Here is a 229,924-nt window from a genome sequence, read left to right as displayed (position 1 = left end):
TAACGGGCTGGAGCCGGCCGTGCTGGTGTCGGACCATCTGATGCCCGGGATGAGCGGCGCCCAGCTGGCGCGCGAAATCCGCCGGTTGCGACCCGGTCTGCCCGTGCTGATCGTGTCGGGCTATGCGGAGGAGGAGGGGATCGACCCCGACATCCCGCGTCTGACGAAGCCGTTCCGCAATGCCGAGCTGGCCGCCAGCCTGGCGTCGGCGCCGGCATCCGTCGTGCTGCCGGCTACCGCCGCCTGAGCCACGCGCCATGGCAAAGCGCAAGCGGCTGCTGACCGCCACTCTGTCCGATGGCTATGTGAAGACGATCGGGCCGACCGCCGCGCCCTTCACCCATTATTGGCGGATCGTCGCGGTGACCGAGGCTGGCGGCACCGAAGTGTTCTGGGGCCATAGCAATTCGCTGCGCGAGGCAAACGGCAAGCGCGCCGCCACGGCCGACGCCGCCCGACACCGCGGCTGGACCCGCTACGATTTCGAGGTCGTCGAACTCGTCGAAAGCTGACGGTGGCGGATCGAAAATGCGTCCCCCGCCAGGCGTCAGCGTCGGCGCGGGGGGAGCGTGGGGACTGCCATCGCTTCGGAAGACCGCGATCTGCCAATCGAGCACGCGGTCGTCGTCGATGTGGATCGACTGACGGGCGGCATGTTCACCCGCAATTCCGATATCTTGCGCCCGCGCGGCCATTTCGAGCGCCTGCGCTTGAGCCCTCACCGGCATAGTCGCGCAACACCGCTGCGTCATTGACCCCTGAGGATGCGCCCGCTAACGCAACTAAATCGCAATAACAACAGCGGAACGAAAGAGCCGGATGACGCGCAGGATCCTGTTTCAGATCCACTGGTTCCTGGGGATCACTGCGGGCCTGGTGCTGGCGGTCATGGGCGTGACCGGCGCGATGATCAGCTTTTCGCCGGAGATCATCGCGGCGATCAACCCTGGCATCGTCACCGTCACGCCGCAGCCCGGACCGCGTCTGTCCGCGCCGGACCTCGTCGCCCGGTTTCAGGCGCAACGGCCCGATGCCCGGATCGGCCGGCTGGTGGTCGAGCGCGATCCCACCCGCGCGGCGATGGCGAGCTATATGACGGGACCGTCGAAGACACGTCACGTCACCTATCTTGATCCCGTGACGGGGCGGGTGCTGGGCACGCCGCGTGGCGAAGCCGTTCTGGACACGGTGGAGAATCTGCACCGCTGGCTCGCGCTGCCCGGCGGCGGCAAAGGAATCGGGCGGCAGATCACGGGCTTTTCGGCGCTGGCGCTGATCTTCTTCGCGCTATCCGGCCTGTATCTGCGCTGGCCGCGTCGCCCGCTCGACTGGCGCAACTGGTTCGTGCTCGACCTGCGGCGCATCGGGCGCAACCTGTACCGCGCGCTCCATGCCGTCGTCGGGGGATGGGTAGTGCTGTTCTACCTGATCAGCGCCAGCACAGGCTTATGGTGGTCGTACGACTGGTATCGCACCGGTGTGCGGCATCTGCTTGTCGCTGAACAGCCCGGCGGCAAAGTGGGCGCCGCGGCAGAGCGCAAGGGTAAGGGCAAGGCCGATGCGCCCGTCGACTGGCGCGCCGCCTGGACGGCGTTCGACCGCGCCACGGCGGGCCGATCCTATGCGGCGGTCACGGCGACCGCGCGCGAGGGCAAGATCGAATTCCGCGCGAAACTGCCCGATGCGCGGCATGACCGCGTGTCGGATGAGGTGACGATCGACGCGCGCACGAACAGGGTGACCACCTACACCCCCTATGCGCAGCGGAGCTGGGGGCAGGACATCGTCTTCGGCATCTACGAGATCCATCGCGGCGCGTATTTCGGTCTGGCGGGCCGGCTGGCGATGACGCTCGCCAGTCTGACGATGCCGCTGTTCACGATCACCGGCTTCCTGCTCTATCTGGCGCGGCGCCGTCGCAAGGCCGCGCTCGCGGACGTGATGGCGGACGATTCGCCCACGATCGTGCCGGACGATGCCCGGACGCTGGTCGCGTATGCGTCGCAGACCGGCACGGCCGAACGGATCGCGCGCCTGACTGCGCAGGCCTTGCCCGATGCGGTCGCCTTGCCGCTGTCGGCGCTGGACGAGGCGGCGCTGGCCCGCGCCTCGCGCCTCTTCGTGGTCGCCAGCACTTATGGCGAGGGCGAGCCCCCCGACACGGCGCGCGCCTTCGCCCGGCGTCTTACTCAGGGCTCCGGCGACCTGTCGCACCTCAATTATGCGGTGCTGGCGCTTGGCGATCGCGAATATCCCGATTTCTGCGCCTTCGGTCATCGCATCGATCGCTGGCTACACGCGGGCGGTGCGACGCGGCTGTTCGATTGTATCGAGATGGACGGTGACGCAGCCGACGCGCAACGCCAGTGGCAGCAGCAGCTCGGCGCGCTCGGCGCGCGCACCGATCAGCCTGACTGGGCACCGGCGCCGATGGGCGACTGGCGGTTGATCGAGCGGCGCCTGCTCAATCCGGGCAGCAGCGGCGGCGCGACATGGCATGTCGCCCTCGAACCCATGGATGCGCCGGCCGACTGGGCGGCGGGGGATATCGTCGAAATTCTGCCGCAGCACGACCCGCGGCGGGTCGAGGCCGTTCTGCAGCGCATGGGCTGGGACGATACGCCCGGCCTGCGCGCATGGCTCGCGACCCGGATCCTGCCGGATAGCGATGCAGGCGTCCTCGATCCCGAATCGCTGCCGCCGCTGGCGCATCGCGACTATTCGATCGCCTCGATCGCGCCGTCGGGCCGCGTCGAGCTCATCGTGCGCCACTGTCTTGCCGCGGACGGACTGCCGGGGCTGGGATCGGGTTGGCTGACGCAGGGCGCGCCGATCGGGGGCATCGTACGCGCGCGCGTCCGCAGCAACCCGGCGTTTCATGCGCCGCAGGCGGAAGCGACGCCGCTGATCCTGATCGGGAACGGCACGGGCCTTGCCGGATTGCTCGCGCACGCACGCCACCGGCATGCGACCGGCGGCGGTCCGGTGTGGCTGTTCTGGGGCGAGCGCCACCCGGCGCAGGACGATTATCATGCCGGGGAGCGTGCCGCGCTGCGCGACAGCAATACGCTGACGGCGGAGCATGTCGCATGGTCCCGCCTGGGCAGCGGCCCCCGCTACGTTCAGGATGCGCTGACGGCGCAGGCCGGAATCATCGCCCAGGCGGTGGCGGACGGCGCGGCGATCTACGTCTGCGGCAGCCTTCAGGGCATGGCGGGCGACGTCCATAACGCGTTGGCGTCGATACTTGGCGAAACGTGCCTGGAAATGATGCTGGAAACAGACCGGTATCGGCGGGACATCTATTGATCTGTATCAACCCGTTATACTGACTAAATAAAATCCAACCCGATCTATAGGTTGAAAACCTCATTCGGCGCTCGGTTTACTGAGGTATGACAGCGAGCATTACCTTAAAGCGCCATTTTGAGTAGAAAAGCCTTTGCGGGACGATTTTTTTACTTCGTCGAATTGCCGCCGGCCACTCAGTCTTAAATGGACATTAACCGTTAAGTCCTAATTGGCCTAATCAGCCAAGGGGGCACCGACATGACTAGCATCCCAACTGCGCCATCGTCGCTGACGATGGCGTCGATACACGACTTCGCCCTGACGATCGGGCAGTGCCAGCAGGGAGGCGAAGGCCCGCTGACGCTCGACCTGTCGCAGGTCGCAGCACCCGATCTCAGCCTTTTGCAACTCGTCGAAAGCGCCCGTGCGCAGGCGCGTGTCGGTGGCGGCAGCGTCCGCCTGTCGGCGCCGGCCGCCGGTCCGCTTGCGGCGTTGCTGGGCCGCGCCGGCTTTACCGACGCGATGACGCCCGACGATCTCGATTTCTGGTTCCACGGAGACCTGCCACAATGAGCGCTTCCATTCTTGCCGTCGATGATTCCGCCAGCCTGCGCATGGCGATCCGCATCGCACTGACCGGCGCGGGCTATACCGTCACCGAAGCGTCCGATGGCGTCGATGGTCTGACGAAGGCCAATGCGACCCGCTTCGACATGATCGTCACCGATCTCAACATGCCCAACATGGATGGGCTGACGATGATCAAGGAAATCCGCAAGAATCCGTCGCAGGCGGGTGTGCCGATCATCTTCCTGACCACCGAATCCGATCCCGAAATGAAGAACCAGGCCAAGGCGGCCGGTGCCACCGGATGGCTGGTCAAGCCGTTCGTGCCCGACCAGCTGGTGAAGGTCGCCCGCAAGGTGCTGGGGCAGTGAGCGCCGACGATCCGATCGCCGCCTTCCGCGTGGAGGCGGGCGAGCTGCTCGACCAGGTCGAACAGGGGCTGCTCGATCTCACCCACCGGCTCGGCGACATGGACCTCGTTAATGCGGTGTTCCGCGGCCTGCACACGCTGAAGGGCTCGGGCGCGATGTTCGGCTTCGATGCGCTTGCCGGCTTCACCCACCATTGTGAAACCGCCTTCGATCGCGTCCGCAAGGGCCAGGTGCCTGCGACGCCCGCGCTGGTCGGCGTGATCCTGTCGGCACAGGACCATATGCGCGGGCTGGTGGAGGGCAATGCCTCCGAAAGCGAAGGCGCCGCGATCCTGGCGTCGCTGCAAGAGGCGGTGGACGCCGCCTCCGGCGGTGCCGCGGCCCCGGCGAAGGATGCGGCCCCGGCGGCGCCCGCTCCGGCAACCGACGCCGTCGCACAGGTCGCCGGCTGGAACATCCGCTTCCGCTTGCCGCCCGATTCGATGGCGAATGGCACCAACCCGCTGATGCTGCTCGACGAATTGCGCGAGCTGGGCAGCTGCACCGTCGTCGCGCTGACCGATCAGGTGCCGCCGCTGCCGGAGCTCAATCCGACGCACTGCCACATCGGTTGGGACGTCACGCTGATGGGCGACGTCAGCCGCGATGCGATCGACGATGTCTTCATCTTCGTGATGGACGACATGGAACTGACGGTCACGCCGATCGCCGATCCGGCCGAGCCGGCTGCGGTGGAAGAGGCTGCCCCGGCAGCGGTCGTGGAGGCGGCAGTGGCGCCGTCCGCCGCGCCGCCCGCCGCCGCCAACGATGCCGCGACCGCGCGCACGCCGGTGAAGGCCGACGAAAGCGTCCGCGTTCCCGCCGCACGGCTGGATTCGCTGATGGATCGCGTCGGCGAGCTGGTCATCGCGCAAAGCCGCCTGTCGCAGCTTGCGCATCATGGCCATGACCTCGTGCTCCGCTCCGTCTCCGAAGAGATCGAGCGGCTGGCCGGCGAACTCCGCGACACGATGATGGTGCTGCGCATGGTGCCGGTCGCCAGCCTGTTCGGCCGTTTCCGTCGCCTGATCCACGATCTGGCGCGCGACACGGGCAAGACTATCGTTCTGGTCACCGAAGGCGAGGCGACCGAGGTCGACAAGACCGTCATCGAGCGCCTGTTCGATCCGATGGTCCATTTGGTCCGCAACAGCTGCGACCATGGCCTGGAAAACGCCGAACAGCGCGTCGCCGCAGGCAAGCCGGAGGCGGGCACCGTTCGCCTCGGCGCGCATCAGAGCGGCGGCGAGGTGGTGATCACCATTCGCGACGACGGCCGCGGCATCGATCGCGCCCGCGTCCGTGCCAAGGCGGAGGCGAACGGCCTGATCCAGCCCGATCAGGTGCTGTCCGACCAGGAGCTGCTGCAGCTGATCTTCGCGCCCGGCTTCTCGACCGCGGCGCAGATCACCAACCTGTCGGGCCGCGGCGTCGGCATGGATGTGGTGAAGCGCACGATCGAGGGGCTGCGCGGCACGATCGACATCCAGTCGGTCGACGGGCAGGGATCGACGATCTCCCTACGCATCCCGCTGACGCTTGCCATCATCGATGGCCTGCTCGTCCGCGTCGGCGCCAGCCGCTACGTCATTCCGCTGACCGCGGTCGAGGAATGCCTGGAGCTGAGCCTTGAGGACGATATGCGCCATCGCGGCCGCAGCCTCATCACGCTGCGCGAAAAGCTGGTGCCGTTCCTACGCCTGCGCGAACTGTTCGCCAGCGGCACGAAGCCCGATCCCTATCAGAAGATCGTCGTGGTCGCCACGGGGCAGGGCCGCGTCGGGCTGGTGGTCGATCAGATCATCGGCAACCACCAGACCGTCATCAAGCCCATGTCGCCGCTGCATCGCGGCGTATCCACCTTCGCCGGCGCGACGATCCTCGGAGATGGCGAGGTCGCACTGATCCTCGACATCGCCCAGCTCGTCGCCGCGGGCCAACCCCAAGAGGAGAGCCTGCGTGCAGCCGGATGAATCGCGCCGATCCACGGCCATACCATGGACCGATGACGGCCAGCTCGAAGTGCTGGTGTTCGATCTCGGCGGCCAGAGCTTCGCGCTCGAGGCGGTGCTGGTCCGCGAGATCCTGGACATGATGCCCGAAACCACGGTGCCGGGGGCGCCACCGCTGGTCGCGCATGTCCTCAACTTCCGTGGGCGGATCATTCCGCTCGCCGACCTGCGTCTCGCCTTCGGCATGCCCGTCACCGGCGCGACGCTCGACAGCCGCATCGTCGTGATCGAACTCGATCTCGATGGGGAGGCGACGTTGATCGGCCTGCGTACCGACAAGGTGCATGAGGTCGCGACGTTCCACGCGAATACCAGCGAGGACGCACCCGTCGTGGGGCTGCGCTGGCGCCGGGATCTGGTGCGCGCACTGATCCGGCACGAGGGCGACGACATCGTCGTGCTGCCCGATCTCGAAGCGATTTTCCTGAACCTCGCGCACGGCGATGCCGCGGCGCGCGCCATCCACTGATTTCAACGGGGGGGACCCAACACATGCGTGCTACGATTAAAATGAAACTGGGGGCGACATTCGGAGTCCTGATCTTGGCCCTGATCGCCGTCGTGACCGTTGGCGTCACGCGGATGGCCAGCCTCAACGAGGGTATCTCCGAAGTCATTTCCGGCCCGGCCCATCGTCTGAGTGTCGCCCAGCAGATCGCGACCGAAATCAATTTAGTGCTGCGCTACGAAAAGAACATGGCGCTGACCAATGATGACGCGCTTACGCGGACCTTCGACGGGCAGATCAACGAACATCGCAAGAAGGTCGATGGCCTTGTGGCGGAAGGCCTGGCCACGGCTAGCGAGCAGGGGAAGCCTTCGTGGCTGAAGGTGCAGAGCCAGTGGGAAGCGTTCAAGCCGATCAACGATCGCGTCCGTGCTCTGGGCCTTGCCAATAAGAACGCCGAGGCCGGCGCCTTGTCGATCACCGAGTCGCGTAAGGTGGCAGGTGATCTGACCGCGACGATCGACCAACTCGTGTCGATCCAGCAGGACCAGATGCATCAGGCGGATCAGGACACCAATGCTCTGTATGCGGAATCGCGGACGATGCTGATCATCGTCGCGGCGATCGCCACGATCATCGCTGTGGCGGGTGCCATCTGGATCTCGTTGCTCGTGTCGAACGGCCTGAAGCGGATCGGCGTCGCGCTGGACGCGGTGGCGATCGGCGACCTCGACCAGGAGGTCAAGGTCAACACCAACGACGAGATCAAGGACCTGGTCAACACCGTCAACGGTATGACCGCCAACCTGCGCAAGAGCGCAACGCTGGCGACCGAGATCGCCGGCGGCAACCTCACCGTCAACCACCAGCCGCTGTCGGACAAGGACGGCCTGGGTCTGGCGCTGGTGTCGATGATCGAACGTCTGCGCAACGTCGTGGGCGATGCTTCGGCGGCGGCGGATAACGTCGCGGCGGGCAGCCAGCAGCTGTCGGCGTCGTCGGAACAGGTCTCGCAGGGCGCGACCGAACAGGCCGCTGCGGCCGAGGAAGCCTCGGCATCGATGGAGCAGATGGCGGCCAACATCAAGCAGAACGCCGACAATGCGGCGCAGACCGAAAAGATCGCGCGCCAGTCGTCGAAGGACGCCGAAGCGAGCGGCGTGGCGGTCGACCGTGCGGTGGGCGCGATGCGCACGATCGCCGACAAGATCGGCATCGTCCAGGAAATCGCCCGCCAGACCGACCTGCTGGCGCTGAATGCGGCGGTCGAGGCGGCCCGCGCCGGCGAACATGGCAAGGGCTTTGCGGTGGTCGCATCGGAAGTGCGCAAGCTCGCCGAGCGTAGCCAGACCGCGGCGGCCGAAATCAGCTCGGTGTCGACCGAGACGGTGAAGGCCGCGGCCGATGCGGGCGAGATGCTGGGCAAGCTGGTCCCGGATATCCGCCGCACCGCGGAACTGGTGTCCGAAATCAGCGCGGCGTGCCGTGAGCAGGATATCGGTGCCAGCCAGATCAACCAGGCGATCCAGCAGCTCGACCAGGTGACGCAGCAGAATGCCGGCGCATCCGAGCAGATCTCGTCCACTTCGGAAGAGCTGGCGGCCCAGGCCGAGGAACTGCAGCAGAGCATCGCCTTCTTCCGGGTCGAGGATCGCGCCTCGCCGATCGCCCGCGCCGCCACCGCGCAGCGCAAGGCCACCCCGGTCCGCAAGGCGACGCCCGCCAAGAAGGCGGCACCTGCGCCCCGCCCCAAGGCCAACTCGGTCGCCGACCAGCAGGCCCGCGCCCGCGGCTTCGCGCTCGACCTGACCCAGGGCGGCCCGGACAGCGAGGACGCCGACTTCGGTCAGGCTGCCTGATCCACAGCGCGATCCGGCCGCCCGACGGGGTCCGCCTCGTTTCACGGGGCGCGATCACCGCCAGGCGGCCGGATCGGACCTGATTATTCTTCAAGCACGACAATAAAGGGAAAATTGCCATGCTGAACGCCACCGTACCGGGGAAATTCCGATCGATCGGAACGAAGGTACTGACCACCCAGGTCGTTTCGCTCGCCGCCATCGGGGCCATCGTCGGGGGTGGCGGATATTATGGCATGTCGGCACTGACCGATGCCATGACCAGCATCTACGACGATCGCGTCATACCGTTGCAGGAATTGAAGTCGGTTTCCGATGCCTATGCGGTGAATATCGTCGACACCACGCACAAGCTGCGCGCCGGCAGGTTGAGTAGCGCCGAAGCGCTGTCGAACATCGACCAGGCGAAGCAGCAGATCGCCCAGCAATGGTCGGCCTATATGAACACGCAGCGCGACGCCAATGAGAACGTGATCGCCGACGCCGTGAAGACGTCGATGCTGACGTCCGATCGTGCCGTTCAGGAGCTTCGCAGCATCATCGCGCGCAACGACACGGCGGCGCTTGCCCGGTTCGCGACCGAGGACATGTATCCGGCGATCGATCCGACGACGTCGAAGATTTCGCAGCTGTCGGACTTCCAGCTGAAGGCTGCGGCCGATTTGCGTGCCGCGGGCGTCAAACAGTCCAATCTGCTATCGTTGATGATGGTGCTGGTGACGCTGCTGACGATCGGCGCGGCGACGGCGGTGGCGATGGTCGTGACCCGCGCGATCAAGCGCAATCTGGGCGAGGCAACGGCTCTGGCCGGCGCGGTCGCCGAAGGCGATGTCTCCGCGACCGCCTCGGTCACGTCGAACGATGAGGTCGGCGAGCTATTGCAGGCGCTGAACAAGATGGTGTCGAACCTCAGCGCGACCGCGACCGTCGCCGAAACCATCGCCAAGGGCGATCTGACGATCGACCATCGTCCACTGTCCGACAAGGACACGCTGGGGCATGCGATGGTCGGCATGGTGACGAACCTGCGCCAGTCCGCGGTATTGGCCGAAACGATCGCGCGCGGCGACCTGTCGGTGGATGCACAGCCGCTGTCGGACAAGGATACGCTCGGCCTCGCGTTCGCCCCGATGGTGCAGAACCTGCGCAAGTCGGCGTCGCTCGCCGAAACCATCGCCAAGGGCGACCTGACCGTCGAACATCAGCCGTTGTCGGACAAGGACACGCTGGGCGTCGCCTTGGTCGAGATGGTGGACCGTCTGCGCAGCGTCGTCGGCGACGCGTCGGCGGCGGCGGATAACGTCGCGGCGGGCAGCCAGCAGCTGTCGGCGTCGTCGGAACAGGTCTCGCAGGGCGCGACCGAACAGGCCGCTGCGGCCGAGGAAGCCTCGGCGTCGATGGAGCAGATGGCGGCCAACATCAAACAGAACGCCGACAATGCGGCGCAGACCGAAAAGATCGCGCGTCAGTCGTCGATGGATGCCGAGGCAAGCGGCGTTGCCGTCAATGCCGCCGTGGGCGCGATGCGCACGATCGCCGACAAGATCGGCATCGTCCAGGAAATCGCCCGCCAGACGGACCTGCTCGCGCTCAACGCCGCGGTCGAGGCGGCCCGTGCCGGCGAACATGGCAAGGGCTTTGCGGTGGTCGCATCGGAAGTGCGCAAGCTCGCGGAACGCAGCCAGACCGCGGCGGCTGAAATCAGCGCCGTTTCGTCGGAGACGGTGAGCGCCGCCGCCGACGCGGGCGACATGCTGGGCAAGCTCGTCCCGGATATCCGCCGCACCGCGGAACTGGTGACAGAGATCAGCGCCGCGTGCCGCGAGCAGGACATCGGGGCGAGCCAGATCAACCAGGCGATCCAGCAGCTCGACCAGGTGACGCAGCAGAATGCCGGCGCCTCCGAGCAGATCTCGTCCACCTCGGAAGAGCTGGCGGCCCAGGCCGAGGAACTGCAGCAGAGCATCGCCTTCTTCCGGGTCGAGGATCGCGCCTCGCCGGTCGCCCGCGCCGCCACCGCGCAGCGCAAGGCCACCCCGGCCCGCAAGGCGGCGCCCGCCAAGAAGGCTGCGCCGGCCCCGCGCCCCAAGGCCAATTCGATTACCGACCAGCAGGCTCGCGCCCGCGGCTTCGCCCTCGACCTGACACAGGGCGGCCCGGACAGCGAAGACATGGAATTTGGAGAGGCAGCATGAGCGACACGACTGTGATGCAGGCCGTTACCTTCGGCCTGGGAGATGAGGTGTTCGCGGTATCGGTGACGCTGGTCCGTGAAATCCTCGATTATGCCCCCGCCTTTCGGGTCCCCAACGGACCCGGCTGGCTGCTCGGGCTGACCGACGTGCGCGGGCAGGGGGTGCCGACGGTCGATCTGCGCGTGCGCCTGGGCCTCACGCCTGCGGAGCCGACGCTGTCGACGCGGGTGTTGATCGTCGACGTGCCGCTCGCCGACCGCACCGTGTCGCTGGGTCTGGTGGTCGATCGCGTGCTCGCGGTCACCACCTTCGCCGCAGAGCGGCTGGAATCGGCGCCCGACATCGGCATGCGCTGGCGCTCGGACTATATCGAGGGCGTCGTGCGCGAACCCGAGGGCTTCGTCGTCGTCATCAACGTCGCCGAGATCTTCTCCCGCGACGACATCGACGCCACCGCGCTCGCCGCCGCGGCCTGACCCGGCGTCGGTCTTTCTAAGAGGAGCCGCGGTCGCTGCGGCTCCCCCCTTTCCCTCACTGACGACGGCCCGGACCCCCGGTTCCCGTCGATGGAACGACCATCATGGCTGCTGTCGCCAAAGCGCTTGCCCCGTCCGATCTCGATCACCTCAGCGCCGACCGGTTCAACCGTCTCGCCGCGCTGATCTACGATGAAACGGGCATCAAAATGCCCCGGACCAAAGCGACGATGCTGGAGGGGCGGCTGCGGCGCCGCGTCCGCGACACGGGGACGGCGACGCTCAACGCCTATTGCGACCTGCTGCTCGCCGATCCGACCGCCAATGGCGAGATCGATCATCTGATCAACGCGGTGACGACCAACAAGACCGACTTCTTCCGCGAACCCGGCCATTTCGACTTTCTGGCGGGCACGGTGCTGCCGACCATGCTCGCGCAGGGGCGGCGCCGGATCCGGACGTGGAGCGCGGCCTGTTCGACCGGGGCGGAGCCCTATACGATGGCAATGGTGCTGGATCGCTTCGCCGAAGCCAACCGCATGGAATATGGCATCCTCGCGACCGATATCGATACAGAGGTGCTGGAGACCGCGCGGCGCGGCATCTATCCCGCCGAGCAGGTCGATCCGGTGCCGTCGGTGATGCGTCAGCGCTACGTCGCCGCCTCGACCGACCGGCGGGCGGCCAAGGTGCGGATCGCGCCCGAACTGCGGTCCGCGATCGGCTTTGCGCGACTGAACCTGATGGACACGCATTATCCCGTCGGCGAGCCGATGGACATCATCTTCTGCCGCAACGTGCTCATCTACTTCGACAAGCCGACGCAGGAGGCGGTGGTCCGACGATTGTGCGACTGCCTGCGCCCCGGCGGCTATCTGTTCCTGGGCCATTCGGAATCGATCGCGGGCATGGATCTGCCCGTGAAGACCGTATCCTACACCGTATTCGAGCGCTGCTGATATGAAACCCGTCCGCGTCCTCATCATCGACGACAGCGCCAGCGTCCGCCAGGCCATGACCGCGATCCTCGGCGAGGATCCCGACATCCAGGTGATCGCCGCCGCCGCCGATTCCTTCGCCGCCGCCCGCTACATCCAGGAAGAGGTGCCCGACGTCATCACGCTGGACGTCGAAATGCCGCGGATGGATGGCGTCACCTTCCTGCGCAAGCTGATGAGCCAGCGCCCGATCCCGGTCGTCATGTGCTCCTCGCTGGTCGAGGAGGGGTCGGAAACGCTGCTGCAGGCTTTGGAAGCCGGGGCGGTGGACGTCATCCTCAAGCCGCGCATGGGCGTCGCCGAGCATCTCAACGAAGCCAAGCTGATGATCCGCGAGACGGTGAAGGGCGCGGCCAAGGCGCGGCTCGGCGCGCGGCGCCAGGTGCGGGCGGCGTCGCCGGCGCAGAAGCTGACCGCCGATGCGGTACTGCCGCCTCCCACCGGTCGCGCGATGAGCCGTACGACGGAGATGGTCGTGTGCATCGGCGCGTCGACGGGGGGCACCGAGGCGCTGCGTGAGGTGCTGGAGGCGTTGCCGGCCAATTCGCCGGGCATCGTCATCGTCCAGCACATGCCCGAAAGCTTCACCCGCGCCTTCGCCAAGCGGCTCAACGGCCTGTGCCAGGTCGACGTCAAGGAGGCGGAGGATGGCGACACGGTGATGCGCGGCCACGTGCTGATCGCGCCGGGCGGCCTGCGCCATACGCTGCTCGAACGACAGGGCGCGCGCTATGTCGTCTCGGTCAAGGAAGGACCCTTGGTGTCGCGCCATCGCCCGTCGGTCGACGTGCTGTTCCGCTCGGCGGCGCGCAATGCCGGGTCCAATGCGGTCGGCATCATCATGACCGGCATGGGCGACGACGGCGCGCGCGGTTTGCTGGAAATGAAGCAGGCAGGAGCGCGAACTTTCGCCCAGGACGAAGCAACCTCCGTCGTGTTTGGCATGCCCAAGGAAGCCATCGCCCGCAACGCCGCCGACAAGGTCATACCATTGGGCAATATCGCCCGCGAACTGCTCCAGGCGACGGCGCGATGAGCGCGCCTGTTCCGCATTTTCTTCTCGCCCGCAAAGGATAGGCCATGCTTCACACCTCCATCACGGCCGATCACGCCTTGGACCAGAGCGTCGGCGATCTGCAACGGACGCTGGCGCTGATGGCGGCGGGTATGGATGCGCATTTCGTACGCGCTGGGACCACGCTCGCAGGCGCCATAGAAACAATCGATCGGATCATCTCCGCGATCGACGGCGTCACGGGGGCGCTCGACGAAAGCGTCGCGGGGATCGCGGTGACCAACCTGAAAGAGGTCGCGGCCGATCTCGCCAATCTGCCCGTGGTGCAGCAGGAGCGCGACACCGACATGGTGCGGGTGAGCGGCGCGGCGCGGATGCTGCGCGATCACATCATGGAGATGCGACAGGCGCTGCGCGTGCTCCATATCTACGGCCTGAATATCAAGATCGCGGCGTCGGGCGAGCCCGCCTTCGTCGGCTTCGTCGACAGCATGGGGCATCGGCTGGCGGCGGGTGAGGAGCATCTGGAAGGCTTCCTCGCCAAGCTGAAGGACCTGAAGGACAGCGTCGGCGCGGTGCAGCAGGCGGGGCGCCTCGTCACCAAGGAGGCGCGACAGGTCGTTCCCGCGGTGCCGGAGAATCTGGTGCGTCACGCCACCGCGCTGCACGCGCATCTCGGCACGACCGCCACGATGGCGCAGCAGGTGGCGTCGATCGCCCGCACGGTGCAGGGGCGCGTCGCGACGATGCTGGGCGCGTTGCAGGTCGGCGACAGCACGCGCCAGCGCCTGGAGCATGTCGTGTCCGCGTTGCAGATGCTGGAGGTCACAGGCCCCTCCATCGATCCCATGGTGCGCATGGAGGTTTGTGCGGTCATCCATCCGATGCTCGCGGCGCAACTGGAGGCCAGCGCGGTCGATTTCGACCGCGACACGCGCCTGCTGGTCGATGCACTGCGGGCGCTGAGCCCCGACACGACCGCGCTGCTGGGCCTGATCGATAACGACGCGGGCAGCAACGGCCGCCCCTTCCTCGCCGAGATCGACAAGGCGGTGGGCGAGGTCGCATCGATCACCGCGCAGCTACAGGATGCCGACCGGCGGTCGACCGCGATGCTGGGCATGATCGGCGAGACGGTGTCCGAACTGACCGGGCGGCTGGCGCTGTTGCAGCGCGTGCAGTTCGACGTGCAGGACATCGCCACCAATACGCGGCTGCTGTGCCGCCGGCACGGCGACCTCGGCAAGGCGGTATCGGTCGTTGCGGGCGAGGTGGACGTCCACGCCCAGTCGCTGGGCAAGGCGATGGGCGGAATCCGCCAGCCGCTCGACGAGCTGGCCGCGGTGAACGCGACGCTGGTCGAAAAGCGCGCGGCGGCGGACGATCGCGATCTGGGCAGCAAGCTGTCCGATGCGCTCGCGGTGATCCGCGAGGGGTGTCAGCGGACCGAGGGTGCGGTGCGCGTCGGCGGTGACGATGCCCGCCAGATCATCGAGATGCTGGCGTCGGTCGGCGATGAGATCGGCGCGGAAATGGCGCTGGGGGGCAAGATGCGCGACGCGGCGCTCGTGCTCGGCGTGATGCCCGCGATGAGCGACCCGTCGGAGGCGGCGACGGCGATCCTCGCCGATGTGCTGCCGCGTATCGCTGCGCTGTACACGATGGCACAGGAGCGCGAAGTCCACGCCGCCTATCTGCCCGCGCACCTCGCGCCGGCGCCGGCCGTGGCGGCCGTCGTGGAGGATGACGACGACGACGGATTGTTCTGACGAAGAAAGCCCCGTGTCCGCGATGGCGGCACGGGGCGTCCGTTACAGAGGCTGGATACAGGAAAGGGGCCGTCAGGCCCCTGTGTCGTGCCAGTCGATCCACGCACCATAAGCGTGGCAGGTGGCGAGATGACGGGTCACCCCGTCGGGCCAGGTCGTCAGGGACAGATGGACCGCGTCGCGCGCCTCGGTCCATTCGAACCCGATGCGGGCCAGCGGGCGATCGGCATCGGCCTGCGCGCCCGCCTCAGCGAAGGCGTGTTCCACGACGGCATGACCCGTCGCGTCCAGATATTGCAGCGCCATCGAATGGACGATCGTGCGGCAGACACCGGCGGCCTGCGGTGCGGCGAGCATCGCCGGCAGCCATCGGGTGATGTCGCCCGTATCGACGACGGGCGGGTGCGCGCGCGCGATGCGCAGTGCCTGCGCCAGGCGTTCGGCGCGGTCGGGCTCGTCCGCCCAGATGAAGGCCATCAGCCGTTCGCAGGCGGCGCCATCGGTCACGTCGAGGGGGCTGAGATCGACGCCGCGCGCGGACGCCACGGCGATGGGGCGGATGAGAGGCGCGGCGCCGTGCCATGCAGGCGCGACGCGGACGGACGACGCCGGATTCCCGGCGACATGGCCGCCCAGATCATAGGCATAGCGATCGAGATTGAGGTTCAGCCCGGCGCTGGCGCCGAGTTCGCGCAATTCGCACGGCATGTCGAACCGGCTGCGCAGCGTCATCAGCGCCGCCATGATCGCGGCGGTGCGCCCGACTTCGTTGGTCTGCGGCGGCGTGCGCATCCATTCGGCGATATGCGCGTCGGCAGCGTGCATCGCCGCGCCGATCACGGCATCGAAATCGCCGTCCAGCCGCCGGTACAAATCGGTGAGGGCCGTGTCGTGGCCGGCCCGCGCCAGCGCATGCAGCGCAGCGTTGAACCGCATCGCCAGCGCGTCGGCGGCGACATCGCGCGGCCAGTCGGCGATCAAGGCCGCGGTGCGGGGTGCGCGGTACAGCTGGCGCTCTCCCGCGGCGAGCACTGCGGCGACGAACGGCGACCCCATCTCGCGGACGGCCATCGCCTGCCGGGCGAGTGGGCCCGGATCGATGTCATCGTTCGTGTTGGGGAATGGCGCCCCGTGCATGGGCCCGGGGCGCACGGCCATTGCGATCAAAACGCGTCCCAGTCGCCATTCGCGACGCGGCGCGGCGCGGGAATGGCGGTCGGGCGCGATGCCGCGGCCGCGGGACGGGATCGTGCCGGCCGGTAATCGGCAGAAGCGGGGGCAGGGGCCTGACCGTCGATCTCGAAGGTCGCGACCGATGCGGCGAGCTGCTGCGCCTCCGCCACCAGCTGGCGCGCCGCGGCGGAGGTCTGTTCGACCATCGCGGCGTTCTCCTGCGTCATCTGGTCCATCTCACCGATCGCAACGTTGATCTGGCCCAGGCTCTTGGCCTGATGATCGGACGATTGCGCGATCGAGTCGATCGAACCGCTGACCGCACCGACGCTGTCGATGATCCGCGACAAGGCCTGTCCGGTCTGATCGACCAAATCGACACCGGCGCGGATATGGGTGGAGGCCGACGTCACCTTCGTCTTCACCTCGGTCGCGGCATCCGCCGAGCGCTGGGCGAGCGCACGGACTTCGGACGCGACGACCGCGAAGCCCTTGCCGGCTTCACCCGCCCGCGCGGCCTCGACGCCGGCATTGAGCGCGAGCAGATTGGTCTGGAAGGCGATGCCGTCGATCAGGCTGATGATGGCCGCGATTTCGTTGCTGGCCTGTTCGATGCCCTGCATCGCGTCGATCGCCTGCCGCACGATCGTGCCACCGCGTTCGGCCTCCGTGCGGGCCTGCGCCATGGCAGAGCTGGCACCGATCGCCGCCCCCGCGCCCTCGCGGATCGACTTCGTCACCTCGTCGAGCGCCGCGGCCGATTCCTGCAAGGCGGCGGCTTCCTGTTCGGTTCGCTGCGCCAGATCGAGCGCGGCCTGATTGATCTCGCCCGAATTGTGCTTGATCGACTGCACGCTGCCGCGCACCTCGCCCAGGACGCGCGACAGGCTGGCGGTGGCGGTGTTGAAATCGTCCGACAGCAGGCGGAATGCCTGCGGCACGTCGGCGATGCGCACGGTGAGGTCCGCGTCCGACAGGCGATGCAGGCCGCCGCCGATCGCGGTCATCGCCGCCTCGCGGTCGGCATCGTCCGCCACCTTGGCCGCGGCGGTGTCGCGGAACACGGCGACCGCGCGCGCCATGTCGCCCAGTTCGTCGGTGCGGTCCGCCTCGACCACGATGTCATGCCGTCCGCTGGCGAGTTGCGCCATCGCATCGGTCAGCAGCGTGATCGGCCGCGCGATCTGGCGGCTGAGCAGGACGGACAGGGTGATGGCCACACCGATCAGCGCGATGCCGCCGATCGCTAGCGCGATCAATGCGGTCAGGATCGCCTTTTCCTGGCTGGCCGCAGCCGAATCGATGTCCTGCGTTTCCGCGGCGCGCAGATCGCGCAGGGGGAGGGCGATCTTGCTGACGAGCACCGCAGGGCCCGCGTCCCGCACCGCCTGCTGCGCTTCGTCGCGGTGCCCGGCCTTCACCCAGCCGATCAGCCGGTCGCCCCAGTTGCGGCGCCATTTCAGCGTTTCGCGACGGGCCGTGTCGAGCTGGCGCAACTTGACCGGATCGGTCAGCAGCGTGTCCAGTTCTGCGGCGGTCCCGTCGAACTCCCTGCGCGCTTCCTCGTATGACTTGAGGTAGGTGACGTCGCCCGTCACCAGAAAGCCGCGGAACTGGCTGTTCTGGCGGAGGATCGCCGTCTCCAGCGTCAAGGCCTTGGCATAGATCGTCTGGGCGAAGTTGTTCCGATCCGTCGACTGCCTGATCAGCATGATCGTGCCGAAGAGCACCATCATCACGACCGCTGCGGTCGCGATGATGGTGAGGAACGACAGGCCCAGTTTGCGCGGTATCTTCATAATGTCCACGGGTCCCGGATCAGTGGAAGGGCGTTCAGAAGCGCGAGCGCAGCGTCACGCCATAGGTACGCGGTTCGGCGAGGTACGACGAGAAGATCGCATTGCCCGTCGCAAAGTCGGGCGAGCCGAAGGCGGCGACCTGCGACGCGCTGCCCGCACCCTGGAAGGGGGCGGCGAAGGCGACCTGCTGGTAATTGGTGTTGAGGACGTTCTGTCCCCAGAATTCCAACGCCCAGCGCTGGTCGCGGCCGCGGATGCCGATGCGCGCGTTGACCAGGAAGAAGCCGTCCTGCCGCTTTTCCAGGAACAGGTCGGAGCCGGTGTTATAATCGCTGGTCAGGCGGCTATCGACGTAGAACAGCGCGTGCATGCCATTGTCGCCGATCGGCGGCGTCCACGACGCCGAGCTGGTGACCGTGTGGCGCGGCGCATTCGACATCTGTGCCCCCGGCAGCAGGAACAGCGCGGCGTTCAGTGCCTCGCCCGCATCGCTGCCGACCAAGTTGTTGCGATATTGCGTGTGCGCATAGGTGTAGCCGAGGTTGAAGGTCAGATCTTCGGTCGGATAGGCGCCGGCCTCCAGTTCGAAGCCCTGCGTGATGACGCCCGAGCGCACCTTGCCCGTGCAGGCGCCGGTGGTCGAGGAATTGTCCCGATCGGCACCGTTCAGGCCGGTGCTGCACGACCCGATATTCTGGACGATATAGTTGGTGCCGTTGAAGGTGTTCAGCTGGAAGTTCTTGAACGCCGACCGGAAGCCCGCGAGGTTCGCGGTGAACTTCGGCGTCGCATATTTGATGCCGATTTCGAACGCCTGCACCGTCTCGGGATCGAAGCGCAGGTTCGATGCGGCCGCCGCAGTCGGCGTGGCGAAGACGGTGGCCGACAGATCCGACTTGTCGAGGTTGAAGCCGCCCGCCTTGTAGCCGCGGGCGTAGGACGCATACAGCAAGGTGCTGGGCGCGGGCTTCCACGACACGACGCCGGTGCCGGTGAACTGGCCCTCGGCGATCTTGTCCTTGATCGGCACGCCGGTCAGCGCCGACGTCGAATTGCCGGTGCAGGTGAGCGTGATGATGCCGCCGATCAGTGGCTTCAGCGCCGCGGGCACCGCCGCACTGGCGAGCAGCGGGCTGAGCGCGGCCTGCTGCGCGGGGCAGACGGTGTTGTTGTTGTTGAAGGTCGCGTCCAGGCGCTTGTGCTCGTTGGTGTAGCGCAGGCCGCCGGTGATGCTGAGCGTGTCGGTGATCTTGAAGATGTTGTGCGTGAAGAAGGCGTAATTGCTGCTCGTCTGGTGATAGAGGTCGCGGACGCTGCCGACGTTGTTGACGGTGCTGAGGCGATCGATGCCGCTGATCACCGCCTGGCCGACCGCAGGGGTCAGCACGGCGCGGCCGGCGGCGCTGAGGCAGCCGCTCGCGGTCGGATCGCGCAAAGCGGCGGCGGGGTTCACCGTCGCGACGGCGCGGCATGCGGCGAAGGCGCCATATTGCGAGCCGAAGCGCAGATTGTCGACGACGTCGAGGTCCTCGTGCGCGTAATAGCCACCGACCAGCCAGTCGAGCCGGTTGTTGAACAGGCCGCCGCTGAGGCGGGTTTCCTGCGTGAACGTCTTGAACTGGCGATAGGCGTTGCCGTCGTTGGGGCGGTAGACGATGTCGACGTTGCCATAGTCCATGTCGCCCGCGCCGCCGGCCTTATATTCGCGATAGGCGCTGATCGAGATGAGCTGCACGTTGCCCAGCGTCCAACCGATGCGCGCCGACACGCCGCCGTCGGTGGTGACGTTCGAATAGGCCTGCCCCTTGGTCTGCGCGATCTGGCGGTTGTAGGGATTACCCATGCTGGGCAGCACGCCGCCCAGGCTCTGCAGGATCGACACGATGCGGTTCTGCGACGCGATCGAGAAGTCGCCCGGCACGCCCGGCGTCGGGTCGAACTTTTCGCGCGTGTCGATGTAGACGGCGCCGCAGCACTTTTCGTCGCGGTGCGTGTAATCGCCGATCAGGCGGACCGAAAAGTCGGACGACGGCTTCCAGAACAGCTGGCCGCGGACGAAATAGCGGTTGCGGTTGTTGAAGTCGGTGTTGTTGACGACGTCGTGCAGGAAGCCGTCGCGCTTGCCGTAGACGCCGTCGATGCGGAAGGCGAGCTTGTCGGCGATGATCGGGCCTGTCAGCGCGCCGGCGAGGCGGACGGCGTCGTAATTGCCGTAGCTCGCTTCGCCATAGCCGCCGAACTTGAATTCGGGGTATTTGGTGTAGATGCTGATCGCACCCGCCGACGAGTTGCGGCCCGACAGCGTGCCCTGCGGCCCACGCAGAACTTCGATGCGCTCGACTTCGCCCAGGTCGTTGAGGCCCGAGCCGGTGCGGCTGCGATAGACGCCGTCGATGAACACGGCGACCGAGCTTTCGAGGCCGGGGTTGTCGCCGACGGTGCCGATGCCGCGCAGGCGCGCGGTCGCATTGGCTTCCGATCCGGTGGACGACACGATCAGCGACGGCGCCAGCTGCGCCATCTGGCGGATATCGGTCGCTCCCGAATTCTGGAGTGCTGCGGTGCTGTAGGCACTGACGGCGATCGGCACGTTCGACAGGCGCTGCGAGCGGCGCGTGGCGGTCACGACGATATCGGCAGTATTCTTCGATTCGGCTTCGGCGCGGGCCTTTTCCGCTTCGGCCTGCTTGCCCGACGGTACAACGCCGCGAAGACCCTGCGCGCCGGCTGGCGCGACGGCGCCCACGCACGACGCCGCCGCTGCCAGATATACCCACTTCCGCATCGATTATGCCCCTCTTTGATCCATTCCCTTGGCCAAGCCTTGGCCGGAAAGGGGATAAAGAGGCGTTAACCGTGCGGAATTTACCGCGTGATCTTCATGACATGCGTCGGATCAGCTGACGTCTTCGACCTGATCCAGATAGGCGCCGTACCCTTCCGCCTCCATCGCATCGCGGGGCACGAAGCGCAGCGAAGCGGAGTTGATGCAATAGCGCAGCCCGCCGCGATCGCGCGGACCGTCGGGGAAGACATGGCCCAGGTGGCTGTCGCCATGCTTCGAACGCACTTCGGTGCGCACCATGCCGTGGCTGCGATCGTGCAGTTCCTCGACATTGGCGGGCTCGATCGGTTTGGTGAAGCTCGGCCAGCCGCAATGCGATTCATATTTGTCGGTCGAGGCGAACAGCGGTTCACCCGAGACGATGTCGACGTAGATGCCCGCGGCCTTGTTGCCGAGATATTCGCCCGTACCGGGGCGTTCTGTGCCGCTTTCCTGCGTCACATAATATTGTTCGGGCGTCAGCTTCGCGATCGCTTCGTCGGTCTTGCGGTAATCGGCCATGATCGGCTCCTCAGCTAAGCGGCGGCTGTCCGTTGGAGGCCGAGAGGCCGCCGTCTACGGGCAGATTTACACCGGAAATATAGTGCGCATCCTCGCTCGCCAAAAAGGCGATGGCCCCGGCGATGTCGGCAGGGTCCGCGCCGCGGCCGATCGGGATGCGTTCTTCGAACTTGGCGATGAGGTCGGGCTGTTCCTTCATGCCTTCGGTCAGCGCGGTATAGGTGAGCGACGGGTTGACCGCATTCACGCGCACGCCCGCCTTCGCCTCGTCCATCGCCAATGCGCGGGTGAAGTTGGTGACCGCACCCTTGGCCGCGCAATAGAAACTGTGGTTCCAGTCGCCGCCAAGACCCGACACCGAGGAGATGTTGACGATGCAGCCCTTGGCCGCGCGCAGATGCGTGATTGCGGCGCGGCTCATCTGGACGACGCCGTACAGGTCGGTTTCGATCACCTTGGAAAAGGCGCTGAAATCGCCTTCGTCGAGTTTGCCGAGATGATCGACACCGGCGTCGTTGACCAGCACGTCGATGCCATCGAAGCGGCTGACGGCAAGATCGACCAGCGCCTCGCAATCGGCCATGCGGCTGACGTCCACCTCCAATGTCTCGACCGCATCGCCCAGCTCCGCGGCGAGGCGCTTGAGGCCCGCCGCGTCCTTATCGCCGAGCACGAGGTGCGCGCCCTCCGCAGCAAAGCGCCGCGCCGCGCCCTCACCGATGCCCGAGGCGGCACCGGTGATGACGACGACCTTGCCGGCGAACCGATTGCCGCTCACGCGCTCGCGGCCTGCTCGGCGTGGCGACCTTCGGCGACTTCCTCGATCAGCTTTGCGCAGAAAGCGGGGAGGTCATCGGGGTTGCGGCTGGTGACGAGGCCCTTGTCGACGACGACCTCCTGATCGACCCAATTGCCGCCCGCGTTGCGGATGTCGGTCTGCAGGCTGGGGAAGGACGTGAGCGTGCGGCCCTTCACCACGTCCGCCTCGACCAGGGTCCAGGGCGCATGGCAGATGGCGGCGACGGGCTTGCCGGCTTCGAAGAAGGCGTGGACGAAGGCGACAACCTCCTTCGAGGCGCGCAGCTTGTCGGCGCCGACGCTGCCGCCGGGGATGACGAGGCCGTCGAACTGATCCGCGGACACGTCGCCGATCGCCTTGTCGACCGTGAAGGTCTTGCCGGGGTCGAGGTCGTTGTTCACCGTCTGCGCCTCACCCGTTTCCAGGCTGATGACGACGACCTTGCCACCGGCCTGTTCGACGGCGGCCTTGGGCTGCGCGAATTCGGGTTCCTCGGTGCCGCGGGGGGCGATGAGAATGGCGATCGTCTTGCCGTCGAGGGTCATGGAATGTCTCCGAAGGTCAGGGAAGTCTTTGGAAAGGGGGCTCTCTCGAACGATCGGTTTTCGCAGCGGTTGCGTGGGGGACGGGATAATCTCGAACGCCCCCGAAACGACGGCGGGGCGCTGCCGCGATCGGCAACGCCCCGCTGTTCTAAGCCTATTGCGGATCAGGCGAGCGTCAGGCCGACGTCGACGTTGCCGCGGGTCGCGTTCGAATAGGGGCAGATCTGATGCGCAGCATCGACCAGTTGCTGCGCCTGATCGCGCTCCAGGCCAGGCAGATCGACGAGCAGATCGGCGGTGATGCCGAACCCGCCGGCATCCCGCGGGCCGATCCCCACGGTCGCGGTCACGGTGGTGGCGTCGGGCACCTTCACCTTCAGCTGCTGACCGGCGGCCTTGAGCGCGCCGATGAAGCAGGCCGAATAACCCGCGGCGAACAATTGTTCGGGGTTGGTGCCATCGCCACCCGCGCCGCCCAGTTCCTTCGGCGTCGACAATTTGGCTTCGAAGCGGCCGTCCTCGCTGCGGGCATTTCCTTCGCGGCCGCCGGTGGCGGTGGCGCGGGTGGCGTATTTGACGTCGACCGACATGATGCATGCTCCTTGCTAAATCTGTTATTGCAACAATGTATATCGCGATACTGATTTGTCCAGTGGCGTTTCAGCGTGGAGGAAAAGCGTGTACGACCTGTCGATGACCATGCCGCCGTCCCACCCGCTGTCGCTGGACGAGCAACTCTGCTTCTCGCTGTACGGCGCGTCGATCGCGATGACGCGCGTGTACAAGCCGATGCTCGACCGGATCGGCATCACCTATCCGCAATATCTGGTGCTGCACGCCTTGTGGGAAGAGGACGGGCGAACGATCGGGGCGATCGCCGAACGTCTATCGCTGGAATCGAGTACGATCACGCCGCTGGTGAAGCGTCTGGAGGCGAGCGGACTGGTGCGGAGGGCGCGGGATACGCAGGACGAGCGGCAGGTGCGCGTGGTGCTGACCGAGGCGGGGCAGGGGCTGCGCAGCGAGGCGACATGCCTGGCGGAGGCGGTGTTCGCGAAGACCGGACTCAGCATCGACGAACTGCGGACACTGACGCAGAATGTCCGGCGATTGCAGCGCGCGCTGGCGTCAGAACCAGCCGCGGATGCCGAGCGCGAGTGATACGCCACCGCTGCCCTCGCCATCGGCGCGGGCGTAGCGTGAAGTAGCGCCGTAGCGGCGTTCCCAATTGACCCCGACATAGGGCGCGAATTCGCGGGCGATTTCGTAGCGGAGGCGTACGCCCGCCTCGACGCTGGACAGGCCGGCACCGATGCGGGCGTCGGGTTCGTCCTGGGCGGCAAGGTTCACCTCCACGCGGGGTTGCAGGATCGCGCGCTGGGTCAGGCGCTGGTCATACCATGCCGACCCGCGGGCGCGGACGCCCTTGTCGGAGGCGAACAGCATGGCCTCGACGTCGAACCAATAGGGCGCGAGACCCTCTACGCCGATCGCGGCATGCGTGCGGCCGCCGTTCGGGCCGAGATCCTGCCGGGCGCCGGCCAACAGGTTGAAATAGGGGCCGATGGCATGGGCGTAGAGCGCCTGCACCTCGGCTTGGTCGATCGATCGGCCGAACGTACCTTCGCCTTCGCTTTTCACCACGACGCGGTCGATGTCGCCGCCGAACCAGCCTTCGCCGTCCCAGCGATAGCCGTCGCCGCCGCGGCGGACCTGTACTTCGGCGAGGTTGAACAGGATTTGCGAGAACCGCATGCCGCCATGCTCGGCGCGCATCGTGCGATCGGCAGCGGCCATGGCGGCGGGGTCGTAGAACCGATCGGCCGCGCGGGTGGTCGGGGGCGGGGGCGGCGGGGCGTTACCGGCGGGCAAATCGGTTCCGCTTTTGGTGGCGGCCGCCGCCGCTGGCATGGCGTGCATGCCGGGCATCGCATGCATTGGCATGTCCTGGGGCATGTCTTGGGCCATGTCGTGCGACATGGCCGGCATCGCAGTCTTGGGAGCAGCGGCTGCCGCAGGCTTGCAATGGCCCATCGCCGCATGGTCGGGCGGACAGTTCGGATCGGTTGCAACGGGCGCCGCTGGCATGGCCATCATGTGATCCGGGCCGGAGTGCGCGTGGCTTTGCGGCCGTGCCGGCGAGCGGGCCGGGGGTTTAGGCTTCGTCTTGGGCTTCGGCTTGGCCTTGGCGGCGGGTTTCGGCGCGGCGGGCATCGTCATGCCCGGCATGCTCATGCCGTGCATATGGTGCATCTGCGCCATCGCCGGCGGGGGGAGCAGGGCAAGGATCGCCAGCATCGCTCTCATGCGGCATCCTCCGCGCGCACCGTCACGACCTGCATCATGCCGGCGTGCATGTGGTAGAGCAGGTGGCAGTGGAACGCCTAATCGCCGATCGCGTCGGCGGTCAGATCGAAGGTGACGATGCCGCCGGGGGCGACGTTGACGGTGTGCTTGCGCGGCGCGTGGTCGCCGTGACCCGTCACCAGTTCGAAGAAATGGCCGTGCAGATGGATCGGATGCGCCATCATCGTGTCGTTGACGAGGCGAACGCGCACCCGCTCGCCGGCGCGGAAGGGGATCGGCGCGGTGACGGCGTTCAGCTTCACCCCATCGAACGCCCACATATAGCGTTCCATGTTGCCGGTGAGGTGGATGGTGAGCTGGCGCGACGGCGCGCGAACGTCCGGGTTGCGATCGAGCGCGATGAGGTCGCGATAGGTGAGCACCCGGTGGCCAACGTCGGCAAGGCCCTGTGGCGGTTCGCCGGTGCGGTCCATCGGCATGGGGGCGACCGTCTGCACGGCAGGGGTCTTGGGCAGGCCCGGCGCGTTCGCGAAGTCGCGCATGCTGTGGTGCATCGGTTCTGCGGGGGCTGCGGGTTTGCAATGGCCCATGGCGGCGTGTTCGGGCGGGCAGGCGGCGGGCGCGGCGGCGTGGTCCATGCCGCTCATACCGGTCATGCCGTCCATGTGGCTCATGTCGCCCATACCCATGTCGGTCATGGTGGCGAGCGGACGCGGACGGAGCGCGGGCACCGGCGCAACCATGACGACCTGCGGGGCGAGCGTGGCGCGCGCCATGCCGGAACGGTCCCAGGCTTCGGCGACGAGCGTATAGGCCCGCGCCTCCGGCTCCACGATCACGTCATAGGTTTCGGCGACGGCGATTTGGAATTCGTCGACCGTCACCGGCCGCACGTTGAGGCCGTCGGCCTGGACGATCGTCAGTTTCAGGCCGGGGATGCGCAGGTTGAAGTTCGTCATCGCCGAGGCGTTGACGATGCGCAGCCGCACCCGCTCGCCGGCCGCGAACAGCGCGGTCCAATTGTCGGCGGGGCCATGGCCGTTGATCAGATAGGTGTAGGTGCTGCCCGTCACGTCGGACACGTCGGTCGGGTCCATCCGCATCGCGCCCCAGGCGAGGCGGTCCTTGAGCGGCTGGTCCTTGCCCGCGAGCAGGCCGGCAAGCGTCTGCTTCTGGTAATTGAAATAGCCGCCCTGCAGCTTCAGGCGGCGGAAGATGGCGTGCGGGTGGAGAGGGCTGTGATCGGACAGGACGATCACATGTTCCCGGTCGCTCGCGACGGGATCGGGGCCGGCGGGATCGATGACGATCGGGCCGTAATGCCCCATCTGCTCCTGCAGGCCCGAATGGCTGTGATACCAATAGGTGCCCGCCTGGCGGATCGGGAAGCGGTAGGTGAAGCGGCTGCGCGCCGGAATGCCGGGGAAGCTGATGCCGGGCACGCCGTCCATCTGGAACGGCAGCAGCAGGCCGTGCCAGTGGATCGAGGTTTCCTCGTCCAGATCGTTGACGACGGTGAGCGTCGCGTCCTGCCCTTCGCGGAAGCGGAGCAGTGGCGCCGGCACCGAGCCGTTGATGCCGATGGCGTGTTGCGGCTTGCCGTCGATCGTCATCATCTGATGCGCGACGTGGAGCGTGACGTCCGGGCCGGTGAGCATCGGCAGCGGGGCGGCGATGCCGGCGGACACGGGCTGCGCCCAGGCGGGGAGCCATGGCACGGCGGCGGCGAGCGGGGCGGCCTGCAACAGATGGCGGCGCGTCAGGGGCAAGCGGGCATCCTTTGGCGGAACGGTCGCCGATATAGGGTCAGGGCCGCCGGTCCGACAGGGTGGCCATGATCGCGCGGCGCCGGTCCGGTGTCATCTGGCCCCAGCCGACGATCTCATCGATCGTACGGGCGCAGCCGCGGCACAGGCCGTCCGGCTCCATCACGCAGACGCCGATGCACGGCGTGTCGATCGCGACCGGGGGCGTCCGCTCGATCACCATGAGGGCCGCCCCCGGATGCGCTCAGGGCGCGATCGTGGCGTGGAGGAAGTCCGGGATCGGGCCGTTCCAGCCTTCGTCCGGGCCATCGTCGCGATTGGGGTCGCGATCGGCGTAGCGATCGTCGCGGCGGGGACGGCGGCGGTCGTCGTTGCGCGGCTGCGACGCGGCGGCGGTTGGGGCGGCCGCGGGACGGCGATCCTCACGGCCCGGGCGGGCGGGGGGCGGTGCGGGTGCCTGCTCGACGGGGGCGCTGTCGTTCGCCTTGCGGCCACCGCGCTCGCGGCGGGGACGGCGGGGTTCCTCGGCCGCCGGCGCGTCCGCCTCGGGCGCGTCGCCGAGATCGAGGCGTTCGATCGTCTGGCCGGTCAGCTTTTCGATATTCTGGATGTTCTCGGCATCCTCGCTGGTGATCAGCGTATAGGCGACGCCGGTCGCGCCGCCGCGGCCGGTGCGACCGATGCGGTGGACGTAATCGTCGGGGTGCCAGGGCGCGTCGAAGTTGAAGACGTGGCTGACGCCCTTGATGTCGAGGCCGCGCGCCGCGACGTCGGAGGCGACCAGGATGTTGATCTTGCCCGACTTGAACAGGTCGAGTTCGGCGAGCCGCTGCGGCTGTTCCATGTCGCCATGGATTTCGCCCGACTGAAAGCCGTGCTTTTTCAGGCTCTTGTTGAGTTCGCGTACCGTCGTCTTGCGGTTCGCGAAGATGATCGCAGTGCGTACCTCGTCCCGACGCAGCAGGCGGCGCAGCGCCTCGCGCTTCTTGAACGCGTTGGTCGCCGTCGGGACCAGATACTGCTTGATGTTGAGGTTGGTCGAGGCAGGGCGCGACACCTCGATCGTCTTGGGATTGTCGAGGAACTTGTCCGCGAGCTTCTTGATCGGCGGCGGCATCGTCGCCGAGAACAGCAAAGTCTGCCGCTGCTTGGGCAGCTTGGTGCAGATTTCCTCGATGTCCGGGATGAACCCCATGTCGAGCATGCGGTCCGCCTCGTCGATGACGAGCATCGAGCAGCCGGTGAGCAGGATGTTGCCGCGGCCGAACAGGTCCATCAGCCGGCCCGGTGTCGCGATCAGCACGTCGACGCCCTTTTCCAGCGCCTTGATCTGGTCGCCCATCGACACGCCGCCGATCAGCAGGGCCATCGAAAGCTTGTGGCCGGCGCCGTATTTCTCGAAATTCTCGGCGACCTGCGCGGCGAGTTCGCGCGTCGGTTCGAGGATGAGGCTGCGCGGCATGCGCGCGCGGCTGCGGCCGTGCGCCAGGATGTCGATCATCGGCAGCACGAAGGCGGCGGTCTTGCCGGTGCCGGTCTGCGCGATGCCGATCAGGTCGCGCATCATGAGGACGCTGGGGATCGCCTGCGCCTGGATCGGCGTGGGTTCGCTATAGCCCGCGTCGGTGACCGCGGTCAGGAGTTCGGGGGAGAGGCCGAGATCGGCGAAGCTCATGCCAAAAGGCTCATGCAAGGGTCCGGAAATAGACGCACACGGGTGCGGCACGCCGAGCGTCGCGCTTGCCGATCTGGGCGCGAAAGTCAAGGAAAGCGTGGGTGAGGCGCTATGACGGCGCGTGTCTGGCCTGCCTGGCGATGCGGGTCCGGCGTCCCCGTATCTTGAGGGGGACGGCGACGAGGACGAACAGCATCAGGGCTACGAAAAGCCAGAGCGGACCGGTCAACCCTTGCAGCCAGGCGATCAGGATGGCGCAGGGGACGGCGATCACCGGCGTGATCTTCGTCAGCCACCACAGCATCGCGCCCCAGCCGGGCCGATCGCGCATGCCTTTGCCCACGCTCAGCAGGATGATCGTTGCCACCAGCTTCGCGCCCAAGGCGATAGCGACGATCCAGCTCAGCGTTGCGATCAGGGGCGAGGGGCTGAAGAGCATGGCGTCATCATGCGGCGGCGTTTGCGGGGTGACAAGCGGGGCGATTCGGGGGCGCGCCGCGGGAGAAAACGGCGCGGAAGTGGACGAAGTGGACGGTACGTTATGTCTGGAACGCCTTCCTCCCCGACGACGCGGTTCGGGTGGGGTTCGCCGTGTCAAAGAGCGGGCAAGATGATAGGCATAATCGGGGCGTGTAGGACAGGGGGAAATGGTGGGGCCGACCGTGCGCCCAACTTCGTCATGCCGGACTTGATCCGGCATCCCGCTTCTAGCGCCGGTAGAAGAAGCGGGACCCCGGCTCTTCGGCCGGGGTGACGGGGAAGGTTTGGGATGGGCGCCCTCGGCTTCCGGACGGCGCGCCGCCCCCTCAGCGCGCCACCAGCGTCCGGAACTTGGCGATGCCGCAGCTGGCGCCGGAGCGCATGCGCAGGACGTCGCGGTCGGCGCAGACCTTTCCGTCGGCCTTGGGGCGCAGATAGAAGCCGTTGTAGAAGTCCATGGGCCCGCAATCGTCGTCGAGGTGCGCGCGCAGGCGCTTGCCGCCGGCCATCACCAGGTCGACCGCGTCGGGGGCGGAGACGAGCGCGCCGCCGATGTCGGCGACGGCGATGCATTTGGGGCCCTTCTTTTCCTTCCACTGCATCGGCTGCGGCACCGACAGGCGCGGCGCGGCGGCGGGGCCGCGGGCGGGGCCCATGCGCGGCACGCGGATGATGATGCGTTCGTGGACGGTCATCTGCGCGAACTGCACGCCGCTCAGCCGGTCGGGCGACTCGCTGGCGGAAACCAGCACGGGCGCGGTGCCGGCCAGGAGCATGGGTGCGATCAGCGCGGAGGAAAACGCAGGGGTCGGCATGTTCGGTGTCGGCTCCTAGCGGCGATCGTTGAACGGAGGATGAATTTCGAGTCATCGGCGGCGAAGGCGGGCAGGGGCCGCACATGGTTGAGCGGCGGGGCGTCCGGGGGTAGCGGACGCGCATGACTCCCGCCCAATCCGCACTGCTTGCCGATCTCGCTCCGCTGCTGGGGGCGAAGGGCATTGTGACCGATCCCGCCGATATCGCGCCGTGGACGATCGACTGGCGACAGCGGTTTCGCGGCACCGCGCCGGCGCTGCTCGCGCCGGCCTCGACCACCGAGGTTGCGGCAGTGGTCGCCGCGGCGGCGCGACATCGGGTGGCGCTGGTGCCGCAGGGGGGCAACAGTTCGATGGTCGGTGGGGCGACGCCGCCCGCCGACGGATCGGCGCTGATTTTGTCGCTCAGGCGGATGAACCGGATGCGGAGCGTGGATGCGGCGGCGGGGCTCGCCGTCGCCGAGGCGGGGGTGATCCTGTCCGACCTGCACGATGCAGCGCTTGCGCAGGGGCGGCGCTTTCCGCTGACGCTGGGGGCGAAGGGCAATGCGACCGTCGGTGGCCTGGTCTCGACCAATGCGGGCGGCACGCAGGTGCTGCGCTTCGGGTCGATGCGCGGGCTGGTCGCGGGCGTCGAGGCGGTGCTGGCGGACGGCAGCGTGCATGATGGCCTCGCGGCGCTGAAGAAGGACAATCGCGGTTACGACCTGACGCAATTGCTGGTCGGCGCGGAAGGGACGCTGGGGATCGTCACCGCAGCGACATTGCGGCTGGTGCCGCTGCCCGCCACACGTACGACCGCCTGGGCGGCGACGGGCGATCCGCAGGCCGCGCTGGCGCTGCTGCGCCGGTTCCAGGCGGCGACCGATGCGCTGGAGAGTTTCGAAATCCTGCCCGCCGAATCGCTGGCGGCGGTGCTGGCGCATGTCCCGGGCGCGCGGGCGCCGGTGGCGGGGGCGCATCGCTGGCATCTGCTGATCGAGCAGACCGACCCGCGCGGTGTGGCGCTGACCGAGGCGGTGCTGGCCGACGCGCTGGCGGATGGGCTGATCGAGGACGCGACGATCGCGGCGAGCGAGGCCCAGGCGGCGGATCTCTGGCGCATCCGCGAATCGATCTCCGATTCGGAGCGGGCGCTGGGGCCGGCGTCGCAGCATGACATTTCGGTGCCGGTCGAGGGCATGCCGCGCTTCATGATCGAGGCGGCGGCGGCGTGCGAGGCGCGCTTTCCCGGTACGCATGCCAGCGGCTTCGGCCATCTGGGCGACGGCAACATCCACTTCCACGTGCGCGCCGCGCCCGGCACCGATCCGGCGCGCTGGTATGCCGAGGATGTGCCGGTGGTCACGCGCTTCGTCGATGATCTGGTGATCGCGGCGGGGGGATCGATCGCGGCCGAACATGGCATCGGCCAGATGAAGCTGCACGAGCTGGAGCGGCTGTCGTCGCGCGCGCGCCTTGCGGCGCTGCGCGGGGTGAAGGCGGGGCTGGACCCGCTCGGAATCCTGAACCCCGGCAAGCTTGTGACGCTTGCGCCGGGGCAGCCGGATCAATAGAGCAACGCGCCAGCGTGCGGCCCGCAGGCATTGCGGGTCCGCAAACTATCCACGACGGAGAGAGTTCCCATGGCCAGCGCGCCGCTTCCCCTGTTCTACAACGGCCTGGAGCCGCTCTCGAGCGAGACGCACGCCACCTGGCGCGTCCGCCAGCTGGATGCCGCCCCCTTCCTGGTCGGCCAGCACGCCATTCCGATCACCACCGACGAATTCCCGCTGGTGCAGCGCTTCATGCCGATCGTCTTCTCGATCGGTGACGATGCCATTCCGCTGGCGCTGATGGGCCTGAACGAAGGCGTCAACGTGTTCGTCGGCGACGACGGCAAGCTGACCGAAAACAATCTGTACGTCCCCGCCTATGTCCGCCGCTATCCGTACATGCTGGCGCGCCTGCGCCCGGACAGCGAAGAGCTGTCGCTGTGCTTCGACCCGACGTCGGAAGCGATCGGCGCGTTCGACGAGGGCGATGCGCTGTTCGAGAACGGCCAGCCGAGCCAGGTGACGAAGTCGATCCTCGATTTCTCCGAACAGTTCGAACAGGCCGGCGCGCGCACGCAGGCGTTCATGAACGAGCTGCGCGAGCTCGACCTGCTGATGGAAGGCGAGGTCACGATCCAGCCGGAGCAGGAGCAGCCGCCGTTCGTCTATCGCGGCTTCCAGATGGTGAACGAGGAAAAGCTGGCCGCGCTGCGCGGTGACCAGCTGCGCAAGATGAGCCAGTCGGGCATGCTGCCGCTGCTGTACGCGCACCTCTTCTCGCTGTCGCTGATGCGCGAGATCTTCGGCCGCCAGGCGCAGCAGGGCAAGATGCCGCAGCCGCAGTTCGCGCCGGTCGGTTAACGACCGGGGCCGTTCCGCCAGCCGGAACCGCCGATACTCAGACGGGCGGGTGTCGCATCGCGCGACGCCCGCCCGTTTGCGTTGGGGCAGCCCGCTTGACCCGGTCGCCGATCCGGCGGACTGTCGTTCCGACCTCGAAAGGACATGACGGATGACAGGCTGGGCTCGCGACGCACGCTATTCGACCGTGGCGATCGCGTTTCACTGGACGATCGCGGTGCTGATCATCGCCAATCTGATCATCGGCATCGGGCATGACGGCATCCCCGCGCTGCGCGCGCTGATGGGCGCGCACAAGGCGATCGGCATCACCGTGCTGGTGCTGACGCTGGCGCGCGTCGCCTGGCGGATCGCGCATCGGCCGCCGCCGCTGCCCGCGCACATGCCCGGCTGGGAAAAGGGGCTGGCGCATGCGACGCACTGGTCGCTGTACCTGCTGATGCTGGCGATGCCGCTGACGGGCTGGCTGATGGTGAGCGCGCCGCCGACCGACGGGCCGGCGCGGCCGCTGACGTGGTTCGGCCTGTTCGACATTCCGCGCCTGCCGGCCAGCGCGGGGGCGGCTGGCTTCGGGCATGAAGCGCACGAGCTGCTCGGCTGGGTGATGGTGGCGCTGGTCGTGCTGCACGTCGCCGGGGCGCTGCGCCACCATCTCATTCTGCGCGACACAGTCCTCGCGCGGATGGTGCCGATGCAGCGCCGTTGAGACGAACGTTCATGATGGTGCGGTGAAAAAAACGTCACGAAGTGTTGCGGGGGTTGAACCAAATCGCGCCTCGCCTATTTTGTGACTTGTACGGCGCTCGTGTCCCCCCTTTCGCGAGACCGTATGGCACACCTTCGGGTGTGTCTCCTCCCTGAACCTTGGCCACTCCGTGCTTTCAGCACGGGGTGGTTTTTTTATGTGTCCGCGTCTTACTCGGCAGCGAGGGCGAAGGGGGGCGTGCCGGCGAGCGCTTCGTCCGCGACGGCGGCAAGCAGGCTGCGCAGCAGCGCGACGGTGCGATCGAAGCCGGGGCCGAGGCCGTCGAGCCGGGAGTCGAGGTACAGCGCGCGGTCGATCTCGACCTGCACGGCATGGATGCCGCGGGCGGGCGCGGCGTGCGTCTGCAGGATATGCGCGCCAGCATAGGGCGTGTTGCGCTGCGTCGCGATGCCCATCTGCGCCGCCGCGCCCTCGATCCGCGCGAGAAAGCGCGCATCGCTGGTCGCGCCGAAGCGATCGCCGAGGACGAGGCGCGCGTGCGGGCCGACGGTCGGCATCGAATGGATGTCGACCAATATTGCGACGCCGAAGCGCGCGCGTGCGGCGGCCAGCGTGGCGGCGAGCGTCGCGTGATAGGGGCGGTGATCCTCCGCAATGCGGCGCGCGACGTCGGCGCCGGTGAACCGCCCGCGCCACAGGTCGCCCGCCCCGCCCGCGCGACGCGGCACCAGGCCCAGGCCGCTGCGGATCTTCATCGACTGGCCGGACTGCGCCTGCGGGCGGACACCGTCGTCGACGCGCGGGTCGCGTTCATATTCGCTGCGGTTGAGATCGATCCAGGCGCGTGCGCGGCGCTGCACCAGCATCGTCTCGTTCGTCTGCGCGGCGCGGGCGACGGCATCGACGTGGCGATCCTCCAGCACCACCAGCGCCGATTCGGGCAGGCGCAGCGCGGCGCGTAAGGTGGGGGGATAGTCGCGGCCCGCATGCGGCACCGAGAGGACCACGGGACTGGCCGGCGCGGGCGGAGTGTCGAGGCCGGAGGGGCTTTGCGGCGAGGCGAAGGGTGTGCCGTGGGGCACATTGTGCGCCTGTGCGCCGTCGATCCGGTCGAACGAAGCGTCCATCTGTGGCACGCCTTAGCCCATCCGCGCGTTCGGCGCTCTGGAAATCTTCATATCTGCCGGTCCATACAGGATCGACCGCAACGCTAAGGACCCGAAAAGGCGATGATCCGTATCCTGCTGGCCGAAGACGACCAGGTCATGCGCGAATATCTGACGCGGGCGCTGGAACGCGCGGGCTATGCCGTCGCCGCGGTCGACCGCGGCACCGCGGCGATCCCGCTGCTGGAAACCGAGCCGTTCGACCTGCTGCTGACCGATATCGTGATGCCCGAGATGGATGGTATCGAACTCGCCCGCCGCGCCGCCGAGATGGTGCCGGGCCTGCGCGTGATGTTCATCACCGGCTTTGCCGCGGTGACGCTGAAGGCGGGTCGCGAGATGCCCAACGCACGCGTCCTGTCCAAGCCGTTCCACCTGCGCGACCTAGTCGCCGAGGTGGACCGCGTGTTCGAAATGGGCAGCGCCAGCGGATTAAATTGAGCGCGGCGTGAAATCAGGGCTTGCCAGCCCGAAGCAACCTGCTAATTGGCCCACCTCCGGCGGGCGTGTAGCTCAGTGGTAGAGCACTGTGTTGACATCGCAGGGGTCGCAAGTTCAATCCTTGCCACGCCCACCATCGAAAACCCCGCTAGGCCAACGGCTTAGCGGGGTTTTTGGTTTTCAGGCCTTCGCGCACGCTTCGGTGCCTGTCTGGCGACCGTCGCCATCCTCTCCAGGTTACTCCGCGTGGCGCAGCGTGCGGCGCAGGGCGTCGTGCCAGCCGGCGACGAGCGTCGCCCGGCGATCGGCGGGCATGGCCGGTTCGAAACAGGCGTCGCGGGCCCAGAGGCGTTCGAGTTCGGGCAGGCCCGACCAGATGCCGGTGGCGAGGCCGGCGTGGAAGGCGGCGCCGCGCGCGGTGGTTTCGAGGTCGGCGGGGCGCTCGATCGGTACGTCGAGCAGATCGGCGAGGAAGCGGCACAGCCAGTCGTTTGCGGCCATGCCGCCGTCGACGCGGACGCTGGCGGGATGACCGCCGCCGTCGGCGATCATCGCCTGGACGAGATCGAGCGTCTGATAGCCGACCGCCTCCAGCGCGGCGCGCGCGAGATGCGCCTGCGTCGCGCCCAGCGTCAGGCCGAAGATCGCGGCGCGCGCCTCCGCATCCCAATGCGGCGCGCCGAGACCGACGAAGGCGGGGACCATGTAGACGCCGTGATTGTCGGGCACCTGCGTCGCCATGTCGTCGGTATCGCGGGCGTGGGTGATGACGCCGATGCCGTCGCGCAGCCATTTGATCGCCGCGCCCGCGACGAAGATCGAGCCTTCGAGCGCGAAGGTCGTCTGCCCGTCCAGCCGGTAGGCGGGGGTGGTGAGCAGGCGCTGCTGCGAGCGGATCGCCTCCGTTCCCGTATTGAGCAGCATGAAGCAGCCGGTGCCGTAGGTGGATTTCGTCATGCCGCGGGTGAAGCAGGCCTGGCCGAACAGCGCGGCCTGCTGGTCGCCCGCGATACCCGCGATCGGGATCGGCGCGCCGAACAGGTCGGGCGCCGTCGCCCCGAAGATGTGCGCATTGTCGTGGACCTGCGGCAGGATGGCCATCGGCACGCGGAGCAGGCGGCACAGCTCCGGGTCCCAGTCGCCGGTGCGGATGTTCCAGAGCAATGTTCGGGCGGCGTTGGTGACGTCGGTTGCATGCGTCGTGCCGCCGGTGAGGCGCCAGAGCAGGAAGCTGTCGATCGTGCCGAAGGCGAGGTCGCCGCGGTCGGCACGGGCGCGCGCGCCGCGGACGGAATCGAGGATCCAGGCGATCTTGGTCGCGGAGAAATAGGGATCGAGCAACAGGCCGGTCGCCTCGCGCACGCTATCTTCGGCGCCGTCGCGGCGGAGCGCGGCGCAGACGTCGGCGGTGCGACGGTCCTGCCAGACGATGGCGCGGTGGATCGGCTGGCCAGTGGCGCGGTCCCAGACGACGACGGTTTCGCGCTGGTTGGTGATGCCGATGCCGGCGATGTCGTGCGCGCCCACGCCGCTGGCGCCGATCGCCTCGCGCGCGGTGGACAGAACGTCGCGCCAGATATCCTCCGGATCATGCTCGACCCAGCCGGGTTGCGGATAATGTTGCGCGAATTCGGTCTGGGCGACCGCGACGCGGCGCGCCTGTGCGTCGAACAGGATCGCGCGCGTCGAGGTAGTGCCCTGATCGATCGCAAGAATGTGCTTGGCCATGAGAGTCCTCTCCCGTCCCGCCTTCCAGTGTCGCGGGCCGGCGAGTGGCGTCAATGGCGGGAGCCGATTTTCGGATCGCACTGCGGCGGTTCGGCGTTAGGATCGCCGGACGGAGGGCGTGCGTGGCGGAGACGGATTACGACCTGCTGATCGTCGGCGGCGGCATCAACGGCGCCGGGATCGCGCGCGACGCGGCGGGGCGCGGCCTTTCCGTTTTATTGGTCGAGGCGGACGATCTGGCCGGGCACACGTCGTCGGCGTCGACCAAGCTGATCCACGGCGGCCTGCGCTATCTGGAATATGGCGAATTCCGGCTGGTGCGCGAGGCGCTGATCGAGCGCGAGCGACTGTGGGGCATGGCGCCGCACATCATCTGGCCGCTGCGTTTCGTCCTGCCGCAGACGCATTCGCCGCGGGCGGCGTGGATGGTGCGGCTGGGGCTGTTCCTCTACGACCATCTGGGCGGGCGCAAACGGCTGCCGGCGACCGAGACGGTGGGGCTGGCGGCGACGCCTTATGGCGCGGGGCTGCGCGATACGGCGGGAAAGGCGTTCGTCTATTCGGATTGCTGGGTCGAGGACAGCCGGCTGGTCGTGCTGAACGCGCGCGACGCGGCGGATCGCGGGGCAACGATCGCAACGCGGACGCGGCTGGTGCAGGCACGGCGCGAGGGCGAGCGCTGGGTCGCGACGATCGCCGATGCCGCGGGCGAGCGCATGGTGTCGGCACGGGTGCTGGTCAACGCGGCGGGGCCGTGGGTGGATGACGTGCTGGCCCGCGTCGAGGGCGGGCATGCCAAGAACGCCGTGCGGCTGGTGAAGGGCAGCCATATCGTCGTGCCGCGCCTGTATGCCGGCGACCATGCCTTCATGCTGCAGAACCCGGACCGGCGGATCGTCTTCGCCATTCCCTACGAAGGCGACTTCACGCTGATCGGGACGACGGACCAGCCTTGGGAGGGGGCGCCGGCGAAAGCCGCAATCGATGCGGGCGAGACCGCCTATCTCCTCGACACCGCCGACCGCTATTTCGCGCGTGGATTGCGCGAGAGCGATATCGTGTGGAGCTATGCCGGGATCCGGCCGCTGCACGACGACCATGCCGGCAATGCCTCTGCGGTGACGCGCGATTATGTGCTCGACCTCGACGCGGCGCCGGGGCGGGCGGCGATGCTGAGCATCTTCGGCGGCAAGATCACGACCTATCGCAAGCTCGCCGAACATGCGCTGGCGGAGCTGGGCGCGGTGCTGCCCGATATGGCGGGGGCGTGGACGGCGGGAGCGGTGCTGCCGGGTGGCGACCTGCCCGGCGGGGATTTCGAGGCGTTCGTGGCGGCGCTGGTGCGGGCGCGGCAAGGGCTGCCGGCGACGCTGCTGCGGCGGCTGGCGCGCGCCTATGGCACCAGGGTGGCGGCGGTGCTCGGCGATGCGCAGACGATGCGCGATCTGGGCCAGGATTTCGGCGGAGGGCTGACCGCGCGCGAGGTCGACTATCTGGTTGCGCAGGAATGGGCGCGGACGGCGGAGGACGTGCTGTTCCGGCGCAGCAAGCTGGGGCTGCATGTGCCGGACGATACGGCGGCGCGGCTGGCGGCGTATCTGCGGGAGATAGGCGTGTAGACTGGCGCCATCGACGGCGCCCCGATCCGTCATTGCGTCGCCACGGTTCGCAATGACGGATCCGCCGGAGCCGGTCGGGATGTCGAGGCCCGCGCCGTTCAGCGCACGCGGGTGATGATATTCTCGATCCGCTCCTGCTGGCCCGAGCGGGGGCGGGGATTGAGGTTCTGGCTGACGGCGAGGTCGGCGATGGCGGCAAGGTCGCTGCCGGCGATCTGCTGGCCCAGGGCGCCGGTCCAGCCCGCGTACCGCTCGGCCTTGATCGCATCGAGGCGGCCGTCCTCGATCAGCGCGGCGGCGTTGAGCAGGCCCTTCGCCACGACGTCGATCCCGCCGACGTGGCCATGGAACAGGTCGGCGGCGTCGATCGACTGGCGGCGGACCTTGGCATCGAAGTTGAAGCCGCCCGTCGTAAAGCCGCCCGCGCGCAGGATTTCGAGCATCGCGAGCGTCATCTCCTCGACGGAGTTCGGGAATTGATCGGTATCCCAGCCGTTCTGCGGATCGCCGCGGTTGGCGTCGATCGAACCGAAGATACCGAGCGCACCCGCCGTTGCGATCTCATGTTCGAAGGTGTGGCCCGACAGGGTCGCGTGGTTCGCCTCGATATTGACGCGGACTTCGTCCTCCAGCCCGTAGCGCTTGAGGAAGCCGTATACCGTTGCGGTGTCGAAGTCGTATTGGTGCTTGGTCGGTTCGTGCGGCTTGGGTTCGATCAGGATCGTGCCGGTGAAGCCGATCTTATGCTTGTGATCGACGACGAGGCTGAGGAAGCGGCCGAGATTGTCGAGTTCGCGCTTCATGTCGGTGTTGTGGAGCGTCTCATATCCCTCGCGACCGCCCCATAGAACATAGTTGGCGCCGCCGAGGCGGTGCGTCGCTTCAAGGGCGTCGCGCACCTGCATCGCGCCCCAGGCGAACACTTCCGGGTCCGGGTTGGTGGCGCCACCGGCGGCATAGCGCGGGTGGCTGAACAGATTGGCGGTGCCCCACAGGAGCTTGCGGCCGGAGGCGGCCTGGAGCTGTTCGAGGTGATCGACGGCGTCCGCGAAGTGCGCGCGGTGTTCGGATACCGTCGTGGCGTCCGCCATCACGTCGACGTCGTGGAAGCAATAATAGGGCACATCGAGCTTGCTGAAGAAGTCGAAGGCCACCGAGCGCTTGTGCGCCGCTGCGGCGGCGTCGTTGGCGCCGCGGTGCCAGGGGCGATCGAAGGTGCCGCCGCCGAAGACGTCGCTGCCTGGCCAGCAGAAGGTGTGCCAGAAGCAGGCAGCGAAGCGGAGGTGCTCCTCCATCGTCTTGCCGAGGACGACGCGGGTCTTGTCGTAATAGCGATAGGCGAGTTCGGTGTCGCTGTCCGGCCCTTCGTAGCGGATCGTCGGAATGTCGGCGAAGTAATCGGCCATTTTAGAGGCTCCTGATGCGGGAATAGGCGTCGCGGAAGGCGGCGTATTTGGGGGCTAGACGGTCGCGCAGCGCGGCGTCGGGTTCGATGACGTGCGCGGTGCGGGGCGCGACGCAGACGTCGGCGGGCGTGCCGCCGTCGACCGCGAGCTGCGCGAGGCGGGCGGCGCCGAGCGCGGGGCCGACCTCGCCCCCGTCGAGATAGACGAGGCGCGCGTCGAGCGCCGCGGCGAGCGTTTCGCCCCAGTATAGCGAGCGGGCGCCGCCGCCGATGACGGACAGCTGCTCGATCGTCGTGCCCGCCTCGCGCAGCACGCGCACGCCATCCGCCAGCGCGAAGGCGACGCCTTCGAGCACGGCTTGCGCCAGGCGTTCGGGGCCGGTGTCGTGGTCGAGGCGCAGGAAGGCGCCGCGGACCTGCGCGTCGTTGTGCGGCGTGCGCTCGCCCGAGAGGTAGGGGAGGAAGAGCTCGGGGCCGTTGGCCGGGCCGGCCTGTTCGGCGCGGGCGAACAGATCGGCGGCGCCGCGCGCGCCGGTGAGCCGCGCCACCCAGTCGATACAGGCAGCGGCGGAAAGGTGAACCGCCATCTGATGCCACATGGCGGGCACGCAATGGCAGAAGGCGTGAACCGCGCCGGCGACATTGGGGCGGAAGTCCTGCGTCGCGACGAAGATGACGCCCGACGTGCCAAGCGAGAGCAAGGCGTCGCCGTCGCGCACCGCACCGACGCCGGCGGCGCCCGCGGCATTGTCGCCGCCGCCGCCCGCGACCGGGACCGGCGCCATGCCCCACAGCTCGGCGACCGCGGGAAGCAGCGTGCCGACGGTGTCGCTGCCCTCGACGAGGCGCGGCATCTGTTCGGTCGTCAGGCCGGTGGCGGCGAGCAACGTCTCGCTCCAGCGCCGGCCGGCGACGTCGAGCCACAGCGTGCCGGCGGCGTCGGACATGTCCGAGGCTTTCTCGCCGGTCATCAGCAGGCGGACATAGTCCTTGGGGAGCAGCACGGTCTTGATCGCCGCGAACGTCTCGGGCTCGTGGTGGCGGACCCAGGCCAGCTTGGGCGCGGTGAAGCCAGGCATGACGAGGTTGCCGCCGCGCTCGCGGAAGGCGGGCGTCGCGGCGTCGAGGCCAGCGCATTCGGCGAAGGAGCGGCCGTCGTTCCACAGGATGGCGGGGCGGAGCGGCCGGTCGTCGGCGCCGAGCAGAGTCGCGCCGTGCATCTGGCCGGCCAGGCCGATGCCGCGCACCGATCGCCGCACCGCTGGATCGATGGCGAGGACCGCGGCACAGGTCGCCTGCCACCAGGCGACGGGGTCCTGTTGCGACCACAGGGGCTCCGGGCGCTGGACGGTGAGCGGGGCGGTGCCTTGCGCGACGAGCGTGCCCGATGCGTCCACGACGACCGCCTTGACGCCCGACGTGCCGATATCGATGCCGAGGAACATGCCCTCAGTCCTTGAACGGATCGATGGTCTGGATGCTACCATCCGGGGTGAAGTGCAGCTGCGTCACCTTGGCGGAGCGCAGGTGGTTTTTCCCCGACGCTTGCGTGTCGTGGTAGAACAGCCACCACTTGCCCTGAAATTCCACGATCGAATGGTGCGTGGTCCAGCCCTGTACGGGCTTCAGGATATGCCCCGCATAGCGGAACGGACCGTAGGGCGAGGTGCCGGTAGCGTAGTTCAGATAATGCGTGTCGCCGGTCGAATAGGTGAAATAATAGGTGCCGCCCCGCTTGAACATCCAGGCGGCCTCGAAGAAGCGGCGTTCGTGATCGCCGCCGAGGACGGGCTTGCCCCGTTCGTCGAGGATGACGATCGGGCGCGGGCTTTCCGCGAATTGCTGCATGTCGGCGCGCATCCTGGCGACGCGCGGGGCGATCGCGGGCTGGTCGTCGCGGTGCAGGTCCGTGTCGCCGGCGTTGGCGTCGTAGCGATTGCCCTGCCAGCGCTGGAGCTGGCCACCCCAGATGCCGCCGAAATACATGTAGCTGGCGCCGTCGCTATCGGTGAAGACGGCGGGGTCGATCGAGAAGCTGCCGCGGATCGGCTGCGGATCAGCCCTGAACGGGCCGGTCGGCGACTTGGACGTGGCGACGCCGATGCGGAACACGCCGGCTTTGTCGCGCGCAGGGAAGTAGAGGTAATAGGTGCCGTTCTTATAGGCGGCGTCGGGTGCCCAGGTCTGTTTCGAGGCCCAGGGGATCTGCTTCACGTCGAGCGCGACGGGGTGGACGGTGACCGGGCCCCCGATCCGCTCCATGCTGAGCACCCGATAATCGTGCATCGCATATTGGTTGCCGAGATCGTCGTCGGCGATGCCGGCGTCGACGTCGTGGCTGGGATAGGCGTAGAGCTTGCCGTTGAAGACGTGCGCGGACGGATCGGCGAAATAGAGGTCTTTGACCAGCGGCTGTGCGAGGTAGCGCTTGCCGTCGGGGCTGCGCGGTTCGGTGCTTTGCGCGAGGGCGAGGCCGCTCGACAACAGGGCTGCGAGCGCGAGCAGGCGGGTGTTGCGGGCGGGCATCGATATCGTCCTTCCTAAGATCGGCCTTCTGGCGAGGCCTGAAACGTCTGGATAGCGCTACCATATGGTGATCGTCATCCGGCGGCAAGGGTCGTTGGAGGAGATTTCGGTGATCGGGTGCGGGGGAGGCCGCGGCGTGCTGATCGTGCGTGGCGCGATGCGCGGCCCGATGTGGGTGATCTCGCTGGTGTTTGGCGTCGGATACGGCGTGCCGATGATGACGCGGAAGGGGAGTCGCCAGCGTCGGCTCGGGTCAGCCGGCGGAGCGGCAGGAGACCAATTGGGGACAGCGGTACGGTAACGGTCGCAACGTGGCGCTTGCCGTGGACGCGCTTTTGCGTTCATGTCGGTCGGGCTGTTTCTCCTGGGACCCGATCCGCCCGCATGGCTTCCTCACCCCCTCCCTCGCGACCCTCCCGCCGATCGGGTTCGGCACCGACGATCAGCGATGTGGCGAAGCTCGCCGGCGTGTCGCCGATGACCGTCAGCCGCGTCATCAACGCCGAAACCAACGTCCGGCCCGCGACGCGCGATGCGGTGAACGTGGCGATCCAGACGCTGAACTATGCGCCCAATCGCGCCGCGCGCAGCCTGGCGGGGGCGGGGCAGTTGCGGGTGGGGCTGCTGTACAACAATCCGTCGGGCGGCTTTCTGTCCGAAATGCTGCTCGGCAGCCTGGACCAGGCAAGCCGCAACGATGTGCAGATCGTGATCGAGAAATGCGAGATCGGCGACGATCACGAGCTGGCGGTGGCACGGCACATGATCAAGGGCGGCATCGACGGCATCGTCCTGCCACCGCCCCTGTGCGAATCGCCGGCGCTGCTCGACCTGCTGGCCCAGGCTGGCGTCCCGATGGTCGGACTGGCGACGGGGCGCGCGGGCGAGGGCGGTCTGGCGATCGGGATCGACGATCGTGCCGCGGCGGTGACGATGACGCGGCACTTGATGGACCTGGGCCATCGGCGGATTGGCTTCATCGGCGGCGACCCCAATCTGTCGGCGAGCGGCGCGCGGCTGGCCGGCTATCGGGCTGCGCTGGAAGGAGCCGGGATCGGGATCGAGGACGGACTGGTCGTCGATGGCCTGTACACCTATCGATCTGGCCTGGATGCGGCGGAGCAGCTGCTCGACCTCACTGAACCGCCGACGGCGATCTTCGCGTCGAACGACGACATGGCCGCGGCGACGGTGGCGGTGGCGCACCGGCGCGGGCTGGACGTGCCGGGCGACCTGACCGTCTGCGGTTTCGACGATACGGTGCTGTCGACCGCGATCTGGCCCGAGCTGACGACGATCCGCCAGCCGATCGCCGATATGGCGCGGGGGGCAATCGAGGGGCTGGTCGCGCTGTTGCGTCGCCAGCGCGGGGGCGACGAGGCCGCGCCCGAAGAGCCGACGCGGCTGCTCGACTATACGTTGATCCGGCGCCAGTCCGACGCGCCGCCACGGCGCCGGCCGCGGGTGATCGAGGGATAGGCCTGCCGCGACGCCTTCCGCACGACGGCCACGGCACGCGCCAAACGGCTTGACCGCCCGGACTGGCGTGATAGCGATATCACATTGCACACGGCTGGCGCACGACCGGCATGAGGAGAGCGATGTGACGGACAGGCGGGGGGCGGGGCATGCCCCGGGGAATCTGGGCGCCGAGCAGGGCGTCAATCACGGCTTCATCGCCGGCATCGTCGCGGTGGCGACGATCGGCGGCTTCATGTTCGGCTATGATTCGGGCGTCATCAACGGGACGCAAAAGGGGCTGGAGGCGGCCTTTTCACTCGGCCACCTCGGCATCGGCGTCAACGTCGGCGCGATCCTGGTGGGGTCAGCGATCGGTGCGTTCGGCGCGGGGCGGCTGGCCGACGCGATCGGGCGGCGGCGGGTGATGATGCTGGCCGCACTGCTGTTTCTGGTGAGCGCGCTGCTCGCAGGGGCGGCGGGCGGCTCGATCGTGTTCATCCTGGCGCGGATCATCGGCGGCCTGGGTGTCGGCGCGGCGAGCGTGATCTCGCCCGTCTATATTTCCGAAGTGACGCCCGCCGCGATCCGCGGGCGGCTGTCGAGCGTGCAGCAGGTGATGATCATCACCGGCCTGACCGGCGCGTTCGTCGCGAATTTCGTGCTGGCCCGCTATGCCGGCGGTTCGACCGCGCCCTTCTGGCTCGATTTTCCGGCGTGGCGCTGGATGTTCTGGCTGCAGGCGATCCCGGCGGCGATCAATCTGGCGGCGCTGACCGTCATTCCGGAAAGCCCGCGCTTCCTGGTCGCCAAGGGTCGCGAGGGCGAGGCGAAGGCCGTGCTGACGCGTCTGTTCGGCGCGGGCGAGGCGGAGCGCAAGGTGGTCGAGATCCGCAACTCGCTCGCCGCCGATCACCACAAGCCGAAACTGTCCGACCTGATCGACAAGACGACGGGCAAGATTCGCCCGATCCTGTGGGCGGGCATCGGCCTTGCCGTGTTCCAGCAGTTCGTCGGCATCAACGTCGTCTTCTATTACGGCGCCGTGCTGTGGGAGGCGGTGGGCTTCACCGAGGACAATGCGCTGCAGATCAACATCCTGTCCGGCGTGCTGTCGATCGCGGCCTGCCTGTTCACGATCGCGACGGTCGACCGGATCGGACGCAAGCCGCTGCTGCTGGTGGGATCGGCGGGCATGGCGGTGACGCTGGCGACGGTGGCCTGGGCGTTCTCCACCGCGGTCACCGATGCGGCGGGCGCGGTGAGCTTGCCCGGACATAACGGCCTGGTCGCGCTGGTCGCGGCCAATCTGTACGTCATCTTCTTCAACGCGTCGTGGGGACCGGTGATGTGGGTGATGCTGGGCGAGATGTTCCCCAACCAGATCCGCGGATCGGGGCTTGCCGTGTCGGGCTTTGCGCAGTGGATCGCCAATGCGGCGATCTCGGTCAGCTTCCCGGCGCTCGCCGTGTCGCCGGGGCTGGCGGTCACTTACACCGGCTATGCGCTGTTCGCGGCGATCTCGTTCGTGTTCGTGCAGAAGCTGGTCCACGAAACGCGCGGGCGCGAACTCGAGGATATGCAGGGATAAGGGCGACCGGGCGCTGGCGTTACAGCGCCCAGTCGAGCTGCATCCACAGCTTTTGCGTGTCGGTGAACAGCCGGTCGGCGCGATAATCGGCGTAGCGTAGGCTGGCGGTCGTCTTGCCGAGCTTGGCGCTGGCGAGCAGGTTGAGTTCGTCGCCATAGCGGCGCGACAGGCGGTCGCTGTCGAACCGGTGGTAGACGGCGGTCAGCGACACCGCCTTCAGCGTCCCGATCTGCTTCCACCCCCAGCCGGCGCTCGCATAGGCGTCGCGAATGCCGTCGGCGGGGGTGGTGGTGAGCTTGTCGGCCCAGCCCTGGAACTTGAAGATTGCGGAGAAGGGCGTCTGGAAGCTGGCGTATGCGGCGCCCGCGCTGGCGCCACGGCCCGCGCCGAGCACTTCATAGCCCCCGCCGACCTTCGGGCCGTTCAGATCGAGCGACAGATCGGCGAGCCAGTAATCCGCGGAGTACATATTGGGGTTGCGGTGATAGTCGGACTGGCGCGCATAGCTGAGCTGATAGGCGAGCTTGGCGGTGCCGAGCGGCTGCGCGCCGGCCAGGCGGCCGCCATAGGTCTGGCTGGACAGGCGATAGCCCTGCACCGCCGCTTCGTCCTCATCGATCAGATAGGCGAAGCCCGTGACCTTGCCGATCGGCGAATCCCAGCCGAGGTTGGCGAGGACGGTGTTGCCGCCGATCGCGGTCGGCCGCGCGCCGCGCCCTTCGATGCCGTTCACCGTGCGGACCGACCAGACATAGCTGACGTCGGCCTTCAGGCCCGGCACGGCGGTGATCTCGGTGCGCACGGCGTCGAAGGTCTGGCCGTTGTTGCGGAACGCGGCCGCGCCGACGAAGCGTTCGTCGTCGAGCTGGATCACCTGTCGCCCCGCGGTGATCGCGAGGCCCGGCGCGGCATAGCGCACCTGCGCGCGATAGATGGCGACGCTGTCGGGATCGGCGATCAGCGGGCGCAGCGTGGCGGGGCCGTGCAGGCCGTCGAAATAGTCGGGCAGGATCGCGAGGTTCCCCTGCGCCTGGACGAGGCCGGAGAGGCGGCCGATCGCAGCCTGCACGCCGGTACGCAGCCGCACGGTCACCGCGTCGCTATCCTGCGGCAGGCCATCCTGTTCGACATGTTCGTACCGCAGCCGCGCCTCCGCAAGCGGCGTCACCGTTTGCGCCGCGGCAGGCAACGCCGGCAGGACGGTGGCGAGGGCGAGAAGCGGGGCGGTGAGGCGCATCGATCGGGTCCGTACGGCATCGGTGTCGCGCAGGAATGCGCTGTCCATTGTCGACCTATTAGGCGCGGAATGGTTAACAGGCTGATGACGTTGCGCTTCGGCTACGGAACGCACGCGGGGCTGAGCCGTATGGAGGGTGGCACTTATGCCATCAGGAGATCGCATGGGCCTTGCTCCGCGCCTGTCCGGGCGGGTGGAAGCCCGGGCGCATCATTCCCCCGCCGCGCGCATCCTGGAGCGGATCGGGCCATTCTTCGCGATCGGCGAAGTGTCCGGCGGGCCGTTGCTGATCGCCTCGCTCGTCGCGCTGATCGTCGTCAATTCGCCCTGGGGTGCGGATTATGTGCGGCTATGGGATCGGCCGATCCGGCTGAGCTATGGCGCCTGGGCGTTCGCGCGGCCGGCGGCGGAATGGGTCAACGACCTGCTGATGCCGTTGTTCTTCCTGATCATCGGGACGGAGGTGAAGCGCGAATTCGTCAAGGGATCGCTCGCGTCGCGCAAGACCGCGCTGTTCCCGGTGGCGGGCGCGATCGGCGGGCTGGTGGTGCCGGTGGCGATCTATCTGGCGTTCAACTGGGGCACGCCGACCGCGCATGGCTGGGGCGTGGTGGCGGCGATGGATACCGCGTTCAGCCTGGCGGTCGTCGCGATGTTCACGACGCGATTGCCGCCCGCCGTGCGTGCGGTGCTGCTGGCGTTCGCGGCGATCGACGATGTGTTCGGGCTGCTGGTGATCGCCTTCGCCTATACCGCGTCGGTGCAGCCGGTGTTCCTGGGGGTGGCGGCCGCGGCGTATCTGGGCATCGTCGCGCTGCTGCGGCTGCGCTGGGTGGCGTCGATCCCCTATGTGCTGCTCGGAGCCGTGGTGTGGATCGGGGTGTTCGGATCGGGTGTGCATCCGACGATCGCGGGCGTGGCGGTCGGCCTGTTGCTGCCGACGCGGTCGCGGCTCAGCCATGGCGACTTCGCCGAGCGCGTCGAGCGGCCCTTGGACGAGTTGCGCGCGGCGCAATCCGAACAGGCGCGTGCGGGTGACGCCGCGGAGGCGGAGGAAAAGGAGGAAGCGGTCGAGGCGAAGCTGGGGTACATCCATGAAATGGTCGCGGCGACGGACGAGGCGGCGGAGCGGCTGGTGCGCATCCTGACGCCGTGGGTGTCCTATGTCGTGCTGCCGCTGTTCGCGCTGTCCAACGTGCGCATCCATTTGTCGCCCGACGCGATCGCCGAGGCGCTGCATGCACCGCTGAGCCTGGGCATCGTCGCCGGCCTGGCGATCGGCAAGCCGCTGGGCTTCATAGGGTCGACATGGATCGCGACACGCGTGCTGGGCGCGCGCCTGCCCGATGGGGTGACGTGGCGGATGGTGCTGGGGATCGGTGGCGTCGCCGGGATCGGCTTCACGCTGTCGCTGTTCATCACCGAACTGGCCTTCACCGACGTGGCGCAGACCGAGCTGGCGTCGCTGGCGATCCTGTGCGCGTCGCTGGTGTCCGGCCTGTTCGGCTATGCCATCTTCTGGCTGGCAACGCGCTCAGCCGAGCGCGTACCAGACCGGTGAGGTGGTGAAGAGGTCGGCGGCGGTGCAGGTGGTGCCGTCGGCGAAGCGGATCGTCGCGTCCGGAATTTCGGTGGCGCGGATCAGCGCGGCGACGCGGAGCGTGGCGCCGGCATGGTGGCGGCTGAAGGCGAGGATGCGGTCGCTGCCCTTGACCTGTGCCGGACGATAGTCGCCGTCGGCGAATAGCGCGGGCGCGGCACGGCGCCGGGCGAGCAGGTCGGCGATGAGCCGGAACTTGGCCGGCGCGTGCGGTGCGTCGAACAGCGCCTGACGCTGCGCATAATCGACGGGGCGGCGGTTGTCGGGATCGACCAGGCTGAGGTCGGCGAGCTCGGTGCCCTGATACAGGTCGGGCACGCCCGGCACGGTGTAGCGGAGCAGCGTCTGGATCAACGTGTTGGCGTCTGCAATCGGCGCCAGGTCGGCGACGAAGGCGGTGACCTCCGCGACGAAGCGCGGGTCGGCGAGGACGGCATCGGTGAGGGAGGCGGCGGCGGCTTCATAGGCCTCGTCCGGGGCTTCCCATGACGAGCGGAGGCGCGCCTCGCGCAGCGCCTTTTGCTGCCAGGCCTTGATGCGGTCGGCGAAATCGGGCGTCGCACCCTCGTCTGGCCAGGCGCCGACGATGGTCTGGAGCAGCATGTAGCGGTCGGCGCCCGAGACGTCGTGATCCCAGGCCCAGGAGAGCTGGTCCCATGCCTCGACGCGGGTGCGCCACGCGTCGGGCATGACGCTGAGTGCGGCAAGGCGGGCGCGGACGTCCTCGCCGCGCTTGTGGTCGTGCGTCGCGGTGGTGAGCATGGCGTGCGGCACGTCGCGCGCGCGGGCGGCCATCAGCTCGTGGAAGGCGCCGACGCCGATGCCGAGGATCGTCGCGTCGAAGCCGACGTCGTTGCGAGAGAGCAGGCGGCCGGAACGGTAGAAGGCGGTGTCCTCGACCGATTTGGCGGCGATCGGTGCGGAGAGCTGCTGGAAACGGCGCACCGCGTCGGCCGCATCGCCCGGCCCTTCGCCGGCGAGCCAGGCGAGGATCGCGTCGACGACATGCGCCTCGCCCGGCGGGATGAGGTCGGCGACGCGTTCGCGCACCGCGCCGCGGATCGCGGCGTCGCTGCCCGGGGCGGCATCGCCGGTGCCATAGGTGCGATAGACGGGGAAGACCCACAACAATCGCTCGATCGCGCGGCGCAGCATCGCGGGCGTGACGGCGGAATCGGTGTTGAGCGCAACGAAGGCAGCGACGCAGGCGTCGAGCTGCCCCGCAAACTGCCAGGCGAGCAGGTCCTGCCGTGCGGCGAATTCCTCAGCTTCGAAATCGAGGTAGCGGTGGCTCATGTCCTGCCACAGCTCCTCGAGCGGCAGGGCGCCGAGCGGATCGTGGATCAGCGTCGCGACCTGCTCCATGAAGTCGTAGCCGCTGGTGCCATCGACGCCCCAGCCGACGGGCTGGCCTTCGCCGGCGCCGAGGATCTTCTCGATGACGATCCAGGCATCGGGGCCGAGGCGGTCGCGCAGCGTGCGGCAATAGCCGATCGGGTCGGTCAGGCCGTCGACGTGATCGATGCGGACGCCGTCGATCAGCCCTTCGTCGTACAGCCGGAAATACAGCGCGTGCGTCGCCTCGAACACGGCGGGGTCTTCAATGCGGACGCCGGCGAGGTCGTTGACGGTGAAGAAGCGGCGCCAGTTGAGCAGGTCATTCGCGGTGCGCCAGCTGGCGAGGCGATAATGCTGGCGGTCGAGCAGTGCGGGCAGGTCGGCGGTGTTGCCCCGGTCTTCGGGGCGGATCGGGAAACAATGTTCGCCATAGGCGACGATCTGATCGCCCTCGACCGCAATGTCGCCGTTGGCGAGCGCGGTGTCGAGCGTATCGCCGAGCACCGGGAGCAGGATCGGGCGGCTCCAGTCGATATCGAAGACGGGGGCGTGTTCGCTGTCCTGCCCGCGGGCGAGGACATCGTTCCACCATGCATTGCCGCCCCCGGCAACGCCCATATGGTTGGGGACGATATCGATGATCAGCCCCATGTCGCGCGCCTTGAGCGCGGCGACGAGGCTGCGGAAGGCGTCCTCGCCGCCGAGTTCCGGATTGATCGTCGTGGGGTCGATGACGTCGTAGCCGTGCATCGAGCCGGCTGCCGCGGTGGTGATCGGCGAGGCGTAGAGGTGGCTGATGCCGAGCCGGTTGAGATAGGGGACCAGCGCCTCGGCGTCGGCGAAGGTGAAGCCCTTATGGAATTGCAGGCGATAGGTGGCGCGGGGGCTCATGCGGGGCTCTTGTGCGAGAGGATGGCGGTGCGGCGGGCGACCTCTGGCCGGGCGAGCAGCGCCTCGGTCGTGTCGGGCATGCGGCGGCGCCAATTGGGGTGTTCGTCGGTCGTGCCGGGCAGGTTGGGCTGTTCCTCGATTCCGACCAGGTCCTCGAGCGGCACGATGGTGAGCGGGCAGGGTGCCTGTGCGGTGAAGGCGAGCGCGGCGTCGATCGCGGGCGTGGCGTCGTGCGGCACGGGGCCGCTGGCGACACCGGCCTGCGTGGCGGCGGTCCATAGCGCCTTCTTTTCGCCGATGCGGCGCAGGCGGTCGCTGGGTTCGTCGCTGTCGCTGCGCTTCAGCTTGTGCGCCCAGGTGATGTCGCGCCCGGTCCACCAGCCGGCGAGCGTCGCGGTGTCGTGCGTGCCGGTCATGGCGACGGCGCAGGCGTCCCATGCCTTGGCCTGGGTGAAGCTCTTCGCGTCGCGTTCGAAGGGCAGGACGCGCATGCCATAGATGCCCCGCGCGGTCAGCGTGTCGCGGAAGCCGGGCGGCACGGTGCCGAGGTCCTCGCCGATGACGATCGCGTTCGCCCGATGCGATTCGATGGCGAGGATGCGGAGCAGATCGGTGAAGGGCATGGCGAGATAGGCGCCGTCGCCGGGCCTGCCGCCCTCTGGAATGACCCACAGCCGGCACAGGCCGAGGGCGTGGTCGATACGGATGCCGCCCGCGTGCGCCAGGCCCGCGCGGACGGTGCGGATGAAGGCGTCGAAGCCGGTGCGGCGCAGCGCGAACGGGCAGAGCGCGGTGATGCCCCAATTCTGCCCCTGCGGCCCGAGCGGATCGGGCGGCGCGCCGATCGACAGGCCGGTCAGCAGGTCGCTGCGGCGGCTCCACGCATGGCTGCCGCCCGCATCCATGCCGACGGCGAGGTCGGCGATCAGGCCGATGCGCATGCCGGCGTCGCGCGCGGCGGCGTGCGCGTCGGCAAGGCCGGTGTCGGCGCGCCATTGCAGGAAGCTATAGAAACGGACGGCGTCGGCATGCTCCCGCGCGAAGGCTTCGACAGCCGGGGCGGTGGGATCGTGATAGGCGGCGGGCCAGTCCTGCCAGCCATGCGCGCCGCTCTCCGCGAAGAAATGGGCGTGGATCGCGTCGTAACGGGCGTGCTGCTGCCAGTCGGGACGGTGGGCGGCGGCGGCGTCGAAGCGGGCGATCTCGTCCGGGGTTGCGCGGTCGAAGGCGTGGCGCAGCGCAGTCAGGCGGTGGGGGAGGGCGGCTTGCCAGTCGATCAGCGCGCCGGAGTCCGTGTCATCGTCGGCGGTGCTGGCGAGCAGGGCGTGGTGGACCAGCCGGCTCGACGGGGCATAGGGGCTGAAGCGCGACGGGTCGGCGGGGAAGAGCGCGTGCGTCGGACTGATCGCGAGCGCGTCGGCTCCGGCACCGGCAAACGCGCGGGCGGCCTCGGCAAGACTGGCGAAGTCGCCGTATGGGGCGGTGCGCGATCCGCGAAGCGCCGGGATCTGAACCGCGGGACCCCAGCTGTGGCCGGGCGGCGCGGGAACGCAGCGGCGTGGCGCGACGGCGAGGGTGATGGCGCCGCGCGCGGTGTCGAGCCGGTGATAGCCGGGTTCGCTGATCGGCGGGATGGTGCCGTCGGACGCGACCTGCACGATACGCTGGGGGCCATGCTCCAGCGCCAGCGTGGCGGCGCCGGGGGCGGCGGTCGTGACGATCGGCATGCCGACATCGGCGGTGACGAAGGTCGCCTCGCCGTCGGTCGAGCGGTCGAGCCGGTCGAGAATGGCGGCGAGCGTATCGTCGGCGACGGTGCGCTGGCGGCCGGTCGCATCCTCCCACTGCACCGCGATGCCGGCAACCTTGGCGCGTGCGGCAAGATCGCTCATCGCGCGATCCAGGCGGCGAAGCGGTCGCCCTCGGCATGCAGCAGGTCGCCGTCGCCCGCGGCAAGCGGCGCGGGCGTGTCGGCGAGGTCGAGCGCGATGGTGAGCGTGCTGCCGTCAGCCAGGCGCCAGCGGGCGGTGACTGCGGCGTCGCCGGTCGCCTCCGCACCGATCGCCATCGCGCCCGCAAGGTGGGGGACGATGTGCGTCATGCGCAGTGCGATCAGGTCGCGGTACAGCGCACGCCATGTGGCGGCGTCGGGGCCGGGCTCGGGCCGCGATGCGTCGAAGGTGCTGCGGGCGTTGGGATCGGGGATGCGTTCACGCGCCTGCGGATCGGCGAAAGCGTCGAAATTGGCGAATTCCTTGCGCCGCCCCTCACGCACCGCATCGGCGAGCTCGTCGTGGAAATCGGTGAAGAACAGGAAGGGCGTCTCGCTGCCGTCCGTGTCGCCCATGAACAGCAAGGGGATTTGCGGGGCGAGCAGCAGCAAGGCGGTCGCGGCACGCAGCTTGGCGGGGTCGGTCAGTACGGTCAGCCGCTCGCCGAGCGCGCGATTGCCGATCTGGTCGTGGTTCTGGAGGAACGACACGAAGCGGGTCGGCGATAGGTGCGCGCTGGGCGTGCCGCGCGGCGTGCCGTCGTGGTTCGCCGATCCTTCACCCTGATAGATGAAGCCTTCCGCCAGGCAGCGGGCGAGACGCTCGGCCGGGCGATCGGCGAAGTCGGTGTAATAAGCGCTGGTTTCGCCGGTCAGCAGGACGTGGAGGACGTTGTGGAAATCGTCGTTCCACTGCGCGTCATAGCCGCCATCGCGCAGCCGTGCGGAATCGTTGCGTTCGTTTTCGAGGACGAGGTGGATGTGGCGATCGGGCAGCGCCTCGCGGATTTCCGTGGCCATGGCGTCAAGGAAGGCGTCGTCGGCGATGGCATGGACCGCGTCGAAGCGCAGGCCGTCGATGCGATAGTCGCGCAGCCACATCAGCGCATTGTCGACGAAGAAGCGCTGCACGGCCTCTTCGTGCGTCGCGACCGCGCCGCCCCAGGGCGTGTGGACCTCGGCATCGAAGAAGCCCGCGGCATATTGGCCGATGTAATTCCCGTCGGGACCGAAGTGATTGTAAACGACGTCGAGGAAGACGGAGAGGCCGAAGCCGTGCGCGGCGTCGACCAGCGCCTGCAAATCGGCGGGGGCGCCGTAGCTTTCGTGCGGCGCATAGGGCAGCACGCCGTCATAGCCCCAGCCGCGCGTACCTCCGAAGGCACCCACGGGCATGAGTTCGATGGCGGTGATGCCGGTCGCGGCGAGGGCGGGGAGCTGGTCGATCACGCCGCGGAAACCGCCGAGCAGGCCGGGGTGCAGCTCGACGAGCACCGTCTCTTCCCACGGTCGCCCGCGCCAGTCGGTGACCGTCCAGGGATAGGCCGGGTCGATGACCAAGCTCCAGCCATGAACGCCGCCCGATTGCGCGCGGGACGCGGGGTCGGGGACGATCGTGTCGCCGATGCGGAAGCGATAGCGCGTGCCGGCGGGCGCCTGCGTCGTCGCGACGAACCAGCCGTCGTCGCCCGCCTCCATATCGACCGGCGGGGCGCCGTCGATCTCCAGCTCGACGCCAGCAACGTCTGGCGCCCAGAGCGCGAAGCGGGTGCGTCCGTCGTCCAGCGGCGCCGCGCCCCAGCACTTGGTCATGCCTGGTCCTCGAACGCGCCGGTCCAGGTGAGGAGGACCGCGCCTTGCGGCGCGACCTCGTAGGCGTCCTCGATCTCCACCTCGCCCTGATCGGGCTTGGCGCTGTCGATCAGGACGATGCGCGTCGCGTGCGGCGGGGGAAGGTGGAAGGTGACGGGATCGGGCGAACCGTTGAGCAACAGCGACACGACGTCCAGCTCGCCGGCCGCATTGCGGCTGGCCCGGCGCATCATCAGCGCGCGGCCCTCGGGGTTCTGCCAATCCTCCGCGCTGAGCTGCTGCCCGCGCTCGTCCCACCATTCGATGTCGTTGACGCCCTGTCCGGGCGTATCCTGCCCGTAGAGGAAGGTCGGCGCGCGCAGCACGGCGTAGCGGCGGCGCAGGTCGGTCAGGCGGGCGACGAAATCGATCTGCGTCTGGCCTTCGGGCGTCGCCGCGGCGTCCCAATCGAGCCAGCTGATCGCATTGTCCTGGCAGTAGGCGTTGTTGTTGCCCTGTTGCGTGCGACCGAATTCGTCGCCCGCGACCAGCATCGGCGTACCGAGCGAGGCGAGCAGCGTCGTCAGCATCGACCGTTGCACGCGTCCGCGCGCATCGTTGATCGCGGGATCGTCGGTCGGCCCTTCGTGGCCCCAGTTGCGCGAATGGTTGTTGTCGTGGCCGTCGCGATTGTCCTCGCCGTTCGCCTCATTGTGGCGCTCTTCGTACATCACCGTGTCGGCGAGCGTGAAGCCGTCGTGCGCCGAGAGCAGGTTGATGCTCGCCCAGGGACGGCGCGAGCGCCGGTCGAACAGATCGCCCGATCCCGACAGACGCGCGGCGAGATCGGCGCGCTGGCCGGCATCGCCGCGCCAGAACTGGCGGACGGTGTCGCGATATTTGTCGTTCCACTCCGCAAAGCCGGGCGGGAAATTGCCGAGCTGATAGCCGCCGGGGCCGACGTCCCACGGTTCCGCCATCAGCTTCAGGCGGCCGAGTACCGGGTCCTGCCGGACGACGTCGAAGAAGGCGGCGCCGGGATCGAAGCCATGCTCTTCGCGCCCCAGCGTCAGGCCCAAGTCGAAGCGGAAGCCGTCGATGCCGAAGCTGGTTGCCCAATAGCGCAGGCTGTCCGTCACCATCTGGATGACGCGCGCCTTGCTGAGGTTCAGCGTGTTGCCGGTGCCGGTGTCGTTGATGCTGTAGCGCGGCTGGTCCTTGACCAGGCGGTAATAGCTGGCGTTGTCGAGCCCGCGCCATGACAGGGTGGGGCCCTTTTCGCTGCCTTCGCAGGTGTGGTTGTAGACGACGTCCAGGATCACCTCGATCCCCGCCTTGTGCAGGCGGTGGACGGCGCGACGCAGCTCGTCCTGGCTGTCCGACGCCATATACGCCTGTTCCGGCGCGGAGAAGCCGAGCGTGTTATAGCCCCAATAGTTCTTCAGGCCCTTTTCCTGGAGGAAACGGTCCTGCGTGAAGCTGTGGATGGGCAGCAGTTCGAGCGCGGTGACGCCGATGCGCTTGAGGTGCGCGATGACCGCGGGATGGCCGAGGCCGGCATAGGTGCCGCGCTCGTTCGGCGGGACCAGCTCCATCAGCTTGGTCAGGCCTTTGACGTGCGCCTCGTAGATGACGGTTTCGGACCAGGGCGTGTTGGGCTTGGTATCGCGCGACCAATCCCAATGATCGTCGACGACGACCGCCTTGGGCATGGCGGGCGCGCTGTCGCGCTTGTCGAAGGACAGGTCCTCCTTCGGATGGCCGACCTTGTAGCCGTGCAGCGCGTCGGTCCATTTGATCTGGCCGTGCAGCTTGCGGGCATAGGGATCGAGCAGCAGCTTGTTGGGATTGAAGCGGTGGCCGTTCTCGGGCTCGTAGCGGCCATGCGCGCGATAGCCGTAAAGCAGGCCCGGGCCGGCGTCGGGCAGATAGCCGTGCCACACCTCGTCGGTGCATTCGGGCAGGGCGATGCGCTTCAGCTCGCGCTTGCCGGTGGCGTCGAACAGGCACAGCTCGATCGCATCGGCATTGGCGGAATAGACCGCGAAATTGACACCGAGGCCGTCGAACGTCGCGCCGAGCGGATAGGGCGAGCCGGCGTCGAGCCGGTCGGGCAGGCTGTGCAAGATGAGGACCCCCATGATGTGTGCCAGCGAGAACGCAGGCGCAGCATGGAAGGTCCCCGTCGATCGCAGCCCGGCCGCACATCCCGCGATGAGGCGGGCGTGCGGTCGGCATTCCGGAGGATCACTTGCCGGGCAGCGGATCGATACCGTCGGTATGACGCCAAACTTCGAGCGGCTTGCAGGTCTTCTGAGTCAGCATCGTCCCGGTCGGGCGTTCGACGATGCAGACGCGCGGATTGTACCGGCCCTTGGCGGGCTGGGCGGCCGCGTCGCTCTGGCCGGCGGCGGGTGCTGCGGGGGCCGGTGCCGGCGCGGCGGCGGGCGTGGTGATCGACAGGATGGCGGCGGCGAGCGTGGTGGCGAACATGGACTTTCCTCCCAAAGGCGACAGCCCGATGCGGCTGCGACTGTGGTAGTGCATTATGCATGCCAAACACTGGAATGGCGGAAATCTGCGGTTTCTGGTTTTGGCGGAGTGCGAAAGACGCCGAAAGCTGGTGTATCTTGCCGATCGTCGGCGGCTTTGGCGTGGGCGGTTTGAGCTGCCCACTTTGCGTCATTGCTTCGCTGCGCTCGCAATGACGGATCGCAGGTGGTTCTGTCTAACGCGCAGGCCGGCTGAGGTAGCGCGAACCGGCGAGACAGAAGCGCCATGGCGTGTCCATCGCGCGCGTGATGCCGATGCGCGGGCCGGCGTGCAGGGGCGCTGCGCTGGTGGCGGGGATCAGCGTGAAGGGTAGCGCATCGATCGGGGCGTGATCGAGCCGCGCATCGATGCCGAGCGCCTGGCACAGTCGCCCCGGCCCGGCGCAAAGCAGGCGCGGATCGGCGAGGCCGCGGCGCGCGATCATCGTATCGAGACCGTGCGTGGGTTCGAGCGCGCGGATCAACACCGCGCTGCCGGGCGCGCACACGATGTTGAAGCACCAGTGGATACCGTAGCTGCGGTAGACATAGGCGCGTCCCGCCGACCCGAACATCGCGGCGTTGCGCGGCGAGGGGCCGCGCGCGCTGTGCGAGGCGGGATCGTCGGCGTCATAGGCCTCCGTCTCCACGATCGTGCCGCCGACGCCATCGACCAGCAGGGTCGCGCCGATCAGCGCCCGCGCGACCTGTTCGACGTCACGATCGAAGGCGACCGCGGGCGCCGGCATGGCGCGGGTGTCGCGCTCAATCGACCTTGGCGAGCCAGCGCTCCAGATCGTCGCTGCCGCCGATCACCTCTCCGTCGATCTCGATCAACGGCGTGGTCGCGAGGCCGCGCTCCGCCTTGAACGCGTCGACCTCTTCGCGCGTCCGCAGGATATGGTCCTCGACCTCAAACCCTTCGGATTGCAGGATCTGCTTGGCGCGCACGCCGAACGGGCAGATATGGTCGGCAAGCACCATCCGGTGCAACACGGCCTTGCGGGTATCGGTCATGACGGCTCCTGACGAATCTGCGGTGTTCGGGGACATAAAGGTGGAGGGCCAGCGCCGTTCCGCAAGGGAGCGGATGACGCTGTATTTCGACGGCGGGGCGCGCGGCGATCCAGCGCGGATGGAGATTGGCGTGGTGGCGCATGGCCACAGCTACATTCGGGACGACATGGGCGTCGGCGACAATTGCACGGCGGAGTGGCTGGCGCTGCGCTATGCCGCGGCGATCGCCACCGCTGTGGGCGCACGCGACGTGCTGTTCATCGGCGATGCGCGGACCATCGTCGAACAGGCATTGGGGCGCTGGGCATGCCGCAGCCCGCAATTGCTGCCGCATCGTGACGCCTGGGTAAGGGCGCGAGAGAGCTTCGATCGCGTCCATGTCCGCCATGTACCGCGATCGAAGAATCTGGCCGGCATCGCGCTCGCGCGGCGTCATCCGCGCTGAGCAGGATGCCGGGCGTGGCTTAGGCCTTCAGGCCCTTTGCCATGTTGAGGTGCGCCGCGACGGTGGGGGCGAGGCCCGAGGCGAAGGTCTTCAGCGCAGGCACGTCGCCGCTCGCGCCATAGGCGGTCAGCATGTCATAGGCCTGCTGGTGCGCCTGTTGCTGCGCCGCGATATAGGCGGTGTCGAAGGCGGTGCCGGTCAGACCCTTCAGCGAATCGAGCTTTTCCTGCTGATCGGCGTTGAGCGTCGGATCGGGCGTGATCGCCGGGCTGAGGCCCGAAACGGTCGCCTTCAGCTTGTCCGTCGACGCGGTATGGGCGGCGATCATCTGGTTGGCGTATTTCTTGATCGCGGCCGACGAACTGTTGTCGAGCGCGAGCTTCGAACTGGCGATCTCGAATGCGTCACTCGCCGCTGCGGTGTTGACGAAGGTCTGGCCCGCGGCGGGACGCGAGGCGGCACCCATGTTGGCGCCGGTCGCACCGGCGTTGGCCGCGTCGAAGCCCGCGGTGTCATTCGCCATCGTGGCGTCCGCGCTGTTGGCGGTGTCGGTACGCGATCCGCAGGCGGACAGCGCCAGCGCGAGCGCTGCGACCGACGCGATCCCCATGAAATTCTTAGACATTGTCCACTCCCTCAATCCGGGGTGGCCAACGTTCGGACGCGGCGCTGCGTTCCGGCGCGGGGAGCATTCGGCGCGCATCGACGTTTGATGGCGCGACGGTCGCTGCTTCGGCGACGCAACGGGAGCATGACGATGAGCATCTTCGGCAGCATCATGAGCAAGGTTTTCGGCCATAAGCCCGCCGCTTCGGCCGCTCCGACCCCGGCGCCGGCCCAGGCTGCACCGCAGGCGCCGCAGCCGACCTCTGCGCCGCCGCAGGCCCCTGCCGCCACTGCGCCGACGCCCGCGGCGCCGGTCGATGTCGGCGCGGTGCTTTCGGAAATGGCGACGATGAAGAATGGCGGAGGCAATTACCAATCGTCGATCGTTGACCTGTTGAAGCTGCTCGACCTCGATTCCAGCCTCGCCGCGCGGCGTGAGCTGGGGCAGGAACTGGGTGTCCATGCGGGCGAGGACGGCAGCGCCGAACAGAATATCGCGCTGCACAAGGCGGTGATGGCAAAGCTGGCCGAGAATGGCGGCATCGTGCCGGATTCGCTGCGCAACTGACGGGCTTTCCCGATGTCGGCGTTCGGGTTAGCCCGGACACCATGACGCTCGCCGCCATGCGCCTCGATTCCCCCGTGGGTGTTCTGACGCTGGTGGCGAGTGACGCCGGGCTGGTCGCGGTGCTGTGGCCGGATGACGATCCGCGGCGGGTGCCGTTGCCTGCGCTCGTGCCGCATGACGACCATCCGATATTACGGGCGGCGACCGCGCAGCTGACGGCCTATTTCGCGGGCGAGCGGCGGGTGTTCGACGTACCGCTCGATATGCGCGGCACCGACTTTCAAAAGGCGGTGTGGGCGGCGCTGCTGACCATCCCCTATGGCGAAACCCGCAGTTATGGCGCGATCGCGCTGGCGCTGGGCCGGCCCGATGCGTCGAGGGCGGTCGGCGCGGCGAATGGGCGCAACCCGATCTCGATCATCGTGCCCTGCCACCGCGTCGTCGGATCGACGGGCAAGCTGACCGGCTTTGCGGGCGGCATGACGGCGAAGGCGCACTTGCTGGCGCTGGAACGACGCGACGGCGAACTGCCGTTCGGCTGAGGGCGCGTTCGCCCCGTTCCGCCGGTCCGTCCCGTCACTCCGTCCCGTCAGTCCGCCTCGCGTTCCAGCTTGCGCGCCTGCACCGGCGTCTCGCCCGTTCGCGCTGCGGCGATGGCGGCCTGCAGCGCATCGGCACCATAAGGTTTGGCGAGCAGCACCGCGCCGGTGCCCGGGGGCACGCCCGCCGTGTCGCCGGTCGCGAAGACGATGCCGACGCCCGGACGCAGATCGCGCGCGCGGGCCGCGAAGGCCGGGCCGGAGGCGCCGGGCAGATTGACGTCGGTGACCAGCACGTCGATCGGCACGGTCTGGAGCGCCGTGGCGGCATCCTCCGCACTCGCCGCATCGACGACGACATAGCCGCAGGCCTGCAGCATTTCGGCGGTGGTCGCGCGGATCACCTCGTCATCCTCGACCAGCAGCACCGTGACCTGTCCCGCCGCACCCGCAGCGCTGCGCAGCGGGGCCGGCGCCGTGGTCAGGTCGCGCGCGGCGAGGCTGGCGCTGCGCTGGCGCTGGTTGGCCAGCACGGTGCGGAACTTCCGCGCCAGCGCCTCGCGCGTGTACGGCTTCGACAGCAGCTCGACGCCGGCGTCGAGGCGGCCGCCATGCACGATCGAATTTTCGGTATAGCCGCTGGTGAACAGCACCGCGAGTTCGGGCAGCCGCTCCTTCGCCTTGCGTGCAAGCTCCGGGCTCTTCAGCGTGCCGGGCATCACCACGTCGGTGAACAGCATGTCGATCGGGATGCCGCTTTCGATGACGCTGAGCGCGCTTTGCGCGTCGACCGCCTTCAGGACGCGATAGCCGAGATCGCCCAGCATCTCGACGACGGTGGCGCGCACCTCGTCATCGTCCTCGACGACCAGCACCGTTTCGGTGCCGCCCTCGATCGCGCCGGTGTTGACGATGACCTCGACATCCTCGCTGTCCATGCTGCGCGGCAGGTACAGTTTGATCGTCGTGCCGTGGCCGGGCTCCGAATAGATTTTCACATGGCCGCCCGATTGCTTGACGAAGCCATAGACCATGGAGAGGCCAAGGCCCGATCCCTTGCCCTCCGACTTGGTCGAGAAGAAGGGTTCGAAGACCTTGTCGACGATGTCGGGCGTCATGCCGGTGCCCGTGTCGCTCACCGCCAGCATGACGTATTGGCCCGGCTCGACCTCGTCATGGGTGCGGGCATAGTCGTCGTCGAGATGCGCATTGGACAGTTCGATGGTCAGCTTGCCCTGGCCGCTCATCGCGTCACGCGCGTTGATCGCGAGGTTGAGCAGCGCATTCTCGATCTGCGCAGGATCGATGAAGCAATTCCACAGGCCGCCGCCGAACACCGTCTCCACCTCGACACCCTCGCCGATCGCGCGGCGCAGCATGTCGTCCATGCCCTGGACGAAGCGGGTGACGTTGACGACCTTGGGTTCCAGCGCCTGCCGCCGGCCGAAGGCGAGCAGCTGCGCGGCGAGCTTCGACCCTCGCGACACGCCGGCCATCGCATTGGCGACGCGGCGTTCGGCGCGATCGTTGCCGGCGATATCCTTGGCGAGCAGCTGAAGGTTGCCCGACACGACTTGCAGCAGGTTATTGAAATCGTGCGCGACGCCGCCGGTCAGCTTGCCGATCGTCTCCATCTTCTGCGCCTGGGCCAGCGCCGCCTCGGCGCGGCGACGCTCGCCGATTTCGGAGATGACGCGCGCTTCGAGATGTTCGTTGAGGTGGCGCAGCTGTTCCTCGGCCCGTTCGCGATGACGGACCTGGCGTTGCAGATGCTCGGCCTGATCGCGCAGCGACTGTTCGGCGGCGCGCTGTTCGGTGATGTCGGTATGGACGCCGACCCATTCGACGATCTCGCCGTCGGCATCCGTGATCGGCTGCGCGCGGATCAGGCAGTTGCGCCACGCGCCGTCATGGCGGCGGACGCGATGTTCGAACACGAAGACCGACTTGGCGGCGACCGCGGCATTCCAGGCTGCGACGGTCGCATCGGCATCCTCGGGATGGACGGCGTTCGCCCAGCCATAGCCGGCATAGTCTTCGCGCGATTGCCCGGTCAGCGCCGCCCAGCCGGGCTGCTCGCCGGTCATCTGACCATCCCGCGAATTGGTCCACAAGACGCCGTGGACCGCCTCCATCGCGCCGCGGAAGCGGTCATTGCTGCGACGGACCGCCGCTTCGCGTTGCGCGCGCTCCTCGACGTCGGTCACCAGGACATGGATGCCCAGCACGTCGCCATCGTCACCGAGGCGGGGGATGTACCGGATGTCGGCGCGATGGAAACTGCCGTCGCGATGCGGCAGCCGTCCTTCCGATGCGATCGGTTCACCGGCGAGCGCGCGTTCGACCAACGGCAGGCGCTCGGCGTAGCTCTCCTCGCCCAGCACCTCGCGCAGGTGGCATCCGACCATCTGATCCGGCGTACGGCCGAACCACTGCTGATAGGCGCCGTTGGCGAAACGGTAGACCAGATCGCGGTCGAGATACGAGATGAGGACCGGCAAGGCGTCGGTGATGGTGCGCAATTCGGCGACGCTGTGCGCGACCGCCACTTCCGCGCTGACGCGAGCGGTATTATCGATCACCGTACACATCGCGCCGCCGACCGTGCCGTCGTCGAGGTAGACGGGGGTGTAGAACAGGTCGAAGAAGAAGGTCTGCGGTACGCCGTCGCGCAGCAGCGTCATCGGCTGGTCGCGATAGGCGACGACCTCTCCGGTCGCGGACCGATCGAGGATCGCGCGGTTCCAGTCCCAGATTTCGGGCCAGACGCCTTCGGCGGTGCCGCCGAGCGCCGCCGGATGCTTGTCACCCGCGATGGCGGTGTAGGCGTCGTTATAGATCAGGACGTTGGCCGGCCCCCACATCAGCACCTTGGGCACCGGCGAGTTGACGATATTGGCGACCGTCGTGCGCAGCGCGCCCGACCAGTTGGCTACCGACCCCAGCGGAGTCGCGGACCAGTCATGATCGCGGATCAGCGCACCGCACTCTCCGCCGCCGAGCGGCCATTGGGGAGCGGAATCAAGGGTCTGTTTCGGACGCAACGCGGGCATGGTGTTGAAATGGGCCGGGGTTGGGCGCGAGTCAAACCCTTAGGCAGACCAATTCGTCGGATCGGTATGGACGCGCGGCCTGCCGCTCGGCAAAGCTCGCGGCCATGACCCAGGATGTTTTGATCGAGATCAATGGCGCGCTCGGGCGGCTGCGGTTGCACCGCCCGCGTGCGCTGCATGCGCTCAACATGGCGATGTGCGAGGCGATGCTCGCGGCGCTGGAGGATTGGCGTACCGATGCCGACATCGCGGCGGTGATGATCGACCACGCGCCCTCGGCGGACGGCGATCCCAAGGGCGCGCGCGGCTTTTGTGCGGGCGGCGATATCCGGATGCTGGCCGACAGCGGCGCGGGCGATGGCGCGGCGGCGCGGGCCTTCTTCCATACCGAGTACCAGCTCAACCACCGGCTGTTCGCTTATGCCAAGCCGACCGTTGCGTTCATGGACGGCGTGACGATGGGCGGCGGCGTCGGCATCGCGCTGCCGTGCCGCTATCGCGTCGCCACCGAGAATACGAAGTTCGCGATGCCGGAAACGGGGATCGGCCTGTTCCCCGACGTCGGCGGCGGTTGGTATCTGTCGCGCCTGCCGGGGCGGATCGGCCAGTTCATCGCGCTCACCGGCCACCGACTCGACGGGGCCGAGGCGCATGCGCTGGGCCTGGCGACGCATTACCTGCCTGCCAGCGCGCTGCCCGAGGCGAAGACGGCGATCGCCGCCGATCCGCACGGTATCGACGCGATCCTGACTGCGGCGAGCGTCGCGGCCCCGCATGCAGCGCTGCTCGACCATCGCGCCGACATCGACCGGCTGTTCGCCTCCGACACGCTGGAAGAGGTGTTTGCGGCGCTGGAGGCGGATGGTGGCGACTTTGCCGCGCAACAGCTCGCGATCCTCAAGACCAAGTCGCCGCAGTCGATGAAGGTGTCGCTGCGCCTGCTGTACGACGGCAGCCTGTTGCAGAGCTTCGCCGACGAGATGCGCCAAGAATATGCGGTCGCGACGCATGTCGTGCAGCGCCACGATTTCCTGGAAGGCGTGCGCGCGGTGATCGTCGATAAGGACAACAGCCCGCGCTGGAACCCGGCGACGCCGGAGGCCGTGACCGATCACCTGATCGACCAGATCTTCGCGCCCTTGCCGCCCGCCGAGGCGTGGACGCCGAATTAAGGAGAGGCCCCTATGTCCGATTACCAGACCATCCTCGTCGAGCGGCGCGATGCCGTGACGCTCATCACGCTTAACCGGCCGGAGGCGCTGAACGCGCTCAATGCGCAGGTGCTCGCCGATCTGCTGGCGGCGCTCGCGGCCTTCGACGCCGACGCGAGCCAGGGCTGCGCGGTGCTGACCGGCAGCGCCAAGGCGTTCGCGGCGGGCGCGGACATCAAGGAGATGGCGGCGATGGATTTCGCCGCCATGTACGGGACGAACCATTTCGCCGGCTACGAGCGGCTGACGCAGACGCGCAAGCCCGTGATCGCGGCGGTGGCCGGCTATGCGCTGGGCGGCGGCTGTGAGCTTGCGATGATGTGCGACTTCATCCTCGCCGCCGACACCGCCAAATTCGGTCAGCCCGAAGTGAAGCTGGCGGTCAGCCCCGGCATGGGCGGATCGCAGCGGCTTGCCCGCGCGGTCGGCAAGGCGAAGGCGATGGAGATGTGCCTGACGGGACGGATGATGGATGCCGCCGAGGCGGAGCGCGCCGGCCTCGTCAGTCGGATCATCCCGGCGGCCGATCTGGTCGAGGAGGCGGTGAAGACCGCCGCGTCGATCGCCGCGATGGCGCCGCTTGCCGTGCTGGCGAACAAGGAAATGGTGAACGCCGCGTTCGAAACGCCGCTGGCACAGGGCATCCAGTTCGAGCGGCGGCTGTTCAACGGGCTGTTCGGCACGGCGGACCAGAAGGAAGGCATGGCCGCCTTCGTCGAGAAGCGGCCGGGGAATTGGTCCGGGCGGTAAGGGTGTTTCGGCCGTCTTGTTAAGAAACGGCAGTCCGGTTTAATCCGTCATTGCGAGCACAAGCGAAGCACGCTTCGCTCGCAATGACGAATCCGGTGCCTCATTGCGCGTCAGGCCTAGCCGGCGCGAGTGCTACCTCCACCGACACTTCGGCGCCGGCGCGCGACAGCATCGTGATCAGCGACGCGATCGAAATCCGGCGGTTGTCGTGGTTGAGGATGTTGTTGAGCGTCGAGCGCCCGATACCAAGCCGTGCGGCCGCGGTCGATTGCGGCACCTGCCACGCCTTCACTTGATCGGCCAGGGCCAGGCGCAGGTTTGCCCGGATCGCTTCGGCTCGGGCGTCGCAGGGCGGTTGAGGATCGATCGTCATGAGGAAAAAAGGAAGACCCCGGGTTGCCCCGGAGCCTTCCGATACAGGTTAGAACTTGACGTTGACGTTCGCGAAGAACGACCGGCCGACATAATCATAGCCCGAATAGAGCGGGGCATTGCCGATGGTCGTGAACCCGATGGAGGTGATCCGCGGGGGCTTCGTGTCGAGCAGGTTCCGCACGCCGAAGGTGAACTGGTACTTCTTCTGCACGTTGAACTGCACCGACAGCTGGTGGAGGACGTAGCCGTCCGCTTCCAAGAAGTAATTGTCGCGATACTGCTGGACCAGCGCCGGGTCGGTGATGCCGGTCAAATTGTCGAACGCGAAATAGTTATACGTCTTGTTGTGGTCGCCACCGATCCAGTCGAGCCCGTAGCGGACCGTCATCGGGCCGACGGTGTAGTTGGCGTCGAAATTGCCGACCCATTCCGGCGAGGTGACGATGCCGTTGGCATCGGTCAGGAATTCCTCGGGGAACAGGCGGGTCGACTGTTCGGTGTATTTGGTGACGTTCGCGTTGAAGACGAACTTGCCGCCGAACAGGTTGCGGGCGTAGCGGCCGTTGAACTCGTAACCCTTCACGATGTTTTCGGACAGGTTCACGAAGCTGCTGGTGACGGTAAGCGCCTGATTGGCGTCACGCTGCACGAAGCGGCAGAACCCGGCGTTCGCATCGAAATTCGGGTTGCTGTAGCAGCGCGACAGGATCGTCGCACCGGACAGGTCCGACACGCCGTTGTCGACCTTCACGTCGAAATAGTCGAGCGACAGCGACAGCTGGCCGACCGATTCCGGCAGGCGCGGACGCAGCACCGCGCCGACCGTCCAGTTGGTCGAGGTTTCCGCGCTCAAGCCCGCCTCTGCCCCACCGACGCGGAACGAGGTGATGCTGTTGCGCTGTTCGAAGTCCGCCGGCAGGCCGATCGAGGCGCAGTTGCGCGCGATGATCTGCTGGTTGGGCGACTGCTGCGCGGGCACCGGCAGGCCGCTGCACGGATCCGAGTTGGTCGGCAGGAAGCCGCTGGTCGCGCCCAGGAACTGTTCGGCGAGCGCCGGCGCGCGATACGACGTGCCGTAGCTGCCGCGGAAGCCGAAGCCGCGGAACGGTTCCCACTCGGCCGAGACCTTGTAGGTCGTGCCCGAGCCGTAGGAGGCGTAATCGGTGTAGCGGCCCGATGCGGTAACGTTCAGGCGATAGGCGAAGGGCAGGTCCTGCAGCAGCGGCAGGAAGATTTCGCCGAACGCTTCCTTGACGTTGTCCTTGCCGACCGTCGGCGTCGCGGCGGTCAGGCCGTACAGGTTGCCGTTGATCGAGTTGAGGTCGGGCTGGTCGTTGATGCTCTGGCGGCGGTGCTCGACGCCCAAAGCCAGCTGCGCGTCGCCGCCCGGCAGCTTGAACAGCGGGCCGTCGATGTTGAAGGCATAAGTCGTCTCACGGAACGCCGTCGTGCCGCGGGTATTCGCCAAGATGTAGTTGCGGAAGTTCTGCGGCAGCTGGCCGCCGATCACCCCGGCGGTCAGCGCAGGGGCGGCGACGCAATTGGGGTTGGAGGCGGCGCTGACGCAGCTGAAGGTGCCGTCGGGGTTGGCGACGACGTTGAGCGAGTTGGCGAGGCGATCGATCAGGAACGACTGTCCGGTGTAGACGCCATCGTTCCACGACTTGCCGACATACGCGTCATAGCGCCAGCCGGGGAAGAAGAAGTCGCCGCGGATGCCGCCCGAAGCGCGGACGTAATCGACGGTCTGCGCGTCTTCGGTCAGGCCGAAGCCGATGAAGGCGCGCGCCGCGATGATTCTGCCGCTCGACGTGTTGGTCGGGTTGGCGAACGAGCCGTCGCGGATGTTCGCCGGGAGCAGCGGGCTACCCTGGAGATAGTCGAGCGACAGCTGGCGATACAGCGGCGATCCCGACTTGCGGCGAGTGCCGAGCAGTTCGCCGTAGAGTTCGGCGTTGCCCAGCGCTTCCAGCTTGTAGGTCGCCGACAGGTAGCCCGTGTAGGTCTCGACACCTGTCACGAGCGGTTCGCGCTGCATCGCCGGATCGAACGTGTCGCGATCGTAATTGCCGACGCCGAGGTAGCCCGGGAACGGCCCGGTGGTGACGCCGGGGGCGGGGACGAAGCGGTTGAAGTTGCCGAGCACGCCGCTGGTGCGGCCGATCGCCTGACGCGTCGGCAGGCCGAGCGTGTTGATCGTGGTGCCGCCATTGTCGATCGTGAAGCAGTTGCGCGGATCGCCGACCGGGAAGGGATCGCCCGAGCCGAACGCCGACCCCTCGCCATCGAGGAACCCGCCGATCGGGCAGTTGAAGAACGGCACGTCGCCGCGGGCGAGCGCATTGCGCTTGCGATATTCGAGCGAGCCGACGATGCCGAGGCGATCGGTCTGCATGCCGAAGCTGGCGCTGGCGCGGCGATCGACGCCGGCGCCGACGGCGGGCACGTTGGTCTGCAGGTCGAGCTGCAGGCCGGTCAGCGCCTTGTCGGTGATGATGTTGACGACGCCCGCGACCGCGTCGGAGCCGTAGACCGACGACGCGCCGGACTTCAGCACTTCGATCCGGTCGATGATCGCAGTCGGCAGCACATTGAGGTCGGCGGCGACCACCGAACCGCGCGTGCCGCCCGGTGCCAAGCGGCGGCCGTTGAGCAGGATCAGCGTGCGGTTGGGGCCGAGGCCGCGCAGGCCGAGCGTGTTCGCGCCGGTGCCGCCGTCGGTGACGAAGCCGCCGTAGGTGTTGTTGATCTGCGACGTGCCCTGCGTGATCGCATTGCTCTGCAACGCGTCGGCGGCGCTGGCGAAGCCGGCCTGCGTGATCTCGTCCTTGCCGATAACGGTGATCGGATCGGAGACGGAGAATTCGTCGCGGCGGATGCGCGACCCGGTGACGACGATGTCGCCGCCGCTCTGCGTGTTGCTGCCCGCGTCGGCGTTGGGCGACTGCGGGTTCTGCTGGTCGGTCGGGACCTGGGTAGGATCGGGAACCGGGCTGGTTTGGGTATCGGTGGCGGTGGTCTGCGCGAACGCAGGCAAAGCAGTAGCGAGGGCGAGCGGCAGGATCGCCGTCGCCGCATAAAGATGCGACAGTTTCACGAATTAACCCCTTTGGTCCCAGCCCCTTACGGAGCCTCTAGCGGCCATAAGATCGGTTCGCCGCATCCGGATCAAGCAACAAAATGACAGCATTATGAACGTTTCTCGGCATTGTGATATGTATGCAACATTGTCTTATTATGTTGCGCTCGGCGATTGGAAAACGTCGCGAGGACAGTCTTTGGCGCATGAAAGGTCCGAATTGCTGACGGATGAAGATGCCTGTGCCATCGCTCATCGCATCATGGGCTGATCCGGGATCGGCCGAAGTCCCCTATGGCACCCGCTCCGCACTTCGCTATGTCTCGGGACGAGCGGCGGACGAACCGGTGAAATCGACGTCGCACGGGAGAGGAAGACGTGACCATGGCGTATGAGCATATTCTGGCCGAGCGGCAGGGCGCGGTGCTGGTGCTGACGCTCAACCGGCCCGATCGGCTGAATGCGGCGCCGCCGGCGCTGTTCGACGAGCTGCGCGACGCGCTGGCGCGACTGGATGGCGCGCGGGCGGTGCTGCTGGCGGGGGCGGGGCGGGCCTTTTGTTCGGGCGCGGACGTCGGCGGCGGCGCGCTGGGCGCCGACGATCCCGGCGAGGCGACCTATGCGGCGCTGACCGACCAGTACAATCCGACGATGCTGGCGATCGCCGATCTGAGCGTACCGGTGGTCAGCGCGGTGCGCGGACCGGCGGCGGGGATCGGGTGCAGCCTGGCGCTGGCCGCGGATTTCTGCGTGGCGAGCGAGACCGCCTATTTCCTGCAGGCGTTCGTCAATATCGGGCTGGTGCCGGACGGTGGCGCGTCGTGGATGCTGCCGCGGCTGATCGGGCGGGCGCGGGCGGCGGAGATGATGCTGCTCGGCGAGCGTGTGCCGGCGGCCAAGGCACTCGATTGGGGTATGATCCACCGTGTCGTTGCCGACGAGGCGCTGGATGCCGAGGCGCTGGCGCTCGCGACGCGGCTGGCGGCGGGCCCGACGGTGGCGCTGGGCTTGATGCGGTGCGCCTTGGGCCGGGCGATGGAGAGCGACTATGCCGCGGCGCTGGCCGCCGAGGCGGATGCGCAGCGCACCGCGCGCGGATCGGCGGACTCGACCGAGGGTGGCATGGCATTCCTGCAAAAGCGCAAGCCGGCGTTTCAGGGGCGTTGATGACGCGGACGTGACATTTTGCGACACAAAAGCGCTGGACGCGATGCGGTGTGTTGATCACACAGGACGCATGGCTCGCCTGACCGCTTCCCCGTTCGCCGCTCCGGCGCTCGCCGCGCTGGCCCTGGCGGGCTGCACCGTCGGCCCCGATTATCGCGCTAAGACGCCCGCCGAGCTGGGCGTTCCCACCGCCTATTCGGTGCCGGCGCCGGCCAGTCCCGAAGATCTCACGCGCTGGTGGTCGAACTTCGACGACCCCGTGCTTGGCCGATTGGTCGAGCAGGCGCGCAGCGCCAATACCGATATCGCGCAGGCGATCGGGCGGCTGCGGCAGGCGCGCGAGGCGCTGGTACAGAGCCGCGCGTCGCTGCTGCCGACGCTGTCGGGGTCGGCGGGCTATCAGCGCAACGAAAACCTGCGCGGCGGTGGCCGCTCGTTCACGCTGCCCGACGGCACCGTGGTCGACACGGGTGGTGGCGGCACCAACAGCTTCTCCGCCGGCCTGTCGGCGAGCTATCAGGTCGGCCTGTTTGGTGAGATCCGCCGGACGGTGGAGGCGAGCCGCGCGCAATATGAGGCGAGCGGGTTCGACTATGCGACCGTGCTGCTGAGCGTCGAAAGCGAGGTCGCGCGCAACTACGTTCTGGCGCGCGCCTATCAGGCGCAGCTCGCCAATGCGCGCGCCAGCCTGGCGATCCAGGACGACAATCTGGAGATTGCGGGGTTCCGCGTGCAGGCGGGCCTCGTCTCGTCGGTCGATGTCGAACAGGCGCGCAGCCAGCGGGCGCAGACCGCGGCGAGCGTGCCGCAGATCGAACAGCAATATGCCGCCGCTGTCGCGCGGCTGGGCGTGTTGACCGGGCAGGCGCCGGGCGCGCTGCGTAGTGCGCTCGCGGCACCGCGTGCCATTCCGAAAGGGCCGGCGAGCGTCGGCGTCGGCATTCCGGCCGATGCGCTGCGCCGCCGCCCCGACGTGCGCAGTGCAGAGCGCACGCTGGCCGCCGCTACCGCGCGGATCGGCGTCGCCAAGGCGCAACTCTATCCGGCATTGGCGATCACCGGGAATATCAACAGCAACGCGACCAGCCTTACGGGACTGGGCGACGCGATCACCGGCGGCCTGTTCGCCGGGCTGACGCAGGCGATCTTCAACGGCGGGCGGCTGCGCGCGCAGGTGCGCAGTAACGAAGCGGCGGCGGATACGGCCTTCGCCAATTACAAGGGCGTGGTGCTGCTGGCGCTCGAGGACATCGAAAATGCCATCGTCGCGCTGGATTCGGCACGGCGGCGCGAGACGCAGTTCGCGATCGCTTATGATGCCGCCAACGCCTCGGCGATCCTGAGCCGCAGCCAGTATCGCACCGGGCTTACCGATTTTACGACGCTGAACCAGCAGGAAGCCGCATTGCTTTCGGCGCAGAACGGCCTGACGCAGGCGCGCTCCGATCAGGCGACGGCGCTGATTGCGCTGTACGATGCGCTGGGCGGCGGCTGGGACCCCAGCATCGTGCCGCAGGCGCCCGAGCGCGGCGCTACCCCCATTTTCGCAACGGAACCCCGCTGATGGCCGACGCACAGCTCGACGATTTCCTCGGCGTGAAGCCGGTGCCGGTGTGGCGCCGCTATCTGAAATGGGGGCTGGTCGCGATCGGCGTGGTGCTGCTCGCGCTGCTGCTGAAGAGCTGCTTCGGCGGCAAGGCAGAGGCGGGCTATGCAACGCAGGGCGTGGAGCGCGGCAACCTGACCGTTACCGTCTCCGCGACGGGTAAGCTCGCGCCGACCAACCAGGTGACGGTCGGCTCGCAGCTGTCGGGCCTCGTTACCAAGGTGGTGGTTGACGTCAACGATCGCGTCCGGGCAGGCCAGCCGCTCGCGCTGATCGACCCGCAGCAGATCGACGACCAGATTCGCCAGCAGCGTGCGCAGATCGCCGCCAACCAGGCGCAAGTAAACCAGGCGCAGGCGACCGTCGCCGAAAGCCGCGCGCAGCTCGCCCGTCTCGAAGAGGTGTACAAGCTGTCGAACGGGCGCGTGCCGTCGGGCACCGAACTCCAGTCCGGTCGCGCCGATTACCAGCGCGCGATCGCGGCGCTGAAGACCGCGCAGGCGAACGTCAGCGCCTCGCAAGCCCTGCTGGCGCAGAGCCAGACGCAGCGGCAGCGCGCGATCATCCGGTCGCCGGTCAACGGCGTGGTGCTGGCGCGCCAGATCGATCCGGGTGCGACCGTCGCCGCCTCGTTCAACACGCCGACGCTGTTCGTGATCGCCGAAGACCTGTCCCAGATGAAGCTGGAGGTCGCGATCGACGAGGCCGACGTGGGCGAGGTGAAGACCGGGCAGAAAGCGACCTTCACCGTCGATGCCTTCCCCGGCCGCACCTTCCCTGCGACGATCAGCCGCGTCGATCTGGGATCGAACCTGACGGTCAATTCGGCAAGCTCCACCGCGACGACGGCGACGACCGCTTCGTCGAACCAGGTGGTGAGCTATGCCGCCGACCTGACCGTCGCCAACCCGTCGTTGCAGCTGCGCCCGGGCATGACCGCGACCGCGGATATCGTGACGTCGGACAAGCAGAACGTGCTGCTCGTCCCCAATGCGGCGCTGCGCTTCAAGCCGAGCGACGGCGCGTCGGCTGGCGGATCGAGCGGCGGCATCGCCGGATCGCTCACCTTCCGCCCGCGCCGCGACCGGCCGGAGCGGACCGCGACGCTGGGCCGCGGCGCGACGCAGACGGTCTACGTCAAGGGTGCCGACGGCCAGCCGCAGCCGGTGCAGGTGACGACCGGCGACACCAACGGCACGATGACCGAGGTGCTGAGCGGCGACCTGAAGCCGGGACAGCAGGTGATAACCGGTCAGCTGGCGGGCAATGGCGACAAGGCCGGCGGATCGCGGCGTGGTGGCGGTGCGGGCGGTGCCGGCGGTGGCCGTCGCGGGGGCGGGGCCGGTGGGCAGTAAGCGCGCCGTTGCGGGGATTGTGGAAATGCGGCGACGTCTGCCAAGCCACCCCCGTCACCCCGGACTTGTTCCGGGGTCCACCGGGCAGCGGGGGCAGCGCTTGAGCCTCCAGCTATTCCCCTCGCCGCGGAGTGGACCCCGGACCGAGTCCGGGGTGACGGGTAGGGTGTGGCGCTGTTGCGTGCCTCCCTCCGTGGCGGGAAAGCCGGACGGTGCCCATGGCTGACCCGCTCATCTCCCTCCGCAACGTCACCAAGGTCTATGGCACCGGCGCAACGCAATTTCAGGCGTTGAAGGGTGTCGACCTCGACATCCAGGCCGGCGATTTCGTCGCGGTCATGGGGCCGTCGGGGTCGGGCAAGTCGACGACGATGAACATCCTCGGCTGCCTCGACGTGCCGTCGGGCGGGACCTTCCTGTTCCGTGGTCACCATGTCGAAACGCTGGATCGCGACCAGCGCGCGCTGCTGCGGCGGCGCTACCTCGGCTTCGTGTTCCAGGGGTTCAACCTCTTGAGCCGCACCAGCGCGCTGGAGAATGTCGAGCTGCCGCTCCTCTATCGCGGCGAGGACAAGAAGACGCGGCGCGAGCTGGGTATGGCGGCGCTGGAGAAGGTGGGGCTCGATCGCTGGTGGGATCATACGCCCGCCGAGCTATCGGGCGGCCAGCAGCAGCGCGTCGCCATCGCGCGGGCGATCGTAACGCAGCCCGACGTGCTGCTCGCCGACGAACCGACCGGCAACCTCGACAGCGAACGATCGGTCGAGATCATGGAATTGCTGACCGACCTCAACCGCACCGCCAACATCACCGTGCTGATGGTGACGCACGAACCCGACATGGCGGCGTTCGCGCGCACGGTGGTGCATTTCAAGGACGGACTGGTCGAGCGGATCGAGGCGCAGCACCGACAGGGCGAGGCGGTGGAGGCATAGATGCTAGGCACCACCTTCATCCTCGCGATCCGGTCGATCCGGCGGCATCTGCTGCGCTCGTTCCTGACGATCCTGGGCATCGTCATCGGCGTCGGCGCGGTCGTCACGATGGTGACGCTGGGCAAGGCGACGACGGCCGCGGTGCAGCAGCAGATCAGCGCGCTGGGCAGCAACGTGTTGCAGGTGCGACCCGGCCAGGGCTTCGGCCGGGGTGGTGGCGGTCCGCTGCCGCCGCCGTTCAAGGTGCCCGATGCGGATGCGATCGCGACGCAGATCGCGGGCGTCACCGCGGTCGCGCCGCAGACCAACGCCAGCGCCACCGCCATCTACGAAGGCGCGAACTGGTCGACGACGATCAACGGCACGACGCTGGCATTCAACACGGTGCAGCCGTGGCCGCTCGCCGCCGGGCGCTATTGGTCGCCGGCGGAGCAGGAGGCGGGCAAGGCGGTGTGCTTGATCGGCAATACCGTCCGCAAGAACCTGTTCCCGTCCGGCAACGCGGTCGGCACGCGCATCCGGCTCGGCAATGTCAGCTGCGATGTGATCGGCGTGCTGACGACGCGCGGGCAGGGCGGATTTGGCGATCAGGACGATGTGGTCGTCATGCCGATCAAGACGGTACAGCGCCGCTTCGTCGGCAACGACGACGTGCGCGTGATGCTGGTCGGCGTCGATCCGGCCTATTCCAGCGCGACCGTGCAATCGTCGATCACCGCGCTACTGCGCGAACGCCGCCACCTGACCGGCGCGCGGCCGGACGATTTCAACATCTTCGACACCAAGCAGATTTCGGACACATTGACGGGCACGACGACCTTGCTGACCCGCATCGTCGCAGCGGTGGCGGCGATCAGCCTGGTCGTCGGCGGGATCGGCATCATGAACATCATGCTGGTGTCGGTGACCGAGCGCACGCGTGAAATCGGCATCCGCCTGGCGATCGGTGCGGTCGCGCGCGAGGTGCTGCTGCAATTCCTGGTCGAGGCGGTGGCGCTGTCGTGCCTGGGCGGGATCGTCGGGCTGATCATCGCGCAGGGCGTGATCCTGGCGCTGGTGCCGCTGATGCAGGTGCCTTGGACGTTCGATCCGCAGATCAACCTGATCGCGTTCGGCATATCGGCGGTGATCGGGGTGGTGTTCGGCTATTTCCCGGCGCGGCGCGCGGCGGCGCTGAACCCGATCGACGCGCTGCGCCACGAGTGACGTGCGCGGCAACATGGACAAGATGAACGCCTGAATGGGTTGGGATGGGTTGCGTCCAACGCCGTCGCGGGCCCGAAGACGTCAGCCTTCGTCATTCCCGCCTCCGCGGGAATGACGACTGGGTGAGGGGCGAGGAGCTACGCGGCTTGGTGTATCGTCACCCCGGACTTGATCCGGGGTCCCGCTATTTCCAGGCGTCTAAGAAGAAGCGGGACCCCGGGTCGAGCCCGGGGTGACGGAGAAGGCGGCGGCGCCTTACGACCGTCGCAGGCGCGTGTAGGTTTCTGGGTCGCCGACCAGCGCGCGGAGCCGTTCCAGTTCCTCGGGCGTGTCGACGTCGATCAGTTCGGCGGGGGTCGTGACGACGTGCTTGCCGCCGCGGACCATGTCGCGGGCGCCCTGATCGCCTTCCAGCGCCAGGAGGGCGTCGAATCGGTTGCGGCCGAAGACGGCGGGGGGCTTGGGGCTGATGCCGTCGCTGGAAGCGACGACCGCGTCGGGGCCATCCGCAGCCTCGAGCAGGTGCCAGATGTGCGTGGCGGTGACGCGCGGCATGTCGGCGAGCGCGACGACCACCGCCTGCGCACCATGCGCGCGCGCGCAGTCGACGCCGAGCGCGACCGATCGACCCAGCCCAAGTGCGGGATCGTCGTTCCGCACGGTCGTGTAGCCGTGTGCGGCATAATCGCATTGCGCCTTGCCGACGACGGCGACGCGTTCGCGGAACGGCATGTCTTCGAGCGCGACGGCGACGTGCAGGCCGAGCGCGCGGCCGAGAAACGGTTCGTCGAGCTTGCTGCCAAGGTCACCCATCCGCTGCGAGCGCCCGGCGGCGAGCAGCACAAGGACGCAGTCTTCAGCGGCGATCATGGAACGCTCCCACCATCGCCGCGGCGATCGACAGCGCGATTTCCGACGGGCCGATCGCGCCGATATCGATGCCGACGGGCGCGTCGATCCGGTCGATCTGCGCCGCGCTGAGGCCCTCCGCCGTCAGCCGTTCGCGGCGCGCGGCATGGCTGCGGCGGCTGCCGAGCGCGCCGACGTACGGCGCGTCGGTGGCGAGCGCGGCGATGAGCGCGGGATCGTCGATCTTGATGTCGTGGCTCAAGGTGACGACGGCCGTGGCGGGGCCGGGTTTCAGCGCGGCGATCGCCTCATCGGGCCAGCGGTCGTCCAGCGTTACGCCGGGAAAGCGCTCTTCGGTGAGGAAGCGCGCGCGCGGGTCGATGACCGTCGTGGCGATGCCGAGCGTCGTCGCCAGCGCGGCGAGGCTCTGCGCGATCTGCACCGCGCCGACGATCAGCAAGCGGCGGGGCGGGTCGTAGCGGTTGACGAACACTTCGCCGGTTTCCTGCGGCCTGAGATCGCTGTGGCCCGTGGCGAGGTCGGTGGTGACGGTCAGCGCTTCGCCACGGTCGCGCGCGTCGGCGATGCGGTCGAAGAGTTCGGGGTCGAAGCCGGCGGCAGAGACGGGCTGCACCATCACCGCGATCTCGCCGCCGCAGGGCAGGCCGACCTCCCAGGCCGCGGCATCGGCGACGCCGTAGCGCTTCAGTTGGAAGGGCGCGCCGGCGATCACGTCGGCGGCGGTCTGCAGGATGTCGCTTTCGACGCAGCCGCCCGACACCGATCCTTCGAACCGGCCGTCGCCATGGACGAGCATGTGGCTGCCCTTGGGGCGCGGCGCGCTGCCCCAGGTGGAAACCACGGTGGCGAGGGCGAGCGGTTCGCCTTTCCAGTCGCGCGCGGCGGCGAGGACGCTGTCGTTTTCGGCCATGGTGTTGCGGTTCCTGCCCTAGCGGTGATCGTGAGAGGTAAGGTTCATAGAAAGGCGCTTGGCACCTTCACTTCGTCACCCCGGACGTGTTCCGGGGTGACGGTGTGTGGGGCGGCTGGCAGTGGCGAGGGCGGCGGCGTTTTCGGCCATGTCGTCTTTCCTTCAGTCCTCCCTCGCGTCAGCGGGGGAGGGGGACCGTTCGCGTAGCGAATGGTGGAGGGGGCGTTTCCGCAAGCGGCCAACGTCGTTGCTTACCTCCCCCTCCGTCAGCTTCGCTGCCACCTCCCCCTGGCGGGGGAGGAATTTTAGAGAGCGGGCAACCCCGGCAGCAGCGTGTCGAGCGTGACCGGGACGTCGCGCACCCGCACGCCGGTCGCGTTGTAGATGGCATTAACCACCGCCGCGCCCGCGCCCGAGATGCCGAGTTCGCCCACCCCCTTCGCGCCCGCCGGGTTGGCGCTGTCGTCGATCTCCTCGACGAAATGCACCTCGATCTGCGGCACGTCGGCGTTCACCGCGACGTGATATTCGCCGAAGTCCGGGTTGACGAAATGGCCCGAGCGCGGGTCGACGACCGCCTCTTCGCTGAGCGCATAGGCGATGCCCCACACCATGCCGCCGATCAGCTGGTTTGCGGCGGTCTTCGCGTTGAGCACGCGGCCGACGTCAAACACGCCGAGCATGCGGCGCACGCGCACCTCGCCGGTGACGGCGTTGACCGCGACCTCGACGAAATGCGCGCCATGGCTTGCCTGGCTGGTGCGCTGGCTTTCCTTGCCGGGGGCGGTCTTGCCGCGGGCGACGATCGGTTCCCCGCGCAGCAAGTCGGGCAGCGCGACGCTGCGGCCGCCGGCGGTGACGCAGCCGTCTTTCAGCGTCAAATCTTCGGGCGCGGCGTTCATGCGGCGGGCGAGGTCGCTGAGGATATCCTCGCAGGCAAGCGCCGCGGCGGCGCAGGCGCTGCCCGCGCCGAACGATCCGCCCGAGCCGGCGCTGGGCGGCAGGTCGCTGTCGCCCAGGCGTACCTCAACCGCGGCGACGGGCAGGCCGAGCATCTCGCCGACGGTCTGCGCGAGGATGGTGTAGGTGCCGGTGCCGATGTCGGTCATGTCGCAGGCGACGATTGCGCGGCCGTTCGCCTCCAGCCGCACCTCGGCTTCGGCCTTGACGGTGAAGTTGCCGCGCAGTGCCGCGGCCATACCGTGGCCGATCAGCCATTCGCCCTCGCGGCGCGCACCGGGCGTGCGGTTGCGCTGGTCCCAGCCGAAGCGGCGCGCACCCTCGTCATAGCAATCGAGCAGGCGGCGGGTGGAGAAGGGCTTGCCGCTGACCGGGTCGACGTCCGGCTCGTTGATGCGGCGCAGCTCGACCGGGTCCAGCCCCAACCGTTCGGCGAGTTCGTCCATCGCGCATTCGACGGCGAAGGTGCCGATCGCCTCGCCCGGCGCGCGCACCGCGCCGGTGGCGGGCAGGTCGAGCCGGACGAGATCGGTGCGGAAGCGGCGGTTTGCGCCACCGTAGAGCGGCAGCGAGCCGAACGGGATGGGTTCGAGGAAGCGCGCGTCGTCGTTCTGCGCGGCGACGCCTTCGTGCGCGAAAGCGGTGATGCAGCCATCCTGCGTGGCGGCGATCCGCACGCGCTGCGTCGTCGCCGAGCGGTGGTGGACCAGATAGGCGGTCTGCGCGCGGGGGAGCGCGACCTTGACCGGACGACCGGTCTTTTGTGCGGCGATGGCGGCGAGGATCACCTCCGGCCCGACGCCGGTCTTGCCGCCGAAGCCGCCGCCGACGAAGGGGGCGAGGACGCGGACCTTGTCCGGGTCGAGGCCCAGCGCTTTCGCGATCGTGGTGCGCGCGGCGCCGATCACCTGGTTGCTGGTACGGACGGTCAGCGTGCCATCCTGCCACCAGACGGTGCTGGCATGCGGTTCGAGCGCGGCGGGGAAATGGACGGGGGTGGTGTAGGCGAGGTCGACCGTCACCGGCGCGCCGACCAGCGCGGTGTCGAGGTCGCCTTTGTCGATCGCGGGGAGGAAGCCGAGATCGTGATCCTGCTCGATCGCTTGCTCCGCCATGGCAAGGCGGGCGGGGGCCCCTTCCACCGACACGACGACGCGGCTGACGGCGTCGCGCGCGACTGCCTGATCCTCGGCGACGACGATCGCGACGGGCTGGCCGTAATGGAAGATCGTGTCGGTGCCGCTGTGCGCGGCGCCCTGCGAATTGCTGCCGCCGGTGACCATGCGCGGGTCGTCGTGGATGACCGCGACGACGCCGGGCATCGCCTCTGCGGCGCTGGCGTCGATCCCCGTCACACGGCCGCGCGGCACCGGCGCGCCGACGATGGCGGCGTAGAGCGTGCCGTCGGGCGCGTCCTCATAGGCGTAAGTGGCGGTGCCGCTGACCTTCGCCGGCCCCTCGATCCGCGCGATCGGCGCGCCCAGCACGCCCTGCTGCCCGTGCGCCAGCCCGTGGGGGCGATACGCGCGGTCCATCGTCATCTCGTTCATACAGGCTTCTGATCCTTGCCCGGGACCGGGTGAGGGCGAATGTAAGGTGTTGGGCGGGGAGGGGAAAGGGTGGCCCCTTCATACTTCGTCACCCCTCCCGTCATTCCCGCGAAGGCGGGAATCCATACCCTCTGACAATCGCGACAGAGGCGCGACGGCAGCGCGTCTGGATTCCCGCCTTCGCGGGAATGACGGTTGGGGTTCGGGGCGAGGGAATCACACCGCCGGCAGACCCTCCAGCAATTTGTCGAGCGTCACCGGGAAGTCGCGGACGCGCACGCCGGTGGCGTTGTAGATCGCATTGCCGACCGCGCCCGCCGCGCCGCAGATGCCGAGTTCGCCGATGCCCTTGGCGTGGAGCGGGTTCGCCTGGATGTCGCGTTCGGGCAGGAATTCGACCTCCAGCTGCGGCACGTCGGCATTCACGGGGACGTGATATTCGCCGAGGTCGCGGTTGACGATCTTGCCGTTGCGCGGATCGTGAACCAGCTCTTCGGACAGTGCGCAGCCGATGCCGAAGGTCATGCCGCCCAGGCATTGCGAGCGGGCGGTCTTGGCGTTGAGGATGCGGCCCGCGGTGAAGACGCCGAGCATCCGCTTGACGCGCACCTCGCCCGTCACCGCATGGACCGCGACCTCGCAGAAATGCGCGCCGTAGCTCGCCTGGTTGAAGGTCTTCTCCTGGCGGCCGGGGCTGACTTCGCCGGTCGCTTCGATGCCGTCGCCGACGAGTTCGGCCAGCGGCACGCTGCGATTGTCGGCGATGACGCGGCCGTCCTTCAGCGTCATCGCATCTTCGGCGACGCCCATCGCCTTGGCGATCTTGGCGCGCAATGCCTCGCAGGCGAGATAGACCGAGGTGCCGGACGATCCCGCGCCCCACGATCCGCCCGACCCCGCGCCCGGCGGTGCATCGGTGTCGCCGAGGTGGACGGTGACGTCCTCGATCGGCAGGCCGAGGATCTCGGCGGTGATCTGGCCCAGGATCGTGTAAGTGCCGGTGCCGATGTCGGTCATGTCGGTTTCGACATGCGCCTTGCCCTGGCCGTCGATCGAAACCTTGGCGGCGGACTTCATCAGCATGTTCGATCGCGCGGCGGAGGCGACGCCCATGCCGTACAGCCAGTCGCCGCGCCGGTCGGTGCCGGCGGGCTTGCGGCTCGACCAGCCGAACGCCTCCGCCCCGCGCTCCAGGCACGGGATCAGCGAGCGGGAGGAATAGGGGATGTTCTTTTCGGGGTCCTTTTCGGGCTCGTTGCGGCGGCGCAATTCGATCGGGTCGATGCCCATCTTTTCCGCCAGTTCGTCGATCGCGCCTTCCAGCGCGATCAGCCCGACCGCCTCGCCCGGCGCGCGCATCGATCCCGCCAGCATCCAGTCGAGACGGACGATGTCGTGCGTGATCCGCCGGTTGTCACCCGCGTAGAGGAAGTGCGTCGCCATGCCGGTCGGTTCGAAGAAATCCTCGCCCGGCAGGTTGCTGACCAGGGTTTCGTGGCCGATCGCGGTGAGCTTGCCGTCGGCGGTCGCGCCCAGCCGCATCCGCTGTTCGGTGTTCGAGCGGCGCACGGTCGCGTCGAACACCTGCTGGCGCGCCATCACCGCCTTCACCGGGCGGTTCAGACGCTTGGCGGCGATCGCCGCCGCGACGCTTTCGGGGGCGATGCCGAGCTTCGACCCGAAGCCGCCGCCGACATAGGCCGCGACGATCCGCACCTTGTCAGCCGCCACGCCTAGCGCCTTGGCGAGCTGCTGCTTGTCGGACGAGGGCATCTGGTAGGCGCCGTACAGCGTCAGCGCGCCGTCTTCCCACACCGCCAGGCTGGCATGCGGCTCCATCGCGGCGGAGTTCTGCGAGGGCGTCGTGTAGGTAACATCGACGGTGAAGGCGGCGTCGGCCATCGCCTTGTCGATATCGCCCTGGTCGTGGTGCGGCGGGATCTGCTGCGGCTTGGGTTCTTCCGCCTCGCCCTTGTGCGCCTCGAAATCGTAGCGACCTTCCGCGGCGTCGTACTGCACGTCGACGTGCAAGGCGGCGTCGCGTGCGGCCTCATAGCTTTCGGCGATGACGATCGCGATGATCTCGCCGTGATAGGCGACATCCTCGACGCCCTGCGTCGGCGCGGTCGTCTCGCCGCCCTGCTGCGGGTTGCGGATGAAGCTCGCGTAATCGGTGATGACGTCGATCACGCCGGGCAGCGCCTTGGCACGGCTTGCGTCGAGCGACGTGATCTTGCCAGCCCCCACCGTCGCGCGGACGAGATAGCCGTAGGCAACGTTGCCGAGCGCATATTCCGCCGCATAGGTTGCCTTGCCCGACACCTTCTTGGGGCCGTCGATCCGGTCGATCGGCTTGCCGATCACGTCCTGCGACGACGTGTCGAGCAAGCTGTCGGGATGGCTTGCATTCATGGTGAGCGAATTGGTGTCGCCCTTGCCGAAACCGAACATGCCTTATTCTCCCGTCAGGTCGCGAAGCGTGGCGACGAGCACCCGGCGCGTCAGCGGGATCTTGAAGTCGTTCGAGCCATAGCCCTTGGCATCCGCCAGCAGCGCATCGGCGGCGGCGTTGAACGCGGCGTCGGACGGCGCCTGGCCGACCAAAGCGGCCTCCACCGCCGGGTTACGCCACGGCATCGGGCCAAGGCCGCCGAAGGCGAGCGATGCAGAGGCGATCTTGCCGTCTTCAACACGCACCACGCCGGCGATCGACACGATCGCGAAGGCATAAGACGCACGATCGCGGACCTTGCGGTACACCTGCTTGCCCTTTGGCGGCGCGGGCAGTTCGATGTGGGTGATCAGTTCGCCCGTCTCCAGCACCGTCTCGATGTTCGGGGTGTCGCCGGGCAGACGGTAGAAATCGTGGATGGAGATGCGGCGCTTGTCGCCGTCGGGGCGCTGCGTGATGATCGTGGCATCGAGCGCGCGCATCGCCACCGCCATGTCGCTGGGGTGCGTCGCGATGCACTGCTCCGACGTGCCGAGCACCGCGAGGATGCGGTTGAACCCGCCGATCGCCGAACAGCCGGTGCCGGGCTCGCGCTTGTTGCACGGCATGGCGGTGTCGTAGAAATAGTAGCACCGCGTCCGCTGCAGCAGGTTGCCGCCCGTAGATGCCTTGTTGCGCAACTGGCCGCTGGCGCCGGCGAGCATGGCGCGGCTCAGCACCTCGTACTTGGCGATGACGCGGGGGTCGGCGGCGAGGTCCGAATTGGGCACGAGCGCGCCGATTGTCAGCCCGCCATCCTCGCGCTCCTCGATCTCGCCCAAGGGCAGCCGGCTGATGTCGACCAACTTTTCGGGCGTTTCGATCTGCAGCTTCATCAGGTCGAGCAGATTGGTGCCGCCCGCGATGAACTTGGCGCCCGAGCTGTGCGCGTCGCGCACCGCGGCATCGGCGCTCTCCGCCTTGGCATAGGTGAAGGTCTTCATGCCTCTGCCTCCGCCTTGGTGTTGCTATGGCGCAGCGCAACATCGACCGTGCCGTTCGCCTCCGCCACTTCGCGGATCGCATCGACGATGTTGGGATAGGCGGCGCAGCGGCACAGATTGCCGCTCATCCGTTCGGAGATTTCGCCATCGTCGAAGCGCGGCGCGTCGAGGTCGTCGGTGACGTGGCTGGGCCAGCCCTTCTTCACCTCGTCCATCATGCCGACCGCGGAGCAGATCTGGCCCGGTGTGCAATAGCCGCACTGATAGCCGTCGTGGCGGACGAAGGCGGCCTGGAGCGGGTGGAGGTCGTCGGGCGTGCCGAGGCCCTCGATCGTCACGATCTCGTCGTCCTGGTGCATCACCGCGAGGCTGAGGCAGCTGTTGATGCGGCGGCCGTTGACCAGCATCGTACACGCACCGCACTGGCCGTGGTCGCAGCCCTTCTTGCTGCCCGTCAGCCCCAGATGCTCGCGACACAGGTCGAGCAGCGAGGTGCGGATATCGGGCTCCGCCTGATAGGACTGCCCGTTGATCGTGAAGTGCATGGAAACCCTCGCAGTTCGGGGGTGTCGCACCCCTGTCAGATTAGGGCCGTAACGCTCTGGGTCATGATGGTTTCCGCTTTGCGAATCGCTCTCACCGGGATGCTGCTGGCATCCGTTCCCGCAACCGGGCAGGATCGCCCCATGACGCATGCTCCCCTGTCGCCTCCCATCGTGATCGCGCACCGCGGCGCGAGCGGATCGCGCCCCGAACATACGCTGGCCTCGTACGAGCTGGCGATCGAACAGGGCGCCGATTTCATCGAACCCGATCTGGTGCCGACCAAGGACAATGTGCTGGTCGCGCGCCACGAAAATGCGATCGGCGGCACCACCGACGTCGCGCAGCATCCCGAATTCGCCAGCCGCAAGACGACCAAGACGATCGACGGCCAGACGCTGACCGACTGGTTTACCGAGGATTTCACGCTCGCCGAATTGAAGACGCTCCGCGCGAAGGAGCGCCTGCCGCAGCTGCGTCCGGGCAATGCCGCCTATGACGGCAAGTATCAGGTGCCGACGCTGGCCGAGATCATCGACCTCGCCAAGCGTCGGTCGAAGGAGCTGGGGCGGACGATCGGCATCTATCCCGAAACCAAGCATCCGACCTATTTCGCCAGCATCGGCCATCCGACCGACGTCCTGCTGGTCGAACAATTGCGCAAGGCGGGGTGGCATGACGCCAGCGCGCCGGTGTTCATCCAGTCGTTCGAGGTGAAGAACCTGCAACGCATCCACGCGATGACGGGCATCCGCCTGATCCAGCTCGTCGCGGGCGAGGGGGCGCCGGCGGATGGCGCCGCGCCCTCCTATGCCGCGATGCTGACGCCCGCGGGGCTGAAGCAAATCGCGACCTATGCCTTTGGCATCGGGCCCGACAAGGCACAGCTGTGGACGGACAAGACGGCGACCACGCCCTCCACGCTCGTCGCCGATGCGCATGCCGCGGGCGTCCGCGTCCACCCCTGGACGTACCGCGCCGAAAACGCCTTCCTGCCGCCGCGCTTCCAACGGGGGACGGACAAGGCCGCGCATGGCGATATCGCGGGCGAGATCAAAGCCGGGCTGGCGCAGGGGATCGACGGATTCTTCACGGATTATCCGCTAATTGGCGTAGAGACCCTTCGGTCGGCCAAGGATCATCCGTAAATGCGTATCGCCCCTGTTTCCTGCGTTGTTCTGATACCGCTCGCGCTCGCCACCACCGGCTGCGTCAGCACCGCCGCCACGATCGTGAAGGCGCCGTTCAAGGTCGCCGGCAAGGCGATCGACTGGACGACGACCAGCCAGGACGAGGCCGACCGCAATTACGGCCGCAAGATGCGCAAGCAGGAAGCAAAAGAGGGCCGCGAACGCCGCAAGGCCGCGGAGCAATGCCGCAAGCATCCCGACGATCAGGATGCGTGCCGCTATTCCGGGTATCGCGCGGGGTATTGAGCGGGGGCATCGCTCCTATCGTCACACCGTCTTGCGACACGCCCCTCCCGTCATCCCGGCGAACGCCGGGATCCATGGACACGGGCGGCTGAAGGTGCCTCACAACAACGGCGTTCACCGCAACCATGGATCCCGGCGTTCGCCGGGATGACGAGAGTGGGAGAGGCGCCTGCGACCCCCACGTCCGTCATTCCCGCGAAGGCGGGAATCCAGAACCTCTAACGGTTGGGATGGAGCCGCACGGTCAGCCCGTCTGAATTCCCGCCTCCGCGGGAATGACGGAGGGAGTGTTGGCGGAACGCCGGCGGCCAAGGGAAGCCTAGGGGCACCTAAACCGGAATGACGGGCGGAAGGTTGGCGGGCGCCGGGCGCCAAACCCTCACCGATCCTGCGCCACCGCGCCTTTCGCCAGCGCCGCGGCCACGGCGATCATCACCTCCGGATGGATATGCACGCCCAGGTGGCCGCTATTCACCTGCACCGCCTCGGCGCTGGGATCGTGGCAGATGAAGCCGTTGACGAAGCCGTCGTGCGGGCTCCAGATCGCGGTGCAGGGCACCGGCAGCGGGGCGGCGATCGCTTCGCTGCGGGCGATAACGGCGGGGTCGTCGACGCGCTCGCCCGTTGCCCATTCGAACGCGCGCCAGACGTTGGTGGCGCGGCCCCAGCCGGCATAGGGCGAGCTGACCGTCACCACGCGCCGGACCAGATCGGGCCGGCGATGCGCGACCAGCCGTGCCATGATGCCGCCGAGGCTGACGCCGACCAGCGTCACCGGCCCGTCCTCCGCCTTCAATGCCTCGACCCGGGCGATCAGCCGTTCGGCCTCCGCGCCGACGCTCTTCACGCCCAGGTTCCGGCCCAGCCCCCAGCCTTCGGCGCGATAGCCGAGGCCTTCGAGGAAGCGCCGCAGCACCAGACTGGAGCCGTCGGCGTCGAACAGGCCGGGCAGGATCATCACCGTGCCGCCCGCGCCCTGCGGCACTGCGGCGAGCGCGGCGGCGTGGCGCCAGCGGGTCGCGAGCATCCAGGCGACGCGCGGCACCTCGCTCGCCGCGAGCGCCTTGGGCGGGGGCGGGGGCGCGTCGAAGCGGTCACCGAAGCGGGCGTGCGACGGCGGTTCGCTGCGCCAGCGGGCGAGGCCCGTCTGCAACCGGCTCAGAACCATGACAGCACCGTGATGGGGAAGGGCGTCCAGCGCCCAACCCGCACGCCCGCGTTCGCCAGCGTCGCGCCGACCCAGGCGTTGCAGGTGTGCCGCGCGCTGTAATGGCCGGTGCCGGCATAGAAGACGTCGTTCGCGCCATAACCGCGGAAGCTGCGGCGGACCGGCGCGGCGCCGGCGCGGATGCCGGCCGCCAGTCGGCGATATTCCTCGGGCCGCAGCGTCACGACGCGGATGCCGTCGCCAGGCGCGGGCGCGGGCACGTGCTCGACGTGGAGCAGCGTCGCGTCGCTGCCGATCGCGGCATGCAGGATCGTCGCCAGCCGCACGTCCGCCCAGGTCGGCGTATCGAGAAAGAAGGTCCGTTCGCCCCACCCGATCGCGATATGGTCATAACGGGCATAACGCGGATCGGCGAGGTCGGCTCCCGGTGCCCAGTGGCGCCAGTCGATTCCGGCCGCGACCTTGGGCAGCACCAGCGACACATGCACGCCGTTCGATTCGAGATAGACGGGTATGCCGCGCGTCGGCGGCCGCCAGCCGGCGTTGGCGGGGATCGCCCCACCGATCATCCCGGCGCCGGCATAGCTCGCGACGACGACGGCCAGCACGGCAAGCGCCACGAGCAGCCCCCGTCCCATCCGTCGTATCGCCGCATATAGTATCATCCGAAACCTTATGTTACGCCGTCGTCATGGCCACAGACACGCACGCGCTCGCTTCGCCCCCCACCGATGCCGCCGCAGACTGGACGATCCCCCAGAACTGGCAGCATTACACGGCGGAAGAACATGCGACCTGGGATACGCTGTTCGCGCGCCAATCCCAACTGCTTCCCGGCCGCGCATCGGACGCCTATCTGCGCGGGCTGGACGTGCTGAAGCTGTCGAAACCCGGCATCCCGGATTTTGAGGAACTGTCCGAACGGCTTATGAAGCTGACCGGGTGGCAGGTGGTGGCGGTGCCGGGGCTGGTGCCGGACGATGTTTTTTTCGATCACATGGCGAATCGCCGCTTCGTCGCGGGCAATTTCATCCGCCGGCCGGACCAGCTCGACTATCTGCAGGAGCCCGACGTCTTCCACGACGTGTTCGGCCATGTGCCGATGCTGGCCGATCCGGTGTTCGCCGATTACCTGGAGGCGTACGGCCGCGGCGGGCAGCGCGCGATGCAGCATGACGCGCTGAAATACCTGGGGCGGTTGTACTGGTATACGGTGGAGTTCGGGTTGATCCAGGAGCCGGAAGGCCTGCGCATCTATGGGTCGGGCATCGTGTCGAGCTATGCCGAGAGCCGCTTCGCGCTCGACGATCCCAGCCCCAATCGCATCGGCTTCGATATCGCGCGCGTGATGCGGACGGAGTATCGGATCGACGATTTCCAGCAGAATTATTTCGTCATTCCGAGCTTCGACGAGTTGCTGCGCGTGACGGTCGAGACGGACTTCGCGCCTTTGTACGAAGCGCTAAAGGCGCAGGAGGACATTCCGGTCGCGGCGATCGTCGAGGGGGATGAGGTGCTGACGCACGGCACGCAGGCCTATGCGCGGGGGAAGGCGGGCTGAGCCGACAAGGGCGTCATTCCCGCGGAGGCGGGAATGACGCGCAGGCCTAGGATGACATTCAGTCAGCCGGCAATTCCTCCCCCTGGCGGGGGGAGGAATAGACATGTTTCGACCGGCCGTTCATCCGCCCTTCGTGAACCCACGAGGATAGTCCCGCCTTCGCGGGGATGACGGTGTGGGTAGGGTAGCCGTTGCTCCATGAAACCCGTCACCCCGGACGTGATCCGGGGTCCCGCTCTTAACCGGCCGAGGAAGAAGCGGGATCCCGGCTCAAGGCCGGGATGACGGCGTGAGGATTACAGATCCAATGCCCAGCCGTCGCGGCCCTTCGGGTCGAAGGGAGCCGTCGGCACGTAGCGGTACGCGCCGGCGGTGAGGCGCAGGACGGTCCAGTCGCCGCGGCGGTCGATCGCGTCGAGTGTGCAGCCGCAGGCGACATAGGCCGCGACGACGGTGTCGCGCTGCGTTTCCAGCAGGCCCGCCAGCACGATCGTCGCGTGCGGCGCGGCGATCGCGGCGAGCTCGGGCGCCATCGATACCAGGGGGCCGGCGAGGATGTTGGCGATCACCAGATCGTAGGGCGCGGCGGCGTCGATATCGGGGTGGCGCGCGCCGTCGGCGACGAACAGCGTCACTGCGTCCGCCGCAATGCCGTTCAGCGCGGCATTCTCGCGCGTCACGTTGACCGCGACGGGATCGATGTCGGTCGCGACAACCAGCGCGTCGGGCCACAATTCGACAGCGGCGAAGGCGAGCAGGCCGGTGCCGGTGCCGACGTCGATCGCGCGGGTGAAGGTCTTGCCCGCTACCGCCAGGCCATCGAGCATGGCGAGGCAACCGCTGGTCGTGCCGTGATGGCCGGTGCCGAAGGCCTGCCCCGCATCGATCAGGAAAGCGCGGCCCCCCGCGGGCGCCGCGACGGGGTGCGCGCTGGTGTGGACGACGAAACGGCCTTCGCGGATCGGCTCCAGCCCCGCCTGGCTCATCGCGATCCAATCCTCGTCGCCCAGCTGCGTGACCACCGGATCGTGGCCGCTCGCGCTCGGCACCAGAGCGTGGATCGTCGCGAGCATCGCCGCGTCGGGCTCATGCTCGACATAGGCGTCGAGCCGCCAGCGTTCGACGTCGTCCTCCACCTCTTCGGTGGTCATCAGCACCGCATCGATCGCGAGATCGGAGGCGCTGTCGATCGCCTCCGCCTCGGCGCGGGTGCAGGGCAGGGTGATCCGCCAGCTCGTGCCGTTGGACTCAGCGGACATAGGAGGCTCCATTGATGTCGAGCACCGCGCCAGTCATCGAAGCGGGCGCTTCGAGCGCACAGAAGCGGGCGAGCGTCGCCACCTCATCCGGGTCGGCGACGCGGCCCAGCGGAATGTCGGCGAGCAGTTTGTCGCCACCGCGGCTGGCCAGATAGTCGTCGGCCATGCCGGTCATGGTGAAGCCGGGGCAGATGGCGAAGGCGAGGATGCCGTCCTTCGCATAGGCGCGCGCAATCGTCTTGGTCATCGCGACCATGCCTGCCTTGGCGGCGGCATAATGCCAGTGCGCGGGGCTGTCGCCGCGATAGGCGGCGCGGCTGGCGATGTTGACGATGCGGCCGCCGACCTTCCGGTCTTGCCAGTGGAGCACGGCAAGGCGGCAGAGCTCGGCGGCGGCGGTCAGGTTGATGCGTTGCGTCCGTTCCCAGTCGGCGACCCAGTCGTCGGACGCGCGGTCCAGCGGATTGGCCTCGAACACGCCGGCATTGTTGATCAGCACGTCGATCGTGCCGCCCGCGCGGGCGAGCGCGGCATCCCACAACGCACGGGGGGCGGCGGGGTCGGCGAAATCGGCGGCGATGTCGGCGCCGCTGCCGGTGGTGGTCGCCTGGCCGATGACGGCATGGCCGCCGTCGCGGAGCGTCGCGAGGATGCTGGCGCCGATGCCGCGGCTCGATCCGGTAACGATGATGGTCATGGCCGCGGCCCTAACCGGCGGTGGCCGGGCGGGCAACCGTCGGCGATAGGCGCGGAAATCCGCGTCAGCCCACGCTGGCGGAGAAGCTTTCGGCGGAGCGTTGCAGTTGCGCCAGCCGGTCGCCGACCTCGCTGAAGCCGGCGCCCAGGCACACGATCTCGCCGACGACGGCATGCGTGTCGTCGCGGATCGTGTCGACCGTCGCCGCCATCGTGTCGGCGGCGAGCGCGCCTTCGTCGATCGCGGCGGTGATGGTGTCGACGGTGCGCGCCTGTTCCTCCATCGCGCTGCGGATGCGCAGCGCCGAGTTGCGCGCCGCATCCACCGTCTGGCGGATGCTGATGTTGGTTTCGACGGTGGACCGCGTTGCCGCCTGGATCGCGGCGATCTTGGCGGCGATATCGTCGGTCGCGCGCGCGGTCTGGTTGGCGAGGCTCTTTACCTCCTGCGCGACGACGGCGAAGCCGCGGCCGGCATCGCCCGCCCGCGCCGCCTCGATCGTCGCATTGAGCGCAAGCAAATTGGTCTGCCCGGCGATGTCGCGGATCAGGCCCAGGATCGATTCGATCGATTTGGCGTGGTCGGACAGCGTCTCGCTGGCGCGCACTGCATCCACGGCATGTTCGCTGGCGCGCGTCGCGATGCCGGCGGCGGCCTCCACCTCGGTACGGGCGCTGTCGATCGCATGCGTCAGGCCGGCGGCGGTCTGCGCGGCGCTACGCATCGCGAGCGCGGTTTCCTCGGCATTGCTGGCGACGATCCGCGCCTTTTCCATGACGGTGCGGGTCGATGTGGAGGCCGCGTCGGCCTGCACGCGGATACGCGCACCCAGCGCCACCGCCGATTCGATCGAGACGGCGATGCTTTCGCGGAAGGCGGCCGAGCGTTCCTGCCGTTCGCTTCGCGCCTCGTTCTCGTGAACCTCGGCAAGATAGCCCGACATCAGATCGGCCTCGACCAGCGAGATGCGCTGCACCGCGTCGCACATGCGCAGCAGGCGCGGCGTGTCGCCCGTGCAATAGCCTTCGATGATCCGAACCGTGTGGCTGTGCGAATGAGCGAGCGCTGCCTGCAGGCTGGGCAAGGGGACGTTCGATCGCATGCACTGGTCGGCATGGCGGTGGGCGATCTTCACCCAGCCGTCGTCGAACGGGGCGCCGTATTTCAGCCGGGCATATTCGATGCTCTCGCGCATCCGGCGTTCCAGCCGATCGCCATGGAACAGGTGGCGGACCGATTGCGTCGCGGGCAGCGACAGATACTGGTCCCAGAAGCAGCGCGCGATGTCGCGATAATCCGCCTCCGACAGCAAGGCGCAAATGTCGCGCGAGGTGTCGGCGAGCGTGCCGTCCCAGTCATATTCGCCCAGATGGTCGACGATGCGGCGTTGCATGATGCTGTCAGCCCCTCGGCGATCGAAGCGACGGAATGGCACGGGCCATCAGGCGGCGACCTTGGCGACGAAATCGCCGGCGCTGCTCTTCAGCGTCTGCAACCGCCCGTCGAGCCTGTCGAAGCCGCGGCCCACGCCGTCGATCTCGGCGGCGACGGTTTCGGTGTCCATGCGGATCGTGGCGATCGTGCTCGCCATCGAATCGGCGGCGAGCGCGGTTTCGTCGACCGCGGCGGTGATGGCGGTGACGGTCTGCGCCTGCGCCTCCATGGCGAAGCGGATGCGATCGGCCGATTCCTGCACCTCGGTCACCGTCGTGCGGATGCTGGCGTTGGTTTCGACGGTGGATTTCGTCGCCGACTGGATCGAGGCGATCTTGGCGGCGATGTCGTCGGTCGCGCGCGCGGTCTGGTTGGCGAGGCTCTTCACCTCCTGCGCGACGACGGCGAAGCCGCGGCCGGCGTCACCGGCGCGCGCTGCCTCGATCGTCGCATTCAGCGCCAGCAGGTTGGTCTGCCCGGCGATGTCGCGGATCAGGCCCAGGATCGATTCGATCGATTTGGCGTGGTCGGACAGCGTTTCCGACATGCCGACCGCATCGGTCGCCTGGCGCGAGGCGCGGCTGGCGATCTCGGCAGCGGCCTCCACCTCGGTCCGGGCGTCCTCGATCGCGCGGATCAGGCCCGCGGCGGTCTGTGCCGCCTCGCGCATCGCGACGGCGGATTGTTCGGCGGCGGCGGCGACCTCGCTGGTCTTGCCCAGCATGCCGCGTGCCGAGCCGGAGCTGCGTTCGGCCTGTGCGCGCAAGGTGCGGCCTTCGACGGTCGCGGTCTCGACCGCGTCGGCGATGCCTTCGCGGAAATCGCCCGCCAGCCGCTCGCGCGCCGCATGGGCGCTATAGCCGTCAAAGCCCGCGAACAGCGCGACGGTGAGCTCGGTCTCCATGCCGAACAGCCGCATCAGTGCGTCCACCAGTCCGGTGCGGTGCATCGTGTCTTCGGGCAGGCGCTTCTTCAGCGCCTTCAGGACGGCGCGGTCGCTGGCGCACGACATGGCGAGCAATTCCATCGTCTCGACGCCCGCGGCATAGGCGGCGGCGACCGAGCGTTCGAGCGATTCGACCCAGGCGATCCCTTCCAGATGGCAGAAGCGGTTGCGCAGATAGGCCACGCCCGCCGCGCGGCGACGCTCGCCCTCCATCGGCGTCCAGGTCGGCGCGCCCGGATTGGCGGCGCGCCAATGATCCCAATAGGCATCGACGATCTCGCCCGCATCGGGTTCGATGATCGTCCACAATTCCCGTGCCTGCGCGACCAATGTGTCGTCGCCGCCGTCGAACGCCTTGATTCGACTCGGCAGGTCGATCCTGGCGGCGATGCTGGCCGGGGGCGGCAGGGCGATGTCGGGCAAAGCTGAAGTCTCCGGCGAACGAGCGACGTGCCCGGTAAACGGGCCTCTCGACCGTCGTGCCTACCGCCCAAGTGGTTAATGCTCGGTTAGGAGCGGATGCTATGGGTTGCATCGGCGAACGCGTGGCCTAATAGGCACTGCAATCGATCTTGCCCGAGGACCGTTCATGGCATCCCGTACCCCGGCGCGCCCGCGCAGCCCGCATCTTTTCTCGGGCTTTATGAAGCTCCACTACAGCTGGGGGCCGCATATGCTGGTCTCCATCCTCCATCGCGCCACGGGTTCGGGAATGGCGACGGTCGGCACGGTGCTGCTGGTGTGGTGGCTCGCCGCGATCGCGGGCGGGGCGGAAAGCTACGCGACCTTCCGCGACGTCTTCACCCATGACAGCGGCGCGCTCAATCCGCTCGGCTGGATCATCGGCGTCGGCATGACCTGGGCGTTCTTCACGCACGCGCTGAACGGCATCCGCCACCTGGTGATGGATGCGGGCGCCGCGTTCGAACTGAAGCGCAACAAGATGTTCAGCATGGTCGTCATCGTCGGCGGCGTGGTGCTGACCGCGGCCTTCTGGCTTTACCTGGGGATGAAGTAATGGGTTCGGGCACCAGCATCGGCCGCGTCCGCGGCCTCGGCAGCGCCAAGGAAGGCGCGCATCACTGGTGGCGTCAGCGCGTCACCGCGGGATCGAACCTGTTCCTGACGCTCTGGTTCGTCTTCTCGCTGCTGCGCCTGCCGGGTTATGACTATGCCAGCGTTCACGATTGGCTGCGCAACAGCTGGGTCGCGGTGCCGATGATCCTGCTGATCGTGTCGGTCTTCTATCACTTCCGCCTCGGGCTGCAGGTGGTGATCGAGGATTACCAGCACGGCGAAAAGCGCGTCGCCTACATGCTCGCGCTGAACTTCTTCACGGTCGCGACCGCCGCGATCGCCATCTTCGCGATCCTCAAGGTCGCCTTCGGAGCTGCGGCATGAACGCGCCTGCCTATAAGATCATCGACCACACCTATGACGCCGTCGTCGTCGGCGCGGGCGGTTCGGGCCTGCGCGCCGTCATGGAATGCGCGCAGAACGGCCTGAAGACCGCCTGCATCACCAAGGTGTTCCCGACCCGGTCGCACACCGTCGCGGCGCAGGGCGGCATCGCCGCATCGCTCGGCAACATGGGTCCGGATCACTGGACCTGGCACATGTACGACACCGTCAAGGGGTCGGACTGGCTCGGTGACCAGGACGCGATCGAATACATGGTCCGCGAGGCACCGGCGGCGGTGTACGAGCTGGAACATGCCGGCATGCCCTTCAGCCGCACCGACGAAGGCCGCATCTACCAGCGCCCGTTCGGCGGCATGATGCAGAACATGGGCGAAGGCCCGCCCGCGCAGCGCACCTGCGCCGCGGCGGACCGTACGGGGCATGCGATGCTCCACACGCTGTACCAGCAGTCGCTGCGCTACGACGCCGACTTCTACGTCGAATATTTCGCGCTCGATCTGATCATGGAAAACGGCGTGTGCCGCGGCGTGATCGCTTTGTGCATGGAAGACGGCAGCATCCACCGCTTCCGCAGCCACAACACCGTGCTGGCGACGGGCGGCTATGGCCGCTGCTATTTCTCGGCGACCTCGGCGCATACCTGCACCGGCGACGGCGGCGGCATGGTGCTGCGCGCCGGTCTGCCGTTGCAGGACATGGAGTTCGTCCAGTTCCACCCGACCGGCATCTACGGCGCGGGCGTGCTCATCACCGAGGGCGCACGCGGTGAGGGCGGCTATCTGACCAATTCCGAAGGCGAGCGCTTCATGGAGCGCTATGCCCCGTCGGCGAAGGACCTGGCGTCGCGCGATGTCGTGTCGCGCTCGATGGCGATGGAGATGCGCGAAGGCCGCGGCGTCGGCAAGAACGGCGACCACATCTTCCTGCACCTCGACCACATCGATCCCAAGGTGCTGCACGAGCGCCTGCCGGGCATCACCGAGACGGGCAAGATCTTCGCGGGCGTCGACCTGACGCGCCAGCCGCTGCCCGTCACGCCGACCGTCCATTACAACATGGGCGGCATCCCGACGAACTTCCACGGCGAGGTCGTCAACCTGGTCGACGGCAATCCGGACACGGTCGTCCCCGGCCTGTTCGCGGTCGGCGAAGCGGCATGCGTGTCGGTCCATGGCGCGAACCGCCTCGGCTCCAACTCGCTGATCGACCTCGTGGTCTTCGGCCGAGCGACCGGCAAGCGTATCGCCGACATCTGCAAGCCCAACACGACGCACAATCCGCTGCCCAAGGGTTCGGAAGAGCTGTCGCTGACGCGCCTCGATAAGTTCCGCAATGCCGCTGGCGCCACGCCAACCGCGGAAATCCGGGGCAAGATGCAGCGCACGATGCAGAAGCATTGCGCGGTGTTCCGCGACAATGCGCTGCTCAGCGAAGGCCAGGCGCTGATGAAGGACATCTACGCCTCGATGCAGGACGTGCAGGTCAACGACCGCAGCCTCATCTGGAACACCGACCTGATCGAGACGCTGGAGCTCGACAATCTGGTCGCGCAGGCGCTGGTGACGATCGATTCGGCGGCCAACCGCAAGGAATCGCGCGGCGCGCACGTGAACGAGGATCACCCGGATCGCGACGATGCGAACTGGATGAAGCACACGATCGCCACCTTCACCGGCTGGGGCGGCGTCGGCGGCGCGACCGCGATCGATTATCGCCCGGTCCACGATTACACGCTCACCGACGACGTCGAATACATCAAGCCGAAGAAGCGGGTGTATTGATCGGGTAGGGCCGGGCGCGACGACAGGGTCGCGCCCGGTCCACTAAGTCATCCCCGCGCAGGCGGGGATCCATAACCTCTAACGCTGGCGATAAAGCCGCACCGTCAGCCAGTCTGGATTCCCGCCTCCGCGGGAATGACGAGCATGGGGGGCAATGCCCCCGCTCAAACCCCCATCACCAGCGGCGCATGCCGATCGACCAGCACCGCGCTCGCGGCGTTGAGCCCCACCAGCTCCACCACCATCCCATGGCTGCGCATCTTGGCGACGACGTCGTCCAGCGCCGCGACCGCCGTCACGTCCCACAGATGCGCGTGCGTCAGATCGACCCGCACGCCCGCGGCGCTGTCGCGCAGGTCGAACCGGTCTGCGAACATTTCGGCGCTGGCGAAGAACACCTGCCCCGACACGGTGTAGACGCGCGTGTCGGTGCTGGCGTCATAGGCGACGTCGACGCGCATCATCCGCATCACCTTGAACGCGAAGAACACGCCGCTCAGCAGCACGCCGACCGCGACGCCCGCCGACAGATCGTGCGTCGCCACCGTCACCGCGACGGTCGCGAGCATCACCACGCCCGACACCTTGGGATGGCGGGCGAGGTCGCGCAGCGATCCCCAGGAAAAGGTGCTGATCGACACCATCACCATGATCGCGACCAGCGCCGCGACGGGCACCTGCGCGACCCACGGGCGCAGCGGCACCATCACGACGAGCAGGAACACGCCCGCGACCAGCGTCGACAGCCGCCCGCGCCCGCCATAGCGGACGTTGCCGACGGTCTGGCCGATCATGCCGCAGCCGGCGATGCCGCCGAACAGCCCGGCGGCGACATTGGCGAGGCCGAGGCCGGTCGCCTCGCGCGCCTTGTCGCTGCCGCTTTCGGTCAAGTCGTCGACGACGCGCGCGGTCATCAGCGATTCGAGCAGGCCGACCGCGGCCATCGCCAACGCATAGGGCGCGACGATGGCAAGCGCGCGCCATTCCATCGGGACGGCGGGCAGCGCAAAGGCGGGCAGGGCGTCGGGCAGGCGCCCAAGGTCGGCGATCGTGCGCAGCGGCATCGGAAACGCGACGCTGACCGCAGTCAGCACGACGATGCAGATCAGTGGCGACGGAATGACGGTCGTCACGCGCGGTGTGAGGTAGATGATCGCGAGGCCGAGCCCGATCATCGCATAGGTGTGCCAGTCGACGCCGAGCAATTGCGGCACCTGCGCCGAAAAGATCAGGATCGCGAGCGCGTTGACGAAGCCGGTGCGCACCGATTGCGACACGAAGCGCATCAGCACGTCGAGCCGGAGCAGCCCGAACGCGACCTGCAACACGCCAGCCATGACGGTGGCGGCGAGCAGATAGGGCAGGCCATGCGCCGTCACCAGCGCGGCGGCGACCAGCGCAACCGAGCCGGCCGCGCCCGAGATCATGGCGGGGCGCCCGCCGAAGATCGCGATGACGATGCCGATGACGAAGGAGGCGAACAGGCCGACCTGCGGGTCGATACCCGCGACGAAGGAAAAGGCGATGACCTCTGGGATCAACGCGAAGGTGCCGACCATGCCGGCGAGGATGTCCCGTCGCGCGGCGGCGGGGCCGCTATACCATTCGGCGCGGTAGCGGGCGAAATCGAAAGTCATGTAACGAGGGTCCGTATCGACCGCGCGAGGTGAGACATCACCGGCAAAGGCAATGGCGTGAAAGGGCGCGGTATACGTTGTCCGGCGGATCGGCGGCCGGAATAGCCACCCGGAATTGCACCGGGTCCATGCGAATGCGGCGCGGTTAGCGCGAAGCGCGCCGCGATGCAAATCCGGGGCGGTGGGGAGGATGGGGGACGGCGAGGGGATCGCAGCGCCCGCCCCATTCCCTCCGTCACCCCGGACTTGGTCCGGGGTCCACTCCGCGGCGAGGGGGAAGGCTGGAGGCGCGAACGCTCCCCCGCGGCCCGGTGGACCCCGGAACAAGTCCGGGGTGACGGATCATGTGGGCGACGGGAATGAGTCGCCGCCAAGGCGTGTTGGACGCCGGTCACAACCCGATCGGCGCATCTCCTTGCCCAACAACCGGAAATCCCGCCGCCAGACCCACCCCCTGTCCTATTCCCCAAAACCATGATCCTCCCCCGCACCGTCACAGCAGGGGAGCGCATCATGACCATCCATGCCCTTATCGACCGGTTGATCGCCCGCGAGGGCGGCTATGTCGATCATCCCGCCGATCGTGGCGACGCCACCAGTTGGGGGATCACCACCGCGGTCGCCCGTGCCAACGGCTGGCAGGGGGCGATCCGCGACCTGCCGCGGGCGCGTGCCGCCGAGATCTACGAGCGCGTCTATTGGCGGGGGCCGGGCTTCGACCGGATCGCCACGCGGGCGCCCGTCCTGGCGGGCGAGCTGTTCGATACCGGCGTCAACATGGGCACCGCGACCGCGATCGGGTTTCTCCAGCGGGCGCTCAACGCGCTTAACCGCGGGCAGGCCGATTATCCCGACCTCGCCGCCGACGGAGCGGTGGGCGCGCGAACGCTCGCGGCGCTCGATGCCTTTCTGGCGCGGCGCGGCAAAGCGGGGGAGGCGGTGCTGGTCAAGGCGATCGATGCCTTGCAGGGCGAACGCTATGTCGCGCTCGCCGAGCGCCGCCCCGCCAACGAGGCCTTTCTGTACGGCTGGCTCGCGGGGCGCGTCTCGTGACGCCGCGCCGGCCGCCTGCGGAGGACCGATGGGTGCGCCGCGCGCGCCCCGCCTTCCTCTACGTGATGTATGCGCTGATCCTGTGGACCATCCCGATGAGCCTGATCGCCGCGATCCGGCCCGATGTCGCCATCGCCATGGCGCGGGGGGCGGGTGCGTACCTCAATGCCATTCCCGAACCGCTCTACGCGCTCTTTGGCACGGGCTACCTCGGTTACACGGCCGCGCGGGCGTGGGGGAAGGCGAAGGGGGTGGAAAGGTGATTCACGCGAAGACGCGAAGGCGCGAAGGAGAAGGGTGATTCACGCGGAGACGCGGAGACGCGGAGAAGAAGAGGGCGCGCTGCGCTAGCGGCCCTCCTACGATTGTCTCGCGAGGGAGAAAGACGCTTCGCGTCGGGCGCAACCCCTCCGCGTCTCCGCGTCTCCGCGTGAACCCCTTCTTCCCTCTTCTCGACACCGAGTGAACGGCCCCCTTTGCACCCACCCGCCGCGCACCTACATCGCGGGCCATGAGCGGGAACGATCCACACGCCATGCCGGTCTGGCATGGCACCACCATTTTGTCCGTCCGTCGCAACGGCAAGGTCGTCGTCATCGGCGACGGCCAGGTCTCGATGGGCCAGACGGTCATGAAGCCCAATGCGAAGAAGGTCCGCCGCCTCGGCAGCGAGGGGCAGGTGATCGGCGGCTTCGCCGGCGCGACCGCCGACGCCTTTACGTTGTTCGAACGGCTGGAGGCCAAGCTGGAGCGCCACCAGGGCCAGCTGATGCGCGCCGCGGTCGAGCTGGCGAAGGACTGGCGTACCGATAAGTACCTGCGCAACCTGGAAGCGATGATGATCGTCGCGGACAAAGACGTCACGCTGATCCTGACCGGCAACGGCGACGTGCTGGAGCCGGAAAACGGCGTCGCGGCGATCGGATCGGGCGGCAATTACGCGCTCGCCGCGGCCCGGGCGCTGGTCGATTACGAACAGGACGCCGAGACGATCTGCCGCAAGGCGATGGCGATCGCGGCGGAAGTCTGCGTCTACACCAACGACCGCACGACGATCGAAATGCTCGACAGCGCGAGCTGAAAAACACGCGCATCCGTGCGACTTTTGTGACCTTTCAGATCGCCAGATTCCGGCGAACAGGCAGATAATGAACGAAAATCTTACCCCAAAGGCGATCGTCGCCGCGCTCGACGCCCATATCATCGGCCAGGCCGACGCCAAGCGCGCGGTCGCCGTCGCGATGCGCAACCGCTGGCGCCGCCAGCAGCTCTCGCCCGACCTGCGCGACGAGGTGACGCCGAAGAATATCCTGATGATCGGCCCCACCGGCTGCGGCAAGACCGAGATCAGCCGCCGTCTTGCCAAGCTCGCCGATGCGCCGTTCGTGAAGGTCGAGGCGACCAAGTTCACCGAGGTCGGCTATGTCGGCCGCGACGTCGAACAGATCGCGCGCGACTTGGTGGAAGAGGCGATCCGGCTGGAGAAGGAGCGCCGCCGCCTCGCGGTGAAGGACAAGGCGGAGGACGCGGCGATGAAGCGGCTGCTCGACGCGCTCGTCGGCAAGGACAGCAGCCAGGCGACGCGCGAAAGCTTCAAGCAGCGCTTTGCCGACGGCCATCTCGACCAGACCGAGATCGAGATCGAGCTGGAACAGGCGCCGTCGATGCCGTTCGAGGTGCCCGGTGGCGCGCCGCAGATGATCAACCTGACCGAGATGATGAAGTCCTTCGGCGGCGGCCAGCAATTGAAGCGCCGCAAGCTGACGGTGCGCGCGGCTTGGGACAAATTGGTCGAGGAAGAGGCCGACAAGCGCCTCGACCAGGACGAAGTGAGCCGCACCGCGCTGGCCGACGCCGAGGCGAACGGCATCGTCTTCCTCGACGAGATCGACAAGATCGCGGTCAGCGACGTCCGCGGCGGTTCGGTCAGCCGCGAAGGCGTGCAGCGCGACCTGCTGCCGCTGATCGAGGGCACCACCGTCGCGACCAAATACGGGCCGATGAAGACGGATCACATCCTCTTCATCGCCAGCGGCGCCTTCCATGTCGCCAAGCCGTCTGACCTGCTGCCCGAACTGCAGGGCCGCCTGCCGATCCGCGTCGAACTGAAGGGGCTGACCGAGGCCGACTTCATCGCGATCCTCTCCGACACCAAGGCGTCGCTGCCGGCGCAGTATAAGGCGCTGATCGCGACCGAGGGCGTCGACGTCACGTTCACCGACGACGGCATCGGCGCCATCGCGCGCATCGCCGCCGAGGTGAACGGCCAGGTCGAGAACATCGGCGCGCGCCGCCTGCAGACGGTGATGGAAAAGCTGCTGGAAGAGGTGAGCTTCGATGCCGAAGACCGCAGCGAACCGGTGACGGTGGATGCGGCCTATGTAGAAAAGCAGCTGGCCGGCATCGCGCGCAATACGGACCTGAGCCGGTTCGTGCTGTAACCGGGACGTCGCCCCACCCACCCCGTCACCCCGGGCGTGTTCCGGGGTCCACCGTGCCACACGGGGGCGGTCAAGCCTCTAGCCGTCCCCCTCGCCGCGGAGTGGACCCCGGACCAAGTCCGGGGTGACGAAGTGGGGGGCGGCCCGAGCCGCTTCAACTCTCCCGCGCCAACGCCTTCAGCCGATACAGCGTATCCAGCGCCTCCCGCGGCGTCAGCGCGTCGACGTCGAGCGCCTCCACCTCCGCGCGGATGGCATCGCACGTCTCTTCCTCCACCTGCGCGGCGGCGGCGAACAAGGGCAGGTCGTCCAGCCCCGCAGCCAGACCGCCGGTCTTCGCGCGCCCCGCCTCCAGCTTGGCGAGCACCGCCTTCGCCCGCGCCACCGTCGCCGGCGGCATCCCCGCCAGCCGCGCCACGGCAAGCCCGTAGCTGCGATCCGCCGGCCCGGTGGCCAGTTCGTGCAGCAGTACCAGCTCACCCTTCCACTCGCGCGCGCGGACATGGTGGAGCGTCAGCGCGTCGCAGCGTTCGGCAAGACGGGTCAGCTCGTGGTAATGCGTCGCGAACAGGCAGCGGCAGCGATTGTCCTCATGGATCGCCTCCACCACCGCCCAGGCGATGGCGAGCCCGTCGTAGGTGCTGGTGCCGCGCCCGACCTCGTCGAGGATGACGAAGCTCTGCGGCGTCGCCTGCGCCAGGATCGCCGCGGTTTCGACCATCTCGACCATGAAGGTCGAGCGCCCCCGCGCCAGATTGTCCGACGCGCCGACGCGGCTGAACAACCGGTCGACCAACCCCAGCGTCGCGCTGGTCGCGGGCACGAAGCTGCCCGCCTGCGCCAGCACCGCGATGAGGGCGTTCTGGCGGAGGAAGGTCGACTTGCCGCCCATGTTGGGGCCCGTCACCAGCCACAGGCGGGAGTCCGGCGACAGCGTGCAGTCGTTGGCGACGAAGCGCTCGCCGGCCTTGGCGACGGCGGCCTCGACCACCGGATGCCGCCCACCGACGACGTCGAAACAGGGATGGTCGGCGATCGTCGCGCGCGCCCAGCCGCCTTCGGCCGCGCGCTCGGCGAGGCCCGCCGCCACGTCGATCCGGGCGAGTGCATCGGCGGTCGCGGCGATCGCCTCGCGCTGCGCCAGCGCCGCGGCGGTCAGCTCTTCAAGATGCGCCGCTTCGGCGGCGAGCGCATGCGCGCCGGCCTGCGACACCTTGGCCGCTACCTCGTGCAGCGCGGGCGTGTTGAAGCGCACGACGCCCGCCAGCGTCTGGCGGTGGGTGAAGCCGCTATCGGGTTGCATCAGCGCGTCGGCCGATCGCGCCGGCACCTCGACGTGATAGCCGAGCACGTTGTTGTGGCGGACCTTCAGCGTGGTGATGCCGGTCGCGGCCTTCATCTCCGCCTCCAGCGCCGCGATCGCACGGCGCCCGCCCGCACCGGTATCGCGCAGCGCGTCGAGCGCGTCGTCATAGCCCGCCGCGATATAGCCGCCATCGCTCGCCTCGATCGGCGGCGAGGGGACGAGCGCGCGGCGGAGCAGGTCGATCAGCGCGCCATGGCCGCGCAGCGCGGGCGCGATCCGGCGGAGCAACGCCAGCGGTGCGTCGATCTGGCCTAGCCGCTCGCCGAGGTGCCACGCGCCGTCCAGCCCGTCGCGCAGCTGTCCCAAATCGCGCGGCGACCCGCGCCCTGCGGCCAGCCGGCCGATGGCGCGCCCGATATCGGGCAGCGCCCGCAGCGCGGACCGCACCTGCTCACGCTGGCCCGCCTGATCGTGGAAATGCTGCACCAGATCCAGCCGCTCGTCGATCGCACGGGCATCCATCAGTGGTGCGCCGAGATCGCTCGCCAGCGCCCGTGCGCCCGCGCCCGTCACCGTCCGGTCGATACAGTCGAGCAGGCTGCCCTTGCGCTGGCCGTTGGTGGTGCAGGTCAGCTCCAGGCTTTCGCGCGTCGCGGCGTCGATCGCCATCGTCTCCGCGGCGCGGGCCAGCTGCGGCGGACGGAGGAAGGGCAGGGCGCCCTTCGCGGTATGTTCCAGATAGGCGACGAGGCCGCCCGCCGCGGCCAGGCCTGCGCGGGAGAAGCTGCCGAAGCCGTCGAGCGTCGCCACGCCGAACAGCGCTTTCAGCCGCGTCTCCGCGCTGCCGCTGTCGAAGCCGCCGCGCGGCCGCAGGCTGGTCGCCGCGTCCGCATGGTCGCTGGTTTCGGACGCCACCACCTCGGCGGCGCCCAGTCGCGCCAGTTCCGCACCCAGCGCGTCGGCCGAACAGTCGATCACCACGAACCGCCCGGTCGAGACATCCGCCGCCGCCAGCGCCACCGCGCCCGCCGCCTCTCCGATGGCGACGCACCAATTGTCGCTACGCGCGTCGAGCAGCGCTTCCTCGGTCAGCGTGCCGGCAGTGACGACCCGCACGATCGCGCGATTGACCAGCGCCTTGCTGCCGCGGGCCTTGCGCGCCGCCTCGGGGCTTTCGGTCTGTTCGGCAATGGCGACGCGGTGGCCCGCCTTGATCAGGCGCTGGAGGTAGGCGGTCGCGGCATGGACGGGCACGCCGCACATCGGCACCTTCTCGCCGTCATGCTCACCGCGCGCCGTGAGGGCGATATCGAGCACCTGGCTCGCGATGCGCGCATCGTCGAAGAACAGTTCGAAGAAGTCGCCCATGCGGTAAAACAGCAGGCAATCCTCCGCCTCCGCCTTCAGGCCGAGGTATTGCGCCATCATCGGGGTAGGGGTGTTCATGGGCTCAGTCTATGTTTCGGGCGCCGTGGTGGACGGAGAGGATAGTCACGTCCTCGCCCTCGACGGCATAGGTGATGATGTGCGGCGGTGCCGTCGTCAGCTGGCGGCGACCATCCTCCTTAGGCCGTCCGCGATGCGGAAAGAAGATCAGACTGTCGCCGAGGTCCGACAGGCGGGTTCGCGTTCGCAGGGCGGCGCCGGGATCGAACTGTTGGATATAGGCGGTTATGGCATTCAGGTCGACCAGGGCCTGTCGGCTCCAGACGACCCTAGCCATTCTGGGCGGCAAGCCATTCCTCAAAGGGTAGGTGATCGGGTTCGCCCCACGTGCGAAGCCACTGGCGCACCACGATGTGATCGACGCCGTCGCCTGCCTGATAGCCTTGCTTGGCGCGGGCGAAGTCCGCGGCCGTCGGCAGGGGGATCGTCGGCGTAGAGAATCCGGCCTCGTGCTTCATGCCGCGATCATACCTGCTCCGCCTTTGGGTTGAAAGCCTGTGCCGGAACGGCCAAGAGCCGTAGCGTCCTTCCCCGGCAGCGAGGTCCCCATGTCCGACACAGCGTCCGTCCAGTTTTCCGAGCGCGAGGCGCTGCTGTTCCATTCGGAGGGGCGCCCGGGCAAGATCGAGATCATCGCATCCAAGCCGATGGCGACGCAGCGCGACCTCGCGCTCGCCTATTCGCCCGGTGTCGCGGTGCCGGTGCAGGCGATCGCCGACGATCCCGCCACCGCCTACGACTACACCGCCAAGGGCAACCTCGTAGCGGTCATCTCGAATGGCACCGCGATCCTCGGCATGGGCAATCTCGGCGCGCTGGCGTCGAAGCCGGTGATGGAGGGCAAGGCGGTGCTGTTCAAGCGTTTCGCCGATGTCGATTCGATCGATATCGAGCTGAAGACCGAGGACGTCGACCGGATCATCGATGCGATCGAGCTGATGGAGCCGAGCTTCGGCGGCATCAACCTGGAAGACATCAAGGCGCCCGAATGCTTCATCATCGAGCAGACTTTGCGCGAGCGGATGAACATCCCGGTCTTCCATGACGACCAGCACGGCACCGCGATCATCTGTGCGGCGGGGCTGATCAACGCCTGCCTGCTGACCGGGCGTCGGCTGGACGAGGTGAAGGTCGTCGTCAACGGCGCCGGCGCGGCGGCGATCGCTTGCACCGAGCTGATGAAGGCGATGGGCGTGCGCCACGACAACGTCATCATGTGCGACCGCGAAGGTGTGATCTATCAGGGGCGCGAGGATATCAACCAGTGGCAGTCGGCGCATGCCGCCGCCACCGACCGCCGCACGCTGACCGAGGCATTGAACGGCGCGGACGTGTTCCTCGGCTTGTCCGCCGCGGGCGCGCTGAAGCCCGAGATGGTGAAGGACATGGCGAAGGCGCCGATCATCTTCGCCATGGCCAATCCCGAACCGGAAATCCGCCCCGAACTCGCCAAGGCGGCGCGCCCCGATGCGATCATCGCCACCGGCCGGTCGGACTATCCGAACCAGGTCAACAACGTCATCGGCTTCCCCTTCATCTTCCGCGGTGCGCTCGACGTGCGCGCCACCGGCATCAATGATGCGATGAAGATCGCCGCCGCCAATGCCATCGCCGAACTGGCACGCGAACGCGTGCCGGAAGAGGTGGCGATGGCCTATGGCGTGCAGCACAGCTTCGGCCCCGAATATATCATCCCGGCGCCCTTCGATCCGCGGCTGATGGAGCTGGTGCCCTCCGCCGTCGCCAAGGCGGCGATGGATTCGGGCGTCGCGACCAAGCCGATCCTCGACATGGAGGCGTACCGCCAGCAGCTGCGCGCGCGGCTGAACCCGACGACGTCGGTGCTCAGCCTCGCCTATGAGGGCGCGCGCGCGCGGCCGAAGCGCGTGCTGTTCGCCGAGGGCGAGGAGGAAGTGGTGCTGCGCGCCGCCATTGCCTTCAAGGAGGGCGGCTATGGCACGCCGGTGCTCGTCGGCCGCGACGACGTCTACGATCGCCTGAAGGCTTTGGGTGTCTCCAACCCACAGGAATATGAGGTCCACAACAGCCGCCATTCGCCGCTGGTGCCGAAGATGGTCGACTTCGTGTACAACCGCCTGCAACGCCGCGGCTATCTGCGCCGCGATGTCGAGCGGATGATCAACCAGGACCGCAACGTCTTCGGTTCGGCCTTGCTGCAGCTGGGTGAGGCGGATGCGATGATCACCGGCATCACCCGCACCTGGGCGGAATCGATGCGCCAGGTGAAGCGCGTGATCGATCCCGAGGCGGGGCGCACCCCCTTCGGCATCCACGTCCTCGTCGGGCAGAGCCACACCGTCTTCATCGCCGACACGACGGTGAACGAACGGCCGACCGGCGAACAGCTCGCCGACTTCGCCGAACAGACCGCGCAGGTCGCGCGCCGCATGGGCCACGAACCGCGCGTCGCGATGCTGAGCTATTCGACCTTCGGTAATCCCAAGGGCGCGTGGGTCGACAATATCCGCGACGCGGTGTCCGAACTCGACAAGCGCAATGTCGGCTTCGAATATGAAGGCGAGATGCCGCCCGACGTCGCGCTGAACCCCAAGCAGCTGGCGAACTATCCCTTCGCGCGCCTGTCGGGCCCCGCCAACATCCTAATTATGCCGGGCCTGCAATCGGCCCACATCGCCGCCAAGCTGTTGCGCGAACTGGGTGGCGACAGCGTGATCGGTCCGATGCTGATCGGCATGGAAAAGCCCGTGCAGATCGCGCCGATGACCTCGACGGCGAGCGAGCTGGTGACGCTGGCAGTGCTGGCGGCGGGCGGTATCGCGCGCTGACCGGACAGGGGCCGGCGGCGGGCGATAGCGTCTTGCCGCTGGCCTCGGCCTGCGTATGATCCGCTTCGGAACCAGTTCCGGGGGGATGCATGAACAGGATGATGGTGGCTGCGAGCCTGCTCGCGGCGTGCGGCACGGCGCATATCGCTTATGCGCAGGCGACGCTGCCGATGACCTATGGCGGCACCAAACCGCCCGCCGTGGCGCAGACGCCGCCCGCCGATCCGCGCGATACACCCGAAGAGATCGCCAAGGATGCGGCGCGCGATCTGAAGGACAGCCATTTCTACAACAGGCCGGGCGCGACGCGCGCACAATATGACGCGGCCTGGCAGCGCTGTCGCTTGATCGCGCGCGGGTCGCGGACGCCCTCGGGGTCGATCCCTTATTATTACAACCCGGCGCTGATGTCGCCGATCGCCGCGGGGATCGGCGGCGGGATTGGCGGCCTGATCGCCGGCGCGATCGCCGAGGGGCAGCAGCGGCGCGCCAATCGCCGCAATTGCCTGCTGATCGACGGCTGGCGCGTGGTCGAGGTGTCGAAGGAGAATGCCGCGCGGGTCGGTGCGATGACCGACGCGGATCGCGACGCCTATTTCAACGGCATCGTCGGTGCGCAGACCGTCGATGGCACGATCACCGAACGCACGACCTTCGCGCAGCCCGAGGATCTGGTCGCGCGTGTCGATGCGCCGCTCAGCACGCCCGGCACGCTATTCCTGGGCAAGAAGGTGGATGCCGCCGCGCCCTTCGTCCTGGCGCCCGGCGAAGCGGCGGTGGTCGTCGCCTTCCGCCGCCCGAACGCGGCGAGCGCGGGCCGCTCCGGTTTCGTGCAGCTGACGCGGTACGATACGAAGGGACGGGACCTCGTCTATCGCCCTAAGGACTGGAAGAAGACGGGCGACAAGACCGTCTACAACCTCGCCGTCGGCAGCGCCGATCGCAAGGCACCCTATGAGGTGCAGGTGCTGCGCGTGACGCCGGGCGACTATGTCATCGCCTCGACCGCGGTCATCACCAAGATGGCGACGACGACCAACTGCTTCGGCGCGCCGACCTTCCACGTCGAGGCGGGCGAGGTGGCCTATCTCGGCGACTTCATCCCGGTCGTCGACAGCAAGTCGGCGCTCGGCGTCTCGACGTCGGGCATCGCCTATGTCCGCCATGCCGATGACGCGCAGAAGGCGCTGGCCGGATCGCAGCCGGCCCTCGCCGCGGCGCTGAAGCCAGCGGTCTTCCGCAACAAGGCGACCTATGCCTGTTCGGCGATCACGATGGATCGCTGGGACCTCCCCGGCGTCGAGGCGTTGCCCGATGCGCCTCCCCCTGCCGAGATGGCTGCGGTCGCCGCGGCCGGGTGAGGGCGTGCGCTGGCCGGGACGGACATCGCCGTCCCGGCCGCTGGGCTCAGGCGTCGATGCTGGTGCCCAACGCGGCGTGGACCAGGCCGCCGTCGACCGTGATCGTCTCGCCGATCACGTAATCGCCCGCGCGCGACGCGAGGTAGATGGCGGCGCCGGCCATATCCTCATCGGTGCCGATGCGGCCGGCGGGTATGCCTTGCGCGACGTCGTCGCCATGGTCGCGGGCGGCCTTGTTCATGTCGCTGGCGAAGGCGCCCGGCGCGATCGAGGTGACGTTGACGTGGTCGCGCACCAGCCGCGCGGCCATGCGCTTCGTCAGATAGATCAGCGCCGACTTCGAGGCGTGGTAGCTGTACGTCTCCCACGGGTTGAGGCGCTGGCCGTCGATCGAGGTGATGTTGATAACCTTGGCCGGGCGGCCCGGTGTGCCGGCGGCCTTCAGCAGACCATGCAGCGCCTGCGTCAGGAAGAAGGGCGATTTGACGTTGAGGTCCATCACTTTGTCCCAGCCGCTTTCCGGGAACTCCTCGAACGGCACGCCCCAGGCGGCGCCCGCATTGTTGACGAGGATGTCGAGCTTGTCCTCATGCGCGGCGAGTTGCTCGGCGAGCGCCTTGCAGCCGGCGACGGTGCTGACGTCGCACGGCAGGGGGATGCAATTGGGCCCGAGTTCGGCGGCGGTGTCGTCGCAGGCCGGCGCCTTGCGGCTCGAGATATAGACCTTCGCGCCCTGGGCGATGAAGCCGGCGGCGATCATCTTGCCGATGCCGCGGCTGCCGCCGGTGACGAGCGCGACCTTGCCGTCGAGGCGGAAGAGGTTGGTGGTGTCCATGGATGCTCCCCTAAAGGCTGTGGAGTAGGCGTGATCGGTGTTTCGTCCCTGCCGTCATTCCCGCGCAGGCGGGAATCCAGACTGGCTGACGGCGCGATTCCATCGACGGACCTGCGGGTCTGGATCCCCGCCTGCGCGGGGATGACGGATGGGGTGAGTGGCGGTCGTCACCCCCCGCGTTTCATCGTTTCGCGCGCGATAATGACCTGCTGGATCTGGCTGGTGCCTTCGTAGATGCGGAACAGGCGGACGTCGCGGTACAGGCGTTCGATGCCGTAATCGGCGATATAGCCCGCGCCGCCATAGACCTGCACCGCCTTGTCGGCGATGCGACCCACCATCTCGCTGGCGAAATACTTCGCCGCCGCGCTTTCCAGCACGACGTCGCCATGCGCCGGGCCGGCTGTCCCCCGGACAGCCGCCTGATCCAGCGCATCCTTCTTCGCCGCCGTCTCCAGCACCATCGCGCGGGCGACGAGCGCCTCGGTCTTCATGTCGGCGATCATGCCTTGGATCAGCTGGTGTTCGGCGATCGCCTTGCCGAATTGCTGGCGGCCGGTGGCATAAGCGACGCTGTCGGCGATCAGCCGTTCGGCGACGCCGACGCAGACCGCGCTGATGTGCAGCCGGCCGCGGTCGAGCACGCGCATCGCGATCTTGAAGCCTTCGCCCTCCGCGCCCAGCCGGTTGGCGACCGGCACCGGCACGTCGTCGAAATGGACGTCGGCGACCTTCGCGCCCTTCTGCCCCATCTTCTTTTCGGGTTCGCCGATGGTGATGCCGGGCAGGTCATTGGGCACCAGAAAGGCGGAGACGCCGCGCGCGCCCTTCTCGTCACCGGTGCGCGCCATCACGGTGAACAGCTGCGCCTTGTCGGCATTGGTGATGTAGCGCTTGGTGCCGGACAGGCGATACACATCGCCATCCCGCACCGCGCGCGTCTTTACGCTGCCGGAATCGCTGCCGACATCGGGTTCGGTGAGCGCGAAGCTGGTGACGATCTCGCCGCTGGCGATGCGCGGCAGCCATTCGGCCTTCTGTTCGGGCGTGCCGGCCATCACCAGCCCCTGGCTGCCGATGCCGACATTGGTGCCGAACGTCGATCGGAAGGCGGGCGTGGTCCGGCCCATCTCGATCGCGACGCGGCATTCCTCGACCATGTCGAGGCCCAGGCCGCCGTATTCCTCGGCGATCGACAGGCCGAACAGGCCCATCTCCTTCATCTCCGCGACGACTGCGTCGGGAATGGCGTCGGCGGCCTCCACATCGGCTTCGAGGGGGCGCAGCCGTTCGCCGACGAAGCGACGGACGGTATCGATCAGCGCGTCGAAGGTTTCGGGGTCGAGGGCCATGCCGTATCCACTGCGATGCCCTTATGCGGGCGGGTTGTGACCTGATTATCCTATGATCTGGACGAAGCGGCTGCAAACCCGAAATTCGAAAGCGTGATTGACCACCCCCGGTGCGCGGCTATGATCCTCGACAAAACAGGAGCTTGCATGCGACCGGTGGCAGAGGCGACAGCAGGGACGACGGCCGTACCGGCGGCACGGCGCCTGCGAAGCGGTGCGATGAGCAGCTACGCCTTCGGCGCGGTGGCCTATGGGGTAAAGGATGCCGGGTTCGGCACGTTCCTGCTGCTCTTCTACAACCAGGTCGTCGGCCTGCCCTCCGCCACCGTCGGTCTCGTCGTGATGGTCGCCTTGCTGATCGATGCCTTCGTCGATCCCGCCGTAGGATTTCTGTCCGATCGTACGCGCACACGCTGGGGACGGCGGCACCCCTGGATGTATGGCTCGGCGCTGCCGATCATGGTCGGTTGGGTTCTCCTGTGGAATCCGCCGAGCGGCTGGGGGCAGGGCGCGACGCTTGGCTGGCTGTTCGCCTGCGCCGTCCTCGTACGCACTGCGGTCAGCGCCTATGAGGTCCCCTCGGTCGCGCTGACGCCCGAACTGTCGTCGGACTATGACGAGCGGACGCGGATCATGGCGTGGCGCTATCTGTTCGGCTGGGCAGGCGGGCTCACCATGCTGGTGTCCGCCTATCTCTACTTCCTTGCGCCGACGCCGGAGCATGCCAACGGGCTGCTCAACCGGCAGGGCTATATCGGCTATTCGATCCTCGGCGCCCTGCTGATGGGGGCGGCGATCCTGACCTCGGCGGCGGGGACGCACAAGGAGATCCCCAACCTGCCCAACCCGCCGATCGAACGGCAGACGTTTCGCGAGAATCTGCGCGAACTGGCAGACACGGTGAAGAACCGCGCCTTCGCCATCCTGATGCTGGCGGGGCTGTGCGCCTATACCGTGCAGGGCATCAGCTATGCGATGTCGACCTATCTCTACACCTACGTCTGGGGCTTCCAGGGTGTCGTGTTCGTCTATGCGACGGTCGCGCTGTTCGGCGGCGTGCTGGTCGCCTTCGTCGCCGCGCCGCGGATCGGCAAGCGGATGAGCAAGCCGCGCGCGGCGGCGAGCGCGGTGGCGATCGGCGCGACGCTCAACATCGCGCCGTACGCGCTGCGGTTGCTGCATGTGCTGCCGGATGTGGGGCAGCCCGCGCTGCTGCCGATCCTGCTCGTCTTCTTCGCCGCGGCGACCGCGTGCAATGTCAGCGCGTTCATCCTGGGCGCGTCGATGATGGCGGACGTCGTCGAGGATTCGGAGATGCGCACGGGGCGCCGGTCGGAAGGGGTGTTCTTCGCCGGCTCCTTCTTCGTCCAGAAATGCACGTCGGGCATTGGCATCTTCCTGGCGGGCGTCATCCTGGCGATCGCCGGCTTCCCCGAAAAGGCGGTGCCCGGCACCGTACCGGTCGACACGATCGACCGGCTGACGCTGACCTTCGGCGTCACCTATCTGCTGATCGCCGGCTGCGCGGCGTTCGTCTTCACCCGCTTTCCGTTCGGCCGTGCCGAGCATGAGGCGCGGCTGGCGCGACTTGGGGCAGCAAAACTGGCTGATTCCTGAGCATTTCGCCGTTCAGCGTGGCGACAGGATCGCGATTCACCGCTCATCCCATCGCTTCGTCGGCGCGCAAACACCGTTGGGCGCTTATGGTTCCCGCGCCTGTTGGCGAAAGCCGACCCCCTGTGTAGCGACATCCTCGACGAACGGGTTTTGACCGGGGGGTCAGCAAATGACTTTGAAGGCGTTGGCAGCGCGGTTTGCGCTGGTGGTATCGTGCGGCCTGATGATGGCCACCCCGGCCATGGCGCAGTTCTGGCAGTGCGCGCCCTATGCCCGGGAAATCTCGGGCATCGACATCCACGGCAACGCCAACACCTGGTGGAGCCAAGCCGCCGGCCGGTACGAACGCGGCCACGCGCCGAAGGTCGGTGCGGTCCTCGCCTTCCAGTCCACCCGCCGCATGCGCGTCGGCCATGTCGCGATGGTGTCGCGGGTCGTCAGCGACCGCGAAGTGCTCCTCACCCACGCTAACTGGTCGCGCCCCGGCGCGATCGAGCGCAACGTTCGCGCGATCGACGTCTCGGCCGCCGGCGACTGGAGCGAAGTGAAGGTGTGGTACGGCCCGACCGGCGGCCTCGGCACCTCGAGCTATCCCACCAACGGCTTCATCTACTCGGGCCATGCCCCGGCGATCGATGACGAGCCCGCCACGCCGACGGTCGACATGGACACCAGCATCATCGCCACCGCTGCCGCCGTGCCGGTGGTTCCGGTCGCCGCGAAGTAATCCGGGCTTACGGGCTTACCTCCAACGCCGTTCGCCCTGAGCCCGTCGAAGGGCAGCTATCCGCGGATGTGACGCTTTGGGGGAGGGGCGCGCTTAAACAGGCTCAGCGCGAACGAAAGAGCGTGCCCTCACCCCGCCCGGAACGTCATCGCCACGCCATTCATGCAATAGCGCTTGCCGGTCGGCTTCGGCCCGTCGTCGAACACATGGCCCAGATGCCCGCCGCAGCGGCTGCAATGCACCTCGATGCGCTCCATCATCAGCGATCGATCACTGCGCGTGCCAACCGCACCCTTCAGCGGCGCGTAGAAACTGGGCCAGCCGGTGCCGCTTTCGAACTTGGTCTTGGACGAAAACAGTGGCTGCGCGCAGCCCTTGCAGGCGAAGGTGCCGGTGCGATGCTCGCCGTTCAGCGGGCTGGAATAGGGCCGCTCGGTGCCCTCGTGCCGCAGCACGGTCCACGCCGCATCGCCCAGCTTCCTGCGCCAGGCCGCATCGCTCATCTCCACCGGATAGCGTTCCGCGGCGGCCGCAGGGGCGTTGCGGCACCCCCACAGAAAGACGCCGACGGCGCCGGTGGCGGCGAGGGATAGAAGCGCGCGGCGGCTGGGCTGATCGGTCATGATCGTGATGTAGGACGCGATGGGGCCGGTTTCATCCCCACCCATGCTATTGATCTAGCCGGGAACCTCGCTTCCCATTCGCGCGCTTGGCATGACCGAGAGGTGATACCATGTCGTTCCAGCAGCTCGATCCGCCGCTTCCCGTCCACGTCCTCGACAAGGGGGCAGGCTATGCCTTCGCCGTCATCGATTACGGGCAGGAGCATAATCTCATCTGGGTCACCGCGATCAACGACACCGGTGAAATCTGGTGTGCGCCCAATCCGCGCGTGCGGATGCAGGCGAACTGGACGATGGGTCGCAAGAAGCCGGCTGCTGTTGCGAAGGCGGAAGCGGGCGACTGTTCGGGCGTGGCACCGGTGAGCGTCGAGGTGGTGAAGCCGAACTAAGGGATGGGTCCTCTGGCCGTCATTGCGAGCGTAGCATGGTTTCGCTCGCAACGACGGAAGGGGCAGCCATCAATATCGGCTGATCTCCACCGGCAATTGCCGGTAACCGTGCACGAAGCAGGCGGCGACGCGCGTCGGTTCGCCGACGACGTTCACCCGCATCCGCCGCTTCGCCATTTCCTCCATCAGGATGCCGATCTGCAGCTCGGCCAGCCGCGCGCCCACGCAACGGTGGATGCCGTGGCCGAAGGCGAGGTGCCGGCGTGCATTGGGCCGATCGACCACAATCTTGTCGGCATCCGGGCCGAACACGCTCTCGTCCCGGTTGGCGGAAATGTACCACAGCGCCAGCTTGTCGCCTTCGCGGATCGTCTGCCCCATCAGTTCGGTATCGCGCGTCGCGGTGCGGCGCATGTGCGCGAGCGGCGTCTGCCAGCGGATGATCTCCTGCGTCGTATTGGGGATCAGCGACGGGTCCGCCTCCAGCTTCGCCCGCTCGTCGGGGAAACGATCGAGGCCATACGCGAGCGCGGTCATCGAGTTGCGCGTCGTGTCGTTGCCGCCGACGATCAGCAGGATCAGGTTTCCGATGAATTCGAAATGATCCATGTGGCTCATCGCGTCCGAATGGATCATCATGCTGATCAGGTCGGGGGTCTGCGGCTGGCCGACCTTGGCGTTCCACAAGTTCTGGAAGTACGCGCCGCATTCGTACATGTAGCCGAGGCGCTGCTTGCGCAGTTCCTCGTTCTTCACCAGCTCGATATCGCCCGCCCAGTCGGACCAGAAAGTCAGCTTGCGCCGGTCCTCCCACGGAAAGTCGAACAGGATGGCGAGCATCTGCGTCGTCAGCTCGATCGAGACCGTATCCACCCAGTCGAACCGCGTGTTCCACGGCAGGCTGTCGAGGATTTCGGCGGTGCGGCGGCGGATGTCGTCGCTCATCCGCACCATTTCAGATGGCGTGAAGGCGGGCGCTACGGTGCGCCGCTGCCCGGTATGCACCGGCCGATCGCGCGCGATGAACATGGGCATGCGCACGTCGCTTTCCGGGATGAAGTCGGCGAGGGTGATGCCACCGACCTCGGACGAATAGATCTCAGGCAGCGATTCGACCTCGACGATCGGCTTGTAGGTCGAGACGGACCAATAGGGGCCGTAGTCGCTATGCTCGCAGCGATAGACTGGGGCCTCGGCTCGCAATTGCGCGAAGGGCGCGTGCCAGGTGTCGTCGCGGTACAGTTCCGCGCGGCTGACGTCGAACGGATCGACCGCGGGTGCGGTCGCCTGCATGAGGGTCGCCATCATCACTCTCCTGTCTTTTGCCGACAGGAGATACCCGACTGACACTTATGTCAATTGGCTTTCGCGCGCTTCCAGAACGGCCGGGCGCTGCCCGATTGCAGCACGCCGCGCCGGAACAGCCGCGCGCCGAGCGTGATGAAGATCGACACCCACAACAGCTGCCAGGCGATCGCCGCGAGATGCGGCCAGATCGTCGGTGACGTTGCCGCGCGGCCGGCCATCGCGAAGGGCGACGACAGCGGGAACAGCTCCGCCACCGTCGCCACCCAGCCGGTGGGGTTGGCGGTCCCGGCCAGCGCGAGCGCCAGCATGCTCATCTGCAACACCGAAATCGGCAGCGCGAGCATCTGGATTTCGCGCGGGGTCGACGCCTGCGCGCCGACGACGAGGAAGGCCGATCCGAGCAGCAGATACGCCATGGTGAAATAGGTGACGAACAGCGCGACGAACACCGGCGTGCCGACCGCGGTCTGGATCGCCAGAGCGCGCGCGACCTCTGGCGGCAGGAACGAGCCCAATTTGGCGATGATCGTTCCCCAGAAGCCGACGAACAGCAGCGCGACGCCGAACATGCCCAGCAGTTTGCCCAGGAACACGCTTTCCAGCGGCACCGCGGCGGCGAGCACTTCGATCACCTTGTTGTTACGCTCTTCGGCCATGGTGCCGACGACCTGGCTGGCGAGGAACAGGTTGAGCAGGAACACGCCGAATACCGCGAACGACGCGGACTGGCGGCGATTGCCCGCCGATCCGCTCTGCCGTTCCAATGGCGTCTTGGTCGCGACGACGCGCGGCACGGCGCTGCCCAGTCTGTCGGCGGTCAGCGTTTCCTGCGCCAGTACGCCCAGATAATCGGCGGCACGCTTGCCGCGCGGGCCGTACAGGATCTGCGGCCGGTCGAGCGGGCCGTACAGCACGGCGCTCGCCTCATAGTCCTTGCTCTCGAACGCTGCGCGCGCCTGCGCCGCAGCGTCGCCCGTCGGCGTCAGCGTGGCGAGGGCAGGGGGCGCTTCCTCGTCGCGGCGGAACACGTCGCGCAGGCGATCGTCCGCATCGGTCATCACGCGCGCCTGATGGGGCGATACGATGGCGACCATCCGCGTCTTGTCGGCACGGCCATCGGCGACGCTCGCCGCACCCATGCCGCCGATCGCGCCGAACGATCCCATGATGACCGGCGCGAACAGAAACAGCAGGAAGATCGGCGTGAAGACGGTCGCGATGAAATCGCGGCGCGCGATGGTGAGCGCCTGGCGCAGCGTGCGGGCGAGGTTGGTCATGCGGTGGCTCCCCCATGCGGCTGACTGGCGCCCGGCGGGTTGGCGGCGTCGCGACCGACGATGCGGACGAAGGCGTCGTGCAGGCTGGGCCGTTCGATCGACAGGCCGCCAATGCCATAGCCGCGGGCGATCAGCGTGCCGAGCAGCCCCTCGATTCCTTCGCCGGGCAACTGGAAGCGCCAGCCCTCTCCGTCGCGGACGGCGTCATGCGGCAACACCTCGGCGATCGTGGCGTCGGGATGCGTCGGCAGGTAGCGGACCTGGCTGGGTAGCGTGCCCCGCGCCGCGTCCACCGTCCCTTCGAAGCGGCGCTTGCCGCCGGCGATGATCGCCAGCCGGTCGCACACGCGCTCGGCATGCGCCATGATATGCGTCGAAAACAGCACCGTCGCGCCGCGATCGCGCTCGGCGAGGATCAGCGATTCGAGCTTTTCCTGATTGACCGGGTCGAGGCCGCTGAACGGTTCGTCGAGCACCAGCAGGTCGGGGCGATGCACCACCGACCCCAGTAGCTGCACGAGCTGCGCCATGCCCTTCGACAGTTTCTTGATCTTCTCGTCGATCGCATGGCCGAGGCCCGCGGCCTCCATCATCTCGGCGGCCCGTGCGCGACCGGTACGGCGATCGAGCCCGCGCAGTGCGCCCATGAACGCGATCGCATCGCGCGCCTTCATCGACGGGTACAGACCGCGTTCCTCGGGCAGATAGCCGACGCGGTCGCTCGCCTCGCGCGGGGCGGGGTAGCCCAGGATCGATCGATGCCCCTCGTCGGGTTCGATGATGCCAAGCAGGGTGCGCAGAGTCGTCGTCTTGCCCGCGCCATTGGGGCCGAGCACGCCGTAGATCGCGCCGCGCGGCACCGACAGGTCGACGCCGTCGACGACGCGCCGCTCGCCAAAGCGCTTGACCAGATGTTCGGCAAAAACCGCCGGTTCGCTTGATCCCGGCACTCGTTCGTTCCCCACGCAAACCCCCGTTCGCCCTGAGCCTGTCGAAGGGCATGCGACTCAACCGTGCTTCGACAGGCTCAGCACGAACGGCAGGCCTGTGTCTCCGGCTGGATTGTGGTAGCGGGCGCGCGTGGCGAAAGACAAGCCTTCCCCGACCCCTATCGAAGCGCGGATCAAGGCCGAGGCGGCGGCGCTCGGCTTCGTCGCCTGCGGGATCGCGCGTGCCGACGCCGCGCCCCGCAGTGGCGAACGGTTGCGGCAGTGGCTCGACGAGGGGCGCCACGGCGGCATGATCTGGATGGAGGAACGCAGTGCCCAGCGCGCCGCGCCGGCCGCCCTGTGGGGCGACGTGCGCAGTGTGATCGCGCTCGGCATGAGCTACGCGCCCGCACGCGATCCGCTGGCGCTGGCGGACGAGGGGGAGCGCGGCCGCATCTCCGTTTACGCGCAGGGCGGGGATTATCACGATGTCGTCAAGCGCGCGTTGAAAGCGCTGGGGCGCTGGTTGGCGCGCGAGGCGGGGTGCGACCTCAAGGTGTTCGTCGATACCGCGCCGGTGATGGAAAAGCCGTTGAGCGAAGCCGCCGGTCTCGGCTGGCAGGGGAAGCACACCAATCTCGTCAGCCGGGATCACGGCAGCTGGCTGTTCCTCGGCGCGATCTACACGACGCTCGACCTCGTGCCGGACACGCCGGGGCGCGACAGCTGCGGATCGTGCGAGGCCTGCCAGCGCGCCTGCCCGACCGATGCGTTCCCCGCGCCCTATCGCCTCGATGCGCGGCGCTGCATCTCCTATCTGACGATCGAACATGCCGGGCCGATCCCCGAGGAATTTCGGACTGGCATCGGCAACCGCATCTATGGCTGCGACGATTGCCTGGCGGTGTGCCCGTGGAACAAGTTCGCCGCGAGCGCTGCGGCCAATATGGCGTTCCACCCGCGCGCCGAGCTGACCGCGCCGGCGCTCGCCGATTTGCTGGCGCTGGACGATGCGGGGTTCCGGCAGGTCTTCTCCGGATCGCCGATCAAGCGCATCGGTCGCAATCGCATGGTGCGCAACGCCGCGATCGCCGCGGGCAACAGCGGGTCACCGGCGCTGATCCCGGCGCTCGACCGGTTGCTCGGCGACGACGACCCGGTGGTGGCGGAGGCGGCGGCCTGGGCCCGAGCGCGGCTTGACCGCACGGGGAGCGGCGGCTAACCGCCCCGCCAGCATCAAGAGTCGAACGACGTTCGACGCCAACCTGCTCCCCGAGCAAGGTGGCGCCCCCGGCTACGGGGGGATGTGGCCGGACCGGCAACCAAACGGGACCTCACGCCACATCGTCGTTCGTCTCCGGGTGCAGACCGTTTTGCACAAGGACCCGACGCCGTGACCGCCCAGCCCCAGCAATTCGCCAGCGACAATTATGCGGGTGCCTGCCCCGAGGCGATGCAGGCGATGCTCGCCGCCAATGCCGGATCGGCGGTCGCCTATGGCGACGACGACTGGACGCAGGCGGCCGCCGACCGTCTTCGCACGCTGTTCGCGAAGGATGCCGAGGTGTTCTTCGTGTTCAACGGCACCGCGGCCAATTCGCTGGCGCTCGCGTCGCTGTGTCAGTCCTATCATAGCGTCATCTGTTCGTCGGCGGCGCATGTCGAAACTGACGAATGCGGCGCGCCGGAGTTCTTCTCGAACGGATCGAAGCTGCTGCTTGCGCCGTCCGCCGACGGCAAGCTGACGCCGGACGCGATCCGCGCGCTGGCCACCAGCCGGTCGGACATCCACTTCCCCAAGCCGCGCGTCGTCACGATCACCCAGCCGACCGAGACGGGGCAGGTCTATGCGATCGAAGAGGTGCAGGCGATTTCTGCGGTCTGCCGCGAACTGGGGCTCAAGCTCCATATGGACGGCGCGCGCTTCGCGCATGCCTGTGCGGCGCTGGGATGCTCGCCCGCGGCGATCACCTGGGACGCGGGCGTCGACGTGCTGTGCTTCGGCGGCACCAAGAACGGCCTGGCGATCGGCGAGGCGGTGATCTTCTTCGACCGCAGTCTCGCTGAGGATTTCGACTATCGCTGCAAACAGGCGGGACAGCTCGCGTCCAAAATGCGCTTCCTGTCAGCGCCGTGGATCGGACTGATCGACAGCGGCGCGTGGCTGCGCAACGCCGAACACGGCAATGCCGCGGCGCGGCGGCTAGCGGATCAGGTGTCGGGGCTGCCCGGTATCGAGCTGCTATTCCCGGTCCAGGCCAATTCGGTGTTTCTGATCGCGTCCGAACCGGTGCTCGATACGCTGCGGCGGCGCGGCTGGCGCTTCTACACTTTCATCGGCGGCGGCGCGCGCTTCATGTTCGCCTGGGATGCCGACCCGGCGCGGATCGACGCATTGGCAGCGGATATTCGCGAGGCGTGCGTCGGGTTAGAGGTGGAACTGGCGGCGTAGCGGACCCACCATCGTCCTCGTCCCAGCCTGCGCTGGGATGACGTATCCCCAGGACCGATCGACATTCATGCACGCCAAGATGCGAAGACATGAAGAAAAGACGGTTCACGCGGAGGCGCGGAGGACGCAGAGGTGTGGGGTCTGCCGCGCGAGCGGCCTGTCCATCTCGGTCGAGGTCAAGGCGAAGCGTTGCAACGCGCGTGACACCTCCGCGTCCTCCGCGCCTCCGCGCGAACAAAACTCTTTGTCTTCAGGTTTTTCCGCTCGTCGGGAAATGCATCACGACGGTGAATGCCGATCGGCCCTGGCTCACCCCAACCGCCGCCCGAAGCCGCCGCCCGCCGGCCGCCGCGGCACGAGCGGGTTCGCCTCGCGCTCCAGCAGCGCCAGCGTTTCGAAGAACAGCGGGCGCAGGCGCACGACATGCTCCAGCGCCTCTTCGCAGGTTTCGTGGCGCTCGACGCAGTCGCGCGCGAATTCCTCGATCGTCTCGGCCAGCATCGCCAGCGGCTCGGCACCGAACTGACGCGCCTCGCCCTTCAGCGTGTGCGCCGGAATCACCATCGCGGCGGCGGTCTGCGCGCGCATCGCCTGTTCGATCGCCGACACCGATTTCACGCCGTCTTCGCGGAAATAGCCCAATATGCGCACGAAGCCGGCGCCCAGCTCGGCGCGCGCCTGGGCGAACGCCGCCCAATCCACCAACGTGCTGCCTTCGAACGACACGGCCTTCTCCCCTCAGGATCAGGCCAACCATATTGAGCAGCGGTAAACAGCTGGTTGCCGATGCGGCCGATTAGGGCGGACCCTAATCTTTGGTGTCGAAGGGATTCTTCGGCGCGCGGAAGGTCAGGCGAACAGGAACTGCCCCAAATCCCAGATCCTTACGCATGGAATTGACCAGATAGCGTTCATAGCTCGCCGGCAATTGATCGACGCGCGTGCCAAAGATTACGAAGCTCGGCGGTCGTGTCTTGATCTGCGTGACGTAGCGCATCTTGATTCGCTTGCCGCCGGGGGCGGGCGGGGGATTCGCCTCGACCGCGCGTTCGAACCAGCGGTTGAGCTCGCCGGTGCCGACGCGCTGCGACCAGGCCTCGCGCGTTTCGAAACAGGCCTGGATCAGCTGGTCGATGCCCTTGCCCGTCGCCGCCGACACGGTCATCACCGTGACGCCCTTCACCTGGGACAGGCCGTCCTCCAGCGCGCGCTTGACGCCGTTGAACAGCGACGAGGCGTTTTCAGCGACGTCCCATTTGTTCAGCGCGATCACCAGCGCGCGGCCTTCGGACAGGACTTTGTCGGCGATACGAAGATCCTGCGCCTCCAGCCCCAATGTCGCATCGAGCAGCAGCACGACCACTTCGGCGAAGTCGACCGCATGCAGCGCATCTGCGACCGACAGCTTTTCCAGCTTGTCCTGCACCTTGGCGCGCTTGCGCATGCCGGCGGTATCGATCAGGCGGACGGCGCGGGGGAAGTTGTCGCGGTCGTACCAGGTCCAGTCGACGGCGATCGAATCGCGGGTGATGCCGGCTTCGGGCCCGGTGATCATCCGGTCCTCGCCCAGCATCTTGTTGATCAGCGTCGACTTGCCCGCGTTGGGGCGCCCGACGATCGCGAGCTTCAGCGGGGCGTCCGGGGAGTCGTCGTCCTCTTCCTCCGGCATCGCCTCGATCGCGGCTTCCAGATGGGGAAGCAGCGCCTCGAACAGGTCGCCCATGCCCTCGCCATGTTCGGCGGACAGCTGCACCGGATCGCCGAAGCCGAGCGCCAGTGCCTCGAGCACGCCCTGTTCGCCGGCCTTCCCCTCCGCCTTGTTGGCGGCGAGGACGACGGGGGTGGACGACGAGCGCAGCCAGCGCGCGATCTCTTCGTCCAGCGGCACGACGCCCGCGCGCGCATCGACCAGGAAGAGCGCGACGTCGGCCTGGCCGATCGCCGCCTCGGTCTGCAGGCGCATGCGGCCGGGCAGCGTCTGGGCGTCGTGATCCTCGTAGCCGGCGGTGTCGACGACGCGGAAGTCCATGCCGATCAGCGTCGCATCGCCCTCGCGCCGGTCGCGCGTCACGCCCGGCCGATCGTCGACCAGCGCGAGTTTCTTGCCGACGAGGCGGTTGAACAGCGTCGACTTGCCGACATTGGGACGGCCGACGATCGCGACGATAGGAAGACGGGACATGCCGGTGCTTTAGGGGAGGCGGGTGCAAACACCAAGTCCCGGGGGACACGCCTATCGCCCGTCGCCATCCGCCTCCAGCCGCTCGGCACGCTCGCGATCCTTCTGCGCGCCTTTGGCATCGCCGCGCGCCGCCCGAATGTCGCTGCGCAGGCGATAGGCGCGGGCGGAGCGATTGAGGCGTATCGCGCGGTCTATATCCTTTTCCGCCCGCGCCAGGTCGCCGCGCTGCCGATAGGCGAGCGCGCGGTTCAGGTAAGCGCTCGCCAGGTCGGGGCGGAGCGCGACGGCGCGGTCCAGCGCGCCGATCGCGGCGGTGGAATCGCCGGCCTCCAGCGCGGCGAGGCCGGCGCGCAAGGCCGTATCCGCGGGGTCGGCGGCAATGCCGGAGGCGCGTTCCGTGTAGCGACCGACGCCGGTGCGGCGTGCGACACGCGATCCCGTAACCACGACGTCCTGCGCCTGAGCCGGGGCGGACATCGGTGCCGCGGGCGGGGGGGGCGGGGGCGGTGGTGGAGGCGGCGGCGCAGGTTCCACCACGGCTTCCGGCACCGGCGCGGGCGCGAACGCGGACACGGGTGCGGATACCGGCGCGGGCACAGGAGGCGGCGGCGGAACGGCCTCTTCCTGCGTATCCGTCGCGCGGCGTGCCGGTGCGGCGGGGGTGGGCGTCGGTTCGACCTTCACGGCGGATGGCGGCGCCGGCGTCGTCCGGTCCGCCGCGATCCGTTCCGGTCGTGCGTCGCTCTTGGGTCGCTGGCGCGCGACCTCGCTCGGCACGTCGCGATGATCGAGCGCCATCGGGATGCCCACCAAGGCGACGAGCGCGATCGAGGCGAGCGCCCCCACCGGCCCCGGCCGCAAGCGCCAGCCAACGCGTGCGGGCGGTTGGCGCTGGGGCGGAGCGGGCGCCTCCACCCCATCGAACCGCGCCATCGCCGCATCCAGCGCCGCCCGCCGCGCGGCGGGCCGCGGCGGCGGTGGGTCGGGCAGCTGGCGGGCGAGATCGTCGTCCATCGCGGCTCAACCGGCCGGGCAGGGGGGAGGGACGCGCGCCATCCCCCCGGCTATAGCGGCATCGACGCGGCCACCGAAAGCGTCAATGCCGCCCGCCATCGCTCAGCGCACCAGCGGCGGCATCGCCTGCGCGGCGCGCGCCTTGGCGACGAGGTCGATGAACTCGGCGCGATAGCCGAACGGATCGGCCCCCTTCGCTCCCGCCGCGATGCGCGCGACATCGTCATAGCCGAACCGCCCTTCATAGGTGCCGCCGCGCAGCAGCTCGGCGAATCCGGCCACGGCGGTGGCAAAGCGCGCGTCACGCGGCGCATCGGCGAAGCGGGCGGCATGCGCGGCCGGGATCGGCCGCGCGATCAGCCGGCTGGTCGATGCCTTAGGCAGCTTGTAGCGGATCTTGACGAAGCCCAGCTCGGCGGCGCGCGCCTTTGCCGCGCTGGCCTTGGCGTTCTTGCCATAGCGCAGCGGATCGACCGTGCGCGGACCGCCGACCGGCACCACTTCGTACAGCGCCGTCACCGTCCGCCCGGCGCCGACATCGCCGGCATCGACCTTATCGTTATTGAAGTCTTCGCGCGCCAGCAGCCGGTTTTCGTATCCGATCAGCCGATATTCGGCGACCGCGGCGGGATTGAACTCCACCTGCACCTTCACGTCCTTGGCGATCGGGAACAGCGACGCACTCGCCTCCGTCACTAATGTTTTGCGCGCCTCGTTCAGCGTGTCGATGTAGGCGGCGACGCCATTGCCGTTCTGCGCCAGCGTCTGCATCAGCGCATCGTTGTAATTGCCCATGCCGAAGCCGAGCACGGACAGATAGACGCCCTTCGCCCGCTCCGCCTCGATATAACCCTTCAGCTGGTCCTGATCGGTGATGCCGACGTTGAAATCGCCGTCGGTCGCCAGGATCACGCGGTTCACGCCCTTGGGATCGAAGTCGCGCTCGGCGAGCGCATAGGCCTGGCGGATGCCCTCGGCGCCCGCGGTGCTGCCGCCCGCTTCCAGCCGGTCGAGCGCGGCGAGGATGCGGGTCCGGTCGCTGGCCGGCGTCGGCTCCAGCACGGTGCCGGCCTGACCCGCATAGGCAACGATCGCCACCCGGTCGTTCTCGCCCAGGCTGTCGAGCAGCAGCCGCAGCGACTGTTTCACCAATGGCAGCTTGTTGGGCTCCATCATCGATCCCGACGTATCGACGAGGAAGACGAGGTTCGCGCGCGGCCGCGTGGTGCGGGTGAGGTCATAGCCGCGCACGCCGACGCGGACGATCAGCCGCCCCGGCGCCCAGGGGCTGGGAAAGACCGACAGATCGGTGCCGAACGGCTCCGCCGCGCTCTTGGCGGGGGCGTAGTCATAGGGGAAATAGTTCACCAGCTCCTCGGTCCGCACCGCGTCGCGCGGCGGCAGCGTGCCGCGGTTCAGCGACGCACGCACGAACGCATAGGAGGCGGTGTCCACGTCGAGCGAAAAGGTGGAGACGGGCGCCTCGGCGACGCGCTGGAAGGCATTCTGCTTGATCGGCGTAAAGCGGTCGCGGCCGGTCATCGGGCGGGGCGGCAGGTGCGGCGCGAAGGGGGCGTTCACGCGGTACGCCGACGACATCATGATCGGCGCCGGCGCGGGCGGCGGCGGGGGCGGCGGTGCCGGCTCGTTGGGGGCGGTGACGCGCGATCCCGTCAGGACGATATCGTTGGCGGCCTCCTGCGCGACAGGCGCCGGAGTCTCTGCGCCGGTCCGCCGCGTGGTATCGGCGCATCCAACGACGAATAGCGCGGGAAGGCTCAGCGCGGCGAGCAGGACGGGGCGGCGGGCGAAGCGGGCACGGGTCATGGCAGTCTCCTCGAAGAACCGGCGGCACATCGTCCGCCTGTTCCTTCGACGCGGCAGCCCGCATGATCCTTGGGAGCGCCCGTGCATTTTTTACGCGCCCCCGCCCAGCCGCTTGCGCGCCTCGTGCAGGCGCCACGACACCGTCGCTTCGGCGACGCCCAGGATCGCCGCCGCCTCGGCATGGGTCAGCTGCTGCCCCGCAACGAGCACCACCGCATCGCGATAGGCGGCGGGCAACTTCATCACCGCGCTCTTCACCCACATCGCATCGTGCAGGTCGGCATGATCGCCGCCGCGCCCGATCCCGGCGATCACCGCCAGCCGTTCGGTCAGCCCGCGAAACGCGCGGCCGCGGCGGCGCGCATCGCGGCAGGCGTTGAAGACGATGCCGCACAGCCAAGTCGAAAACCGCGCCTCGCCGCGAAAGCTGCCGATCCGCCGGACGAGCGCACAGCACACGTCCTGCGCGATATCCTCCGCATCGCTGCGCGATCCGGTCAGCTGCCAGGCGAGCGCATGGATCCGGTCGTAATGCCGATCGATCAGCGCACCGAACGCGTCGCGATCCCCCGCTATCGCCGCAGCGACCAGATCGGCGTCGGGGTCGCCATGGGAGCCTGGCGCTGGCGCAGGGGCCGACGACGCGCCGTCCGATCGCGCCTGCCCATCAAGACCGTCCCCCGCCATGCCCGCTGTCTGCCCGATCGCGCCGCGCGACGCCATGGCCGGTGTGCAGGGCACCCGTTTTCACCAGCGCCGGGGCGACGTCGTGGGATGGGAGGGATGTGCTCCGTCATTGCGAGCGCAGCGAAGCAATCCAGAGCCGGACCTGGACGCCCTGGATTGCCGCGCTTCGCTCGCAATGACGATCGGGGATGTTCTGCGGTGCCGTCTCTGGCGTCGCCTAGAGGTTCGGGCCGGCTATGCGTGGATGACCGCGGCCGCAGCGAATTGGACGAATACGCCCCTAATCGCCGCGCAGCCCCCGGCGTAGCGCGGTCAGGTCGATGCCATGCCGCTGCACCTTATAGTAGAAGGTCTTTCGCGGCAGCCCCAGCCGCTCCATCGCGATGCTGGCGTCGCCGCCCGCCGCGCGGATCGCCTCCACCATCGCTTCGCGTTCGAACGCGGCGACGCGGTCGGGCAGCGTCGCGGAGGACACGGCGGGGGCGCCATCGCCCGGTTCCAGGTCGAGCACGACGCGATCGGCGAAATGCGCCAGCTCGCGCACGTTGCCCGGCCAGTGATGCTCCGCCAGCCGCTCGCGCGCCATCGCGGTTAGCGGCGGCACGGGCATGCGCAGCCGTGCGGCGGACGCGTCGACCAGATGCGCGAACAGCAGGGGGATGTCCTCGCGCCGCTCGCGCAGCGGCGGAAGTCGCAGGCGGACTGCGGCGAGGCGATAGAAGAGCTCGGGGCTGATCGCCGCCGGGCCGTGCTCGCCCGCTTCGCCGCCCGCCGCGATGATACGCAGATCGATCGGCGCGGGCGCCCGCGTGCCCGTCCGCACCGCGCGCTCCTCGATCAGCGGCACCAGCCGGGCCTGCAGGCGCGGCGAGGCGCGATCGATATCGTCGAGGAACAGCGTCCCCCGGCTCGACGCCATGACGCCCGTGTCGCCGGGGCCGAACAGCTCGCCGTCGATCAGCTCTTCGGGAATCGCGGCACAGGCGACGGGGACGAAGCGGTGCCGCCCGCGCCGCCCGGCCCGGTGGATCAGACGCGCGAGCAATTCCTTGCCCGTCCCCGTCTCGCCCTCGATAAACAGGTCGATGTCGGCATTGGCCAGCACCGGCACCATTTCGCGCAGCCGCCGGATCGCCGGGCTGCGGCCGACCAGCGCCGCGGCGACGCCGCCGCTCTCCGCCTCCTCGGCCGCGGCGCGCAACTGCCGGTTTTCCAGCGTCAGCGCGCGTGCCGTCGCGGCGCGGCCGACGGCCGCGACCAGCGCATCGGGATCGCACGGCTTGCTGAGGAAATCCCACGCGCCCGCCTTCAGCGCGCCGACCGCGGTCGCCACATCGGCATGACCCGTCACCAGGATCACCGGCAGCGCCGGGTCGCGCGCGTGCAGCGTTGCGAACAGCTCCAGCCCGGACATGATCGGCATGCGGATATCGCTGACCACGACGCCCGGATAGTCGGCGCCCAGCGCGTCTAGCGCAGGCGGCGCGGCGGCGAAGCTGTCGACGGTAAAGCCGGCCAGCGACAGCCATTGCGCGGTTGCGGCGCGCAGATCGTCGTCATCGTCGACCAGCGCGACGCGGGGCGTGATCTCGCTCATGCGCGCCGCATCGCGATGGCGAAGGCGGCGCCTTGCGTGCTCGGCACCAGCCGCAGCGATCCGCCGAGGTCGTGCATGATATCCTGCGCGATCGTCAGCCCCAGTCCCAGCCCGGTCGGGCGGCTGGTGGCGAAGGGGGTGAACAGCCGTTCGGCGATGTCCGGCGCGATGCCGGGGCCGGTATCGGCGATCGTCAGCACCACGCATTCGCCCTGATCGTCCAGCGAGATGGTGATCGCGGGCGCGGGCTGGCCGTCCAGCGCCTCGACCGCATTCTGCAGGATATTGACCACCACCTGTTCCAGCCGCACGCGACCGGCGACCACCAGCAGGCCGGGCGGCAAGGTGGGCCAGCGCACCGCGACACGCGACAGCCGCTCCTTCAGGATCAGCCGCGCGCCGTCGAGCACTTCGGCAAGCGCCACCGGACCGATCGCGCCCGACCCCTTGCGCGAAAAGCCGCGCAGTTCGGCCGTCACCGCGCCGATCCGCTCGGTCAGCCGCGCGATGGCGTGCAGGTTGCCGCGCACCTCCTCCAGCGCACCGCGATCCAGCAGCGCCTCGCCCGCGGCGGCATAGGTACGGATGGCCGCGACCGGCTGTGCGGTTTCATGCGCGACGCTGGCGGTGATCTGGCCCAGCGCGGCGAGGCGGTTCGCCTGGCGCAGCCCCTCGCGCAGGTCGTCGGCGCGCGCCTCCGCCGCGGCCCGTTCGGCGATCTCGCGGCTCAGGTCCGCGGTGCGTTCGGCCACCGCCGCCTCCAGCGCCTCGGTCCGTTCCGCGCGGCGGCGGGCACGCTCACGCAACGCCCAGCCCATCGCGACGAGTGCCAGCATCGCCAGCGCCGCCGCGCCGGCGGCATTGCGCATCGCCGCGGTGATCGCGCCGCGCGTCGGCATCGCGAGCGTCACCCGCCAGCCGGCGGCATCCGCCGGGCTGGTCGCCATCATCAGCGTCTCGCCACTCGCGCCATCGGTCAGCCGGCCATCGGCATCGCGCCAGGGGCGGGGGCCCAGCGCCGCGATGCCGAAATCGGCGCGGGCTGCGGCGGCGGCGGCGGGCGCCAGCGGGCGCGTCTCGGCAAAGCGCCACGACCCGCGGCTGGTGACCAGGATGACGCCCTGCGGCCCCGTGGCAAAGGTGATGCCGCCGGCCTGCCGCCATTCGCGTTCGACCCGGTCGAGCTCCAGCTTTACCACCACGACGCCGCCGTCGCGGGTGCGCCTGGACAGGTACAGGCCCGGCCGATGGCTGACGGTGCCGAGCGCGAACTGCTCGGCCTGACCGGTCCGCGCGGCCTGCGCATAATAGCGGCGGAAGCGATAATTGTTGCCGACGAAACTGTCGGGCATGCGCCAGTTGCTCGCCGCCAGCGTGTTGCCGTCGCGGTCGATCACATAGATCACCGCCGCGCCGGTGCTCGTGGCCAGCCCCTCCAGCTTTCGGTTCAGCGCCGCCGCAAAGCCCGGCGTGCCCGCCAGCGTGCCCACGACGTCGCGATCGTCAGACAGCGCTTCGGGCAGCAGGCGGAATCGGGCGATCTCGCTGGTCAGCAGCGATTGGCGCAAGCGGACGTCGGCGGTCAGCGCGGCCTCGAACCGCGTGCGTGCGTTGCGTTCGGCGACCATGCCGATCGCCAGTGCCGCCAGCACGCTGGCCGCCAGCGCGGCGAGCACCCATCCGATCCGGCGCACGATTCTCGAATCCCGCATGCCGGCACCGTACGCCGGTGACGGCCCGTGTGCAATTTTCGGCACTGGATGATGCGGAGAAGGCGAATAGTGACACGGTATGCAACGGATGACCTCGCTAAACCGCTACAAATGAACGATTAAAATATGCGCGGTTTACTGTTTCAGTCCGCGTGGATCGTCCGGCAACACTGCTCCCAACCACACCGCGACGCACGCGGGTTATTCGAGAGGAGCCGCATCCATGACGATCTATCCGGCCACCAGCGGAACGCCGCACGCGGTTCCGCCCGCGGCACGCCCCTGGTACGCCCACCTCTATGTCCAGGTGCTCGCCGCGATCGTCGCGGGCGTGCTGCTCGGCCATTTCGCGCCCACCACCGGCGAAGCGCTCAAGCCGCTCGGCGACGCCTTCATCAAGCTCGTGAAGATGGTGATCGCGCCGGTCATCTTCCTCACCATCGTCACCGGCATCGCCGGGATGCGCGATCTCGCCTCGGTCGGCCGCGTCGCGGGCAAGGCGTTCATCTACTTTCTGTTCTTCTCTACGCTGGCGCTGATCATCGGCATGGTCGTCGCCAATGTCGTCCGGCCGGGCGCGGGGCTCAACATCGATCCCGCGACGCTCGATACCAGCAAGATCGCCGATTTTGCCGAAAAGGCGCATGAAACGACGCTGGTCGGCTTCCTGATGAGCATCATCCCCGACACGTTCCTGTCGTCGATGACCGAGGGCAACATCCTGCAGGTGCTGCTCGTATCGATCCTGTTCGGCGTGGCGCTGGCGCTGGTCGGCGATCGCGGCGCGCGCGTGCTCGACCTGCTCGAAGACGTGTCGATCGCCTTCTTCAAGCTGGTCGGCATCGTCATGAAGGTCGCGCCGATCGGTGCGTTCGGCGCGATGGCCTTCACCGTCGGCAAATACGGGATCGTGGCGCTGAAGGGCCTCGCCTGGCTGGTCGGCAGCTTCTACTTCACCTCCTTCCTGTTCGTCGTCGTCGTCCTCGGCATCGTCGCGAAGCTCGCCGGTTTCTCGATCTTCACGCTGATCCGCTATCTGAAGGCGGAATTGCTGCTGGTGCTCGGCACCTCGTCGTCGGAAAGCGCGCTGCCGGCGCTGATCGAAAAGATGGAGCGCGCAGGTTGCCCCAAGTCGATCGTCGGCCTGGTCGTGCCGACCGGCTATTCGTTCAACCTCGACGGCACCAACATCTACATGACGCTGGCGGCGCTGTTCATCGCGCAGGCGTGCAACGTCGACCTGACGATCGGCCAGCAATTGCTGCTGCTGGGCGTCGCCATGTTCTCGTCGAAGGGCGCGGCAGGCGTCACCGGGGCCGGGTTCATCACGCTGGCCGCCACGCTGTCGATCGTCCCCTCTGTGCCGGTCGCCGGCATGGCGCTGATCCTGGGCATCGACCGCTTCATGTCGGAATGCCGCAGCCTGACCAATTTCATCGGTAACGCCGTCGCCACCGTCGTGGTCGCGCGGTGGGAGGGCAAGTTCGACCAGCAGCAGTTCGACCTGGCGGTGGCCGGTCGTCTGCCCCGCGTCGAGGATCTGCCCGCGGGTGCCGTCGCGGCCGAATGACCGCACCAGACGGCGGCGCCGGTGATGCGCCGCCGTCCCACCACCGACTGAAAGATCGATCCCATGTCCAACATCGCGCGCCAATTGGTCGCCACCGCCACGCTCGCCCTTCTCGCCGCCACCCCGGCGCTGGCCGAGACCCCCGCCGCCGCAACTGCAACCGCTGCCGCCCCCGCCGGACAGGCGCTACCGCCCAAGGAGCGGGGCAATCAGGTCCCGGCCTCTCCCGTCTCCGAAGCCTATCCCGCCGAAGCAATCGGCGACGGCGTCACCAGCGGCGGCTACAACCAGTCGCGCTGGGTGGAGGACTGGCGCCGCTATCGCGACCCCAAGAAGCGCGACGACATCCTCGACCGGCTGAAGTTCATCCCGCTCGACGGCAAGGGCGACATCTATCTGACGCTGTCGGGCGAATTGCGCTTCCGCGTCAACGAAACGACCAACCCCAATCTGCGCGCGGGTGAGGCGCAGCGGCAGGACATCACGCGCATCGTCGGCGGCGCCGATCTGCATCTGGGCAGCTACGTCCGCCTGTTCGGCGAACTGGCGCATGGCGGCCTCGCCGGGCAGAATCTCGGTACGATCACCCCGCAGATGCGCAACGATCTGGTCGTCCAGCAATCCTTCGTCGACCTCACCGGCACGGTCGCGCAGGCCGACGTCGGCATCCGCTACGGGCGCCAGACCTTCGCCGACGGCCCGAACCTGATGGTCGTGCCGCGCGACAACAACACGATCTTCACCGTCTATAACGGCACCCGCGCCTGGGCGCGCGCGAAACAGGTGCGCGTCGACCTGTTCGATTTCCATACGACCCAATTGGGCGTCGGCGGTACGGGCGACGACATCAGCGATCGCGGCCGCCGCTTCTCTGGCATTTCGGGCGGTATCGTCCTGCCCAAGACGCTGTTCGGCGGGTCGAAACTCTACCTCGACCCCTTCTTCTGGCGGTTGCGCAATAGTGCCGCCACCTGGGGCCGTACGACGACGCGTGAAGAGCGCTTCTTCTACGGCCTGCACACGCTGGGGGACATCGGCCCGGTCAACCTCGACTGGACGGTCAATCATCAGGGCGGCCATTTTGACGGCCGGCCGATCAGCGCCTGGCTGCTACTGTTCGCGCAGAACTATCGCCTGGGCAAGGATCGTGGCGCACCGCGCGTCGGCTTTCACGCCGATTACGCGTCGGGCGGCGGCGCCTATACCGGCGGCACGCTGCGCAACGCGCTCGCGCCCTTCGGCAACAACATCTATTACAGCTACCAGCTGTACGCGACACCGACCAATTTGATCGCGCTCGCGCCGACCTTCACCTTCAACCCGCTGAAGACCGTGCGCCTCTCGGCGGAATATCAGCTCAGCTGGCGCGATACGGTCCGCGATGCGGTGTATCGCGCGAACGGCACCGCCTTCGCCGGCACGCAGAATGTCCCGGGCCGCAAAATCGCCGACACCGCGCGCCTGCAAGCGGTCTGGACGATCTCGCCCCGCGTCAGCGTCACCGGCCGCTACGAACATCTGATGGCGGGTCCGGCGCTGAAGAACGCCGGCTACAGCAGTTCGGACTTCCTCGCCGGCTGGCTCAGCCTGCGCTTCTGACCGGGCGGGGCCCAATACGACATTAGGCCACGTTCCGAGGGGAACGTGGCCTAATGTCGTCTCGAAAGAGATACACGCCGCCGCTCATCGTCGGCTGAACGAACCACCTGAACAAGCAAGTGGCGGAGACGGAGTCCTCCGAACCTATGACCAGCCTGATTCAGTGCTGACCGACCAGACCGCAGAAACCCTTCCGTTTCTACCCTGTAGCTTCCGCACCTGACCGTTGACGACCGGCCACAACCGCATAGAAGTGTGGGGCGCAATGTGGGGCTTGAAGGCTGATGGGCAACCTGACTGTGGTGCGGGTGAAGGCACTAAAGGAACCGGGCCGCTACTCCGATGGGGACGGCCTGCTGCTGGTAGTCCGCGAGAGTGGCGCGAAGTCATGGCTCTGGCGCGGGCAGGCCAACGGGAAGCGGCGTGACATAGGACTAGGCTCCTACCCGGACGTGAGCTTAGCCGAGGCCCGCGATAAGGCAGCGGCAACGCGCAAGCAGATGCGGGCCGGTGATGATCCTGTGGAAGCCAAGCGCGCGGCGAAGAAGGCCGCTGCCACAATCCCCACGTTCCGCGCCGCCGCTGGGATGGTTCATGCAGAGCGTGAAGGCGACTGGCGCAACGACAAGCACAAGGCGCAGTGGATCAACACACTGACGACCTATGCCTTTCCCGCGATCGGTGACCGGCCAATAGACAAGGTGACGAGTGGCGACGTACGCGACCTGCTCGTGCCGATATGGCAGAGCAAACCCGAGACGGCGCGGCGTGTCCTTCAACGGATCGGTAAGGTGCTCGACTGGGGCTACGCCAAGGGCCACTGCGCTGGCGAGGCCCCGATGCGCTCGATCCGGGCCGGGCTGAACAGGCAGACCAAGAAGCCCGAGCACTTCGCATCACTGCCGCACGATCAGGTCGCCGCTTTGATGGTGAAGCTGGCGACCAGCGACACGGCCGGCCGGCTTGCCCTTCGCTTCCTGATCCTGACTGCTGCGCGATCCGGCGAGGTGCGTGGCGCGACGTGGGACGAGATCGGCGACGGCATCTGGACTGTTCCCGCCGAGTGTGGATCGGCGTGGAAAAGGGACCCCGTTAGCGGGGTGATCGGCGTCGAAAAGGGACCCCTCATCCTGGTGTTCTAGGCTGTTCGCTTGGCGGTGTGTCAGGCGGCGAGATCGGGATGCTGGTATTGGAGACGGTGTTGAGGATCCGGCGCGAGCACGCGTCGGGCAAGGCCATCAAGGCGATAGCGCGGGACCTGCACCTGTCGCGCAAGGTGGTGCGCAAGGCGATCCGGGCGCCGGAAGCGGACATGGGTTATCGGCGAGAGGTGCAGCCGCTGCCGAAGCTGGGGCCGTTTCAGGCGCGACTGGATGCGTTGCTGGAGGAAGATGAGGCACGGCCGCGGCGCGAGAAGCTGCGCCTCACGCGCATCCACGACCTGCTGCTACGCGAGGGGTTCGATGGCTCGTACGACGCGGTTCGCCGTTATGCGGCGCGCTGGCGGCAGGCGCAGCGTCGCGACGTGATGAATGCGCCGGCGTTCATCCCGCTGCTGTTCCGGCCGGGCGAGGCTTACCAGTTCGACTGGAGCCACGAGGACGTCGAGATCTCGGGCAAGCCGATGCGCGTGAAGGTCGCGCATGTCCGGCTGTGCGCGTCGCGGGCAATGTATGTGCGGGCCTATCCCCGCGAGACACAGGAGATGCTGTTCGACGCGCATGCACGGGCGTTTGCTTTCTTCGGAGGCGTGCCGACGCGCGGCATCTACGACAACATGAAGACGGCGGTGACGAGCGTGTTCACCGGCAAGGAGCGGGTCTTCAACCGTCGCTTCCTGGTCATGGCCAACCATTACATGGTCGAGCCGACCGCCTGCTCGCCGGCGTCGGGCTGGGAGAAAGGTCAGGTCGAGAACCAGGTGCAGACCGCACGCGGTCGCTTCTTCCAGCCGCGCCTGCGATTTACCGGCCTCGAGGAGTTGAACGGCTGGCTGGAGGCGGAGTGTCGGCGCTGGGCAGAGTTGCACCAGCATCCCGAGCAGAAGGAGCTGACAGTCGCCCAGGCATGGGCAGCAGAACGGGCGGTGCTCCAGCCTGTTGTCGCACCCTTCGACGGCTTCCACGAGAGCGAGCATGCGGTAAGCGGCACATGCCTCATCAGCTTCGAGCGCAACCGCTATTCCGTTTCTGCCAGGGTGGTGCGACGTGCCGTCCAGGTCCGCGCCTATGCCGACCGCATCGTCGTGCGCTGCGACGGTGAAGTCGTCGCCGACCATCCCCGGTTCTTCGGCCGCGACCGGACCATCTACGACCCGTGGCACTATCTGCCGGTGCTGGTGACCAAGCCGGGTGCCCTGCGCAACGGCGCACCGTTCCAGGGCTGGGAGTTGCCGCCTGCGCTGGCACGACTGCGGCGCAAGCTTGGCACCGGCGACGATGCCGACCGGCGGTTCGTGCGGGTGCTGGCAGCGGTGCTCGACGACGGGCTGGAGGCGGTAGAAGTGGCCGTGCGCGAAGCATTGCTGGCCGGCGTCGCCAGCGACGACGTCATCGTCAACATCCTGGCCCGCCGGCGCGAACCGCCGCGACCGCTGACTATTGTCACGCCAGAAGATCTGGCGCTGCGCCATCCGCCCCGTGCCGACTGCAACCGCTATGACAGCCTGCGAGGTCTCCATGCAGCGGCATGAGATGATGACGGCCATGGCCGAGTTGGGGCTGAAGGGCATGGCTGGCGCCTTCGACGAGGCGGTCACTACCGGTCTCCAGCGCAAGCGCACGACCATGGAGGTCCTGACCGACCTGCTGCGTGCCGAGGCGACGCACCGCCATGCAGCCTCGGTCCGTTACCGGATGTCGGCCGCCAGGTTACCCGCGGTGAAGGACCTCGACGCCTTCGTCTTCGGCGACACTCCCATCAACGAGGGACTGGTGCGCTCGCTGTACAGCGGCTCGTTTCTTCCGGGCCAACGCAACGTCGTGCTGGTCGGTGGAACGGGTACCGGCAAGACGCATCTCGCCACCGCCATCACTGCCAATGTGGTACGAGCCGGCGCCCGCGGACGCTACTTCAACACAGTGGACCTGGTGAACCGGCTCGAGGAGGAAACGCGCCTCGGCAAGGCCGGCACGCTGGCGGCCCAGCTTTCGCGCCTCGATCTCGTGGTGCTCGACGAGCTTGGCTACCTGCCGTTTGCACGCTCGGGCGGTCAACTGCTCTTCCACCTCGTCAGCAAGCTCTACGAGAAGACCTCGGTCATCGTCACCACCAACCTGGCCTTTGGTGAGTGGCCGACCGTCTTTGGCGACCCCAAGATGACCACCGCGCTGCTCGACCGCATTACCCACCATTGCGACATCGTCGAAACCGGCAACGACAGCTGGCGCTTCAAACATCGAAGCTGAAGCCTGGGGCACCGGCAGAGAACGCTTCGTGCTGGTTGCGCCTCCGGTCGGGCTACGCCCGCCCTACGCCGCAACCAGCACGAACAGTGCGCCCGTCATACCCGTTACGCTGCTCGACGAAGGGGGTCCCTTTTGCACGCCGATAGGGGGTCCTTTTTGGACGCCGATTGACACGGTGTGAAACGTGTCAGCACATCGAGAGCAAGGCAGACGTGCTGAGGAGCGCGAGCGCTGCCGCTTTCCCATCCAGCCACTTCGGCGGCGCTCACGCCAAACTGTGACGCAACTTCTTCAATGGTGAGCCCGGCATCAGTTCTAAGGGCGGAAAAAGACATGAAACTTCCTAAGAACAAGTGGCAGGCGGTGACGTGACCCCCGTTTCTTCATCCACCTGGAACTAGAGACCGGCCCATGGAAGGGACGGACGGAATGAAGCGGAAGCAGTTTTCGGAAGAGCAGATCATCGGCATTCTGAAGGAGGCCGAGGCCGGCGCGGTGGTGACGGAGCTTTGCCGCAAGCACGGCATGTCGAGCGCGACCTACTACGCCTGGAAGGCCAAGTATGGCGGCCTGGAGGTGTCCGAGGCGAAGCGACTGCGGGCGCTGGAAGACGAGAATGGCAGGCTCAAGCGGCTGCTGGCCGACGCCATGCTGGACAATGCGGGGTTGAAAGACCTGCTGGCAAAAAAGTGGTGAGCGCGGCCGCCAAACGGGAGGCGGTCGCGCGGTTGCAGGCTGGATTCGGGATGAGCGAGCGGCGCGCCTGCGCCGTGATCGGGGCCGACCGGACGAGCATGCGCTACCGCTCATGTCGCGGGGGCGACGAGGATCTGCGGGCACGGCTGCGCGAGTTGGCAGGCCAGCGTCGCCGTTTCGGCTATCGACGGCTGCACATCCTGCTGCGGCGCGACGGCGTCACCATCAACCGCAAGAAGACGCAGCGGCTCTACCGAGAGGAGGGCCTGACGGTGAGGCGCAGGAAGGGACGAAGGCGCGCCGTGGGCGCGCGGGCACCTGGGCCGGTGCTGGCGCTCCCCAACCAGCGCTGGAGCCTGGACTTCGTGCATGACCAGCTTGCCACCGGCCGGCGGTTTCGCGTGCTCAACATCGTCGACGACGTCACGCGCGAATGCCTGCGTGCGGTGGTGGACACCTCGATCTCCGGCAAGCGGGTCGTACGCGAGCTGGTCGACCTGGTCGCCGAGCGTGGTCGGCCAGGCATGATTGTCAGCGATAACGGCACCGAGCTGACCTCAAATGCGGTGCTGGTCTGGTCGGACGAGTCAAAGGTCGAGTGGCACTACATCGCGCCGGGCCGCCCCATGCAGAACGGCTATGTCGAGAGCTTCAACGGCCGTATGCGCGACGAGCTGCTCAACGAGACGCTGTTCCTCAGCCTCGCGCACGCCCGCGCCGTGGTCCGGGAATGGGTCGACGACTACAACACCGAGCGGCCGCACTCCTCGCTCGGCTACGCCACCCCGGCGGCCTTCGCCGCCGAGATCGAGAAGCAACGGCCTGGACGCGTCCAGGCCGTTGCTTCGTGTGCGCTCGTGCACCACAACAAACGCCGGTCTCTGGTCCCGGCTGGATGAAAGCCGGGGGTCACGTCAGCGGGAGCAAGCTCGTCCGGTTGACAGAATGATTGGTAGCCGACGCTAGCGATCCACCGTCAAACCTGTAAGCCTTCGGATTGTCCGCACACCACATTCCTCCGGGAATCTGACGATCACCATCGGCTTACGCCCTCGCTCCACGAGCCTTGCGCACAGCAGTGCGAGATTGAACGCGATCACGAGTTCCTCGTCGTCAGCAACGAGCTGGTGCGGGTCATCAACGATACGAAGGTTCTGCCGTTCATTCAGGGCGAGGTAGTTCGGCCGCTTGGGGCTCCCGACTAAGCAACTCGACAACGAGGATACGGCGTTCAAACGCGAGCTGATGGCGGCGCTACAGAACGCCTGTCAGCGTCCCGCCGCCGGTGAAGTGGAGCTGTTTGACGACTCCCCTGAGGCGGTCCGCTTCACCATGCTCATGCAAGAGGACATTTGGAAGCCGACACTCGCCGGTGCATTAGGGGATCAGCTGCTATTCGGCGGCGTTCCCTGACCTGTCCCGCGTATCGTTCAGCTCTGGCAACATGAGCACTAAGCGCGCGCAAAAAGTGCAAAAAATAGAACGCGACCGGATGGGGCACTATCGCACCAGCCGTGGACTTCAGCTGAAAATGAGGGTGTTACCCTTATCGGGCACGTCCGACCATGTGTCCGCTAAAGCCACGGAATGCGACTGTGGGGCTGGGTGTGGGTCTATGTGCGTGGCCAGGGCATAAAACACAACGGTTACATGCACTTGGGAAGTGCATTTGGCGGAGACGGAGGGATTCGAACCCTCGGTACGGTTTCCCGTACGACGCTTTAGCAAAGCGTTGGTTTCAGCCACTCACCCACGTCTCCGAGCTGCGGCGTCGGGCGGCTATAGCGAGGGTCTTTCGGGGGATCAACGGGGTTGAGGCCCGCATTCGATCGTAATTTCGGCGCCGCCCGCCGTTCGTTCATTGCCGGGCAAGCGCCGGGGTGGTTAACGGGGGGCGGCGCCGTGTGGCGCGACGAGGGGGAATGGTGATGCGGGTGATCGGTTTCGCGCTGGCGGCGAGTGCGCTGGTGGCAGCAAGTGCGCCCGCACAGGTGACGACGATCGATCCCAATCGCGCGATCGACGGCGATCTGTCGACGCAGGCGCGGACGACATCCTCCACCCCGCGCAGCGCGCCGCGCCCCACGCCGACCCCGGCTCCCTCCGTGGAGCGCGACTGGGCGGCGCAGCCGGAGACCACGGCTGGCGCGTCCGGCGCCGGCTTCACCCAGGCCCCCGCACCCGCCTATGCCAGCCAGACGACCGAGGCGCAGCAGCAGGCGCAGGCCGACGCCACGCTGAAGGCCGCTTCCACCTATCAGCGCGAAGACCTGCTCGCCGCGGGCGAGGGCGTGTTCGGCAAGGGCGCGGCGGGCCTCGCCGGCATGCTGGAAAAGGTGCTGAAGGAGCAGGGCGAGCCCAATGCCTATATCGCGGGCCGCGAGGCGGCGGGCGCGTTCGTGCTGGGCGTGCGCTATGGCTCGGGGATCATGAGCCACAAGGTGGAGGGACAGCAGCCCGTCTATTGGACGGGCCCGTCGGTGGGCTTCGACGTCGGCGGCGACGCCAACAAGGTGTTCGTCCTCGTCTACAACCTCTATGATACCGAAGAGCTGTTCCGCCGCTTCCCGGCGGTGGAGGGGCGGCTGTATCTGGTCGGCGGCTTTGCCGCGACCTATCTGCGCCGTGGCAACATCGTGCTGATCCCGATCCGCCTGGGCGTCGGTTACCGCGCGGGCGTCAACGTCGGCTATATGAAGATCACGCACAAGGCGAAGTGGCTGCCGTTCTGATCGGTCGGGTAAGCGCTGTACGTCAGTCGGAGCGACGCGCCACCCGTAAGGCCTAAGCCCCATCCGTCATTGCGAGCGTAGCGAAGCAATCCAGAGCCGGACCAGGACGCCCTGGATTGCTTCGCTGCGCTCGCAATGACGATCGCGACCCGGCGCAGCCCTTTGCAGTGAAGCTCAGGCGAGCAGCGTCGCGATCCGCTCCATCCGTTCGCCAGCGTCGGCGATCCGTTCGGCCAGGATCAGCCGGCCGTTCTTTGTCTCCAGCCCGTCGACCTGCCCGGCGATATCGCTGTCCGCCCGCGGCGTCAGCGCCACCGCGGCGGGGCCGGCATCGATCCGCGCGACGCCATGCGCGCGGGCCAGTTCGCGCACGCGGGCCAGCGCGATCAGCCGCATGGCGGCGTCGGGTACGTCGCCGAACCGGTCGCGCAATTCCTCCTCGAACGCCTCGACGTCCTCGACGTCGCGCAGCCGCGCGAGCCGGGCGTAGAGCGACAGCCGCAAATCCTCGTCCGGAATCCAGTCCGCCGGCAATTGCCCTTCCAGCCCCAAATGCAGTTCGGGCGTCCAGCGCTCCACCGTCTCGCCGCGCGCGGTGCGTAGCGCGCCTTCGAGCAACTGTTGGTAGAGCTCGACGCCGATCAGCCGCATATGCCCCGCCTGCGTCTCGCCGAGCAGATCGCCCGCGCCGCGCATGTCGAGGTCGCGCCCGCTGATCGCTAACCCCGCGCCCAGCCGATCGAACGCCTCCAGCGTCCTGAGGCGCTTCAGCGTGCGCGGCGCGATGGCATGCTCGCCATCGGTGAACAGCAGCACCTGCCCGCGCCGATGCCCGCGCCCGACGCGCCCGCGCAGCTGGTGCAATTGGGCGAGGCCGAAGCGGTCGGCATGGACGATCGCCATCGTATTGGCGCGCGGCACGTCCAGCCCCGCCTCGATGATGTTGGTCGCGAGCAATACGTCGCCGTCGCCGCGGCCGAAGCGCACCATCGCCTCGTCGATCTCGGCAGCCGGCATCTTGCCATGCGCCTGCAACAGCTCGAGTTCGGGCACCAGCTTGGCCAGCTGGTCCGCGAGCGGCGCCATGTCGGCGATGCGCGGCACGACGACAAAGCTCTGCCCGCCGCGCGCGCGCTCTCGTAACAGGGCCGCGCGCAGCGTCTCGGGCGCGAAGGCGGAGACGGCGGTGCGGATCGGCTGGCGGCGCGCCGGTGGCGTCGCGATCACCGAGAGCTGGCGCAGGCCGACGAGTGCCGCTTGCAGCGTGCGTGGGATCGGGGTGGCCGACAGCGTTAGCACATGGCCCGCCGACCCATCGCCGGCCGACAACGCCTGCAGCTTCGCCTTGTCCGCGGCGCCGAAGCGCTGCTCTTCGTCGACGATCACCAGCGCCAGGTCGCGATAGGCCACGCCCTTGCCGGCCACCGCGCCCGTGCCGATCACGATATGAATGCTGCCATCCTTCAGCCCCGCTTTCACTCGGCGCGCCTCGGCGGCAGTGGACAGGCGCGACAGGCCGGCGACGACGATATCCGTGCCGGCGAAGCGCTGCGTGAAGCTGTCGAGATGCTGGCGGGCGAGCACGGTCGTCGGCGCGGCGAGCGCCACCTGCTTGCCCGAAAGCGCGGCGATGGCCGCGGCGCGCAATGCGACCTCGGTCTTGCCGAAGCCGACGTCGCCGATCACCAGCCGGTCCATCGGCCGCCCGGAGGCCAGATCGCTGCGCACCGCCTCGATCGTGAGCAGCTGGTCGGGCGTTTCGGAGAAGGGAAAGCCCGCGGCGAAGCGTTCATAGGCGGCGGGATCGGGATCGAGCACCGGCGCCGTCCGCTCGCCGCGTTCGGCGGCGAGGTTCGTCAGCCCGCGCGCGGTTTCGGCGATCGCGGCGTCGATGCCGACGCGGCGCTCGTGCCAGCTCTTGCCATCGAGCGTGTCGAGCTTCACCGCATCGTCTTCGGCCCCATAGCGCCACAGCCGGTCGGCATCCGCCACCGGCACCAGCCGTACCGCGTCGCGCGCATACACCAGCTTGATCGCGTCGCCGCCGGTCTCCCCGTCCTCCGCCAGAGTTTCCAGCCCTGCGACGGTGCCGATGCCGTGATCCTCATGGATCACCGTATCGCCGACGCGGATCTCGGTCGTCTGGAGCAGGTCAGGGTCGACGCGCCGCACCGCCCCGTCGTCGCGATCCGCACGGCTGCCGATCAGGTCGGCAGCGGCGACCGCCAGCACGCCCTTCGTCGCGAACCCGCGATCGGCGGGGGCCGCGAGCGTGAGCAGCGATCCCTTCGGCGCCTCGGCTACGGCCGCCCAGTCGTCCAGCGTGGTTGCACTCGCGTCCACCGCCTTCTCGATCCGTTTGGTCAGGAAACGCAAGTCGCGCGCGCTGCCAAGCACAACGACCCGCGTGCCCGCGGCCAGCGCCGCCTTGGCGACCTTAGCGAAGGCGCGCATCGGTCCGCGCTGTTCGACGAAGCGGGGCGGGGGATCGCCTGCTTTGGGCAGAGCCTTGACGGTCCGTTCTGCCATCGCCGCGGTCCATGCGTCTTCGTCCACCACTTCGCGCGCCGCCCGGCGGGCGCCCCGCGCGGCGGCATCCGCGCTCAGCAGCAGCAGGCGGCGGCGGCGGTCGTCCGCGGCGGGCGACACGACGATCGTCGCATCGGGCAGATGGTCGATCAGCGTGCAGCGTTCCGCGCCCAGCGGCGGTTCGGCGACGCGGCCCAGCTCGCGCTGCTTGACCTCGCCCGTGCTGCGCTGGTCGGCGGGGTCGTAGGACCGGATCGCGACGACATGGCCATCGCCCACCTCGATCCGCAGCGGCGCGTCCGCATCGGCGGGAAAGACGTCGAGCACCGCGCCGCGCAGCGCCAGCTCGCCCGGTTCGTCGACCCGCTCGTCGGCGATATAGCCGAGGTCGGTGAGCGCCTCGGCCAGCGTCGCCAGATCGCATGCGCTGCCGACCGTCACTCGCGGCGGTTCGGCATCGAAGGCTGCGGGGGCAGGGCAGGCGCGGGCGAGCGCCTCACCCGTTGTGATCAGCGCGATCCGCGGCCGGCGACGCCTGGCGAGCGTGCAGCGCACGGTGCGCAGCGCCGACACGCGCTGCCCGACGTTGGCGGGGGAGGCGGGCGCCTCGTCCCCGGGCAGCGCGTCGGTGCCGGGACAGACCACGACCGTCGCCGCGGGCATCATCGCGGCGAGCGCGCGGGTCAGCGCCGCCGCGCGTACCTCGTCCGCTTCCGCCGCCAGCACGTCGCTTTTGCGCAGCAGACCGGCGAGCCCCGCCGCGGTTTCGGCAATGCCCAGCCGCCCGTGGGGCCGGTCGTCGCCCGGGGCGAGGGTCGCGATCTCCGCGGCGGACAGCGTACGCATGAACTGGGGCATCCTGTTGAAGGATAACCGGAAACACCCGCCCGCCCATCGCCGTTCCGCGCTTGGGCAAAAGAAGATCGCCCGCATGCCCGCGGATCGCCCCGCGCAGATGATCGTTGGCAGCGCGCCCGCGTCGCGGCATCAGACCCGCAGACACTCCTCCCTTTCATGAGAGACGCCATGACCCAGACCGCCCTCATCACCGGCGCCACCGCCGGCATCGGTGCCGCTGCCGCCCAGGAATTCGTCGGCGCCGGCTGGCGCGTCATCGCCACCGGCCGCCGCGCCGACCGGCTGGACGCGCTGAAGGCGGAGTTGGGCGATGCGGTCCACACGCTCGCCTTCGATATTGCCGACGACGCCGCCACCGCCGCCGCGCTCGACAGCCTGCCCGCCGACTGGCGCGACATCGACCTCCTCATCAACAACGCCGGCCTGGCGCTCGGCACCAAGCCCGCGCAGGAGGCGAAGCTCGACGACTGGCGCACGATGATCGCCACCAACGTCTCGGCCCTCGTCGCGCTGACGCACCGGCTGCTCCCCGGCCTGATCGAACGCCAGGGCGCGATCATCAACCTGTCGTCGGTCGCGGCGACCTATCCCTACACCGGCGGCAACGTCTACGGCGGCACCAAGGCGTTCGTGGAGCAATTCTCGCTGGGGCTACGCTCGGACCTGCACGGCACCGGCGTGCGCGTCACCTCGATCGAGCCGGGGATGGTCGAAACGGAGTTCACCGTCGTGCGCACCGGCGGCGATCAGGGGGCATCAGACACGCTCTACAAGGGCGCCGACCCGATGACCGCGGAGGATATCGCCGCGACGATGCTCTGGGTCGCGACGCTGCCCCCGCATCTCAACATCAACCGGCTGGAACTGATGCCGGTCAGCCAATCCTTCGCCGGCTTCCAGGTCGCGCGGAAGGGGTAGGGGCGGACCAAAAACGCCGTTCGCCCTGAGCTTGTCGAAGGGCTGGGTGCTCCGCGCGGTGCGGTTCGTGCGTACAGGTGTGCTTCGACAAGCTCAGCACGAACGGGGGATATATGGCCCGTTAGTCCCGCCCCGCGCACGGATCGCGCAGATGCTGCGACAGGAAGGCGATCAGCGCCTCGACGCGCGCCGGGCGCAGCGCGCTGGGCGGGGTGACGATGTGCAGCCCGATCGGCGCCGGCGCCCAGTCCGCCAGCAGCGGCACCAGCGCGCCGCTCGCCAGATGCGGGCCGACGATGAAGGCCGGCAGGCGCGCGATCCCCAGGCCGGCGAGCAACGTGGGCACCAGCGCCTCGCCGCTGTTGGCGATCAGCGGCCCCTGCGGCCGGATCGCGACGTCGCTGCCGTCGGCGTGCTGGAAATGCCACGGCCCGGTGACGTTCGAATAGCCGAGCAGCCGATGCGCCGACAGCGCCGCCGGGTGCGCGGGCGTGCCATGCTCCGCCAGATAGGCAGGCGACGCGACCAGATGCGCTGCGATATCGCCCAGCCGCCGCGCGCGCAGGCTGCTGTCGGCCAGCTCGCCGATGCGCAGCGCCACGTCGAACCCTTCGGCAACGATATCCACCCGTGCGTCCGAACAATGCAGGTCGATCTCGACGCCCGGATGCTCTTTCAGGAACGTCGCGAGCAGCGGGGCGACGTTGCTGATGCCGAAGCTCATCGGCGCCGCCAGCCGGACGCGCCCGGTCGGTACGCTTGCGGCATCGCGCGCCGCTTCCTCCGCCGCGCGCGCCTCGCCCAGGATGCGCGTCGCATGGTCGGCGAGCGGTCGCCCCGCCTCGGTCAGCGCCAGCCGGCGCGACGTGCGGTGGAACAGCGACTGGCCGATATGCGCCTCCAGCCGGCTGATCGCCTTGGAGACGGTCGCCTTGCTCAGCCCGATCGCATCGGCGGCGCCGCTAAACGAGCGATGCTCCACCACCGCGGCGAAGATCGCCCAGGCCTCCAGATCCGGCAGTCGCATCGATCCCCCCACAGGTTGCAACCGCCAGCCTTACCCAAAGGAACCGCTTGAGGAAACGATCGGTTTCCACCGTTTCCGTTTACGCGCCGATGGGCCGACGCCATCTTGGCGGCCAAGACAGATGGAGATGTTCGCGATGACCAAGGTTCTGGTGCTCTATTATTCCTCCTACGGCCATATCGAGAAGATGGCCGACGCCGTCGCCGAGGGCGCGCGCGAGGGTGGGGCAGAGGTCGCCATCCGCCGCGTCGCCGAAACCGCGCCGGACGAGATCGTCAAGGCGGCCGGCTTCAAGACCGACACCGCGCACCCGCTGATCGAGGGCCCCGATGCGCTCGCCGACTATGACGCGATCATCGTCGGCGCGCCGACCCGCTACGGCCGGATGCCCAGCCAGATGGCGGCCTTCTGGGACACGACCGGCGGCCTGTGGTTCAAGGGCGCGCTGATCGGCAAGGTCGGCGGCGCCTTCACCTCGACCGCCAGCCAGCACGGCGGGCAGGAAACGACGCTCTTCTCGCTCATTACCAACCTGCTGCACCACGGCATGGCGATCGTCGGCCTCGATTACGGCTTCCAGGCCCAGATGGGAGTCGATGAAGTCCGCGGCGGTTCGCCCTACGGCGCCACCACGATAGCCGGCGGCGACGGCTCGCGCCAGCCGCATGCCGAGGAACTGGCCGGCGCCCGCTACCAGGGCAAGCGCATCGCCGAGACGGCGGCGAAGCTGAAGGCGTAACGGCGGCCAAACCCACCCCGTCACCCCGGACTCGTTCCGGGGTCCACCAAGCGGCACGGGGACGGCAAGCGGCTCCAGCCTCCCCCTTGCGGACCGGTGGACCCCGGAACGAGTCCGGGGTGACGGGGCATTTTGGGTGAAGCATCACGCCCCCCACGCCATGATGACGCCCGCCCGCCACCGCGCTACCACCCGCACATGACCCAAGCCCCCACGCACCCCCCACGTCCCCGTCTCGCCTATCACCACACGCCGGGCACCGGTCCGACGATCGTCTTCCTCCCCGGCTATGCCTCCGACATGACCGGCACCAAGGCGCTGGCGCTGGAGGCCTGGGCGGGCCGCACCGGCCGTGCCTTCCTGCGCTTCGATTACGGCGGCTGCGGCGCGAGCGAAGGCGACTTCGCCGACCAGACGCTCGCCGGCTGGCGCGACGATACGCTGGCGATGATCGACCAGATCGTCGCCGGACCGGTGGTGCTGGTGGGATCGTCGATGGGCGGCTGGCTGATGCTGCTCGCCGCCAGGGCACGGCCCGATCGCGTGCGCGGCCTCGTCGGCATCGCGCCGGCCCCCGATTTCACCGATTGGGGTTTCACGCTCGACGAAAAAATGGCGATCCTGCAGCAGGGCAAGCTGGAGCGTGCCAACCCCTATGGTCCCGAACCGACGCTCTACACCCGCGCCTTCTTCCAGTCGGGCGAAGCCAACCGATTGATGTTCGGCACCATTCCCTTCGACGGTCCGGTGCGGCTGGTGCAGGGGCAAGCGGACCCCGACGTGCCGTGGGATCGCACCGTGCATCTGGCCGAGCTGATCCGTTCAGCCGACGTGCAGACGTGGCTGGTCAAGGACGGCGACCACCGCCTGTCGCGCGACACCGACGTCGCGCTGATCGTCCGCGCGGTCGAGGACGTGCTGAGCCGCTTATGATCCTGTTGTTCGCCGCCGCCTTACAAGCCGCCACCGCTGCTCCTGCCGACCCGCGCGAGGCGCGTTTCGACCGCTGCGTCGCGCTCGCCCGCACCGATCCCGCCGCCGCCCGTGCCGAAGCGGTCCGCTGGGGCGCCAGCGGCGGCGCCTGGTTCGCACGCCAATGCGCCGGCCTGGCGTACACGCAGGAGGGCAACTTCCCCGCCGCCGCCGTCGAATTCGAAGCGGCCGCCAAGGCGGCCGAAACCGCGCACGACAAACGCGCCGCCAATTACCGTGCGCAGGCGGGCAATGCCTGGCTCGCGGCCGGCGACGTGCCCAAGGCGCGGTCCAACCTCGACACCGCGCTGATCGCGGGGACGCTGGAGGGGCTGGCGCTCGGCGAGGCGCAGCTCGACCACGCCCGCGTGCTGGTCGCGGCCGGTGAGCCCGAGGGCGCGCGTCGCGATATCGATATGGCGCTCAAGACCGCGGGCGACGACCCGCTGGCGTGGCTACTGTCGGCGACGCTGGCACGGCGCGAGGGCGACGTGATCCGCGCCAAGACGGACATTGCCGAGGCGCTGAAACGCTCCGCCGACGACGCCTCGGTGCAGCTCGAGGCGGGCAACATCGCCGCGCTCGCCCGCGACGAGGCCGGCGCCCGCGCCGCCTGGGCCGAAGCCGCACGCCTCGCCCCCAACGCCCCCGCAGGCAAGGAAGCCCGCGCCGCGCTCGCCCAATTCGGCGACGTGCCGGCGGCAAAGGCGGCACCGACAGGCCGCTGACGCCCACCGAACCCATCGAGTCGTCCAGCAGAAGCACTGGGCGACAATCTGCGCAGCCATAAGTCCTCCCCCGCCAGGGGGAGGTGGCATGCCGAAGGCATGACGGAGGGGGCGGACGGAAACGTCTCTAGTAACGAAGCGCTACCCTTACCTCCCCCTCCGTCACCGCCTTCGGCGGCGCCACCTCCCCCTGGCGGGGGAGGACTTATGACTGCGCCCAACCCCCACCCGTCACCCCGGACTTGTTCCGGGTTCCACTGACCCGCGGGGGCAGCGCCTGAGCCTCTTGCCGTCCCCCCGCCGCCCGGTGGACCCCGGAACAAGTCCGGGGTGACGAAGTGGCCCCCCCTCGACGGCACCGACGCCCTCCCTTACGCGTTGGGGCACGATCGTTCCCCAAGTCCAAGGGCAAGGCATGCATTACCTCCACACCATGATCCGCGTCAGCGATCCCGACGCGACGATCGCCTTCTTTAACGTGCTCGGCCTCCACGAAGTCCGTCGCATCGACAACGAGCAGGGCCGCTTCACGCTGATCTTCCTCGCGACGCCCGAAGACGCCAAGCTCGGCGACCGCCGCGCCGAGGTGGAGCTGACCTACAATTGGCCGGCACAGGACGGCAGTGCGCCCGAAACCTACACCGGCGGCCGCAATTTCGGCCACCTCGCCTATCGCGTCGACAATATCTACGACAGCTGCCAGGCGCTGATGGACCACGGCGTCACGATCAACCGCCCGCCGCGCGACGGCAACATGGCGTTCGTGAAGACCCCCGACGGCATTTCGATCGAGCTGTTGCAGGCGGGCGACCCGCTGCCGTCGGCCGAGCCCTGGGCGTCGATGCCCAACACCGGCAGCTGGTGACGCCATGACGCTGGAGATCGTCCGCGTTCCCGTGCTCAGCGACAATTACGCCTGGCTGATCCATGACGATGCCAGCGGCGAGACGGTCGCGGTCGATCCCGGCGAGGCGGCGCCCGTACAGGCCGCCGCCACACAGCGCGGCTGGCGGATCGATCAGGTGTGGACGACGCACTGGCACCCCGATCACGTCGGCGGCAACGAGGCGTTGCGGGCGGCGGGCGCCCGCATCACCGGTCCGGCGCGCGAGGCCGCGAAGATCCCGACGCTCGACGCGACGGTGGACGAAGGCGACGTGGTCCACATCGGCGGATCGGTCGCGCAGGTGCTGCACGTTCCCGGCCACACCGCCGGCCACATCGCCTTCCACCTCGCCGACGATCAGGCGATCTTCACCGGCGACACATTGTTCGCGCTGGGTTGCGGGCGGTTGTTCGAAGGCACGCCGGCAGAGATGTTCGCCAACATGCAGCGCTACGCCGCGCTGCCCGACGCGACGCGCGTCTATTGCGGCCACGAATATACCCAAAGCAACGGCCGCTTCGCGCTCAGCGTCGAGCCGGACAATGCGGCGCTGGTCGAGCGGATGCGCGCGGTCGACGCAGCCCGCGCGGCGGGCGAGGCGACCGTGCCGACCACCATCGGCCTGGAGCGCGCGACCAATCCGTTCCTGCGGGCGAAGGACGCGGACGAATTTGCCACGCTGCGGGCCGGCAAGGACAATTTCAAAGGCTGAGACGTTTTACCCGGCGACAGGAGCGACATATGGCGATCAGGACACCCCTTGCGTTGGCGACGCTGCTGCTGGCGGCGGCCTGCGCTCAGACGCCGCAGCAACGCCTTGCCGCCGAACAGGACAGCGCCGCCGCGGCCAGCGGCTTACAGAAGGAACTCGCCGGCCTCACCCCCGGTCAGCCGATGGCGTGCATGCCGCGCTTCAACAATACGCAGGTCAAGGCGTTCGGCCCGACATTGGTCTATTCGGTCAGCCGTACGCTCAAATACCGCACCGATACGTCGGGCGGCTGCGAGCGCGTTGCACGCGGTGATATCCTCGTCACGCAAAGCCCGATGAGCCAGGCGTGCCAGGGCGATATCGCGACCACGGTCGACCAAGGATCGCGGATGATGTCGGGCAGCTGCTCGCTCGGTCCATTCGTCCGCTACGAACGGCCGGCGCGATGAAGGCGCTGGCGCTGCTCGCCCTCGCGCTGCCGCTCATGGCGGCCAGGTCTGACCCGCTCGCCGACCGGGTGGCGGGGACCCCGGCCGACTGCATCACGCTGTCGAGCACCAACGGCCCGGAGATCGTCGATGCGCACACCATCCTCTATCGCCAGGGCGCGGGTCGCACGGTGTGGAAGACGGGACCGGTCGGCGCCTGCCCGTCGCTCGCGCCGCTCAACACGCTGATCATCGACGTGTGGGGCGGGCAATTGTGTCGCAACGATCGCTTCCGCGTGCTGACGCCGGGTACGTCGATCCCCTCCGCCTATTGCCGATTCACCCGCTTCACGCCCTATACGCTGCCGGAAAAGCGCTGATCCACCTGTTGATCTCACCCCAGCGCAGTCTGGGGTCTTTCGCGGCTCCTGCCCCGCGTCTCAACCGAACGATCCCAGCCTATGCCGCGATGACGGCCGGATCGGATGATAGCGACGCTGGCACCGGCACCACGATCCCCCTATCGTGTCGACATGATACGCCCGTTCCACCTTGCCTTTCCCGTCCACGATCTCGCCGCCGCGCGCGCCTTCTACGGCGGCACCCTGGGCTGCGCGGAGGGGCGATCAAGCGACGCCTGGATCGATTTTGATCTGTACGGCCATCAGATCGTCGCCCACCTCGATCCCGCCGCGCGCGCGGTGCGCGTCGAAAATGCCGTCGACGGCCATGACGTGCCGGTCCCGCATTTCGGCGCGGTGCTGACCATGCCGGACTGGGAGGCCCTGCGCGACCGCCTCGTCGCGGCGGGCACCCGCTTCGGCATCGCCCCGCATGTCCGCTTTGTCGGCCAACCGGGCGAGCAGGCGACGATGTTCTTCTACGACCCCTCGGGCAACGCGCTGGAGTTCAAGGCGTTTGCCGACGACGCGATGCTGTTCGCCACCACGAAGGACCCCGCATGACCGCGCCGATCGAAATCAACATTCCCCACCAGCTCGGCAAGCAGGGCGTCCGCGACCGGCTGGACGGCGGCATCGGCAAGATCGGCCGGCTGATACCCGGCGGCGCACAGGTCGATCACCGGTGGGAGGGCGACACGATGCACTTCACCGTCGGCGCGATGGGCCAGCAGATCGGCTGCCGCGCCACCGTGTCGGACAGCAACGTCCACGCGATCGTCGACCTGCCCGGCTTCCTCGGCCTGTTCGCCGGCAAGATCCGCGACGTCATCCAACAGGAAGCACCCAAGCTGCTCAAATAAAGATTCCTCCCTGCGCAGCGGGGAGGGGGACCGTTCGCGCAGCGAATGGTGGAGGGGCCCTTCCACGAGCGCGGCGCTCAGGGCTGCCCCCTCATTCACCGCCGCTCAAAAGTCCTCCCCCGCCAGGGGGAGGGGGACCGTTCGGCGTCAGCCGAATGGTGGAGGGGGAGGACGGCGGCGCCCGTCATGACTGAGGGCAATTCTTACCTCCCCCTCCGTCACCGCTACGCGGCGCCACCTCCCCCTGGCGGGGGAGGATTGATGCTACCCCATGTGCCGCTTGTCGAGCTTCCGCGCCAAGGTCCGCCGGTGCATCCCCAGCCGCCGCGCGGCTTCCGAAATGTTAAAGTCCACATCGGCCAGCGTCTGGTGGATATGCTCCCATTCCAGCGTCTTGATCGACGTCGGCGGGGCAGGGGCGATCGTTGCGTCGGCATCGCCCTCGACACGCGCGAACGCCGCCTCGATATCGTCGGTATTGGCGGGCTTCGTCAGATAGTTGGTCGCGCCCAGCTTGATCGCCTCCACCGCGGTCGCGATGCTGGCGAAGCCGGTGAGGACGACGATCTTGATCCCCGGATCGAGCGCATGCAGCGCCGCGACGCAGGTAAGGCCCGACGCGCCACCCAGTCGCAGGTCGACCACCGCATGGTCGGGCTTGAACGCCGTCGCCGTCGCCTCCAGCGTGTCCGGCCCGTCGATCATCGCGACCGCATAGCCGCGCCGCTCGAACGATCGGCCCAGCGTGCGGGCGAAATTGGCGTCGTCCTCGACGATCAGCAGGCGGCGGGCCTCGCTCATCCGCGCGCCTCCAGCGCCAGGCTCGCGATGGGTAGCCGCAGGACGGTCTCTGCGCCGCCCTCCGCCCGGTTGCGCGCCTGCAACGTCCCCCCCAGCGTCCGCAGCACGTTGGTCGCGAGGAACAGGCCCAGCCCGGCGCCGCGTCGCGCCTTGCTGGTGTTGTACGGCCGCCCCAGGCTGTCGAGCACCTGCGGGGGGAAGCCGCTGCCGTCATCCTGCACCGTCAGCACCAGCATCGCCTCCTCCATCCGCGCCGTCAGCGCGATCCGCTCCGCCCCCGCCTCGACCGCATTGTCGAGCAAATTGGTCAGCGCCTGCCCCAGCGCGCGATCGGCCACGATCGGCGTATCGTCGGACAACGCATCATGGAAGGCGACGGTGCCCGGCCACGCGTCGATCAGCTGGCGTAGGAACCGGCGCACCGTCGTGCGTTCGGGGGCGACGCCGGTCACCTCGCCCGCGGCGAACAGGATGCCCGACACGATCGTCTTGCAGCGCATCACCTCGGCCTGCATCTCCGCGACTTCGGCGGCGAGGCGGGGATCGTGGATAACCGCGGGGTCGGCCTTCCAGTCGCCCAACAGCACCGCGATCGATGCGAGCGGCGTACCCAGTTCATGCGCCGCGCCGCTGGCCAGCAGGCCCATGCGCACGATCTGGTCCTCCTCCGCCGCTCGGCGACTGAGGTCGGCCAGATAGGCGTCGCGCTCGCGCAGATTGGCCGCGATCCGCGTCACGAACAGCACCAGCAGCACCGCGGCGAGCACGAAATTGCACCACAGCGCCAGCACATAGACGGGCGACAGATGCGTCGCGAACCACGGCGGCAGCGCCAGCGGCGGGCTGACCGCCGCGACCACGGCAAAGGCGACGGCAGTAAAGCCGACCAGCGCCCAGCTCGACCAGGTATGCAGCAGCACCGCGCCCATCACGACCTGCAACAGGTACAGCGACACGAACGGATTGTTCGCGCCGCCCGACAGATACAGCTGCACCGACAGCGCGAAGACGTCGCACACCAGCGTGCCGAACAGCTGGAAATTGGTGACCGGCCAATGCGGATGTCCCAACCACGTCATGACGTTCAGCATCACGAGCCCGGCGAGCACGACGAACATCTGCGCGATCGGCAGCGTGATCCCGAAGCCGTAATGCACCGTCAGGATCGTCGCGAGCTGCCCGCCCACCGCCATCCAGCGCAGCAGCACCAGCTGCCGCATATTGCGCGCCGCGGCATCGTCAGGCGCAGGCGCAGGCGGTGGCAGGCGGACGGCGTGGCTCATACCCATCGTGGTAGCGCGCGCCGCCCCGCCCGTCATCCCGGCGCTAAGGAAAGGGCCGGAACACCCATTCCACTCACCCCGTCACCCCGGACTCGTTCCGGGGTCCACCGCGCCGCACGGGGATGGCCTGACCCTCCAGCGGCCCCCTCGCCGCAGAGTGGACCCCGGACCAAGTCCGGGGTGACGGAGCGGGTGGGGAAACGCCCCGCCCGGCCGCCAGCCGACAAGAGCAGGCGTACGAGCTGGATGTCCCAAGCCGCCACCCTGTCTAACCCATCCACGGAAAACGGCCCGACCGCCTATCCCACCCACGCCGTCACCCCGGACTTGGTCCGGGGTCCACCCCGCCACACGGGGACGGCCAGAGCCTCCAACTCCCCCGCGCCGCAGAAACCCCGCAGCAACGGTGCAAACGACGCCCCCCTCAGAACCGCCAGTCGACCCTATCCGTCTCGCCCTTGCAAATCCCGCGCAGTGCCGCCCACTGGCGCGCGTCCAGCGCAGGCGTATACACTGCGCCCTTCACGATGCTCGCCCGGAACCGCTTCGCCCGGTCCGCCGACATCGGATGGCTGGCGATATAGGCGAACATCCGCTCCGTACCGCCCGCGCCCTTGCCCAGCCGGTCGAAGAAGCGCGCGGTCGGCACCGGCGACAGCTTCGCATCGCGCAGCATCTCGATCGCCCGGCCATCGGCGCGCGCCTCCGCATCGCGCGAATAAGCGGTGGCGAGCAGCGCGTTGGTATAGCCGCCGACATGCCCCTCCATCCCGCCGAGCAGGACGGACAGGCCCATTTGCCGCAGCAGCGATTCCATCACGTCGCGTCCGCGCACGTGGCCGATCTCATGCGCGATCACGCCCGCCACCTCGTCGGGCGATTGCGCCGCCTGGATCAGCCCGTCGAACACCACGATCCGCCCGCCGGGCAGCGTCACCGCATTGACCATCGGCAGTTTGACGACATGCACCTCCAGCGTGCGATCGTCGGGGTCGATGCGCTGCACCAGCGTCGCCAGCGCGGCGCGTCCGGCGGGATCGGAACAGCCCTTGCGACCGAAATCGCCCATCATCACGTCGCCCAGCCGCTGTTCGGCCGACGCCGGGATCAGCCGCGCGAGCAGGGCAGGGGTGCGCAGAACGACGACCACGACGATCGCCGCCAGCACCGCAAAGACGCCGACCGCGCGCCACAGCCCCAGCCGGTCGACCCAGCGGCCGTAGCGATGCGCGCCCGGCAGCGCCGCGGCGAGATCGGCCGGCACCGCGCCGTCGAAGGTGATGCGCCAGCCGGGGTGCCCCTTGCGCCCGAAGCTTGCATGGCCGGCGTCGCCGTCGCCCGGCGTCAGCTCGGCGAACGGCACCCGCGCGCCGGCCTGCCCGTCGTCCACCAGCGTGAAGCCGTCGCCCTCGGCGACCAGCTCCACCCGGCGGCGCAGCGCGGTGACGCCGTCGTAATGCCAGACGCCTGCGCGCATGGGGTCAGAACGCGCCGACGTCGAACGCGTCGAGCAGCCCTTCGCCCTGGCCCGGTTCGCGCGTGCGCGACTGGGTCAGCGTGTCGATCTCCACCTCGCCATAGGCCGCGAGGTGGCGGATGAAGAACGCCCAATTGCGGTACGGCACGAAGATATAGCCGACGCCGAAGGTGACCACCGTCAGGCCCAAATTGCCGAGGTACAGCTTCACCCAGTCCATCGTCGACGCCTCGAACCCGAACTCCAGCTTGCCCAGCGACGTCGCGCCGATCGCTTCGCGGAAGAAGGCGGCGTAGAAGGCCATGGCGATCAGGCCCAGCACGCCGAAGAACAGCACGTAGAAGCCGACGACGGCCAGCACCACCGTCGCGATCACGCCCGCCGTCGGCGGCGTACCGGGCTTCATCCCGGCAAACGCCCCCGCGAACAGGAAGCCCAGGATGCCGGCCGCCACGACGATGAGGATCGGCGCGACGTAGAACAGCAGGAATCGCTTGAAAACCGGCTGCCAGCGCGCCTCGCTGCGGAAGGGCAGCGAACCGAAGCTCATTGCATTCCACCGCTGGTTCCACAGCCTGGCCATCGCCCAGGGCGTCATCAGATAGATGGTCAGGAACGACAGCAATGTCCGCCAGAAATAGCTCCAGCCATAGGCGACGCCCTGGTCGTCGCTGCCGCCGCGGATGCCATGCCACAGCGTGCGGCTGAGGCGGTAGCGCAGCGCCCGGAACCGCGCGACGCCGAACAGGTAGAGGATCGCGAGATAGAGCAGCCCCACCATCAGCCCCGCCGCACCCTGATGCCCGCGCATCATCACGCCCTGCAGGACGAGGTTGATGATGCCGAGCGGCAGGACGAACAGGACGAAGGCGAGCAGATAGCCGACGAACAGCTCCAGCCCCGTGCCCGTCCATTCCAGCCGGTCGTCGATGAACTGCGTCCGGCTCCACAGATACCGCCGCGTCCGCGTCCGCGCCCAGAAGACGTAGACGCCCAGCGTGACGATCGTCAGCAGCAGGTTGGTGAAGGCGATCGGCGCATAATCCTGCCACCGCCCGGTAAAGCGGAACGCCCGCGTCGCTGCCTGTTCGTCACTCATGTCCGTCCCCCTCGCGGGGCAGTGGAGCCGAGCGCCGGGGACGGGTCAACGACAATCTGGGCCATGGACAGGGCAATCCCCCCGCCGACGCGCCGCCCCGCACGGCATGCCGGCGCCTAAGCCCCTCACGACGCTCGCCTTCGTTGCCGGGAATGACGATCCGGCATTTTTGCCAATGAGGCGGGACGACGGCTCGGGTCCCGGGTCCCGCTTTCTCGCCCCCAAGAGAAGAAGCGGGATCCCGGCTCAAGGCCGGGATGACGGGCGCGCTGGCAAAGACGGACCGCCCCCCAAACCCCCTCCGTCACCCCGGACGTGATCCGGGGTCCCGCTTCTCCACCACGGCCACTCACATCAACACCGAACCAGCATCACCCCGCAAACCCCTCGATCGCCGCCTGAAACGCCGCGGGCTGGTCGAGCATCACGAAATGCGCCGCATCGCCGATCCCCACGAACCGCACGTTCGGCGCACCCGCATAGGCCGCGGTGTACAGCGCCTTCGCCTGCGCCTCGCTCGGCCCCGACGTCGCCCAGGGATAGACGAGCGTGATCGGCGTCGCGATCTGCGGCATCGCGGGGCGCAGGTCGGTGGTCATGTCCTCGTACATCGCCTGTGCCGAAACGCGCGGATCGGCGGCCATCGCCCAGGCCGTCACCTTCGCACGCGCCTCCGGGCGCAGCGCCAGCCGTTCGGCGATCGCGGTCGCGGCGGCGGCATCGGCGGGCTTGCCATAGCTCGCCGCCTGCATGTCGCGCATCGCCTTCGCGCGCGGTTCGATCATCGCGACGGTCGCGGTCGGCGCGAACAGCGTGCCGATGAAGGGCAGCGAGTCGACGATCATCAGCTTGCCCGCATCGCCCGGATGCGCCTTGGCCAGCATCAGCGCGGCGAGCCCGCCCATCGAATGGCCAACCACTGCGGCGCCTGCGATCTTTTCCTTGGCGATCAGCGCGTGCAGGTCCGCGACCACGCCGTCCAGCACGCCCGGCGACAGGTTCGCCCCCGGTGCGTCGCCGCCGAAGCCGTTGACCTGCACCACATAGACGCGATGGGTCTTCGCAAGGCCCGGCACCACGCCGTCCCACACCGCGCGCGGGGACGACAGGCCGGGGATCAGGATGACCGGACTACCCTTGCCGGTCGCCACGACCGAGATATGCGGCATCCGCGTGTCGGCCGCAGGCGTCGCGGCATGGCTCGGCGCCGGCTGCAGGACGACGCCCAGCGTCAGGGCGGAGGCAGCAAGGCGCATACCGACAAACCGGATCATATTACTTCTCCTTGGACGGACTGACGAAGACGTCTTCGATGGCAAGCTCGAACAGCTCGGCTATGCGGAAGGCGAGGGGGAGCGAGGGATCGTAGCGCCCCGTCTCGATCGCATTGACGCTCTGCCGGCTGACCTCCAGCTGTTCGGCGAGATGCTGCTGGCTCCACCCCCGCGTCGCCCGCAGCGCGCGCAGGTGGTTGTTCATGCGCCGTCCCCGGCAAAGCGGTCGCGCAGCCCCATCGCGCACTGCCACAGGCCGAAACAGCCGCACCAGACGGGGAAGGTCAGGAAGGTCGGGAAGTGCCCGACCGCGCCGCCGTTCTCGAGGAACCCCCAGACGGTGGTGATGACCAGCATGACGCCGAGCCCGCCCAGCATCGCCGTGGCCAGCCGCGTGCGGATGAACTCGTCGCGCTCCTCGATCAGATAAGCGCCCATCACCAGGATCGCTGCAACGATCGGCAGCGCCGGCGCTACGGACAGAAGCGCGAGCAGCGCCCCCTGCGGCTTCTGATCGCGGATCATGGCCGTGCAGGCGAACAGCACCAGCACGTACATCGTCATCGCTGGAAAGAAGCGGCGCAGATAGCGGCGCTGCGCCGGGTTCAGCTTTTCGCTGCGTCGAATCGAGAACATAACAGCCTCCTTCGTATGTGAAGGAGGCTTTACATGGAAAGCTCGCTTTACGTCAAGCGCGCTTTACATCAGATGACAAACTCCACCGATCGGCGCTGCGCCTCGTCGGCGCGCTTGGCGACGATTTCGGCGTGGAGCGCGCTGATCGTGCGGCTGCCGGTGGTGGTGAACAGGAACGGGAAGACGCCATGCGCCAGCGCGCCGAGCCCGCCCGCGATCATGCGCAGGCCGAACCGGGTCGCGACGCCCAGATGCTGCGTGTAGCTCTCGCCGACCGAGGCGGGGTGGTGGGTAAAGGGGTTCATCGGACACCTCCTGCCCCGGATGCTATCCCTTCGCGCGCAGGCTTTCCAGCATCTCGGCGGCGAGCAGGCTCAACGTATCGTCCCTAGCGCCCATCACGACGACCCGGTCGCCCGGTCGCGCTTCGGCGACCAGCAGCGCAGCCGCCTCCGCGCGGTTAGCGACATGGCGCGCGTCGCGGCCGGCGGCGGTCAGATCCGCGACGATGTCGGCGCTCGTCACCTCGCGGCTCACGGTGCCGCCGTGATAGACCGGATCGGGCAGGACGAGCAGGTCGTCGGGCCGCAGCCGCTGCGTCAGGCTCTCGACCAGCTCGCGCCGCATCACCTTCAGCGGGCCATAGCCGTGGGGTTGGAACAGGATGCGCAGGCGCCCGGGAAAGGCGTGCAACGTATCGAGCGTCGCGGCAATCTTGTCGGGGTTGTGCCCGAAATCGTCGATCACCGCGACCCCGCCCGCCGCGCCGATGAAGTCGAACCGGCGCCTGAGGCCTGTAAAGCCGCCGATCGCCTCCACCGCCTGCTCCAGCGGAATGCCCGCGGCGGCGACCGCGGCGATCGCGGCCAGCGCATTGGCGACATTGTGCCGGCCGGGTACGGCGAGTCGGACATGCCGCCGCATCTCGCCCGCGCCGAAGGGCAGGCGCGCTACCAGCTCAAACGATATCGCAAACGGCTCCGGCACCAAATTCTCGGCGCGCAGATCCGCCTCCGCCTCCACCGCGACGGTCACCACATTCGCCATGCCCGCGACCAGCGCCGCCGTCTCCGCATCGCCCACATTGGCGACGACCACATCGGCCTTGCCCGCAAAGTCGGCGAACAGGCGCCGCAATTCGTCCAGCGCCTTGTGATCCAGGCTGACGTTGTTCAGCACCGCAACCCGCGGCACGTAGCGCGCGATCGACCCGTCGCTCTCGTCCACCTCGCTGACGAAGGCATCGCCCCCCTCCTTTCTATTGGCCCCCACCAGCGCGCTCGCGAACGGCGCATCCGGCGCCGCGAAGTTCTTCATCACCGCGCCGTTCATCACCGTGGGGTCGCGCCCCGCCGCGTGCAGGATCCAGCCGATCATGCCCGTCACGGTCGATTTGCCGCTGGTGCCGGCGATGCCGATCGGTAGTTCGCTCGCGTTGAACAGGGTGCTCAGCAGCTCGGCACGGCTCATCCGCGCGCACCCCAGCCGCGTCGCGGCGACGATATCCGCCACCGTGTCTTCGACCGCGGCGGAGGCGACGACGATCTGCTGGGGCGAGGTGATCCCGCTGCCGTCCTGCGGGTGCAGGCGGATGCCGCGCGCGATCAGGCTGTCGAACTTGGCGGGCACGCGCCCCTGGTCCAGCCCGCGGTCCGATCCTTCGACGATCGCGCCGCGTCCAGCCAGGATCGTCGCCAGCGGCAGCATGCCGGATCCGCCGATGCCGACCAGAAAGAAGCGCTGACCCTGTACCGTCTCGGAAATGTTGCCGTTCGCCATCGGCCCGCGCTATCGCCGGGCATCGGCAGGCACAAGGCTCTGTCGGCGAGCGGGGATACGCGCATGCGGATTGGAGTGGTGGCGCCGGCGAGCATCGGCAACAAGGATGCCGAGGCGCCGTTCATCGCCTTCACCGCTTTGGCCTATCCCGAGGTCGACCTGATCGTTCACCCGCAATGCTGGGAGACGGACGGCCATTTCGCCGGCAGCGACCGTCGCCGCGCCGACGCCTTCCTCGAATTCGCCAACGATCCCGGTTTCGACGCGATCTGGTTCCTGCGCGGCGGTTATGGTTCGAACCGAATCCTGCCGCTGGTGATGCCGCAGCTGGGGCCGGCGGCGCGGCACAAGACGTATCTTGGCTATTCCGACATGGGTTTCCTGCTCGGCGCGCTCTACGCCCGGCGGATCGGCCGGCCGGTCCATGGTCCGATGGCGAGCGACATCCGCCGCACGCACGGCGACCAGACGATCGCGCGCTCGCTCGGCTGGCTGGCGCGCGGCGACCGGCAGGGGCTGGAGCCGCGGCTCGACGGGCGCCCGGCGGCGGCGTTCAACCTGTCGATCCTGGGCGCGCTGATCGGCACGCCCTATCTGCCCGACCTCACCGACCACGTCCTCATCATCGAGGAAGTGTCGGAACCCATGTACAATATCGACCGGCTGCTGTTTCACATGGGCCATGCGACGCAGCTGAAGGGCATCGCCGGCGTCCGCGTCGGCAGCGTCACCGCGGTGACGCCGAACGAGCCGCAATGGAACGAGGACATCGAATATATGGTCCGCCGCTGGTGCGCCGACCTCGGCGTGCCCTATTTGGGGAGGGCTGACGTCGGCCACACCCAAACCAACCGCGTGGTGCCGTTCGGGATCGTGTGAGGCGCGACGGTAGCCACCTCCACTCCGTCACCCCGGACTTGGTCCGGGGTCCACCGGGCCGCGCGGGCACGGCAAGAGGCTCGAACCACTCCCCTGGCCGCAGAGTGGACCCCGGACCAAGTCCGGGGTGACGAAAAGAGGCCCTGTCCTACACGCCCCATTTATGCCTAAGCTCCCCGCGATGGCCCATGTCGCGCCTCCGCCCATCACGCCGGCACCGCCGCGTTGGGACAGCACGGGTGGCGCTTCCGATCATAACGTATCGTCCACTTCGTCCACTTCCAGCGCCCCGAACGGCCGCCGCGCCCCCGAATCGCCCCCGCGACTCGCCTTGCGTCCGTCGCTCCCCCGCGTGCATAAGCCGCGCTCTCAATACCCAAGGAAGCCTTGAACCCATGTCTGTCATGTTCCGTATCACGCTGCCCGACGGTTCCGTCCGCGAGGTTGCGCCGGGGACTACCCCCGCGGACGTGGCCGCCGCCATCGGTCCGGGCCTCGCCAAGGCGGCGCTCGCCGCGCGCATCGACGGGCAGGTGCGTGACCTTAACCGGCCGTTCGATGGCGACACGCAGCTCGCACTGGTGACCGCGAAGGACGAAGCCGACGCGCTCGAACTCGTCCGCCACGATCTTGCGCACGTGATGGCCGAGGCGGTGCAGCATCTGTTCCCCGGCACGCAGATCACCTTCGGTCCCGCGACCGACGACGGTTTCTACTATGACTTCGCACCCAAGGACCGTCCCTTCACCGAGGACGATCTGCCCGCGATCGAGGCCGAAATGCGCCGCATCATCGCGAAGAACGAACCGTTCACGCGCGAAGTGTGGAGCCGCGAACAGCTGATCGACACCTGGACGAAGCAGGGCGAGACCTTCAAGGCCGAATGGGCCGCCGAACTGCCTGAGGGCGAGGAACTGACGATCTACCGTCAGGGCGAATGGCTCGACATGTGCCGCGGGCCGCACATGGTCTCGACCGGCAAGCTCGATCCCAACGCCTTCAAGCTGACGCGCGTATCGGGCGCCTATTGGCGCGGCGACCAGAAGAACGCGATGCTCAGCCGGATCTACGGCACCGGCTGGCTCAACAAGAAGCAACTCGATCAGCACCTCTTCATGCTGGAAGAGGCCGCCAAGCGCGATCACCGCAAGATCGGCGCGGAGATGGACCTGTTCCACCTCCAGTCCGAAGCGCAGGGTTCGGTCTTCTGGCACCCCAAGGGCTTCGTCCTGTGGCGGCAGATGGAGGCCTATATGCGCCGCCGCCTCGACGCCGCCGATTATGCCGAGGTGAAGACGCCGCAGCTGATGGACGCACGCCAGTGGGAACAGTCGGGCCACTGGGGCAAGTATCGCGAAAACATGTTCGTGGTGCCGGACGAGATTCCGAACACCGAGGACGAAGGCGCGATCCTGTCGGGCGATGCCGACCTGATGGCGCTGAAGCCGATGAACTGCCCCGCGCACGTCCTGATCTTCAAGCAGGGGATCAAGAGCTACCGCGACCTCCCCATCCGCATGGCCGAATTCGGCTGCTGCCACCGCAACGAGCCGCACGGCGCCCTCCACGGCATCATGCGCGTCCGCCAGTTCACGCAGGACGACGCGCATATCTTCGTGCGCGAGGACCAATTGGTCGACGAAGTGCGCAAGTTCTGCGAACTGCTCCACTCGGTCTATCAGGACTTGGGCTTCACCGATTATGCGGTGAAGCTGGCGCTGCGCCCCGAAAAGCGCTTCGGCTCTGATGAGATGTGGGACCAGGCGGAGCAGGAACTGCGCGAAGCGGTGCAGGCCTCGAACCTGCCTGAGGACATCAAGGCGAAGTTCGAGGAACTGCCAGGCGAGGGCGCCTTCTACGCGCCCAAGCTCGAATTCCACCTGACCGACGCGATCGGCCGGACGTGGCAGGTCGGCACCATCCAGTCCGACCGCGTGCTGCCCGACCGCCTCGACGCGAGCTATGTCGGCGAGGACGGCAACCGCCACCGCCCGATCATGCTCCACCGCGCGATCCTCGGCACGTTCGAACGCTTCATCGGCATCCTGATCGAACACCACGCCGGCCGCTTCCCACTCTGGCTGTCCCCAGTGCAAGCGGTCGTCGCGACGATCGTCTCGGACGCCGATGATTATGCCGAAGAGGTGGCGGCGCGCTTGCGCAAGGCAGGCCTGCGCGTCGAAACCGATCTCCGCAACGAGAAGATCAACTACAAGGTCCGCGAACACTCCGTCGCCAAGGTCCCGGTCCTGCTCGTCGTCGGCAAGCGTGAAGCGGAGGAAGGCAAGGTCGCCATCCGCCGCCTCGGCAGCCAAGCGCAGCAGATCGTGACCATCGACGAAGCGCTCGCTATGCTCCGCGACGAGGCACTGGCGCCGGACATGCGCGGCTGAAGGAGACGGCGCGTCTTTCAAAAGGCGCGCCGATCCCTTATATACGTTCGCAAACCACCACAGGAGCAATACCCATACGTCCTCCCATGATGCGCCGGCCGAACCAGGCGCCGCCGATGAACGGTCCTCGTTTCAACGAATGGATCCAGAGCCCCAAGGTCCGCGTCATCGACCATGAGGGTGAGAATCTTGGCGTGATGTACACGCGCGAGGCGATGGCGCAGGCGCAGGAAGTCGGCCTGGATCTGGTCGAGGTGTCGCCGAACGCCGATCCGCCCGTCGCCAAGTTCCTCGACGTCGGCAAGTTCAAGTACGAGGCGCAGAAGAAGGCGAACCTCGCTAGGAAGTCGCAGAAGACGCAGGAGATCAAGGAGATCAAAATGCGTCCGAACATCGACGACCATGATTACGACACTAAGATGAAGAAGGTCGCCGAATTCATCGAGGATGGCGACAAGGTGAAGGTCACCATGCGCTTCCGCGGTCGCGAGCTCAGCCATGGCCAGCTCGGCATGAACGTGCTGCAGCGCGTTGCGGAGCAGGTGCAGGAGATCGCCAAGGTCGAAGCCTATCCGCGTATGGAAGGCCGCCAGATGCTGATGGTGCTCGCGCCGAAATAAGCATCCGGCCGGATCGGCGCTTTCCGTAGCGTCATCTGAAATCGGTCTTTTTGAACACCGGGTCCGGCAACGGGCCCGGTGTTGCGTATGGGAGACACTGCATTCGAAAAGCATGACGCCATCATGAAAATAGTGGACGCTCACGCCTGCGACCACCTAGCCTCAAAAGAAAACCCGATATTCGAAAACAATCGAAATCGATCTGGAGAGGAAGCCCATGCGCCTTACCGCGTACCTGCTGTCGGCAGCGACGATCGCCATCGCCTCGCCCGCGATGGCCCAGAACAACAGCCCCGAACCCTCGAGCGCGGCGACGCAGACGACGACGCCGACCGCCGCCGGGTCGGTGACGCAGGACGATCAGATGGGGGCGGACATCGTCGTCACCGCGCAGGGCCGCGCCCAGGCGCTGGCCGACGTGCCGGTCGCGATCTCCGCCGTCTCCGCCGAAACGCTGCAGAATTCGGGCGCCAGCGACATCCGCCAGCTCAACCAGCTCGCGCCGTCTCTGCTGGTGTCGTCGACAGGCTCGGAAGCGAACGGCTCGGCGCGTATTCGAGGTATCGGTACGGTCGGCGACAACCCCGGCCTCGAAAGCTCCGTCGCGGTGTTCATCGACGGCGTCTACCGCTCGCGCTCCGGCATCGGCCTCACCGAACTGGGTGAAATCGACCGGGTCGAGGTGCTGCGCGGCCCGCAGGGCACGCTCGGCGGCCGCAACTCGTCGGCGGGCCTGATCAGCATCGTCAGCAAGGCGCCGTCCTTCTCGGGCTTCAGCGGCGGCGCGGAAGCGACCTACGGTAACTACAATTTCTACCGCTTCGCCGGGAACCTCAACCTGCCGTTGAGCGAAACGATCGCGGCGCGTGTCGATGGCGTCTATGTGAAGCGCGACGGCTTCTACCGCGATTACACCAACAACACCGACGTCAATAACCGCGACCGCTACTTCCTGCGCGGCCAGCTATTGTTCGAACCGAGCAGCGACGTCACCTTCCGCCTGATCGGCGACTATACGCATCGCGACGAAAAGTGCTGCGCGGCGACCTATGTCGATCGCTCGGTCAACGAAGCCGTCGGCAACCTCAACGATCCGGTTGCTTCGGTGAACGCGGGCCTCGCCGCGGGCAGCAACGGCAACAACATCGTCAACGTCATCCGCGACCTCGGCCAGCCGCTAAACTACGTCAACGCCGCCGGCTACAGCCGCGACGTGTCGGTCAGCCCCGGCCGCAGCTTTGCCGGCATCACCAAGGATTGGGGCGTGTCCGGCCAGCTCGACTGGAATATCGGCGGCACCAAGCTGACCTCGATCACCGCCTATCGCGATTACGATTCGAGCCAGGGGTCGGACACCGATTACAGCCGGGTCGACATTCTGTACCGCGCCGCCAACGGCAATTCGGCGCGTCGCTTCCGCACCTTCACGCAGGAAGTCCGCCTGAACGGCTCGTTGTTCAACGACAAGCTCGACTGGCTGGTCGGCGGCTTCTTCGCGAACGAAGACCTGCGCGTCCTCGATAACCTGCGCTTCGGCAGCCAGTACGGCCGCTTCGCGACCTGTCGCTTGGTGTCGGGCAGCGCGCTCGCGCAATTCTATGCGCCGGGCAATGCGGGTTGCCTGAGCGCGACGGGCCGTGCGGTGCTCAGCGGCGTGGTGCCGGGCGTCGCATCGCCCTTCGGCGCGGCGGGGCCGACGATCGTCGGCGCGATCGATACGCTGGATGCGATCAACGACAAGGGCGCAACGCGCGACGTTTACAATCAGAACAGCCGCAACTGGGCGCTGTTCACGCACAACATCTTCCACGTCACGCGCACCGTCGATCTGACGCTGGGCCTGCGCTACACCAACGAACGCAAGCGCTTCGACGCGACCTTCACCAACGACAACGTCGGCTGCGTCGCCAACCAGCGCGCGCTGCTGCCCTTCCTGTCGAACGCCGGCCTCGCTGCCACTGCGGGCGGCATCATCGGCCTGTCGTGCCAGGGCAATTCGACCGCAGAGCTCAACGGCGTGTCGATCAACAGCGTCCGCAAGGAAGACCAGTTCACCGGCACCGCGGTGCTGTCGTGGAAGCCGATCGACGACCTGCTCGTCTACGGCAGCTATTCGCGCGGCTATAAGGCGGGTGGCTTCAACCTCGACCGTTCGGCGCTGAAGTCGCCGATCCTGCCCTTCTCGGCATCGGGCGGTGCGCAGGCGCTGGTCAACGCGCTGCAATTCGCGCCGGAAACGGTCAACGCCTATGAAATCGGCGCCAAATACGCGACCGGACCGTTCACGCTGACCGCCGCGGCGTTCCTGCAGGACTTCAAGAACTTCCAGCTCAACACGTTCAACGGCACCGTCTTCCTGGTCCAGAATATCAACGGCTGCTCGTCGAACCTCAACGGCGGCGATCGCGACCAGAGCAAGTTTGCGGCGGCCGGCAATTACAATGCCGCGGCGGCGACCACCGGCGTCTGCCCGTCGGGCGACGTGGGCTGGGGCGTCCGCTCCAAAGGCGTCGAGCTGGAGGCCTCGCTGGTCCCGGCGCGCGATTTCCGCGTGACCCTGGGCCTGACGCTCACCGACACCAGCTATCGCGACCAGCTGGTCGGAACCGATGCCGGCGCACCGCTCGATCAGGCGCTGCGCAAGCTGCCGGGCAACCGCATGTCCAACTCGGCGGACGTGGTGACGACCGCGTCGGCGGCGTGGACGCCGCAACTCGGCGGTGGCTATTCGGCGCTGTTCTACGTCGATACGCGCATGACCAGCGACTATAACACCGGGTCCGATCTGTTCCCGCAGAAGGTGCAGGACGGCTATGCGATCGTGAACGCCCGCATCGGCCTGCGTACGCCGGACGAAAAGTTCAGCCTGGAATTCTGGGCGCAGAACCTGACCAACGTGAATTACGCGCAGGTCGCGTTCAACTCGCCGTTCCAGGAAGGCGCTGCGACCGCGGCGTTCCAGGACCCGCAATATCCGGGCGGCCGCCAGCTGTTCTCGCAATATCTCGCCGAACCGCGCACCTATGGTGCGACGATCCGCGCGCGCTTCTGACCTCAAGCAAGGCAACGACTCCTGGGCCGGCCGCAGCGATGCGCGCCGGCCCGTTTCTTTTGCGGCACGGCTGACCCGGCCGCAGGCTCGTCGTACCGCAAGCGTTTTGACGGGGGGCAGGGAACCGGCACCCGCTATCGCCGATTGGGGCGGTGAAGGGGACGATCGCTGATCTTCGAATCGATGCTGGTCAAATTCGCGCTGATCGGCCTGCTCGGCATCGGCGCGCAGTGGATCGCGTGGCGGACGGGCAAGCCCGCCATCGCGCTGATGCTGATCGCTGGCGTGCTGGCGGGGCCAGTGACGGGACTGATCGATCCGCAACGCGATTTCGGCGCGCTGCAACAGCCGATCATCAAGCTCGCCGTGGCGGTGATCCTGTTCGAAGGCGGCCTCAGCCTCAACTTCCGCGATCTGCGCCACGCCGGCCCGGCCGTGCTGCGGCTCGTGGTGATCGGCGTGCCGGTCGGGCTGGTGCTCGGCACCGCCGCGGCCTTCTACGGCGCGGGACTGCCGCTCGGCATATCGGCGCTGTTCGGCGGCATCCTCGTCGTCACCGGCCCCACGGTGATCGGACCGATGCTGCGATCCCTGCGCGTTCCCGCACGGGTGCGCGACACGCTGAAATGGGAAGGCATCGTCAACGACCCGATCGGCGCGCTGCTCGCCGTCGCGATCTATGCCTATATCACCTATATCGGCCCGGACCGCAGCGCGATCGCGATCGGGCTGGACGTCGCCGCGGCGACGCTGGTCGCGGGCGCGATCGGCGTCGGCCTGGGCTTCGGCCTCACCACCGCGTTCCGCCGCGCCTATATCCCCGAATATCTCAAGGCGCCGACCGTCCTCGTCGCGGTGATCGCCGGCTTCGTCGCGGCAGACCTGATCAAGCACGAAACTGGCCTCATCACCGTCACGCTGATGGGCGTCGTCATGGGCAATCGCCAGACCCAGTCGACCGCCGCGCTCAAGCATTTCAAGGAAGACCTCGCCGTCCTCCTCATTTCGGGCGTCTTCGTCATCCTGTCCGCGACGCTGCAATGGGAGGTGGTGGAGCGCTTCCAGGCGCGGTTCCTGATCTTCCTCTTCCTCCTGCTGTTCGTCGTGCGGCCGTTGACCGTCATTGCCAGCCTCGCCTTTTCGGGCATGCCGTGGCGCGAGCGGCTGTTCGTCGCGTGGATCGCGCCCCGCGGCGTCGTCGCGATCGCGGTCACCAGCCTGTTCGCGCTGCGGCTGGAGGATTTCGGCATGAAGGATGCCGATGCGCTGGTGCCCTTGGTGTTCGGCGTGGTGGTCGCGACGATCTTCGCACACGGCTTTTCGGCGGGCTGGGTCGCGCGGCGGCTGGGGATTGACAAGGGGAAGGGCGAGGGCGTGTTGCTGGTCGGCGCCAACGCCTTCACCACCGCATTGGGCGGCGCCTTGCAGAAGATGGGGCTGACGGTGATGATCGCCGACACCGCCAAGTTCGCGCTCCGCGCCGCACGCAAACAGTCGCTCGACGTCCATCAGGGCGACATCCTAGATGAAGTGACGCAGGACACGCTCGACATGCAGCAGTTCCAGCACGTCATCGCCGCGACCGACAACGATTCCTACAATAGCCTCGTCTGCGCAGACCTCGGCCCCGAAGTCGGGCAGGACAAATTGACGCAGACCGGCGTCGACGAAACGCGCCTCAGCCGCCGCCGCGCGCGCATGCTGCTGGAAGGCGGCGAGACGGTGGACGAATTGCAGGTGCGCGTCGCCGCCGGCTGGGCGTTCGGCCGGACGCGGATCACCAGCGTCTTCCCCTACGAAGCCTATCGCGCACGCCTCGCCCCCGAGGCGGAGCCGGTCGCGGTGATGAAGCCCGACCGCCGCCTGCTGCTCTTCTCGACGACGCAGCGTCCGGTGGTGGAGCCGGGCGACACGATGCTCACCTTCGCCCCGCCCGAACCGGTGTGACGAAACCACTCATCATCCCGTGATCCCACACAATCCACCGTCACCCCGGATCACGTCCGGGGTGCCGGCGAAAGGGCCCTAAGCCGTCACGTCCTCCGTCTCGCCCGCCGCGGCGGTGCGCAGCCGCCGTTCCAGCGTCTTCAGACGCGCCGGCTGGGTGATGCGGTCGCCCGTCAGATCGGTGACGTAGAAGGTGTCGACCGCGCGCTCGCCATAGGTGGCGACATGCGCCGAATGCAGCGTCACCTTCGACTGGAACAGTGCATGCGCCAGCTGGTTCAGCAGCGCCGGCCGGTCGCGGGCGTTCACTTCGATCACGGTAAATCGGTTCGACGCATGATTGTCGATCAACACGTTCGGCACGATCTCGAACGCGTCCGCCCGTGTCCGCGCCGCGGGCTTGGCGACGAGGCGGTCGGCGAGCTTGCCGCGATTGGCCAGCGCATCCTCGATCGCCATCGTCAGCCGCGTCAGCTGGCTGACGTCGTCGAACGGGCGGCCGAACGGGTCCTGCACCAGGAAATTGTCGATCGCCATGCCGTCGCGCGTTGTGTGGATGCGCGCATCGATGATGTTGCCGCCCGCGACATGGATCGCGCCGGCGATCCGATAGAACAGCCCGGGATGATCGGCGGCATAGATCGTCACCAATGTCGCGCCGCGCGTCGCATAGACCTGCGCATCGATGGAGAGCTGCGCGTCCCCGGCCGCATCGATGAAGCGCGCGTTATGGGCCAGCACGTCGTCCGGCTCGGCGATCCAATAGGCTTCGGGAAAGCGCCGGACGAAGGCGGCGAAGCGCGCGTCGTCCCACGCCAGCGTCGCCTGGAGCGTTTCCTGCCGCGTCGCGATCCGCTCGGCGCGGCCGCGCTGCTTGTGGCCTAGGCGCAGCACCTCTTCCGCCGCCTCGAACAGATCGGCGAGCAGCTGCCGCTTCCAGCCGTTCCACGTGCCAGGCCCCACCGCGCGAATGTCGACGATGGTCAGCACCAGCAGCAGGCGCAGGCGTTCGGGGCTCTGCACCACCTCGCAGAAATCGAGGATCGTCTTGAAATCGCTGAGGTCGCGCTTGAACGCGGTCGCCGACATCAGCAGGTGCCAGCGCACCAGCCACGCCACCGTCTCCGTCTCGGCGGGCGACAGGCCGAAGCGCGGGCACAGCCGCTCGGCCACCTCCGCGCCCAGGATCGAATGGTCGCCACCGCGCCCCTTGGCGATGTCGTGCAGCAGCACCGCGACATAGAGGACGCGGCGCGAAATGATGTGCTTGATGATCGCGGAGGACAGCGGATGGTCCTCCTTCAACTCGCCCTTGTCGATCCGGCTCAGCAGGCCGATTGCGCGGATCGTATGCTCGTCCACCGTATAATGGTGGTACATATCGAACTGCATCTGCGCGACGACGCGGCCGAAATCGGGCACGAAGCGGCCGAAGACGCCGGCCTCGTTCATCCAGCGCAGCACCAGTTCGGGGTCGCGCGGCGACGTCAGCACATCGAGGAAGAAGGCATTGGCGCGCGTATCGCGGCGGTGCCCGTCGATCAGCTTGGCATCGCGCTTGGCGGCGCGCATCGCGAGCGGGTGAATTTCGACGCCGTGCAGGTCGGCGAGCTGGAAGATCTCGATCAGCCGCACCGGGTCTTCGGCGAAATAGTCGTCACGCGGTAGCGCGAGGCGTCCGCGGTCGAGGACGAAGCCGTGCAGCTTGCCCGGACGGCGCCGGATCGTCGGCAGGCCGAACCGCCGCCCGCGCGCTGCGAACCGCTCGTCCAGGTGCGCCAGGAACACGCCGGTCAGGTCGCCGACGGTGCGCGCCTGCAGGAAGTAATATTGCATGAACCGCTCGACCGCGGGTTTGCCCGGCCGATCCGAAAAGCGCATCCGCGCCGCCACTTCGCGTTGCACGTCGAACGTCAGGCGATCCTCCGCCCGGCGGGTGATGCTGTGCAGGTGGCAGCGCACGGCCTGCAGGAAATTGTCGGCGCGGTGGAAGAGCTTATATTCTTCCGGCGTCAGCAGGCCGACGCCGACGAGGTCTGCTCCGCGCTGCACGTCGTAGATATATTTGCCGATCCAGAACAGCGCGTGCAGATCGCGCAGGCCGCCCTTGCCCTCCTTGACATTGGGTTCGACGACGTAGCGCGTGTCGCCCATCTTGCGATGGCGCGCGTCGCGTTCGGCGAGCTTGTCGGCGATGAATTCACGCTCGGTGCCGTGCTGCACCTCCGCCTTGAAGCGCCGCGCCGCCTCGTCATACAGCGACTGGTCGCCGATGACGTAGCGCGCCTCCAGCAGCGCCGTACGGATCGTCACGTCGGCCTTCGCCTGGCGCACCATCTCGTCGAGCGAGCGGCTCGAATGGCCGATCTTCAGCCCGAGGTCCCACAGCGCGTACAGCATCGATTCGATGACCTGCTCGGCCCAGGGCGTCTGCTTGCCCGGCGTCAGGAAGCCGATATCGACATCCGAATAAGGCGCCATCTCGGCACGGCCATAGCCGCCGACCGCGATCAGCGTCAGCCGTTCGCCCGCCGTCGGGTTGGCGAGCGGGTGGAGGCGCTGTGTCGCCAGATCGTACAGCAGCCGCAGCAGCTGGTCGGTCAGATACGCCTGCGCGTTCGATGCCTCCAGCCCGCGCGAGGGATGCGCGGCCAGACGGCGCTGGATTTCGGTGCGGCCGTCGCCCAGCGCAGCCTTCAGCAGATGCGTCGCCTGCGCGCGCAACGGCGCATCGGCGGCATCGATCGCCGCGATACGCTCGGCAAGAGCGCGCCGATCGATGATCGCGCGACGATTGGGGATGTGGTCGAAACGGCCCTGCATGGCGGCGGTCATAGCGGAGACAGGGTTAACGCGACATGGTGTTGGTGGGGGGGGCCGCGCTCACCTGTCTCGGGCGCCTCGCGTTGGCGACGTCCGCATTTTTCGCTGTCCTACGCGACCCGATTATGCCTACCCTTCCATCGCTCTTTGATACCGTGAAGCCGGCTTTTGCGCGTGCCGACGGACGGGAGGGCATTCCGACGATTACGTACCGTCCACTTTGTCCACTTCCGCGGTGCGCAGAGCGTCGGACGAGGTCCGAATCGAGGCCCGATGGGCGCGCCACGTGTCTACAAACCCCCCGTCACCCCGGACTGGTTCCGGGGTCCCCCGGGCCGCGAGGGGGTGGCCGGAGGCTCGAACCGCCCCCTTCGCCGCAGAGTGGACCCCGGACCAAGTCCGGAGTGACGCGTGGGGTGAAAGGCCTGGGACAAGCCACCAACGGTACAGTAAAGCGCCGCGCATGATCGCCGCTGTGTCCCGCCGTCCCGCGCTAACCGCCCTCCTGCTCGGCGCCGTCGCCGCCACCGGCTTTGCGCCGTTGCAATTGTGGCCGCTGACGCTCCTCGGCCTCGCGGGTCTCGCCGCGCTGGTGCAGGCCGCGCCCACCGGCCGCCGCGCCGCATGGATCGGCTGGTGCTGGGGCGTCGGGCATTTCACGATCAACAACAACTGGTTCCAGCACGCCTTCGACTTCCAGGACAAGATGCCGCCGGTGCTCGGCTATTTCGCGGCGGTCGGGCTCGCGCTGTATCTGGCGGTCTTTCCGATGCTGGCGTCGCTGGTCGGCTGGCGCTTCCGGGGGCGCGACGGCGTAGATGCGGCCTTCGCCTTTGTCTTCGCCGCGGCATGGATCGGCAGCGAATATCTGCGCGCCACGCTGTTCACCGGCTACGCCTGGGACCCGATCGGCGTGATCTGGGTGCCCGTCATCGGCATCGCGCGGCTGTCGGCATGGATCGGCACCTATGCGCTGTCCGGCGTAACCGTGCTGTTCGCGGTAGCGCTGCTGATGGCGGTGCGGCGGCACTGGCGGCTGGCGGCGGGCCTCGCAGTGGTGCTGTCAGGGGCAGCGCTATCCGCGCTCTGGACCCATGCGCCCTCGGCGGCACCAGATGCGCCGATCCTGCGCATCGTCCAGCCCAATATCGGCAACGACGTGCGCGGCGAGAATGCGGGCGACTATGCCCTGGCGACCCTGCTGCGCGGCACGCGGCACCCCGGCGGCCCGCCCCGGCTGGTGCTGTGGCCCGAAGGGCTGCTGCGCGACCTGCTGGAAAGTGGCTACCCCTATTGGATCTATGGCGATCGCCCGCCGTCATGGACCCGTCGCCGCATCGCCGCCGCACTGCGTCCGGGCGATATCCTGATGACCAGCGCCGATACGCTGTCGTTCGACGCGCGCGGCGAGGTGTCCGGCGCCGCCAATTCCGTGCTCGCGATCGATTCCGTCGGCCGGATCGTCGGCCGCTACGACAAGGCGCACCTCGTCCCCTATGGCGAATATCTGCCGATGCCGTGGCTGCTGCGACCGTTGGGCCTTGCCCGGCTGGTGCCCGGCGACATGGACTTCACGCCCGGTCCCGGCCCGCGCACGCTGAGCCTGCCCGGCTTCGGCGATATCGGCGTACAGGTCTGTTACGAAACGATCTTCTCGGGCGAGCTGATCGAGCCGGGCCGCCGCCCGCGGCTGCTGTTCAATCCGTCGAACGATGCCTGGTTCGGCAGCTGGGGATCGCCGCAATTCCTCGCGCAGACCCGCATGCGCGCGATTGAGGAGGGGCTGCCGATCGTCCGCGCGACGCCCACGGGGATCAGCGCCGTGATTGCCGCCGACGGGCGTCTCGTCGCGACGATCCCGCATGAGCGGGCAGGGGTGGTGGAAGTGCGGATGCCGCCCGCGTTGCCGCCCACGCTGTTCAGCCGGCTGGGCAATTGGGCGGCGCTGGTCGTCGCATTCTCCTTCCTGGTGGCGGCAATTGCCAACCGCCGTTCAGCGCGGTAAGGACGACATATAAAGGTATCTTTATATCGTTATGAGGCAATGATGCGCGGCAATTACATCTTCACGTCGGAATCGGTTTCGGAAGGTCATCCGGACAAGGTCGCGGATCAGATCAGCGACACGATCGTCGATCTGTTCCTGTCGAAGGACCCGGAAGCGCGCATCGCCTGCGAAACGCTGACCACGACCAATCTCGTCGTGCTGGCCGGCGAAATCCGCTGCAAGGGCGTGTATGAGAACAACGCCTGGGCCGACGGCGCGCTCGCCGAGATCGAGGCGGCGGTCCGCGCGACGGTGAAGCGCATCGGCTACGAACAGTCGGGCTTCCACTGGAACGAGTTCACGTTCGAGAACAACCTGCACGGCCAGTCGGCGGAAATCGCAATGGGCGTCGACGAAGGCTCGAACAAGGACGAGGGCGCGGGCGACCAGGGCATCATGTTCGGCTATGCGACCGACGAAACGCCGGGCCTGATGCCGGCGACGCTCTATTACAGCCACAAGATCCTCGAAACGATGGCGGCCGACCGCCATTCGGGCAAGGCGCCGTTCCTGGAGCCGGACGCCAAGAGCCAGGTCACGCTGCAGTATGAAAACGGCGTGCCGGTCCGCGCGACCGCCCTGGTCGTCTCGACGCAGCACAAGGCGGGCTATTGCCTACAGGGTCAGAACGCCGATCCGGCCAAGTATGAGGAACTGCGCGCCTATGTCACGGGCGTGCTGACCGACGTGCTGCCCGACGGTTTCGTCACCGACGACACCAAGGTGTACATCAACCCGACTGGCGCGTTCGAAATCGGCGGTCCGGACGGCGATGCGGGCCTGACCGGCCGCAAGATCATCGTCGACACCTACGGCGGCGCCGCGCCGCACGGCGGCGGTGCGTTCAGCGGCAAGGATCCGACCAAGGTCGATCGTTCGGCCGCCTATGTCGCGCGTTATCTCGCCAAGAACGTCGTCGCCGCCGGCCTCGCCAAGCGCTGCACGATCCAGCTGTCGTACGCGATCGGCATCGCCGAGCCGCTGTCGGTTTATGTCGATACCCACGGCACCGGCACGGTCGCCGAGGACAAGCTGGAGGCGGTACTGCCGCAGCTCGTGCGCCTGACCCCCAAGGGCATCCGCCAGCATCTGAAGCTGAACGCGCCGATCTACGTCAAGTCGGCCGCTTACGGTCACTTCGGCCGCGAGCCGGAAGGCGATCTGTTCACGTGGGAAAAGACCGATCTGGTCGACGCGCTGAAGGCCGCCGTCGCCTGACGATCACGCATCCTGAGGTTGCATGACAGCGCCCTTCCCCGTCTCGCGATGGGGGAGGGCGTTTCGGTTTGGGACCCGAGACGCCCTGGGTGTCAGCGGTAGGGATTGTTGAGTTCGGCGATCCAGCCGGCACGGGGCGTGACGCCGACGCCGCGCGGTTTGCGCGCCTCGTCGAGGTCGATCAGCTCGTTGAAGCTCAGCCCGGCGAGCCGGTCGCTGACCCACCGCACGGTTGCGACCAGATCGGGCATCGAACCCATGTGCAGCATGACCGTCGCGCCGGTGGTGAGGTCGTTGTCGTGTTCGATACAGGCGCCATGCCGCGACAGATTGCGGACGCGGCGCTCGCGCGATCGGCCATCGGCGGTCATCACGATGGCGCGGACGATGACACTGTTGCGCTTCTCGCGCGCGGGTTCGGGTATCGGTTCCATGGCGTGCGCGGATCGATCTGACAGAGATTAGTCACCGGTTTGTAAACGACCCAATGTGGGGTGACTGCCCCTCAAATGGGGCTATTTCGGCGCTGTTTCGCGGTCGGGGACTAAGTGGTTGAGCGCGCTATCGATCGCGGCTTCCGCTACCCATCCCACCAGGCCCGCCACGATCGCCTCCGACAGCGGCGAGGGCGACCCAGCGCTGTCCGCCGCATGCTTCGCGGCATGCGTTCGCTGCCGCATCGCCGTTCGGACCGCACTGGCGACGACATGCACCGCGAGCATCCGCGCGCCGCCGCGAATCAGGTCGGGTCGGCGGGTGACCAGCCCGGCGGCGATCGTGCCAACCGATGCCGCGACCAACTGGGGCTGCTGCGCGATATCGCCCAGAAATACCGGCAGACGTCGCGTGGTGTCGTTTGCCGGTACGATAGCGTGGCTCACCGATTGTCTCCCTGTGGCATTTCGCCGCGAACCTGTGCGTGGGCGAGCAGTGCGAAGATGCCGGCGCCGCCGAACAGATTGCCAAGCACGGCCGGCGCGATCAATCCGCCCAGCGTCTGCCACGCCCCGGTCTGACCGGCGAACCATAATAGAAATGCCTCCGCCGACCCGACGATCGAATGGCTGAAGCTGCCGATCGCAAGAACATAGGTGAAGATGCCGATGACCGTGACGCTCTGTTCCCGCGCATTGGGCAGCGCCCAGGCGAGGACGGCGATCAGGAAGCCGGCCGGCACCGCATTGACGAAGGTACGCCCCGGCGACAGCTCGGTAATCCCCTGCGAGATGGCGAGTGCCGCATCGTGGATCGCCGCATTGCCCATGGCACCGCTGGCGATCGCGAAGGCGGCGATGGCCGTGCCGCAGAGGTTGGCGGCGAGCACGATGCCCCACAGGCGCAGCGTTCGCCCCAGCGCCCAACGCGACGGCCGCGTGACGAGCGGCAGCATCGCCGTGATCGTGCTTTCGGTGAACAGCTGCATCCGGCCGAGGATGACGACGATGAACCCGACCGGATAGCCGAGCCCCACGATCAATTCGCGCCACGGCATGGCGGGCAAGACCGCATGTAACGCGGCCTCGGCCAGCAGCGACACCGTGATCGCAATGCCCGCCGCCAGCCCGGAAAAGAACAGCGATCGGATCGGCCGGCGCAGTTCCTCCTCACCCTCTTCGCGGACGGTGCGATGCAAATCCTTGGCGTCGGCGGCCTTCAGATCGTCATCGTCGGAGGTGTCTGAAGGGGCGTCCATCGTGACGTGCAACGGTCGGTGGTGGTGCTTGGCTCCCGCGTGCCATGGCGATTGAGGCGTTTCCCTCTTCCCCCATCTGTTCTAGGGCGCGGCGCCATGAACGATCCCGCCACCATCCGCCGCCTGTACGGCCGCCGTCAGGGCCACAAATTGCGCGTCGGTCAGGCCGCGCTGGTCGAGGAGACGCTCGACGCGCTCAGCGTTTCCGAGACGGGACCGATCGAGGGCAAGGCGCTGTTCGGCGACGACCGGCCCCTGGAGCTGGAGATCGGCTTCGGCGCGGGCGAGCATCTGGCGGGGCAGGCGGCGATGCGGCCGCAAACGGGCTTCATCGGCTGCGAACCCTTCCTGAACGGCGTGGTCGGCGCACTGGGTCATATCCGCGATGGCGGCCTCACCAACGTGCGGCTGCACATGGGCGATGCGCTCGACGTGGTGGAGCGACTGCCCGATGCCAGCCTGTCGCGCGTCTATCTGCTCCATCCCGATCCATGGCGTAAGGCGCGCCATGCCAAGCGCCGCATGGTCAACCATGGCCCGCTCGACGCCATCGCCGCCAAGCTGAAGCCGGGCGCCGAATTCCGGCTGGGCACCGACGATCCGACCTATTGCCGCTGGGCGATGATGGTGATGGACCAGCGCCGCGACTTCGAATGGCAGGCGCGCGAGCCGGCCGACTTCCTGGTCCGCCCCGACGACTGGCCCGAAACCCGCTACGAACGCAAGGCGCGCCGGCAGGGCCACGAGGTGTGGTACTTCCGCTACGTCCGACGGTAGGCGTCAGCGGCGGCGCTTCGTCTTTCCCTTTTGCGGTGGGGCGACCCAGGTCGGCACTGCGACGTAGACCACCGGCGTCACGCGGGCGATCGTCCTGACCGGGTCGACCGCGGGGTCGGCGGGGAACTGGCCGCGCGCGCGGGCGAAGAGAAAGCGGGCGCGGGCGGCGCCCGGCGCGGTCGCGCTGGTGCCGACCCAACGCCAATGCCACGGCTCCCACTTCACATGCTGACGATTGCCGCCCGGGAAGGACAGCTCGAACCCGAAGCGCGGCGCATTGGCGAGCAGCCAGCGCGCGGCCGGGGTCGCCGCCATACATGCTTCGGCATCGGGACAGCCATTCGCCGGGCGGACCGCGAAATCGAGCGCATAGCCCGTCGCATGTTCGCTATGCCCGGGGGGCGCCACCGAAATCGCACGCGTGGCATCGGCATTGACGGCGCTGTCGGGATGTTCGCGACAGAAGACCGATGCCTGGCGCAGGATCGAGCGATGGCAGGACAGGCCACGTAGCGTGCCCATCACCGCCGGATCGCCCTTTGCCGCGGCGAGCAGGCGTTCGAGATCGGGGATGACGTCGCGCCGCAACAGGCAGCCGTGCAGCCCGAAGCCGCGCGGCGCCTCGACCAAATCGTCCGGCGGCGCGTCGCCATAGGCCAGGTGACCATAGACGCGGCCATCGTTCGCCATCGCCGCTGCGGCACCGGCGCAGACCTGCGCCCCGGCGGGCGAGGCCAGGGACAGCAAAGCGAGAAGGGCGGGGAGGCGCATCGCGGCTGCCTCTGGCGCGAAGACCGATGGAGTGGCAAGGCGTTTCGCATGCATGGCGACCGCGTATTGTTCATCGACGGCGAGGCCCTGGTCATCGACAAGCCCGCCGGGCTGCCGGTGGACAAGCCCCGTGACGGCTCCCTCAGTCTCGAGAACCATCTCGATTCGTTGAAGTTCGGCTTCCAGCGCTGGCCGCAGGCGGTGCATCGCCTGGACCGGGATACCAGCGGGTGTCTGCTGCTGTCGCGCAACCCGAAAGCGCATGCGCGTTTGCAGCAGGCGTTCGAGCGCGGCGAGGTCGAGAAGCGCTATCTCGCCATTCTGGCAGGTGTGCCGCGCGAATCGGCGGGCGAGATCGATCTGGCGCTCGCCAAGGTCAGCACGCGAGAGACGGGCTGGCGCATGGTCGCCGATCCGGCCGGTAAGGCTGCGCATACCGCATGGCGGACGCTCGCGGTGCGTGACGGGCGCGCCTTGGTCGAATTCCGGCCGACGACGGGGCGCACGCACCAGATCCGCGTCCACGCGGCGAGTGGACTGGGTCTGCCGGTGGTCGGCGATCCGGTCTACGGCGCGGGCGAGACGGGCGGCATGATGCTGCACGCCGCCGCCCTGACCGTGCCGCGCGCCAATAAAGAGCCGGTGCGCGCCGAGGCGCCGCTGCCCGAGCGTTTCGGCGCCTGGCCGGATCTCGCTGAGGCCTGACGGTGCCCCCGTGCCGCTGATCCACGTCACCCGCGTCATCGCGATCGACGAGCGCGAGATCGAGGAAAGCTTCACCCGCGCGTCCGGTCCCGGCGGCCAGCACGTCAACACCACCGATAGCGCGGTGATGCTGCGCTTCGACGTGTGGGGATCGCCCAATCTGCCCGATCTGGTGAAGCAGCGGCTGACCGTGCTCGCCGGATCGCGGCTGAGCAAGGATGGCGTGCTGACGCTGCGCGGCGACGGGTCGCGGTCGCAGGAACTGAACCGGCGCGAGGTGCGCGAACGGCTCGTCGCGCTGATCCAGGAGGCGACGATCGTCCTCAAGAAGCGCCGCCCGACCAAGCCCAGCCGATCGGCCAAGGCGAAGCGCGTCGACGAGAAAAAGGGCCGCAGCACGGTGAAGGCGAACCGCGGTCGCGTGCGGCTGGATTGATGCGCGGCGCTTGCCTACATCGCGGGCCATGTACCAGTTCGATATCACCGCCGGCTCCAAGGCCGATCTGTACCTCGACCTGTTGGGGGCGCTCGACGCGCTGACCGTCGACGAACCCGACGCCATCGCCAATATGGCCAATGCCGCCGCGCTGGTGTGGCAATATCTGCCGGACCTCAACTGGGCGGGCTTCTATCGCATGGTCGGGGGCGAGCTGGTGCTGGGACCGTTCCAGGGCAAGGCGGCGTGTATCCGGATCCCGTTGGGCAAGGGCGTGTGCGGCACCGCTGCGGCGACGCGCGAGACGCAACTGGTCGAGGACGTTCATGCCTTTCCCGGCCATATCGCCTGCGACGCGGCAAGCCGGTCCGAACTGGTCGTGCCGATCGTCCATGACGGGCGGCTTGTCGGCGTGCTCGACCTCGACAGTCCCGAGCCCGCCCGCTTCGATGCGGAGGACGCCGCAGGGTGCGAGGCGCTGTGCGCGCGGCTGGCCGCACGGATCGCCTGAACCGAATCGGGACAGGCCACCTCACAGGGCAGGGAACCCGCGCTCTGGCGACTCCGTTTGGCGCGTGATACGCCGCAAGGTGAATAGCGTGTTAATATCCGGGGCGAAGGCATGCGCCTCGGCAACAGGGAGACGACGATGCGCAGCGTGCTGATCGCGACCGCAACTCTGGCGCTGACCGCTACCGGTGCGAGCGCGCAGGAGCGCGTGGTGATGCAGGGACCGGGGGCGAACTTCCCGGCACCGCGCGTCGGCATGGCACCGGCTCCGGCGATCCAGGGGCGTGGTGCGTGGCAGCCGGCGCCGTGGCAGCGCGGCGGCTACCCTGGGCAGCCCGGAGCGGCGCCCGTGGTGCGCCCCGTTCCGCCGCAGCCACAGCCGCAGTGGAATGGTCCGGCGGGTCAGCCGCCGCGGGTGCAGCTGGGCCGGTCGCGCTGGGGCAGCAAGGTGGATGGCCGCTGGTGGGGCGGGGCGAACGCGCCCGGCGGCTGGCGGGCCTATCGCCGGCCGTATCGGGGCTATGCGCTGCCCAGCTATTGGGTGTCGCCCCGCTTCTACATCACCGACTGGCAGACCTATGGCCTGACGCAGCCGACGGCGGGCTATAATTGGGTCCGTTATTACGACGATGCAGTGCTCGTCGATGGTCGCGGCGCGGTCTACGACACGCGGCCCGGCATCAATTGGGATGCCTATGACAGCGACTATTATGCCAGCGATGACCGCGTCTATGCGGATAGCGGCTACGATCCTCGTGGCTATGAGCACCGCGACAATGGCGTCGGTGGCGCCGTGGCGGGCGCCGTCGTCGGTGGTGTCGCAGGCAACCTGATCGCCGGGCGCGGCAATCGGCTGGGGGGCACGCTGATCGGCGCGGGCGTTGGGGCCGCAGCGGGCTATGCGATCGACCAGGCGGAGGACCGCGGCCGCCGCCATCGCCGCGACGATCGTGGCTATGCGATCCCGGTCGCGCCGGATTATCCGCCCCCCGCCGCCGCAGGCCTATGCGCCGCCGCCTCCGCCGCCGCCGCCCGCTTATGCCCCGCCCCCGCCCCCGCCGGTGGGTTATGTCGACAACGGTCGCGCATGGCGCTCGGCCGACGGAGTCACCACGGTGACGACCAGCGCAGGTGGCTCGGGTTATTATCAGGGCGGCTATTATTACCCCGGCGCGACGACCACGACGGTCGTGGTGCAGACCGCGCCCGTGGTCACGACGACCACGACGACGGAGACCTATGAGGACGCGGTGACCTATACCCGCCGCGCCAGGGCCGTGCGGCGTCCGATCGCGGCGCATACGAAGACCAAGCGCGTCTGGCGCCCGGCGCCGACCTGCGCCTGCCAATAAGCGAAGCACGGCGCGATGCGGCGATCCGCGTCGCGCCGGCTTTCTACTGAGCGGTTACCCGATCCCCAGGTCCGCCGGTCCGAACGCGGCGGGCAGCAGTTCCGACAAACGGTAGGTCGCGATCGCGTCACCCTCGGCAGCGCCGCAGTGAACCAGCAGGTCGCGGCCGCCCAATTGCGCGGCTTCGTTGAGGACCTGGCGGCAGCGGCCGCACGGGCTGACGGGGGCGGTGCCCGTCGCACGGCCGTCCGCATCCATCGCGCCGCCGATAACGCCGACCGCGACGACCTCGCGCAGCCGCCCGGCCGCGCTGGCCGTGGCGATCGCCACCGTCTCCGCGCAGAGCGACAGGCCGTAGCTCGCATTTTCGACATTCGCGCCGGTGACGAGGCTGCCGTCGGTCATCAGCAGCGCCGCGCCCACCGCAAAGCGTGAATACGGCGCATGGGCGCGGGTCGCCGCTTCGCGTGCAGCGGCGATCAGATCGGCGGGGGTGGTTTCGGTCATGGTGCGACTACGTCCCAATTCACGGGGCCTTCGATGCCGTCGATGCGGCGCACATCGCTCGCCCGCCACATCTGCCACGGGCGGGCCGGATAGGTGGGGGCGAAGAAGGTGCGCATCGCCCAGATCGGGCGCTCGATCGCGGCGGTGAGTTGATAGGTCGATTCGACGGGCTTGCTGACCCGCAGCATCACCGGCTTGGCGGTGTGCGTCTCGACCATATGGATGAACGTCTTTAGGTCGGCGATCAGCGCGTCGCGATCCGGCCGCGCGGTGCAATCGCCGCGGAAGCTGACGTCGACGGCCATCGGCAACGCGTCGGCGGTGCGGGGCACGAAGGCGTTGACCGCATTCGCCTGATCCTTCGCCGGCTGGCAGAGAGAATAGAGATGGATCGCGCCACGGCGCAGCCCGGCATCGGGCAGCGCCGCCCAATTCGTCTCGAACCCCGGATCGCGGCGGTCGGCGCCGGAGGTGGCGACGAGATAGGCGAAGTCGGCGCCGCGCGCACGCACCGTGCCCCATTCGACCGGTCCGGGGCGTTCGTCCAGATCGATGCCCTGCAACGGATATTGGCTCACCTTGGGATGCCAAGCCGTCGCATAGCTCCACCCACCGATGCCGATCGCACCGGCAACGACCATCGCGCCCACCGCTTTCAACATGCCGTACGCCATCAGCCGCGCAGATGCAGGACGGAGATCAATGTGAAGAGGCGGCGTGCGGTATCGAAATCGACGTCGATCTTTCCCTCCAGCCGTTCGCGCAGCAGCGTGGCGGCATCATTGTGGATGGCGCGGCGGGCCATGTCGACCGTCTCGATCTGCTGCGGCGTCGACGCTCGGATCGCCTGATAATAGCTGTCGCAGATCGCGAAATAGTCCTTGATCGCGCGCCGGAAGCGGCCGAGCGCCAGCACCAGCGTCTCCAGATGGGTATCGTCGGCGCGATGGATGTGGATCCCGAGGCGACCCTCCGCCGATTCGATTTTGATCTTGTAGGGGCCAGCGTAGCCGTCCGCGTGCTGGCGCTGGGGGGCGAAGTGATTGCCTTCCAACAGGTCGAAGATCGCGATCCGCCGCTCCTGCTCGACATCGGCCGAGCGCCAGCCGATGCTGTGCTCGTCCAGGGTGATGTCGATGATCCGCGGGTCGGCCATACGGTCCGATAGTCGGGTTGAGGCGATCCGACAAATCGTGTCGTCGCGCGAAATTTCGGGTAAGAGCGTCTCCCATGGCGACTCTAGCATTTCCGACCCCGGCGGTCCCCGCCGAACCCCTGCAGCTGCCCCGCAACGTCGAAGCCGAAGCCGCGATGCTGGGCGCGATGATGATCGACAACCGGCTGGCCGACGACCTGATCGACCGGCTGGAACCCGCGCATTTCTACGAACCCGTCCACGGCCGTATCTTCGCCGCGATCAAGACCTTGCGCGTCAACGACATGCTGGCGACCCCGGTCACGCTCCGGCCGATGTTCGAAGCGGACGAGGGGATGAAGGAGCTGGGCGGCCCGTCCTATCTCGCCAGCCTGACCGGATCGGGCGCCGGCCTGATCGGTGCGCGCCAGTTCGCGACGCAGATCTATGACCTCGCGATGCTGCGCGCGCTGGTACAGGTCGGCCGGACGCTGGTGGAACGCGCGATGGATACGTCCGAGGAGGTCAATCCGCGCGCGCAGATCGAGCTGGCCGAGGAGGAATTGTACAAGGTCGCGGGCGACGGCGGCGCGGAGAATGCCACCAAGACCTTCGCGCAGGCGACGACGATGGCGGTCAAGATGGCCGAGCGTGCGCTGAACAGCGGCGGCAACCTGTCAGGCGTCACGACCGGCCTCGATTCGGTCAACGCCAAGATCGGCGGCATGCACCATTCCGACCTTATGATCCTCGCCGGACGCCCCGGCATGGGCAAGACCTCGCTCGCCACCAACATCGCGTTCAACGCAGCGCGGCGCTGGATGCGCGACATGGAGGACGGCATCCCGCCGAGCGAATCGGTCGGTGCGAAGGTCGTGTTCTTCAGCCTGGAAATGAGCGCCGACCAGCTGGCGACGCGTATCCTGGCCGAACAGTCGCAAATCAGTTCCGAATCGCTCCGCATGGGCAAGATCAGCAAGGCCGAGTTCGGCCAGCTCGCTGCCGCAGCAGCCGAGCTCGAAAAGCTGCCCTTGTTCATCGACGATACCGGCGGCCTGTCGATCAGCGCACTGCACACGCGCGTGCGTCGCCTGCAGCGGCGGCACAACAACCAGATCGGCCTGGTCGTCGTCGACTACCTCCAGCTGCTGACCAGCGGCGGCAAGGGCGGCAAGGAAAACCGCGTGCAGGAAATTTCCGAGATTTCGCGTGGGCTCAAGACGCTAGCCAAGGACATGAACGTACCGGTGCTGGCACTGTCGCAGCTGAGCCGTGCGGTCGAAAGCCGCGAGGACAAGCGCCCGATGCTGTCCGACCTTCGCGAATCGGGCTCGATCGAGCAGGACGCCGACATGGTCTGGTTCGTGTTCCGCGAGGATTATTACACCGCGCAGCGCGAGCCCAAGCGCCCGATGGAGGGCGACGAGGCCAAGGTCTTCGAAGATCACGCCAAATGGGCAAGCGACATGGAGCGCGTCTATGGCTTGGCCGAGATGATCGTCGCCAAGCAGCGTCACGGTGCGACGGGCAAGGTGGTGCTGAAGTTCGATCCGACGATCACGAAGTTCAGCGATTACGCGGGGTATTGAGCCGAAGCTCCCCATTCCTCCGTCACCCCGGACTTGGTCCGGGGTCCACCGGGCCGCGAGGGGATGACAAGAGGCTCGAGCCGCCCCCTCGCCGCGGAGTGGACCCCGGAACCAGTCCGGGGTGACGGGAGGGGTGGGGCGGGCGGTTCGCCGACCCCGTCGGCAAAATAAACCATGCCCAAGCCATGGCCACGCGCATCGCGTTCAGCCTAGAGCGAGGTAGCCGGTGCGACAGCGCCGGTGACGCATACCCCGTAGGGACACGACATGAGACGAACGATCGCGGCGGCTGCCATGGCGGCCACCATCCTGTCTGCACTGCCCGCGGCGGCGCAGGTGGCGCCCCCGACCGTACAGCCCACGATCCAGCAGGTGCCGGTGCCCGCCAGTGCGGCTGCGCCGGTGGTGCTGCCGCAGATCAGCGAAGCGCAGGCGACGCAGCTGGCGGCGTTGCTGCCCGCCGACACGATCGCCCAGGGACTGAGCCTGAACCCGCGTCCCGAGGACGCGGCGGCGCGCGAGCAATTGGTGCGCGACGCGCTGGACCATGCGCGCGCGGTGCATTCGGGGCGGCTTGCCGAAGAGGATTTCCAGCGCGACTGGGGCCTGCGGCCGCCGGCCTATGACCCGCTGCCGGGATTCGCCGAAGCCGTGCGCACCGACCGGATCGCGGCGTGGATCGCATCGCTGCCACCACCGTATGCCGGCTATGACGGGCTGAAGGCGGGCCTGGTCCGCTATCGCGCCATTGCGGCGGCGGGCGGCTGGCCGACGCTGGCGGCGGGTCCGGACCTGACTCTGGGGTCGAGCGGTGCGCGCGTGATTGCGCTGCGCCAGCGCCTGGCGGTCGAGGACAAGGACGTCGCGACCAGCGGCACCACCTTCGACGCTGCGTTGCTGGAGGCGGTGCGTCGGGCGCAGCGCCGCTATGGCCTCAATCCCACCGGCACCGTCGCCGGGCAGACGCTGGCGGCGCTCAACGTGCCGGCGATCGCGCGCGTACGCCAGATCATGGCGAATATGGAGCGCTGGCGCTGGCTGCCGCAGGAGCTGCCAAAGGATCGTGTACAGGTGAATATCGCCGCCGCGGTGATGACCGTGTTCGACGGCGATGCACCCGTGCTGTCGATGCGCGCGGTGACGGGGCGGCCGGGCGACGAGACGCCGATGCTGTCGTCGATGATTCACAGCGTGGTCATCAATCCGCCGTGGAACGTGCCGACGTCGATCGCGACCAAGGAGCTGTGGCCAAAGGAAAAGAAGAGCCCCGGTTATCTGAAGCGCAACGGCTTCAAGGTGATCGACGGCACCCGGCTGCAGCAGCAGGCGGGCGACCAGAGCGCGCTGGGCCGGTTCAAGTTCGACTTCGACAACAATTTCTCGGTCTATCTGCACGACACGCCGTCGCGCGCGAAGTTCGCGAGCTTCAGCCGGCTCGCGAGCCATGGCTGCGTGCGGCTGGAAAAGCCGGAGCAGCTGGCCGACCTGTTGCTGAAGGGCGATCCGACCTGGACGCCCGAGGCGATCGCCGCGCAGGTGCAGAAGGGCGAGACGGTCCGCGCGCGGTTGGCCAAGCCGGTGGCCGTGTACCTGCTCTATTGGACTGCCTTTGCCAGCGGCAACGGGCAGATGAACTTCCGGGACGATCCCTATGGCTGGGATGCGGCACTCGCCGCGAAGATCGAGGCGCGCTCGGCGCGCGCCGTTCTGGCCAGCCGCTGACGAGGAACGACGCAGATGACACGACGCACGATTCGGATGACGACGCTGCTGGCGGCGGCGGGGCTGCTGGCGCTGGCCGGCTGTTCGCGCCCCGAGCCGGAGCAGCCGGCTGGGGAAGACAATGTGGTCGAGACTATGCCGACCGCGGACGCGACGCCTGAGGCTTTGCCCTCCGCCGAGCCGGTGGCCACGCCGACGCCGATCGCCAATGTCGCGGACGTGCCGCCCGAAAAGCCGGTCGCGCCCGATGCGCAGATGATCGAGGATGCCGACGCGACGGGTATGACCGCGCGCGTCTCGCGCGATGATGCGCCGGCCGCCGCGGGCAACGACGCGGCGCCGCAATAAGCGACGGTCGCGCCATGACGCGGATGCCGAACCGGCGCGCGCTCCATCGTTGGGGCGTGGCGCTGGCCCTGACGGGACTCGTCGGCGGCAGCGTGCCGGCGCTGGCGGCGCCGCGTCCGGTGTCCGAGATCGTGATGGACGCGCGCGACGGTAGCATCCTGTATGCGGAAAATGCCGGGATCGTCCGGCGGCCGGCATCGCTGACCAAGATGATGACGCTGCTGCTGACCTTCGATGCGATCGACGACGGCAAGCTCGATCCGAGTGGCTCGATCCGCATCTCGCGCTATGCCGCAAGCCAGCGACCCTCGCGCGTCGGGTTCAAGCCGGGCGCGCGCATGGGGGTGGAGGACGCGATTCGCGCGGTCGCGGTGCTCTCCGCCAACGATGTCGCGGTGGCGCTGGCAGAGGCGGTGGGCGGCACCGAGGATCGGTTCGCGCGGATGATGACCGAACGCGCCAGGGCGCTGGGCATGACAGACACGTCCTTCACCAACGCGACCGGCCTGCCCGGCGCGAACCTCAGCACCGCCGAGGATATGGCGAAACTGTCGCTGGCGCTGCTGCGCGAGCATCCCAAACGCTATGCGGTGTTTTCGACGCGCTCGTTCAGTTGGGCCGGGCGGCGCGTGCAGAATCACAACCATCTGCTCGGCGCGTTCGAAGGCGCCGACGGAATCAAGACCGGCTATACCGCCGAGGCCGGATTCGCGCTGGCCGCATCGGCGAAGCGCGCCGGCCGTCGACTGATTGCGGTGGTGATCGGCGAACGATCGATCCAGGCGCGCGACCGGCGGGTCGAACGGCTGCTCGACCAAGGGTTTGCGGAACTCGCCGACGCGCGCAAGGGCGGCGCAAAGGGCTGATCGCCGGCCGTCCGGTCAGCGCCGGACGGCACGCCCCCCGAAGGTTGGCACGCTCTCGCTGCCGTCCGCCGCCAGCGCGGAGACGGCGAAGAACGTGTCGTCGACCGGCACCTGCGTGATCGTCGTCTGATCCCCCTGCACGTCGCGCGCGGTGCTCCAATCCTGCGTGTCGTTCGCACGCCAGCGAACGCGATAGCCCGCAGCGCCCGGCACCGGCGTCCAGCTGACCTTCGTGTCGCGCGACAGGTCGCCCGACAGCGTCACGGCGGCCGGGGCAGCGGGAGCGGCGGCGAGGCGGGCGATCGTCGCGGCGTTGATGGCGGTCACCTTGGCCAAATAGGCGAAGTCCATCCGGTCGATCGTGTCGCCATAGGTCACGCCGCCTTCGGTGCGCAGGTCTTGATGCTGCGCGTCCCAATTTTCCGCACCGACCGAGAAGCGGACCGCGGGATAGCCGCGCTTCAGGAACGGTTCGTGGTCGCCACCGCGGCCGAAGCGATCGGGGCGGCGGTCGATCACCACATCGAGGCCGCCGGGGATGCGGCGGGCAATGCCGTCGATCACCTTGGCGAGCGCGCGGCTGGGGCCGTCGTCCTCGCCGCCATCGCCGCGGCGGCGCATCTGGCCGGGCAGGTCCTCGGCGGCGCGAATGCCTTCGGAAAAGACGCGGACGCGGCCGGCGTCCTTCACGCCGCCCTGGCCGATCGAATTGCCGACGATATCGTTGTTGAGCATCGCGCTGACCTGCCAGCCGCGCTGCTGCGCGGTGTCGGCGAGCAGTTCGGCGCCCCACAGCCCCTGTTCCTCGGCCGAGAAGGCGACGTAGATGATCGTCGCGTCGAATTGCCGCTTCGACAGCAGGCGCGCGGTCTCCAGCACCAGCGCCACGCCCGAGGCATCGTCGTTGGCGCCGGGGGCGTCGTGCGTCGCGTCCATCACGTCGGTGACGCGGCTGTCGATATGGCCGCCGACGATGATGACGCGATTGGGATCGCGGCCGGGCTGAATGCCCAGCACATCCTCGACCACGACGCCATTGGGTGCGCGCGGACCGGTAAAGCGGCGGCTGATCCGCTCGACCCGGATGCAGCCGCCGCACGTCTTGCCGATCGCGGTGAGCTGCGCCGCCATCCAGTTGCGTGCGGCGCCGATACCGCGCTTGGGGTCGGTGGCGGATGACAGCGTGTGGCGCGTGCCGAAGCCGACCAACGCGGTCACGTCGCCGCGCAGGCGGGCGGCGTTGGGCATCGGCGGTGCGGGGGGCGGTGCGGGGGGCGTGGCGGCCGCAGCGGCGGCGGCGAGGAGCGGCACGAGGATCATGGCCGACGGTGTGGACCGCCGCGCGGGTCGGCTCAAGGGGGAAGGCGCGGATTTATCCGACACACCAGCGGCTTGGCCGGTGCGCCGTCCGAATCGTCAGTGGTGCAGGTGCGAGGGGGCGTCGCCGCGCTGGCTGATCATGTCGATCACGCCGCTGAGATGCGCGGCGGCGATGCCTTCGCCCAGTTCGTCGAGCGTCTGCAGCGCCTGGGTCAAGAGCGCCAGCGTGTCGATGTATCGCGCCACAGGTATCATGCTGGTCTCCAAGATGTCCTATTTTATGCTATTCAAAAGCAAATTTCCATTGTTTTTTCATTGGGTTCAGCTGAGGCGATCGATTGCCTCACGGGTCAGCGAGCCGGGGATGATCATGACCGGGACGGGCAGGGCGCCCGCGTCGGTGCCGGTAAAATGCGCGACGAGCTTGCCCGGCGCACCGCCGGCCGCCGCGCCCAGCACCAGCGCGGCGATATCGGGATTGGCGGCGATGATTTCGCGGATGATCCGCGGGCCGTCGCCCTGGCGGACGGTGATCGCCGGCTTCAGGCCGGATTCGGCGACCAGCGTGCCCGCGGCTGCCGTGACGAGTCCCTCCGCATGTTGCAGCGCTTCTTCCTCGATCGTCGCCTGCACGCCGCCGAAGGCGATGAACTCCTGCGGCGGGATCAGCGTGAGAATTTCGACGCCGCCGCCGGTCTTCACGGCGCGGCGCGCGGCAAAGCGCAGCGCGATCTCCGCCTCCGGGCTATCGTCGATCACGACCAGGTAGATCCGCATGGCTGCTCCCCTTTTCCGTTACGTGCCGCGTGGATGAAGCGCGTGCAAGGGTTGACCCCCCGGCTTTGCGGCGCGAAGGAGCAATCCGCTCCCCAGGCAAGAGGACCTGCATGTCGATCGAGATCAAGATGCCCGCGCTGTCGCCGACGATGGAGGAGGGTACGCTGGCCAAATGGCTCGTCAAGGAAGGCGACACCGTCAAGAGCGGTGACATCATGGCCGAGATCGAAACCGACAAGGCGACGATGGAGTTCGAGGCGGTCGACGAAGGCACGATCGCCAAGATTCTCATCGCCGAAGGCACCGACGGCGTGAAGGTCGGCGCGGTGATCGCGATCCTGGCCGAAGAAGGCGAGGACGCCGCCTCCGTATCCGCCCCGACGAAGAGCGAGACGCCGCAGCCCGCCGCGAAGGAATCGGAGGCCAAGCCCAACCCCGCCGATCCCAACAAAACCGGCAGCGAGGCGAAGCCCGTCGAACGCACCGTCACGCAGGCCGAGGACCATGGCCGTCCCGCCGATGCCGGCGCGTCCGATAAGGGCGGCCGCGTGAAGGCGAGCCCGCTCGCGCGCCGTATCGCCGCGGACAAGGGCATCGACCTGTCCGGCCTGAGCGGTTCCGGGCCGAACGGCCGCATCGTGAAGGCGGACGTCGAGGGCGCCAAGCCCGGCGCCGCGCCTGCCGCCGCGAAGGCCGACGCCGCCCCGACCGCCGCTGCTCCGGCGCCGGCCGCTGCGCCCAAGCCCGCCACCGTGCCGGATATTCCGCACGAGGCGACCAAGCTCAGCAACATGCGCAAGACGATCGCGCGCCGCCTGACCGAATCGAAGCAGACGGTGCCGCACATCTACCTGACGGTGGATATCCAGCTCGATGCGCTGCTGAAGCTGCGCGGCGAGCTGAACGCCAGCCTGGAAAGCCGTGGCGTCAAGCTTTCGGTCAACGACATGCTGGTGAAGGCGCTGGCCCAGGCGCTGATCGCGGTGCCCAAGTGCAACGTGATGTTCACGCCCGACCAGCTGATCAGCTTCAAGCGCGCCGACATTTCGGTTGCGGTGTCGACCCCATCGGGCCTGATCACGCCGATCGTCGTCGGCGCGGATACCAAGAGCCTGTCGGCGATCTCCACGGAAGTGAAGGACCTCGCCGCGCGCGCCAAGGACAACAAGCTGAAGCCCGAGGAATTCCAGGGCGGCACCGCGTCGATCAGCAACATGGGCATGTTCGGCATCAAGCAGTTCGAAGCGGTCATCAACCCGCCGCAGGGCATGATCATGGCGATCGGCGCGGGCGAGAAGCGCCCGTATATCGTCAACGGCGAACTGGCGGTCGCGACCGTCATGTCGGCGACCGGCAGCTTCGATCACCGTGCGATCGACGGGGCCGATGGCGCCGAGCTGATGAAGGTGTTCAAGGATCTGGTCGAGCGTCCGCTCGGCATGCTCGCCTGACCGGGAAACGCCTGCGATGACGCGTCTGGCTTTCCTGTCTCGCCTGCCGATCTCGCGCGCGGCGATGGAGGTGATCTCCATCGTGGCGGGCCTGATCGCGGCCGTGGCGATGACCTGGGCCGCCGCCTGGTCCTATCCGCTGGGCCGCGAGGTGATCTGGTGGTGCGGGGCCGCCGCGATGGTCGCGACGGTGTTGATGGGCATCGGCCCGCTGCGCCGCGCCCGCGCTGCCGATCGGATGAGCGCATGAGCGGCCTGCCGGACGGATCGCCGACGATCCGCGTCACCGCCATGCCTGCCGACGCCAATCCCTATGGCGACATCTTTGGTGGCTGGCTGATGGGACAGATGGACTTGGCCGCCGGCTCGGTCGCCTCGCGCCATGCCGGCGGCCGGGCGGTGACGATCGCCTGCGACGCGATGAAGTTCCACGCGCCGGTGCTCGTCGGCGATGAGGTGTCGGTCTATGCCCGCCTCGTCGCGGTCGGCAACACGTCGATGACGATCGAGGTCGAGGCGTGGCGCCGCGCCCGCCACGCCAACGACGCGTGCAAGGTGACGCAAGCCCGCTTCGTCTTCGTCGCCACCGACACCAACCGCCAGCCCCGGCGCGTCGCGCCGTTGCCGGCGTGACATTCTGATCTCTTCTCTCCCCAAACTCCTTTCCCCAGGGAACGACCATGGCTGACACCTACGATCTCATCGTCCTCGGCTCCGGCCCCGGCGGCTATGTCTCGGCGATCCGCGCGAGCCAGCTGGGCATGAAGGTCGCGATCGTCGAGCGTGAACGCCTCGGCGGCATCTGCCTCAACTGGGGCTGCATCCCGACCAAGGCGCTGCTGCGCACGTCGGAGGTCTATCACTATATGACCCACGCCGATGCCTATGGGCTGAAGGCGGACAATGTCGGCTTCGACCTTGGCAAGATCGTCGATCGCAGCCGCAAGGTGGCGGGGCAGCTCAATGCCGGCGTCAAAGGCCTGATGAAGAAGAACAAGGTCACGGTGGTCGAGGGCTTCGGTACGCTGACGGGCAAGGGCAAGCTCAGCGTCAAGCAGGGCGACAAGACCGTCGAGCTTGCCGCCAAGCACATCATGGTCGCCACCGGCGCGCGCGCGCGCGACCTGCCGTTCGCCAAGGCCGACGGCAAGCGCATCTGGACCTATCGCCACGCGATGGTGCCCGAAGTGATGCCGACCAAGCTGCTGGTCATCGGATCGGGCGCGATCGGCGTCGAGTTCGCCAGCTTCTACAACGACATGGGCGCCGACGTGACGATCGTGGAGATGCTCGACCGCATCCTGCCGGTCGAGGATGCCGAAGTCAGCGACTTCATGACCAAGGCGCTGACCAAGCAGGGGATCAAGATCCTCACCAAGTCGGGCTTGGAAAAGCTGGAGCCGGGCGCGAACGGCGTCACCGCCGCGATCAAGGGCGCGGACGGCAAGGTCACCAGCACCGAATTCAGCCATGCGATCGTCGCGATCGGTATCGTGCCGAACACCGAGAATATCGGGCTGGAGGCGCTGGGCGTCGAGACGGAGCGCGGTCACATCAAGGTCGACGGCTACGGCCGCACCAACGTCGAGGGCATCTACGCGATCGGCGACGTCACGGGAGCACCATGGCTGGCGCATAAGGCGAGCCACGAAGGTATCGTCTGCGTCGAGAAGATCGCCGGCCAGAACCCGCATCCGTTCGAGACGTGGAACATCCCCGGCTGCACCTACAGTCGCCCGCAGGTCGCCAGCGTCGGCCTGACCGAGGCGAAGGCCAAGGATGCGGGCCATGACGTGAAGGTCGGCAAGTTCCCCTTCATCGGCAACGGCAAGGCGATCGCGCTGGGCGAGGCGGAAGGCTTCATCAAGACGGTGTTCGACGCCAAGACCGGCGAATTGCTGGGTGCGCACATGGTCGGCGCGGAAGTGACGGAGCTGATCCAGGGCTACGTCATCGCGCGCCAGCTGGAAACGACTGAGCACGAGCTGATGGAAACGGTGTTCGCGCACCCGACGTTGAGCGAGATGATGCACGAAAGCACGCTCAGCGCCTACGGCCGCGCGCTGCACTTCTAGGGCGGTAATACGCCGAGATTTCCCGTCATTGCGAGCGCATGCGAAGCGATCCAGAGCCGTACCACGACGCCCTGGATTGCTTCGCTGCGCTCGCAATGACGACGTCCGTCGACTAATCGCGCACTGATGGACACGAGGCGATGAACCGAGCGTCTGATCCACATACCGACCGCGTCACCGCCGCGCGCGTGGCGCTCGCGGTCGCGATCCTGTTCGGCGGCAGCCTCGCATTGTTCTGGCCGGGCTACGTTTCATACGACAGCCTCGCCCAATATCGGCAGGCGCTCAGCGGCCGGTATGACGACTGGCACCCGCCGGCGATGGCGCATCTATGGGCGCTGTTCGGCGCCCATGGCCCCGCACCGATGCTGGTGCTTCAGATGCTCTGCTATTGGGGTGGTTTCGGCGCGCTGGCAGTGACGCTGACCGCGCAGGGGCGGCGGCTGGCGGCGCTCGCGATCCTGGGGCTGGCGTGCTGGCCGGCGCTGCTCGGCTGGCAGGCGGTGGTGCTGAAGGATCTGCAGATGCTCGCGGCGCTGCTGGCGGCGACCGGGCTGGTCGCGACGTGGCGGCTGCGCGGGATGCGCGTGCCCGCGGGGGCATGGGCGGCGGCGGGGTGTCTGGCGGGCTATGCGATGCTGGTCCGCGCCAATGCGGTCTTTGCCGTCTTGCCGCTGGCGGCGATGGCGGCGATCCCGCCGCGCTGGACGGTCTGGCGGCTGGCGGCGATCGCTGTGGCCGTACCGTTGGTGCTTGCGGCGGCGGGGCCGATCAACCATCGGCTGCTCGGCGCGGGCGCGAGCGGGGTGGAGCGGACGCAGGCGATGTATGACCTGTCGGGCATTGCGGTCGCGACCGACGACACGGACACCGGCCTGACGCGGCCCGAGATCGCGACGCTGCGGGCCAAGACTTGCGTGCGCCCGTTCTTCTGGGACCCGCTGGGCGACGGCGGGCGATGCGGGGCGGAGACGGCCGGGCTGCGCGCAACGTCGGTCGGGGCGCTCTACGGCACGCTGGCGCGGGCCGTTGTGAATCATCCGCTCGCTTATGCCGCGCATCGGCTGTCGCATCTGAATGCGACCGATCGCTGGCTGGTGCCGCTGCACTGGTATGGCGCGGCACCGCCCGTGGCCAACGAGCCCAACCCCTATGATTTCCGCGCGCCGGGCAAGGCGGCGGGGCGCTGGCAGCAGCTGGCCGGCGTGCTCGTCGAAACGCCATTCGGCTGGCCGGCGCTATGGGCGGTGCTCGCCGTCATCGGGCTGGCCGCGACATGGCGGGCGGAGGATGCGGCGGGCCGCCTCGCGGCGGCACTCTTCGCCTCGGCGGTCGGGCAGGAGGCGAGTTTTGCCGTGATCAGCATCGCGTCCGACCTGCGCTATCATCTGTGGGCGATGACCGCGACCGCGATCGGCTGGGTGGTGCTGGGCCGCATGCCACGGGGCGGCTGGGCATGGGGCGCGGTGCTCTTCGTGCTCGTCGGCGGGATCGCGGCGCGCCTCTGGCTGCCGCAGGCGGCGCAGACCTATAGCGGGATGCTCGGCTGATCGCGTGCAACTGCGGCAGCGGGCGATCGTTGGCGGCGCGCAAGGAGAGCGATGCGATGGCCGACGATCACGAACAGATCTACAAGGATTTCAAGGACGCGGTGAACATGGCGCCGGCCGAACTCGAACACTTCCTCGACACCGACGACAGCAAGCGCGTCGGCTGGAAGGGCGAGGACGGCGAGGGATCGGGCGAGAGCGTCGGCCACAAATCGGGCAAGCGGATCGTGGCGATCAAGCGCAAGGCCAAGGCGGACCTGACCGATGACGATTATGCGCATATGAAGAAGGTGGTCGGCTATGTCCGCCGCCATCTGGCGCAGGGCGGCCCCGACAAGGACAAGGCGCACAGCGACTGGCGCTATTCGCTGATGAACTGGGGGCACGACCCCGAGAAATAGGGTCAGGCGGCGGCCGAGGCGTTCCAGCTGCGCGCGACGAGTGCGCGGGCGTCTTCGACACTGAGCGGGCGGCTGAAGAAGAAGCCCTGCACCTTGGTGCAGCCCAGCTCTTGGACGAGCCGGTGCTCCTCCTCGGTCTCGACGCCTTCCGCCGTGGTCGCCATGCCCAGGCTCTGGGCGAGGGCGACGACGGCGCGGATGATCGCCACCGCTTCCTTCACGCCGCTCGACGCGCCCTGCACGAAGCTGCGGTCGATCTTGATCGACGAAAAGCGCGTGCGCGACAGATAGCCGAGGCTCGAATAGCCGGTGCCGAAATCGTCCAAGCTTAATCGGATGCCGAGTGACAGCAACTGTTCCAGAACCTTCGTCGTGCCGAGCCCTTCGTGCAGGAACACGCTTTCGGTGACCTCCAACTCCAGCCGTTCGGGGGGCAGGCGCGAGTTGGCGAGGGCGGAGGCGACGACGGCGACGAATTGCGGGTTCTGCAGCTGGTCCGGCGATACGTTGACCGCGATGCGGACGGTCGACGGCCATTGCGCGGCTTCGGCGCAGGCGGTCCGCACGACCCATTCGCCAATCGGCCCGATCAGGCGCGATTCCTCGGCAAGGGGCACGAATTTCTCGGGCGAAATCAGCCCCAGCTCGGGGTGGCGCCAGCGCAGCAGCGCCTCGAAGCCGGTCAGCCGCCCGTTTCCTGCATCGACCACGGGCTGGTATTGCAGGTGGAGCTCGTTGCGTTCCACTGCCTGACGCAGCGCCATTTCGAGTACGCGGCGCTCCTCCGCCTGAACGTGCAATTCGGGTTCGTAGGCGTGGTAGACGCCGCGGCCCGCATCCTTGGCGCGATAAAGGGCGAGATCGGCGGAGCGGATCAGCATCTCGGCCGTCCGCCCGTCGCGCGGACCGATCGCCAGGCCTACCGACGCGCCGATGTAGAGCGTGTGCGCGTCGATCTCATAGGGCTGCGACAGCGTGTCGATGATGCGGCGGGCGAGCGCCTCGACCGCGTCGATCCGCGTCGCGTCGCGCACGACCACGGCGAATTCGTCACCGCCCAGCCGTCCACAGACGGTGGAGGCGTCCATCAATTGCGCGAGCCGTGCCGACACGCGGGCCAGCAGCCGGTCGCCGATCGGATGGCCGAGCGTATCGTTGACCGCCTTGAATCGGTCGAGATCGATCATCATGAAGCTACAGCGCTGGCCGTTGCGCTCCGCCTCCGCCATCGCCTGGGCCAGCGTTTCGTTGATCATCAGGCGGTTAGGCAGGCCGGTGAGTGTGTCGAAGCGCGCCATCCGGGCGATGCGATCGGCGCTCATACATTGTTCGGTGACGTCGGACCCGACGCCGCGGAAACCGCCAAAGCTGCCCTTTTCGTCGAATCGCGGGCTGGCCGAGACCTGCCACCATCGCTGCTCGCCATTCACCTCGACCGGGATACGCAGGTCGCGGAAGCTCTCGCGCGCCTTCATCTTGGCGGCCAACTCGCGCAGGGCGTCGGAAAAGTGGCCCGTGTCCCATGCCGGCCCGGCGAGGACGCGCAGGAAGGACTGGCCGTTGATCGCGATCGGATCGAGGCCGCAGGCATAGGCGAAGCGCGGCGAGGCCTTGACGATCTGCTTGCCCGCGTCGGTTTCCCACAGCCAGTCGGCGGCGGTCTCTTCGAATTCGCGCAACAGCAGGCTGACGGTGTCGTTCCGTTCCGCGAGCGCGATCTGGACCGCGCGAATCACCACCAGCGCGCGTGCGCGATGGAGGCAGATGACGATCAGCATGACGGTGAACAGCGCCGTCGCCGCGGCGCCGGTCGGGCTGCCGTCCAACGCGGTACGCAGCGACACCGCGGCGCCCAATCCGCCCAGGAAGGCGATCGTCGCCAGCGCCAGCGGTGCCATCGCCATCGCGCCCGCGGTCATCAGCAGCGCCAGGATCATCCAGAGGGCGTAGGTGCCGTGCGAGCCGGGATCGACACGGAAGGCGAAGACGGGAACCGCCCAGACGACGGCAAGCGCCACGCCTTCCCACAGCGTGGTGCGGACGTCGCGGGCGCTGGCATAGCCACCGTCGCGGTGATGGGTGCTCAGGCGGCGGATCGCCACGGCGACCGCCACGATGCCGACCAGCGCGGCCCAGCCGATCAAATACGATAGGGGCTCGTTACCCGCGAACAGGGGAACGACCAGCGCCGCGCCGATGAGATTCGCGGCGAGCAGGAACAGCGCCAGATGGCGCCCCGCATCAAGCTGTTTGGATCGGATCCGCGCCCATTGCGCGGCATCGGCGCCGTCGGTCAGGCCCAGCAATTGGGCGAATCCGATCGTTTCGGAATCGAGGGTTTGGAGCGGCGCGACTGTCACGCCTGAGATGGTAAGGTGTTGAACGTTTACGGATAGTTAGGGCGGCGCCGGTTCGCCGCCCTGACGACCGAATTATGCGGCGATCGGATAGGGTTTGATGTCGCCGCTGAGGTACAGGTTGCGCGCCTTGGCCCGGCTGAGCTTGCCCGAGCTGGTGCGCGGCAGCGTGCGCGGCGGGATCAGTTCGATCACGCAGTTCATGCCGGTGACCGACCGGACGCGCTCGCGGATTTCGTCGCGCAGGCGCAGCCGCTCGGCATCGTCGCTGCTGCGGCACTGGACGAGGACGGCGGGGGTCTCCTCACCGCCGGGTGTCGTGATCGCGAAGGCGGCGATGTCGCCCGACTTGAAGCCGGGGAGCTGCTCGACCGCCCATTCGATGTCCTGTGGCCAGTGGTTCTTGCCGTTGACGATGATCATGTCCTTGGCGCGGCCAACGATATAGATGTAGCCGTCCGACATATAGGCCATGTCGCCGGTATCCAGCCAACCGTCGACCATGCAGGCGTCGGTCGCCTCCTGATCGCGGAAATAGCCGACCATGACGCTGGGGCCCTTGCACCACAATTTGCCGATTGCGCCGTCGGGCAGGGGCGTGCCGTCCTCTTCGCGGATCTCGACCGTCATGTCACGCACCGGCTTGCCGCAATTGACGATAGCGCGGAAGCGCTGCGGGCGCGGGCCATCGTTGGCGGCGAGCGAATCGCCCCCGCCCGACAGCTGCGTTTCCTCGACCAGCTCGACGCGGATGCCTTCGCCCGGCGGCATCAGCGACACGGCGAGCGTCGCCTCGGCAAGGCCATAGCTGGGCAGGAAGGCGCTTGCCTTGAAGCCCGCATCGGCGAAGGCGTCGACGAACGCCTGCATCACGTCGGGGCGGATCATGTCGGCGCCATTGCCCGCGACGCGCCAGCGCGACAGGTCGAAGCGCTCGGCCGCCTTGGTCTGCGACGACATGCGGCGCGCGCAGATGTCGTAACCGAAGGTCGGCGAATAGGACAAAGCGGTGCCGTCGTGCCGCGAGATCATGTCGAGCCAGGCGAGCGGGCGGCGCGCGAAATCCTCGGTCTTCAGATAGTCGGTCGATACCTGATTGGCGATCGGCGACAGGAAGCAGCCGACCAGCCCCATGTCGTGATACCAAGGCAACCAGCTGATGCAGCGATCGGTGCCGTCGATCTGCATGCCGTGGCTGTGCGCGGCGAGGTTGTTGAGCAGCGCATGGTGCGTGATCGCGACGCCGTGCGGGAAGCGCGTCGAGCCGCTGGAATATTGCAGGTACGCGATCTGCTCGCCATGCGCCTGCGGCAGCGCGGCTTCCGGCGCCGCGCGGGTCGCGAATTCGGACCAGTCGATGCCGTCCGTGCCCGCCAGCCGCGCGGCCTCTGCTGCCATCGCGCTGAGCTCGGGCGGGAAGATCAGTATCTTGGGGTCGCAGCTCGCCAGCTGGACGCGCAACTGCTCGATATACGAATCGCGGCCGCCGAAGCTGGTCGGCAGCGGCAGCGGCACCGGCCAGGCGCCGGCATAGATGGTGCCGAAGAATAAAGCGGCGAATTCGGGCCCGGTTTCGGCGACCAGCGCGATGCGATCTTCGGGCTGCACACCCGCCGCGATCAGGCGATAGGCGGCGGCAATCGCGTCGCTGCGCAGCTCGGCGAAGGGATAGGGGCGCGCCAGCGTGCCGCGCGCGTCATGGAAATTCAGCCCGCGCACGCCGGTGGCGGCATAGTCCAGCGCCTCGCCCAAGGTGGCGAAATCGGCGAAGCGGCGCGGCAGCGCGTCGAGCGTCGGGGTAGGGGCCGGTCGGGGAGTCGGCGAAGCCGCAGACTGATCGGTCATCGAAATTCCTGTTCACGCGCCGCTATCATGCGGCTGTCATATCCTGGCGCTTTAACGCGCGATCAACGTTCTCATTCCGTTGCCACTGTGGCAACAACATGGCCATGCCCGCCGAACGTCGCCCCCCGCGTCCCCTGGACGCCGCCGCGCTCGACCGACTGGCGCTGCGCTACGTCGAACGGTTTGCGACGACGCAGGGCAAACTGGCGGATTACCTGCGGCGCAAGGTGCGCGAAAGGGGCTGGGAGGGCGAGCCCGCCGATCCGGCAGCGATCGCCCAGCGCATGGCGGCACTGGGCTATGTCGACGACCGCCTCTACGCCGAGAGCAAGGCGGCAGCGCTGGCGCGGCGCGGGCTGGGCGCGCGAAGGGTCGGCGCGGCGCTACGCCAGGCGCATGTCGCGGACGTGGCGGACGATCTGGCGCCCGACATTGCCGCGCGGGCGCTGACCGCCGCGCTCACCTTTGCGCGGCGACGGCGCGTCGGACCGTTCGGGCCAGAGGTCGCGGATCGTGCGATCCGTGATCGGCAGTTGGCCGCGATGCTGCGCGCCGGCCATCCGCTCGACCTGTCCCGACGCATCCTGGCGGCGCCCGACCTGTCCGATCTGGGACTCGAATCGGACGATGAGGCTGCGGTTGAAGCCTTTTTCTTGCTCTGAGTGGCCTAAAAACCCGCAAAGCCTTTCGTTTCATAATTGCGGCTGCGACGAACCGTGCTAGCGTGTCGGCGACAGGGGTGCAGTAATGCGTGGCGAGCCGCAACGGGAGTGCGACGAGCGAGACGGCGGGCAGATGCCCGGCGACCGTGATCGTGCGTTCGGGCGACAGCTGGAATCCGAGGATACGATCGACACCGTCGCGCCGAACGCGACGGCCCGCGCCGCCGTCGCAGACGATGGCCCCATCGCGATCGGCGGCGTCGTCAAATGGTTCGACGCGACGCGCGGCTTCGGCTTCGCGGTGGCGGACGATCCGGCCTATGGCGACGTGCTGATCCATTTTTCCGTGTTGCAGCCGCACGGCCGGCGCAGCCTGCCGGAAGGGGCGCGGGTGGAGACGCTGTCGGTGCAGCGCGGCCGCGGTTATCAGGCGCGCGAAGTGACCGGCATCGACCTGACGCATGCCGTCGAAGATGCGCCCCGGCCACCGCGCAATCCTGATCGCGTCGATCCGCTCAGCCTGATCGATGCGGCCGGCGCGTTCGAAGGCGCGGTGGTGAAATGGTTTAATCGACTGAAGGGATATGGTTTCCTGGTCCGCGATGCGGATGGGGCGGACGTGTTCGTCCATATGGAAACGCTGCGTCGTGCGGGGCTGGCGGTGGTCGAACCCGGCCAGCGGTTGCGCGCGCGGATCGTCGCGGGCAACAAGGGGCCTCTGGCGGTCAGCGTCGAAGAGGATTGAGCGATGATCGGAACGAAGGCGCTGGTGGCGATCGTCGCGGCGCTGGGGCTGGGCGCGACCGGGGTCGCGGTGCAGACCGGTGTCTTCTCGCACGATACGGCGGCGAAGGATGCGGCCAAGACGCTGTTGCCGATCACGATCGCCAGCGCCAACGGCACGCATAATTTTACGGTCGAACGCGCGGTTACGCCCGCCGAGCAGGAACGCGGGCTGATGTACCGCACCGACCTGAAGCCCGATGGCGGCATGCTGTTCTGGCCCTATCCGCCCGAGGGCGGCGGTCCGCGTCAGGCGAGCTTCTGGATGAAGAACACGCCGACGCCGCTCGACATCCTGTTCATTCGCGCCGACGGCACGATCGCGACGATCGCCGAAAATACGGTGCCCTTCTCCGAAACGCCCGTCCTGTCGCGCGAGCCGGTGGCGGCGGTGCTGGAACTGGTCGGCGGCCGCGCGGCGGACCTCGGCATCGCCGAAGGCGACAAGGTGACCTGGGCGAAGTGAGGGGGCGGCCCGACCGCCGACGCCCTTCGCGCGGATTCTCGTCACGGCCGTCATCTCCGATCGCGATCCCCTGTTGAAGGGCGCAGCGGACACGAGTAAGCGCTGAGCCACTATGGGCATCAACCTCAATCCCTTCACCTGGTGGACCGGCGCGTCGTGGGGCACGATGCTCTATGGCCTGCGCGGCATGGCGCAGATGGGCACCGACCAGCTCGGCAACGTCTATTACGAAGGCGGCAAGGACGGCAGCGGCCGCAAGCGGCGCTGGGTGATCTATGAGGGTGCGAACGATGCCAGCCGGGTGCCGCCTGAATGGTTCAGCTGGCTCCACCATCACATCGACGACGTGCCCGATCGCGCGCTGCCGCCGGTGCGTGCGTGGCAGAAGCCGCCGATCCCTAACATGACCGGCACGCCGCTCGCCTATCGCCCCTCGGGCTCGTTGGAGAAGGGCGGCAAGCGCGCCGCCGCGACCGGCGATTACGAGGCGTGGACGCCCGAAGGGTGAGCCCACGGATCGGCCGCTGGCTGGCCGCCGGCGTCCTGCTGGTCGCGCTCGCGGTGGCCGGCGTCTTCGGCTATCGCGCCTGGCATGGCAGTAATGGGCCGGCGAACCGGACGGTCGCGACGCAGGACCTGCCCGCCGATCCCGCCAAGGGCGATGGGATCGAGACGATCGCCGCCTCCGACACGACGCTGCCGACCGGCGGCACGCCGATGGCCGAACGGGTCGCCGTCGTCGGCCTGCTCAACAAGCGTAACGGCGTCAGCCGCGACCTGACGCTGAAGCCGGGGCAGGCGGTGCGCGTCGGCGATGCGATCGTGCGCCTGCGCGCCTGCGAAAAGACCGCGCCCTGGGAGCAGGATCCTCTGACCGGCGCCTTCGTTCAGCTCGACGTGCGCGGCACCGACCGGCACTGGCGCCGCGCCTTTTCCGGCTGGCTGTTCAAGGAACGCCCGGCGCTCAACGTCGTCCAGCACCCCGTCTATGACGTGTGGACCAAGAGCTGCACGATGTCCTGGCCGGAAACCGGCCCCGACACGGTATCGGCGGCGAGTGGCGGCGCGGCGCGCTCCAGCGCAAAGAAATCGGGCGAGGCGGACGCCGATGCGAACGGGGGCGATGATGCCGCACCCGCCGACGAGCCGGTCGCCCCGTCGAGCGCCCCGGCCAGCAACGCGCAATAATCGTTCCGGTCGATCTCCACCGCGCCCAATGAGGCGAGGTGGGGCGTCTGGAACTGGCAGTCGAGCAAGGTGAACCCGCCGGCCTTCAGGCGCGCGACCAGCCAAGCGAGCGCGACCTTCGACGCATCGGTCCGGCGGCTGACCATCGATTCGCCGAAAAAGGCCCGGCCCAGCGCCAGGCCATACAGGCCGCCGACCAGATCGTCGCCGTCCCAGCATTCGATCGAATGCGCATAGCCCATGCGGTGCAGCGTCACGAACACCTGCTCGATGCCGCTGTTGATCCAGGTTTCCGGGCGATCGTCGGCGCTTTCGGCGCACAGCTGGATCATCCGCTCGAACGCAGTGTCGACGGTGACGCGAAAGCGGTCACGCGCGATCGTTTTGCGCAGCGACGCGGAGAGGTGGAAGCCATCGATCGGCAGGATCGCGCGGGTGCGCGGTTCGACCCAATAGACGCTGTCGGCATCGCGGTGATCCGCCATCGGGAAGACGCCCATGGCATAGGCGCCGAGCACGAGTTTCGGGTCGAGCGTCTCCATCGCCGGCCAAGGTGGCGGTGCCAGGGGGCTATGGCAAGGTGGTCCGCTCTGGCCGGACGACGGTCATGCCGGCACGGGCCTAGATCCGGGCGACCCGCATCCCGCGTCGGATCAGCGCGCCACCCGCTTCTCGATCGCGCGCCACAGTTCGGCGAAGGCGGTCGCGGCGGCGCTGCGCGGCGCATAGGTGGCGACGGGCGCGCGATGATCCGCCATCGCCTCGACCGCACTCGCCATCGGGATCGCGGGCCAGTCGGGCTGCGCGGCGAGCGCGGCGGCGTGCAGGCGGCGGCGGCGGTCGACCATCATGTGGACGGGCAGCACCGGCACCTTGCCGCCGAGATGGCGCACCACTTCCTCTGCGGCGCGTTGCGCGAGGGCGGATGGGATGATCGGCATGACGATCAGGTCGGCGGCGCGGATCACCTGCTCGCTGGTTTCGGTGAGCCCCGGCGGACAATCGAGCAGGACGTGATCGTAACTGCCGAGGTCGGCGACCAGCTTGTCGAGCCGCCGCTTCTTGCCGAGATCGTGCAGCAGCACGTCGAGGTCGCGCAACGACGCGTCGGCGGGGATCAGATCGAGCTTCGCGATCTCGGTCGGGCGGGCGTGGCGCGCGACCTTCGTATCCTTCGTGAACAACGCGCGCGCCTGATCGCCCGCGGGATCGCGACCCAGTACCCAGCTGCTCGCCGCCTGGGGATCGAGGTCCCACAAGGCGGTGCGCCGCTTCGACAGGGTGGCGGCGCAATAGGCCAGATTGACGGCCAGCGTGGTTTTGCCGACGCCGCCCTTCGAACTGTAGATCGCGATCGTTGCCATGGGGCGGGATCGTACCGTTCTGGACCCGATGGGGCAATGCGCCATCCGCGCCATGAGGGAAACTGGGGGCTGGCCCGAGCAAAGGTGCTTTGTCGGGTGCGAGGCCGCCCGATACGGGCCGGACGCAAGGCGGGGCGGCATCGGGTGGCGATGCGCTGCGTCGCTGTCGGGATCGGGAGTTCGATATGCTGCGCCGTGCCGTCCTTGGGTCTGCGATCCTGCTTGCCGCGTCGCTTGCATCGTCGACAGGTGGGCGGGCATCCGCGCCGGTGCGCAAGACCGTGCCGATCGTTTCGCGGCCCGGCGTGTGGCAGGCGCCGGCGGGTGGACGGCAGGAGCTATTATGGGCGGTCACCGTCCCGCTCGCCAAGCCGGACAGCGGCAATGCGCCGGAGGAAACTGGCAACGGTTCGGCGATCGTCGGCGGGCGGATGTGGCATTGGGCGGGATCGATCACGCGGCCGACGATGACGGTGTTCCGGCCGCAGGGGCGCAACACGGGCACGGCCATGCTTGTGCTGCCGGGCGGCGGCTTCACCGTCGTCGCGATGGACCTGGAGGGGACCGAAATCTGCGACTGGGCGGTGCGGCAGGGGATCACCTGCGCGGTGCTCAAATATAGGGTGCCACAAGCATGGCCCGTGGTGAACGGGCGGCAGCAGCGGCCCAAGGTGCTGCTGGGGCTGGAGGATGCGCAGCGCGCGATGGGGCTGCTGCGCACGCGGGCGACGCGCTATGGCATCGATCCGCGTCGCATCGGCGTCATCGGCTTTTCGGCCGGCGCCTATCTGGCCGCGGCGATGAGCAATACCGAGGCGCGAACCTATCCCATCGCCGATGCCGCCGATCGACAATCGCCGCGCCCTAACTTTGCGGTGATCGCCTATACCGCGCGCATGCTCGACGACAGCAAGGGCCGCAACAGCCTGGAATTGCGGCCATGGGTGACGATCAGCCCGAAGGCGCCGCCAACCTTCATCCTGCACGCGATGAACGATTCCACCGATCCGATCCGCCAGCCCATGGCCTATGCCCTGGCGCTAACCGACGCGGGCGTGCCGGTCGACATGCGCCTGTACGCCAAAGGCGGCCACGCCTTCGGAATGCGTCCGACCGCCGACCCGGTGACGCGCGAATGGCCGGGGGCGCTCAAGCAATGGCTGCGCGATATCGGCATGCTGTGACCGGTCCGGCCGCGGATCGCCCCTAGAACCGGCTCGCCAGCGTCACGCGCGCGTTTCGTGGCGCGCCGGGAACGGTCCATACGTTCGCGTACGAACTGGCGATATAATAGGTGTCGAACAGGTTATCGACGTCCGCCCGCACGCTCAGCTGCGGCGTGACGGCATAGCTCAGCGTCGCGCGCGCGATCGTATAGGCGGGCAGGCGATAGCTGGTGCCGAACGGATCGCCGGCGCGCGTGCCCACGTACGTGATCCCACCGCCCACGCCCAGGCGGCCGACCGTCTTCAGCGCGAACAGGCTGCCCGCATGGCGCGGCACGTTCGACAGTGGCTTGCCGATCAGCGTGCGGTCCTGATCGTTACGGATGGTCGCGTCGACATAGGTATAGGCGGCGGTGACGTAGAGATCGTCGGGGCGGGAATAGGTGAGTTCCGCCTCCGCGCCGCGCGACCGCTGGCGGCCGATCTGGCTCTTGACGAACGGATCGACCGAATTGGGATTGAGGACGTTGCGCTTTTCCATGTCGAACACGGCGGCGGTGCCGGTCAGGCGGCGCTGGAACAGGCTGACCTTGACCCCCGCCTCGGTCGAATGGCTGCGTTCTGCATCGAAGGTCGCGGTGCCGTCGGACGGGTTGAGCCGCAGCGAATCGCCCCGGCTGGCGTAGAGCGATACGCCCTCGCGGACTTGCCACGACACCGCCGCGCGCGGCGTGACGCCGGCGTCGCGCGTGTCGAGTTCGCGGACGGTCAGGCGGTTGAAGACATCTTCGCGAAAGCTGTTCCATCGCGCGCCGAGCAGCAAGGTGAGGGGCCCGCGCCGGATCACGTCCTGCGCATAGAGGCTTTCGCTGCGAAACGACGCGGTGCGGCTGAGCGAGGCGGGCGGGGTCGGCAGCGGCTGACCGTAGACGGGGGCGAACAGATCGATGAGGAGGATCGGCCGCGTCGTCGTGCCGCGTGCGCGATCCAGGCGGAAGTCGAGCGCATGCCGTACGCGGTCGATGCCGACGCGCAGGTCGTGCTCCAGCCCCAACAGGCGAAGGCGCCCGGTCAGTTCGGCACGCAACGACAGATCGTTCCACGCAAAGTCGTGATAGCGGCGGTCGCGCCCGGCGGTGCGCCCGTCGCTTTGCAGACCGCGGGCGCCGAAATCGACCATCGTGCCGAAGCCGCGCAGCGACCCGTCGCGCTGGCTGCCGCCCAGCTCCAGGCCGATGCCCGATCCCAGATCGGCGAACAGGCTGGCCTGTTGCCACAGGATACGCTGCGTGATGCGGCCGTCCGCCGGCTCGCCGAGGAACGTGGTGCGATCCATCGCGCGGGCGTTGCCGGCAATGCCGACCACGCCGCGATCGAGCACCGACCGGTTGCGCATATATTCGGCCTGATAGAGCAGGCGCAGCCCCGGCGCGGGCGTCCAGGCGATCGAGGGCGCGATCAGGCGGCGCAATCCGCCAACATGGTCGCGGAAGCTGTCATGGTCTTCCGCGACGCCGATCAGGCGGACCGACAGGCCATCGGCGATCGGGCCGCCCACGTCGCCCGTCACGCGCCGCTGATCCCAGCTGCCGACCATCGCGCTGACGGCGGCATGCGCGTGATCGAGCGGCGCCTTGGTGACGATGTTGATCGATCCGCCCGGCTCGCCGCGACCGGACAAAGCGGCGCTCGCGCCCTTCATCACCTCGACGCGCTCGATCGTTGCGCTATCGACCGGCGGGTTATAGCCTAGGTTGCTGCCGAAGCGGTTGATCAGGATATCGGGGCCAGTGTTTTCGTCGCCCGCGAAGCCGCGGATCGCATATTTGTCCCACAGGCCGCCGAAATCGTTCTGGCGGGTGACACCGCCCGCATAATCCAGCGCATCCTGCAACCGCGTGGCGTTGAGCGGCGTCAGGTCGTCTTCGTCCAGCACGCGCACCGATTGCGGATAGCGCAGCAACGGCGTGCGGCTGCCGATGATGCTGGCGCTGGCCGAGCGCGCGGTGACGATGATGTCGGCCTGGGTCTCGGGCGAGGGCGTATCGCCGCCGGTGGTCTGCGCCATCGCCGGCGCCGCAAGCCCGAAGGCGATGGCAAGAACGGACACGGCGACGCGCCGGTCGTGTGCAAGGATCACGCAGCAAATTCCTGGAATCGGCCGGACAGTTCCGGTCTCGACGGCCAGCTACTGAACTTGCGGATCGTTCGCAATAGCAATGTGCGGGAAGGGTGGCCGTGCGCCGCGCATAAGAAAAGGGCCGGCGGAGTGATCCGCCGGCCCTTGTGAAAAGTCGGTCCGTCGTGGCTTACGACTTGCAGGTCTGCGAGGCCTTGCCCGGCTGCGACACGGTGATGTTCGACGCATTGCCGGTCAGCTTCCAGCCGCCCTCGGCGGTCAGCGGCTCGCCAGCCTTTTCGGCGGTCAGGCGGGTCGGCGTGCCGGTCTGCGACGTCTTGACGAGGGCGAGCTTGTCGCCGTCGAACAGCGTCACGTACAGCAGGCTGTTGTCCTTGCAGCGGAAGGTCTTTTCCGCCTTGATCGCGGGCGGCAGTTCCACCGGCGCGCGGTTGGCGAGCTGGTTGGCCATCGGATCCGGATTCGAATCCAGCACGTCCGGCTGCGCGGGCTTGGAGTTGCAGGCGGCCAGCGCGAGAAGCGCGGCGGTGGCGGCGAACAGGGGGAGGCTCTTCATAGCGAGGGCAAGCTTTGCGCATGCGAAGGGGGAGCGTCAAGGCGATCCGTCGGATTTGGTCGTTCGGTTGATCGCGCGCCTTTGCGCGTCCCAAGTGCAGCTTTGCTTGTCGCAGGCCCGGCCACGCGCCATCTAGCGGGCATGCATACGACCCCAGACACGCTTGCGCTGATCGGCAACACGCCCCTCGTCCGGCTGAAGGGGCCGAGCGAGGCGAGCGGCTGCGACATCTTCGGCAAATGCGAATTCGCCAATCCCGGCGCCAGCGTGAAGGATCGCGCGGCGCTCGGCATCGTCGAGGATGCGGAGGCGCGCGGCGTGCTGCATCCCGGCGGGACGATCGTCGAAGGCACGGCGGGCAATACCGGCATCGGTCTGGCGCTGGTCGCCAATGCCAAGGGCTATCGCACGATCATCGTGATGCCCGAAACGCAAAGCCGCGAGAAGATGGATACGCTGCGTGCGCTGGGGGCCGAGCTGGTGCTGGTGCCGGCGGCGCCCTATTCCAGCCCCTGCCACTTCGTCCACACCAGCCGCCGCATCGCGGAGGAACGCGACAATGCGATCTGGGCGAACCAGTTCGATAATGTCGCCAACCGCCGCGCGCATATCGTCGGCACGGCGGAAGAGATCTGGCAGCAGATGGACGGGCGGATCGACGGCTTCACCTGCGCGGCGGGCACCGGCGGCACAATCGCGGGCGTCGGCCTGGGACTGAAGGCGAAGGACGAGCGCGTCTGCATCGCGCTGAGCGATCCGCATGGCGCGGCGCTGTATGACTATTACGCGCACGGCGAGCTCCGCAGCGAGGGATCGTCGGTCGCCGAGGGGATCGGGCAGGGGCGGATCACCGCCAATCTGGAGGGTGCGCCGATCGACACGCAGTTCCGCATCTCCGATCAGGAAGGCTATCACTGGGTTCGCCGCCTGCTCGACGAGGAAGGGCTGTGCCTCGGTCTGTCGTCCGGCATCAACGTCGCGGGCGCCGTGCGGCTGGCGAAGCATTTGGGATCGGGCAAAAGGATCGCGACGATCCTGTGCGACACGGGCTTCCGGTATCTGTCGACGCTGCACGATCCGGCATGGCGGGCAGAGAAGGGGCTGGCGTAACACTACTCCCCCGTCACCCCGGACGTGTTCCGGGGTCCACCCATCCGCACGTGGGTGGCCTGCGCCTCAAGCCACTCCCCTCGCCGCGGAGTGGACCCCGGAACGAGTCCGGGGTGACGGGAGAATGGGCGGAAAGCGCCCCCGACTCGCCGCCCAATCGACAAGCGCCCGACAAAGCGGTACAGCCGCACGACAAGATGAGAGCCGTGCGAGACACTCACCAGACGATGCAACGGATCAAGGTCGGCGTGATCGGCCTTGTCGCCGTCGTCATGCTCATCGCGATCGCCACCGCGATTCTGGGGTCGGCGACGCGCGAAAAGCCCATCGCCACCGCCGGATCGGCTCAGGCCGACGTCGTCGCGAATATCGCCATGACCAATGCCGGCGCCGCGGCGGCGGCCGATGCCTCGGGCGAACCTCTGGCCGAACTCGGCGTCGCGCCGGCCACGGGCAACGCACAAGCCGCACGATGATCCAATTTCGGGGAAAACCGGGGACGGCGCCCCGCGCCGGCGGAATCGCACGCCCGCACGGGCGGTTGGCGGCTGTGGCATCCATGCCACCATGGGGGTGTTTCCCGCCCATTTAGCCGCCTCCAGGGAGCTTTTCCCCGCTCATCCCCAAAAATCCCGTTGCATCCCCGGTTGGCTGTTGGTAGCGACAGTTAACAACGGGGCAGGCATCATCGTTTGCGTTTGGGCGCAAATGTATGGGAGGCGGTGAAAATCCGACTTTCCAGACGATGAGCCGTGCGCGTCAGGGTGCGAGACGGGCGTGTTGGAAAGGGGCGACTATCAGGGAAGTGGACTCGCTCTTGTCGATGACAAGGGGCGCGTCGCCATCCCCAATGCGCTCCGCCACACGCTCGCGGCTAACGCTCCGCGCGCCGACGGCAAGGACGGCGGCACCGTCATCATCGCCGCGCATGAGGATCAGCCCTGCCTGATCGCCTATGATCCCGCCTATATCGCCGAACTGAAGCGCGAATTGAACGAGCGCGTCGCCCTGTCGCGCGGTGCGGACGGCAAGATCGACCACAATATCAAGCGCGGCGGCGCGAACGGCGAAGCCGTGCCCTTCGATGGCTCCGGCCGCTTCATCATGCCCGGATTTCCGCGCTTCTATGCTAATATCGGCGCGCATGCCTTCTTCTGGGGCACGCTCGACTATATCGAGATCTGGGACCCCAAGACGCTGCTGTCGACGCCGGGCATCGCGCCGCAGATGGTCGCCGCCTGCCGCTATTACTGCCAGGACAAGGGGGTGCCGCTTGACTGACGCGCCCCACATCCCCGTGCTGCTCGACGAAGTGGTCGCCGCACTCGCCCCCGCCCCGGGCGAAGTGATGGTCGATGCCACCTTCGGCGCGGGCGGCTACACGCGCGCGATCCTGAAGACCGGCGCCACCGTCATCGCCTTCGATCGCGACCCCGACGCGATTCGTGAAGGGCGGGCGGCTGGTATCGAGGGGCTGACGCTCGTCCACAGCGACTTCTCCGCGATGGAGGCGGCGATCGATGCGCCCGTCGACGGGCTGACGATGGATATCGGCGTGTCGTCGATGCAGCTCGATCAGGCGGAGCGCGGCTTTTCGTTTCAGTCCGACGGCCCGCTCGACATGCGGATGGCGCAGGACGGCCCCAGCGCGGCGGACTTCCTCAACACCGCCGACGAGGAAGTCATCGCTGACGTGCTGTACCAGTATGGCGACGAGCCCAAGTCGCGCCGCGTCGCGCGCGCGATCGTCGCGGCGCGGCCGCTGACCCGTACGGGCGAACTGGCGGCCGTCGTGCGCAAGGCGCTGGGCCACCGGCCGCACGACAAGAAGGATCCGGCGACGCGGACCTTCCAAGCGATCCGTATCCATGTGAATCGGGAGTTGGGCGAGCTGGCCGACGGCCTCGCCGCGGCCGAGCGGCTGCTCAAGCCCGGCGGTCGACTGGCGGTGGTGACGTTCCACAGCCTGGAGGATCGCATGGTCAAGCGCTTCCTGCGTGAACGCTCGGGCAACACGCCCGGCGGCTCGCGGCACCTGCCGCAGGCGGGGGCGACGCGGGCACCCAGCTTCGCGACCGTCGGCCGCGGCATCCGTGCCGGCGAGGCGGAACTCGCGCGCAACCCGCGCGCACGATCGGCAACATTGCGGACCGCCATCCGGACGGCCGCCCCTGCATGGAATGAAGAGGTGACGGCATGACGGCGGCGTATCGGTTGAAGGGGATCGGATGGTTCGGTGGCTGCGTCGCCATCGTCCTCGGTTTCTACCTGGTCTCGCTGCAGGTCGCGACCGAGCGCAAGAAGCTCGAGAGCATGGATCGCAAGATCGACGCCGCGCAGCGCGATATCCGCGCGCTGGAGACGGAGTTCGAAACGCGCGCCAACCTCGCCCAGCTCGAAAAGTGGAACGGCGAGACGCTGTCGCTCGCCGCGCCGACCGCGGGCCAGTTCGTGACCGACGAGGCGGCGCTCGCCAGCCTCGACGTCAATCAGGTGGGCGTGCCCACCGATGGCAAGTCCGGGATGCAGATGGCGTCGCTGGTCGTGCCGTCGCAGCCGGGCGTCAGCGCCGCCGCGCCCGCCGCCACGCCGGCTCCGGCCGTGGTGCAGGTCGCCGCCGCCATGCCCAAGGCGCAGCGCGCGGTGATCAAGGTCGCCGCCATCGAAAAGAGCGCGCCGATGCTGGCGAAGCTGAACGAGGCGGCCCGCGCCAAGGCGGCGGTGGCGAAGGTGCGGCCCGAAGCGGTCGCGATGCTCGACAAGAAGCTGCTGTCCGACAGCACGCTGGGCGATATCCTCAGCAGCGCGCGCGCCGAGGCCCGCAAACGTTGACCGTCATCGTCGCCCGTCCGGCCCAGGCCCAGCATCGCAGCGCCGGCCAGCGTCACGCGCTGGTCGCGACGTCGCATATGCGGCTGATGATGCTGATGATGCTGTTCGCGGCGGCGGTGGTTCTGATCATCGGCCGGCTGGCAATGCTCGGCATCCTGTCGGGCGGCGAGGCCGCAGCGCGCACGGCGGCACTGGCGGCGCGCGGCGATATCGTCGATCGCAACGGCGCGCCGCTCGCCCGGACGATCGACGCGTGGACGATCGCGGTCCACCCGAACAAGATCATCGGCGACAAGATGGAGATCGCCGCCCGGCTCGCGGCGCTGATGCCCGATCGCGGCGACCAGGCGTGGTTCTACCATCAGCTCACCCGCAACATCAGCTTCGTCTACCTCCAGCGCCGCGCCAGCCCCGCGCTGGTCGAGCAGGTGAATGCGATCGGCGAGCCGGCTTTGGTCTTCGCGCGCGAGACGCAGCGCCTGTACCCGCAGTCGACGATGGCGGCGCATGCGCTGGGCTTCCTGTCGACAGACGGCCACGGCATGAGCGGCATGGAGCGCGTGCTCGACGAACGGCTGCTCGATCCGGCGCAGGCGGGCAAGCCGGTCGCGCTGGCGATCGACGCACGCGTGCAGGCGGCGATGGAGAGCGAACTCGGCCGCGCGATGGGCACCTTCTCCGCGCGCGGGGCGGGTGGCATCGTGATGGACGTCCATACCGGCGAAGTGCTCGCGATGGTGTCGCTGCCTACGTTCAACCCCAATCGCGTCGGCATGGCGGGCAGCGAGGAACTGCGCAACCTGACCACGCAGAGCGTGTTCGAGCTGGGCTCGACCTTCAAGCCGATCACCGTCGCGACCGCGATCGACACCGGCACGATCACGATGAACCGCAAGTTCGACGCGACGCATCCGCTGAAGGTCGGCGGCTTCACCATCCATGACGAGCGCGGCGATCCGCAGCGCTGGCTGTCGATGCCCGAAACGCTGATCTATTCGTCCAACATCGCTACCGCGCGCATCGCCGACGAGGTGGGTCCGCAGAAGATGCAGACGATGTTCCGCAAGCTGGGCTTCGACACCCGGCCCGACATCGAATTGCGCGAAAAGGGCCGGCCGCTGTGGCCGCGGTACTGGGCGCGGACGACGACGATGACGACGGCCTATGGTCACGGTATCGCAGTGACGCCGCTGCACCTTGCCAGCGCCTATGCGGCTCTGGTCAACGGCGGCATCTGGCGCCCGGCGACGCTGATGAAGATCGCGCCGGGCCAGGCCCCCGCCGGCCGCCGCGTCATCAGCGAGGCGACCAGCTACAAGATGCGCCAGATGCTGCGTCTGATCGTCATGCGCGGCACGGGTCGCAAGGGCGATGCGCCGGGCTATCGCGTCGGCGGCAAGACCGGCACCGCCGAGGCGGCGGTCGCGGGCGGCTACGACCATTCGCGCAACGTCGCGACCTTCGCTGCAGCCTTTCCGATGGACGCGCCGAAATATGTCGTGCTCGCGATGCTCGATTCGCCGCAGGGCACGAAGGAGACGGGCGGGTGGAAGACCGCCGCCTGGAACGCCGCGCCCGTCGTCGGCCGCACGATCGCCCGCGTCGGATCGATGCTCGGCGTGGTGCCCGATGCGCAGCGCGACATCGACGTCGCTGACATGATGCCGCTGATCTGGCAGGAGACGCCGCCGAAGCAGGCGAACGGCAATTGACGAGCCGACTATTGAGGAGCGCGACATGAAGCTGGGGACGCTCACCGGCGGGAGTGAAGAGGCGGTGGTCACCGGCTTTGCGATCGACCATCGCAAGGTCGCGCCGGGCACCGTCTTCGGCGCGTTTCAGGGCGCGCGGGTGAATGGCGAGGAGTATATCGCCGACGCGGTGCGATCGGGCGCGATCGCCGTCGTGACGCGGCCGGGCGTGTCGGTGGAGGGGGCGGTGGCGATCCCGTCCGACAGCCCGCGCGAACGTTTTGCGCAGCTTGCCGCGCAGTTCTTCGCGCCGTTTCCCGAGGTCGCGGTCGCCGTGACCGGCACCAACGGCAAGACCTCCAGCGTCGAAATGACGCGGCAATTGTGGCGGATGGCGGGCGAGCATGCCGCCTCGATCGGGACGCTGGGCGTCACCACCGCCGACGAGCGCGTGACGACCGGGCTGACGACGCCGGACGTCGTCACCTTCCTCTCCAACGTCGCCGGGCTGGCGCGAGAGGGCGTGACGCATGTCGCCTTCGAGGCATCGAGCCACGGCCTGACGCAATATCGCACCGAGGGGCTGCGCGTCGCCGCGGCGGCCTTCACCAACCTCAGCCGCGACCACCTCGACTATCATGGCGACATGGGCGCCTATCTCACCGCCAAGCTGCGGCTGTTTTCCGAAGTGCTCAGCCCCGACGGCGCTGCGGTCGTCTGGGCGGACGACGTCGAATCGGCGCGGGTGATCGACCTCGCCCAGGCGCGCGGCAACCGGCTGGTGACGGTCGGCGAGCGCGGCAGCACGCTGCGCCTGGTCGAGCGCGATCCGACCTTGCTGGGGCAGGGGCTGGTGATCGAGGCGGAGGGCGCGACGCATCGCGTCACGCTGCCGCTGATCGGCGGCTATCAGGCGGCGAATGCGCTCGTCGCGGCGGGACTGGTCATCGCGACCGGCGGCGACGTGACGCAAACGATCGCCAATCTTGCCCGCCTGCAACCGGTGCGTGGTCGACTGGAGCGCGCCGCGATCGCGCGCGGCGGCGCGCCCGTCTATGTCGACTATGCGCATACGCCCGACGCGCTGGAGGCGGCGATCGCCGCGCTGAAGCCGCATGCCGGCGGCCGGCTGATCGTCGTCTTCGGTGCGGGCGGCGACCGCGATGCGGGCAAGCGCGAGACGATGGGGCAGGTCGCGCAGATGCAGGCCGACCTCGCGATCGTCACCGACGACAATCCCCGCACCGAGGATGCCGCCGCCATCCGCGCCGCCATCCTGAAGGGCGCGCCCGACGCCCGCGAGATCGGCGATCGCCGCGAAGCCATCGCCACCGCGATCCGCGAAGCCGGCTCGCAGGACATCGTGCTGATCGCCGGCAAGGGCCACGAACAGGGTCAGATCGTCGGCGACCTGGTGCTGCCGTTCGACGACGTCAGCGTGGCCCGGGAGTATGCGGCGTGAGGGGCGTGTACTCTTCGTCACCCCGGACTAGTTCCGGGGTCCACTCCGCGGCGAGGGGGATGGCTGGAGGCTCTTGCCCGCCCCTCGCGGACTGGTGGACCCCGGAACAAGTCCGGGGTTACGAAGGAGTTGGGCGATGATGCGTCCCCTCTGGACCGCCGCCGAAATCGCCGCCGCCACATCCGGCACCGCCTCCACCGACTTCGCCGTCACCGGCGTCGCGTTCGACAGCCGTGAGGTCGGTCCCGGCGACCTGTTCATCGCGCTCACCGGCGACAGCACCGACGGCCATCGCTTCCTCGATCAGGCCTTCGCGCAAGGGGCCGCCGGCGCTGTCGTATCCGCCGACACGCCCCATCCGCACGTCCGCGTCGCCGATACCTTCGCGGCCCTGAACGACCTCGGCCGTGCCGCCCGCGCCCGCATGAGCGGCACGGTGATCGGCGTCACCGGCTCGGTGGGGAAGACCAGCGCCAAGGAAGCGCTGTTCGCCGCGCTCGACCGGTCGCTGACCGGCGCGGTGCATCGCTCGGTCAAGAGCTACAACAACCACACCGGCGTGCCGCTCAGCCTCGCCCGCATGCCGCGTGACACGACGGTCGGCGTGTTCGAGATGGGCATGAACCACGCGGGCGAACTGTCGCAGCTCACCCGCTTGGTGCGCCCGCACATCGCGATCGTCACCGCCATCGCGCCTGCCCATACCGAATTCTTCGCCGACGAAAGCGCCATCGCCGACGCCAAGGGCGAGATCTTCCAGGGTCTTGAGCCGGGCGGCGTCGCCATCGTCCACTATGACAGCCCGCACCGCGACCGGCTGATGGCCGCCGCCGCCCCCTACGCCGCGCGCACCGTCACCTTCGGTCTGACCAAGGGCGCCGACGTCCATGCGGTCGAGGCGATGCGTCTGCCTGCGGGCGGGTCGTTCGTCACCGCGAAGGTCGGCGCGCGCGAATTGTCGTTCACGCTGTCGCAGCCGGGTATGCACTGGGTGTCGAACGCCCTCGCGGTCCTCGCCGCAGTCGATGCCGCTGGCGCCGACCTCGCCCGTGCGGGTCTCGCGCTTGCCGAAATGGGCGGCCTCGCCGGGCGCGGCCTCCGCGTCACGGCGCGCGTCGGTGAGGGCGAGATGCTGGTCATCGACGAAAGCTACAACGCCAACCCCGCCTCAATGCGCGCGACGCTTGCGGTGCTGGCCGAAGAGCCCGGCCGGCACGTCGCGGTGCTGGGGGAGATGCGCGAGCTCGGCGACGACTCCGCCGCCTATCACGCCGCTCTCGCCGAACCCATCCTCGCCGCGCGCGTCGAAACGGCGCTGCTCGTCGGCGAAGCGATGGCGCCGCTGGCACAGGCCCTTGAGGGACGCGTCGACATCATGCATGTGCCGGATGCTGCGACGGCGCTCGACCGGCTGAAGAACCTGGTCCGGGCAGGAGACGCGGTACTCGTCAAAGGGTCTAATGGTGTCGGCCTGTCGCGCCTGGTTGCGGGGCTGGAGGCAGGTGTTGCGATCGCAGATCGCATGGGGGGCGGAACGTAAATGCTGTACTGGATCGCCGAGCACCTGGGCTTCACCGGGCTGCTGAACCTTATCCGCTACCAGTCCTTCCGGACGGGCGCGGCGGTGGCGACCGCGCTGTTCATCGGCCTGATCATCGGGCCGCGCTTCATCGGCTGGTTGCGCGTGCGCCAGGGCAAGGGACAGCCGATCCGCGCCGACGGCCCGCAGACGCACCTTGCCAAGCGGGGCACGCCGACGATGGGCGGGCTGATGATCCTGACCAGCATGGCGCTCGCGATCCTGATCTGGATGGACCTCAGCAACCCCTATGTCTGGGCGTGTCTGTTCGTGACGCTCGGCTTCGGTGCGATTGGCTTCCTCGACGATTACGACAAGGTGCGAAAGGCGAGCACCGCCGGCGTCTCGGGCAAGACGCGCCTGCTGCTTGAATTCGCCATCGCAGGCATCGCGTCGTGGATCATCATGCAGCAAAACGGTCCGCACCTGTATCTGCCGTTCACCGACCGGCTGTACCTCGACCTCGGCTATGCCTTCCCGCTGTTCGCCGCCTTCACCATCGTCGCCTTCGGCAATGCGGTGAACCTGACCGACGGGCTCGACGGCCTGGCGACGATGCCGGTCATCATCGCCAGCGTGGCGTTCATGCTGATCGTCTACCTCGCCGGTAACGTGAAGTTTGCCACGTATCTGGGCATCCCGCACGTCCCCGGCGCGGGCGAACTCGCGATCTTCTGCGGCGCGGTGGTCGGCGCCGGACTCGCCTTCCTGTGGTTCAACGCACCGCCCGCTGCGGTGTTCATGGGCGATACCGGCAGCCTGGCGCTGGGCGGCGCACTCGGCACGATCGCGGTCGTCGCGCACCACGAAATCGTGCTGGGCATCATCGGCGGCCTGTTCGTCGTCGAGGCGCTGTCGGTCATCATCCAGGTGTTCTTCTACAAGCGCACCGGCAAGCGCGTGTTCCGCATGGCGCCGATCCACCATCATTTCGAACAACTGGGCTGGAGCGAGCCGACCGTCGTCATCCGCTTCTGGATCATCAGCCTGGTGCTGGCCCTCGCCGGCCTGTCCACGCTGAAGCTGCGGTGAAAACGATGCCGGTCGCCCCAAACACGCCGTCACCCCGGACTTGGTCCGGGGTCCACCGGGCCGCACGTGATTGCTTTGAGGCTCTAGCCATCCCCCTCGCCGCAGAGTGGACCCCGGACCAAGTCCGGGGTGACGAAGCGTTTTTGGCAGGTGTGGCATGATCCTCTCCACCGCCTGGAAAGGCCAACGCTACGCCGTCCTAGGTCTCGCCCGTTCCGGCATGGCGACCGTCCGCGCGCTCGCCGCGGCGGGCGCCTATGTCGTGGCGTGGGACAGCGACCCCGCCGCGCGCGAACGAGCACAAGCGATCGACGGCGTCATCGTCCATGATCCCGCGACGCTCGACCTCACCGGCGCGGCCGGGCTGGTCGTCTCGCCCGGCGTCCCGCTCAACACCCACCCGCTGGTCGCGCAGGCGCGCGCCGCGGACGTACCGGTGATCGGCGACATCGAACTGTTCGCCCAGGCCCGCAGCCAGCTACCGCCGCACAAGGTCGTCGGCATCACCGGCACCAACGGCAAGTCGACCACGACCGCGCTGGTCCACCACATCCTCAAGACCGCCGGTGTCCCGACGCTGATGGGCGGCAACATCGGCCTGCCGATCCTCGAACAGGATCTGCTGCCGGAGGGCGGCGTCTATGTGCTCGAACTGTCGAGTTACCAGATCGACCTGACGCAGACGCTCGACTGCGACGTCGCGGTGCTGCTCAACATCACACCTGACCACCTCGACCGTTATGATGGCTTCGAGGGCTATGCGGCGTCAAAGGCTCGGCTGTTCGAGATGCAGTCAGCGGGTCATCTCGCGGTTGTTGGCATAGACGATGACGCCACGCGGAACATCGCCGTCGCGCTTCGCGATCGGGGTGATCTGATTGAAGTATCGACCGCGGAATACAACGGCGCGGTGTTCGGACCCGCATTGCGCGGTCCGCACAATGCGCAGAACGTCGCCGCCGCACGTATCGTCGCGGCGAGGCTCGACGTGCCCGCCGGCGAACTGTCCGCAGCGCTCGAAACCTTCACTGGCCTGCCCCACCGCATGGAGCGCGTCGCCGACCGCAACGGCGTCGCCTTCATCGACGACAGCAAGGCGACCAACCCCGAAAGCACCGCGCCCGCGCTCGGCGCGTTCGAGCGCATCCATTGGATCGTCGGCGGCAAGCGCAAAGGCGACGATCTCGACGCCTGCGCGCCGTTCCTCAGCCACGTCGTCGCGGCCTATACGATCGGCGAGGCGACCGAGCTGTTCGCCGACATCCTGACGCCAAAACTCCCCCACGTCGAACGCAGCGGCGACCTCGCCACCGCCGTCCGCGCCGCCGCCGCTGCGGCGCAGCCCGGAGAGGTCGTGCTGTTGTCGCCGGCCTGTGCTAGCTTCGACCAGTTCCGCGATTACGAGGCGCGGGGCGCTGCGTTCCGCGCGGCTGTCGAGGCTCTAGCATGACGGGCGCCAGCATGACTGACGACAAGCGCGACACCCTGATCGCCAAGGTGAAGCGCTCGGGCGGTCGCGGCGACCGATCGCCGCTCGGCACCTGGTTCTGGGACATTGACCGGATGCTCCTGCTGCTCACCCTGTTCCTGATCGCGATCGGGCTGGTGGCGGTGGCGGCGGCAAGCCCCGCTACCGCGGTCCGCTATTCGGGCGAGCATCACAAGTTCACCGCGCTCTACTACTTCTGGCGCCAGCTGATCTGGGTCGGCATCTCGCTGCCCGTCCTGTTCGGCGTGTCGATGCTGCCGGTGCCGCTCGCCCGCCGGCTCGCGCTGATCGGCGCTGCGGTGCTGATCGTCTGCCTCGCGCTCACGCCCTTCGTCGGCAACAGTATCAACGGCGCGCGGCGCTGGATCGGCTATGGTTTCGCCTCGTTCCAGCCTTCCGAGTTTCTGAAACCGCTCTTCATCGTCACGGTTGCATGGCTGCTGTCACTCAAGGCGAAGGACCCGACGCTGCCCACCGTGCTGATCACCGGCGCGATGACCGGGCTGATCGCGCTGCTGCTGATGATGCAGCCCGATTTCGGACAAACGGTGATCTTCTGCACCGTGTGGATGGCGCTGCTGATGATCGCGGGCACGCCGATGCGCGTGCTGGGCGGGATCATCGCGATGGTGCCGGTCGGCCTCGTCTGCGCGTACATGTTCTACAGCACCGCCCGCAACCGCATCGATGCCTTCCTGTTTCCCAGTGTCGAGGGCGAGGGCGCGAGCGACCATTTCCAGACCAACGCCGCGCATGCGACGATCACCAGCGGCGGCTGGACCGGCACCGGCCCCGGCGGCGGCACGGTGAAGTTCGGCCTGCCCGAGGCGCATACCGATTACATCTATTCGGTGATCGGCGAAGAATTCGGCCTGATCGCCTGCGCGATCATAGCATTGGTGTTTCTGGCGATCGTCGTGCGCGTGTTCGTCAAGCTGCTGGACGAACAGGACGAATTCAAGCTGCTCGCCGCCAGTGGCCTCGCCGTGCAGTTCGGGGCTCAGGCGTTGGTGTCGATGGCGGTCAACACCGGCCTCGCGCCGTCCAAGGGTATGACGCTGCCGTTCATCAGCTATGGCGGGTCGTCGATGATCGCGCTGTCGATCGGCATGGGGTTGCTGCTCGCCTTCACCCGGCGCAATCCGTTCCTGACGCGCAGCCCTTACGTGGTGAGATGGGGTTCGAATTGAGCAAGCATTACGTCTTGGCAGCCGGTGGCACGGGCGGTCACATGGTCCCCGCCGCGGCGCTGGCGGAGGAGTTGACCCGGCGCGGCCACCGCGTCGCGCTGGTCAGCGACGCGCGCGGCGTGCGCTTTCCCGGCCTGTTCGACAACGTCCAGACGCACGTCCTGCCCGCCGGCCGCTTCCAGGCGAAGAAGCCGCAGGGCTGGGCGAGCGCGGTGCGCGAGATGCTGCGCGGCCGGGCGATGGCCCGCGAATTGTACCGCACGTTCAAGCCCGCCGCGGTGATCGGCTTCGGCGGCTATCCCGCGTTCCCGGCGCTGCTCGCAGCCTTCGCGGAGAAGATTCCGACTGCCGTCCACGAACAGAATGCCGTCCTCGGCCGCGTCAACCGCGTCGTCGCGGGCAAGGTCGATGCGATCGCGACCTCGTACAAGACGACCGAACGGCTGGCGGCGAAGCACGAGCACAAGGTCCATCTCGTCGGCAACCCCGTGCGCGACGCGGTCCTCTCTTTGCGTGCGAAACCCTATCCGCTGCTGGAAGAAGACGGCATCTTCCGCGTCCTCGTCACCGGCGGCAGCCAGGGCGCGAGCATCCTCAGCCAGGTCGTGCCCGATGGGCTCGCCATGCTGCCCGTCACCTTCCGCCGCCGCCTGCAGGTGACGCATCAGGCGCGGATCGAGGATATCGACGCTGTGCGCGCGCAATATGCCGAGCACCAGATCCCGGCCGAACTCGCCACCTATCTGCCCGACATGCCTGAGCAATTGGCCTGGGCGCACCTCGTTATCGCCCGTGCCGGTGCCTCGACGATCGCGGAACTGACCGCGGCGGGCCGGCCCGCCATCCTCGTGCCGCTACCCGGCGCGACCGACGACCATCAGACCGCGAACGCGCGCGAGATCACCAAGGCGGGCGGCGCGCGCACCATCCCGCAGCCCGAATTCACCGCCGTGGAGCTTGCCAAGCAGATGCAGAAACTGGGCCTCGACCCTGCGGCACTGGAAAATGCCGCCGCGCGCGCGAAGAGCGTCGGTCGCCCGACCGCGGTCAGCGACCTCGCCGATCTGGTCGAAAGCCTCGACGCCCCGCTGTCGCGCCTCCCCGTCGGCGTGCCGACCAAGCCCAAGGCGGTGACGGCATGATTAGGGGCGTCGCGACCGACATCGGCCCGATCCACTTCGTCGGCATCGGCGGCATCGGCATGTCCGGCATCGCCGAGGTGATGAAGAACCTCGGCTATACCGTGCAGGGCTCCGACGTCGCCGAAGGCTATGTCGTCCAGGGCCTGCGCGACAAGGGCATCGCCGTCACGATTGGCCACGCCGCCGAGAACGTCGCGGACGCTGCCGTCGTCGTCACCTCCACCGCGATCACGCGCACCAACCCGGAGGTCGAGGCGGCGCTGGAACGGCGCATCCCCGTCGTCCGCCGCGCGGAAATGCTCGCCGAGCTGATGCGCCTCAAGTCGACCGTCGCGGTCGCGGGCACGCACGGCAAGACGACGACGACCAGCATGGTCGCGGCGCTGCTCGATGCCGGCGGCGTCGACCCCACTGTCATCAACGGCGGCATCATCAACAGCTACGGCAGCAACGCACGCCTCGGCGCGAGCGACTGGATGGTCGTCGAGGCCGACGAGAGCGACGGCAGCTTCCTGCGCCTCGACGGCACGATCGCGGTCGTCACCAACATCGATCCCGAACACCTCGACCATTACGGCAGCTTCGACGGCGTGAAGGACGCGTTCGTCGAATTCGTCGAAAACGTGCCCTTCTACGGCGCGGCGCTTCTTTGCCTCGACCACCCCGAGGTGCAGAACATCCTGCCGCGCGTCCGCGACCGACGCGTCGTGACCTACGGCTTTTCGGCGCAGGCCGACGTCCGCGGCGTCAACGTCACCCCGGTGCCGGGCGGCAACCGCTTCGAATGCATCGTGCGGGAACGCGACGGCACCAGCCGCTCGATCGAGAATATCGAGCTGCCGATGCCCGGCCGCCACAACGTCCAGAACGCGCTCGCCGCGATCGGCGTGGCGCTGGAGCTCGGCATCCCCGACGAGACGATCCAGCGCGGCTTTTCCGCGTTTGGTGGCGTCAAGCGCCGCTTCACGCACGTCGGCGAGGTGGCGATGGAGGACGGCAACGTCACGATCATCGACGATTACGGCCACCATCCGGTTGAAATCCGCGCCGTGCTCGCCGCCGCCCGCGAGGGCGCGGAGGGCCGCGTCATCGCCGTCGTCCAGCCGCATCGTTATTCGCGCCTGGGTAGCCTGATGGAAGAGTTCCAGACCGCGTTCAACGACGCCGATCGCGTGCTCGTGACTCCAGTCTATGCTGCGGGCGAAGCGCCGGTCGAGGGCGTCGACGCGCAGGCGTTGGTCGAGGGATTGAAGCGTCGCGGCCACCGCTCCGCCGCGACCGTTGCCGATGCCGATGCGCTCGCCGACGAACTCGCCGCGACCGTGCAGCCCAACGACATGGTCGTCTGCCTGGGTGCGGGCGACATCACCAAATGGGCGGCGGGCCTCGCCGCCGCGATCGGAGCGCGGCGATGACCGACTGGTTCGATGCAGGCCTGAAGCTCCAGAAGCAGATGCTCGACGCGCAGCGCCAGGCGCTGGAGGCCGGTGGTCACGCGGTCGACGCCGGCGCTGCGATGGTCGAGGCCCAGGAGGCGACGCGCAAGGCGGCCGAGGCGAACCTCGCCGCCTTCCAGGCGTGGACGCGACTCTGGGGCGTCGGGCCTTGGTGACCGCACTGCCCCCGGTCCGTGGGCGCCTGACGGAGGGCGCCGCGCTGGCGCCGCTCGTCTGGTTCAAGGCGGGGGGCAATGCCCAATGGCTGTTCGAGCCGACGGACGCCGACGATCTGTCCGCCTTCCTCGCCGCGCTCGACCCAGCGGTGCCGGTGATGGCGCTGGGGCTGGGATCGAACCTGATCGTCCGCGACGGCGGCGTGCCGGGCGTGGTGGTGCGGCTGGGCAAGCCATTCGCGCACGTTCAGCGGCTCGACGACGTGACCTTGCGCTGCGGCGGCGGGGCGAGCGGCATCCTCGTGTCCTCGACCGCACGCGATGCGGGTATCGGCGGCGTCGAATTCCTGCGCTCGATCCCCGGCACGGTCGGCGGCTTCGTCCGGATGAACGGCGGCGCCTACGGCCGTGAGGTCAAGGACGTGCTGGTCGAGGCCGATGTCGTGCTGCGCTCCGGCGAACGCGTGACGCTTGGCCTCGCCGACCTCGGCTACACCTATCGCCACAGCGCGCTGCCCGACGGCGCGGTCGTCGTATCCGCGACCTTCCGCGGCGCGCCCGCCGAGCCGGCCGTGATCCAGGCGGAAATGGACCGCATCGCCGCCGCGCGCGAGGCATCGCAGCCGCTCCGGTCGAAGACCGGCGGCTCGACGTTCAAGAACCCCGACGGGCACAAGGCCTGGGCGCTGGTCGATGCCGCCGGCTGCCGGGGCTTGCGGCGTGGTGACGCTCAGGTATCTGAGAAACATTGTAATTTCCTGCTCAACCTCGGCTTGGCCACCAGCGCCGATATTGAGGGCTTGGGCGAAGAGGTGCGGGACAAGGTGAAGGCGCAGTCGGGCGTGACGTTGGAATGGGAAATTCAGCGCGTGGGAGTGGCGGCGTGAACGGTGCGATCCAGTTCCTCCCCCGCCAGGGGGAGGGGGACCGCTCGGCGTCTGCCGAGTGGTGGAGGGGGAGGACGGCAGTGTCCGCTCCGCTGTTCCGTGTCCTCCCCCTCCGTCATGCTGCGCATGCCACCTCCCCCTTGCGGGGGAGGAATTGATGCACATCGCGGTTCTCATGGGCGGCTGGTCCGCCGAACGCCCCGTATCGCTCCTGTCGGGCAACGGTTGCGCCGATGCGCTCGAGGCGAACGGCCACCGCGTCACGCGGATCGACATGGGCCGCGACGTCGCCGCGCGCCTTGCCGCGGCGCAGCCCGATCTCGTCTTCAACGCGCTGCACGGTTCGCCGGGCGAGGACGGCAGCGTGCAGGGCATGCTCGACCTGATGGGCATCCCCTATACCCATTCGGGCCTCGCCACCTCGGTCATCGCGATCGACAAGGTGCTGACCAAGCAGGTGCTCGTCCCCGCCGGCATCCCCATGCCGGGCGGCCGGATCGTCAAGTCCGCCGACATCCACGAGCGCGATCCGTTGCAGCGCCCCTATGTCCTGAAACCGATCAACGAAGGCTCGTCGGTCGGCGTCGCGATCGTCACCGATGACGGCAATTACGGCAATCCGATCGGCCGCGACGTGGCGGGACCTTGGGCCGAGTTCGACGAACTGCTCGCCGAACCCTATGTCCGCGGCCGCGAACTGACCACTGCCGTGCTGGGCGAACGCGCGCTGGGCGTCACCGAATTGAAGCCCAAAAACGGCTGGTACGATTTCGACGCCAAATACACCGATGGCCTGACCGAACACGTCTGCCCCGCCGACATCCCCGATGAGATTGCCGACGCCTGCAAGCGGCTCGCGCTCGAGGCGCATCGCCTGTTGGGATGCAAGGGCGCCAGCCGCTCCGACTTCCGTTGGGATGACGAGCGCGGCGTCGACGGTCTGTTCCTACTCGAGGTCAACACGCAGCCCGGCATGACGCCCTTGAGCCTCGTCCCCGAACAGGCGCGCCACATCGGCATGAGCTACGAACAGCTCGTCCAGGCGATCGTCGACGAGGCGCTCGCCGATGCCAAGGCTGCCGCGGGATGAGCCGCACGATCAAGCGCGGCCCGCCGCCCAAGCGCCCCGCTGCCCGGCGCAAACAGCCCGTCCGCAAGGTCGGGCTGGTCGAGCGTGCGATCGCCGCGCTGCCGGTCAGCGAAGAGACGATCCGCAAGGCGGCGACCTGGACGATCACCGGCGGCGGCATCGCGGTGGCGCTCGCCGCGCTGACCTGGATCGGCATTCCCGGCATGATCGGCACCGCTATCGCCGAAGGCGCGGGGCAGGCGGGCTTCCGCGTCGAGCAGATCGAGGTCACCGGCCTCAAGCGCATGGACCGGATGAGCGTCTATGCCGTCGCGCTCGACCAGCAGAGCCGCGCGATGCCGCTCGTCGATCTGGAGGCGGTGCGCCAGAAGCTGCTGCGCTACGGCTGGATCGCCGACGCGCACGTCTCGCGCCGGCTGCCCGACACGCTGCTGATCGACATCGTCGAGCGTAGCCCGGCGGCGGTGTGGCAGGACAACGGCCAGCTGACGCTGATCGACAAGGACGGCGTGCTGCTGGAACCGGTGAAGCCGGATGCGATCCCCGACTTGCCGCTGGTGATCGGCCCCGGCGCGGACCGTCAGGAGGCAGGCTATCAGGCCTTGCTCGCCGCGGCTCCTGCGCTCAAGCCCCGCGTCAAGGCGGCGACCTGGATCGGCAACCGCCGCTGGGACCTGACCTTCGACAGCGGCGAGACGCTGGCGCTGCCCGAAGACGGCGCGTCCGCAGCTTTGCTCAAATTCGCCGAGCTCGATGGCGCGCGGCCCCTTTTGGGGCGCGGCTGGATGCGGTTCGACATGCGCGATCCGAGCAAGCTTGTCGCGCGCAAGCCCGGCGCCAGCATGGCGCATGACGTGCCCGATCCCAGTGAGATCGCGGCACCGGCGGGTACACAGACCGATACCGGTGCGGGAAACACCGGCGATCGACACGCGGCAGACGCGCACACGGGGGTCGAGGGATAATGGCGAAAGTAGCACCGGAAGGACTCATCACCGCGCTCGACATCGGCTCGTCCAAGGTGTCGGCGATGATCGCGCAAAAGGGTGACGGCGGCGAATTGATCGTGCTCGGCACCGGCCAGCGCGAAAGCCGCGGCGTGAAGCGCGGCTATATCGCCGACATGGGCGCCACCGAAGCCGCGGTGCGCGAGGCGGTGGAGCAGGCCGAACGCATCGCCGGCATCAACATCGAAAACGTCTGGGTCGGCTTCTCCGCCGGCGGCCTCGTCAGCGACGTCGCCGAGGTCGAGTTTGAATTGGGCGGCCATCGCGTCGAACAGCAGGATATCGACGCCTTGCTCGCGGCGGGGCGCAATTCGATCGACCCACAGGGACGGATGGTGCTGCACGCGCAGCCCGCGCTCTACACGCTCGACGGGCTGACCGGCGTGAAGAAACCGCTCGGCCTCCACGCCGACCGCCTTGGCGTCCACATCCACGTCGTCGCCGCGGACGGGTCGCCGGTGCGCAACCTCGATCTGTGCGTCCGCTCGGCGCATCTGGAAGTGAAGTCGATCATCGCCGCGCCGGTCGCGACTGGCCTTGCCTGCCTCAGCGACGAAGAGCGCGAGCTGGGCGTCGCGCTGGTCGAGATGGGGGCGGGGATCACCAACGTCTCGCTGTTCGCGGGCGGCATGCTGGTCGGCCTGTGCTCGATCCCGATGGGTGGCCAGGACATCACCGACGATATCGCCAGCGCCTTCGGCACCCGCCGCGCGCAGGCGGAGCGGATGAAGTGCTTCCACGGATCGGCCAATGCCTCCCCGCGTGACAATCACGAGATGATCCCGGTGATGCCGATCGCCGCCGAAGACGACGTGCATGGCGGCATGCAGATCACCAAGGCGCAGCTGATCGGCGTCGTCCGCCAGCGGCTGGAGCATCAGATGGACGAGATCCGCAAGTCGCTCGCCCAATTGAAGTTCGAAGGGCCCGTGGGGCGGCAGGTCGTGCTGACCGGCGGCGGTGCGGAGCTGAAGGGCATCGCCGACTATGCGCAGCAGGCGCTCGGCCGCTCGGTGCGTATCGGCCGGCCGCGCGGGCTGACCGCGCTGCCGGAGGCGCATGGCGGGCCGGCGTTCGCGACGCTGGCGGGCCTTGCCTTCTACGCAGCGTCGGATCCGATCGACCTGCGCGGGGTGGCACCCCAGCAAACCACCGTTCATCGCCAGCGTGGCATGGGCATGGTCCGCAAGCTGATTCAGGCGGCGCGGGCAAATTATTAAGCGCCGATGACCTTTCGCGCTGTTTTCCTATGGAAGAGCGTGAATCGTTGAGGCAAAAGGTTAATCAGGGTCCCGGCGCGCAATTCCGGACAGGGGCGGAGAAAGTTTAGGCCATGAGCATCGAATTCATCACTCCCGAGGTCGACGAACTGACCCCCCGTATCGCCGTGATCGGCGTGGGCGGCGCGGGTGGCAACGCCATCGCGAACATGATGCGTGCCGACGTGCAGGGCGTCGACTTCCTGGTCGCGAACACCGACGCGCAGGCGCTGAAGTCGTCGATCGCGCCGCAGCGCATCCAGCTGGGTGCGAAGATCACGCAAGGGTTGGGCGCCGGCTCGCGGCCCGAAATCGGCCGTGCCGCCGCGGAAGAGACGATCGACGATCTCGCCAAGCGGCTCGAAGGTGCGCACATGTGCTTCATCGCTGCCGGCATGGGCGGCGGCACCGGCACTGGCGCGGCCCCCGTCATCGCCAAGGCTGCGCGCGACATGGGCATCCTGACCGTCGGCGTCGTCACCAAGCCGTTCAGCTTCGAAGGCAACCGTCGCGCCAAGAGCGCCGATGGCGGCATCGAGGAACTGCAGAAGTATGTCGACACGCTGATCGTCATCCCCAACCAGAACCTCTTCCTAATCGCCAACGCGAACACGACCTTCAAGGAAGCGTTCGAGATGGCGGACGAGGTGCTGCAGCAGGGCGTGCGCGGCATCACCGACCTGATGGTCATGCCCGGCCTGATCAACCTCGACTTCGCCGACGTCCGCAGCGTGATGCAGGAAATGGGCAAGGCAATGATGGGCACCGGCGAAGCTTCGGGTGACAACCGCGCGCTCGAGGCGGCGCAAAAGGCGATCGCAAACCCGCTGTTGGACGGCGTCAGCATGCAGGGTGCCAAAGGCGTCATCATTTCGATTACGGGTGGCGACGACATGCGTCTGCTCGAGGTCGACGAAGCGGCCAACCACATCCGCGATCTGGTCGATCCCGATGCGAACATCATCTGGGGCTCGGCGTTCAACCCCGAACTCGAAGGCCGCATCCGCGTGTCGGTCGTTGCGACCGGCATCGATTCGGACGCCAAGCCCGGCCTCGCCGCGCCCGCTGCCGAACCGACCAAGTCGTTCAGCTTCGGCATGGGCCGCAAGACCGACGACAGCACCTCCTTCCGGCCCAGCGCGACTACGTCGGCGCCGGTGAGCGCGCCGGAACCCGCGCCGGCCCCGGCGGCCGCGCCGTCGCCGTCGGTGTCGTTCACCGCGCCGCCCGCCACCCAGCCTGTGCCGCAGTCTGCGCCGCTCGATCTGCAGCCGACGCAGGCGGTGCAGCCCTCGGCGCCTGCCGCCGCGGACGACGAGCTAGTGCTGGGCGCCGAAACCATGGTCCCGCCGACGCCCAAGACCTATGGCGAAGAGCCTGCCGCGCCGGCCCAGGCCCCCGCCGCCCGCCGCTCGTGGATCGCGCCCGGCAGCGACGCGGCCCCGGCCGACGCCGCCCCGCAGCCGCGCGTGAAGCTGGGCGGCACGCTATTCGAACGCATGTCGAACGCCGCCCGCGGCCCGGCGCGCGACGATAGCGAAGGCGATTCGAAGGAACCGCTCGACCTCCCGCGCTTCCTGCACCGCCAGAACAACCAGTAACCGGCGCGGGGCGACCGCTCGCCCCATCCAACCCGTCACCCCGGACCAAGTCCGGGGTGACGCGGTACTAGGGCCAAACGCCACGGCCCCCGATCGGCGGTGCGTGGGCTCAGGTAAAGCCGATTCCAAGCGCGCCCCTTCCTCACCGCCACCGCGTCCGATTCCGAACCACCCAACCCGCATTCGTCGCCGGCGCGTCTCGCTTCACCGCGCCGCCGGGCGCCGGACATTGCCGGTTCAGCCGGTTCCGGCTTTAGCGTGATGGTATCTCATGCGTGTCATCGTCCCCGCTTTGTTGGCGTCCGCGGCCCTGCTGCTGGCATCCGTCCCAGCCGCATCCTTGGCGCAGGAGGTCGTGCAGCCGCTGCCCGGCACCACCGACGCGGATCGGCTCGCCGAACAGATGCGGGCGCTCGCCGCCAATCCCCGCGATCTGAACGCGCTGGTCGCGGCGGCCGACCTGTCGCTGTCGCTGGGCGACCTTAGCGGCGCGGCGTCGCTGTATGCGCGCGCCGAAAAGGTCTCGCCGAACGATCCCCGCATCAAGGCGGGCGAGGGCGCGATCCTGGTCCGGTCGGAACGGCCCGGTGAGGCGCTGCGCTATTTCGCGCAGGCCGAGGCGGCGGGATATGACGTGCGCCGTTATGCCGGCGATCGCGGCCTCGCCTATGATCTGATCGGCCAGCCGGAGAGGGCGCAGCGCGATTATCGGCTGGCGATGCAGAACGGCGCGAATGACGAGGTCATCCAGCGTTACGCTTTGTCGCTCGGCATCGTCGGCCAGCGCGACGCGGCCTTGCAGCTGCTCGATCCGCTGGTCCGCAAGCAGGATCGCAGCGCGTGGCGGACGCGCGCCTTCGTCCTGGCGATGACCGGCGACCAGCCCGGCGCGGAAAAGATCGTCACGACGATGCTGCCGCAGGGCATGGCGCAGGGGCTGCTGCCCTTCTTCCAGCGCCTGCCGGCGCTGTCGCCTGCGGATCGCGCCTTCGCCGTCCATTTTGGTGAGGTCCACGCCTCGCCCGAACGGATCGCCGACGCCCGCCTCGCGCCCGTCCTGCCGCAGCTGGCACCCGAACGGCCGCCGGTGGCGCTGGCCGCGGTCCAGACGCCGGCGCGTCCCACCGGTCGCGAAGCGCGTCGCGGCCGGACGACGCGCGAGACGAAGCAGCCGACGGTCGCGCTGGCGGCCAACACGCCGCCCGTCGCCACGCCCGCCAGCGCTCCGTCCTATCAAGCGGTGACCGCGGCCCTCGCGCGCGTCCAGCCGGTGCCCGCCGCCACCAGTCCCGCCCCCGTCGCGCAGGCAAGCACGACGGCGATGGTGCAGCCCTTGCCCTCGCGCGCGCCCGCAGTGGCGACCCCGACCACCGCGTCCGCCGCGAATGTCGCGATTGCCAGCGCGATCACGCGCCCGGTGGTCACGCCCGCGCCGGCTACGGCGAACCCGGCGGCCGCAACCGTCACGCCGCAACAACCCGTCATCACGGCGGCGGCAGTCGCGCCGACGCCCGCGACGGCAACGCCCACCAAGCCAGCCGCCGTCAGCACGACGGTGGCATCCACTCCAGCGACCGCGGTCGTGCAGCCGCTTCCCGCGACCCGCCCGGCCGAGGTCGCGACCGCGACGCCCATCGTGTCCGTACCGCCGGCCAAGCCCGACAGCGATTCGGTGCTCGCGCGCATCGTCGCCAGCCTCTCGATCCCCGCTTCCGAATTGGGCGTGACCGAGCCGGTCCGCGCCGCGCCCGTTCCTGTCACTGCCGACGACACCGCCGCCCGCGTGCTCGCCGAGGCCAAAGCCAAGGAGGAACGCGACGCCGCCGCCGAAAAGGCGCTCGCGCTGAAGGCCGCCGCCGACAAGCGCGCTGCCGACCGCAAGGCGCTGGCCGACAAGAAGGCGCTCGCCGCCAAGAAGCTCGCTGACGAGAAAGCCGCCGCCGCCAAGAAGGAAGCGGCCGAGAAAAAGCTCGCCGAGGCCAAGGAAGCCGCCGAGGCCAAGAAGCTCGCTCGCGCCAATCCGTCGCGCATCTGGGTTCAGGTGGCGGGCGGCGCGAACGAGGACGATCTGCCCAAGGCCTGGGCCGCCGCCAAGGCCAAGGCACCCGCCCTCGCTGGCAAGAACGGCTGGAAGACGCCGCTGCGCGCCACCAACCGCGTGCTGACCGGTCCGTTCAAGACCGATGCGGAGGCGCGCAGCTTCGTCAACCAGCTGACCAAGCAGGGCATCGGCGCCTTTACCTTCACCAGCGACGCGGGACAGGTGGTGGAGCGGCTGTCGGCGAAGTAAGGCCGGCGGCATGACCGCCATCGCCCCCTGGGCTTCCCATCCCGCCGCCAGCCGTGGCCGCCTCCATCCCGAAGGGGAGGGGACGGTGCGCGGCCCCCGCGACGATTTCCAGCGCGACCGCGACCGCATCATCCATTCGATCAGCTTCCGCCGCCTGCGCCACAAGACGCAGGTGTTCATGGCGCCCGATGGCGATCATTTCCGCGTCCGCCTGACGCACAGCCTGGAGGTCGCGCAGATCGGCCGCACGATCGCGCGCGTGCTCGGCCTCAACGAGGATCTGACCGAGGCGTTGTGCCTCGCACATGACATCGGCCACCCGCCCTTCGGCCATGCGGGTGAGGATGCGCTGAAGGCGGCGCTTGCAGATGCGGGCGGCTTCGACCACAACGGCCATACGCTCCGCACGCTGACGCATATCGAACGGCCCTATCCGCGCTTCGACGGCCTCAACCTGACGTGGGAGATGCTGGAGGGGCTGGCCAAGCACAATGGCCCTGTCCGCCATCCCGGTTGGGCGCTGCGCGAGGCGGACGACGCCTTCCCGCTCGACCTCGCCAGCCACGCCAGCTTGGAAGCGCAGGTCGCCGCGATCGCCGACGATATCGCCTACGACAACCACGACATCGACGACGGCCTGCGCGCGGGGCTGCTGACGCTCGACCAGCTGCTCGCGGTGCCGATCGTCGCGCGCGGCTGGGATGCGGCGCGTGCGCGCTTCCCCGACATCGCGCCGCGGCGGCTGGCGCATGAGCTGGTGCGCAGCCAGATCGGCACGATGGTCAACGACCTGATCGAGGAAACGCACCGGCGCATCGCTGCCTCTGGCGTCGCCACTGTCGATGACGTGCGCGCGGCGGGGCAGGCGCTATGCGGCTTCTCACCCGCGATGCGCGAGGAGGAGCGCGACCTCAAACGCTTCATGTACGCCAACCTCTATCATCACCCGCGCCAGCTCGCGGCGGCGGATGCCGCGCATGGCATCGTCCGCGGCCTGTTCGCTGCCTATCGCGACGATCCCGCGACGATGAGTCCCGAATGGGCCGCCGACGTGCCGGCGGAAGAGCCCGCCCGCAGCCGCCACATCGCCGACTTCATCGCCGGCATGACCGACCGCTACGCCATCGCGCGCTACTGCGAACTGGTCGGCGACATCGACTTGCCCGAAGGGTTCTGAGGCAAGGTCCAGACACCCCATCCGTCATTGCTTCGCTCCGCTCGTAATGACGGCCTCATCGAGACCCGTCATCCCAGCGCAGGCCGGAATCTCCCGGAGACGGCACGGTGCAGGAGCCGCGAAAGACGCCAGTCTGCGCTGGCGTGACGTTCGTGGGCGCGCAGCAAAACCGTCCCACCGACCGGCACACTTCTGCGACAAACCTCGGTTATGCCCACTCTTACGAGGTGGAGTGAGTCGTGATGTCGGACGCTGCCGTAGCGATGAACCGGTTCGGCCTGGGGGCTACGCGGGGGCAGGAGCCGCCCGGCAATCCCAAACGCTGGCTGCTCGACCAGATCGACGCCTATCAGCCCGTTACGCCCGTGCTGGCCACCGCCCCGACCAGCGCCGCGGTGGCGGAGGATATCGCCGCTTATCAAGCCGAACAGCGGGCGATCCGTCAGGCCGCTATGGCCAAGCAGGGCGCTCCCACCGTCGCGGCGGTGGCGACGCCGCCACCCGCTCCGGCGATGACGCCGCTGACCGCCAACATGGCGGCCACCGTCATGGCACCTCCATCGCCCGCGCAGGAAAAACGCAGCGCGCAGCAGGTCGCGCGACAGGATGCCCGGCGGCTCGCGCAGGACGATTACACCAACCTTGTCGGCCTGCGCACCACGTCGGCGCTCACCACGCCGACGCCGTTCGCCGAACGGCTGGTGCATTTCTGGTCGAACCATTTCGCCACCTCCGCCGACAAACTCGAACTGATCGGCCTTGCCGGCACGCTGGAGAATGAGGCGATCCGCCCGCACGTCATGGGTCGCTTCGCTGACATGCTGTTCGCCGTCGAGTGGCATCCGGCGATGCTGATCTACCTCGATCAGGCAGTGTCGATCGGTCCCGACAGCCCGCTTGGGCTGCGCGCCAAGGGCCGCCGCCGTTCTGGCCTCAACGAAAACCTCGCGCGCGAGATTATGGAGCTGCACACGCTCGGCGTGCGCACCGGCTATACCCAGGCGGACGTGACCGAATTCGCCCGCGCGATGACCGGCTGGACGGTCGGCGGAATCGGCGGCGGCCCGGCGGCGCGCTTCGTCGCCGATCGGCCGGTGGGCAGCTTCGCCTTCGTGCCCCAGGTGCATCAACCGGGCACGCGGACGATCATGGGCAAGGCGTACGGGCAGGACGGCGAGGCGCAGGCGTCGGCTGTGTTGACCGACCTCTCGGTTCATCCCGCGACCGCACGCCATATCGCGACAAAGCTCGCCCGCCATTTCGCCGGTGACAATCCGCCCCCCGCGATGGTCGCGCGGCTGGAAAAAGCGTTCCTGTCGTCGCGCGGCGATCTGCCTACGGTCTATCGCGCACTGATCGCCTCGCCCGAAGCCTGGGTCGCGGCGCCCGCCAAGTTCAAGACACCATGGGAATGGAGCATCTCCAGTTATCGCGCGCTCGGGGCTACGGAGGTGCCGGCGAAGGCGATGCAGGGCCTGCTCGACCAATTGGGCCAGCCGATGTGGAAGCCGGGTCAGCCGATCGGTTACGACGACACCGCCGCCAGCTGGGCGGCGCCCGATGCGGTGTTGCGCCGGGTGGAGGCGGCACAGCGTTTCGCCTCCAAGGCGCCGCCCTCGATCGACGCGCGCGCGCTGGCGCCGCAGCTGTTTCCCGCCGCGCTGTCCCCCATGACCGCCCAGGCGCTGTCCCGTGCCGAAAGCCCGACGCAGGCGCTCGCGCTGCTGCTCGTCTCGCCCGAAATGATGCGGAGGTAATCCCATGGACCGTCGTGCCTTCCTCGCCCGCAGCGGCCTCGGCCTGCTCGGCACCTTCGCCCCCCGCATCGCCTTCGCCAAGGCGGCGACGGCCAAGCGCTTCGTCTTCATCATCCAACGCGGCGCCGCCGACGGCCTCGGCACGATCGGCGCAGTCGGCGATCCGGCCTTCATTGGCGCGCGTGGCGATCTTGCCGCCGATGTCGCCAACGGCACGAAGCTCGACGCGATGTTCGCGCTCCACCCGGCGATGACGACCGCGGCGGCACTGTACGGCACGGGGCAGGCGTTGTTCGCGCACGCCGTCGCGTCGCCCTACCGCGACCGGTCGCATTTCGACGGGCAGAACGTGCTGGAGACGGGTGGCACCGGCGCCTATCAGCTGAAGGACGGCTGGATGAACAGGTTG

206 protein-coding genes, 2 tRNA genes, 2 pseudogenes, 1 riboswitch and 1 other annotated feature (2 of these 212 only partly in view) are annotated in these 229,924 nt (G+C 68.1%); of the genes and pseudogenes, 121 read left to right on the top strand and 89 right to left on the bottom strand.

Annotated elements, in window-relative coordinates:
• The 14 genes from A7E77_RS04210 to A7E77_RS04150 form a co-directional block, all read left to right on the top strand.
• Positions 1-247 carry the final stretch of an ATP-binding protein gene (locus A7E77_RS04210; protein WP_226341842.1) on the top strand. Its footprint begins 2,318 nt before the window's first position, so 247 of the gene's 2,565 nt are visible here — the last part of the coding sequence; its start codon lies off the left edge, out of view; its stop codon occupies positions 245-247.
• A gap of 10 nt (positions 248-257) precedes the next feature.
• A complete protein-coding gene (locus A7E77_RS04205) occupies positions 258-512 on the top strand; it encodes a hypothetical protein (RefSeq protein WP_063686099.1) in 255 nt (84 codons plus the stop codon).
• 57 nt (positions 513-569) lie between these two features.
• Positions 570-755, top strand: coding sequence for a hypothetical protein (locus tag A7E77_RS17250; protein ID WP_078462219.1), 186 nt, complete (start codon positions 570-572; stop codon positions 753-755).
• Between the two features lie 64 nt (positions 756-819).
• Positions 820-3,309 (top strand): sulfite reductase flavoprotein subunit alpha, encoded by a 2,490-nt coding sequence (locus tag A7E77_RS04200; protein WP_063686097.1) that lies wholly within the window; start codon positions 820-822, stop codon positions 3,307-3,309.
• 240 nt (positions 3,310-3,549) lie between these two features.
• The gene (locus A7E77_RS04195) at positions 3,550-3,864 is read left to right on the top strand and encodes an STAS domain-containing protein (RefSeq protein ID WP_226341841.1); all 315 of its coding nucleotides are present in this window, start codon (positions 3,550-3,552) and stop codon (positions 3,862-3,864) included.
• On the top strand, positions 3,861-4,229 hold the full coding sequence (locus tag A7E77_RS04190) for a response regulator (protein ID WP_017979769.1): 369 nt from the start codon (positions 3,861-3,863) through the stop codon (positions 4,227-4,229). The genes A7E77_RS04195 and A7E77_RS04190 overlap by 4 nt, the downstream gene beginning before the upstream one ends.
• On the top strand, positions 4,226-6,241 hold the full coding sequence (locus tag A7E77_RS04185) for a chemotaxis protein CheA (protein ID WP_063686095.1): 2,016 nt from the start codon (positions 4,226-4,228) through the stop codon (positions 6,239-6,241). The genes A7E77_RS04190 and A7E77_RS04185 overlap by 4 nt, the downstream gene beginning before the upstream one ends.
• Entirely contained in the window at positions 6,228-6,749 is a 522-nt protein-coding gene (locus A7E77_RS04180; protein ID WP_043059179.1) for a chemotaxis protein CheW, read from the top strand. Before A7E77_RS04185 ends, A7E77_RS04180 begins: the two co-directional genes overlap by 14 nt.
• Positions 6,750-6,790: 41 nt before the next feature.
• Entirely contained in the window at positions 6,791-8,587 is a 1,797-nt protein-coding gene (locus A7E77_RS04175; RefSeq protein ID WP_413243593.1) for a methyl-accepting chemotaxis protein, read from the top strand.
• Between the two features lie 119 nt (positions 8,588-8,706).
• On the top strand, positions 8,707-10,782 hold the full coding sequence (locus A7E77_RS17245) for a methyl-accepting chemotaxis protein (protein ID WP_078462218.1): 2,076 nt from the start codon (positions 8,707-8,709) through the stop codon (positions 10,780-10,782).
• Positions 10,779-11,258, top strand: coding sequence for a chemotaxis protein CheW (locus A7E77_RS04165; protein WP_063686091.1), 480 nt, complete (start codon positions 10,779-10,781; stop codon positions 11,256-11,258). Before A7E77_RS17245 ends, A7E77_RS04165 begins: the two co-directional genes overlap by 4 nt.
• A 104-nt stretch (positions 11,259-11,362) precedes the next feature.
• On the top strand, positions 11,363-12,217 hold the full coding sequence (locus A7E77_RS04160) for a CheR family methyltransferase (RefSeq protein WP_063686089.1): 855 nt from the start codon (positions 11,363-11,365) through the stop codon (positions 12,215-12,217).
• A gap of 1 nt (position 12,218) precedes the next feature.
• The gene (locus tag A7E77_RS04155) at positions 12,219-13,292 is read left to right on the top strand and encodes a protein-glutamate methylesterase/protein-glutamine glutaminase (RefSeq protein WP_063686080.1); all 1,074 of its coding nucleotides are present in this window, start codon (positions 12,219-12,221) and stop codon (positions 13,290-13,292) included.
• Between the two features lie 44 nt (positions 13,293-13,336).
• Positions 13,337-15,040, top strand: a complete 1,704-nt coding sequence (locus A7E77_RS04150; RefSeq protein ID WP_063686079.1) for a hypothetical protein — start codon at positions 13,337-13,339, stop codon at positions 15,038-15,040.
• A gap of 72 nt (positions 15,041-15,112) precedes the next feature.
• On the opposite strand, the gene A7E77_RS04145 is transcribed toward A7E77_RS04150, so the two are convergent.
• From A7E77_RS04145 to A7E77_RS04115, 7 genes are all read right to left on the bottom strand, one after another.
• On the bottom strand, positions 15,113-16,198 hold the full coding sequence (locus A7E77_RS04145) for a DUF2332 domain-containing protein (protein WP_063686077.1): 1,086 nt from the start codon (positions 16,196-16,198) through the stop codon (positions 15,113-15,115).
• A 5-nt stretch (positions 16,199-16,203) separates the two neighbouring features.
• Entirely contained in the window at positions 16,204-18,012 is a 1,809-nt protein-coding gene (locus A7E77_RS04140) for a methyl-accepting chemotaxis protein (RefSeq protein ID WP_063686075.1), read from the bottom strand.
• A 34-nt stretch (positions 18,013-18,046) separates the two neighbouring features.
• On the bottom strand, positions 18,047-20,797 hold the full coding sequence (locus A7E77_RS04135) for a TonB-dependent receptor (protein ID WP_063686073.1): 2,751 nt from the start codon (positions 20,795-20,797) through the stop codon (positions 18,047-18,049).
• A gap of 111 nt (positions 20,798-20,908) precedes the next feature.
• Positions 20,909-21,358 carry a peptide-methionine (R)-S-oxide reductase MsrB gene (msrB, locus tag A7E77_RS04130; protein ID WP_063686071.1) on the bottom strand — a complete coding sequence of 150 codons (450 nt, stop codon included), beginning with the start codon at positions 21,356-21,358 and terminating at the stop codon, positions 20,909-20,911.
• Between the two features lie 10 nt (positions 21,359-21,368).
• Positions 21,369-22,136: an SDR family NAD(P)-dependent oxidoreductase gene (locus A7E77_RS04125; RefSeq protein WP_063686069.1), complete on the bottom strand. Its 768-nt coding sequence runs from the start codon at positions 22,134-22,136 to the stop codon at positions 21,369-21,371.
• Positions 22,133-22,702 carry a type 1 glutamine amidotransferase domain-containing protein gene (locus tag A7E77_RS04120; protein WP_063686067.1) on the bottom strand — a complete coding sequence of 190 codons (570 nt, stop codon included), beginning with the start codon at positions 22,700-22,702 and terminating at the stop codon, positions 22,133-22,135. The genes A7E77_RS04125 and A7E77_RS04120 overlap by 4 nt, the downstream gene beginning before the upstream one ends.
• A gap of 164 nt (positions 22,703-22,866) precedes the next feature.
• A complete protein-coding gene (locus A7E77_RS04115) occupies positions 22,867-23,292 on the bottom strand; it encodes an organic hydroperoxide resistance protein (protein ID WP_017979755.1) in 426 nt (141 codons plus the stop codon).
• A gap of 109 nt (positions 23,293-23,401) precedes the next feature.
• Between A7E77_RS04115 and A7E77_RS04110 the strand changes: the two genes are divergently transcribed.
• Positions 23,402-23,863, top strand: a complete 462-nt coding sequence (locus tag A7E77_RS04110) for a MarR family winged helix-turn-helix transcriptional regulator (RefSeq protein WP_226341882.1) — start codon at positions 23,402-23,404, stop codon at positions 23,861-23,863.
• Here A7E77_RS04110 and A7E77_RS04105 read toward each other — a convergent pair.
• From A7E77_RS04105 to A7E77_RS04080, 6 genes and pseudogenes are all read right to left on the bottom strand, one after another.
• Positions 23,831-25,009, bottom strand: a complete 1,179-nt coding sequence (locus A7E77_RS04105; RefSeq protein WP_063686063.1) for a copper resistance protein B — start codon at positions 25,007-25,009, stop codon at positions 23,831-23,833. The genes A7E77_RS04110 and A7E77_RS04105 overlap by 33 nt on opposite strands.
• Positions 25,006-26,778, bottom strand: a pseudogene (locus A7E77_RS04100) (copper resistance system multicopper oxidase). The gene A7E77_RS04105 and the pseudogene A7E77_RS04100 overlap by 4 nt, the downstream one beginning before the upstream one ends.
• A 37-nt stretch (positions 26,779-26,815) precedes the next feature.
• Positions 26,816-26,998, bottom strand: coding sequence for a DUF1289 domain-containing protein (locus A7E77_RS04095; RefSeq protein ID WP_043059167.1), 183 nt, complete (start codon positions 26,996-26,998; stop codon positions 26,816-26,818).
• Positions 26,999-27,019: 21 nt separating this feature from the next.
• Positions 27,020-28,450 (bottom strand): DEAD/DEAH box helicase, encoded by a 1,431-nt coding sequence (locus A7E77_RS04090; RefSeq protein WP_063686061.1) that lies wholly within the window; start codon positions 28,448-28,450, stop codon positions 27,020-27,022.
• Positions 28,451-28,559: 109 nt separating this feature from the next.
• The gene (locus A7E77_RS04085) at positions 28,560-28,889 is read right to left on the bottom strand and encodes a hypothetical protein (RefSeq protein ID WP_063686060.1); all 330 of its coding nucleotides are present in this window, start codon (positions 28,887-28,889) and stop codon (positions 28,560-28,562) included.
• A 367-nt stretch (positions 28,890-29,256) separates the two neighbouring features.
• Complete coding sequence (locus A7E77_RS04080) at positions 29,257-29,745, bottom strand: hypothetical protein (RefSeq protein WP_063686058.1); 489 nt, start codon at positions 29,743-29,745, stop codon at positions 29,257-29,259.
• A gap of 122 nt (positions 29,746-29,867) precedes the next feature.
• Between A7E77_RS04080 and A7E77_RS04075 the strand changes: the two genes are divergently transcribed.
• The 3 genes from A7E77_RS04075 (at position 29,868) to A7E77_RS04065 (ending at position 32,847) form a co-directional block, all read left to right on the top strand.
• Entirely contained in the window at positions 29,868-31,301 is a 1,434-nt protein-coding gene (locus A7E77_RS04075; RefSeq protein ID WP_063686056.1) for an FAD-binding oxidoreductase, read from the top strand.
• Between the two features lie 69 nt (positions 31,302-31,370).
• Positions 31,371-32,141, top strand: a complete 771-nt coding sequence (locus A7E77_RS04070) for a SapC family protein (protein WP_017979745.1) — start codon at positions 31,371-31,373, stop codon at positions 32,139-32,141.
• A 151-nt stretch (positions 32,142-32,292) separates the two neighbouring features.
• The gene (locus A7E77_RS04065; RefSeq protein WP_063686054.1) at positions 32,293-32,847 is read left to right on the top strand and encodes a cytochrome b; all 555 of its coding nucleotides are present in this window, start codon (positions 32,293-32,295) and stop codon (positions 32,845-32,847) included.
• A gap of 209 nt (positions 32,848-33,056) precedes the next feature.
• On the opposite strand, the gene A7E77_RS04060 is transcribed toward A7E77_RS04065, so the two are convergent.
• Positions 33,057-33,974, bottom strand: a complete 918-nt coding sequence (locus tag A7E77_RS04060; RefSeq protein ID WP_063686052.1) for an N-formylglutamate amidohydrolase — start codon at positions 33,972-33,974, stop codon at positions 33,057-33,059.
• 102 nt (positions 33,975-34,076) lie between these two features.
• Here A7E77_RS04060 and cpdR point away from each other — a divergent pair, with 102 nt between their 5' ends.
• Positions 34,077-34,454: a cell cycle two-component system response regulator CpdR gene (gene cpdR, locus A7E77_RS04055; RefSeq protein WP_017979742.1), complete on the top strand. Its 378-nt coding sequence runs from the start codon at positions 34,077-34,079 to the stop codon at positions 34,452-34,454.
• Between the two features lie 61 nt (positions 34,455-34,515).
• A tRNA-Val gene (locus tag A7E77_RS04050) sits at positions 34,516-34,590 on the top strand.
• Between the two features lie 101 nt (positions 34,591-34,691).
• Here the strand turns inward: A7E77_RS04050 and glpK are convergent.
• The gene (glpK, locus tag A7E77_RS04045) at positions 34,692-36,182 is read right to left on the bottom strand and encodes a glycerol kinase GlpK (RefSeq protein ID WP_063686050.1); all 1,491 of its coding nucleotides are present in this window, start codon (positions 36,180-36,182) and stop codon (positions 34,692-34,694) included.
• Between the two features lie 122 nt (positions 36,183-36,304).
• On the opposite strand from glpK, the gene A7E77_RS04040 reads away from it, so the two are divergent.
• Positions 36,305-37,801 (top strand): glycerol-3-phosphate dehydrogenase, encoded by a 1,497-nt coding sequence (locus A7E77_RS04040; protein WP_063686048.1) that lies wholly within the window; start codon positions 36,305-36,307, stop codon positions 37,799-37,801.
• Between the two features lie 98 nt (positions 37,802-37,899).
• Here the strand turns inward: A7E77_RS04040 and xylA are convergent, their stop codons facing one another.
• From xylA to A7E77_RS04025, 3 genes are read right to left on the bottom strand one after another with little or no spacing between them, the layout of a single operon-like run.
• Positions 37,900-39,207, bottom strand: a complete 1,308-nt coding sequence (gene xylA / locus A7E77_RS04035) for a xylose isomerase (protein WP_063686046.1) — start codon at positions 39,205-39,207, stop codon at positions 37,900-37,902.
• Position 39,208: 1 nt separating this feature from the next.
• Positions 39,209-40,651, bottom strand: a complete 1,443-nt coding sequence (gene xylB, locus A7E77_RS04030) for a xylulokinase (RefSeq protein ID WP_063686044.1) — start codon at positions 40,649-40,651, stop codon at positions 39,209-39,211.
• Positions 40,652-40,655: 4 nt separating this feature from the next.
• Positions 40,656-41,732, bottom strand: coding sequence for a glycoside hydrolase family 43 protein (locus A7E77_RS04025; protein ID WP_063686042.1), 1,077 nt, complete (start codon positions 41,730-41,732; stop codon positions 40,656-40,658).
• 64 nt (positions 41,733-41,796) lie between these two features.
• On the opposite strand from A7E77_RS04025, the gene A7E77_RS04020 reads away from it, so the two are divergent.
• From A7E77_RS04020 to A7E77_RS04010, 3 genes are all read left to right on the top strand, one after another.
• Positions 41,797-42,033, top strand: a complete 237-nt coding sequence (locus A7E77_RS04020; protein ID WP_063686040.1) for a hypothetical protein — start codon at positions 41,797-41,799, stop codon at positions 42,031-42,033.
• A 149-nt stretch (positions 42,034-42,182) separates the two neighbouring features.
• On the top strand, positions 42,183-43,211 hold the full coding sequence (locus tag A7E77_RS04015) for a LacI family DNA-binding transcriptional regulator (RefSeq protein ID WP_063686038.1): 1,029 nt from the start codon (positions 42,183-42,185) through the stop codon (positions 43,209-43,211).
• A 124-nt stretch (positions 43,212-43,335) separates the two neighbouring features.
• A complete protein-coding gene (locus A7E77_RS04010; RefSeq protein WP_063686035.1) occupies positions 43,336-44,781 on the top strand; it encodes a sugar porter family MFS transporter in 1,446 nt (481 codons plus the stop codon).
• Between the two features lie 19 nt (positions 44,782-44,800).
• Here A7E77_RS04010 and A7E77_RS04005 read toward each other — a convergent pair whose 3' ends face one another.
• Complete coding sequence (locus tag A7E77_RS04005) at positions 44,801-46,066, bottom strand: hypothetical protein (protein ID WP_063686033.1); 1,266 nt, start codon at positions 46,064-46,066, stop codon at positions 44,801-44,803.
• Between the two features lie 115 nt (positions 46,067-46,181).
• Between A7E77_RS04005 and nhaA the strand changes: the two genes are divergently transcribed.
• Positions 46,182-47,579 (top strand): Na+/H+ antiporter NhaA, encoded by a 1,398-nt coding sequence (gene nhaA / locus A7E77_RS04000; protein ID WP_063686030.1) that lies wholly within the window; start codon positions 46,182-46,184, stop codon positions 47,577-47,579.
• On the opposite strand, the gene treY is transcribed toward nhaA, so the two are convergent.
• The 7 genes from treY to A7E77_RS03965 all read right to left on the bottom strand — a co-directional run bounded on the left by treY (position 47,553) and on the right by A7E77_RS03965 (position 56,957).
• The gene (treY, locus tag A7E77_RS03995; RefSeq protein WP_063686029.1) at positions 47,553-49,847 is read right to left on the bottom strand and encodes a malto-oligosyltrehalose synthase; all 2,295 of its coding nucleotides are present in this window, start codon (positions 49,845-49,847) and stop codon (positions 47,553-47,555) included. The two genes, nhaA and treY, sit on opposite strands and share 27 nt — an antisense overlap.
• Positions 49,844-51,739 (bottom strand): 4-alpha-glucanotransferase, encoded by a 1,896-nt coding sequence (gene malQ / locus A7E77_RS03990; protein WP_063686027.1) that lies wholly within the window; start codon positions 51,737-51,739, stop codon positions 49,844-49,846. Before malQ ends, treY begins: the two co-directional genes overlap by 4 nt.
• Positions 51,736-53,430 carry a malto-oligosyltrehalose trehalohydrolase gene (treZ, locus tag A7E77_RS03985; protein ID WP_063686025.1) on the bottom strand — a complete coding sequence of 565 codons (1,695 nt, stop codon included), beginning with the start codon at positions 53,428-53,430 and terminating at the stop codon, positions 51,736-51,738. Before treZ ends, malQ begins: the two co-directional genes overlap by 4 nt.
• Complete coding sequence (gene glgX, locus A7E77_RS03980) at positions 53,427-55,550, bottom strand: glycogen debranching protein GlgX (RefSeq protein ID WP_226341840.1); 2,124 nt, start codon at positions 55,548-55,550, stop codon at positions 53,427-53,429. Before glgX ends, treZ begins: the two co-directional genes overlap by 4 nt.
• 106 nt (positions 55,551-55,656) lie before the next feature.
• Positions 55,657-55,902 (bottom strand): hypothetical protein, encoded by a 246-nt coding sequence (locus A7E77_RS03975; protein ID WP_063686021.1) that lies wholly within the window; start codon positions 55,900-55,902, stop codon positions 55,657-55,659.
• 235 nt (positions 55,903-56,137) lie between these two features.
• Entirely contained in the window at positions 56,138-56,689 is a 552-nt protein-coding gene (locus tag A7E77_RS03970) for a DNA-3-methyladenine glycosylase (RefSeq protein ID WP_063686020.1), read from the bottom strand.
• A gap of 16 nt (positions 56,690-56,705) precedes the next feature.
• Positions 56,706-56,957, bottom strand: coding sequence for a glutathione S-transferase N-terminal domain-containing protein (locus A7E77_RS03965; RefSeq protein ID WP_017979726.1), 252 nt, complete (start codon positions 56,955-56,957; stop codon positions 56,706-56,708).
• A gap of 73 nt (positions 56,958-57,030) precedes the next feature.
• Here A7E77_RS03965 and A7E77_RS03960 point away from each other — a divergent pair, with 73 nt between their 5' ends.
• Entirely contained in the window at positions 57,031-57,402 is a 372-nt protein-coding gene (locus tag A7E77_RS03960) for a reverse transcriptase-like protein (RefSeq protein WP_063686019.1), read from the top strand.
• 19 nt (positions 57,403-57,421) lie between these two features.
• On the opposite strand, the gene A7E77_RS03955 is transcribed toward A7E77_RS03960, so the two are convergent.
• A complete protein-coding gene (locus tag A7E77_RS03955; protein ID WP_078462217.1) occupies positions 57,422-58,012 on the bottom strand; it encodes a DUF4142 domain-containing protein in 591 nt (196 codons plus the stop codon).
• A 147-nt stretch (positions 58,013-58,159) separates the two neighbouring features.
• Between A7E77_RS03955 and A7E77_RS03950 the strand changes: the two genes are divergently transcribed.
• Together A7E77_RS03950 and A7E77_RS03945 are read left to right on the top strand one after the other, a co-directional pair.
• A complete protein-coding gene (locus tag A7E77_RS03950) occupies positions 58,160-58,576 on the top strand; it encodes a DUF3597 family protein (RefSeq protein ID WP_063689703.1) in 417 nt (138 codons plus the stop codon).
• 41 nt (positions 58,577-58,617) lie between these two features.
• Positions 58,618-59,118: a methylated-DNA--[protein]-cysteine S-methyltransferase gene (locus tag A7E77_RS03945; protein WP_063686016.1), complete on the top strand. Its 501-nt coding sequence runs from the start codon at positions 58,618-58,620 to the stop codon at positions 59,116-59,118.
• Between the two features lie 47 nt (positions 59,119-59,165).
• On the opposite strand, the gene A7E77_RS03940 is transcribed toward A7E77_RS03945, so the two are convergent.
• Positions 59,166-62,168 (bottom strand): PAS domain-containing protein, encoded by a 3,003-nt coding sequence (locus A7E77_RS03940; RefSeq protein WP_063686014.1) that lies wholly within the window; start codon positions 62,166-62,168, stop codon positions 59,166-59,168.
• A gap of 104 nt (positions 62,169-62,272) precedes the next feature.
• Here A7E77_RS03940 and A7E77_RS03935 point away from each other — a divergent pair, with 104 nt between their 5' ends.
• Together A7E77_RS03935 and A7E77_RS03930 are read left to right on the top strand one after the other, a co-directional pair.
• On the top strand, positions 62,273-63,340 hold the full coding sequence (locus tag A7E77_RS03935; protein WP_063686012.1) for an enoyl-CoA hydratase/isomerase family protein: 1,068 nt from the start codon (positions 62,273-62,275) through the stop codon (positions 63,338-63,340).
• A 12-nt stretch (positions 63,341-63,352) separates the two neighbouring features.
• The gene (locus A7E77_RS03930) at positions 63,353-64,129 is read left to right on the top strand and encodes an enoyl-CoA hydratase (protein WP_043059147.1); all 777 of its coding nucleotides are present in this window, start codon (positions 63,353-63,355) and stop codon (positions 64,127-64,129) included.
• A gap of 100 nt (positions 64,130-64,229) precedes the next feature.
• Here the strand turns inward: A7E77_RS03930 and A7E77_RS03925 are convergent, their stop codons facing one another.
• Together A7E77_RS03925 and A7E77_RS03920 are read right to left on the bottom strand one after the other, a co-directional pair.
• Positions 64,230-64,502 carry an XRE family transcriptional regulator gene (locus tag A7E77_RS03925; RefSeq protein ID WP_063686010.1) on the bottom strand — a complete coding sequence of 91 codons (273 nt, stop codon included), beginning with the start codon at positions 64,500-64,502 and terminating at the stop codon, positions 64,230-64,232.
• A 48-nt stretch (positions 64,503-64,550) separates the two neighbouring features.
• The gene (locus A7E77_RS03920; RefSeq protein ID WP_063686008.1) at positions 64,551-67,601 is read right to left on the bottom strand and encodes a TonB-dependent receptor domain-containing protein; all 3,051 of its coding nucleotides are present in this window, start codon (positions 67,599-67,601) and stop codon (positions 64,551-64,553) included.
• Positions 67,602-67,967: 366 nt separating this feature from the next.
• Between A7E77_RS03920 and A7E77_RS03915 the strand changes: the two genes are divergently transcribed.
• The 5 genes from A7E77_RS03915 to A7E77_RS03895 all read left to right on the top strand — a co-directional run bounded on the left by A7E77_RS03915 (position 67,968) and on the right by A7E77_RS03895 (position 73,852).
• Positions 67,968-68,750 carry an enoyl-CoA hydratase-related protein gene (locus tag A7E77_RS03915; RefSeq protein ID WP_063686006.1) on the top strand — a complete coding sequence of 261 codons (783 nt, stop codon included), beginning with the start codon at positions 67,968-67,970 and terminating at the stop codon, positions 68,748-68,750.
• A gap of 70 nt (positions 68,751-68,820) precedes the next feature.
• On the top strand, positions 68,821-70,314 hold the full coding sequence (locus tag A7E77_RS03910) for an efflux transporter outer membrane subunit (protein WP_063686004.1): 1,494 nt from the start codon (positions 68,821-68,823) through the stop codon (positions 70,312-70,314).
• Positions 70,314-71,711 carry an efflux RND transporter periplasmic adaptor subunit gene (locus A7E77_RS03905; RefSeq protein WP_063686002.1) on the top strand — a complete coding sequence of 466 codons (1,398 nt, stop codon included), beginning with the start codon at positions 70,314-70,316 and terminating at the stop codon, positions 71,709-71,711. Before A7E77_RS03910 ends, A7E77_RS03905 begins: the two co-directional genes overlap by 1 nt.
• A 218-nt stretch (positions 71,712-71,929) precedes the next feature.
• Positions 71,930-72,646 (top strand): ABC transporter ATP-binding protein, encoded by a 717-nt coding sequence (locus A7E77_RS03900; RefSeq protein WP_043059219.1) that lies wholly within the window; start codon positions 71,930-71,932, stop codon positions 72,644-72,646.
• On the top strand, positions 72,647-73,852 hold the full coding sequence (locus A7E77_RS03895; RefSeq protein ID WP_063686000.1) for an ABC transporter permease: 1,206 nt from the start codon (positions 72,647-72,649) through the stop codon (positions 73,850-73,852). It abuts the gene before it with no gap.
• Between the two features lie 255 nt (positions 73,853-74,107).
• Here the strand turns inward: A7E77_RS03895 and A7E77_RS03890 are convergent, their stop codons facing one another.
• From A7E77_RS03890 to A7E77_RS03865, 6 genes are all read right to left on the bottom strand, one after another.
• Positions 74,108-74,722 (bottom strand): nucleotidyltransferase family protein, encoded by a 615-nt coding sequence (locus A7E77_RS03890; RefSeq protein WP_063685998.1) that lies wholly within the window; start codon positions 74,720-74,722, stop codon positions 74,108-74,110.
• Complete coding sequence (locus A7E77_RS03885; protein ID WP_063685996.1) at positions 74,709-75,632, bottom strand: XdhC family protein; 924 nt, start codon at positions 75,630-75,632, stop codon at positions 74,709-74,711. Before A7E77_RS03885 ends, A7E77_RS03890 begins: the two co-directional genes overlap by 14 nt.
• Before the next feature lie 305 nt (positions 75,633-75,937).
• Positions 75,938-78,142: a xanthine dehydrogenase family protein molybdopterin-binding subunit gene (locus tag A7E77_RS03880; RefSeq protein ID WP_063685994.1), complete on the bottom strand. Its 2,205-nt coding sequence runs from the start codon at positions 78,140-78,142 to the stop codon at positions 75,938-75,940.
• Between the two features lie 216 nt (positions 78,143-78,358).
• Positions 78,359-80,593, bottom strand: a complete 2,235-nt coding sequence (locus tag A7E77_RS03875) for a xanthine dehydrogenase family protein molybdopterin-binding subunit (protein WP_063685992.1) — start codon at positions 80,591-80,593, stop codon at positions 78,359-78,361.
• Between the two features lie 3 nt (positions 80,594-80,596).
• The gene (locus tag A7E77_RS03870; protein WP_063685990.1) at positions 80,597-81,577 is read right to left on the bottom strand and encodes an FAD binding domain-containing protein; all 981 of its coding nucleotides are present in this window, start codon (positions 81,575-81,577) and stop codon (positions 80,597-80,599) included.
• Entirely contained in the window at positions 81,574-82,122 is a 549-nt protein-coding gene (locus tag A7E77_RS03865; RefSeq protein ID WP_078462216.1) for a 2Fe-2S iron-sulfur cluster-binding protein, read from the bottom strand. Before A7E77_RS03865 ends, A7E77_RS03870 begins: the two co-directional genes overlap by 4 nt.
• A gap of 99 nt (positions 82,123-82,221) precedes the next feature.
• Here A7E77_RS03865 and A7E77_RS03860 point away from each other — a divergent pair, with 99 nt between their 5' ends.
• Complete coding sequence (locus tag A7E77_RS03860; protein ID WP_063685988.1) at positions 82,222-83,268, top strand: glycerophosphodiester phosphodiesterase; 1,047 nt, start codon at positions 82,222-82,224, stop codon at positions 83,266-83,268.
• Positions 83,269-83,556 carry a hypothetical protein gene (locus A7E77_RS03855; protein ID WP_063685986.1) on the top strand — a complete coding sequence of 96 codons (288 nt, stop codon included), beginning with the start codon at positions 83,269-83,271 and terminating at the stop codon, positions 83,554-83,556.
• Positions 83,557-83,935: 379 nt separating this feature from the next.
• Here A7E77_RS03855 and A7E77_RS03850 read toward each other — a convergent pair whose 3' ends face one another.
• Entirely contained in the window at positions 83,936-84,724 is a 789-nt protein-coding gene (locus A7E77_RS03850) for an alpha/beta fold hydrolase (RefSeq protein WP_063685984.1), read from the bottom strand.
• Complete coding sequence (locus A7E77_RS03845) at positions 84,715-85,389, bottom strand: DUF2459 domain-containing protein (protein ID WP_226341838.1); 675 nt, start codon at positions 85,387-85,389, stop codon at positions 84,715-84,717. The genes A7E77_RS03850 and A7E77_RS03845 overlap by 10 nt, the downstream gene beginning before the upstream one ends.
• A gap of 26 nt (positions 85,390-85,415) precedes the next feature.
• On the opposite strand from A7E77_RS03845, the gene phhA reads away from it, so the two are divergent.
• Positions 85,416-86,285: a phenylalanine 4-monooxygenase gene (gene phhA / locus A7E77_RS03840; RefSeq protein ID WP_063685980.1), complete on the top strand. Its 870-nt coding sequence runs from the start codon at positions 85,416-85,418 to the stop codon at positions 86,283-86,285.
• Positions 86,286-86,581: 296 nt separating this feature from the next.
• Here phhA and A7E77_RS03835 read toward each other — a convergent pair whose 3' ends face one another.
• The 4 genes from A7E77_RS03835 to A7E77_RS03820 form a co-directional block, all read right to left on the bottom strand.
• Positions 86,582-87,544 carry a 50S ribosomal protein L11 methyltransferase gene (locus tag A7E77_RS03835; protein ID WP_063685978.1) on the bottom strand — a complete coding sequence of 321 codons (963 nt, stop codon included), beginning with the start codon at positions 87,542-87,544 and terminating at the stop codon, positions 86,582-86,584.
• Entirely contained in the window at positions 87,534-88,241 is a 708-nt protein-coding gene (locus A7E77_RS03830; protein ID WP_063685976.1) for an SDR family NAD(P)-dependent oxidoreductase, read from the bottom strand. The genes A7E77_RS03835 and A7E77_RS03830 overlap by 11 nt, the downstream gene beginning before the upstream one ends.
• Before the next feature lie 64 nt (positions 88,242-88,305).
• Positions 88,306-89,634, bottom strand: coding sequence for a methyl-accepting chemotaxis protein (locus tag A7E77_RS03825; protein WP_063685974.1), 1,329 nt, complete (start codon positions 89,632-89,634; stop codon positions 88,306-88,308).
• A 48-nt stretch (positions 89,635-89,682) separates the two neighbouring features.
• Complete coding sequence (locus A7E77_RS03820; protein ID WP_078462215.1) at positions 89,683-91,044, bottom strand: methyl-accepting chemotaxis protein; 1,362 nt, start codon at positions 91,042-91,044, stop codon at positions 89,683-89,685.
• 220 nt (positions 91,045-91,264) lie between these two features.
• Between A7E77_RS03820 and sdhC the strand changes: the two genes are divergently transcribed.
• Genes sdhC through sdhA form a run of 3 tightly spaced genes read left to right on the top strand, consistent with a single transcriptional unit; the run spans position 91,265 to position 93,824 of the window.
• A complete protein-coding gene (gene sdhC, locus A7E77_RS03815) occupies positions 91,265-91,639 on the top strand; it encodes a succinate dehydrogenase, cytochrome b556 subunit (protein WP_413243592.1) in 375 nt (124 codons plus the stop codon).
• Positions 91,639-92,022: a succinate dehydrogenase, hydrophobic membrane anchor protein gene (gene sdhD / locus A7E77_RS03810; RefSeq protein ID WP_063685972.1), complete on the top strand. Its 384-nt coding sequence runs from the start codon at positions 91,639-91,641 to the stop codon at positions 92,020-92,022. Before sdhC ends, sdhD begins: the two co-directional genes overlap by 1 nt.
• Positions 92,019-93,824 carry a succinate dehydrogenase flavoprotein subunit gene (gene sdhA, locus A7E77_RS03805; RefSeq protein ID WP_043060382.1) on the top strand — a complete coding sequence of 602 codons (1,806 nt, stop codon included), beginning with the start codon at positions 92,019-92,021 and terminating at the stop codon, positions 93,822-93,824. The genes sdhD and sdhA overlap by 4 nt, the downstream gene beginning before the upstream one ends.
• A gap of 164 nt (positions 93,825-93,988) precedes the next feature.
• Here sdhA and A7E77_RS03800 read toward each other — a convergent pair whose 3' ends face one another.
• Positions 93,989-95,461: a SulP family inorganic anion transporter gene (locus A7E77_RS03800; RefSeq protein ID WP_063685970.1), complete on the bottom strand. Its 1,473-nt coding sequence runs from the start codon at positions 95,459-95,461 to the stop codon at positions 93,989-93,991.
• Between the two features lie 75 nt (positions 95,462-95,536).
• Positions 95,537-95,592, bottom strand: a sequence feature (sul1 is cis-regulatory element that is thought to sense ions involved in sulfur or methionine metabolism; They are found in Alphaproteobacteria).
• Between the two features lie 382 nt (positions 95,593-95,974).
• Between A7E77_RS03800 and A7E77_RS03795 the strand changes: the two genes are divergently transcribed.
• From A7E77_RS03795 to hslU, 4 genes are all read left to right on the top strand, one after another.
• Entirely contained in the window at positions 95,975-96,514 is a 540-nt protein-coding gene (locus A7E77_RS03795; RefSeq protein WP_063685967.1) for a glycoside hydrolase family 108 protein, read from the top strand.
• 65 nt (positions 96,515-96,579) lie between these two features.
• Positions 96,580-96,777 carry a hypothetical protein gene (locus tag A7E77_RS03790; protein ID WP_232479726.1) on the top strand — a complete coding sequence of 66 codons (198 nt, stop codon included), beginning with the start codon at positions 96,580-96,582 and terminating at the stop codon, positions 96,775-96,777.
• A 272-nt stretch (positions 96,778-97,049) separates the two neighbouring features.
• Positions 97,050-97,595: an ATP-dependent protease subunit HslV gene (gene hslV, locus A7E77_RS03785; protein ID WP_017979689.1), complete on the top strand. Its 546-nt coding sequence runs from the start codon at positions 97,050-97,052 to the stop codon at positions 97,593-97,595.
• Positions 97,596-97,662: 67 nt separating this feature from the next.
• Entirely contained in the window at positions 97,663-98,955 is a 1,293-nt protein-coding gene (gene hslU / locus A7E77_RS03780; protein ID WP_063685963.1) for an ATP-dependent protease ATPase subunit HslU, read from the top strand.
• Positions 98,956-99,109: 154 nt separating this feature from the next.
• On the opposite strand, the gene mutS is transcribed toward hslU, so the two are convergent.
• From mutS to A7E77_RS03765, 3 genes are read right to left on the bottom strand one after another with little or no spacing between them, the layout of a single operon-like run.
• On the bottom strand, positions 99,110-101,689 hold the full coding sequence (mutS, locus tag A7E77_RS03775; RefSeq protein WP_063685961.1) for a DNA mismatch repair protein MutS: 2,580 nt from the start codon (positions 101,687-101,689) through the stop codon (positions 99,110-99,112).
• A 22-nt stretch (positions 101,690-101,711) separates the two neighbouring features.
• Entirely contained in the window at positions 101,712-101,984 is a 273-nt protein-coding gene (locus A7E77_RS03770) for a type II toxin-antitoxin system RelE/ParE family toxin (RefSeq protein ID WP_063685959.1), read from the bottom strand.
• Positions 101,977-102,165, bottom strand: a complete 189-nt coding sequence (locus tag A7E77_RS03765) for a hypothetical protein (protein WP_063685957.1) — start codon at positions 102,163-102,165, stop codon at positions 101,977-101,979. Before A7E77_RS03765 ends, A7E77_RS03770 begins: the two co-directional genes overlap by 8 nt.
• A gap of 90 nt (positions 102,166-102,255) precedes the next feature.
• On the opposite strand from A7E77_RS03765, the gene A7E77_RS03760 reads away from it, so the two are divergent.
• Positions 102,256-104,514 (top strand): NADP-dependent malic enzyme, encoded by a 2,259-nt coding sequence (locus tag A7E77_RS03760; RefSeq protein WP_017979684.1) that lies wholly within the window; start codon positions 102,256-102,258, stop codon positions 104,512-104,514.
• Positions 104,515-104,612: 98 nt separating this feature from the next.
• Positions 104,613-105,875, top strand: a complete 1,263-nt coding sequence (locus A7E77_RS03755; RefSeq protein WP_063685955.1) for a hypothetical protein — start codon at positions 104,613-104,615, stop codon at positions 105,873-105,875.
• Positions 105,876-105,921: 46 nt separating this feature from the next.
• On the opposite strand, the gene A7E77_RS03750 is transcribed toward A7E77_RS03755, so the two are convergent.
• Complete coding sequence (locus A7E77_RS03750) at positions 105,922-106,710, bottom strand: SDR family oxidoreductase (RefSeq protein ID WP_063685953.1); 789 nt, start codon at positions 106,708-106,710, stop codon at positions 105,922-105,924.
• 167 nt (positions 106,711-106,877) lie between these two features.
• On the bottom strand, positions 106,878-108,062 hold the full coding sequence (locus tag A7E77_RS03745; RefSeq protein ID WP_063685951.1) for an acyl-CoA dehydrogenase family protein: 1,185 nt from the start codon (positions 108,060-108,062) through the stop codon (positions 106,878-106,880).
• A 219-nt stretch (positions 108,063-108,281) separates the two neighbouring features.
• Here A7E77_RS03745 and A7E77_RS03740 point away from each other — a divergent pair, with 219 nt between their 5' ends.
• Both A7E77_RS03740 and A7E77_RS03735 read left to right on the top strand, forming a co-directional pair.
• A complete protein-coding gene (locus A7E77_RS03740; RefSeq protein ID WP_063685949.1) occupies positions 108,282-109,679 on the top strand; it encodes an MFS transporter in 1,398 nt (465 codons plus the stop codon).
• A 169-nt stretch (positions 109,680-109,848) separates the two neighbouring features.
• Complete coding sequence (locus A7E77_RS03735) at positions 109,849-110,406, top strand: CHAP domain-containing protein (RefSeq protein WP_063685947.1); 558 nt, start codon at positions 109,849-109,851, stop codon at positions 110,404-110,406.
• 128 nt (positions 110,407-110,534) lie between these two features.
• Here A7E77_RS03735 and msrB (A7E77_RS03730) read toward each other — a convergent pair whose 3' ends face one another.
• Positions 110,535-111,074, bottom strand: a complete 540-nt coding sequence (gene msrB / locus A7E77_RS03730) for a peptide-methionine (R)-S-oxide reductase MsrB (protein ID WP_063685945.1) — start codon at positions 111,072-111,074, stop codon at positions 110,535-110,537.
• A 65-nt stretch (positions 111,075-111,139) separates the two neighbouring features.
• On the opposite strand from msrB (A7E77_RS03730), the gene A7E77_RS03725 reads away from it, so the two are divergent.
• On the top strand, positions 111,140-111,418 hold the full coding sequence (locus A7E77_RS03725; protein WP_063685943.1) for a hypothetical protein: 279 nt from the start codon (positions 111,140-111,142) through the stop codon (positions 111,416-111,418).
• A gap of 69 nt (positions 111,419-111,487) precedes the next feature.
• Here A7E77_RS03725 and A7E77_RS03720 read toward each other — a convergent pair whose 3' ends face one another.
• From A7E77_RS03720 to A7E77_RS03710, 3 genes are read right to left on the bottom strand one after another with little or no spacing between them, the layout of a single operon-like run.
• Positions 111,488-112,723, bottom strand: coding sequence for a cytochrome P450 (locus A7E77_RS03720; protein ID WP_018250665.1), 1,236 nt, complete (start codon positions 112,721-112,723; stop codon positions 111,488-111,490).
• Positions 112,724-112,773: 50 nt separating this feature from the next.
• Positions 112,774-114,003 (bottom strand): ABC transporter permease, encoded by a 1,230-nt coding sequence (locus A7E77_RS03715; RefSeq protein ID WP_063685941.1) that lies wholly within the window; start codon positions 114,001-114,003, stop codon positions 112,774-112,776.
• Positions 114,000-114,953, bottom strand: coding sequence for an ABC transporter ATP-binding protein (locus A7E77_RS03710; protein ID WP_063685939.1), 954 nt, complete (start codon positions 114,951-114,953; stop codon positions 114,000-114,002). The genes A7E77_RS03715 and A7E77_RS03710 overlap by 4 nt, the downstream gene beginning before the upstream one ends.
• A gap of 130 nt (positions 114,954-115,083) precedes the next feature.
• On the opposite strand from A7E77_RS03710, the gene queG reads away from it, so the two are divergent.
• On the top strand, positions 115,084-116,154 hold the full coding sequence (queG, locus tag A7E77_RS03705; protein WP_063685937.1) for a tRNA epoxyqueuosine(34) reductase QueG: 1,071 nt from the start codon (positions 115,084-115,086) through the stop codon (positions 116,152-116,154).
• A 6-nt stretch (positions 116,155-116,160) separates the two neighbouring features.
• A riboswitch (SAM-I-IV-variant riboswitch) is annotated at positions 116,161-116,268 on the top strand.
• Between the two features lie 57 nt (positions 116,269-116,325).
• On the top strand, positions 116,326-117,384 hold the full coding sequence (locus A7E77_RS03700) for a threonine aldolase family protein (RefSeq protein ID WP_063685935.1): 1,059 nt from the start codon (positions 116,326-116,328) through the stop codon (positions 117,382-117,384).
• Positions 117,385-117,693: 309 nt separating this feature from the next.
• Here A7E77_RS03700 and A7E77_RS03695 read toward each other — a convergent pair whose 3' ends face one another.
• The 7 genes from A7E77_RS03695 to A7E77_RS03665 form a co-directional block, all read right to left on the bottom strand.
• Positions 117,694-118,110 (bottom strand): Hpt domain-containing protein, encoded by a 417-nt coding sequence (locus tag A7E77_RS03695; protein ID WP_043060370.1) that lies wholly within the window; start codon positions 118,108-118,110, stop codon positions 117,694-117,696.
• 82 nt (positions 118,111-118,192) lie between these two features.
• A complete protein-coding gene (der, locus tag A7E77_RS03690) occupies positions 118,193-119,566 on the bottom strand; it encodes a ribosome biogenesis GTPase Der (RefSeq protein ID WP_063685933.1) in 1,374 nt (457 codons plus the stop codon).
• 51 nt (positions 119,567-119,617) lie between these two features.
• On the bottom strand, positions 119,618-120,580 hold the full coding sequence (locus A7E77_RS18445) for a tetratricopeptide repeat protein (protein ID WP_063685931.1): 963 nt from the start codon (positions 120,578-120,580) through the stop codon (positions 119,618-119,620).
• Positions 120,581-120,682: 102 nt separating this feature from the next.
• Complete coding sequence (locus A7E77_RS03680; RefSeq protein WP_226341837.1) at positions 120,683-122,407, bottom strand: vWA domain-containing protein; 1,725 nt, start codon at positions 122,405-122,407, stop codon at positions 120,683-120,685.
• Positions 122,408-122,497: 90 nt separating this feature from the next.
• Positions 122,498-123,130 (bottom strand): RNA polymerase sigma factor, encoded by a 633-nt coding sequence (locus A7E77_RS03675; RefSeq protein ID WP_063685927.1) that lies wholly within the window; start codon positions 123,128-123,130, stop codon positions 122,498-122,500.
• 244 nt (positions 123,131-123,374) lie between these two features.
• Positions 123,375-124,691, bottom strand: a complete 1,317-nt coding sequence (locus tag A7E77_RS03670; protein WP_063685924.1) for a sigma-54-dependent transcriptional regulator — start codon at positions 124,689-124,691, stop codon at positions 123,375-123,377.
• A complete protein-coding gene (locus A7E77_RS03665) occupies positions 124,688-126,403 on the bottom strand; it encodes a sensor histidine kinase (protein WP_063685922.1) in 1,716 nt (571 codons plus the stop codon). The genes A7E77_RS03670 and A7E77_RS03665 overlap by 4 nt, the downstream gene beginning before the upstream one ends.
• Before the next feature lie 223 nt (positions 126,404-126,626).
• Here A7E77_RS03665 and A7E77_RS03660 point away from each other — a divergent pair, with 223 nt between their 5' ends.
• From A7E77_RS03660 to istB, 5 genes are all read left to right on the top strand, one after another.
• Positions 126,627-127,973 (top strand): dicarboxylate/amino acid:cation symporter, encoded by a 1,347-nt coding sequence (locus A7E77_RS03660; RefSeq protein ID WP_063685920.1) that lies wholly within the window; start codon positions 126,627-126,629, stop codon positions 127,971-127,973.
• A gap of 63 nt (positions 127,974-128,036) precedes the next feature.
• The gene (locus A7E77_RS03655; RefSeq protein WP_063685918.1) at positions 128,037-129,572 is read left to right on the top strand and encodes an alginate export family protein; all 1,536 of its coding nucleotides are present in this window, start codon (positions 128,037-128,039) and stop codon (positions 129,570-129,572) included.
• A gap of 284 nt (positions 129,573-129,856) precedes the next feature.
• Positions 129,857-130,714, top strand: coding sequence for a tyrosine-type recombinase/integrase (locus A7E77_RS03650; protein WP_063685916.1), 858 nt, complete (start codon positions 129,857-129,859; stop codon positions 130,712-130,714).
• Positions 130,715-130,752: 38 nt separating this feature from the next.
• Positions 130,753-132,264: an IS21 family transposase gene (gene istA, locus A7E77_RS03645; RefSeq protein WP_010487546.1), complete on the top strand. Its 1,512-nt coding sequence runs from the start codon at positions 130,753-130,755 to the stop codon at positions 132,262-132,264.
• A complete protein-coding gene (istB, locus tag A7E77_RS03640; RefSeq protein ID WP_062127353.1) occupies positions 132,251-132,979 on the top strand; it encodes an IS21-like element helper ATPase IstB in 729 nt (242 codons plus the stop codon). The genes istA and istB overlap by 14 nt, the downstream gene beginning before the upstream one ends.
• 104 nt (positions 132,980-133,083) lie before the next feature.
• Here the strand turns inward: istB and A7E77_RS18555 are convergent, their stop codons facing one another.
• Entirely contained in the window at positions 133,084-133,314 is a 231-nt protein-coding gene (locus tag A7E77_RS18555; protein ID WP_078462213.1) for a helix-turn-helix domain-containing protein, read from the bottom strand.
• 94 nt (positions 133,315-133,408) lie between these two features.
• Between A7E77_RS18555 and A7E77_RS03630 the strand changes: the two genes are divergently transcribed.
• Together A7E77_RS03630 and A7E77_RS17880 are read left to right on the top strand one after the other, a co-directional pair.
• Positions 133,409-134,574, top strand: a protein-coding gene (locus A7E77_RS03630) for an IS3 family transposase (protein ID WP_413243588.1) whose coding sequence is annotated in 2 segments (ribosomal slippage) — positions 133,409-133,661 and positions 133,661-134,574 — 1,167 coding nt in all. Because the reading frame shifts where the segments join, the coding sequence is not laid out codon by codon here.
• A 289-nt stretch (positions 134,575-134,863) separates the two neighbouring features.
• Entirely contained in the window at positions 134,864-135,088 is a 225-nt protein-coding gene (locus tag A7E77_RS17880; RefSeq protein WP_063685911.1) for a hypothetical protein, read from the top strand.
• A 257-nt stretch (positions 135,089-135,345) separates the two neighbouring features.
• Here A7E77_RS17880 and A7E77_RS03620 read toward each other — a convergent pair.
• Positions 135,346-135,435: transfer RNA gene (locus tag A7E77_RS03620), tRNA-Ser, on the bottom strand.
• 162 nt (positions 135,436-135,597) lie between these two features.
• Between A7E77_RS03620 and A7E77_RS03615 the strand changes: the two genes are divergently transcribed.
• Positions 135,598-136,407: a DUF1134 domain-containing protein gene (locus A7E77_RS03615; RefSeq protein WP_063685909.1), complete on the top strand. Its 810-nt coding sequence runs from the start codon at positions 135,598-135,600 to the stop codon at positions 136,405-136,407.
• Positions 136,408-136,581: 174 nt separating this feature from the next.
• Here the strand turns inward: A7E77_RS03615 and A7E77_RS03610 are convergent, their stop codons facing one another.
• Entirely contained in the window at positions 136,582-139,782 is a 3,201-nt protein-coding gene (locus tag A7E77_RS03610) for a TRCF domain-containing protein (RefSeq protein ID WP_063689697.1), read from the bottom strand.
• A 180-nt stretch (positions 139,783-139,962) separates the two neighbouring features.
• Between A7E77_RS03610 and A7E77_RS03605 the strand changes: the two genes are divergently transcribed.
• Positions 139,963-140,712, top strand: coding sequence for an SDR family NAD(P)-dependent oxidoreductase (locus A7E77_RS03605; RefSeq protein WP_017979660.1), 750 nt, complete (start codon positions 139,963-139,965; stop codon positions 140,710-140,712).
• A gap of 121 nt (positions 140,713-140,833) precedes the next feature.
• Here A7E77_RS03605 and A7E77_RS03600 read toward each other — a convergent pair whose 3' ends face one another.
• On the bottom strand, positions 140,834-141,739 hold the full coding sequence (locus A7E77_RS03600) for a LysR family transcriptional regulator (protein ID WP_063685907.1): 906 nt from the start codon (positions 141,737-141,739) through the stop codon (positions 140,834-140,836).
• 136 nt (positions 141,740-141,875) lie between these two features.
• On the opposite strand from A7E77_RS03600, the gene wrbA reads away from it, so the two are divergent.
• From wrbA to A7E77_RS03555, 9 genes are all read left to right on the top strand, one after another.
• The gene (gene wrbA / locus A7E77_RS03595; protein ID WP_024310391.1) at positions 141,876-142,478 is read left to right on the top strand and encodes an NAD(P)H:quinone oxidoreductase; all 603 of its coding nucleotides are present in this window, start codon (positions 141,876-141,878) and stop codon (positions 142,476-142,478) included.
• A gap of 198 nt (positions 142,479-142,676) precedes the next feature.
• Positions 142,677-143,411 (top strand): alpha/beta hydrolase, encoded by a 735-nt coding sequence (locus tag A7E77_RS03590; protein ID WP_063685905.1) that lies wholly within the window; start codon positions 142,677-142,679, stop codon positions 143,409-143,411.
• A complete protein-coding gene (locus A7E77_RS03585; protein WP_063685903.1) occupies positions 143,408-144,178 on the top strand; it encodes a tetratricopeptide repeat protein in 771 nt (256 codons plus the stop codon). The genes A7E77_RS03590 and A7E77_RS03585 overlap by 4 nt, the downstream gene beginning before the upstream one ends.
• 415 nt (positions 144,179-144,593) lie before the next feature.
• Complete coding sequence (locus A7E77_RS03580) at positions 144,594-145,043, top strand: VOC family protein (RefSeq protein WP_063685901.1); 450 nt, start codon at positions 144,594-144,596, stop codon at positions 145,041-145,043.
• 4 nt (positions 145,044-145,047) lie between these two features.
• On the top strand, positions 145,048-145,776 hold the full coding sequence (gene gloB / locus A7E77_RS03575; protein WP_063685899.1) for a hydroxyacylglutathione hydrolase: 729 nt from the start codon (positions 145,048-145,050) through the stop codon (positions 145,774-145,776).
• A 29-nt stretch (positions 145,777-145,805) separates the two neighbouring features.
• Positions 145,806-146,225, top strand: a complete 420-nt coding sequence (locus tag A7E77_RS03570; RefSeq protein ID WP_226341836.1) for a hypothetical protein — start codon at positions 145,806-145,808, stop codon at positions 146,223-146,225.
• On the top strand, positions 146,222-146,584 hold the full coding sequence (locus tag A7E77_RS03565; RefSeq protein ID WP_063685897.1) for a hypothetical protein: 363 nt from the start codon (positions 146,222-146,224) through the stop codon (positions 146,582-146,584). The genes A7E77_RS03570 and A7E77_RS03565 overlap by 4 nt, the downstream gene beginning before the upstream one ends.
• A 153-nt stretch (positions 146,585-146,737) precedes the next feature.
• Positions 146,738-147,169, top strand: a complete 432-nt coding sequence (locus A7E77_RS03560; RefSeq protein ID WP_063685895.1) for a VOC family protein — start codon at positions 146,738-146,740, stop codon at positions 147,167-147,169.
• Positions 147,166-147,468 (top strand): polyhydroxyalkanoic acid system family protein, encoded by a 303-nt coding sequence (locus A7E77_RS03555; protein ID WP_017979649.1) that lies wholly within the window; start codon positions 147,166-147,168, stop codon positions 147,466-147,468. Before A7E77_RS03560 ends, A7E77_RS03555 begins: the two co-directional genes overlap by 4 nt.
• Before the next feature lie 264 nt (positions 147,469-147,732).
• Here A7E77_RS03555 and A7E77_RS03550 read toward each other — a convergent pair whose 3' ends face one another.
• The 9 genes from A7E77_RS03550 to A7E77_RS03510 form a co-directional block, all read right to left on the bottom strand.
• Positions 147,733-148,269, bottom strand: a complete 537-nt coding sequence (locus A7E77_RS03550) for a response regulator transcription factor (protein ID WP_017979648.1) — start codon at positions 148,267-148,269, stop codon at positions 147,733-147,735.
• On the bottom strand, positions 148,266-149,552 hold the full coding sequence (locus tag A7E77_RS03545; protein WP_063685893.1) for an ATP-binding protein: 1,287 nt from the start codon (positions 149,550-149,552) through the stop codon (positions 148,266-148,268). Before A7E77_RS03545 ends, A7E77_RS03550 begins: the two co-directional genes overlap by 4 nt.
• Before the next feature lie 424 nt (positions 149,553-149,976).
• Positions 149,977-151,029: a M48 family metallopeptidase gene (locus tag A7E77_RS03540; protein WP_063685892.1), complete on the bottom strand. Its 1,053-nt coding sequence runs from the start codon at positions 151,027-151,029 to the stop codon at positions 149,977-149,979.
• Between the two features lie 4 nt (positions 151,030-151,033).
• A complete protein-coding gene (locus A7E77_RS03535) occupies positions 151,034-152,128 on the bottom strand; it encodes a YjgN family protein (RefSeq protein WP_017979645.1) in 1,095 nt (364 codons plus the stop codon).
• 371 nt (positions 152,129-152,499) lie between these two features.
• On the bottom strand, positions 152,500-153,402 hold the full coding sequence (locus A7E77_RS03530; RefSeq protein WP_063685890.1) for an alpha/beta fold hydrolase: 903 nt from the start codon (positions 153,400-153,402) through the stop codon (positions 152,500-152,502).
• A 1-nt stretch (position 153,403) separates the two neighbouring features.
• Positions 153,404-153,607: a helix-turn-helix transcriptional regulator gene (locus A7E77_RS03525; RefSeq protein ID WP_017979643.1), complete on the bottom strand. Its 204-nt coding sequence runs from the start codon at positions 153,605-153,607 to the stop codon at positions 153,404-153,406.
• Positions 153,604-154,038, bottom strand: a complete 435-nt coding sequence (locus tag A7E77_RS03520) for a hypothetical protein (protein ID WP_063685888.1) — start codon at positions 154,036-154,038, stop codon at positions 153,604-153,606. The genes A7E77_RS03525 and A7E77_RS03520 overlap by 4 nt, the downstream gene beginning before the upstream one ends.
• Before the next feature lie 68 nt (positions 154,039-154,106).
• Entirely contained in the window at positions 154,107-154,343 is a 237-nt protein-coding gene (locus A7E77_RS03515) for a DUF6356 family protein (protein WP_017979641.1), read from the bottom strand.
• A 22-nt stretch (positions 154,344-154,365) separates the two neighbouring features.
• On the bottom strand, positions 154,366-155,817 hold the full coding sequence (locus A7E77_RS03510) for a glutamate ligase domain-containing protein (protein WP_063685886.1): 1,452 nt from the start codon (positions 155,815-155,817) through the stop codon (positions 154,366-154,368).
• Positions 155,818-155,880: 63 nt separating this feature from the next.
• On the opposite strand from A7E77_RS03510, the gene A7E77_RS03505 reads away from it, so the two are divergent.
• The 5 genes from A7E77_RS03505 to A7E77_RS03485 all read left to right on the top strand — a co-directional run bounded on the left by A7E77_RS03505 (position 155,881) and on the right by A7E77_RS03485 (position 164,708).
• A complete protein-coding gene (locus tag A7E77_RS03505; protein ID WP_063685885.1) occupies positions 155,881-156,696 on the top strand; it encodes an LD-carboxypeptidase in 816 nt (271 codons plus the stop codon).
• Positions 156,697-157,091: 395 nt separating this feature from the next.
• Positions 157,092-159,089 (top strand): threonine--tRNA ligase, encoded by a 1,998-nt coding sequence (gene thrS / locus A7E77_RS03500; protein WP_063685884.1) that lies wholly within the window; start codon positions 157,092-157,094, stop codon positions 159,087-159,089.
• Between the two features lie 86 nt (positions 159,090-159,175).
• Entirely contained in the window at positions 159,176-159,709 is a 534-nt protein-coding gene (gene infC / locus A7E77_RS03495; RefSeq protein WP_017979637.1) for a translation initiation factor IF-3, read from the top strand.
• A 217-nt stretch (positions 159,710-159,926) separates the two neighbouring features.
• Positions 159,927-162,761, top strand: a complete 2,835-nt coding sequence (locus A7E77_RS03490; protein ID WP_063685883.1) for a TonB-dependent receptor — start codon at positions 159,927-159,929, stop codon at positions 162,759-162,761.
• 183 nt (positions 162,762-162,944) lie between these two features.
• The gene (locus A7E77_RS03485) at positions 162,945-164,708 is read left to right on the top strand and encodes a cation:proton antiporter (RefSeq protein ID WP_063685882.1); all 1,764 of its coding nucleotides are present in this window, start codon (positions 162,945-162,947) and stop codon (positions 164,706-164,708) included.
• Positions 164,709-164,786: 78 nt separating this feature from the next.
• Here the strand turns inward: A7E77_RS03485 and A7E77_RS03480 are convergent, their stop codons facing one another.
• A complete protein-coding gene (locus A7E77_RS03480) occupies positions 164,787-167,543 on the bottom strand; it encodes a [protein-PII] uridylyltransferase (RefSeq protein WP_078462211.1) in 2,757 nt (918 codons plus the stop codon).
• A gap of 451 nt (positions 167,544-167,994) precedes the next feature.
• Between A7E77_RS03480 and lnt the strand changes: the two genes are divergently transcribed.
• Together lnt and metK are read left to right on the top strand one after the other, a co-directional pair.
• Positions 167,995-169,536 (top strand): apolipoprotein N-acyltransferase, encoded by a 1,542-nt coding sequence (gene lnt, locus A7E77_RS03475; protein WP_063685881.1) that lies wholly within the window; start codon positions 167,995-167,997, stop codon positions 169,534-169,536.
• Between the two features lie 42 nt (positions 169,537-169,578).
• Positions 169,579-170,796, top strand: coding sequence for a methionine adenosyltransferase (gene metK, locus A7E77_RS03470; protein ID WP_063689693.1), 1,218 nt, complete (start codon positions 169,579-169,581; stop codon positions 170,794-170,796).
• 92 nt (positions 170,797-170,888) lie between these two features.
• On the opposite strand, the gene A7E77_RS03465 is transcribed toward metK, so the two are convergent.
• The 3 genes from A7E77_RS03465 to A7E77_RS03455 all read right to left on the bottom strand — a co-directional run bounded on the left by A7E77_RS03465 (position 170,889) and on the right by A7E77_RS03455 (position 172,489).
• Positions 170,889-171,230, bottom strand: coding sequence for a PilZ domain-containing protein (locus A7E77_RS03465; RefSeq protein WP_063685880.1), 342 nt, complete (start codon positions 171,228-171,230; stop codon positions 170,889-170,891).
• An 81-nt stretch (positions 171,231-171,311) separates the two neighbouring features.
• A complete protein-coding gene (locus A7E77_RS03460; protein WP_226341835.1) occupies positions 171,312-171,677 on the bottom strand; it encodes a hypothetical protein in 366 nt (121 codons plus the stop codon).
• A complete protein-coding gene (locus A7E77_RS03455) occupies positions 171,674-172,489 on the bottom strand; it encodes a formate/nitrite transporter family protein (RefSeq protein WP_063685879.1) in 816 nt (271 codons plus the stop codon). Before A7E77_RS03455 ends, A7E77_RS03460 begins: the two co-directional genes overlap by 4 nt.
• 96 nt (positions 172,490-172,585) lie before the next feature.
• Here A7E77_RS03455 and trmB point away from each other — a divergent pair, with 96 nt between their 5' ends.
• Entirely contained in the window at positions 172,586-173,266 is a 681-nt protein-coding gene (gene trmB / locus A7E77_RS03450; protein ID WP_063685878.1) for a tRNA (guanine(46)-N(7))-methyltransferase TrmB, read from the top strand.
• Between the two features lie 3 nt (positions 173,267-173,269).
• Here trmB and A7E77_RS03445 read toward each other — a convergent pair whose 3' ends face one another.
• Positions 173,270-174,091, bottom strand: a complete 822-nt coding sequence (locus A7E77_RS03445; RefSeq protein ID WP_078462210.1) for a M15 family metallopeptidase — start codon at positions 174,089-174,091, stop codon at positions 173,270-173,272.
• On the opposite strand from A7E77_RS03445, the gene A7E77_RS03440 reads away from it, so the two are divergent.
• The 4 genes from A7E77_RS03440 to A7E77_RS03425 all read left to right on the top strand — a co-directional run bounded on the left by A7E77_RS03440 (position 174,086) and on the right by A7E77_RS03425 (position 176,931).
• Positions 174,086-174,742, top strand: a complete 657-nt coding sequence (locus A7E77_RS03440; RefSeq protein ID WP_063685876.1) for an RluA family pseudouridine synthase — start codon at positions 174,086-174,088, stop codon at positions 174,740-174,742. The two genes, A7E77_RS03445 and A7E77_RS03440, sit on opposite strands and share 6 nt — an antisense overlap.
• A 10-nt stretch (positions 174,743-174,752) precedes the next feature.
• Positions 174,753-175,178, top strand: a complete 426-nt coding sequence (gene arfB, locus A7E77_RS03435) for an alternative ribosome rescue aminoacyl-tRNA hydrolase ArfB (RefSeq protein WP_063685875.1) — start codon at positions 174,753-174,755, stop codon at positions 175,176-175,178.
• A gap of 28 nt (positions 175,179-175,206) precedes the next feature.
• Complete coding sequence (locus A7E77_RS03430; RefSeq protein ID WP_063685873.1) at positions 175,207-175,689, top strand: GAF domain-containing protein; 483 nt, start codon at positions 175,207-175,209, stop codon at positions 175,687-175,689.
• A 111-nt stretch (positions 175,690-175,800) separates the two neighbouring features.
• A complete protein-coding gene (locus tag A7E77_RS03425) occupies positions 175,801-176,931 on the top strand; it encodes an RcnB family protein (RefSeq protein ID WP_226341834.1) in 1,131 nt (376 codons plus the stop codon).
• Between the two features lie 163 nt (positions 176,932-177,094).
• Here the strand turns inward: A7E77_RS03425 and A7E77_RS03420 are convergent, their stop codons facing one another.
• The 3 genes from A7E77_RS03420 to A7E77_RS03410 are packed head-to-tail and all read right to left on the bottom strand — an operon-like array spanning position 177,095 to position 178,703.
• Entirely contained in the window at positions 177,095-177,547 is a 453-nt protein-coding gene (locus tag A7E77_RS03420) for a cytidine deaminase (RefSeq protein WP_063685871.1), read from the bottom strand.
• Complete coding sequence (locus A7E77_RS03415; RefSeq protein WP_063689689.1) at positions 177,544-178,209, bottom strand: GH25 family lysozyme; 666 nt, start codon at positions 178,207-178,209, stop codon at positions 177,544-177,546. The genes A7E77_RS03420 and A7E77_RS03415 overlap by 4 nt, the downstream gene beginning before the upstream one ends.
• Before the next feature lie 11 nt (positions 178,210-178,220).
• The gene (locus A7E77_RS03410; RefSeq protein ID WP_017979620.1) at positions 178,221-178,703 is read right to left on the bottom strand and encodes a UPF0262 family protein; all 483 of its coding nucleotides are present in this window, start codon (positions 178,701-178,703) and stop codon (positions 178,221-178,223) included.
• A gap of 74 nt (positions 178,704-178,777) precedes the next feature.
• Between A7E77_RS03410 and A7E77_RS03405 the strand changes: the two genes are divergently transcribed.
• From A7E77_RS03405 to A7E77_RS03390, 4 genes are all read left to right on the top strand, one after another.
• Positions 178,778-180,271, top strand: coding sequence for a replicative DNA helicase (locus A7E77_RS03405; protein ID WP_063685869.1), 1,494 nt, complete (start codon positions 178,778-178,780; stop codon positions 180,269-180,271).
• A gap of 267 nt (positions 180,272-180,538) precedes the next feature.
• A complete protein-coding gene (locus A7E77_RS03400; protein WP_413243587.1) occupies positions 180,539-181,993 on the top strand; it encodes a L,D-transpeptidase family protein in 1,455 nt (484 codons plus the stop codon).
• A gap of 15 nt (positions 181,994-182,008) precedes the next feature.
• Positions 182,009-182,341, top strand: coding sequence for a hypothetical protein (locus tag A7E77_RS03395; protein ID WP_226341833.1), 333 nt, complete (start codon positions 182,009-182,011; stop codon positions 182,339-182,341).
• Between the two features lie 14 nt (positions 182,342-182,355).
• Entirely contained in the window at positions 182,356-183,207 is an 852-nt protein-coding gene (locus tag A7E77_RS03390; RefSeq protein ID WP_078462208.1) for a D-alanyl-D-alanine carboxypeptidase family protein, read from the top strand.
• A 15-nt stretch (positions 183,208-183,222) separates the two neighbouring features.
• Here A7E77_RS03390 and A7E77_RS03385 read toward each other — a convergent pair whose 3' ends face one another.
• The 3 genes from A7E77_RS03385 to A7E77_RS03380 all read right to left on the bottom strand — a co-directional run bounded on the left by A7E77_RS03385 (position 183,223) and on the right by A7E77_RS03380 (position 185,304).
• Positions 183,223-184,527: a M28 family metallopeptidase gene (locus A7E77_RS03385; RefSeq protein WP_063685861.1), complete on the bottom strand. Its 1,305-nt coding sequence runs from the start codon at positions 184,525-184,527 to the stop codon at positions 183,223-183,225.
• Positions 184,528-184,623: 96 nt separating this feature from the next.
• The gene (locus tag A7E77_RS17875; RefSeq protein WP_192930011.1) at positions 184,624-184,773 is read right to left on the bottom strand and encodes a hypothetical protein; all 150 of its coding nucleotides are present in this window, start codon (positions 184,771-184,773) and stop codon (positions 184,624-184,626) included.
• A 75-nt stretch (positions 184,774-184,848) separates the two neighbouring features.
• Positions 184,849-185,304, bottom strand: coding sequence for a universal stress protein (locus A7E77_RS03380; protein ID WP_063685859.1), 456 nt, complete (start codon positions 185,302-185,304; stop codon positions 184,849-184,851).
• Between the two features lie 110 nt (positions 185,305-185,414).
• Here A7E77_RS03380 and A7E77_RS03375 point away from each other — a divergent pair, with 110 nt between their 5' ends.
• From A7E77_RS03375 to A7E77_RS03350, 6 genes are all read left to right on the top strand, one after another.
• Complete coding sequence (locus tag A7E77_RS03375; RefSeq protein WP_063685857.1) at positions 185,415-186,755, top strand: pyruvate dehydrogenase complex dihydrolipoamide acetyltransferase; 1,341 nt, start codon at positions 185,415-185,417, stop codon at positions 186,753-186,755.
• A gap of 16 nt (positions 186,756-186,771) precedes the next feature.
• A complete protein-coding gene (locus A7E77_RS03370) occupies positions 186,772-187,005 on the top strand; it encodes a hypothetical protein (RefSeq protein ID WP_063685855.1) in 234 nt (77 codons plus the stop codon).
• The gene (locus tag A7E77_RS03365; RefSeq protein WP_063685853.1) at positions 187,002-187,388 is read left to right on the top strand and encodes an acyl-CoA thioesterase; all 387 of its coding nucleotides are present in this window, start codon (positions 187,002-187,004) and stop codon (positions 187,386-187,388) included. Before A7E77_RS03370 ends, A7E77_RS03365 begins: the two co-directional genes overlap by 4 nt.
• Before the next feature lie 47 nt (positions 187,389-187,435).
• On the top strand, positions 187,436-188,830 hold the full coding sequence (gene lpdA, locus A7E77_RS03360; protein WP_063685851.1) for a dihydrolipoyl dehydrogenase: 1,395 nt from the start codon (positions 187,436-187,438) through the stop codon (positions 188,828-188,830).
• A gap of 140 nt (positions 188,831-188,970) precedes the next feature.
• Complete coding sequence (locus A7E77_RS03355; protein ID WP_063685849.1) at positions 188,971-190,380, top strand: hypothetical protein; 1,410 nt, start codon at positions 188,971-188,973, stop codon at positions 190,378-190,380.
• 56 nt (positions 190,381-190,436) lie between these two features.
• A complete protein-coding gene (locus tag A7E77_RS03350; protein WP_063689686.1) occupies positions 190,437-190,781 on the top strand; it encodes a DUF3140 domain-containing protein in 345 nt (114 codons plus the stop codon).
• 2 nt (positions 190,782-190,783) lie between these two features.
• Here A7E77_RS03350 and A7E77_RS03345 read toward each other — a convergent pair whose 3' ends face one another.
• Positions 190,784-193,141 (bottom strand): putative bifunctional diguanylate cyclase/phosphodiesterase, encoded by a 2,358-nt coding sequence (locus tag A7E77_RS03345; protein WP_063685846.1) that lies wholly within the window; start codon positions 193,139-193,141, stop codon positions 190,784-190,786.
• A gap of 72 nt (positions 193,142-193,213) precedes the next feature.
• Entirely contained in the window at positions 193,214-194,983 is a 1,770-nt protein-coding gene (locus A7E77_RS03340) for a fatty acyl-AMP ligase (protein WP_063685844.1), read from the bottom strand.
• Positions 194,984-195,081: 98 nt separating this feature from the next.
• Between A7E77_RS03340 and A7E77_RS03335 the strand changes: the two genes are divergently transcribed.
• The 5 genes and pseudogenes from A7E77_RS03335 to A7E77_RS17605 form a co-directional block, all read left to right on the top strand.
• Positions 195,082-195,645 (top strand): regulatory protein RecX, encoded by a 564-nt coding sequence (locus A7E77_RS03335; protein WP_063685842.1) that lies wholly within the window; start codon positions 195,082-195,084, stop codon positions 195,643-195,645.
• A gap of 133 nt (positions 195,646-195,778) precedes the next feature.
• Positions 195,779-196,390, top strand: a complete 612-nt coding sequence (locus A7E77_RS03330) for a cold-shock protein (RefSeq protein WP_063685840.1) — start codon at positions 195,779-195,781, stop codon at positions 196,388-196,390.
• Positions 196,391-196,393: 3 nt separating this feature from the next.
• On the top strand, positions 196,394-196,894 hold the full coding sequence (locus A7E77_RS03325) for a DUF192 domain-containing protein (RefSeq protein ID WP_063685838.1): 501 nt from the start codon (positions 196,394-196,396) through the stop codon (positions 196,892-196,894).
• A 112-nt stretch (positions 196,895-197,006) separates the two neighbouring features.
• Positions 197,007-197,402 carry an NADH:ubiquinone oxidoreductase subunit NDUFA12 gene (locus tag A7E77_RS03320; protein ID WP_043060321.1) on the top strand — a complete coding sequence of 132 codons (396 nt, stop codon included), beginning with the start codon at positions 197,007-197,009 and terminating at the stop codon, positions 197,400-197,402.
• A gap of 209 nt (positions 197,403-197,611) precedes the next feature.
• Positions 197,612-197,845, top strand: a pseudogene (locus A7E77_RS17605) (DUF2155 domain-containing protein); the annotation flags it as partial.
• Positions 197,846-197,880: 35 nt separating this feature from the next.
• Here the strand turns inward: A7E77_RS17605 and aat are convergent.
• Positions 197,881-198,624 carry a leucyl/phenylalanyl-tRNA--protein transferase gene (gene aat, locus A7E77_RS03310; RefSeq protein ID WP_063685835.1) on the bottom strand — a complete coding sequence of 248 codons (744 nt, stop codon included), beginning with the start codon at positions 198,622-198,624 and terminating at the stop codon, positions 197,881-197,883.
• 111 nt (positions 198,625-198,735) lie between these two features.
• On the bottom strand, positions 198,736-199,446 hold the full coding sequence (locus A7E77_RS03305; RefSeq protein ID WP_043060318.1) for a ParA family protein: 711 nt from the start codon (positions 199,444-199,446) through the stop codon (positions 198,736-198,738).
• A gap of 185 nt (positions 199,447-199,631) precedes the next feature.
• Between A7E77_RS03305 and A7E77_RS03300 the strand changes: the two genes are divergently transcribed.
• A complete protein-coding gene (locus tag A7E77_RS03300; protein ID WP_063685833.1) occupies positions 199,632-200,630 on the top strand; it encodes an alpha/beta hydrolase in 999 nt (332 codons plus the stop codon).
• Positions 200,631-200,652: 22 nt separating this feature from the next.
• Here the strand turns inward: A7E77_RS03300 and A7E77_RS03295 are convergent, their stop codons facing one another.
• Complete coding sequence (locus A7E77_RS03295) at positions 200,653-202,752, bottom strand: TonB-dependent siderophore receptor (protein ID WP_063685831.1); 2,100 nt, start codon at positions 202,750-202,752, stop codon at positions 200,653-200,655.
• Positions 202,753-202,921: 169 nt separating this feature from the next.
• Entirely contained in the window at positions 202,922-203,308 is a 387-nt protein-coding gene (locus A7E77_RS03290; protein WP_017979595.1) for a hypothetical protein, read from the bottom strand.
• A 141-nt stretch (positions 203,309-203,449) separates the two neighbouring features.
• Here A7E77_RS03290 and A7E77_RS03285 point away from each other — a divergent pair, with 141 nt between their 5' ends.
• From A7E77_RS03285 to A7E77_RS03175, 23 genes are all read left to right on the top strand, one after another.
• Entirely contained in the window at positions 203,450-204,418 is a 969-nt protein-coding gene (locus A7E77_RS03285; protein ID WP_063685829.1) for a cysteine synthase A, read from the top strand.
• 206 nt (positions 204,419-204,624) lie between these two features.
• Entirely contained in the window at positions 204,625-204,894 is a 270-nt protein-coding gene (locus A7E77_RS03280; RefSeq protein ID WP_286165109.1) for a hypothetical protein, read from the top strand.
• Positions 204,895-205,195: 301 nt separating this feature from the next.
• Positions 205,196-205,699, top strand: coding sequence for a division/cell wall cluster transcriptional repressor MraZ (locus A7E77_RS03275; RefSeq protein ID WP_024310403.1), 504 nt, complete (start codon positions 205,196-205,198; stop codon positions 205,697-205,699).
• Positions 205,692-206,618, top strand: a complete 927-nt coding sequence (rsmH, locus tag A7E77_RS03270; RefSeq protein ID WP_078462205.1) for a 16S rRNA (cytosine(1402)-N(4))-methyltransferase RsmH — start codon at positions 205,692-205,694, stop codon at positions 206,616-206,618. Before A7E77_RS03275 ends, rsmH begins: the two co-directional genes overlap by 8 nt.
• Positions 206,615-207,250 (top strand): hypothetical protein, encoded by a 636-nt coding sequence (locus A7E77_RS03265; RefSeq protein WP_063685825.1) that lies wholly within the window; start codon positions 206,615-206,617, stop codon positions 207,248-207,250. The genes rsmH and A7E77_RS03265 overlap by 4 nt, the downstream gene beginning before the upstream one ends.
• Positions 207,247-208,962, top strand: a complete 1,716-nt coding sequence (locus tag A7E77_RS03260) for a peptidoglycan D,D-transpeptidase FtsI family protein (protein ID WP_017979589.1) — start codon at positions 207,247-207,249, stop codon at positions 208,960-208,962. The genes A7E77_RS03265 and A7E77_RS03260 overlap by 4 nt, the downstream gene beginning before the upstream one ends.
• A gap of 25 nt (positions 208,963-208,987) precedes the next feature.
• Positions 208,988-210,403, top strand: coding sequence for a UDP-N-acetylmuramoyl-L-alanyl-D-glutamate--2,6-diaminopimelate ligase (locus A7E77_RS03255; protein ID WP_063685823.1), 1,416 nt, complete (start codon positions 208,988-208,990; stop codon positions 210,401-210,403).
• A 136-nt stretch (positions 210,404-210,539) separates the two neighbouring features.
• A complete protein-coding gene (locus tag A7E77_RS03250) occupies positions 210,540-211,943 on the top strand; it encodes a UDP-N-acetylmuramoyl-tripeptide--D-alanyl-D-alanine ligase (RefSeq protein ID WP_063685821.1) in 1,404 nt (467 codons plus the stop codon).
• Positions 211,944-213,014 carry a phospho-N-acetylmuramoyl-pentapeptide-transferase gene (gene mraY, locus A7E77_RS03245; protein ID WP_017979586.1) on the top strand — a complete coding sequence of 357 codons (1,071 nt, stop codon included), beginning with the start codon at positions 211,944-211,946 and terminating at the stop codon, positions 213,012-213,014.
• Positions 213,015-213,171: 157 nt separating this feature from the next.
• Complete coding sequence (gene murD / locus A7E77_RS03240; RefSeq protein ID WP_063685819.1) at positions 213,172-214,464, top strand: UDP-N-acetylmuramoyl-L-alanine--D-glutamate ligase; 1,293 nt, start codon at positions 213,172-213,174, stop codon at positions 214,462-214,464.
• Positions 214,465-214,475: 11 nt separating this feature from the next.
• The gene (locus tag A7E77_RS03235; RefSeq protein WP_020486562.1) at positions 214,476-215,693 is read left to right on the top strand and encodes an FtsW/RodA/SpoVE family cell cycle protein; all 1,218 of its coding nucleotides are present in this window, start codon (positions 214,476-214,478) and stop codon (positions 215,691-215,693) included.
• Positions 215,678-216,835, top strand: coding sequence for an undecaprenyldiphospho-muramoylpentapeptide beta-N-acetylglucosaminyltransferase (gene murG, locus A7E77_RS03230; RefSeq protein WP_063685817.1), 1,158 nt, complete (start codon positions 215,678-215,680; stop codon positions 216,833-216,835). The genes A7E77_RS03235 and murG overlap by 16 nt, the downstream gene beginning before the upstream one ends.
• Complete coding sequence (murC, locus tag A7E77_RS03225) at positions 216,835-218,250, top strand: UDP-N-acetylmuramate--L-alanine ligase (protein ID WP_183949541.1); 1,416 nt, start codon at positions 216,835-216,837, stop codon at positions 218,248-218,250. Before murG ends, murC begins: the two co-directional genes overlap by 1 nt.
• Positions 218,247-218,447 carry a hypothetical protein gene (locus A7E77_RS03220; protein WP_024310406.1) on the top strand — a complete coding sequence of 67 codons (201 nt, stop codon included), beginning with the start codon at positions 218,247-218,249 and terminating at the stop codon, positions 218,445-218,447. Before murC ends, A7E77_RS03220 begins: the two co-directional genes overlap by 4 nt.
• On the top strand, positions 218,444-219,334 hold the full coding sequence (gene murB, locus A7E77_RS03215; RefSeq protein WP_192930010.1) for a UDP-N-acetylmuramate dehydrogenase: 891 nt from the start codon (positions 218,444-218,446) through the stop codon (positions 219,332-219,334). The genes A7E77_RS03220 and murB overlap by 4 nt, the downstream gene beginning before the upstream one ends.
• A 157-nt stretch (positions 219,335-219,491) precedes the next feature.
• Positions 219,492-220,424: a D-alanine--D-alanine ligase gene (locus tag A7E77_RS03210; protein WP_063685813.1), complete on the top strand. Its 933-nt coding sequence runs from the start codon at positions 219,492-219,494 to the stop codon at positions 220,422-220,424.
• The gene (locus A7E77_RS03205) at positions 220,421-221,389 is read left to right on the top strand and encodes a cell division protein FtsQ/DivIB (RefSeq protein ID WP_063685808.1); all 969 of its coding nucleotides are present in this window, start codon (positions 220,421-220,423) and stop codon (positions 221,387-221,389) included. Before A7E77_RS03210 ends, A7E77_RS03205 begins: the two co-directional genes overlap by 4 nt.
• Positions 221,389-222,651 carry a cell division protein FtsA gene (gene ftsA, locus A7E77_RS03200; RefSeq protein ID WP_017979577.1) on the top strand — a complete coding sequence of 421 codons (1,263 nt, stop codon included), beginning with the start codon at positions 221,389-221,391 and terminating at the stop codon, positions 222,649-222,651. Before A7E77_RS03205 ends, ftsA begins: the two co-directional genes overlap by 1 nt.
• A 113-nt stretch (positions 222,652-222,764) precedes the next feature.
• On the top strand, positions 222,765-224,291 hold the full coding sequence (gene ftsZ / locus A7E77_RS03195) for a cell division protein FtsZ (RefSeq protein ID WP_063685806.1): 1,527 nt from the start codon (positions 222,765-222,767) through the stop codon (positions 224,289-224,291).
• Positions 224,292-224,631: 340 nt separating this feature from the next.
• Positions 224,632-226,581: a tetratricopeptide repeat protein gene (locus A7E77_RS03190; RefSeq protein WP_226341831.1), complete on the top strand. Its 1,950-nt coding sequence runs from the start codon at positions 224,632-224,634 to the stop codon at positions 226,579-226,581.
• A 10-nt stretch (positions 226,582-226,591) separates the two neighbouring features.
• Positions 226,592-227,758: a deoxyguanosinetriphosphate triphosphohydrolase gene (locus A7E77_RS03185; protein WP_063685803.1), complete on the top strand. Its 1,167-nt coding sequence runs from the start codon at positions 226,592-226,594 to the stop codon at positions 227,756-227,758.
• Positions 227,759-228,000: 242 nt separating this feature from the next.
• The gene (locus A7E77_RS03180) at positions 228,001-229,515 is read left to right on the top strand and encodes a DUF1800 domain-containing protein (RefSeq protein ID WP_226341830.1); all 1,515 of its coding nucleotides are present in this window, start codon (positions 228,001-228,003) and stop codon (positions 229,513-229,515) included.
• 4 nt (positions 229,516-229,519) lie between these two features.
• Positions 229,520-229,924, top strand: the start of a protein-coding gene (locus A7E77_RS03175) for a DUF1501 domain-containing protein (RefSeq protein ID WP_063685799.1). The gene runs 744 nt beyond the window's last position; 405 of the gene's 1,149 nt are visible here — the first part of the coding sequence; the start codon lies at positions 229,520-229,522; the stop codon falls past the right edge of the window.

It is taken from the genome of Sphingomonas sp. NIC1, assembly GCF_001638925.1.
GTDB classification, from domain to species: Bacteria; Pseudomonadota; Alphaproteobacteria; order Sphingomonadales; family Sphingomonadaceae; genus Sphingomonas; species Sphingomonas aquatilis.
The sequence above is the reverse complement of the archived record's forward strand: the minus strand, read 5'-3'. Positions and strand labels throughout refer to the sequence as shown.

Coding starts and splice junctions, on each gene's coding strand:
- A7E77_RS03845 (WP_226341838.1), bottom strand. CDS start 85,389: ATGATACTATATGCGGCGATACGACGGATGGGACGGGGGCTGCTCGTG.
- A7E77_RS03330 (WP_063685840.1), top strand. CDS start 195,779: ATGCCCGGCGACCGTGATCGTGCGTTCGGGCGACAGCTGGAATCCGAG.
- A7E77_RS18445 (WP_063685931.1), bottom strand. CDS start 120,580: ATGGACGACGATCTCGCCCGCCAGCTGCCCGACCCACCGCCGCCGCGG.
- A7E77_RS03395 (WP_226341833.1), top strand. CDS start 182,009: ATGACACGACGCACGATTCGGATGACGACGCTGCTGGCGGCGGCGGGG.
- A7E77_RS03945 (WP_063686016.1), top strand. CDS start 58,618: ATGACGCTCGCCGCCATGCGCCTCGATTCCCCCGTGGGTGTTCTGACG.
- A7E77_RS04165 (WP_063686091.1), top strand. CDS start 10,779: ATGAGCGACACGACTGTGATGCAGGCCGTTACCTTCGGCCTGGGAGAT.
- A7E77_RS03610 (WP_063689697.1), bottom strand. CDS start 139,782: ATGCGTACGCTGTCCGCCGCGGAGATCGCGACCCTCGCCCCGGGCGAC.
- A7E77_RS03580 (WP_063685901.1), top strand. CDS start 144,594: ATGCATTACCTCCACACCATGATCCGCGTCAGCGATCCCGACGCGACG.
- A7E77_RS04205 (WP_063686099.1), top strand. CDS start 258: ATGGCAAAGCGCAAGCGGCTGCTGACCGCCACTCTGTCCGATGGCTAT.
- A7E77_RS04140 (WP_063686075.1), bottom strand. CDS start 18,012: ATGAAGATACCGCGCAAACTGGGCCTGTCGTTCCTCACCATCATCGCG.
- A7E77_RS03965 (WP_017979726.1), bottom strand. CDS start 56,957: ATGACCGATACCCGCAAGGCCGTGTTGCACCGGATGGTGCTTGCCGAC.
- A7E77_RS03210 (WP_063685813.1), top strand. CDS start 219,492: ATGCACATCGCGGTTCTCATGGGCGGCTGGTCCGCCGAACGCCCCGTA.
- A7E77_RS03485 (WP_063685882.1), top strand. CDS start 162,945: ATGCTGGTCAAATTCGCGCTGATCGGCCTGCTCGGCATCGGCGCGCAG.
- A7E77_RS04090 (WP_063686061.1), bottom strand. CDS start 28,450: ATGAGCTTCGCCGATCTCGGCCTCTCCCCCGAACTCCTGACCGCGGTC.
- A7E77_RS04115 (WP_017979755.1), bottom strand. CDS start 23,292: ATGTCGGTCGACGTCAAATACGCCACCCGCGCCACCGCCACCGGCGGC.
- A7E77_RS04025 (WP_063686042.1), bottom strand. CDS start 41,732: ATGCCCGCCCGCAACACCCGCCTGCTCGCGCTCGCAGCCCTGTTGTCG.
- A7E77_RS03570 (WP_226341836.1), top strand. CDS start 145,806: ATGGCGATCAGGACACCCCTTGCGTTGGCGACGCTGCTGCTGGCGGCG.
- wrbA (WP_024310391.1), top strand. CDS start 141,876: ATGACCAAGGTTCTGGTGCTCTATTATTCCTCCTACGGCCATATCGAG.
- aat (WP_063685835.1), bottom strand. CDS start 198,624: ATGGAGACGCTCGACCCGAAACTCGTGCTCGGCGCCTATGCCATGGGC.
- A7E77_RS03800 (WP_063685970.1), bottom strand. CDS start 95,461: ATGACTTTCGATTTCGCCCGCTACCGCGCCGAATGGTATAGCGGCCCC.
- A7E77_RS04080 (WP_063686058.1), bottom strand. CDS start 29,745: ATGCCGACCCCTGCGTTTTCCTCCGCGCTGATCGCACCCATGCTCCTG.
- A7E77_RS03590 (WP_063685905.1), top strand. CDS start 142,677: ATGACCCAAGCCCCCACGCACCCCCCACGTCCCCGTCTCGCCTATCAC.
- glgX (WP_226341840.1), bottom strand. CDS start 55,550: ATGGGGGTCCTCATCTTGCACAGCCTGCCCGACCGGCTCGACGCCGGC.
- A7E77_RS04145 (WP_063686077.1), bottom strand. CDS start 16,198: ATGGCCGTGCGCCCCGGGCCCATGCACGGGGCGCCATTCCCCAACACG.
- A7E77_RS03770 (WP_063685959.1), bottom strand. CDS start 101,984: ATGGCTAGGGTCGTCTGGAGCCGACAGGCCCTGGTCGACCTGAATGCC.
- A7E77_RS03525 (WP_017979643.1), bottom strand. CDS start 153,607: ATGAACAACCACCTGCGCGCGCTGCGGGCGACGCGGGGGTGGAGCCAG.
- A7E77_RS03940 (WP_063686014.1), bottom strand. CDS start 62,168: ATGCCCGCGTTGCGTCCGAAACAGACCCTTGATTCCGCTCCCCAATGG.
- A7E77_RS03865 (WP_078462216.1), bottom strand. CDS start 82,122: ATGCACTTCACGATCAACGGGCAGTCCTATCAGGCGGAGCCCGATATC.
- A7E77_RS03535 (WP_017979645.1), bottom strand. CDS start 152,128: ATGAGTGACGAACAGGCAGCGACGCGGGCGTTCCGCTTTACCGGGCGG.
- A7E77_RS03660 (WP_063685920.1), top strand. CDS start 126,627: ATGACGATCTATCCGGCCACCAGCGGAACGCCGCACGCGGTTCCGCCC.
- A7E77_RS04195 (WP_226341841.1), top strand. CDS start 3,550: ATGACTAGCATCCCAACTGCGCCATCGTCGCTGACGATGGCGTCGATA.
- hslV (WP_017979689.1), top strand. CDS start 97,050: ATGCCGGTCTGGCATGGCACCACCATTTTGTCCGTCCGTCGCAACGGC.
- A7E77_RS04020 (WP_063686040.1), top strand. CDS start 41,797: ATGGTGATCGTCATCCGGCGGCAAGGGTCGTTGGAGGAGATTTCGGTG.
- A7E77_RS17245 (WP_078462218.1), top strand. CDS start 8,707: ATGCTGAACGCCACCGTACCGGGGAAATTCCGATCGATCGGAACGAAG.
- lnt (WP_063685881.1), top strand. CDS start 167,995: ATGATCGCCGCTGTGTCCCGCCGTCCCGCGCTAACCGCCCTCCTGCTC.
- A7E77_RS03545 (WP_063685893.1), bottom strand. CDS start 149,552: ATGAGCCACGCCGTCCGCCTGCCACCGCCTGCGCCTGCGCCTGACGAT.
- A7E77_RS03425 (WP_226341834.1), top strand. CDS start 175,801: ATGCGCCTCGGCAACAGGGAGACGACGATGCGCAGCGTGCTGATCGCG.
- istB (WP_062127353.1), top strand. CDS start 132,251: ATGCAGCGGCATGAGATGATGACGGCCATGGCCGAGTTGGGGCTGAAG.
- A7E77_RS03285 (WP_063685829.1), top strand. CDS start 203,450: ATGCATACGACCCCAGACACGCTTGCGCTGATCGGCAACACGCCCCTC.
- A7E77_RS03380 (WP_063685859.1), bottom strand. CDS start 185,304: ATGCGGATCTACCTGGTCGTGATCGACGATAGCCCGGAGGCGGAGATC.
- A7E77_RS03680 (WP_226341837.1), bottom strand. CDS start 122,407: ATGACCCGTGCCCGCTTCGCCCGCCGCCCCGTCCTGCTCGCCGCGCTG.
- A7E77_RS03340 (WP_063685844.1), bottom strand. CDS start 194,983: ATGACCGATCAGTCTGCGGCTTCGCCGACTCCCCGACCGGCCCCTACC.
- A7E77_RS03300 (WP_063685833.1), top strand. CDS start 199,632: ATGCTGCGCCGTGCCGTCCTTGGGTCTGCGATCCTGCTTGCCGCGTCG.
- mraY (WP_017979586.1), top strand. CDS start 211,944: ATGCTGTACTGGATCGCCGAGCACCTGGGCTTCACCGGGCTGCTGAAC.
- A7E77_RS04105 (WP_063686063.1), bottom strand. CDS start 25,009: ATGAGAGCGATGCTGGCGATCCTTGCCCTGCTCCCCCCGCCGGCGATG.
- A7E77_RS03350 (WP_063689686.1), top strand. CDS start 190,437: ATGGCCGACGATCACGAACAGATCTACAAGGATTTCAAGGACGCGGTG.
- A7E77_RS03355 (WP_063685849.1), top strand. CDS start 188,971: ATGAACCGAGCGTCTGATCCACATACCGACCGCGTCACCGCCGCGCGC.
- ftsA (WP_017979577.1), top strand. CDS start 221,389: ATGGCGAAAGTAGCACCGGAAGGACTCATCACCGCGCTCGACATCGGC.
- A7E77_RS03720 (WP_018250665.1), bottom strand. CDS start 112,723: ATGGCGACCCTCATGCAGGCGACCGCACCCGCGGTCGATCCGTTCGAC.
- A7E77_RS03180 (WP_226341830.1), top strand. CDS start 228,001: ATGTCGGACGCTGCCGTAGCGATGAACCGGTTCGGCCTGGGGGCTACG.
- A7E77_RS04060 (WP_063686052.1), bottom strand. CDS start 33,974: ATGGACGCTTCGTTCGACCGGATCGACGGCGCACAGGCGCACAATGTG.
- A7E77_RS03670 (WP_063685924.1), bottom strand. CDS start 124,691: ATGAGCGAGATCACGCCCCGCGTCGCGCTGGTCGACGATGACGACGAT.
- A7E77_RS03205 (WP_063685808.1), top strand. CDS start 220,421: ATGAGCCGCACGATCAAGCGCGGCCCGCCGCCCAAGCGCCCCGCTGCC.
- A7E77_RS03385 (WP_063685861.1), bottom strand. CDS start 184,527: ATGATCCTCGTGCCGCTCCTCGCCGCCGCCGCTGCGGCCGCCACGCCC.
- A7E77_RS03835 (WP_063685978.1), bottom strand. CDS start 87,544: ATGTCCGCTGAGTCCAACGGCACGAGCTGGCGGATCACCCTGCCCTGC.
- mutS (WP_063685961.1), bottom strand. CDS start 101,689: ATGATGGCGCAATACCTCGGCCTGAAGGCGGAGGCGGAGGATTGCCTG.
- A7E77_RS04085 (WP_063686060.1), bottom strand. CDS start 28,889: ATGCTCTTCAGCCCCTCGCCCCTGATCGCAACGCTGAGCTGGATCGTC.
- A7E77_RS03540 (WP_063685892.1), bottom strand. CDS start 151,029: ATGCGCGCAGGCGTCTGGCATTACGACGGCGTCACCGCGCTGCGCCGC.
- A7E77_RS04200 (WP_063686097.1), top strand. CDS start 820: ATGACGCGCAGGATCCTGTTTCAGATCCACTGGTTCCTGGGGATCACT.
- der (WP_063685933.1), bottom strand. CDS start 119,566: ATGTCCCGTCTTCCTATCGTCGCGATCGTCGGCCGTCCCAATGTCGGC.
- A7E77_RS03290 (WP_017979595.1), bottom strand. CDS start 203,308: ATGAAGAGCCTCCCCCTGTTCGCCGCCACCGCCGCGCTTCTCGCGCTG.
- istA (WP_010487546.1), top strand. CDS start 130,753: ATGCTGGTATTGGAGACGGTGTTGAGGATCCGGCGCGAGCACGCGTCG.
- A7E77_RS04190 (WP_017979769.1), top strand. CDS start 3,861: ATGAGCGCTTCCATTCTTGCCGTCGATGATTCCGCCAGCCTGCGCATG.
- A7E77_RS04160 (WP_063686089.1), top strand. CDS start 11,363: ATGGCTGCTGTCGCCAAAGCGCTTGCCCCGTCCGATCTCGATCACCTC.
- metK (WP_063689693.1), top strand. CDS start 169,579: ATGCGCGGCAATTACATCTTCACGTCGGAATCGGTTTCGGAAGGTCAT.
- A7E77_RS03605 (WP_017979660.1), top strand. CDS start 139,963: ATGACCCAGACCGCCCTCATCACCGGCGCCACCGCCGGCATCGGTGCC.
- A7E77_RS03335 (WP_063685842.1), top strand. CDS start 195,082: ATGGCCATGCCCGCCGAACGTCGCCCCCCGCGTCCCCTGGACGCCGCC.
- A7E77_RS04005 (WP_063686033.1), bottom strand. CDS start 46,066: ATGGACAGCGCATTCCTGCGCGACACCGATGCCGTACGGACCCGATCG.
- A7E77_RS04070 (WP_017979745.1), top strand. CDS start 31,371: ATGGCCAGCGCGCCGCTTCCCCTGTTCTACAACGGCCTGGAGCCGCTC.
- A7E77_RS03905 (WP_063686002.1), top strand. CDS start 70,314: ATGGCCGACGCACAGCTCGACGATTTCCTCGGCGTGAAGCCGGTGCCG.
- A7E77_RS04120 (WP_063686067.1), bottom strand. CDS start 22,702: ATGACCCTCGACGGCAAGACGATCGCCATTCTCATCGCCCCCCGCGGC.
- A7E77_RS04135 (WP_063686073.1), bottom strand. CDS start 20,797: ATGCGGAAGTGGGTATATCTGGCAGCGGCGGCGTCGTGCGTGGGCGCC.
- A7E77_RS04155 (WP_063686080.1), top strand. CDS start 12,219: ATGAAACCCGTCCGCGTCCTCATCATCGACGACAGCGCCAGCGTCCGC.
- msrB (WP_063685945.1), bottom strand. CDS start 111,074: ATGGGTGGGGATGAAACCGGCCCCATCGCGTCCTACATCACGATCATG.
- A7E77_RS03405 (WP_063685869.1), top strand. CDS start 178,778: ATGGCGACTCTAGCATTTCCGACCCCGGCGGTCCCCGCCGAACCCCTG.
- A7E77_RS04075 (WP_063686056.1), top strand. CDS start 29,868: ATGACTCCCGCCCAATCCGCACTGCTTGCCGATCTCGCTCCGCTGCTG.
- A7E77_RS03565 (WP_063685897.1), top strand. CDS start 146,222: ATGAAGGCGCTGGCGCTGCTCGCCCTCGCGCTGCCGCTCATGGCGGCC.
- A7E77_RS03265 (WP_063685825.1), top strand. CDS start 206,615: ATGACGGCGGCGTATCGGTTGAAGGGGATCGGATGGTTCGGTGGCTGC.
- A7E77_RS03900 (WP_043059219.1), top strand. CDS start 71,930: ATGGCTGACCCGCTCATCTCCCTCCGCAACGTCACCAAGGTCTATGGC.
- xylA (WP_063686046.1), bottom strand. CDS start 39,207: ATGGCCGATTACTTCGCCGACATTCCGACGATCCGCTACGAAGGGCCG.
- A7E77_RS03970 (WP_063686020.1), bottom strand. CDS start 56,689: ATGCCGGCGCCCGCGGTCGCCTTCGATCGTGACGTCGAACAGGTCGCG.
- A7E77_RS03930 (WP_043059147.1), top strand. CDS start 63,353: ATGTCCGATTACCAGACCATCCTCGTCGAGCGGCGCGATGCCGTGACG.
- A7E77_RS03505 (WP_063685885.1), top strand. CDS start 155,881: ATGCGGATTGGAGTGGTGGCGCCGGCGAGCATCGGCAACAAGGATGCC.
- A7E77_RS03185 (WP_063685803.1), top strand. CDS start 226,592: ATGACCGCCATCGCCCCCTGGGCTTCCCATCCCGCCGCCAGCCGTGGC.
- infC (WP_017979637.1), top strand. CDS start 159,176: ATGATGCGCCGGCCGAACCAGGCGCCGCCGATGAACGGTCCTCGTTTC.
- A7E77_RS03600 (WP_063685907.1), bottom strand. CDS start 141,739: ATGCGACTGCCGGATCTGGAGGCCTGGGCGATCTTCGCCGCGGTGGTG.
- A7E77_RS03725 (WP_063685943.1), top strand. CDS start 111,140: ATGTCGTTCCAGCAGCTCGATCCGCCGCTTCCCGTCCACGTCCTCGAC.
- A7E77_RS03530 (WP_063685890.1), bottom strand. CDS start 153,402: ATGATCCGGTTTGTCGGTATGCGCCTTGCTGCCTCCGCCCTGACGCTG.
- A7E77_RS03325 (WP_063685838.1), top strand. CDS start 196,394: ATGATCGGAACGAAGGCGCTGGTGGCGATCGTCGCGGCGCTGGGGCTG.
- thrS (WP_063685884.1), top strand. CDS start 157,092: ATGTCTGTCATGTTCCGTATCACGCTGCCCGACGGTTCCGTCCGCGAG.
- A7E77_RS03655 (WP_063685918.1), top strand. CDS start 128,037: ATGTCCAACATCGCGCGCCAATTGGTCGCCACCGCCACGCTCGCCCTT.
- gloB (WP_063685899.1), top strand. CDS start 145,048: ATGACGCTGGAGATCGTCCGCGTTCCCGTGCTCAGCGACAATTACGCC.
- glpK (WP_063686050.1), bottom strand. CDS start 36,182: ATGGCCAAGCACATTCTTGCGATCGATCAGGGCACTACCTCGACGCGC.
- A7E77_RS03455 (WP_063685879.1), bottom strand. CDS start 172,489: ATGGACGCCCCTTCAGACACCTCCGACGATGACGATCTGAAGGCCGCC.
- lpdA (WP_063685851.1), top strand. CDS start 187,436: ATGGCTGACACCTACGATCTCATCGTCCTCGGCTCCGGCCCCGGCGGC.
- malQ (WP_063686027.1), bottom strand. CDS start 51,739: ATGAGCGATCTTGCCGCACGCGCCAAGGTTGCCGGCATCGCGGTGCAG.
- A7E77_RS03430 (WP_063685873.1), top strand. CDS start 175,207: ATGTACCAGTTCGATATCACCGCCGGCTCCAAGGCCGATCTGTACCTC.
- A7E77_RS03480 (WP_078462211.1), bottom strand. CDS start 167,543: ATGACCGCCGCCATGCAGGGCCGTTTCGACCACATCCCCAATCGTCGC.
- A7E77_RS03255 (WP_063685823.1), top strand. CDS start 208,988: ATGAAGCTGGGGACGCTCACCGGCGGGAGTGAAGAGGCGGTGGTCACC.
- A7E77_RS03830 (WP_063685976.1), bottom strand. CDS start 88,241: ATGACCATCATCGTTACCGGATCGAGCCGCGGCATCGGCGCCAGCATC.
- A7E77_RS03250 (WP_063685821.1), top strand. CDS start 210,540: ATGATGCGTCCCCTCTGGACCGCCGCCGAAATCGCCGCCGCCACATCC.
- A7E77_RS03555 (WP_017979649.1), top strand. CDS start 147,166: ATGACCGCGCCGATCGAAATCAACATTCCCCACCAGCTCGGCAAGCAG.
- A7E77_RS04095 (WP_043059167.1), bottom strand. CDS start 26,998: ATGGTGATCGAGCGGACGCCCCCGGTCGCGATCGACACGCCGTGCATC.
- A7E77_RS03585 (WP_063685903.1), top strand. CDS start 143,408: ATGATCCTGTTGTTCGCCGCCGCCTTACAAGCCGCCACCGCTGCTCCT.
- A7E77_RS03975 (WP_063686021.1), bottom strand. CDS start 55,902: ATGTTCGCCACCACGCTCGCCGCCGCCATCCTGTCGATCACCACGCCC.
- cpdR (WP_017979742.1), top strand. CDS start 34,077: ATGATCCGTATCCTGCTGGCCGAAGACGACCAGGTCATGCGCGAATAT.
- A7E77_RS03960 (WP_063686019.1), top strand. CDS start 57,031: ATGACGCTGTATTTCGACGGCGGGGCGCGCGGCGATCCAGCGCGGATG.
- A7E77_RS03875 (WP_063685992.1), bottom strand. CDS start 80,593: ATGTTCGGTTTCGGCAAGGGCGACACCAATTCGCTCACCATGAATGCA.
- A7E77_RS03825 (WP_063685974.1), bottom strand. CDS start 89,634: ATGCAACGCCGCATCGTCGACCATCTGGGCGAATATGACTGGGACGGC.
- murD (WP_063685819.1), top strand. CDS start 213,172: ATGATCCTCTCCACCGCCTGGAAAGGCCAACGCTACGCCGTCCTAGGT.
- A7E77_RS03910 (WP_063686004.1), top strand. CDS start 68,821: ATGGCTCGCCTGACCGCTTCCCCGTTCGCCGCTCCGGCGCTCGCCGCG.
- xylB (WP_063686044.1), bottom strand. CDS start 40,651: ATGTTCCTCGGCATCGATATCGGCACGTCGGGCGTCAAGGCGGTCGTC.
- A7E77_RS03320 (WP_043060321.1), top strand. CDS start 197,007: ATGGGCATCAACCTCAATCCCTTCACCTGGTGGACCGGCGCGTCGTGG.
- treY (WP_063686029.1), bottom strand. CDS start 49,847: ATGAGCCCCCGCGCCACCTATCGCCTGCAATTCCATAAGGGCTTCACC.
- A7E77_RS03560 (WP_063685895.1), top strand. CDS start 146,738: ATGATACGCCCGTTCCACCTTGCCTTTCCCGTCCACGATCTCGCCGCC.
- A7E77_RS03895 (WP_063686000.1), top strand. CDS start 72,647: ATGCTAGGCACCACCTTCATCCTCGCGATCCGGTCGATCCGGCGGCAT.
- A7E77_RS03745 (WP_063685951.1), bottom strand. CDS start 108,062: ATGGCCCTCGACCCCGAAACCTTCGACGCGCTGATCGATACCGTCCGT.
- A7E77_RS03850 (WP_063685984.1), bottom strand. CDS start 84,724: ATGGTTCTGAGCCGGTTGCAGACGGGCCTCGCCCGCTGGCGCAGCGAA.
- A7E77_RS03855 (WP_063685986.1), top strand. CDS start 83,269: ATGCGTATCGCCCCTGTTTCCTGCGTTGTTCTGATACCGCTCGCGCTC.
- msrB (WP_063686071.1), bottom strand. CDS start 21,358: ATGGCCGATTACCGCAAGACCGACGAAGCGATCGCGAAGCTGACGCCC.
- A7E77_RS03400 (WP_413243587.1), top strand. CDS start 180,539: ATGAGACGAACGATCGCGGCGGCTGCCATGGCGGCCACCATCCTGTCT.
- A7E77_RS04065 (WP_063686054.1), top strand. CDS start 32,293: ATGACAGGCTGGGCTCGCGACGCACGCTATTCGACCGTGGCGATCGCG.
- A7E77_RS03415 (WP_063689689.1), bottom strand. CDS start 178,209: ATGTTGAAAGCGGTGGGCGCGATGGTCGTTGCCGGTGCGATCGGCATC.
- A7E77_RS03885 (WP_063685996.1), bottom strand. CDS start 75,632: ATGGCCGAAAACGACAGCGTCCTCGCCGCCGCGCGCGACTGGAAAGGC.
- A7E77_RS03935 (WP_063686012.1), top strand. CDS start 62,273: ATGACCCAGGATGTTTTGATCGAGATCAATGGCGCGCTCGGGCGGCTG.
- A7E77_RS03440 (WP_063685876.1), top strand. CDS start 174,086: ATGCATGGCGACCGCGTATTGTTCATCGACGGCGAGGCCCTGGTCATC.
- sdhC (WP_413243592.1), top strand. CDS start 91,265: ATGAAGCTCCACTACAGCTGGGGGCCGCATATGCTGGTCTCCATCCTC.
- hslU (WP_063685963.1), top strand. CDS start 97,663: ATGAACGAAAATCTTACCCCAAAGGCGATCGTCGCCGCGCTCGACGCC.
- A7E77_RS03860 (WP_063685988.1), top strand. CDS start 82,222: ATGCTGCTGGCATCCGTTCCCGCAACCGGGCAGGATCGCCCCATGACG.
- A7E77_RS03445 (WP_078462210.1), bottom strand. CDS start 174,091: ATGCATGCGAAACGCCTTGCCACTCCATCGGTCTTCGCGCCAGAGGCA.
- A7E77_RS03740 (WP_063685949.1), top strand. CDS start 108,282: ATGAGCAGCTACGCCTTCGGCGCGGTGGCCTATGGGGTAAAGGATGCC.
- A7E77_RS03650 (WP_063685916.1), top strand. CDS start 129,857: ATGGGCAACCTGACTGTGGTGCGGGTGAAGGCACTAAAGGAACCGGGC.
- A7E77_RS04150 (WP_063686079.1), top strand. CDS start 13,337: ATGCTTCACACCTCCATCACGGCCGATCACGCCTTGGACCAGAGCGTC.
- A7E77_RS03870 (WP_063685990.1), bottom strand. CDS start 81,577: ATGAAGACCTTCACCTATGCCAAGGCGGAGAGCGCCGATGCCGCGGTG.
- A7E77_RS04110 (WP_226341882.1), top strand. CDS start 23,402: ATGCCGCCGTCCCACCCGCTGTCGCTGGACGAGCAACTCTGCTTCTCG.
- A7E77_RS04175 (WP_413243593.1), top strand. CDS start 6,791: ATGAAACTGGGGGCGACATTCGGAGTCCTGATCTTGGCCCTGATCGCC.
- sdhA (WP_043060382.1), top strand. CDS start 92,019: ATGAACGCGCCTGCCTATAAGATCATCGACCACACCTATGACGCCGTC.
- ftsZ (WP_063685806.1), top strand. CDS start 222,765: ATGAGCATCGAATTCATCACTCCCGAGGTCGACGAACTGACCCCCCGT.
- A7E77_RS03365 (WP_063685853.1), top strand. CDS start 187,002: ATGAGCGGCCTGCCGGACGGATCGCCGACGATCCGCGTCACCGCCATG.
- A7E77_RS03550 (WP_017979648.1), bottom strand. CDS start 148,269: ATGAGCGAGGCCCGCCGCCTGCTGATCGTCGAGGACGACGCCAATTTC.
- A7E77_RS03390 (WP_078462208.1), top strand. CDS start 182,356: ATGACGCGGATGCCGAACCGGCGCGCGCTCCATCGTTGGGGCGTGGCG.
- A7E77_RS03915 (WP_063686006.1), top strand. CDS start 67,968: ATGGCGTATGAGCATATTCTGGCCGAGCGGCAGGGCGCGGTGCTGGTG.
- A7E77_RS03955 (WP_078462217.1), bottom strand. CDS start 58,012: ATGGGGATCGCGTCGGTCGCAGCGCTCGCGCTGGCGCTGTCCGCCTGC.
- nhaA (WP_063686030.1), top strand. CDS start 46,182: ATGGGCCTTGCTCCGCGCCTGTCCGGGCGGGTGGAAGCCCGGGCGCAT.
- phhA (WP_063685980.1), top strand. CDS start 85,416: ATGGCCACAGACACGCACGCGCTCGCTTCGCCCCCCACCGATGCCGCC.
- A7E77_RS03510 (WP_063685886.1), bottom strand. CDS start 155,817: ATGGCGAACGGCAACATTTCCGAGACGGTACAGGGTCAGCGCTTCTTT.
- A7E77_RS03615 (WP_063685909.1), top strand. CDS start 135,598: ATGGTGATGCGGGTGATCGGTTTCGCGCTGGCGGCGAGTGCGCTGGTG.
- A7E77_RS03925 (WP_063686010.1), bottom strand. CDS start 64,502: ATGACGATCGATCCTCAACCGCCCTGCGACGCCCGAGCCGAAGCGATC.
- A7E77_RS03760 (WP_017979684.1), top strand. CDS start 102,256: ATGTCCGACACAGCGTCCGTCCAGTTTTCCGAGCGCGAGGCGCTGCTG.
- A7E77_RS18555 (WP_078462213.1), bottom strand. CDS start 133,314: ATGTCTTTTTCCGCCCTTAGAACTGATGCCGGGCTCACCATTGAAGAA.
- A7E77_RS03735 (WP_063685947.1), top strand. CDS start 109,849: ATGACTTTGAAGGCGTTGGCAGCGCGGTTTGCGCTGGTGGTATCGTGC.
- A7E77_RS03220 (WP_024310406.1), top strand. CDS start 218,247: ATGACCGACTGGTTCGATGCAGGCCTGAAGCTCCAGAAGCAGATGCTC.
- A7E77_RS03950 (WP_063689703.1), top strand. CDS start 58,160: ATGAGCATCTTCGGCAGCATCATGAGCAAGGTTTTCGGCCATAAGCCC.
- A7E77_RS03765 (WP_063685957.1), bottom strand. CDS start 102,165: ATGAAGCACGAGGCCGGATTCTCTACGCCGACGATCCCCCTGCCGACG.
- A7E77_RS03880 (WP_063685994.1), bottom strand. CDS start 78,142: ATGAACGAGATGACGATGGACCGCGCGTATCGCCCCCACGGGCTGGCG.
- A7E77_RS03755 (WP_063685955.1), top strand. CDS start 104,613: ATGATGGTGGCTGCGAGCCTGCTCGCGGCGTGCGGCACGGCGCATATC.
- A7E77_RS03675 (WP_063685927.1), bottom strand. CDS start 123,130: ATGGCGTCGCGCGGCGCGATCGGGCAGACAGCGGGCATGGCGGGGGAC.
- A7E77_RS03750 (WP_063685953.1), bottom strand. CDS start 106,710: ATGGACACCACCAACCTCTTCCGCCTCGACGGCAAGGTCGCGCTCGTC.
- A7E77_RS03515 (WP_017979641.1), bottom strand. CDS start 154,343: ATGAACCCCTTTACCCACCACCCCGCCTCGGTCGGCGAGAGCTACACG.
- A7E77_RS03890 (WP_063685998.1), bottom strand. CDS start 74,722: ATGATCGCCGCTGAAGACTGCGTCCTTGTGCTGCTCGCCGCCGGGCGC.
- trmB (WP_063685878.1), top strand. CDS start 172,586: ATGAACGATCCCGCCACCATCCGCCGCCTGTACGGCCGCCGTCAGGGC.
- A7E77_RS03410 (WP_017979620.1), bottom strand. CDS start 178,703: ATGGCCGACCCGCGGATCATCGACATCACCCTGGACGAGCACAGCATC.
- A7E77_RS03665 (WP_063685922.1), bottom strand. CDS start 126,403: ATGCGGGATTCGAGAATCGTGCGCCGGATCGGATGGGTGCTCGCCGCG.
- A7E77_RS03520 (WP_063685888.1), bottom strand. CDS start 154,038: ATGTTCTCGATTCGACGCAGCGAAAAGCTGAACCCGGCGCAGCGCCGC.
- treZ (WP_063686025.1), bottom strand. CDS start 53,430: ATGACCAAGTGCTGGGGCGCGGCGCCGCTGGACGACGGACGCACCCGC.
- A7E77_RS03490 (WP_063685883.1), top strand. CDS start 159,927: ATGCGCCTTACCGCGTACCTGCTGTCGGCAGCGACGATCGCCATCGCC.
- A7E77_RS03375 (WP_063685857.1), top strand. CDS start 185,415: ATGTCGATCGAGATCAAGATGCCCGCGCTGTCGCCGACGATGGAGGAG.
- A7E77_RS03305 (WP_043060318.1), bottom strand. CDS start 199,446: ATGGCAACGATCGCGATCTACAGTTCGAAGGGCGGCGTCGGCAAAACC.
- A7E77_RS03235 (WP_020486562.1), top strand. CDS start 214,476: ATGACTGACGACAAGCGCGACACCCTGATCGCCAAGGTGAAGCGCTCG.
- A7E77_RS03715 (WP_063685941.1), bottom strand. CDS start 114,003: ATGACCAACCTCGCCCGCACGCTGCGCCAGGCGCTCACCATCGCGCGC.
- A7E77_RS03370 (WP_063685855.1), top strand. CDS start 186,772: ATGACGCGTCTGGCTTTCCTGTCTCGCCTGCCGATCTCGCGCGCGGCG.
- A7E77_RS03790 (WP_232479726.1), top strand. CDS start 96,580: ATGTATGCGCTGATCCTGTGGACCATCCCGATGAGCCTGATCGCCGCG.
- A7E77_RS03420 (WP_063685871.1), bottom strand. CDS start 177,547: ATGACCGAAACCACCCCCGCCGATCTGATCGCCGCTGCACGCGAAGCG.
- murG (WP_063685817.1), top strand. CDS start 215,678: ATGGGGTTCGAATTGAGCAAGCATTACGTCTTGGCAGCCGGTGGCACG.
- A7E77_RS03465 (WP_063685880.1), bottom strand. CDS start 171,230: ATGGAACCGATACCCGAACCCGCGCGCGAGAAGCGCAACAGTGTCATC.
- sdhD (WP_063685972.1), top strand. CDS start 91,639: ATGGGTTCGGGCACCAGCATCGGCCGCGTCCGCGGCCTCGGCAGCGCC.
- A7E77_RS03795 (WP_063685967.1), top strand. CDS start 95,975: ATGACCATCCATGCCCTTATCGACCGGTTGATCGCCCGCGAGGGCGGC.